Origin of the sequence: Devosia sp. LjRoot3, assembly GCF_964252865.1 — a bacterium.
Lineage (GTDB): Bacteria > Pseudomonadota > Alphaproteobacteria > Rhizobiales > Devosiaceae > Devosia.
This window is the reverse complement of the sequence record NZ_CAXUPK020000001.1, coordinates 563,039-789,739: the sequence shown is the minus strand read 5'-3', so window position 1 is coordinate 789,739 and position 226,701 is coordinate 563,039. Positions and strand designations below refer to the sequence as shown.

Here is a 226,701-nt window from a genome sequence, read left to right as displayed (position 1 = left end):
GTCCGGTCTCGCACAGCAACGGTATCGATCGTCACTCGTTCTTCCCGGCAAATAGGAGGACCGTCATGAATACTGCCAACCTTCAAATCGAGGGCCTGCTCATGGCCATTGCCGGATTGAACCAGCTGCTGGTCGCCAAGGGGATCGCCAGCGTCGAGGAGATCGACAAATCCCTCGCCCGGTCAGAACAGGGTGTTCTCGGCGATGACCGCGTGGTTGAAGATCTCTCGCCGGCCAATCGCGACGCTATCGCTTTCCCCATTCGGCTGTTGCGGCTGGCCAATAATATGGGCGACGGGGCCGGCACGGCATCTTTTGCAGAATTGGCCCGCATGGTCGGAGAGACCAAGGGCAAGGACAACGATCAGCTATAGGCCTCTGCGGCGGGACCTACCGACCGGCTCTCAACAAGTCCGCAGCTTTCTCGGCGATCATGATGACGGGGCTGGCGGTATTGCCGGAGACGATGTGGGGCATGATGGACGCGTCGATGATGCGCAGGCCCTCGCAGCCATTGAGGCGCAGGTCGGGGGTGACCACGGCTTCGGCGTCGACGCCCATGCGGCAGGTTCCGACGGGGTGGAAGATGGTGGTGGCAATATCGCCGATGCTGTGGAGCAAGTCGGCTTCACTGTCGACCTTTGGACCGGGCAGGATTTCTTCTGGGCGATAACGCTGGAGCGCTCTGGCCGTCATGATGCGGCGGGCCTGCTGCACCGAGCGGACGGCGACCTGGCGGTCGTGGTCGGCAGAGAGGTAGTTCGGGCGGATGTCAGGCTGGATCTTTGTTTCCGTGCTCGTGATGTGCACGCTGCCGGTGCTGTGCGGGCGCAGGTTGCAGACCGAGACCGTGATGGCCGGAAAGTCATGCAGAGGTTCGCCCAGGCGGTTCGTTGAGAGCGGTTGGACGTGATATTCGAGATCGGGTGTTTCGAGCGACGCGTCGGACTTGGTGAACATGCCGAACTGGCTCGGTGCCATGGACATGGGACCGCTGCGCATCAGGGCGTATTGGAGCCCGATCTGCGCTTTGCCCAGGGGGCTATGGAAGAGCGTATTGAGGGTACGAGCGCCGGTAACGCGATAAACGGTGCGGATCTGCAGATGGTCTTGCAGGTTTTCGCCCACGCCGTTCATGGCGTGTTGCACGGGAATGCCGTGGGACTGCAGGACGTCCGGTCTGCCGATGCCGGAGAGTTCGAGCAGTTTTGGGGAATTGATGGCGCCGGCGGCGAGGAGGACTTCACGCCCTGCCCTAGCCTCGCGGAGCTGCCCGCCCTGGCGGAAGCGAACGCCGACAATGCGGCGACCTTCGAGGATCAACGACTGAGTTTCGGCCTTGGTGATGAGGCGAAGATTGGGGCGTTTCAAAGCCGGGCGCAGAAAGCCGCGTGCGGTGTTCCAGCGGCGGCCACCGGCCTGATTGACCTCGAACAGGCCCGAGCCCTCGTTGTTGCCGTCGTTGAAATCGGCGCGTGGCAGGATGCCGAATTCTTCGGCGCCCTTTTGCACGGCTTCGAGAATGTCCCAGCGCAGGCGCTGGCGCGACACCTTCCATTCGCCGCCGGAGCCGTGGAGGTCGCTCTCACCGCCATGGTGGTCTTCGGACTTGCGGAAATAGGGCAAGACATCGTCCCAGCCCCAGCCGACATTGCCGGCCTGGCGCCAGCGGTCATAGTCCGCCGCCTGGCCGCGCATGTAGATCATGCCATTGACCGAGGTGCAGCCGCCCAGAACCTTGCCGCGCGGATAGACCAGCGAGCGGCCATTGAGGCCGGGCTCGGAGGCGGTTTTCATCATCCAGTCGGTGCGCGGATTGCCGATGCAATAGAGGTAGCCCACGGGGATATTGACCCAGTGGTAGTTGTCGCTGCCGCCGGCTTCCAGAAGGAGGACGCGGTTGCGCGGGTCTTCCGTCAGGCGGTTGGCGAGCACGCAGCCCGCCGTACCCGCGCCGACGATGATGTAGTCATATTGGCCGTCAATCTGCATGCGGGGGCTCCGCGGCCGCAAGGGCTCGCCACGCGGTCTGGCTGGCCGCATTAAGCGCGGTCCAGGCCTCGTAGCGCCTGTTGTAGTGGCGGCGCATTTGGGACTGCGGCTGATAGGTTTTTACCGGCCGGGTCATTTCGGCAGCGGCGGCGATTTCGTCGGGATAGATGCCGACGCCGATGGCGGCCATCATGGCGGCGCCGAGCGCGCCGGTTTCGCGGGCTTCCGCCACGGTGACGGGAACGCCGAGGCCATCGGCGAACATTTGCGGCCAATGGGGCGAGCGGGCGCCGCCGCCCGAGAGCACGGCTTGCGAGAGGCCGACCCCGGCATCGGCGAGGACACCGATATGGCGGCGGTGTTCGAACATGACCCCCTCGAAGAGCGCGCGCAGCATATGGCCTTCGCCATGCCAGCCGGCAAGGCCGAAGAAGCCGCCGCGATAATGCGCGCCGAGCCGGCCGCCATAGATGAAGGGCTGGAACAGCGGATCATCGGGCGAAGGCGTCGTCTCGCCGACGAGCGCATTGACGACACCAAACGGGTCGTCGTGATGGTGACCGCGTTCGATGAGGGTGCGGACATACCATTCGAGATTGGCGGCCGAGGTGGCGCTATTTTCCATATTGGCATAGCGCGAGGGGCCATAGGTGGCGACCATGAAGACGCGGTCGTCGTGCACCGGGGTATCGGAGAAGACCTGGTTGATTGACCAGCTTCCGGCAACGACCGAGGCGGAGCCAGGCAAAGCGGCGCCTGAACCCATGGCGGAGGCGACGACGTCGAAGAGACCGGCGACAACAGGCGTTCCGGCGGCAAGGCCGGTCGCAGCGGCGGCATCAGCAGTTACCGTGCCGACGATGGCGCTTGGCTGGTGTAGCGCGGGGAGAAGGTGGCGGGCGTCTTCGAGGCCATAGAGACGAAGGAGCTCGTCGTCATATTCGGCCTCGGGCAGACGCAGGAGACCGGCGCCGGACATGTCGGAAATGTCGGTCGCGAGGGTGCCGGTGAGGTGCCACGTGAGCACGTCCTTGGCATAGAGCAAGGTGCCAGCCTGGGCGTAGATTTCGGGGCGGTTCTGCTTGAGCCAGGCGAGAAGCATCGGGGTCTGCGAGGGCCAGGGGCGCTGCAAGCAGATGGCGTGGAGTGCGGCGCCGACGGCCTCGTCGGTGGCTGCGGCGAGCGCAGCGGCGCGACTATCGAGCGACTGGATGCCCAGAAGCGGCTGGTTGGCGCGGTCGAGGAGGTAGAGACCATTGCCGTGGCCGGCCGTGCCGATGGCGGCGATCTCGGTGGGGTCGATCCCGGCGGTTTCGATGCAGCGGGCGATGGCGATCTGGGCATTGGCCCAGAGTTCGCCAACGGAGCGCTCGACCGTGCCGGCGGCGGGCTTATGGGTGGCGCCATCGAGGCCGTGGGCGGCGATCTGGCGGCCGGCGAGGTCGAAGAGCACGGCCTTGATAACAGTATTTCCGGCGTCGAGGCCGAGGAGGTAGCGTTGCGGATTAGCCATTGTACACGTCCCAGGCTTGCTCGCCGCTGGCGCCCTGATGAATGATCGCCATCAGGGCGGATACGACCGCGCGCGGATTGGCATGTTGATAGATATTGCGCCCATAGACCATGCCCTTGGCGCCCTGCCCCATCAAGCGGGCTGATTTGGCGAGCACGGCCTTGAGGTCTTCCTTGCCCCCGCCGCGCACCAGAACCGGCACGCGGGCGGCTTCGACGACCCGGTGGAAATCGTCGGGATTGTCGGTGGGGTCGGCCTTGATGATATCGGCGCCCATTTCGGCGGCGAGGCGCACCAGGGTGACAATCTTTTCGGCATCGCCATCGACCTGATAGCCGCCCCTTATGTCATTGGGGAGCATGACCAGGGGTTCGATCATCAGGGGCATGCCGTATTTGAGGCAATCGGCCCGCACGCGACTGATATTGGCGACGCATTGGCGGAAAAGCTCGGGCTCGTCGGGCAGCATGAAAAGATTGACCACCACGCAGGCGGCATCCATTTCCAGCGCGCCGATGATGGGCTCGTCGTGGTTCTGCAGCATGGACCACATGACCTTGTGGCGCTGAGCATTGTAGGGATTGCCCATGTCGATGCGCATTACGAGCGCGGGCTTGTCCTTGCCCGGACGCGCTTGCAGCAGGTCGGCCTGGCCATAGGCCATCTGAATGGCATCGGGCTTCGCATCGACCAGCGCATCGACGACGCCAGCCATGTCTTCGAGGCCGGAGAGGAAGCTTGGTTCGTTGCAGACGCCGTGGTCAATGGCGACGTCGAGGCAGCCGCCATTGGCGAAGAGTCGGTTCATTCGGGCCTTGCTGCTCACGCGCATGGCTGGTTCCTTTCGTCGGTCCTCAGCGCCAGCATTTCTGCGGTGACGCCGTGATAGGTGTGAAGTTCGTTGGCGAGCCGGGCGATCTGCGCGGCGGTTTCGGTGGCGCTCCAGCCGAGTTCGGCGGCGGCAATAGCGGCGATGGCGGCGATGCGGCTGGCCGAGATTGCTCCGGTGATGGCGAGAGGCAGACGGCGAAGCACGAGATCGGCGAGGTCGGCGACGTGTTCGTACCGGGTGAGGAAAACGATCTCGGCTGAGGTCAACGTCGTGCCGGGGTCGAGCGGTTCGTCGTCGGTTCGGGTGCGGCAGAAAACCAGGACCTCTTCAGCGCGGGAGCCGTAGAGGTCGACGAGGCGAGTTGCGCGATCCGTCGTGATACCGTGACGCGATGCCAGGCGCAGGATGAGATCGGCCGGGTTCTTGGGGAAATCTGCGCCGCCGCCGATGGGAAGGGCCAGCGTGTCCGCTAAGCGCTCCTGACCGAGGGCTTCCAGAGCCGCGTCGGCGGTCTGTTCGGCGAAGGCACGGAACGTGGTCCACTTGCCGCCGACCATGCAGAATTGCGGTACGTCACCATCGATACGGTGGACGAAATGACCGCGCGAGATGCGGCCGGTGAATTGCTGATCACTGCGTGGCAGCGGGCGGATGCCGCTGAAGCTGAAGACGACTTGTTCGGATGTGATCGTCAGCGCCGGGAAAACGCCGCGCAGGGCGCCGATGATGTAGTCGCGCTCTTCGTCCGAGCAGGCGACGCGCTCGGCACTTTCGACGCGGATGTCGGTGGCGCCCGCAAGCACGCGGCCAAGATAGGGAAAGACGATGCAGACACGGCCATCGTCGTTCTCGAAGAAGATCATGTGCCCACCCAACGCTTCGTAAAGCGCCGGGTTGTCGAGCACGATATGAGAGCCCTTGGTGCCCGAGACGAAGTGTTCGTGGTCTTTTTCAGCGGCGCCGAGAGCAACGAGTGACTCGTCGAGCCAGGCGCCTGTCGCGTTGACCATGGCACGGGCGGAAACGGGGAAGCGGCGATTGGTCAGCTTGTCGAGAAGCACATGGCCGCCGTTTTCGGGCACCAGTTCGGCATAGTTGAGCGCCAGGCTGTTTGGCGCGAGGCGCTTGGTATCGAGCACGAGTTCGAGGGCCAGGCGTTCGGGGTAACTGATCCAGGCGTCGTAATAGGTGGCAGAATAGGTGAGGCGAGGCGTGAGCTTGGGCCAGGTCTTGAATGTTTCGGCAGCGGTGCGGAAACTGTGCGGCGGCAGGACGCGGCGATTGCGGGTGGTCCAATCATAAAGCCAGAGGCCGATCTTGATCGGCACGGCACCACGCGGAGCGGGTCGGCCGGAAAAACCCAGGAAACTCGCCGCGCCATTGAGGAGGCCGGAAAAGAGCGAGGTGATCGGCACGGTTGTCGGCAGCGGACGCACCATGTGGGGAGCGTTGGCGAGGAGCGCATCGCGCTCGCGGAGCGATTCGCGGACGAGGGAAAATTCGCCGTTTTCGAGATAGCGGAGGCCGCCATGGATCATGCGCGAGGGGGCGGCGCTGCAGCCGGAGGCAAAGTCGTTGCGCTCGACAAGGAGCACGCGCAGGCCTTGCAGGGCCAGCTCGCGATAAACGCCGATACCGTTGATGCCACCACCCACGACGATGACGTCGAAGGAGCCATCGGTACCGATCTGTTCGAAACTGTCGCGTCGTTGCTGAGACAATAGAGTACCCCTCGCTGTCTCGCGACAGCGTTGAAAAATTCGGTTCTTCGGGTTCGATCAGGCGGCGAGCTGGACGAGTTGCCTTGTGACGGCCTCGCTGATGATGGTGATTTCGTCCGGGCTCAGGTCAATTTCGGCGGCCCCGGCATTTTCGCGCGCCTGGCTGACATTGCGCGCACCGCACAAGGCGAAGGTGATGCCCGGCTGCCTGATGGTCCAGGCGATGACGACTTGCGACGGCGTCGCGGCATGAGCGGCGGCGATAGGGGCGATGTCGGCCATCAGCCGTCCGACCTTTTCGCGATTGCCGAGGGAAAAGTGCGGATCGGTGCGGCGCTGGTCGTCGCCCGAAAACTCGCGATCGGGCCCGACCTTGCCGGTGAGTAGGCCACGGGAGAGCGAGGAATAGCTGAGGACCGAGACGCTGTTCTGTCGACAGAGCGGCAGCAGCGTACTCTCGAGACCGCGGCGGGCCATGGAATATTCCTCCTGGATCGCATCGAGCAAACCGGTAGCGATATAGGCCTTGAGATCGGCTTCCGAGACATTGCTGGCGCCGATGGAGCCGATTTTGCCCTGCCGCTTGAGCTCGACAAGGGCGTCCATGGTTTCGGCGATTGGGGTCGTCGGGTCCTGCCAATGGGTGATGTAGTGATCGATGTGATCGGTGCCGAGGCGACGGAGGCTCTGTTCCACCTCGTAGAAAATGGCGTCGCGGCCGAGATAGCGGTGCACGGGCTTGCCGTCATAATCGAAGAAATGATGGCCCTTGGTGGTGTGCCAGACGAGGCCGCACTTGGTGGCGAGCACGACCTTATCGCGGCGGCCCTTGATGGCGCGGCCGACCAGTTCTTCGGCAAGGCCCTGGCCATAGGCGGGGGCGGTGTCGATCAGGGTTATGCCGGCATCAATGGACGCCTGGATAGCAGCGATGGATTCGGATTCTTCCGTGCCGCCCCACATCCAGCCGCCAATGGCCCAGGTGCCAAGGCCGATGGCCGAAGCTTTTATGCCGGAGGCGCCGATCTCTCGCTTGTTCGCATCAGGCGACATTCTGCTTACTTTCCATCTTGTCGAGTACGCCGGCCGCGGTTTCTTCGTCGAGCACGAGCGAATTGAGATAGTGACCGCGGAGGGCCGCGCGGATCGGCAGCACTTTTTCGGCGCCGGCCGCGACGCCGATGACCTTTGGGCAGCCGGCGAGATCGGCGGGCGACAGGGCCACGAGGCGCGAATTGAGGGCGTAGTCGGCGACTTCGCCGTTTTCGCCGATCAGATGGGCCAGGAATTCGGCGACGACACCGCTCTTGGTCAGGCGTTCGCGGTCGGCCGTGGAGTCGGGATGAAGGTCGTAGTAGCTCGACCCCGGCGTCTGGATGGAGCCGATGCCGACGAGGGCAATGGCGGCCTTGCGGGCGAGCTGGAAGGCTTCCTTGACCGAGCCCAGTTCCATCAGCATGTCGCGCTGCTCGATGCTTTCGGCAAAGAGCGGTGCATGAACCAGGTGGGTGCTGCCACCCAGCCGTTCGGCCAGGCGCGAGGCGAGGTGATTGACGTCGGTATAGTATTTGCCCTGCACGCCGCCGGTGAGCGGCACGACGGTGACATCAAAGGTGCGTTCGGGATCGAGATTGTCGACCACGGCACTCACCGCCTTGCCGCCGGTGATGGCGATGACGTCGCCGTCGCGCAGCGATTCCAGCAATTGATTGGCGGCGGCACGGCCGACCTGTTTCAGGGTCGTATCGAGATTGCCCGAGACCGTGGGCGTGACCACGGCATTGGCGAGGCCGGCGGCCTGGACCAGCAGGCGTTCGATTTCGACGAGCCGCTGGAACGGCGACTCGATCTCGATCCGCACCATGCCCTGCTTGCGCCCCTGGGCGATCAGCCGGTTGACCTTGGAGGTCGACAGGTTCAGCGCTTCGGCAATGTCGGACTGCTTGTGGCCTTCGAGGAAGTGCATCACGAGCACGGTGTAGATCTGGCGCGTTGCTTCGAAGTCGCTGTTTTCGGTCATCTCGTCACCCAGTCGCCTGAACATGGATCACCTGCGCCGCTTGCTGAGATAGTGGTCGATGGTCACGGCAGCGAGCAGGATCGATCCTCGGATAATGTCCTGCCAGTAGACGGATACGTCGAGCAAGGCGAGCGAGCTCGAAACCACCGAAAGGAGGATCGTTCCGAGGATGGCGCCGAAAATGGTGCCCGAACCGCCCGAAAGGCTCGCCCCGCCGATCACCGCCGCGGCGATGACGTTGAGCTCCATGCCAACGCCGAAGGTGGGCTGGGCCGAACCGAAGCGCGCCATATAGATGACCCCGGCAAAGCCGCAGAGGGCCGAGCAGAGCGTCGTTGTGAGGAAGATCACCTTCTTGGTGCGGATGCCGGAATAGGCGGCCGCCTTCTCGTTGCTGCCGGTGTAAAAAACCTTCCGGAACATGGTGGTGCGGCGCAGCATGAAGTCGAAGGCGACGACCACCACCACGAAAATCACGATGACGACTGGAATAACGCCGATCGAACCCTGCCCGATGAATTTGAACTCCGGCGGCAACGTGAAGAGGCCGAGCGGACGTCCACCAGTGCCGAGGAGACAGGCGCCGCGGGCAATCACCATGGCGGCGAGCGACACGATGAAATGGTGCAAACCGACCTTGGTGACGAAGAAGCCCATGAGCGCGCCGATGGCGGTGCAGGCGAGAATGGCGATCAGCGAGGCCGTCCAGGGATCGACACCGTTGAGGAACAGCAGGCCTGCGATGACCATGGCCAACGCAGTGACCGAACCGACCGAAAGGTCAATGCCGCCGGAGATGAGCAGGATGGTCATGCCGACCACCACGATGCCTTCCACGGCGAAGGCCATGGCCATGGCCCGCATGTTTTCCCAGGTGAGGAAATAGGGCGAGGCGAACGACATCGCAGCGAAGAGCGCCAGGATGATCAGGATCAGCCCGATTTCGCGCATGCCGGCTAGGCGCTTCCAGCCGGAGCCGGATGTATTGCCGGGTGATTTGCCGGCCTGGGCCTCAACAATCTGAGTGGTCATGGTCTTGCTCCCCCGGCCCGCGCCCGTTCGGCGTCTATTGAGGCCAGATACATGATGTTCTGTTCGGTCATGGCGTCGCCCGAGACCACGCCGTTGATGCGGCCCTCGCGCACCACGAGGACGCGATCGCACACGCCGATCAATTCGGGCAGTTCGGACGAGATGACCACGATACCGACCCCGGCATTGGCGAGGTCGCGCAGTATGCGGTGAATTTCGAGCTTGGCGCCGACATCGACGCCGCGGGTTGGCTCATCGAGGAAGATCACTTTCGGATTGACCGAGAGCATCTTGGCGATAGCCACCTTCTGCTGATTGCCGCCGGACAGGGCGGAAACCGGCTGGCCGACATGGCCGCATTTGAGATTGAGGCGGCGGCCGAGATCGGAGGCCTGAAGGTTTTCGCGGCGCTGATCGATGATACCGCCCTTGCTGACAAGGCCAAGGCGCAGAGCCGAGACATTGGCGGCAATGGACATATCGAGGAAAAGGCCGTCGCCCTTGCGGTCTTCAGAGAGATAGACCAGCCCTTCCCTGATGCTCTGCTGGTAGCGTTTTGCGGTGAGCGTCTCGCCTTGCAGGCGCACTGTGCCGGTGGCGGTTTCGTCGATGCGGCAGATGCCCTTGACGATTTCGCTGCGGCCGGCACCGATCAGGCCGCCGAGACCGAGAATTTCACCGCGACGAAGGGTGAAGCTGACTTCAGAAAAGAGACCTGGGCTCGACAGATTTTCGACTTCGAGAATGGCGGGCGCGGCAGCGCCGTCGCCCTGAAATTTTGCGGGATAGCGGTTATCCACCACGCGGCCGACCATGGCATTGACGATGTCGGTGGGCGTGGTTTCGGCCACATTGTGGGTGACGACATATTGCCCATCGCGGAACACCGAGACCCGGTCGCAATGACCAAAGATTTCGGCCATGCGGTGGGAGATATAGATGATGGCGATGCCCTGCTCTGCCAGGCGATGCATGATGGCGAAAAGGACGGTGGCTTCCTTTTCGGTGAGGGCGGCCGTTGGCTCGTCGAGGATCAGCACGCGGCAATCGAGTGTCAGCGCCTTGGCGATTTCCACCAGCTGCTGCTGGGAAATCGACAGGCTGCGCACGAGCGTGGAAGGGTCAATGTCGCCGAGGCCGGACAGGATTTCAGCGGCGCGGCGATGGAGGCCCGCATAGTCGACGAGGAGCGATCGGCTCGCATTGGTCGCGGCCATGAAGATGTTTTCGGCGACGGTGATGTCAGGACAGAGCGCGATTTCCTGATGCACGAGGCCGATGCCGAGGCGCTGGGCGGCCGCGGGCGAGGATATGCGCACCGGGCGGCCATCGAGGCTGATCTCGCCACTGTCGGGCTGCAGAATGCCATCGATGATGTTCATCAGTGTCGACTTGCCGGCGCCGTTCTCCCCAGCCAGCGCATGGATTTCTCCGCGCCGCAGCTCGAACTGCACATCGCGCAGGGCCTGGATTGCACCAAAGGCCTTGCTGAGATGGCTCACCTGGAGAATGACATCGGACATGGTCGTCACTCGCGTTGCACCTGGTGCCCGCGCCGAACCGAGATGGTCCGGCGCAAGCAGTTCGTCGGGAAACGATCAGTTGGGATCGCGGCCTTCCATGTAGACGCCGAGGTCGAAGGAGTCGGCGTTTTCCTTGGTGATCACGGCGAAGCCGTTGTCCACGAAGGGGATCTGCATGGGGTTGTAGCCGGAGACCTTGTAGTCGTTGAACGGGTCGAACATGTCGGAATGGGCCGCCATGAAGGTGGCAACGAAACCCATGAAACCCTGAATGCCCTGGTTGGGATTGAGAGCCATGTGGATGTTGCCGGCCTTGATGTGTTCGAGCGTGGTCGGGGTGACGTCGGCATGCATGATGAGCACGTCGGCCTTGGCTTCGAGAACCGCGGCGACGGCGCCTTCTGCGGAGCCCGCTTCGGGGATCCACATGGCGTCGAGCTCGGGGTTGGCCTGGAGAATGGACGCGGTCGCGCGGTAGGCCGCGTTGCTATCCTGGTTGGTGGCCTGGCGGCCGACCAGTTCCATGTTCGGATAGTTCTCTTCCATATAGGAGATGAGGGCGGTCACGCGCAGGTCGTGATTGCTCTGGCCGGGGTTTTCGAGCACGGCATATTGGCCGGCATCGCCCACCTGCTTGACGATTTCGTCGGCGGCGAACTTGGCTTCGGCGACATTGTCCGAGGTGACATAGGCAGTGCGGTTTGAATTGGGCGAGTCAGCCGCGAAGGTCGCAACTTCGACGCCGCCGTCAATGGCGCGGTTGATCGGCTCGATGAACGGATCCGACTGCATGGGATGCAGCAGAATGCCCGCCGGCTTCTTGATCAGGTCCTGCTCGAAGGAAGCGATCTGCTTGGCGATGTCATAATCGGGCGTGCCGGAAAACACCGTTTCGCAACCCATAGCCTCGGCGGCCTGCTTGAAGCCCTGGTAGACCGGCACCCAATAGGGGTGGGCCGAAACCATCACGTTCATGACGTAGGTTTCACCCGGCTCACACTGGAAACCAGCCTGGGCATAGCCCGTCCCTGCCCCGCCAAGGCTCACGCCGACCAGCAAAGCTGCGCTCAGCGCGCTCTTGTTCATACGCATTCGATCTCCTCCTCAGGATCATCGCCGACCTCCCGTCAGCAATTTTTCCCATGCGTTGATATTTGTTCCAACGCCCTATCGATAGCGGAGGCTTTCGGCCGCCGTCAAGCACTTTGCACTATTTTTCTTTATATGAAATTTATTTCATACGAGGGCGTGCGAACGCGGCGAGAGGAGTGGTGGGCAACGGCGAGCTTGGGCACTTTTGGCCGCCGGCCGCGCGCTGATTCAGGGCGTGAAAATCGCTCGATCGCGAGCGACGAGTTCGGCCAGGAACTCCGAGACGATGGCGACACGGCGGGAACCGCGCAGGTCTTCGTGCCAGACTGTCCAATAGGATCGCGTGAGCGTGTGTTGCGGGAGCACGGCCACGAGGTCGGGCGCGCGGCGGGCCATGAAGGTGTGCAAGATGCCGATGCCTGCGCCGGAACGGACGGCTTCGGTCTGGCCCATGGCCGAGGAGACAGCGATGGTGGTGCGCCATTCCTTGTGGAATTCGGCGGTGTAATCGAGCGAGGCGGAAAAGAGCAGGTCTTCGACGTAGCCGACAAGGCGGTGCTGTTTCAGGTCGTCGAGGCTTTGGGGGCGACCGTGCTTTTCCAGATAGGCCGCGCTCGCGTAAAGGCCGAGGGCGTAGTCGGTGAGTTTTCGGGCAATCAGGCGCCCTTCCCTCGGGCGTTCCATGGTCACGGCGATATCGGCCTCGCGGCGGGAGAGCGAGAAGGCGCGGGGTACGGGAACGAGTTCCACGCGCAGACTGGGATGGCGCTCGGACAGTTCATGGAGACGCGGGGCGAGGAAGGCGACGCCAAAACCATCGGGGGCGCCGATGCGCACCGTGCCTTCGGCGGCGCTATCCGCGCCAGTGAGGCCGCGCGCGGCGAGGCCGGCGCTCTCCATGGCCTCGGCATGGACCAGGAATTTCTCGCCATAGGGGGTCAACTCGGCGCCCTGCGTATGGCGACGGAGGAGGATGCTGCCGAGGTCGGTCTCAAGAGCCGTGAGGCGCCGGGCGACGGTCGCGTGATTGAGGCCGAGGGCTTTTGAGGCGGCCAGAATCTGGCCGTGGCGGACGACGGAGAGAAAGATGCGCACGTCATCCCAGTTCATTGACTACACTTTCTGCACAACGGATGCGGCTTTTTCTGGCGTTGATGTGCGTTGATCATATTGCGAAAGCTACCGCCAACCAAGGAGGTATGCATGCGCAGGATTGGTCATTTCATCGACGGCGTCGAAACAGAGGGCAAAGCCGCAGGTTTCCAGGATGTTTTCAACCCGGCGACCGGCGAAGTGCAGGCGCAGGTGGAGCTGGCAAGTGCTGCAGACCTTGAGGCCGCAGTAGCCTCGGCGGCAGCAGCGCAGCCGAAATGGGCGGCAACCAATCCGCAGCGCCGGGCGCGGGTGTTTTTCAACTTTGTCGGCCTGATCAACAAGCACATGGACGAGCTTGCCGCGCTGCTCTCGAGTGAGCACGGCAAGACCGTGGACGACGCCAAGGGCGATATTCTGCGCGGGCTGGAAGTGGCCGAGTTCGTGGCCGGGGCGCCGCATCTGCTCAAGGGCGAGTTCACCGATGGCGCTGGGCCGGGGATCGACATGTATTCGATGCGCCAGCCGGTGGGTATTGGCGCGGGGATTACCCCGTTCAACTTTCCGGCGATGATTCCGCTGTGGATGCTGTCGCCGGCCATCGCCGCGGGCAATGCCTTTATCCTGAAGCCGTCGGAGCGCGATCCATCGGTGCCGGTGCGGCTGGCACAATTGGCCGTGGAGGCGGGGCTACCCAAGGGCATTCTCAATGTGGTCCACGGGGGCAAGGACGTCGTTGACGGCATTCTCGCCCATGAGAAAATCGAGGCGATCAGCTTTGTCGGGTCGACCCCGATTGCCCGCTATGTCTATGGCACGGCAGCCGCGCAGGGTAAGCGCGTGCAGGCCTTTGGCGGGGCCAAGAACCACATGGTCATCATGCCTGATGCCGATATGGAAAAGGCGGCCGATGCGCTGATCGGGGCAGGATATGGCTCGGCCGGCGAGCGCTGCATGGCGATTTCGGTGGCCGTGCCGGTGGGCGCGGAAACGGCTGATCGGATCGTTGCGGCGCTAAGGCCCCGCGTCGAAAAGCTCAAGGTGGGGCCGGCGAGCGACAAGGCTTCGGAAATGGGGCCGGTGATCACCAAGGCGAGCCAGGAGCGCATCAGGAGCCTGATTTCGAGCGGGGTGGACCAGGGCGCCGAGCTGGTGCTCGATGGGCGCGATTTTTCGCTCCAGGGATATGAGAATGGCTATTTCGTCGGACCGACGCTGTTCGATCGCGTGACGCCGGACATGGACATCTACAAGGAAGAGATTTTTGGGCCGGTACTGAGCGTGGTGCGCAGCAACACCTATGAGCAGGCCCTGCAGCTGGTGATGGACAATCCCTATGGCAATGGGACGGCCATCTTTACCCGCGATGGCGATGCTGCGCGGGATTTTGCGGCGCGGATCAATGTGGGCATGGTGGGCGTCAATGTGCCGGTGCCCGTGCCGCTGGCCTATCACAGTTTTGGCGGCTGGAAGGCCAGCGCCTTCGGCGATCTCAACCAGCACGGCATGGATTCGATCAAGTTCTGGACGCGGACCAAGACGGTCACGGCGCGCTGGCCGAGCGGCATCAAGGACGGCGCGGAATTCCAGATGCCCACCATGGCCTAAGTCGGCCACTCGCATTGCATTTGCGACAGGCGGGCAATTGTGTAGCCTCCGAATACCGTTGCGATGGTATCTTTTGGGCCTTTCGCGGGACGCCAGCGAGGACACTCGCTGGCGGAAAACCCAAGAGAAGGAGGGAGAAGCTATGCGGTACATCTATTCGACTCTGGGCAAGCTGAGTGCAGAACAGCTGGGAATGATCCTCCCGCACGAGCACGTCTTTGTCGATCTCAGGACGCCGGATAAGCCCGGCTACGGTCAGGCCGACACCGCCAGCGTGCTGGCCCTTATGGTGCCGCAAATCGAAGCGATCCAGGCGCTGGGCGTCACGGCTTTGGTCGAATGCTCGACGGGCGGGGTGGGGCGACGAGCCGATCTGGACCTCGCCGTGAGCCTTGCCACTAACTTTCCCATCGTCGTGCCGACAGGAAATTACCGCGAACCCTGGATACCGGCCTGGGTCCACAGTGCTGACGAGGATGAGCTGTTCAATTGGATGCTCGCCGAGCTCACGACCGAAATTGAGCAGACCGGCTTTCGGGCCGGTTGGATCAAGCTTAGCGCTGGCGACGATGGCATAACGCCCCTGGAAGCCCGCATTCTTCGCGCCGCCACGCGGGCGGCCGTGGAAACCGACGCACTGATCGGAAGCCATACCATTCGTGGTTCGGTGGTCATGGACCAGCTCGATATCATCGAGGCGCAAGGCGGCTCGCCCGCGCGCTTCCTTTCTATCCATACCCAGGCCGAGCCCGACTTTGCGCTGCATCGCGCTATCGCCGCGAGAGGTGCGTGGATCGAATACGACAATGTCGGCGCGGTTCCTGTCGCGGAGAGCACCGATCTTATCTTACGCGCGCTGGATGCCGGCCTGGGCGAACAGCTCCTCATTAGTCACGACCGCGGCTGGTATGACCCCGCCCTGCCCAATGGCGGTGTGCCCAAACCCTATACCGTGGTCAGCACCGAGTTGATCCCGCTACTGAGGGCGCGGGGTGTGCCGGAAGACACCATCCTTCAACTGTTCCACCGCAATCCGTTCAGAGCCTTTTCACGTCACTAACTTACTCGTCTGGTGTGAGAGCATTGAGCCCAGGCGCAAGGTCTCGGTGATGAGCAGGTCCAGGTCTTCGTCGCGGGTGCGGTGGTTGCAGATGGCGGCGCGCAGGCAGTGGTGTCCGTCGATGACCGTGTCGGACACGGCTGCAACTCCTGTTTCCTGAAGACGGACCATGATCTCGGTATTCAGCGCCCTGAGCTGCGCCTCGGCCCATCCGGCTGGAGCATAGCGGAAGCAGACAATGTTGAGCTCGGGCTCCACCATGAGTTCGAGGGGTGGGTTGTCGCGTACGAGACGGGCGAGGCGACGGGCCTGAGCCATATTCTGGTCGATGAGCCGCCCGAACTTTGCGATGCCGTGCTCCTTGATGGCCATCCACACCTTCAGCGCGGCAAAGCCGCGGCTCGTCTGAAGGCCATATTCGTGCAGGAACTCGCCCGAAGCCAGTCCGCGCGCCGTGCCTTTGAGATATTCGGGCGACACGGCGAAGGTCTGGCGGTGCAGGGCGCGGTCACGAAACAGGGCACACCCGACCTCGAACGGCGCGTGCAGCCATTTGTGCGGATCGAGCGCTATGGAATCCGCCCGCTCGATGCCTTCGACAAGCCCGGCATATTCATGCGAGATCGCCACCAGCGCACCGATGCAGCCATCGACGTGGAACCACAGCCCTTCCTCGGCCGCCAGATCGGCGAGCGCACGGAGATCGTCGACCGCACCGGTGTTGACGGTGCCGGCGGTGCCGATGATGCAGGCCGGCTTGAGGCCAGCATCCCGATCCTCGCGGATCGCCCTCTTCAGGGCTGGGACGTTAATGTGGAAGCCCTTGTCGGTTTCGATGCGGCGAAGCGCCTTGTTGCCGAGGCCAAGCGTTTCGACCGCCTTGCGGTGACACGAATGCACCTGGTCGGAAGCGTAGAAGCTCAGCGGCCGCGGCAGTGCGGCGACCCCCTCCTCCCGCAGGTCGATGCCCGCCGCGGCATTGCGGGCAACGGTCAGGCCGAGAAGGTTGGCCATCGAACCGCCGCTGGTCAGCGTGCCGCTGCCCGTCTCGGGCAGGCCAACCATATCGCGCAGCCAGCCGATCACCTGCTGGTCGAGAAGCGCGGCGGCGTGGCTGCCACCACCGAGATTGGACCCCTGCACGGCGGCCAGCAAATCGCCCAATGCGCCGGTAAAATTGCCCGCGCCCATATACCACGACCAGAAGCGGGGGTGGATATTGCCCATCGGATAAGCGAGCACGTTGCGCCGGAACTCGGCATAGACATCCTCGAGCGACGTCGAACCCTCGGGCGCCGGCCCGGCAAAGGCCGCCTCGATCTCCTCCGGCATCGGTTGCCAGACCGGCCGGTCGCGAACGCCGCTGACGTGGTCGACGGCATCGTCGACCATGCGGTGAGCCAGGTCTGCCACGACAGACCAATCCTGGGGATCCAGCGTTTCGGTGGTGCCCGCGGCCGAAAGCTCGGCCGCGCGTGTTGCATATCCGGGCATGGCGTCCTCCGTCAGGCCGCGACGAGCTGGAAGCCGGGGGTGGAGAGCGACAGGGCCATTTCTTCCTCGTCCATGTCGGCGGGAATGGTCTCGAACATCGGGGTCGACAGATACCGCTCGCCGGTGTCGGGCAACATGCACAGGATGACGGACCCGACGGGTGCGCTCTCGGCCACCTGCCGGGCGACGCCAAAACTTGCCCCGCCGGAAATGCCAGCAAAGATGCCTTCCTTCTGCGCGAGCGCCTTGGCCCACTCGATCGCTTTTGGCCCGGGAATGGGCAGGACCTGGTCGCAATACCGGCCGTCGATCGCCTCCTGGAGCACGTCCGGAATGAAGTCCGGCGTCCAGCCCTGGATCGGGTGCGGCTCGAAGGCGGGGTGGCTCGCAGCGGGCGCACCACCGGGGCCACGCTGCTGCACATGGCCGCTGCCGACGAGTTGCGCATTGGCCGGTTCGGCAAGCGCGATTTTTGTTTCCGGTCGCTCGCGGCGCAATACGCGCGACACGCCAGCAACGGTGCCGCCAGTGCCGTAGCCCGTCACGAACCAGTCCAGACGCGAGCCGGCAAAGTCGTTGATGATCTCGCGGCCAGTCGTGGCCTCATGAATTGCCGCATTGGCTTTGGTCTCGAACTGTCGGGCCAGGAACCAGCCGTTCTTTTCGGCAAGCTCGACCGCCTTGAGATACATGCCAAAACCTTTCTGCGCACGAGGCGTCAGAACGACCTTGGCGCCCAGCATGCGCATCAGTTTCCGGCGCTCGACCGAGAAGCTGTCGGCCATGGTGACGACCAGTGGGTAGCCCTTCTGGGCGCAGACCATGGCGAGACCGATGCCGGTGTTGCCGCTGGTCGCCTCCACAATCGTCTGGCCGGGCCGCAATGTGCCGTTGCGCTCGGCCTCCTCGATTATGGCGATGGCGAGCCGGTCCTTGACCGAGGAGGCAGGATTGAAGAACTCGGCCTTGACGTAGATTGTCCGGCCGTCGACGCCAAGATTGTTGATACGGATCACGGGCGTGTCGCCTACGGTGTCCACGACGCTGTCGAATAGACGGCCTCGGCCGGCAGTGGTCCTTATCGGTTGTGCAGTGGTCATGTCGTGCTTCCTTCATGCGGAAGGCCGCGCGCAGCGCGGTCTCCTATTAGATTTCGCCAGAACGAAGCCAATGCTAAGGTGAGCCCGCAGGAAATGCCGTGGGAAGCGGCATTGGAGTGCGCATGGAATCGCATGGTTCCAAAGCTGACGGGACGGCAACGGGCACGCAGCTGCGGCTTTTCGGGCCGCTGACGCTTCTGCGCGATGGTGCCGTTGTGCCATTGCCTCCCTCGCGCAAGGTGCGCCTCCTGATCGCTTACCTTTCGCTCTCCGCCCATCCCCTATCCCGCGAGCGCCTTTGCGAGCTCTTCTGGGACGTGCCGAACGACCCGCGGAGCGAATTGCGGTGGTGTCTGAGCAAGCTGCGGGGGCTGCTGGACGAGCCCGGGCGGCTCCGCGTACTTACCGATCAGGGTCGGGTCGCTCTCGACCTCGAAGGATATGAGGTCGACGCGCTGCGGGTTCTCGCAGCGGCCGAGACGAGTATGGCGGCGATTTCTAGCGACGACCTGCAAGCTTTGCTGGCGCTCTTCGGTGGCGACTTTCTCGATGGGATCGCAGCGGAGGGCAGTCCGGACCTGCAGCACTGGCTCGCTGGGCGGCGCAGCGAGTTCCGCTCGTTGAGGACGACGATCATCGCCGAGATCGGGCGACGCTCCCTGCCCGGCACGCCGGAAGGTCTCGTGGCTGCGCGGGACTGGCTGGAGAACGCCCCGCACGATGTCAGTGCCCACCAACGCTTCCTCATGGAGCTGCTGCACCGGCAGATGATCGAGGAGGGCAATCGCCACATTGATGCGGCAGCGCGCACCTTTGCGGCGGAGAATGTGGATTTTGCCCCGGTTCGAGCCGCATGGGCGGCCATGCGGGGGAACGCAGCGCCAGCCTTCGCGACGGTGGTCGAACCCGGACTGCACGGCCCATCGCCGGGCCCGGCGCAACAGGCTCCAACACGGCGAGCCTCGGTCGCCGTCATGCCCTTTACCGAAGGCCGCCGCGGCCAGACCGGTCGTGGCGAACTGGGCAACGCATTGACGCATGACATCATCAGCCAACTCGCCCGGCTGCGCAGCCTGTTCGTGATTGCCCGGGGCTCGGTATTCGCCATTGCGCAAGAGGAACTCGGCCTGCGCGAAATCGGCGCGCGGCTAGCTGTCGACTATGTGGCGACCGGGCACCTGGAGCGCCATGGCGACACGCTGTCGGTGGCAGTGGAGGTCGCTGAAGCGGCGACCTCACATATCCTCTGGACCGATACGCTGGAGGCAGCCGCCATTGCCCGCATGCCGCTGCTCGACGATGTCTGCGACGGCATCGTCTCCTCGATCGCCGCGGAGATCGAGAATGCGGAGCGCAACCGCGCGATGCTGAAGCCCGCTGACTCGCTCGACGCCTGGGAATGCTATCATCGCGGCCTCTGGCATATGTACAATTTCACGGCGGAGGAGAACGCTCGGGCGGCAGACTTTTTCCAGCAGTCGATCCGCCTCGACCCGACCTTCTCACGATCCTGGGCCGGCCTTTCGTTCACGCACTGGCAGAGCGCCTTTCAGCGCTGGGAGGATCGCGATGCCGAGACCCGGCATGCACTGGAGGCGGCAGGACGCAGCCTTTTGGGGGACAGCCAGAACCCCGCCGCCCATTGGGCCATGGGCCGCGCCCTGTGGCTCTCCGGCGATACCGACGAGGCGACGCGGGCTTTGCGGGAATCGATACATCTCAGCCCCAATTTCGCGCTGGGGCACTACGCCATGGCATTTGTCCAATCACAGTCGGGTGACCCTGAAATGGCCATCGCCGCATCCGACCATTCGCGTCTGCTCAGCCCCTGCGACCCGCTGCTCTTCGGGATGCTCGGCTCCCGCGCGCTGGCTCTGGTGCGGCTCGGCCGGTATGAGGAAGCATCGGACTGGAGCCTCAAGGCCGCGGCGCGCCCCAATGCGCATGTGCATATCCTCGCCATCGCCGCCCATTGCCTGGCGCTTGCCGGGCGGCTGGAAGACGCGCGTGCACATGCTGCGCGGATCCGGCAGCAGAGCCCCGGATATGACGTCGAGCATTTTCTCGACACCTTCCGCTTCGATGGCGATGCGCAGGCCGCCTACAGGAGTGCCGCCAGAATGATCGGCCTCGCATCCTGAACGAGCACCACCGCGAGGGCCACTCCGGCTTACCGGGTGGCCCTCGACGTTTAGCGCGTAACGCTGGCCGGGGCGGCAGCGACGGCTGCCAGAGCGGCCTCCTCCGCGTCGATTTCAGCCTTGGGTTCCTGACGCAACGAGTTTGCCAGGGGCAGTTCTTCGACGATGAAGGTCAGGACGAAAGCAACGAAGGCAGCAGCAGCGGCAGCGAAGAAGATCGGGTGCAATGAGGACGCGAAGGCTTCGAGCACCGGGCCACGCAGATTTTCGGGGAGGCTCGCCACCATTGTCGGCGACACACCGTGGGCGGCCTGACCTTCTGGAAGGAGGCTGCCAAGGCGCGACGCAAGGCCAGACGAGAAGATCGCGCCAAACACCGAAATGCCGATGGAGCCGCCGATCTGCCGGAACAGGGTCGTGCCCGCCGTGGCGACGCCGACCAGATTGCGCGGCACGGCATTCTGCGTGGCGGTGACACTGACGCTATTGACCGGGCCGATGCCGACGCCAACGAGGAACATATAGATCGCGATCTGCCAGGACGGCGTATCGAGCTGCATGAAGGCGAGCAGCAGGAGACCGATGGTCAGCACGAAGGTCGAGAGGCGCGGCAGGATGCGGTACTTGCCCATGCGCGTCATGGCAAAGCCCGAGAGCATGGAAGCGCCGATCATGCCGATCATCATGGGGACGAGCTGCATGGCGGAATCGGTGGGCGAAACGCCCTTGGCGAGTTGCAGATACATCGGGATGAAGGTGATCGATCCGAACATGGCGATGCCAACCAGGAAGCCGATGGAATTGAACACGGCAAAGGTGTTGTTGCGGAAGAGGGTCAGCGGCAGCACGGGCTCGGCGGCGCGGCTTTCAACATAGAGGAAGGCGCCGAGCGCCGCGATGGCGAGAACGACGAGGCCGATGATCTCGACGGACATCCAGGCCCAGGTGTTGCCGCCGAGCGAGGTGGCCAGCACGATCGAGGTGAGGCTGGCCGAGAGCAGGACGAAGCCGAGATAGTCAATGCTGTGGGCGACACGTTCGGCACGCGGCTTCAGCACGAAGGTGATGACAGCGAGCGCGACGAGGCCGACCGGCAGGTTGATGAGGAAAATCCACTGCCAGGAGACGTGCTCGACGATGACGCCGCCGAGGAGCGGGCCGGCAATGGTGGACACACCAAAGACGGCGCTGAAAATGCCCTGAATCTTGCCGCGCTGACGCGGCGGAATGACGTCGGCCACCACGGTCATGGCAACGACCATGAGACCGCCACCGCCAAGCCCCTGTACGGCGCGCGCGACGATGAGCATGGTCATGGAGTTGGCCATGGCCGACAGGATGGAGCCGCCGACAAAGATGATGATGGCAGCCTGCAGCACGATCTTGCGGCCGAAAAGATCGCCCAGCTTGCCATAAATGGGCGCGACGACGGTGGAGCTGAGGAGATAGGCGATGACCACCCAGGTCAGGTGGTCGAGGCCGCCGAGCTGGCCGACAATGGTGGGAAGGGCCGCAGAAACGATGGTTTGGCCAAGGGAGGCCAGGAGCAGCGTGACGGCCACGGCGCCGATGATCAGCTTGACGGACTGATCCTGCGGCGCTTCGGCCGGTTGAATGGGTTGTGACATTGGGGCAATCCTCAAAATAGAGAGGACCGGCGCCCGGCGTCGGCCCTTGCGAAATGAATTCTGAAGGCATAAATGTGCTGGACGCAATTACATGTCAATAGCATGCAATTGCCCGAAGCATGCAAAACTGCGGGGGCTGCCATGCCACTGAGCGACAAGACCGAGATGAATGCCGTGATTTTGCGAGCCGGACTCGACCCCGACACGGCAGAGGCCATGCTGGAAATCGACATGCTGATGCAGAAATGGCGCCGGCGGGCACAGAAGCGCGAGCTGGGCACAAGGGCTCTGGCGCATCTCAAGATCGCGCTCGATCTGGCGCAGTTCGACGTGCTCATTGCCATCGAGGGGCCAACGGAGCCCGGCGAGAGCAAGGGCGAGACCATGGTCGCCACCGTCGCCGAGCGGCTCAATATCGACCCTTCCCGGGCCAGCCGAGTGGTGGGCGACCTGGTGGACCAGGGCTATGCCCGCCGTGCCGTGAGCCAGGCGGATGCGCGGCGCACCATTCTCGAACTGACCGAGCGTGGCCGGGCGGTGATCGAGGCCGTGCGCGCCTACAAATTCCTGATCATGGGCGATTTTCTCTCCGAATGGAGCGCGGCGGATCTGGCTGCCTTCGTGCCGCTGCTCAAGCGTTTCGGTACTTGGATGGACGGCATCGATCCGGCCTCGGAAAAGCACGCAGCCGAAATCGCGGCGCTGGCCGAGGGGATCGCGCGGGCGGGAACGCAGACGGAGCCGGCCTGAGGAACTAGGTTGTCAGGACCAGCTAGTGCGTCTGCACGTTGTATTCGGCCACGGCCTCGCCGGAAACCGGGTCGGTGACGCCGAGATCGCCGCCAAGATCCTCGAGCATGGACCGCATGCCGTCCAGCGACTTGATCATCGCGGGGCGCGCCTTGACGATGCCGTCAAAGGCATCCCACTCGCCGACGATGCAGAAGGCGCGGTCCCCGGTCTTGATGAGACTGAAGCGGCGCATGCCGGCGGCCTTGAACTCTTCTCCGACCGATTTCAGCAAGGCGTCATGATGGGCAATCAGGGCGTCTTCGGAACCGGGTTTTACCCGGACACGCACGATATTATAGGCCGTCATCGAGGGCCTCCCATGTTGGCCGCCCAAGCCCACGGGGCCTGACGCGGAGTTTTCATTCTACTCCTCTGAAAGGGCCTATCACAGCAGATTTCAGGCTATCGAAATCGATTTCGATGGACGGATTGTGGCGCTGGCGTTAGGTCTTGCCGCTCTCTGGGAGGGGACTATGACTGCGAGACCACGCCTGCCGGTGACGGCGCTGCTCGGAACGAACATGTTCTTTTCGGGCGTCACCTATGCCGCCACCATGCCCTATGCATCACTGGTGGGTGTCGACACGCTGGGCATGTCGCCGGGCTGGTTTGCCTCGGTGATGAGCGTGGGCGCGGTGCTGGGCACTTTTGTCTCGCTGGGGCTGGGCTATATTTCGGACAAGCTGCCCGACCGGCGTTTGCTGGTGCTGATCACGGCTCTTGCGGGCGTTATCGGCCATGGGATGATCTATCTCTGGCCGACGCAGTTGAGCTTCATGCTGGCCATGGCCGTGGTGATGCCTTTGGCCGGCGCCTGCTACGGGCAGTGCTTTGCCTATGTCCGCGTCTACTATGTGCGGCACATGCCGGCGCGGGCCGATTTCATGGTGACGGCATTGCGCACCGTGTTCACGCTGGCCTGGATCATCGTGCCGCCCGTTGCCGGTTGGGTGGCGGCAAAGTTCAGCATTTTCAACGTCTTCCTGATGTCGTCGCTGAGCTATGCCGTAATGGGCGGTATTTTTGCGCTGCTGATTTCGGACAAGGCGACGGCCGTGCAGATGCCGACGCCGGTGCGAGCGGAAGGTGCGTCACTGCTCTCGACTTTCGCCCTGCCCCTTGGAACGCTGGCGGGACTGCTCGGTCTCATCGTCATGACGGCGGCCATGCGCATCCTCACCTTTACGGTGTCGCTGTTCATCGTCACCGATCTCGGTGGAACCGTCACCGATGTGGGATTTTATGCCGGGATCACTGCGGCTGTCGAAGCGCCTTGCATGCTGCTGCTTGCCTATCTCACGACCAAATTGAGCAAGGAAACGCTGCTGGCTGCGGCGGGGATCGTGATGGCTATCTTCATCGGGCTCGCCAGCATTTTGACAAGCATGACAGCGCTTTACTGGCTGCTCATTCTCAACGGGCTCGGGACCGCGGCGCTGATGAGCGTCAACATTCCCTACTTGCAGGATGCCATCAAAGGGCGCGTGGGGCTTTCCACCTCGCTCATGGATGTCGTGGCGATTGCCGCCAACCTTTTGGGTGCAACGGCCTTTGGCCTGCTGACTTCGGGCGGGAATTATCGCTTTGCGCTGATGGTGGCGGCCGGCGTTTCGGTCGCAGGAGCCGCGATCATGGCATTTGGGAATATGTCGCGCTTGGGCGAACTGCGGCAGGTCGAGCAGGCCGGATAGCGCTTTTGACCAGAGTGTAGATCCCCGCCTGAAGGCGGGGATAGATTTTTGCGTTTTCAGTCGTGAGCGCGCGGCTTCTTGTGGTCCTTGGACTTGGGCTTGGGAGCACCCTCACCGGCCGCCTTGGACCACTTTGGCTTACCCTTGTTCTTGTCGAAGGGCTTGCCTTCCTTTGGTTTGAAGGACTTAGCGGGGCGAACCGACACGTCTGCCGAGACCGCAAAATCGTCCGGGCGGAGATTTCCGGAGCCATAGCGCTGCTTGCGATCGGCGCGTTCCGGGCGGGGAGCGCTGGGATCATAGGCAACTGGCGGGCCGGGCGGACGGCGCTTGGACTGCGGCTTTTGCTCGGTCGGACCGTCGATGGCGGAGATGTAGACGCCCTTTTCGCCGGTGCCGTTCTTGCCGACGCTCTTGAGGAAACTATCCACCTTATCCGCGGCGACTTCGAAGATGGTTTCGGTGTCGAAAATGCGGATGGAGCCGATAGCGCCCTTGGTGACGCCGCCGGCCTTGCAGATCATGGGCAAAAGCCAGCGTGGCTCGGCTCTTTGCTTGCGGCCGACCGTGACCTTGAACCAGGTGCCGCCGGCAAAGGCTTCGCGGGTGCGCGGTTCGCGCTTGTCGAAATCGGTGACGAGCGTGGCCGAGATATCCTCGGGGATCGGACGGGCGGTGAGCTGCAGGCGGAGGTAGGCCGCAGCCAGGGCTTCCGGTGCCCATTTGGCTAGCAGACTGTCAACACTTGGACGCTCGTCATCGGTGATTACGTCACTCAAAAGCGAATTGGTGAGAATCGACTCGCGATAGCGTGCGTCGATGGCCTCGGCGGTCGGCGGCGCGATGTTCTCGGCTTCGATTTTCGCGGTGCGCAGGATCGACTGCGCGACACGACGGCGATGGGTCGGGGAGATGACGACGCAGGTGCCCTTGCGACCGGCGCGGCCGGTACGGCCGGAACGGTGGAGAAGGGTCTCGGCATTCATCGGCAGTTCGGCGTGGATGACGAGGTCGAGGTTCGGGAGATCGATACCGCGGGCGGCGACGTCGGTGGCAACGCAGATGCGGGCGCGGCCATCGCGCATGGCCTGCAGGGCATTGGTGCGTTCGGCCTGGCTGAGTTCGCCCGAAAGGGTAACGACGTCGAAGCCACGATTTTGGAGGCGGGCCGAGAGGTGCTTTACCGCTTCGCGAGTGGAGGCGAAGACGATGGTATTGGTGCTTTCGTACCAGAGGAGCGTGTTGATGACGGCGTTTTCACGCTCGTCGGCCGGCACGGTCATCAGCTTGTATTCGATGTCGGCGTGCTGCTCGCCGGACGAGGTCGCGGTGATGCGCAGGGCATTGCGCTGGAAGGTCTCGGCGAGCTTCGCGATCGGCTTGGCGACGGTTGCCGAGAACAGCAGGGTACGGCGTTCTTCGGGGGCGGTTTCGAGGATGAATTCGAGATCTTCGCGGAAACCGAGATCGAGCATTTCGTCGGCTTCGTCGAGGACGACGGCGCGGAGCGAGGACATGTCGAGGGCGCCGCGGGTGATGTGATCGCGCAGACGCCCCGGGGTGCCGACGACGATGTGGGCGCCATGCTGGAGGGCGCGGCGCTCGGTGCGCGCGTCCATGCCGCCGACGCAGGAGACGATGCGGGCGCCCATCTGGGCATAGAGCCATTCGAGTTCGCGCTGCACCTGCATGGCGAGTTCGCGGGTCGGGGCGATGACGAGGGCCAGCGGCACTTCGGCGCGCGGGAGAATTTCGGCGCCGTCGAGAATGGTTGGCGCGATGGCCATGCCGAAGGCGACGGTCTTGCCAGAGCCGGTCTGGGCGGAAACCAGGAGATCGCGGCCGTCGGCTTCGTCTTCGATGACGGCGGACTGAACCGGGGTGAGGTTTTCATAGCCCTTGGCTGCGAGGGTCGCGGCGATCGGGGCAAAGATGTTTTCAGGCAGGGACATAAAGGGGCTTTCGTAAAGCGGAATAGCCCCGGTGAGCGCGATGTCCATTCCCAAGAGGCGGGGCATCTTCGCTGGCAGAAGGGCTTTTGTGGCGCCGGGTTCCCCACCATTTCGGGGAGCGTCGTCGGTCTTGTCTGTGCATTCTAGCACAAACAAGCAAAAAGGCCGCCCGGCTGGGCGGCCTGATTTTGGTGCTGTCTATCGTCCGGGCCCTTCCCGCGCAATGCTCGGGACTGCATGAGGGGCAAGGCCCCTAAGCATGGCTCGGCCGCCGCAGCGCGATCGGGCTAAGCCCGACGCTGACTATTCCTTCGGCTGCTTGCGCAGCTCGGAGACCGGCTTGCCCTTGAAACCCCAGTTTTCAAGCGGCACTTCGTCGATGACGACGAAAGTGCTCTCGGGTTTCTTGTTGAGCACGCGGACCATAATCTCCGTAATGCCCGCGATCACTTCGGCCTTTTGCTCGGCAGTGACACCGTCGTCGAGGATGCGGACATTGACGTAGGGCACCGGCCCCTCCCTCGGGTCGTGGCGTAAGTCGCTCAAATCGCTCCACTGGAGCGATTTGACGGCCGGCAAAAAGCCGGCCGTCGCGTCTTACCCAACCAGTTCTTCGTCGCTGAAGAAGTACTTGATTTCCTGGGCAGCGGTTTCGGGAGCATCCGAACCGTGGACCGAGTTTTCGCCGACGGAGAGGGCGAATTCCTTGCGGATGGTGCCGTCAGCAGCGTTTGCCGGGTTGGTGGCGCCCATGATTTCGCGGTTCTTGAGGATTGCGCCTTCGCCTTCGAGGACCTGGACGACAACCGGGGAAGCGATCATCTGCTCGACGAGTTCGCCGAAGAAGGGGCGTTCCTTGTGAACAGCGTAGAAGCCTTCGGCCTGTGCGCGGGTCATGTGGATCTTCTTGAGGGCGATCGGACGCAGACCGGCTTCTTCGAACTTGGTCAGGATCTTGCCGATGAGGTTACGACGGACGGCATCGGGCTTGATGATGGAGAAGGTGCGTTCAATCGCCATGGCGAGAAAATCCTGATTGGGTTTGGAAAGGTGGCGCCTTTTAACGGGAGAGTTTGACGGAGGCAAGACGGGGTGTTTTCTCGGGTTTATTCTCTCGGCTTCAACCACTGTGTCATTCCTGCAGGAATGACACAGTGATGGAGGAGGCACAGCGGGTGATGGCCGCTGGGTTTGGCCATACTGACACGATCAGACGTTACGACTGGGGATGGTGCTTCCATCAACAGGAGAACTGCCATGACCCAATCGATCACGCGCCTCAATCCTGAAACCCTGCCCGATGCCGGGCAAGCGGGGTATTCGCAGATTTCGATTGTCGAGCCGGGACGGCTGGCTTTCGTTTCGGGGCAAGTGCCTTGGCGGCGGGATGGGGGTGCGGTGCCGGGGACGCTGGCCGAGCAGATGGTGATCGTGACGGAGAACCTGTCGGCGGCACTCACCGCGCTGAAAGCAACGACAGAGGACATCGCGCAGATGCGGATTTATGCCGTGGAACTCGGGCCGGAAAGCATGGGGATCGGAATGGCGGCGATCGGGAAGTTTCTCAACGGCGCACAGCCGAGTTTGACGGGGATTGGCGTCGCTGCGCTGGCGGCGCCGGGGTTGCTGATCGAGGTTGAGATGGTGGTGCGGGTGCCGGATGGGGTTTGAGGTCCCGACGTAACTGCGTCACCCTCGGGCTTGACCCGAGGGCGTTGTATTCTCTCGCGGCAGCCAAGTGCAGTGTCCTCGGGTCAAGCCCGAGGATGACGTTCGGTGGGCGTGCGGGTTCGGCCTAACCGACTAATCGCGCTCGACATCCGTCGAGCCCGTGCCAACAACGCGGCCATCGGCGGCGGTTACGGTGACGTCGATGCGGGTGATCGCTTCGTCTTCGGTGTCGATGGCGTATTTCACGTCATGCTCGACGATCTGCATGGTGCAGACTTCGGCAGTGGAGCTGACGGGGAAATTCACCGTGAGCGTGCCATCGACAAGGTCGCCGAGTTCGGCGCGGCCAATGGCGTCGCAGGCGCCGCCGTCGAATTCGAAGTCGATCAGAATTTGGTAGGGGTTGATGCGGGTGGCGTCGAGGTCGTCGAGCGGTTGCCCATTGTCCTGTGCCAACGCAGGAGCGGAAAGACCGACAGTGGCGATGAGGGCAAAAGCGAGGCGGGCGTCAAACATGTGGGCGTCCTTTTGGCTCGATGACTGATGCAGAAATGTCTGTATCACACATTGGATGCATGAATTTGGGCGACAGATTGGCACGGCAAGGGCTCGGCCTGTTGCTATAAGGAAGCCTTAACACTATCCAGCAGCGAACCATTTGTCGCGGCCCCCTGCCCTTTGCAGGAAGCGTTGCCTGCGTAGCCCCTTTATCCGGACCGATAATTTTCCCGCCATGTTGACCATCTCCAATCTCACTTATCGCATCGAAGGCCGCGAGCTGTTCGAAGAGGCCTCCGTGGTCATTCCGACGGGTTCGAAGACCGGCTTTGTCGGCAAGAACGGCACGGGCAAGACGACGCTGTTTCACCTGATCCAGGGCAATATCCACCTCGATTCAGGAACGATCGAGCTGAACAAGAAGGCGCGTATCGGTGGCGTGGCGCAGGAAGCGCCGGCGGGCGACGAAAGCGTGCTCGATGTTGTGTTGGCCGCCGACAAGGAGCGCACGGCGCTCCTTGCTGAAGCGGAGACTGCGACGGACGCGCATCGGATTGCCGAGGTTTACACGCGGCTGGCCGATATCGATGCCTATTCGGCTGAGGCGCGGGCATCTTCGATCCTGAAGGGCCTGGGGTTCGAGCAGGATCGGCAGAATGGGCCGACGCGCGAGCTGTCGGGTGGTTGGCGCATGCGCGTGGCGCTGGCGGCGGTGCTGTTTTCGCAGCCCGACCTGCTGCTCCTCGACGAGCCGACCAACTATCTCGATCTTGAAGGTACGTTGTGGCTGGAAAAGTATCTCGCCACCTATCCCTATACCGTCTTCATGATCAGCCACGATCGTGACCTCTTGAACAAGTCGGTCAATTCGATCGTGCATCTCGAGCATCGGAAACTGACCTTCTACAAGGGCAATTACGATACGTTCGAAAACACGCGCCGCATGCAGATGGAGCTGCACAACAAGAGCCGCGACAAGGCTCTCGATCAGGTGGCGCATCTGCAGAAGTTTGTCGATCGCTTCAAGGCCAAGGCGACCAAGGCAAAGCAGGCGCAATCGCGCATGAAGATGATCGAAAAGCTGCGGCCACCGGCGGCGCTGTTCGATGAATTCTCCGCACCATTCACCTTCCAGCAGCCCAAGGCGGAAGCGGCAACGCCTATGCTGACGCTGGACGGGGTTTCGGCCGGCTATGGCGACAAGACCATTCTGCGCAGTATCAATATGCGCATCGACCCTGATGACCGGATTGCGCTGATCGGCGTCAACGGCAACGGCAAGTCGACCTTCGCAAAGCTCCTCGCTGGCGACATCCAGCCGATGGGCGGACAATTGCGAAAAGGCAAGAAGCTGGAGATTGCGCACTTTGCGCAGCACCAGATGGACAAGCTCAAGCCCGAATGGACGCCATTCGAGCATGTGGTCGACATGATGCCGACCGATAGCGAAGCCAAGCGCCGCAGCCGGTTGAGCCAGATGGGGCTGACCAAATCGCGCATGGACACCAAGGCGAAGAACCTTTCGGGTGGCGAGCGCGCGCGCCTCTTGATGGGTCTCATCACCTTTGGCGGGCCGGGGATGATGATCCTCGACGAGCCGACCAACCACCTCGATATCGACAGCCGCGATGCGCTGGTGCATGCGCTCAACGAATATGAGGGCGCGGTGCTGATCATCAGCCACGATCGCCATCTGATCGAGGCGACCTGCGACACGTTGTGGATCGCCGAAGGCGGCACGATCAAGGAACTGGACGAGGATCTCGACAGCTACCAGCGCAGCATTACTTCCACAAAGGAAGGCAAGAACGGCGGCGGTGGCAGCACCGGCGCGCGCAAGCTTTCCAAGCAAGAGGCCGCGGCGCGTCGAGCCGAGCTGGCACCGCTCAAGAACTCCATTAAGGATGCGGAAACCAAGATTTCCCGTTTGAAGGTGGAAATCGAGAAGATCGAGGCGCAACTGGCCGACCCCAAGGTCTACAACGGGCCCGCCGACAAGCTGATCGCACTCGGCAAGGACAAGGCGCGGTTTGGCGCCGACCTCGAAACTACCGAAGAAACATGGCTGGCGCTGAGCGCCGAGCTGGAGGAAGCGGAGCGCGCATGAACAGGCTCGCCGCCAGGGACGTCATCTATACGCTGGGCATGGAACGCCACCCCGAAGGGGGATGGTATGCCGAGACGTTTGTCGACATCGAGGGCGAGACTGCGCGGGCGCATTCCACCGCGATCTACTACCTGCTCGAAGCGGGCGAGCTGTCGCACTGGCACCGGGTCGATGCGGTCGAGGTGTGGCACTATTACGCCGGGGCACCGATAGAATTGAACCTGTCGGAGGGGATTTCGGTCGATCGCAAGGTGCTGGGATCAGATCTTGCGGCGGGGCAGAGGCCGCAGGTGGTGGTGCCGCGCGACGTCTGGCAATCGGCGAAATCGCTGGGAGACTGGACGCTGGTCGGCTGCACCGTGGCGCCGGGTTTCCAGTTCTCCGGCTTTGAAATGGCCGCCAAGGACTGGGCGCCGGGGCGTTAAGGACTTCGGCGCTGCCGCGTTGACAGTGACGCGGCATTGGCATCTTGTGACTGGTATCAGTGAGCCGAAAGGCAGTTCATGCGTCGCTTGTTCGTTCCGATCCTGCTGGCCCTTGCCGCCCTGCTGACGGGTGGAGCCCAGGCACAGGATATGGCGGGCTTTTCCAAGCAGCAGCGCGCCGAAATCATCCGTTTCGCCGCCAATAACAGCCTGTTTGTGCTCTACCACGAGATGGCGCACCTGCTGGTGGACCAGCTCCGCCTGCCTGTGCTCGGGCGCGAGGAAGATGCGGCCGACAACATGGCCACATGGACGCTGCTCAACAAGCGCACGCCGGAATCGGACAAGGCGCTGGCGGACGCGGCCGAGGGTTGGCTTCTTACTGGCGTTGCCTATGGCAGCGGCAAGTATGAAGAGGATTTTGCGGCCGCGCATAGCCTCGACAAGCAGCGGGCCTATCAGATCGTGTGTCTGATGGTGGGGAGCGACGATACGGCGTTCCGGCCCATTGCCAATCAATATGCCATCGGCCGGGACCGGCAGGATTCCTGCTACTGGGAATATGAGCTGGTCGACCGGAGCCTCAAGGGCGTGCTTGAAGAGCACACGGCCGATGCCGGGAATGCCAAGGTCAACGTGACCTATCACGACGCCGGCGGGCGGCTGAAATTTGCCGCCGATGCCTTCCGTTCGAGCGGGGTTTTCGACGAGGTCGCCGAAGAGGTGCGCGAGAAATATCACCTGCGCCGGCCGGTGAAATTCAATGCGCGGCGCTGCGGCGAGGCGAATGCCTATTATGATCCGGACACGATCGAAATCATCTTCTGCTACGAGCTGATGAAGGATTTCATGGAGCTCTATGCGGCGGAGTTGCCCGATACTGTCGACCCTGCCCCGAGGCCTTCGGGCGCCGGCAAGGACAAGGGCGGCTCGAACTAGGACCGATCGCCATTCAGCTGATGCTGTCTACAAATGGCAGTTTTCTGCGCTTCCGGTGCTCACGTACCCAACGTACGCTCCGCTCCGGTTCTCAAAAACCGCCATTTTCGCCTCAGCCTGAGCTGACTGTCGATCGGTCCTAGCATTTTGTCGCGTTCTTAACCGGAAGCGTGTTATCCGCCTTGCCGGTCCGGAGGCGGACCGAAGCGTCAAACCCCTTTCGGAGTTCTCTCCCATGATTTCGCTGCGCAAGACGGCGGCCGTTTCCGTGTGCCTTGCTCTCCTCGCCGCGCCGGCAATGGCGCAGGACGAGGACCAGGTGCTTGCCGAGTCCATGGACTTTGCCATGCATGACGCGCTCTACACCATGTATCACGAGGTCGGCCACATGCTGGTGGGCGAGCTTGAACTGCCGGTGCTGGGCAAGGAAGAGGACGCGGCGGACGCGCTGGCGACGATCTGGCTTTTGACCGACGAGACCGATGACGACAGCTGGAATGCGCTGATCGACGCCGCCGATGGGTGGTACTTCAACGCGCTGAAATCGACCGGCTCTGGCGTCGAGGACTTTTCCTACTATGACGACCATAGTCTCGATATTCAGCGGGCCTATGCCATGGTCTGCATGATGGTGGGCGCGGAACCCGACGTGTTCGGCGAGACGGCCGATATCTACGAGATCGACGCGGACCAGCAGGAGGCCTGTGCCGATACCTATGAGCAGGCGGTGACGTCATGGGATGCCCTGCTCGAACCACATCTGGTCGATGGGGAACAGGGCGCAGAAATCGAGATCGTCTATGAGGACGCGGGCGACTACGAGGTCTTTGCCGAGGAGATGAAGGCCCGCGGCATTCTCGAACACGCGGCCAAGCTGGTGATGGACTGGTATGTGCTACCCGAAACCGTGACGTTCCGGGCGACGCAGTGCGGCGAGGCCAATGCCTATTTCTATCCGGCCGAGCGCGAGATCACCTATTGCTACGAGCTGGCCGAGCACATGTTCTATCTCCACCTCTATGACATCGTGGGCTGGAGCGACACGGCGGAGTAGTCGGGATCAGCTAAACCCGACGTAGCGGCCGGGCTTGTGGTTCAAAGCGACGATGAAGTTGAGAACCAGCGCGCCAAGGATGGAATAGAGCACCCTGTCGAGCGGCAGGATAAAGAAGGCGGCAAACAGAATGGCGGCGTCGACGGCGAGCTGGAAATAGCCGGCGCGGAGACCGAAATTTTCCTGGAGGTAAAGCGCCAGGATATTGATGCCGCCAACGCTCGCCTTGTGACGGAAGAGCGAGAGAATACCCAGGCCAATGAGGCCACCGCCGACGAGCGAAGCAAAGAGCGGGTGGATGTCGCTGATGCCGATCCAGCCCGGAATCTGGCTCGAAAAGTAGGATACGAGCCCGACGCAGATCATGGTTTTGACCGCGAAGGGCCAGCCCATGCGCAGGAATGCCAGGGCGTAGAACGGCAGGTTGATGCAAAAGAACAGCCAGCCGAAGGGAATGCCGGTGGCGTATTGGAGGAGCAGCGCGAGGCCCGCGGTGCTGCCGGTCGCGAGTTGTACTTCCGAATAGAAAGCGATGCCGAGCGAGACCAGCATGGTGCCGATGAGCATGGCAAAGAGGTCTTCGGGCAAAGTGTGCCGGCTGGGCGCCGCAAGGTCTGAGGTCATGCCTTTTTCATCCAGCGGCCATCGGATTCTTGCTGCCAATAGGTGACCTCGTTGCCGTCGCGCAACGCCCGCCAGGCCTGGCGGGCTTCGGTGACCGCATCGGGATCGTGGCCGGAGAACATGTAGACGATGCGCTTGTAGCCGTCGGCGGACTGGGGCACGGCGCGATCGACGAAGAAGCGGACCACGGCGCCGTTGGGATTGTCGGTTTCGGTTGTAAGAAGGATCGGCTGGTGCGGATCACTGGGTTCGCCGGCTAGGCCGTGGGGCAGGAAAGAATCATCGCGAAACGTCCAGAGGAGCGAATCGAGGACTTCGGCGCGTTCACGCGATCCGGATTCGACGACAGCGCGCCAGCCCCGCTCCAGCGTCTTTTCGAGAAGCTGCGGCAGGACCGATTCCAGGGGACGGACTTCGAGGTGGTAGAAGAGGACTTCGGCCATGGCGGCACATTATCCGGGCGCCGCGAGGAGCGCCAGCGCGGCAAGCGGGCAACAGGCCTGCACGAATTGAGATGTGCACAATCCGCGCAATTGTATCGAAGAAGGGTTTGGCCCATTGTCCCAGAAAACGCGGCCAAATGTGCGCCGCAAAAGGATTCTAGCGTAACGGCATGAGACGCCTGACTACCTATCTGGCACGGCTTTTCGCCACGGATGCGTTGATCCTCACCGCAATCCTGTGTGTGCTGTTGTGGCTGGTGAACTGCCTGAGGCAGTTCGAACTCATCTCGGTAAAGGGTCAGGGATTCGGCACGCTGGCCATCCAGGCGCTCTATACGATGCCGCCATTGGCGATGGCCTTTTTCTATATCTGCGTCGGTATCGGCATGATCCGGGCGCTGAGCGCGCTGCAACTGAGCCGTGAGCTGCACATCATCCACGCCACCGGTTCGACGAGCGGTATCTGGCGCGGTGCGGCCACGGTGATCATGGGCGGGATCGTCGTCGTCATGCTGCTTTCGCACTGGCTCGAACCCTGGGCCAATCGCAAATATACGGAACTGGCGGCGAGCGTGGCTGCCGATCTCGTGAGTTCGACCCTCCGGCCCGGGCGGTTCACCCAGGTGACGCCGGGGGTGATCCTTCTTATCGGCGGGCGCGAGGCGGGTGGGGAGATCACCGACTTCTTTGCCGATGACCGCCGCCTGCCCGATTCCCGCCGGACCTATATCGCCGAGAGTGCGCGGGTTTCGAGCGACGGGGAAAACTACGTGCTCGAGCTGCGCGATGGCATGCTGCAATATGTGCAGGATGACGGGCGCTATTCGGAAGTGCGCTTCAGCCGCTACGATCTCAGCGTCGCCAGCATTTCGCAGGCCATTGCCGGTGGCGACTCGATGGCTGAGCGGAACAGTGTCGACCTCATCAGCGAGGCGATAAGTACCGGGTTCCTATCGCAGGAGGCAGGCAATCGGCTGCTCGACCGCTCGGCCGAGGCGCTGCGGGTGATCGCCATCGGGCTCTTTACTCTCGCCATCGGGGCTTTTCCAAGCGGCGCGCGCGCCAGAGTACCCATGCCCATTGAGGCCATGGTGCTGCTGGTTGCCTTCGCAGAGCGCGGCATTGGCACCTATAGTCCGCTCGGCATTGGCACTGGATCGGTCGTGCTCATCATCTTTTCGGGGTTGGTATTGGCCTGGCGGCTTTGGCCGCGGCGACCGGTTGCGCTGGTGAGCGCATGACCAGAATCGATTGGCTGGTGCTGAAGCGCCTCGCGAGCCGCATCGGGATGACGGTCTTCATCTTCTACGGCCTCATTGCACTGGTCGAATCTCTCGACACCTGGCGCTTTAGCGTCGTTTCTGAACGGGACGGCCTGCCGATGGCCATCGTGATGGTGGCGATGAGCGCGGTGCGCTGGACCATCAAGACGCTGCCGGTGACGGTGCTGATGGGGGCGATTCTGGGGCTCGCGGACCTCAAGGCGCGGCATGAGCTGACGGTGATCAAGGCCAGCGGCATTTCCATCTGGCGGGCCGTGCGCGCACCGACCGCGGTGCTGCTGCTGGTCAGTTTCGTCATTTCCATCGGGGCGGAGACGGTCAGCACGCAGATCAATCGCGGGCTCTACCCTACCCCGCCGGGCCTCGCCGCCCTGCTGACGCCGCCGGGCGAAATCTGGCTCGAACAGGAGGGCGAAGGAGTCAAATACGTCATTATGGCGCGCTCCATGGCGCCAGGTGGCGCCGAGCTCAACGATGTGACGCTCTTCCACATGGCAAGGACCGACATACCCCGGATCGAGGCCGCGCAAGCACTGCTCGAAAATGGCGTGTGGCGCATGCCGATGGCCACGGCGCGGACGCCGGAAAAGCCGCCCTATACGATCTACGACTATGAAGTGCCTACCGCCTCCACCGCGGCCGAAATCAGCCTGAAACTGGCTTCGGTCGAGGACATGACCTTCTTCGACATTGTGGACCTCTTGAGCAAGGGCGTGGCCGACCCGCTGGTCAAATCGGCGGCGACGATGCGACTCTACAAACTTCTCTCGCTTCCACTTGTGCTTAGCGGTTCGCTGTTCATTGCCTTTGCGTTTACCGCAGGTTATCGAAGGGGCACTAGTCTAGGTCCCGCGGTCCTCTATGGCATCGTGCTCGGATTTGTCGTGTTCGTGATTACCGAGATGGCCGACCGCGCGGGGTCGACTGGCGTTCTCGATCCAACTTTCGCGGCAGTCGGACCGGCATTGGTAGCCATTGTGATTGGTGTAACAGTGCTACTGCACAAGGAAGACGGACGGACGTGACGCGAAGCCAGGGACATCGAAAGGGCTTTTTGCGCGCATTGCTCGTTGGTGCGTCTCTGTGCCTTTTTGCCTTGCCTGCTGGGGCGCAGGGTCTTGTTCCCGCTGACTTCTTCAACGCCCCGATTGATCCGGCCTCCCCTACCGGGGTCGAGGCTAACGTGCTGACCTTTGACGCCAGGACCAATACGATCCAGGCTTCGGGCGGCGTGGTGCTGAAATCGAGCGGCTACATCGTGACCGGCGAGACGCTGACCTACGATCGCAACGCCAATTCGGTGAAGATGAGCGGCGCCGTGACGGTGACGGACCCTTCGGGCAATGTGATGGAGACGACCGATCTCGACATCACCGGCGGGCTGAAACAGGCTTTCTTCAATGCCCTGACGATCACGGCCTATGACGGATCGCGGATCACCGCCGATAGCGCCGACTATGATTCCGTGCTGCAGAGCATCTACAACAATGCGAGCTATGCGCCCTGCGGCGAGTGCGTTGACAACAAGGGCCGCCGTATCGGCTGGTCGGTCAATGCCAGCCGGATCGTGCACAATTCGGAAGATAACTCCGTCACGCTCGAAAACTCGACGCTTTACCTGCTCGGCGTTCCGGTCGCCTGGGTGCCCTATCTGTGGCTGCCGGACCTCAGCGAATCCGCGCTGTCGCGGGCGCCGCGGCCGAGCATCAGCTATGGCGAGAAAACCGGCGTTGGCGTCGGCGTTTCGGTCAATGTCTATGGCAACAAGTGGACCGATGTTTGGCTGAGCCCGAAGTTTTTCTCTCGGCAGGGTTTTCTGCTGGGTGCCGAATGGGTGCAGCGGTTCGAGAATGGTTCGTTCCAGGTCAAGGCTTCGGGCCTCAACCAGTGGGATCCTGGTGCCTTTGGAACCGAAGTGGGAAACCGCGAATGGCGTGGCGCCATTCAGACCTCGGGCACGTTCACCCCGGTAGAGAACTGGGAAGCGGGCTGGTCCTATACGGCTTTCACCGATGCCAATTATCTCAGCGACTATGAACTGACGACGGCAAAGTCTTCGACCAATCAGGTCTATGCGACCCATGTCAGCGAGCAGACCTATTTCGACATTCGCCTGCAGCAGTTCAATCAGCTCGGCAATGTGACCCAGGCGAGCCAGGACGCGCAGGGCGCCAACCTGCCGGTGACCCGCTTCGAGCATATCATTGACCTCGAAGACGATATGGGCCGGCTGGCCTTTGAGGGGCATCTGCGCAATGTGGTGCGCAATGCGGACAGCAAGACATCGGTCAATGGCGTGAGCTACGTCTATGGCTATCAGGGCACCAAGACGCATGCGACCCTGCAGGCGAGCTGGCAGAAGCAGATCATCGGTGGTGGCGGTTTCGTCTTTACGCCCTATGTCGGCGCGCGCGCGGACTTTTCCTATTATGAAGGCAAGAGCGTGCTGCTGCCGGGCGAAGCGAGCCTCTTGAGCGCGACGCCGATTGCCGCGATCGATGTGCGCTATCCGCTGATAGCGAGCAATGGCGCGGATGTGCATATCATCGAGCCGATTGCGCAGCTGGTTTATCGTGGCTCGAACACGACCATGCTCGGCATCACCAATGACGATGCGCAGAGCTTCGTTTTCGATGACACGAACCTTTTCAGCTACAATCGCTTCTCCGGCTATGACCGGCAGGAGACTGGGCTGCGCGCCAATATTGGCGGGCGCTACCAGGCCAATTTCGACAATGGCAGCTATCTCGAACTGATCGGCGGGCAATCGTTCCAGCTGGCCGGGGCCAATGCCTTCTCGACCGTGGACCACGCCAATACCGGCGCGGGCGGTGGTTTGGGCAATGACGCATCCTATGCGGTGCTGGGCGCCTATGGTTCGTTCACGCCGGGCCTGACCTTTGGCGCCAAGACACAGCTCGATACATCGGCCTGGAAACTGGCGCGGTTTGGGGCTGGCGCGAGCTACAGCGCCGATGGCTATGGAGCAACGCTCGACTATCGCGTTATCGGCGCCAATCCGAGCCTGGGACAATTGCTCGACCAGCACGAGATCGTCGGTGGCCTGACCATTCCGGTGGCGGATTACTGGAGCCTCAAGGGTAGCGCAGCATGGGACCTCAGCGCCAATAGCTGGCTGCAGGTTGGCGGTGGCTTGGTCTATGACGACGGCTACCTGATGCTCGGTGCCAATGCGCAGCGGAACGGGCCGACCCATACTTCGCCAAATTCGACCAGTGTGCTTGCAACTTTTGCCATCAAGGCGCCGGCGGGGCTGAACCTGGGCTATAGCGGCGCGGTGCCGACGCCGAGCTTCCTCGGTAATTGAGACTCATTGCCGCCCGCCTATTCGGATTTTGGCCGTATTGTTTGGGCAATTGACAGCACATGTTTCGAGCCGCATTGATGCGGCAAACTTTACAATGCGGACCTGACGATGACCTTTGCATTTATGCGGCGCGCCACCAGCGCCATGATCCTCGGCCTCGTGCTGGCGACGGCATCGGCCCTGCCCAGCTTCGCGGCAACCATTGTAACGGTGAACGGCACCGCCATCAGCGACGTGCAGGTCGACCAGCGGCTGCGCCTGTTCAACATGGAAGGCAACAAGACCGGCCGCAAGGGCGCGACCGATCAGCTGATCACCGAAGCCATCCAGATGACCGAAGCCAAGCGGCTTGGCATCAATGTCTCCAATGCGCAGGTCGATGAAGCGCTGCTGCAGATTGCGCGCAATCTCAAGGTAAGCCAGGACCGGCTGATCGAAATGCTTGGTCAGGGTGGCGTGAGCGCCGACACGCTCAAGGATCGCCTCCGCGCTGCCATCGCCTGGAACGCCATTGCCGAGCAGGCTGTGGTTCCCAATGTGCAGATTTCCGATCTCGAACTCGACCAGCAGGCAGCCGCGCGTCTCGCCGACTACCAGGGTTTTGACTACATCCTCAAAGAGATCGTCTTTGTGGGCGCTGGCGCCAGCGGGCGCACGGCGCAGGCCAACAAGTATCGTTCGAGCTTTGCCGGCTGCGACAGCGCCGTGCAGCTCTCTCTCGCCTATACCGACGCCGCCGTGGTCGATATCGGCCGCCGCCATGCCACCCAGCTGCCCGAGGCCATGGCCAAGGAACTAGCCGGGATGAATGTCGGCGGGATTACCAAGCCGCGCGTGGTCGAGGCTGGCGTTTCCATGCTCGCCATCTGCGAAAAGACGCAGGCGCAGGATCTCACCTTCATGAAGGATGAAGTGCGCGCCGAAGTTGGTAGCGGCAATATGGAAAAGGAAGCCGCGGCCTATCTCGAGAACCTGCGCAAGAACGCCAAGATCATCTACAACTAAGACAAAGAGCCGGGCGATACTACCCGCCCGGCGTCATTCCCGCGAAGGCGGGAATCCCTGTTTCAGCGCCCAAACAGAGATCCCCGCCTTCGCGGGGATGACACCGAGGGTGAAATGACCTCTCGGTGGAATTGGGCGCAAAATGAAGCCGCTGGCGATCAGCATGGGCGAACCCGCGGGGATCGGCCCGGATATTCTTCTCTCACTTTTTGCGCAGCGACAGGCGCTTGGGTTGCCGGCATTCGTCGTGTTCGGGCATGCGGGGTTTCTCGCTGAGCGGGCCAGGCGGCTGGGGCTCGACATCGAGATTTTGGCGACCACGCCTGCCGATGCGGGTGAGGTATTTTCGCGGGCCCTGCCCGTTGTCGATATCGCGGGGGTAGTCCCGGACCAGCCTGGGCAAGCGCATCCAGAGTCAGCGCGGGTGGTGATTGCGGCAATCGAAGAGGCTGTGGCGAGCGTCCGGGCGGGAGAATGCCGGGCGCTGGTGACGGCGCCGATCCATAAGGGCGCGCTCTATCATGTGGGGTTTGCGCATCCGGGGCATACGGAGTTTCTGGCGGCGCTTTGTGTCGAGAACGGGAAAGAGCCGCTGCCGGTGATGATGCTGGCGCATGAAGAGTTGCGGACGGTGCCGCTGACTATCCATGTGCCGATCAAGGATGTGCCGGGGTTGCTAACCGAGGACCTGATCGTCGAGACGCTGCGAGTTATGGCGCGAGACCTCAAGAGCCGGTTCGGGATTGCGGCGCCGCGGATTGCTGTGGCGGGGCTCAATCCGCATGCGGGCGAAGGCGGGGCTATCGGGCGCGAAGAGGTAGAGATCATCATTCCGGCGCTGGAGAAGGCGCGGGCGGAGGGGATTGACGCGATCGGGCCCCTGCCCGGCGATACGCTGTTTTTCCCGCGCCACTGGCGGCAGTATGATGCGGTATTGGCCATGTATCACGATCAGGCGCTGATCCCGATCAAGACGGTGGCGTTCGATGCCGGCGTGAATGTGACGCTGGGACTGCCGATCGTGCGGACATCGCCTGATCATGGGACGGCGTTTGACCTGGCAGGCACCGGAAAAGCCTCGACATCGAGCTTTTTGGCGGCCATAGCCATGGCAGACAAGATGACGTCCGGGACCGCATGAGCCAGATCGATACGCTTCCGCCGCTGCGCGAGGTCATTGCCACGCATGGGCTGCAGGCGAAGAAAGAGCTGGGGCAGAACTTTCTGCTCGACCTGAACCTGACGGCGCGTATTGCCCGCGTTGGCGGTTCGCTCGAAGGCGTGCGGGTGATCGAGGTGGGCCCGGGGCCCGGCGGGCTGACGCGGGCCCTGCTGGCCGAGGGTGCGCGGGAAGTGATTGCCATCGAGCGCGATGCGCGGGCGCTGCCGGCGCTGGCGCAAATCGCCGATGCCTATCCGGGGCGCCTGACGGTGATATCGGGCGACGCGATGGAAATGGACTATCGGCAGCTTGCCGACGGCCCGACGCGGATCATCGCCAACCTGCCCTACAACATCGGCACCCCGCTGCTTACAGGCTGGCTGACGCAGGAGCCTTGGCCGCCGTTCTTCGAGAGCATGACGCTGATGTTTCAGCGCGAGGTGGCAGAGCGTATCTGCGCCAAGCCCGGCGAAGACCCCTATGGGCGGCTGGGCGTATTGGCCGGATGGCGCAGCGACGCGCGGATTGCCTTCAATGTCGGGCGACAGGCTTTTGTGCCGCCGCCCAATGTGACTTCGGCCGTGGTGCATCTGGTGCCAAAGCCGGTGGAAGCAGGCTTGTCGGTCAAGCATGTCGAGCAGGTGACCAAGGCGGCCTTTGGGCAGCGGCGCAAGATGGTGCGGCAATCGCTGAAGTCGCTGGGTGTGCCGGTGGAAGGGCTGCTGGCGGCAGCGGAGCTCAAGGGCGACGAACGGGCCGAGGATCTTCCCATTGAGGCCTTTTTGGCCATGGCGCGGGCGCTGCCGGGGTTGCGGTAAGCGCCGCAATCATTCCGGTCACTGCGTCATTCCCGCAAAAGCGGGAATCTGATTGCGCAGAAACAGAGATTCCCGCTTTCGCGGGAATGACGCAGTGGGTGGGGTGAGATACGACCCTGTCAGGCCGGACCGATCTGGTTCTGCAGGTCGCGCACGAAGTTATCGAGATTGATCTGGCGCTTGCGGTCGAGACGGGCCGAGGCGAGGATGGCGCGGACGCGGGCGACGGAGAGTTCGAGGTCTTCGTTGACGAGCACGTAGTCGTATTCGTCGTAGTGATCCATCTCGTTGCGCGCGTTCCTGAGGCGCTTTTCAATGGTGCCGACGCTATCCTGGGCGCGGCGTTCGAGACGGGCGCGCAGTTCCTTGATCGAGGGCGGCAGGATGAAGACCGTGACCATGTCGGCACGGCACTTTTCATAGAGCTGCAGGGTGCCCTGATAGTCGATGTCGAAGAGAATGTCGTTGCCCGAGGACAGCTGCTCTTCGACGAGGGCACGCGGGGTGCCGTAGAAATTGCCATGGACTTCGGCGGATTCGAGGAGGCCACCATCCCTACGCATCTGCTCGAAGGTCGGCACGTCGATGAAGTGATAGTGCTTGCCGTCGACTTCGTCGGTGCGGCGGCCGCGCGTGGTCACCGAGACCGACAGCTTGATATTGGGATCGGCACCGAAGAGCGCGCGCGAAATGGAGGATTTGCCGGCGCCTGAGGGAGAGGCGAGGACGAGCATGACGCCGCGGCGCTGAAAATCCATCTTTGAGGCACTCTATTCGATGTTCTGGACTTGCTCGCGTAGTTGATCGATCACCGCCTTGAGGTCAAGACCGATGGCAGTGAGTTCCACGGCGTTCGATTTGGAGCAGAGCGTATTGGCTTCGCGATTGAATTCCTGGGCGAGGAAATCGAGGCGGCGGCCGACAGCGCCGGAGCCGGAGAGAAGCGCGCGGGCGCCGGCAATGTGGGCGCGGAGCCTATCGATCTCTTCCTGGATGTCGGCCTTGGTGGCCAGCACCAGAGCTTCCTGGGCGAGGCGCTCGGGCGAGATATCGGCTTCCTGGCGCAGGGACTGAACCTGCTGGGCGAGGCGGGCGGAAATCGCTTCGCGCGAACGGCCGGGATGGGCATCGGCGCGCTCGACGAGTTCGGCGATGGCATCGAGTTGGCGAGAGAGGATTTCGGCGATGCGGGCGCCCTCCTCCAGCCGCGATTGCTGCAGCGCGGCGATGGCCTGACGGATAGCGGACATCAGGACGGGCTCAAGACCCTCCTCGTCGATGTCGCTGCCTTCCTCGACCACGAGCACGCCCGGCAGAGCCAGGATGCCGTCAAGGCTGGGGCGACGGGCATCGACGCGGTCCGAGAGCGCCGCGATGGCGGCGAGGATGGTTTCGAGCGCCGCGGGATTGACCGAGACGGCGCCAGTCGCGCCCTGGCGGTCGAGCGACAGGGTGGCATTGACCGAGCCGCGGGAGAGGGCCTGGCTCAGCGCCTGACGGATCGGGATGTCGAAGGCGTCGAGGCCGGAGGCGAGGCGCGTACGGATATCAAGGCCGCGTCCATTGACCGATTTCAGCTCCACGCGGAGGCGAGCCGGGCCGAACATGGCGTCGGCCCGGGCATAGCCGGTCATGCTGGCGAGGCGGGAGGTCACTGGCTGGAGCCTTCCGTGCCGTTGGCTTCTTCGGCTTCTAGGGCCTGGCGCGCAGCTTCGGCATCGGTTGCTGCCTGTTCGGCCGCTTCGCGCTCGATCTCGCGATAGCGGGCGACGTTCTGCTGATGCTCGGCATAGGTCTCGGCGAAGACGTGGCCATCGCGCGGCGAGGCGCCCTTGGCGACGAAGTAGAGATAGTTGTGGCTATCGGGATTGGCGACGGCGCGCAGGGATTCGATGCCGGGATTGGCGATGGGCGTCGGGGGTAGCCCGTCGATCTGATAGGTGTTGTAGGCGGTCTTTTCCTCGATCTCCGAACGGCGCAGGCCGCGCTCGAGCGTCGATTGGCCCAGCGTGATGCCATAGATGATCGTCGGGTCGGACTGAAGGCGCATGCCTTCCTTGAGGCGGTTGACGAAGACGGCGGCGACCTGCGGACGCTCTTCGGCAACGCCGGTTTCGCGCTCGACGACGGAGGCGAGGATCAAGAGTTCGGCGGGGCTAGCCAGTGGCAGATCGGCCTGGCGGCCTTCCCAGGTCTCGGCCAGCGCCGTGGTCATGGCGGCCTGCATGCGGTCGATGACCGACTGGCGGGTATCGCCCGGCAGATAGTCGTAGCTGCCCGGCAGGATCGAGCCTTCTGGCGGCAGGTTGTCGATGGTGCCGGTCAGGCGATCGTCGGCATTGACGCGCTGCACGACCTGCCAGGAGGTCCAGCCTTCGGGAATGGTGACGGCGTAGCGGATCGGCGTGCCGGTGGTCAGCTCGCGCAGAATTTCGGACATGCTGGCATGGGCGGGGATGGTGAAATCGCCTGCCTTGACCGTGGTGTTCTCTTCGACGCGCGCGCCGAACTGCCGGAAGATCAGCGAATTGGTGATGAAACCCTGCTCTTCGAGACGGCTCGCCGTGGTGCTCAGCGTATTGCCGCTTTCGACGCGGAAGACGCGCTCTTCGGTGGATGGACCATCGCTATAGTATTGCTGCGCCACGAAGAGAAAGCCGCCGCCGACCACGACGAGGCCGATGACGAGCAGGGTAAGCAGGGCGTTGAGCACATCGACAAGGCCATTGGACGAGCGGCGGCGGCGTTTACGGCGGTCGTTCATCTAAGGAATCACCTCATGGCCAGTCAGCGGGTATGCCGATCTTGTTGTTATAAAGCGGCAGGGCGGCGGCATTGTTTGCAATGGATTTGAATAAAAACAAGGGGCACGTCGCTTGGTCGAGCGACGTGCCCCTCTTGCAAAGCAAAAAAGTCAGGCGACCTTGCGCATGACCAGCGTGGCATTGGTGCCGCCAAAGCCGAAGCTATTGGATAGGGCCACGTTGATTTCCTTCTTCAGTGCCACCTTGGGCACCAGATTGATCGGCGTCTCGACGGAAGGATTGTCGAGGTTGAGCGTCGGCGGAGCGATGCCATCGCGCATGGCGAGAAGGCAGAAAATCGCTTCAACCGAACCAGCGGCACCAAGGAGGTGACCGATGGCCGACTTGGTCGAGCTCATCACGCGGCCTTCGGCAGCAGCGCCGAGAACGCGGGAAACAGCACCCAGTTCGATTTCGTCGCCGAGCGGCGTCGAAGTCCCGTGGGCATTGATGTAGTCGATATCGGAGGGCGAAATGCCTGCACGCTTGACCGCCGCGCTCATGGCACGGAAGCCACCATCGCCATCGGGCGCGGGTGCGGTGATGTGATAGGCATCGCCCGAAAGGCCATAACCGATCACTTCGCCATAAATTTTGGCGCCGCGAGCCTTGGCGCGCTCATAGTCTTCGAGCACGACAATGCCGGCGCCTTCGCCCATGACGAAACCATCACGGTCCTTGTCGTAAGGACGGGAAGCGGCGGTCGGGTTGTCGTTGAAACCGGTCGAGAGCGCACGCGCTGCGGCAAAGCCTGCCAGCGAGATGCGGTTGACGCAGCTTTCAGCACCACCCGCAACCATCACATCGGCATCACCCAGCGCGATCAGGCGGGCCGCATCGCCAATGGCGTGCGCACCAGTCGAGCAGGCGGTGACGACGGAATGGTTCGGCCCCTTGAGACCGAAACGGATGGAAACATGGCCGGAAGCCAGGTTGATCAGACGACCCGGAATGAAGAAGGGGCTGATACGGCGCGGGCCTTTTTCGTGGAGGGTGATGGAGGCATCATAGATGCCGCCAATCCCGCCGATACCCGAGCCGATCAGAACGCCGGTGCGCTCCTGCTCTTCCTGCGTCTTGGGTTCGACCCCGGCATCCTGGATGGCCTGGGTGGCAGCGGCCATGGCGTAGACGATGAAATCGTCGACCTTGCGCTGTTCCTTGGATTCCATCCACTCGTCGGGATTGTACTTACCATCGGCATAATCACCCAGCGGAATGCGATGGGCGATCTGGCAGGCAATATCGTCGACCTGGAATTCGTCGATACGCTTGGCTCCACTCTTGCCTGCAAGAATGTTGGCCCACGTGGCCTCCACTCCGCAACCAAGGGGCGTGACAAGCCCCATTCCGGTGACGACGACTCGGCGAAGTTCCATGTCTACTGCCCGTCCAGCTTAGCTGGTGGCCTTGGTCAGGAAGGAGACAGCGTCTCCGAAGGTCTGGATCGACTCGGCAGCATCGTCCGGGATTTCGACCGAAAATTCTTCCTCGAAAGCCATAACCAGCTCGACCTGATCGAGCGAGTCAGCGCCCAGATCGTCGATGAAGCTGGCCTTTTCAACGACCTTCTCGGCGTCCACATTGAGGTGTTCCACAACGATCTTGCGGACCCGATCAGCGACATCGCTCATATTTGACTTCCCTTTTTAGAAATCGAAGTTTCGTTTCGCTTCTTATTGGCGCGAAGCCAATTCATCAAGCTCGGTTTTGACTTGCACAGAGGCAATGTAAGCGGCCTTTTCGGCGCTCGCAAGGCGGACCGGCAAGGGTTAACGGGGCGCGAGTAGCATGTTTCCCTGAGGTTTGCCAGCAGCGAGAGGCGTGGTTTCCAAGGGTTTAAGGCTTTATTAACGGGGTACGGAGCGCAAGCCCATCACCGCGTCATCCCCGCGAACGCGGGAATCCCTCGCCCGCCGAAGAGATTCCCGCTTTCGCGGGAATGACGCGGGATGGAAAGGGATGCCCCCAGGGCGGGGAAGCAAGCCCTGCCTCAGATCATCGCCATGCCGCCGTTGACGTTGAGCGTGTGGCCCGTGACGTAGGCTGCGGCGTCGCTCGAGAGGAAGACGGCGCAGGCGGCGACTTCCTGGGGGGTGCCGAGGCGGTTGGCCGGAATGGTCGAGAGAATGGACTCGCGCTGCTTGTCGTTGAGTTCATCGGTCATGGCCGAGGCGATGAAGCCCGGGGCGATGGAATTGACCGTGATGTTGCGGCTCGCCACTTCATAGGCCAGCGCCTTGTTCATGCCGATGAGGCCGGCCTTGGAGGCAGCATAGTTGCCCTGGCCGGGGTTACCCATGACGCCAACAACGGAAGAGATGCCAATGATACGGCCCCAACGCTGCTTCATCATGCCACGCAGTACGGCGCGGTTGAGATGGAAGGCCGCGGTGAGGTTGACCGCGATGACTTCATCCCACTCTTCATTCTTCATGCGCATGAAGAGATTGTCGCGGGTCATGCCGGCATTGTTGATGAGGATATCCACGCCGCCCATGACGGCTTCGGCGTCGGGCACGAGGGTGTCGACATCGTCCATCTTGGAGAGGTTGCACGGCAGGATCGGGCATTCCTTGCCGATCTGCTGGGCAGTTTCTTCGAGAGCGCCGACGCGGGTACCCGAGAGGGCGACGGTCGCGCCGGCGGCAGCCAGCGCCTTGGCGATCTCGCGGCCAATGCCGCCGCTGGCGCCAGTGACCAAGGCGCGCTTACCGGTCAAATCGAACATTTCTTCTCTCTCCCTTTGGAGATGACTTTATTGTTTTGTTTCAGGCCGTGACAGAGGCGACGAAGACGTCGATGTCTGCGGGACCGCCGACGGCCTGGGTGGCGAGATCGGGGGCAATGCGCTTGGCAAGGCCTGTGAGGACGCGGCCGGTGCCGAGCTCGACGAGTTCGGTGACACCGCCCTGCCCTGCAAGCCAGGTGACGCTTTCGGTCCAGCGGACGACGCCGGTGACCTGCTCGACGAGGCGCTGGCGGATTTCGGCGGGATCGGTGATCGGGGCGGCCAGCACGTTGGCGACAAGCGGCACGACGGGCGCGTTCATCTGCACTTCGGCGAGCGCGGCGGCCATGGCTTCAGCGGCGGGCTGCATTAGCGAGCAGTGGAACGGCGCGCTGACGGGTAGCAGCAGGGCGCGCTTGGAGCCCTTGGCCTTGGCGATTTCGACGGCGCGTTCGATGGCGGCGAGAGCACCGGAGATGACGACCTGGCCGGGCGCATTGTCATTCGCAACCTGGCAGACTTCGCCTTGCGCGGCTTCTTCAGCAACAGCGCGGGCGGTGTCGAGGTCGAGACCGAGGAGCGCAGCCATGGCGCCGTGACCGACAGGCACGGCCTTCTGCATGGCCTGGCCGCGGGTGCGGAGGAGACGGGCCGTATCGGAAAGAGAGAAGGTGCCAGCGGCGCAAAGGGCGGAATATTCGCCCAGCGAGTGGCCGGCGACGAACTTTGCGTGCTGGGAAAGGCTGACGCCGCGGCTTTCGACGACGCGGAGCACGGCAATGCTCGAGGCCATCAGGGCGGGCTGGGCGTTCTCGGTGAGACGCAGAACGTCTTCCGGACCTTCGAACAGGGTCTGGGAAAGCTTTTCGCCCAGCGCTTCATCGACTTCGTCGAAGACGGCGCGCGCTTCGGGGAAGGCATCGGCCAGTTCCTTGCCCATGCCGACGGCCTGACTGCCCTGGCCGGGGAAGGTGAAAGCTCTGCTGGTCATGACGACGTCTCCGAGGTTGCGGACATTGCGAGGCGTTTGCCGAGTGTAGATAGAGGAGTCAAGCAATCTGCCCGATGATTCTGGGAAAGACTCCCGCGGCAGTGCGATTTTTTGGAGGCAAAGCGGCCCAAAGGCCCAGCTTCTAAGCGTGACACTTGCGTTGGGGGCCCTTCTCCTCTATAGCCGCCGCAGCAATTCGTTTGGCCGGGGGCTGAACGGAGGGTTTTTTCGTTTGAAAAGATAGGACCGTAAACGTCCGGCCTCCCGTGTTCCCGCTCTTTGCAAGACTGCTTTGACGCCTTTCCGGCTTCGAAGGGGCTCCGCGCCAGCGAAATGCGTATGACAACTGAAAGGAAGGCGCATTCAATGGCCCTTTACGAACACATCTTCCTGGCTCGCCAGGACGTTTCGCAGCAGCAGGTTGAAGAACTGACCGCTGCGCTGACCGAAGTGCTGTCCCAGGGCGGCGGCAAGGTCACCAAGAACGAATACTGGGGCCTCAAGGGTCTCTCCTACCGCATCCGCAAGAACCGCAAGGCTCACTACACCCTGCTGAACATCGAAGCATCGGCTCCGGCCGTTGCCGAAATGGAACGCCAGATGCGCATCAATGAAGACATCCTGCGCTTCATGACCGTGCGCGTCGACGAGCTGGAAGAAGGCCCGTCCGCGATGATGCAGAAGCGCGATCGCGATGACCGTGATGGTGGTGGCCGTGGCGAACGTGGTGCCCCCTCGGGCGACCGTCGTCCCCGCCGCTTCTAAGATAAGGAACGCATAGCCATGGCTATTAAAGACCTCACCACTTCCCAGGCCCGTCGTCCGTTCCAGCGCCGTCGCAAGACCTGCCCGTTCTCGGGCGAAGGCGCACCGAAGATCGACTACAAGGACGTCCGTCTGCTCTCGCGCTACGTTTCCGAGCGCGGCAAGATCGTCCCGAGCCGCATCACGGCCGTTTCGGCCAAGAAGCAGCGCGAACTGGCCCGTGCCATCAAGCGTGCTCGCTTCATCGGCATCATGCCCTACGCTGTGAAGTAAGCTTCGGCTTCACTTCCAAAGAAATACCCGCTGGGGTCGCGGATGGTCCGCGGCTCCTAACCGTTCGAAAGAACGGGACAGCCAAAGGAATAAAGACATGAAAGTCATTCTGCTCGAGCGTATCGGTCGCACCGGCACCATCGGCGACGAAGTCAATGTGAAGGACGGCTTTGCCCGTAACTTCCTCCTGCCCCAGGGCAAGGCTCTTCGCGCCACCGAAGCCAACCGCAAGCGTTTCGAAAACGAACGCGCTCACATCGAACAGCGCAACGAAGAGCGTCGTAACGCCGCTGCCGGTATCGCCGAAGGCCTCAATGGCCGCACCGTGGTGATCATCCGTCAGGCTGGCGAAACCGGCCAGCTCTATGGTTCGGTCGCTGCCCGCGACGTCGTGGAAGCCCTGGCCAACGATGGTTACATCGTCCAGCGCAACCAGGTCGACCTTGCAGACCCGATCAAGTCGGTCGGTGTCCACACCGTGCCGCTGATCCTGCACGCCGAAGTCGCCGTGACCATCACCGTCAACGTCGCCCGTTCGGCTGACGAAGCGACCCGCCAGGCCCAGGGTGAAGACGTCACCGTCCACACCTTCGAAGCTGATGACGACGGCGATTTCGCCGCCGGCCAGAAGGACGCTGCTGCGGACGACCGTTTCGAAGAGTAGTCTCTTCGGACTGCCAAGTTACCAGAAAGGCCGGACAGATTGTCCGGCCTTTCTTTTTGCGCCATGCTGCCCGGCACAACATGTCGGGGATGGCTCTTATGCGTGTGTTCCTTGCATTGATGGTGCCTCTGGCCGCGCTCGCCCTGCCCGCGGCGGCGCAGGAGGCGGGCAAGACCAAGGCGCCGCAGCTGCCGCGCACCTATATCGAGAGCATCGACAGGAGCAGCAGCGAGGCGGTGCTGCGCGGTTTTGTCGAGGCCTATGCTGCCGAAGACTACTACCGGGCCTGGATATTGCTGAGCCCGGAGGCAAAGACGGCCTTCTCCAACAAGCTCTTCGAGTTCAACGAGGCTCAGCTCTTCCCCGGCATGGAAGCCGGCACCGGCGCCTTGGGGCGACAGACCACCGATGAAATTGGTCTCGACATCCTCAAGGAGGTCAACCTCGAAGGCGCGCTCCTCTTCGATCGCACCATGGTGCACGCCAAGGCCGAAGGGCTGCTGCCGTTCGATCTCGAGCCCGGCGCCTTTTCGAGCGCGACATTCGAGCGTGACGACCAAGGCAGATATATGATCGAGGCCAAGGGTGAGCCGGCTGTGGTGCTTATCTCGACGATAAAACTCAGCGACGGAAGCTGGCGTGTCGAGCGGGTGGTCTGGGCGGCTTCGGACCCCGAGGCGCGTCCTTGGGGCCTTAAATAGACCTTCCAGACCGACTCATGGTCGCCATGCTGATGCCTTCGTGCCGTGCAACACACGATGGTCACTATCCCCGTTGTTCACAGAGTTCACACCTCGAAAAGAATCTTAACCCCTTGAGGGATAGGCCGGTGGGACTCCGACCACTCCCCCGTGGTTAGAAAGGTTAACACCCCCCGAGGATCACGATGGCTGAGATCGCACGGCTTCACCCGGCCGAAGACAAGTCGTTTCGCGTCGCCCCCCACAATGTGGAGGCCGAACAAGCCCTTTTGGGCGCTATCCTGATCAACAACGAAGCCTTTTACCGGGTCTCGGATTTCCTTGAGCCGGAACACTTTTATGAGCCCGTGCACCGGGACATTTATGAGATCACCAGCAAGGTGATCCGTGCCGGCAAGTCGGCTGACCCCACCACCATCAAGACCCACCTGCCCGACCAGCTGCTGCCCGAAATGACCATGGCGCAGTATCTGGCGCGTCTGGCGGCTGAAGCGACCACCGTTATCAATGCCGGCGACTATGGGCAGGCCATCTATGACCTCGCCATTCGCCGCAGCCTGATTCTCGTCGGCGAGGAGATGGTTTCGGTTGCCTATGAGTCGGAGGTCGAAATGACCCCGAACCGGCAGATCGAAAAGGTGGAAGGCGAGCTTTTCCAGCTGGCCGAAAAGGGTCGCTACGATGGCGGCTTCCTCAGCTTCGGTACGGCGCTTAGTGCGTCCATTCGTATGGCGGGCGAGGCGTTTCAGCGTGATGGCGGCCTTTCGGGCGTGGCGACAGATCTGCACGATCTCGATCGGCAGATGGGTGGTTTGCAGCGCTCGGATTTGATCGTGCTCGCCGGTCGTCCCGCCATGGGCAAGACCTCGCTCGTGACCAATATCGCCTATAATGTCGCCAAGAACTGGCGCGGCGAGGTGACGCCGGACGGGCACAACAAGACCGTCAATGGCGGTGTCGTCGGCTTCTTCAGCCTCGAAATGAGTTCGGAACAGCTGGCGACCCGTATTCTCGCCGAGCAGGCGGAAGTGTCGTCTTCCGACATTCGCCGCGGACGTATTCACGACAGCCAATTTTCCAAGCTTGTCGATGTGTCGAACATGATGAGCAAGGTGCCGCTCTATATCGACGATACGGGTGGTCTCAGCGTGGCGCAGCTGGCGGCGCGCGCGCGGCGCCTGAAACGGCAGAAGGGGCTCGACCTGCTCATTGTCGACTACCTGCAACTGCTCTCGGGTTCGTCGAAGGCATCGAGCCAGAACCGTGTGCAGGAACTGACCGAAATCACCACGACGCTGAAGGCACTGGCCAAGGAGCTGGAAGTTCCGGTGATTGCGCTCTCCCAGCTCTCCCGTCAGGTGGAAGCGCGCGACGACAAGCATCCTCAGCTAGCGGATTTGCGCGAATCGGGTTCTATCGAGCAGGACGCTGACGTGGTGCTTTTCGTTTATCGCGAAGAGTACTATCTCAAGAACAAGGAACCCAAAGAGGGCACGCCAGAACACATTACCTGGCAAGGGGAAATGGAGCAGGTGCACGGCAAGGCGGAAGTCATCATTGCCAAGCAGCGCCATGGCCCTACCGGAACCGTGCAGCTGAGCTTTGAGGCCCAGTTCACACGCTTCGGTAACCTCGCTAGGGCAGACTATCTGCCCGAACGCATGGAATAGGTATGAAGCTGACCTCGGGCCTCGGGAGCCAACTGACTGTCGATCTCGGGGCACTCGCCCGAAACTGGAACGCCCTCGACAAGGTGAGCCAAGGTGCGCTGACGGCTGCGGTCGTCAAGGCTGACGCCTATGGCACCGGTATCGAAATGGCGGCGACGGCGCTTTATGCGGCTGGCGCGCGCTTCTTCTTCGTGGCGACGCCTGATGAAGGCATTGCCGTGCGGACGGCCCTGCCCAGCGCCCATATCTTCGTGCTCAACGGGCTCTATCCGGGCGCAGCCAATCTCTACATCCGGCAGAACCTGATGCCGGTCATTTCCTCGATGGATATGTTGGAGGAGTGGCTCAACAAGTGCGTCGAGCGCAACGAGGCCTATCCCAGCGCTTTCCATTTCGACACCGGCATGAACCGGCTCGGTTTCAGGCTCAATGAGGCCGTCACCGTGCGCGAGCGCATTGCACGGTTGAGCTATGCGCCGCAGATGGTGATGAGCCACCTCGCCTGCGCCGATATTCCGAGCCACGAAAAGAACCGCACGCAGCTGGCGCTGTTCGGTTCGGTGCTGAACCAGTTTCCGGGCATTCCCGCTTCGCTCGCCAATTCGGCGGGCTTGATGACCGGACGCGACTATCACTTCCAGATGGTGCGGCCGGGCATTGCGCTTTATGGCGGCCGCGCCGTTGTCGGGCGCAAGAACCCCATGGCGACGGTGGTGACGCTGCATGCGCCGGTGTTGCAGGTGCGCGAGGCGCGGACTGGCGAAACGGTGGGCTATGGCGCCTCCTATTCACTCTCGCGCGACAGCCGACTGGCGGTGATCGGGCATGGCTATGCCGACGGCTTCCTGCGCTCGCTCTCCGGGAGCAATGCGCGGCCGGGCGCCAAGGTGTTTGTGCGCGGAAAGCTCTGCCCGGTGGTGGGCAAGATTTCCATGGACCAGTCCATCGTCGACATTACCGAGCTGGGGCCGAACCTGCCGAAGCCCGGAGAGGGCGTCGAGATCTTTGGGCCCAATGTCGGCCTAGACGAGCAGGCTGATGTGGCCGGCACGATCGGCTACGAACTGCTGACCGCTCTCAAGGGGCGCTACACGCGCAACTATGTCGGCAATGGCTATCTGCCGGAATAGTTTGTTCTCTGTTCGTTCTTGAACGGGTGGGGCAAAGCTGTTAGCGTCCCACCAACAAGGAATCGACCGGATTTGGCGCTGACATTAAGCACATATGTGATCCTGCTGCGCGCCATCGGGCCGGTGACGCACAAGCTCATGACCATGGCGCAGTGGCGCGAGGCGTCAGAAGCGGCCGGGTTCGTGGCGCCGGAAACGCTGGTCAATACGGGCAATATGATTGCTGGGTTCGATGGGACTGAGGCGACGGTCGTGACGACGACGGTCGGCGTGCTGCGCGGCTTCGGGCTCGGGGAGAACGTCGTGCCCGTAGTACGAAAGCCGGCGCTGCTGCAAAAGCTGATGAAGGCCGATCCCATTGCCGAGGCGGCGGCGGAGCGGCCGAACCAGACCGGGGTCTATTTCTTCGCCAGCAAGAAGCCGGATTTCGACTGGCTGAAGCGCCATGACGGGCCCGAGACGGTGCATGTGGTGCATGACCATCTCGTCGTCGATTTCACCCACGACGTGGCGCAATCCGGAAAACTCATCCGGCTGATCGACAAAAATTGCGGGACGAATACGGCCCGAAACTGGAACAGCGTGCGGCGCATCGCCGACCGGTGCGCAGCGCGAGAGAACGCATAGTGGCCAAGAACAAATCCAATTTCGTCTGCCAGTCCTGCGGCGCGATAACGACCCGTTGGCAGGGCCGGTGCGACGCCTGCGGCGAGTGGAATACCATTGTCGAGGAGCTGGTCGATAGCGGCATCGGGGCGGGTCCGAAGGCGGCGAAATCTGGCGGTCGTCCGGCCAATCTTCAGCCGCTGTCGGGGGAGACGGAAAGCGCCGCGCGTGTCGTGACGGGCATCGCAGAATTGGATCGCGTGACCGGCGGCGGCTTCGTGAAGGGTTCGGCGCTGCTGGTGGGTGGTGATCCCGGCATCGGCAAGTCGACACTGCTGCTGCAATCGGCGGCGGCGCTGGCCAACAAGGGCAAGCGTGTCATCTATGTGTCGGGCGAAGAGGCCGTGGCGCAGGTCAGGCTTCGCGCGCAGCGGCTAGGGCTTGGCGAGGCCGATGTGCTGCTGGCGGCGGAGACCAATGTCGAGATTATCCTGGCGACGCTGGAGAATGGACCGCCGCCGGACCTCGTCATCATCGATTCCATCCAGACGCTGTGGACGGACAGGGTGGAAAGCGCGCCGGGAACGGTGACCCAGGTGCGCACTTCTGCGCAGGCGCTGACGCGGTTGGCGAAGAAGTCGGGCGCGGCCGTGGTGCTGGTGGGGCACGTCACGAAAGACGGGCAGATCGCTGGGCCGCGTGTCGTGGAGCACATGGTCGACGCGGTGCTCTATTTTGAGGGAGATGCGAGCCACACGTTCCGCATCCTGCGCGGCGTAAAGAATCGCTATGGGGCGACCGATGAGATCGGCGTCTTTGCCATGACCGAGCGCGGGCTCGAGCAGGTGGCGAACCCTTCGGCGCTGTTCTTAGATCAGCGCGACCAGGACGCGGCGGGCTCGGCTGTGTTTGCCGGCATGGAAGGGACGCGGCCGATCCTCATCGAAATTCAGGCGCTGGTGGCCCCCTCCCCGCTTGGGACACCCCGACGCGCCGTGGTGGGCTGGGATTCTCAGCGCCTTTCCATGGTGCTGGCAGTGCTCGAGACGCGCTGCGGGGTCAGGATTGGCGCCAACGATATCTATCTCAATGTCGCGGGCGGGCTGAAAATCAACGAGCCTGCCGCGGACCTTGCCGTTGCGGCGGCGCTGATTTCGTCGCTGACCGGGTCGCCGCTCCCGAAAGAAGCGGTCTATTTCGGCGAAATCTCGCTGGCAGGTGGGGTGCGGCCCGTGTCGCATGCCGGGCTGCGGCTGCGCGAGGCGCAGAAGCTCGGCTTCCAGTCGGTGGTCACCGGGCGCGTCAATAACGTGGACAAGACGAACGGCTTCGAGGTCACGGAGTTTTCGCAATTGTCGGAAATGGTTGGGCGAATTGCGGCCAATGGCAAGAAGCCGGTGGCCGAGCCGGAAGGCTGGTAAGTTAAGAATCTCTGAAAGTTCGTGTTCCTCTGGCCCTCGTGGCCTTGGCAGGGGCGCGCAAAGTCGCTAATGGTCGCGGCAACAGGCCGACGGCAAGTGGAGCTAGCGAAGACATATGCTGACAGCGTTTGACGTTGGTGTGGGTGTCCTGGTGTTGATCTCGGCAATTCTGGCTACGGCCAGGGGCCTGACACGCGAGGTCCTGTCACTGGCGACCTGGGCCGGTTCGGCCGCCATCGCCATCTACATGTACCTCTACCACCCTGATATCGCGCAGCAGTATATCGCTGAAGAAATCGTGGCCAATATTGCCACCGTTGTCGTCAGCTTCATCGTTTCGCTGATCGTGCTGCACCTGCTCACCATGCGCATTGCCGATTTCGTGGTCGACAGCCGCATCGGGCCGATCGACCGCACGCTGGGCTTCATCTTTGGCGTTTTGCGCGGCATTCTGATTGCCATCGTCATCACCATTTTCGGCGTCTGGCTGCTCGGCACCAATCTGCCGGAATGGGCGAGCAATTCGCAGTCGCTGCCCTATCTCGACAATATGGGCAAAACCCTGATCTCCATGCTGCCTGAAGGGCTCGAGCAGCAGGTCAACGACATTCTGCAGGGCGGCGGTGCTGACCTGACTTCGGACCCCGAAGTTCCCGCAACGCCGCAGGAAACCGTGCCGGTCGACCCGACCGTCGATGGCACCGTTGACCCGACCGAAGCGCCGATCGAAGGCGAAACGCAGACCTGATCCGGGACGGGCGCCAAGCGCCCGCCTCAGGCCTGACGCCCAATTCTGTCATTGGTCGCCGGCCACAAAATGCGCTATTGGCGTGAACCAAGAGACCGGCTCGGCCGGCGCTGATCGCTTTGGCGATTGGCGAGCAGAACGATATGGAGAAGTTCGGTGACCCACCCGAGCGACGACGATTTCGATCTTGAAGGCGACACGCTGCATGAAGAGTGCGGCGTGTTTGGCATTTTGGGGCATAGCGATGCTTCGACGCTGACCGCGCTGGGCTTGCATGCCCTGCAGCACCGCGGCCAGGAGGCGGCGGGGATCGTCAGTTTCGACGGGCGCCAGTTCTACCAGGAAAAGCGCATGGGCCTGGTGGGCGACCACTATACCGACCCTGCCCTTCTCGCCAAATTGCCCGGCACCATGTCGATCGGCCACACGCGCTACTCGACCACGGGCGAAGTGGCGCTGCGCAATGTGCAGCCGCTCTTCGCCGAGCTCGAAGCCGGCGGCATTGCCATTGCCCACAACGGCAATTTCACCAATGGTTTGACGCTGCGCAAACAGATCATTGCAACTGGTGCTATTTGCCAGTCCACATCCGATACCGAAGTGGTTCTGCACCTGATCGCCCGCTCACGCCATTCTTCCACTACCGACCGTTTCATCGACGCCATCAGGCAGATGGAAGGCGGCTATGCCATGCTGGCACTGACGCGGACGAAACTCATCGCGGCGCGCGACCCGGTCGGTATTCGCCCGCTGGTTATGGGTGAGCTCGATGGCAAGCCGATCTTCTGTTCGGAAACCTGTGCGCTCGACATCATTGGTGCGAAGTACATTCGCGACGTCGAGAATGGCGAAGTCATCATTTGCGAAATCCAGCCCGACGGCTCGATCTCGATCGAAGAGCGCAAGCCGGCTCGGAAGACGCCGGAACGGCCGTGTCTGTTCGAATATGTCTACTTTGCCCGCCCCGACTCGATGGTTTCGGGCCGCAGCGTCTACAAGGCGCGCAAGCATGCCGGCATGAACCTCGCCAAGGAAGCGCCGGTTGAGGCTGATGTTGTGGTGCCCGTGCCCGATGGCGGCACGCCGGCGGCAATCGGCTATGCGCAGCAGAGCGGCATTCCGTTCGAGCTCGGCATCATCCGCAACCACTATGTGGGCCGCACCTTCATCGAGCCGACCCAGCAGATTCGTGCCTTTGGTGTGCGGCTGAAGCATTCGGCCAACCGGGCCGAGATTGCCGGCAAGCGCGTGGTGCTGATCGACGATTCCATCGTGCGCGGCACAACGTCGGTAAAAATCGTGCAGATGATCCGCGATGCCGGGGCAACGGAAGTGCATATCCGCGTCGCGAGCCCGATGATCTATCACTCGGATTACTACGGCATCGACACGCCGGACCCGGACAAGCTCTTGGCCAACCAGTATCACGACCTTGAATCCATGTGCCGGTTCATCGGGGCGGACTCGCTGGCTTTCCTCAGCATCGATGGGCTCTACGAAGCCGTGGGCGGCGAGAAGCGCAACAATGCGGCGCCGCAGTTCACCGATCACTATTTCACGGGCGACTACCCTACCCTTCTCACCGACCTCAATGGTCGCTCCAACAACGATCCCAAGCAGATTTCGCTGCTCAAGGAAGCGGGTTAATGACTGACAATACCGAACTGACCGGCAAGGTCGTGCTGGTCACCGGCGCGTCGCGTGGCATCGGCTATGCGGCGGCTGTCGAGGCAGCACGCCGTGGTGCGCATGTGGTCGCCGTAGCGCGTACCGTGGGCGGCCTTGAGGAACTCGACGACGCCATCCAGGAAGTGGGCGGCTCGTCGACGCTGGTGCCGTTTGATCTGCGCGATGGCGATGCCATCGACCGCCTGGGCGCGGCGATTTTTGAGCGCTGGGGACATCTCGATGGCCTCGTGGCCAATGCTGGCCTGCTCGGTACGCTGAGCCCGGTGCCGCATTTGAAGCCCGACGAGTTCGACAAGGTTTTTGCGATCAACGTGACGGCCAATTATCGGCTGCTGCGCTCGCTCGACCTGCTGCTGCGCCAATCGGCGGCTGGGCGTGCGGTTTTCGTTTCGTCCAGCTCGGCCCGTTCGGCTCGTCCTTTCTGGGGCCTTTATGCCGCCAGCAAGGCCGCGCTCGATGCGATGGTCAAATCCTATGCCGGCGAGATGAACACCACCAATGTGAAGACCAATGTCTTCTATCCCGGCGCCGTTCGCACGGCGATGCGCGCCAAGGCCATGCCGGGCGAAGACCCCAACGCCCTGCCGCAACCTTCGGATATTGCGCCGAAGCTGGTTGATCTCCTGAGCCCCAGCGTGACCGAGAATGGTCGGCTCTACGACATCACCAAGGGTGCGTTCGAGGATATTTGAGGCACCGACCTCAACGATAAAGAAGAAGGGCCCCGGATCGCTCCGGGGCCCTTTTTGTTGTTATGCGCCTTCGCTGGGCTGGAGCGGGGAGACCAGCACCTTGTCGATGCGGCGACCGTCGAGGTCGACGACCTCGAAATGCCAGCCATCGCGCTCAAAACTCTCGCCGGTAGCCGGCAGGCGGTTGAGCACGGAGAGGATATAGCCGGCCACGGTCTCGTAGCGTGCATCTTTGGGCACAGAGATTCTAAAGCGCTCGGAGAAATCGTCGACCGGCATCCAGCCGGCGACCAGCCACGAGCCATCCTGACGCTGCACGATGGCCGGATCGTCGCCCGGCTCCTCGTTGTAGACGCCGGTGATGACTTCAAGCACATCGCCAAAGGTCACGATGCCTTCGAAATGGCCGTATTCGTCGACGACCAGCACCATTTTCACGGTCGACTGGCGGATGGCCTCCACCACGTCGAGAGCATCGGCATGTTCCATGACGACCGGGAGCGGCTTGACCAGCTTTCGCAGGTCCGGCTGCTGGCCGGTGGCAAGGGCGGGCAGCAGATCGCCGAGGATCAGGACGCCGAGGATGGAATCGGCATTGCCCTCTTGCACCAGCACCTGGGAGTGCGAGGTGCCGAGGATGATCTTGAGATTGTCCTCAAAGCTGTCTTCGACGTCGATGGAAACGACATCGAGACGCGGGGTCATGAGGCCCCGCGCCGAGCGGTCGGCAAGACGCATGACGCCCGAAATCATCGAGTGTTCTTCGGTTTCGAAGACACCGGCAGAGGTAGCCTCGGCGATGATGGTGCGGACTTCTTCTTCCGTCACTTGTTCTTCGCTCTGGCCGCTCTGGCCGAGAATGCGCAGGACCAGCTTGCCCGAAACATCGAGCAGCCAGACGATGGGCGAGCCGACCAGCGCGATGATGGCCATGGGCTGGGCCACATAGGACGCCACCATTTCAGGATTGCGCAGGGCGATCTGCTTGGGCACCAATTCGCCGAGGATGAGCGAGCCGTAGGTGATGAGGACCACGACGAGGCCCACGCCCCCCACATCGGCGATATTGGCGGGCACGCCAACTTCGGCGAGCCAGACACTCAGGCGCGAGCCGAGCGTGGCGCCGGAGAAGGCGCCCGAAAGGATACCCACAAGGGTAATACCGATCTGTACGGAGGAGAGAAACTTGCCCGGGTCATCGGCCAGTCTCATGGCCGTGGCTGCGCCTTTGTTTCCTTGGTCGGCCATGACCTTGAGGCGAGCGGAGCGGGACGAAACAACGGCCAGTTCGGACATTGCCAAGGCGCCGTTCACGAGAATCAGAACGACGACGATGATGATTTCTGTAAGCAACAAAGTGCAAAGTTGACACGCCGCTACCAATGGCGGGGTGCTACGACGCGCGCACTATAGGGCAAGGCCGGCCGATGTGAATAGGCCAATGGGCTGAATTGGCGGGGACTGAATTTGTCCCCAGCCCCTTGTCATTCGCGACTGAATGAAATTGCCCGGACAAGCCGGGCAATGACGAATTCATGGACATGAGGCCTGGAAGCGACGTGCGCCTTATTTCTTCTTGTCGGCGTAAGGGTTGTTTCCGCCGCGCAGCCAGAGACGGATCGGCGTGCCGGGCATGTCAAAGCTCTCGCGCAACCCGTTGATCAGGTAGCGCTGATAGGACATCGGCACGACTTCGGGGCGCGAAGCGAAGACGATGAAGCTCGGCGGACGGGTCTTGGCCTGCGTCATGTAGCGCATCTTGAGGCGCCGGCCGGAGACGGCCGGGGGCGGATGGCTCTCGGTCATGGCGGCGAGCCAGCGATTGAGGCGCGACGTCGACACGTGGGAATTCCAGGTGCGCTCGATCTCGAAGATCGCCTGCATCAGCTTGTCTATATTGCGACCGGTGAGGCCCGACAGGGTTACCAGCGGAATGCCGCGCAGCTGCGGCAGGAGCCGTTCGCACTCTTCGCGCAGTTCGGCGAGCTTGGCGTTCTTGTCCTCGATCAGGTCCCACTTGTTCAGCGCGATGACCATGGCGCGGCCTTCGCGCTCGACGAGATCGGCCAGGGCCAGATCCTGCTTTTCGAACGGAATGGTGGCATCGAGCAGCAGCACGACGACTTCGGCATACTGGATCGAGCGAAGGCTATCGCCGACGGCCAGCTTTTCGAGCTTTTCGTTAACGCGCGAGCGGCGGCGGATGCCGGCGGTATCGACGAGATTGATGACGCGGCCTTCCCATTCCCATGGAACGAGAATGGAATCGCGGGTGATGCCCGCTTCCGGGCCGACGAGCACACGGTCCTCGCCGACCATGCGATTGACCAGCGTCGACTTGCCGGCATTGGGGCGGCCGACAATGGCGACGTTGAGATAGCGGCGCGGGTTCCAACGCAGCGTCGCCTCGTCGCCCTCGCCTTCGAGCATGTCGGGCGTGATATCGACGTCGACTTCGGGCAGCTCATCGAGATCGCCTGAAGCTTTTGCGCCGGAGGCGGCCTCGGCCGCCTTCTTCTCTTCGGCCACATCGATGGCGGCGGAGACGATGGAATAGAGCTCGGAAAGACCGAGACCGTGTTCGGCCGACAACGCGATGGGTTCGCCGAAGCCGAGCTTGAAGGCTTCCACGAGGCCATGCTCGGCGGATTTGCTTTCGGCCTTGTTGCCCACGAGGTGGACGTCCTTGCCAGCCTTGCGCAGGACCTGGGCAAAGCGCTGGTCGAGCGGCACGACGCCGGCGCGAGCGTCGATCATGAACAGGATGACGTCGGCTTCGCGGATCGCCATTTCGGTCTGCTGGCGCATGCGGTCTTCGAGGGAGCCGTCCTTGACGTCCTCATAGCCGGCAGTATCGAGAATACGGAAGGTGAGGTCGGCGATATGACCCTCGGCTTCGCGGCGGTCGCGGGTCACGCCGGGCGTGTCATCGACAAGCGCGATCTTGCGGCCGACGAGGCGGTTGAAAAGGGTCGACTTGCCGACATTGGGGCGACCGACAATGGCTACTGTGACCGTCATGGTCGCTCCCTAGCTGGTTTGTATTTCTTACTGAGCCGCAGGCGCGGGCGCAGCCTCGTCGCCATCAACGATGGTCTCGATGGCGTCGGCGGCGACTTCGGCGTCAGAGGTGGTCTCTTCGGCGATGAGCCCGGCCGAGGTCATCTGGGCGATGTAATAGGCAACGCGATTGCGAATGCCTTCCTGGGCCAGCGGATCGTTGAGCACGGCTTCGAAGGTAGCCTTCGCGGCCGTGGCATCGCCAGCCTTGAACTGGGCGAGACCAATGAGTTCGCGGGCGACGCGGCGCATCGGGTTGTCATCGGTGGCGATGGTGGCAACGCGGGCTTCAACATCGGCCAGGGTGCCGGTATCGACGAGGAGCGTTGCCGCCTGCAGCAGGGCCAGTTCGCGCAGGCGCACGTTGGACTGGGCATTGGCGAGCGCGTCATAGGCCGCGACCGCACCGGCAGTGTCGCCCGACTTGGCGAGCAACGAGGCCTTGGCGAATTCGGCAAGCACCGGATATCCGCCCGAACCATTGGCGGCGAGCGCATCGAGCTCGGCCTGGGCGGCCGCAAGGTCGTCCTTGTCCGCGCTGGCGAGGGCTGCATAGAGCTCCTCGGACGAACGGGCCGACTGGCTGCTGGTGTACCAGGACCAGCCTTCGTTGACCGCGACGACGGCCACAATGGCCACGGCCGCACCGATGACGAAAGGCGCAATACGGCGCCAAAGCGCCCGCATGCGATCGGAGCGGAGCTCCTCGTCAACTTCACGGAAAATATTGTCCTCGGCCATGGCGGTCTCTGGGTCTCAAGCAAATCCGGGGCACGTTTATCACGCTGCCCCCGGAATGCAAATTGCACGGCGCAAAACCAAGGTTATTAACCGCTGCCATGGCATTAATGTCTGTATGTGCCGCAGACGGGCTAGATTGCGGCCGTGGCAGAGACCTCCAAATGAGTGCCAGGCGCGACCAGACCATCGACATGTTTCGCGGGATCGCCATCCTGCTCGTCGTGCTGTTTCACTTCACCGCGCGCCTGCCGGCCTATGCGCTCAATATCACCGAGGGCGCGCCCTGGCCGGTGTTTTTCGGCTGGGTCGGGGTCTATTTCTTCTTCATTATCTCGGGCTACTGCATCTTCATGACGCTGGAGCGCTCGGCGACGGTCGGCGTTTTTCTCGCCCGACGCATTTCGCGCATCTATCCCGCCTTTGTCGCCGCGGTGCTGCTCCTCTTCGTCTTCGGGCTTGTCGCTTACATTCCGTCCGTGCCGGAGGCGAAATTCCACGCCATCCCGCCGAACCTGCTCGATGTGGTGATGAACCTCTTTTTCGTCGGCGAAATCGGAGAATGGGTCGATGGCTCATTCTGGTCGATTGCCGTTGAGGTGAAATTCTATCTTCTCGTCGCCCTGCTCGCCGGCGTCTTTCACGACCGCGTGCGCTTTGCACGGGTCTTTGCCTCATTGGCGCTGGTCATGGCGCCGATCTGGGCGGTATCGACGCTGTTTTCCAACTTCGGCAGCGGGCCGATCACGCCGCAATCCTTGCTGAAATTCCTCGCCATTGCGCCCTATCTCAGCTTCTTCGCCGTTGGCATTCTGGGGCGGCAGTTCGAGGCGGGCACGACGGGCACGGGCAAGCTGCTGGGCGCAAATATCGCGGTTTCAACCGCGGTAGTCTGGATCGAAGCCTACTCGTTCGAGCTGCATGATGGTTGGCTAACCGCGACCGTGTGTGCGCTGGTCTATCTCGTGCTGGTGGGCCTCTTCGTGCGCTTCGTAAGGGGCAAGACCTTTCCGGCCGTGCCGGGCCTGTCACTGGGTGTGGCCCAGGTCGGCCTTTTGAGCTTTTCCTGGTATCTGATCCACGAAAACGTGGGGATCAGCATGCTGACCCTGCTCGATCTCTATATGCCGGCGCATGTGGCCTTGTTGGTCACGGTGATTGCGACCTTCCTGCTGGCAATCGCCTTCGCCGCGCTCTTCGAGTGGCGGTTCAGGAAACCTGTGGAGCGCGTTGCGATGGCGGTGCTGGACTGGATAGGCCAGCGCGTCAGCTGGCTGGCACCCCTGCGATCGGCACCGATGTCGCCGCAAGCGGCGGAATAGCTAGAAGCCTAGCGGCCAGCGGGCCAGATGCTCAAGGCGGCCCGTGCCGACGACGCTATGGATCAGCCAGAAGGCGTCGACCCGGAGCCGAACGGGCCTTGCGACACTCCGCGTTCGTACCCGTCCATCGCTATAGAACAGGGTGATATGCGGATTGAACGAGGATGGCGACTTGATGCCGTAGCGACGCATTTCGCGCCGCAGCACTTCATAGAGTTCTAAGGCGCCGCGCGACGAAGAGGAGCAACAGAGCACCGTCGGAAAGTTTCGTCGCTTGTTTTTATCCCAGGTCTGCAACACATCGAAAATGATCTCGAAACGAGCTCGGCGAATTGCGGCACCGATCTCGAGAGCATCCTCCAACAGCTCCGGTGCCATGGGTTCGCCCTCGGAAATTCCGTTCAGCGACACATGAAACTGGCTCGCAGGGGTAACGCGCGTCGCCCGAGCTTCGCGCGCCCAAGTCCGTGCGTCCCTCTCCAATTCCTGAGCCACTCGCGGAGGTGGAACGAGTCCAAAATAGGATCGGTGTTGAGAGAACCCCGAGAGCAATGTCGGCTTTGCATTGCCGAACAGGTCCGGCTCAAATTCCCCTTCCCACTCCATGGTACACCTCAATTGTTCCCTTTTTGTTCTCCTCAAAACTAGCGCCATGAAGTGGCGCGAGTCAATGAGATTTAGGATCGGTAGGTGGCCGGTGGAAAAGTGAGGTTCGTTAGAACCTCACTCCCACTCGATCGTGCCGGGCGGCTTGGACGTGACGTCATAGACCACGCGGTTGATGCCGCGGACTTCGTTGATGATGCGGGTGGCCGTCTTGCCGAGGAAGTTCATGTCGAACTGGTAGAAGTCGGCAGTCATGCCATCGACCGAGGTCACGGCGCGTAGGGCGCAGACGAATTCGTAGGTGCGGCCATCGCCCATGACGCCGACGGTCTGGACCGGAAGCAGCACGGCAAAGGCCTGCCAGATCTTGTCGTACTGGCCGGACTTGCGGATTTCGTCGAGGTAGATCGCATCGGCCTGACGGAGGATGTCGAGCTTTTCGGGGGTGATGCCGCCGGGGCAACGGATTGCGAGGCCCGGACCTGGGAAGGGGTGGCGACCGATGAAGCTATCCGAGATGCCGAGTTCGCGGCCGAGGACGCGGACTTCGTCCTTGAAGAGTTCGCGCAGGGGCTCGACGAGCTGCATGTTCATGCGCTCGGGGAGGCCACCGACATTGTGGTGGCTCTTGATCGTGACCGAGGGGCCGCCGGTGAAGGAGACGCTTTCGATGACGTCGGGATAGAGCGTGCCCTGGGCCAGGAACTGCGCGCCACCGAGTTTCTTGGCTTCTTCCTCGAACACTTCAATGAAGAGGCGGCCGATGATCTTGCGCTTGGTCTCGGGATCCGACTGGCCTTCGAGTTCGCCGAGAAACTGCTTGGAGGCATCGACATGGACCAGCGGGATATTGAACTGGTCGCGGAACATGGTGACGACCTGTTCGCTCTCGTTGAGGCGCATCAGGCCGTGATCGACATAGATGCAGGTGAGCTGATCGCCGATGGCTTCGTGGATCAGCACGGCCGCGACCGAAGAGTCGACGCCACCGGAGAGACCGCAGATGACCTTGCCGCTGCCGACCTGGGCGCGGATCTTTTCGATCATCTTCTGGCGATAGGCGGACATGGTCCAATTGGACTGGATGCCGCAGATCTGGTGCACGAAATTGGCGTAGAGTTTTGCGCCATCGGGGGTGTGCACGACTTCCGGGTGGAACTGCACGGCCCAGATGCGGCGGGCCTCGTTCGCGATCATGGCGAAGGGCGCGTTGGGCGAGGTGCCGACGACTTCAAAGCCTTCGGGGATCGAGACGACGCGGTCGCCATGGCTCATCCAGACCTGGTGGTCGGAGCCGGTGGTCCAGACGCCGTCATAAAGCGCGGAGGGCTTTTCGACGTGGACGTCGGCGCGACCGAATTCGCGGTGATGGCCGGCTTCGACCTTGCCGCCGAGCGCCATGCAGAGGGCCTGCTGGCCATAGCAGATGCCGAGGATCGGGACGTTGGCCGCGAAAACCGCAGGATCGATCGTCGGCGCGTTTTCGTCGAGCGTCGAGGCGGGGCCGCCCGAGAGTACGATACCCTTGGGATTCAGGGCCGCGACGGCTGCGGCCGCGGACTGGAAGGGATGGATTTCGCAGTAGACGCCGGTTTCGCGAATGCGTCGCGCAATGAGCTGCGTGACCTGCGAGCCGAAGTCGACAATGAGGATGGTGTCTTGGGCGGGGGCGGTGTCTGCTTGCGTCATGGCGAGGCTTTAGAGCAGAGCAAAAGATTCCGCAAGCACCCGCGCTGCAAGGCTGGACTGACGCTGCAGCAAGCGGCACAAGCTCGCTCCGCGGGATCGACCGGCGCGATGAGGCGTTAGGGCGAGGAGCCCCGATCTGGAACGTGCTTGATGACCAATGACAACCGATTGCTGGGTGCAGACTTTTTGCGGGCCACGGCGTGCCTTGGCGTGCTGTTGCACCACCTTGCCTTTCGCATGGACATGAATGCCGTGCCCGATGCCGCCGAGCCGGTCGTGCGGTTCCTCGTCTATGGCAGCTTTGGCGTGACAGTGTTTTTCGTGCTCAGCGGTTTTCTGCTGGCGCGGCCGTTCTGGCTGGCACTCGATGCAAGCAAGCCGATGCCCTCGCTTCGGACTTTTACGCTGCGGCGCCTGGCGCGGATCGTGCCGGGGTTTTGGTTGGCGCTGGTGGTCAGCCTGTTGCTCGACCTGTGGCTGGGCGGCAAGGTGCTCGATGGCGAGCGGATCATCCGGTTTGTGGCCGGCCTGTTCCTCGTCAGCGACTGGCATTGGGTGACGCTGTTTCCGGTCGATAATAATGGGCCGCTTTGGTCGATCGGCTTTGAGGTGACAGCCTATCTGCTGCTGCCGCTGGGCATGGCGGCGGTGTTTGCGCTCAAGGCCCGAAGCTGGCCGGCACGGCTGGCCTGGCTCGGGGTGATCGGCGTGGCGCTTATCGTGCATGTTCTCGTGGTGCAGTATGCGCCTATCGACGAGGTCGAGCGCGGCTGGAACCATGGGCTGGTCGGCGGCGCCAAGGCGTGGATGCCGCGGTTTAATCCCATCGGGTTCTTTGCCATTTTCGCCGTCGGCTCACTAGCAGCCGGGGTTCAGGTTCTCATTCAGAGCCGGCGCGGGATCGGCATGGATATCATTGGCGGACTTGCCGTCCTGGCGACCGCGCTGATCATGGCGCTCAATATCGGCGGGCTGACGGAAGGCTTTGGCTGGCTTGGCATTCCTTATGCCTTCCCCGTCATGCCGCTGGCGGTTGGCATTGCGCTCGCCACCCTGCCCTCGTCTATCTATGTCGGGCGGCTGCTCGACAATGGCCTGGTGCGCTTTATCGCGCGCATCTCGTTCGGCATTTATGTCTGGCACTTCGTGATCATGTGGCTGCTCGAAAAGCTGGTGCGCGGTTCATTCCGCACCTCGGGCCCCAATGGCTGGGCGACCTGGCTGCAGACGAGCACCGCGGTGTTGGTAATCACTGCGGTCGTGGCGACGCTGAGCTTTTATCTGCTCGAACAGCCGGTGGTGCGCTGGGCGCGGAAATTCGAGCGGACCGGCAGGCGCGAGGACCAACCTGCCGGTGCCAAGGCGGTCAGTTGAGGACGCCAATCGAGAGATTGAGCAGGCTCGCGAAGCTGACCCAGGCCAGGTAGGGCAAGAAGAGCGATGCCGCCAGGCGGTCGCGGTTCCAGTTGACGAGAATGAAGCCGAGGATGGCAAACCACATCAGGACGATGATGGCGAAGGCCGGCCAGATCATCTGGCCGATGAACCAGACCGGCGACCAGGCCCAATTGAGCGCCATCTGGCCGTACCAGAGCTTTGACGAGGTGCTGGTGGGGTTGTCGATAAAACTGCGCCAGCCGGCGATGGCGATCAGCACGTAAAGGGCGAACCAGACCGGGCCAAAAATCCAGTTGGGTGGGTTGAAGGGTGGCTTGTTGAGGGCCTCGTACCAGGCGCCGGGGACAGACTGGGTGCCGATAAGGGCACCGACGCCTATGACGACGAGGAGAAAGGTCGCGAGGACCAGCCATGAGCGGGGTGTCTGGTAGTCGGTAGTGGCTGCGGACATTTTTGGGCCCTTTGTTCTTGAACGACTGTTCCTTGAACGAAGGGCGAGGCGCCGTGGTTCACTCGACCACCGCGTCATTCCCGCGAAAGCGGGAATCTCATGGCGCGGAAACAGGGATTCCCGCTTTCGCGGGAATGACACCGTGGGTGGGATGCTACGCCCTACGGATCAGGTGGCAGTAAAAGCCGTCCGTGCCCGTGCGATGCGGCGTCAGCAGGATGCCACCGCCGGCAGTTGCCAGGCCCACAGGCAGATCGGTAACCAATGTGCTGCGCCAGGCTTTGGCAATGTCCACGCTCGATAGGTCCGGATGCGCGGCAAGGAGAGCGGCGACCTGATCGTCGTTTTCTTCGGGCAGGATAGAGCAGGTGATGTAGACCAGCGTGCCGCCCGGCTTCACAAAGCGCAGCGCTTCTTCGAGGATGGCGGCCTGATCGGCCTGGCGTTGGGCCAGGAGTTCCGGGGTCAGCTTCCACTTGGTATCGGGACGGCGGCGCCAGGTACCGGTGCCGGTGCATGGGGCGTCGACGACGACGCGGTCCATCTTGCCCACGAGATCATCGAGAGCGCCGGGCTGGGGGGCGCGAACCTGGGCGTTACGCACACCGTTGCGCTTCAGGCGATCGTAGATCGGCGCAAGGCGATTGCGGTCGCTGTCATAGGCGAAAATCTGGCCTTTGTTGCCCATGGTCGATGCGAGGGCGAGAGTCTTGCCCCCTGCCCCGGCGCAGAGATCGAGCACCTGCTCGCCCGGCTGGGCGCCGGCAAGGGCAGCGACCATCTGGCTGCCCTGGTCCTGCACTTCGAACCAGCCTTTTTGATAGCCTTCGTCCGTCGTGACATTGGGCGTGCGCGCATCGCGCGGGCCGGCGGGCATGGTGAAACCCATGAGGGCGTAGGCCGTCGGCTCGGGGGAGAAGCGGGACAGCGATTTGGCCACCTTTTCGGGCGTCGCCTTGAGGGCATTGACGCGCAGGTCGAGCGAGGGGCGTCCGGCCATGGCCTGGCCTTCGGCGGCGAGGTTATCGCCAAAAGCGCGCTTCAGCGAAGGAAGCAGCCATTCGGGCATGTCGGCCTGGGTGGCTTCGTCGGCGCTGTCGAGGCTGGCTGTGGCGCCGGCGATCTCTTCGGCGCTCAGGGTTTCGGGGGCGTGGCTGTCTTCTGCGAAGGTGGTGTTGAGCGCTTCCGGCGTTTCGGCCCAATCGCGCAGCACGGCGGCGAGGACCAGGGCGCGGGGCGTGTCGGCGCCCATGGCAAAGGCATAGGACGAGCGGCGGCGCAGCGCGTCATAGACGAGATTGCCAATGGCGGCACGGTCCCCGGCACCGGCAAAGCGATTGTTGAGACCCCAGGCCTTCAGCGCTTCGGAAACCGGCCGCTTGCGGTTTTCGACATCGGAAAGAACTTCAATGGCGGCGGCGATACGGCCGGGAAGGCGCATGGGTTCAGGCCTCGGGGAAAGAGCAGATATTGACGCGATTGCCGGCGATATCGACAAAGTCGAACCAGCTCATGGCGCCATTCTGGTTGATGGGGGTGACCTCGCGACCGTCTTCGGTCAGCGCGTCGTGCAGCGCTTCTATGTCAGGCGCGAAGAAGTTGAAAGCAACATAGTGCTGCTCCGGCATCTGCTCGACGGGGATAAGTGTGAGCGCGCTCGAACGCGCGCCCTCGCCCGCGATGCGCAGGCCGATATGACAGGCCGAGCGGAATATCTCGGCCATGCCGAACATGCGCTCATACCATGCTGCGGCCGAGACGGTGTCTACGGCCGGAACGAAAATGGTGTCGATGCGGGAGATCAGCGGCATGGCTCAGCTCATCAAGATGCGTCCGATGAGCCATAGCCAGAAGAGGCACAGGACAGCAAGGCCAAGCGTATAGGCGACGAAGCGCTGCCCGACATTGTTGGTGGTGACGTGAATGGCGGCGTGGACGTAGCGCAGCGCCACAAAGACCAGCGCCAGGATAGTTTCCACCCAGCCCACAACGCCAAGGTGCAGGGTCAGCAGCGCGCCGACAAAGAAGAGCACGGGGAGCTGGAACTGATTGTCGAGACTATTGGAAAGGAGACGGGCCTTGAGCGGATAGGCGGTGCGCTCAACGGCTATGTCGGCCATAGGGATTTCGCCACGCATGACGCGCGGTACGCGTTCGCTGCCCAGCCAGAAGAGCAGACCCAAAGTCAGCACGACCTGAGCCGCCATGACGAGCATCAGCAATTTCTCGACGAAGGGCACTGCGTTCATTCTCCGCCGGAGAGTCGATTTCTGGAACTAAGCGGTTACGGCGGAAAGGATTTTCCGCGGCAGCAAAACTGTCACATCAAGAGGCCTGACACGCTAGTCGACAGTATCGTCCGCGGATCGCCAAACCGTTTCGGCTGTGGTTTCGGGCTCCTGCACGATGACCTCGGCGTTTTGATCGCTCGAGTTTCGGGCATCGTCGATGGCCGACTCGATGGCGGCCTCGCGGGTTTTGAACGGGGCTGAAACGCTGCCGCGATTGGTATGCTGCCAGCAGCCATCACGCAGATAGACGATGAAATGACTTTCGCTCATGGGGCTCCTCCGTTTCCTGACAACGAAGGAGGGTGACGGCGCGTTGCATCTGCCCGCGCCGTCAATGCGTTCTAGCGGCCGCTGCGATAGTTCGGCGCTTCGCGGGTGATGGTCACGTCGTGGACGTGGCTTTCATTGAGCGCGGCGCCGGAGATTTTCACGAAGGTGGCGTTCTCGCGGAAATCTTTCAGCGTATGGGCGCCGGTATAGCCCATCGAGGCGCGGAGGCCGCCGGCGAGCTGATGGAGCACGGCACCGGCTGCGCCCTTATAGGGCACCTGGCCCTCGATGCCTTCGGGCACGAGCTTCATCTGGTCGCGCACATCCTGCTGGAAGTAGCGATCGGCCGAACCAGCGCCCATGGCGCCGACCGAGCCCATGCCGCGATAGGACTTATAGGAGCGGCCCTGGTAGAGGTAGACTTCGCCGGGGCTCTCGTCGGTGCCGGCCAAGAGCGAGCCGACCATGACGCAGGACGCGCCGCCGGCGAGGGCCTTGGCCATGTCGCCGGAGAACTTGATGCCGCCATCGGCGATGACGGGGACGCCGGCCTTGTGGCCCTCTTCGGCGCAGGACATGACGGCTGCAAGCTGGGGCACGCCAACACCGGCGACGATGCGCGTGGTGCAGATGGAGCCGGGGCCAATGCCGACCTTGACGGCATCAGCGCCGGCATCGATCAGCGCCTTGGTGGCTTCCGCGGTCGCGACATTGCCGGCGACGATGCGGGTAGAATTGCTCTCGCGCTTGACGCGTTCGACGGCCTCGGCGACGCGCACCGAGTGGCCATGGGCGGTGTCGATGACGAGGAGGTCGACGCCTGCATCGATGAGGGCCAGCGAGCGCTCGAAGCCGCCATCACCGACGGTGGAGGCAGCGGCGACGCGGAGGCGACCTTGTGCGTCCTTGACGGCGTTGGGGTGGAGCTGGGCCTTTTCGATGTCCTTGACGGTGATCAGGCCGATGCAGCGATAGTCCTCGTCGACCACCAGCAGCTTTTCGATGCGGTGACGGTGGAGAAGGATTTTTGCCTCTTCCTTGGAGACGCCTTCGCGCACCGTGATCAGGTTCTGATGCGTCATCAGTTCGGAGATCGGCTGGGCCGGATTGGAAGCGAAGCGCACGTCGCGATTGGTGAGAATGCCGACGAGCTTGCCGATGGCACGGCCACCGGCGCCGCCATTCTGCACGACCGGAATGCCGGAAATCCGGCTCTTCTGCATGAGCGCGAGCGCATCGGCGAGGGTGGCGTCGGGGCCGATGGTGATCGGATTGACCACCATGCCGCTCTCAAAGCTCTTCACCATGCGGACCTGTTCGGCCTGCTCGGTGGCGGTGAGGTTCTTGTGAATGACGCCGAGGCCGCCGGCCTGGGCCATGGCAATGGCCATATTGGCTTCGGTGACGGTGTCCATGGCCGAGGAAATGATCGGCAGGTTCAGCGCTATGTCCTTGGTGACATAGGTCGAAATGTCGGTTTCAGTGGGCAGGACATCGGAGCGCGCGGGCTGGAGCAGCACGTCGTCGAACGTCAGAGCCGCATCGCCGGTAATCGTGGTAATAATCTTCGCCAAGGCCAGACCCTTCCTGCCTTCTGAACATTGTCAGATCTATTGGAATATGAACCTGCGGGTGTACTCGCGGGTTCAGGTTGGCGAGGGTCAATAGCATCGGCGCCCCGGCTTGCATAGGGGCGATACCGGGGGCAGCAATGCGCCGAGCCCCCTAGCTCAACGAGCCCGGCGGTGCTATCAGAAAAAGGTTTGGCGCACTGACTCCTTGCGGATGCCACTTCGGAGCAGGCGCAAACCTGTCCGGCGCCGGAGAATTCTGGCCGCTTTTGCCCAATATTCATTGGCCAAGCCTAAATCTTGGGCTCATAGTAATCGGGCTGCATCCCTCCTTGCACGATTCCCGGTTCTAGACTCGTGATCCGCGTTACCCCGCTCATTCTTGCGGTCGCCCTGTTCATGGAACAGATGGACTCGACCGTCATTGCCACATCCTTGCCCGCCATCGCCGCCGATATCGGTAGCGATCCGATTGCGCTGAAACTGGCGCTGACGGCCTATTTCGTGGCACTCGCCATCTTTATTCCGCTCAGCGGCTGGATGGCCGACCGGTTCGGCGCCAAGAACATTTTCAGGCTCGCGATCTTCGTGTTCATGCTGGGGTCGCTCGCCTGTTCCTTCGCCTTTTCGCTCGAAACCTTCGTGCTCTCGCGCTTCTTCCAGGGCATTGGCTCATCGATGATGACGCCGGTGGGGCGCCTGCTGCTGGTGCGCTCTACGCCGCGCAATGAGCTCGTTTCAGCCATGGCGTGGCTGACTGTGCCGGCCCTGGTGGCGCCGGTGACGGGGCCGCTGATCGGCGGGTTCCTCACCACATATCTGAGCTGGCACTGGATCTTCTGGATCAATATTCCGATCGGCATCATCGGCATCATTCTCTCGGGGATCTACCTGAAGGTGCCCGATGAGCGGACGCCGCGGCCGGTCGATCTCATCGGCTTCGTCATCGCTTCGGTGGCCTTTTCAGGCACCGTCTTCGGCCTTTCGGTTATCAGCCTCCCTGCCCTGCCGATCATCTATGGCTACCTGACCATCGCCGTTGGCGTGACCGCGGGCATCCTCTATTTCCTCCATGCGCGGCGGACGACCTACCCGCTGCTCGATCCAAAGCTGTTCAGACATAAGCTGTTCCGCTCCTCGATCACCGGCGGCTCGCTGTTCCGCATCGGCGTTGGAGCCATGCCGTTTCTGCTGCCGCTGATGTTGCAGCTTGGCTTTGGGCTCAATCCGTTCCAGTCGGGCGCCATCACCTTCATTTCGGCCATCGGCGCCATCATGAGCAAGTTCGTGGCAGAGCGCGTTTTTGCACGCTTCGGCTTTCCGCGCGTGCTCGCCTTTGCCTCGATTTTCGGCGGCGTGTTGATTGCAGCGCAGGGCCTGTTTACCGCCGAAACGTCGGCCCCGGTGATGATGGCCGTGCTGCTGGCGGGCGGCGTCTTGCGCTCGGTGTTTTTCACTGGCTCCAATGCCCTTGGCTACGCGGACATTTCGGACGAGGAAGCGAGCCAGGCCACGGCAATCGTCGCGGTGTGCCAGCAACTGTCGGTGGCGTTTGGCGTCGCCGTAGCCGGCGCCATCCTCGAAATCACCAGCCACTATACCGGTGGTCACCTGTCATTGCTCAATTTCCAGATCGCCTTCTTTGCCGTAGGCGGCCTTAGTGCCGTGGCGAGCCTTGTTTATCTCGCCCTCCCCAAGAATGCCGGCGCGGACGTTTCAGGTCATCGCGCTTACAAGGAGTAGCGGCCCGGCCAAAACCGGACCGAAAAGCCAGTGTCTCGAACTACGCCCCTTATTCTGGCCACAGCCCTGTTCATGGAAAACATGGACTCGACCGTTATTGCCACCTCGCTCGCCGCCATTGCCGAGGATATCGGCACGGACCCGATTTCGCTAAAACTGGCGCTGACGGCCTATCTCGTGGCGCTCGCCATCTTCATTCCGATTTCGAGCTGGATGGCCGATCGGTTCGGTGCGCGTCGCGTGTTCCGCGTGGCCATGCTGGTCTTCATGATCGGTTCGATTTGTTGTGCGTTCTCGAGCTCGCTGGCCCAGTTCGTCGGCGCGCGTTTCATCCAGGGCATGGGCGGCGCCATGATGGGGCCGGTGGCGCGCCTTGTGCTGGTGCGCGCCACGCCGCGCCATCAGCTGGTGGATGCCATGGCCTGGCTGACCATTCCGGCGCTGATCGGGCCCATCGTCGGCCCGCCCTTTGGCGGCTTCCTCACCACCTATTTTTCCTGGCACTGGATTTTCTGGATCAACATTCCGATCGGTGTTCTGGGCATCGTGCTCGTGGGCTTCGCCCTGCCCAATGAACACCGCAACAAGCCGCGCAATATCGACGGGCCGGGTTTTGTCATGGCCGGCCTCGCCTTTGCCCTCTTCGCCTTCGGCTGTTCAGTGGTGAGCCTACCCGCCCTGCCCCCTCTCTACGGCGCCATCGCGGCCGTCGCGGGCATGGGCATCGGCTGTTTCTACGTGCGTCATGCGCTGCGGACCGAATTTCCGCTGCTCGACCTGCGGCTGCTCGCCGTGCGCAATTTCCGCATCGCCATTGTCGCGGGCACCTTCTTCCGCCTCGGCCAGGGTGCAACGCCCTTCCTCTTTCCGCTGATGCTGCAGCTGACCTTCGGCCTCTCGCCCTTTGAGAGCGGCATGGTGACCTTTGTGGGCGCCATCGGCGCCCTAGTGGCAAAATTCGTCGCCAACTGGATGTTTGCCCATTGGGGGTTCAAATATCCGCTGGTCTGGTCGACCGCTATTTCGGCCGCCGGCATCGTGGCCATGGGGCTCTACACGCCCGAAACGCCGATGCCGCTGATCCTCGCGATCCTCACGTTTACCGGCTTCTGGCAATCGACCTTCTGGACCGGTTCGAACGCCTTCACCTTTGCCGATATCGAAGACAAGGACGCCGGCCAGGCCAATGTGATCAGCCAGGTCTGGGGCCAGCTAATGTTCGCCATGGGCGTGGCGCTGGGCGGCGGCACGCTGGAACTGGTGCATCGCCTGCGCGGCGGCGGCGAACTGGCGCTGGTCGATTTCCACATCGCCTTCTATGTGGTGGCGGCGGTCGGGCTCGTGGCAACAGTGCTATTCATGACGCTGCCAAAGAATGCCGGGCATCAATTGCTCGGCAAACCGCACGCGCATTGAACGATCAGGGGACGGCGACGCGGGCCTGCTTGGCCCGCTCCGGTCCGCTGGCCTCCCACCAATCCGCGAGGCCCTCGATGAGCGGCAGCACCTGCGCGCCGGCGGGCGTGAGATCGTATTCCACGCGCAAGGGATAGCCGGGAAACGCCGTGCGCATGACCAGCCCCACCGCTTCGAGCTTGCGCAGTTCCATCGTCAGGATGCGGTGTGACACCGTGGGATTGTCGCGCTTGAGATCGCTGAACCGCTTGGTCCCGTCCTTGAGATAGTAAAGCAGCAGGCCGGGCCAACGTCCGGATAGCGCGCGCATCACATCCTCGATGGGGCAGTTGGAAACCAGCGTCTGCATGGGGCTCTCGTGGTTACAAAATTGTCCGTAATTTACTTAGGGGCGGAGGCGGGTAGGTTCCAGCCCGCTGGCCAGCATCATTTGACACTTCTTGAAAGATGACAAATGGAACCGATCCTTGTCTACGGCCACCCGGCCGGGAGCTCCATGGGGCTCATTGCCGCCTTCGAATGGCTGGGCCTGCCCTATCGGCTCTGCCGCGTCGACATGCTCGGCGAGATGCGCGAACCGGGCTATGCGCAGATCAATGCCCGCCACGAAACGCCCGCGCTGATCACGCCCGCAGGTCGGCCAATCACCGAGACCATGGCCATAGCCGCCTGGCTTGCCGCCCGCGACACCGACCATCGCATCAGCTATTCGCCCGAAAGCGCCGAGGCCGATCGCATGTGGCAATTGCTGGGTTTTATCAACACCGGCTTCACCGGCGCCTTCAGCCCGCTCTGGGCCGCGCTCGAAATGGAACCGCCGAACCCGGTCTTGCAGGAGAACCTGCGCATCTGGGGGCGCGAGGGCGTTATGGAGCGCCATGACAAGCTCGAAGCGATAACAGGCAATGGCCCTTATCTCGTAGGCGAAAGCCCCTCGCTTGCCGATGCCGTGCTGATCGGCGTCGCCCGCTGGCTCGATTTTCATGAGGTGGCCGATGCTCAACGCTGGCCAAAGCTCGCCGCCTTGCGGCGCCGCCTCGAAACCGATCCTGCCGTCATTTTTGCGCTCGCCATCGAGAACGGCGAGACACCGGTGGGATCAGGTTCGTTCAAGGGGCATGTGGCACTCGCCGATGTGATCAAGCGCTACGGCCGGGCAGCCGCCTGACCTCGGGGGCCGCGGTCAGTCCGCGGCCTCTCCGTGATATCAGGTGACGACGCCTAGGATCGTGTTCACGCCCATCGCGATCGTGCTCAAAATACTTTTGACTGTGTCTCCGGTTTCCCAGACATCGCAGATGCCCTTCAGCCTCCCCCAAGCCGTCTTCAATTTGCCCTTGTCGGGATTTTGGGTGCGGAGGATCGTCACCAGGCTTTGCAGTTCCTTCTGCAGCTCCTCATTGCGGTGATCCCTGACGAAGTTGCCCAGTTCCTTGAGCGCCTCGTTGAACTGACCATTGAGGAAATTGAGCTGATCTACAGAAATACCTTGATGCTGGGAAAAATGAACAGAATAGTCGTAGACATGATGGACCGATCTATCCAAAACATTGACGGAATGATCTTCGATCTTTTTGTTGTCGATGTTGACGGTATAGTTGAAGGCGTTGCCCGATGAAGTGAGGGCCGCGAAAATCAGGTCGCGCACCTGGATCATGAATTCTTGATCGCGCGACCAGAAGAGGGTCATGCCGCCGCTGTTGCTGAGCAGCTCAATGCCGTATTCCTTGCCTTCTGTTCGAGGCCGGACGAAGCCGCGAAAGAAGACGATGACGCCCGCAATCATGGCCGCGAGGCCCAAGAGTGGCTCGATCTCCGCGTTGAAACCGAAAACGGCGAGGAAGATCCCAATCGCCATGAAGGTGACGACCCGCTGAAAATAGGGCCATCCCTTCTGAAAGGTATGCGATTTCCGTTCCACCATGCGTGCCGACGAAATGTTCTTCGTCGGATATATCTGGTTGTTTAGCGTTATCGCGTCGTTGGTGATTTTCACTTACGCCTCCCGCATCAGCGAAGACATAGATCACCAGACAAAACATTAAACTTGAGCCCTTTGCAATATTGAGGGCCCGGCGTGGCGCTATTCGCTTTCGGACTCGACCTCTGCCCTACCCTTAAACCCCTTGGCCACAAGATAGGCCTCGGCCGACTCGCTGCGGCTCGACGGCGGCTTTATGTGCATGGTGGTCTTGAAATGGCGTTTCAGCATGTGCAGCAGCTCATGCTCGGTGCCGCCCTGGAAAACCTTGGCAACGAAAGACCCGCCGGGATTGAGCACCTGAATGGCGAAATCGGCGGCGATCTCGATGAGATGCACGATGCGCAGGTGGTCGGTGGGCCGGTGACCGGTCGTCGGCCAGGCCATGTCGCTCATCACCACGTCGGCCTTGTGGCCACCCATGGCCGCGAAGAGCTGATCGGGCGCGTCTTCCTCGGTGAAATCCTTGCGGAGCAGGACAACGCCGGGGATCGGGTCCATTTCAAGATAGTCGATGCCGACAACAAGCGGGTGCTCGGCCGTCGAGCCCACCGCGTTGGCCGCGACCTGCGACCAGCCGCCGGGCGCAGCGCCGAGGTCGACGACACGCATGCCCTTCTTGAAGAGCTTTTGCTTCTCGTCGATTTCCTTGATCTTGAAGGCCGCGCGCGAGCGATAGCCTTCCGAACGGGCGCGGGCCACATAGGGGTCGTTGAGCTGGCGCTGCAGCCATTTGGTGGACGAGGTCGTCCGCCCCTTGGCTGTCTTGAGCCGGATTTTGAGGTCCCTGTCGGACTTGCGGCCGCCTGTGCCGAGTGCCTTATCCACCATTTGCGTTTCTCCGCTTGGGGCGGCTCGGCCGCTTGTGAACCTTATCTGCATCCATCAAGGAAATCAGGATGCCTTCGCGCAGGCCGCGATCGGCCACGCGCACGCGCTCGGTCGGCCACTCACGCCGAATGGCTTCAAAAATGGCGCAGCCGGGCAGCACGAGATCGGCGCGATCCCGACCAATGCAGGGATGCGTCACGCGCCGGTCGAAGGGCATATTGAGAAGGACGCGCATGATGTCGTCCACTTCCTGGCTCTTGAGCCAGAGCCCATCCACCTTCTGGCGCTCATAGCGCTCGAGGCCGAGATGGAGGCCAGCCAGCGTCGTCACCGTACCCGAAGTGCCGATCAGGTGCACGGGATGCGCGGCAATCATCTGGCGGAGCTTTTCGCGGCCGCGGAACTGTTTCAGGTGCTCGGAAACAAAACCGACCATGGCTTCAAACACTTCGGGCGTGACATTGACCCCGCCAAAGCGCTCGGCAATGGAGACGACGCCGACCGGCAGCGACTGCCATGAGCGGATCGAGGCCGACATGCGCCCCTGCGAGCGCGGCCGGCCACCGCGGAAATCGAGCCAGGCGAGTTCGGAGGAACCACCGCCAATGTCAAACATCAGCGCGCCCTGAGCCGTATCGTCGATAAGATCGGCGCAACCGGTCACAGCCAATTCGGCCTCGGTGCGCCGGTCGACGATTTCAAGCTCAAGCCCAAGCTCTTCCTTCACCCTACCGAGAAATTCCGGGCCATTTTCGGCAGCGCGACAAGCTTCGGTGGCGATGAGCCGCATGCGGGTCGGCTGGTGGTCGCGCAGCTTGTTCCGGCACTGCTTGAGCGCTTCCATGGTGCGTTCCATGGCCGCGTCGCCAAGGCGCCCGGTTACCGAAACACCCTCACCAAGACGCACTATGCGCGTAAACCCGTCGAGCACACGAAAACCGTGCTCGTGCGGGCGCGCAATGAGAAGGCGGCAGTTATTGGTCCCAAGGTCGAGCGCCGCATAGAGCGGGCCGCGCGCGCGCCGGGGCGCATGACTTGTCCGCGGCTCCGCCACAGGTGGCGCAGCCGAGCCCCTTGCCTTCCGATCCTGAGCGGAAGGCGTGCGGAGCGCCGTGCCGGTCCGGGCGACCGACAAGGCAGCGGACCGATTCGGATCGGTCACCTGATTCTCCTGACGCGGCGCGGTCGCTGGCCGGTATTTCCGGCCGCGCCCAAGGCGCAGCTTTGGTGTTGCATTGTTGAAAAAGACGGTACTTCAACGCTGAGCCAAGCGCAATGCACACATTGGTTGGGCAAACTTGCACCATCCCCGCTTGCAATCCTCGTCCGCTTTGTCTAATGAGACCCCGCGCCGCCACGGAAGCACCGCTTCTGAGGATCACGGCCCGGCCAGCAGGCTCTGCTGGGGAATAGTTCAATGGTAGAACAGCGGACTCTGACTCCGTCGATCTTGGTTCGAATCCAGGTTCCCCAGCCAAAATTCCATCACGCAGTGGATTTTTCAGAGTTATTTTTGTGAGTCTGCGAATCTTGCACGCATAGTCTCACGGGGCTCCACACGCGCCGACCCAACACAGGTTAGCATGGGTACGCGCCTGCTTTACTGCGTTCGTCGTGGCACCACCTTTCATCGGCGCAGCCGCTTGCCAACGACTCGGCGTGCGGCGGCTGCTGCGCTCGACCCACACGCTCACCCTGACGGCGGAAGGTCGCGCCTATCTCCAGGCTGCGCGACGCGTCCTGGCCGACCTGAACGATGCCGAGCAGCAGATCGCCGACCACGGTTCCGGCCGGCGTTCGCGTTTTTGTGGACTTCCTGGTCGACAAGCTGCGCTGAAACGTGCCCAATTCCGGACGCCGAACGCATAGGTGGTGGCACCGTGTTAGGTGATTTTCCGCAAGATGCGATGCGAATCCAGGCACGCGGCGGCCGCCTCCCGCCCCTTGTTGTGCTCGTCGTCGCGGCTGCGGAGGATCGCCTGCTCATCGGTATAGGTGGTCAGGATGCCGAATGTCAGCGGAATGCCCGTCGCGAGCGAGGCGTTCATCAGACCGGTGCTGGCGGCCTCGCTGATATATTCGAAATGCGCGGTGTCTCCCTTGATTACGCAGCCAAGACAGATCACGCCGTCAAATTTTCCCGTCTGGGCCAGCATCTGCGCGATCAGCGGAATTTCGAAGGCCCCGGGCGCCGACAGCACATCTTCATCGCGCAAAGCGATGGATTTTTCGCTCAGGTAGGCGCGCGCGCCGCGGAGAAGGCCGGATGTGACCTCCTCGTTGAAGCGGCTGACGACAATGGCAAAACGGGGATTTGGATTGGTGATCATATCGGGTCTCATCCAAGGGTCAATGTGTGGCCAAGGCGGTCGCGCTTGGTCGCAAGATAGGTCTGGTTGAAGGGGGTGGCGGGAACCACGAGCGGCACGCATTGCGCCACGGCGATACCGTAACGTTCGAGCGCCCGCGCCTTTTCAGGATTGTTGGTCAGGAGGCGAATGCGGGCATAGCCAAGCGCTTTCAGCATCTGCGCGGCGACCCCATAGTCGCGAGCATCGACCGGATGGCCAAGCATCTGGTTGGCCATCACCGTGTCGTGGCCCTGATCCTGCAGGGCATAGGCTTTGATCTTGTTGCCAAGGCCGATGCCACGGCCTTCGTGGCCGCGCAGGTAGAGCAAGGCGCCGCCGGCGCTCTCGGAAATCCTGCGCATGGCATCCTGCAATTGCGCGCCGCAATCGCAGCGCAGCGACCCGAGAGCGTCACCCGTGAGGCATTCCGAATGCAGCCGCACGAGCGGCGTCTGTGTCTCTCCGCGCTTGACCGCCGCGATATGCTCGATCCCGTCGATGCTATTGCGAAACGCATGCAGCCGCAGCACGTCGCTTGCGAATGCCGAAGGCAGGTCAGTGCTGGCGATTTCCTCAACGAGCGTTTCAGTCCTGATCCGGTGCTCGGCAAGCTCGCGAACGCTGAGCATGACGAGGCCATGCTTTCTTGCGAAGGCAAGGAGGTCTTCACGCCTTGCCATCTGCCCATCGTCCCGCATGATTTCGCAAATGACAGCACCGGGTTCGAGCCCGGCAAGGCGAACGAGATCCACTGCGCCCTCCGTATGCCCGTTGCGGGCCAGGACGCCGCCGTCCACCGCTCGCAGCGGGAAGACATGCCCCGGCGAGACGATATCGTCCGGCGTCACTTCGGACGACGCCGCCAGTCGCATCGTGTGGGCGCGATCGGCCGCTGAAATACCGGTGGAGATACCCTCGCGGGCCTCGATAGATACGGTGAAGGCCGTCGACCGACGCGTGCGATTGTCACGCACCATGGGGCGTAGACCGAGATGATCGACCTGCGCGCCGGTGAGCGCGAGGCAGACCAGTCCACGGCCATGCATGGCCATGAAATTGACTGCCTCCGCCGTGGCAAACTGCGCCGGCAGCACGAGGTCGCCTTCGTTCTCACGATCCTCGTCATCGACGAGGACGATCATACGCCCCTCTTTCAGGGCGCTCAGGGCTTCAGATAGGGCAGGCATAGCCGCTCCACATACTTGGCGATAACATCGACTTCGACATTGACCTGGTCGCCCACGGCGAGGGCGTGCAGGTTAGTGTGGGTCCAGGTGTGAGGGATGATCATCACCCCGACCTGGAACCGCACGTCGGCTTGCGAAATGGAATTGATGGTCAGGCTGATGCCGTTGAGCGCAATCGAGCCTTTGGCGACGCAATAGCGGGCCAATTCCGCGTCCACATCGAAGGCGAGCCGATAGGCGCCGGCCTCCTCGGTCGCCGAGACCAGTGTGGCCCGGCCATCGACATGACCCTGGACCAGATGCCCCGAAAGCCGCGTTTCCAGGCGAACCGAGCGTTCGAGGTTGACGGCATCGCCAACCTCGATGGTGCCGAGCGTGCTGCGCGCCAGCGTCTCGGGACTAAGGAAGAACTCGGTCCTTCCGCCGATCTCAAGCGAAGTGACGGTGAGGCAGACGCCGTTGACGGCGACACTTTCTCCAAGCTCAAGGTCGGGGTAGCCCGTCGTGATCGCCAGTCTCAGGCTTGCACCGACTGGCTCGGCGACCTCCACCTTGGCGAGGCGTTGAATAATGCCGGAAAACATCTAGGACCTTTCTGTCAGGGCGAATGAATGGGGTTGGGAAAGCACCTCGACGCGATCAGGGCCGTCTTTGTCGGCGGTGATGCGGACATGCTCGTCCCAGAACGGGCTGACGAGCACGCTCTCGGTGAGCAGCGGACCCGCTTCGACCAGCACTTCGAGAGCACCGGCCTCTCCCAATTGGTGCAACGCGTCGGCGAGGGAGTGAGGGAGCAGGACGCGAAAGCCGCGCGCCGTCGCGGCGTCGATATAGTTTGTGGAGACGCGTCTGCGTCGGTCTAGAATGGCCAGGTGGCGGTTTCTGCTTACAAAATCAGGCACATGACGCACCGTGAACTCGGGTGCGTCTGCGAGAATCGTGCCGGAACCGGTGAGCACGGCGTCCGCCCGACGGCGCAGCTCGTGAGCCAGTTTCAGCGAGTCTTGGGAGGTGAACGTCTTTTGCCCGCGGGGTGGAATCATGGCCCCACTACCGTCCACCGCCTGCTTGACGGTTACCCACGGAAGGCCCGTTAGCATGCGTTTCGCAAAAGGCTCGACCAAGCGCTGTGCGCTGGCGGCAAGGCTGGGATCGAGGGCGCCGATGCTCCGGACGGTCAGCCCTGCCGCCCGCAGACGTTCAGCGCCGCCTCCAACTACGGCGGGATTGGGATCAGCCGCACCGATCCAGACGGCCTTTGCCGTTGTGCTCAGGATGGCTTCAGAGCAGGGCGGTGTGCGCCCGAAATGATTGCAGGGTTCGAGCGTGACGACGATCGTGTGGATCGCCCCGCCAAGACCTTTTGCCCGGCACTCCGCGATTGCCAAAGCCTCGGAGTGGCTCGTGCCGGCCCGTTGATGCGCGGCGACCGCCAGCACGTTGCCGGATGCCTCGAGGATCGCGCAGCCGACCGGCGGGTTGGGCGCAGTAGCGCCCACGAAGGCCCGAGCAGCGTCCAGTGCCAGGCGAAACGCCAGTGCAACGGCGTCTGGGGAGGGAGATTGTTCTGGCTCAGTACCCATGCTTCGTCCTTGGTGACGACGAAGCTCAGGGCGCATGACGACAAGTGGCGCCCATTCCGGCGCGGAATGGTCGCTTGCTAGACAGTCATGTGTTCTCTTCCATCCGGACTATACCGTCGGCCTCGGAGTTGAACCGAGTCTGCTGACCTCTCTCCTTACGGAAAGAGCGCTCGCGGGCTGATGCAGCTTTCGATGCAAACACCGCCGGTGGGGAATTGCACCCCGCCCTGAGAACGTCTGCCCGACCTACATGGCCGAGCAGGGCCCACATAGGCCGCTCGGACGGCAATTGCAATGGGTGGTATAGGTCTCGGCCACCAAGGTTTGTCTGCTTCCGAAATCGCCTAGGCGATCTGAATGCCCGCGATAGGGCGTATGCGGCCCTCGAGTGCGCGCAGCGATAGTGGCCGAGAATGGGTGCGATGCAGAAGAGAGGCACTACTCGTATCTAGGCGCCGCCTCTAGCCCTATGTGCCTCTGGTATCCCGATCGCCAATAAGGCTATCCCTGCGATGATCAGCAGCCATCCGTCGATGAGCAAGTAAGCGAAAACGCCAAGGACGCCGCCGGCAAGAAATGCCGTGAGCGTAAATAGGGACAGCCGGAAGCGGGGCGCGGGTTGACCGCGCACCAGGGCGGCCAGACCTAGTCCGATATCTGTGGCCATGCCCGACACATGCGTCGTTCGAACGCGTGCATCGCTGATGCGCGTCGTCGCTGCGTTCTGCACGCCCATGATGAAGCTAAGGCAGATAACAAGACCTGTCTGAAAGCCACGAAAGAACAGTGCTATGGGTCCAAGTAGCAGCAGCAGACCAGCCTCGAGCAGCACGCTATAGGCATAAATACCCCGCACGCCTCGCTGCCGACCGATTTCAATCATGAATCCTGAACAGCAAGCTCCCAAAATGAAGGACACGATCATCGCCGCGAACAATGCGGCGGTGTCCAGCCGGCCCAGGGCAAGATGATCGGACAGACTAGAGACGTTGCCCGTCATGTTGGCGGAGAAGAAGCCCGCTGCCTGGAACCCGGCCCCATTGAGTGCGCCTGCCACACCTGCCAGCAAGGTGGCTAGCTTCAGATCGATATCGACAGTTCGCTGATCACCTTCGCGAATAAGCATATTCTGGCACCTGTCGCAGAACGAACCTCGGCCGAAATACGGCCGAGGCGACACTTCATTCGATCTGACCGGGCAAGCTCGAGTCGGGCAAGGGCAAACACTCGCGTAGGCGATCCGGTGCCCCATTAAGCAAAGTTCGAGATCATGCGTTCCGCGCTCGGGTTTGTGCCACTCCTGTCGGCAAGATCATGTCTCGCCTTTCTGTTTGCTATCAGGCTATCACTAGCTGGCAGACGCGCTCTTGCGCTCAAACACACACACTTCTGCGGCCGACGTGACCACAATTCTGTCCGGCGTGATGTTCGTGTAGCTGCGCCGTGTGCCGCAAACGGCGCCCCCTTCTCCGAACACCTCGAGGATGCCGCGGTCGTGGAACACGAGAAGGACCGTGGCTGACTCGAGGGCCGCATCGTAGCGGATCTTTCCATCATCTTGCGGCAAGCGTATCGAGAGTCGGCCGTTCAAAATGGTGACCTCAAAGGAAAGGGCAGCCCCCGACATTGCCATGATCCTGGTACCCTCGAGCGCTCCCTTCAGACGTATTTCGGTTGGAACATCGCCCAGCGCAAAGCTCCCGTCCAACTCCGGGGGTAGCAGACGCGTGGGCCAAGCTTTGTCGAGTTCCCGAGCAGGCCGCATCAGCAGCCGCCCTGACGGATCGAGGGCAAGTTCGCGCGGCAGGGACATCTCGCCCGAATAGGGAGAACCCGGCGGCTTGCGATATTCCCAGTTGAAGAGCCAGGCAAAGGCGATTTGCCGCTCGTCCGCGGCAAAACTCTGCATGGCGTAGTAGTCAGTGCCGAAGTCGAGGATCTGCAGGTCGCCGGTACTCGGAACGAATGTGTCGTTCCGAAAGTCGCCGACTATTGCAAACAGCAGGTTATGGCGACCACTCTCCGGCTCGGTATAGCCGACAAATCCCATGATCATCACCCACTTGCCATCGAGCGGGAAGAAGTCGGGGCATTCGACGGCACGGGCGCCGTTCTGGCGATAATGGGCCGGGGCGCGGTAGAGCGGACCGAGATAGGTCCAGTCCATCAGGTTGGGCGAGCCGTAGAGCAACACGGCGGGATCGCCATGCAGCGCGGCGCCCAGCACCATGCGATAGGCCCCTGCCCCCTCGTCCCACCACACTTTCGGGTCGCGAAAGTCGTGTTCGACGCCATCGTCGACCGGTCGGGTATCGAGAATGGTTTCCGCGCCCGACAGGTGCAGCATGCCCCGGTCCGGTCGCCCCAGCTTCTGGATTTCCCGGTAGCCGGTGAAGAGATCGTAGGCCGGGAGGCGCTCGGTATAGAAGAACATCAGGCTACCATTCCGATCCCGGAAGGCATTGCCCGAAAAGGCACCGCCGGTAGCGCCGAGCCGCCACAGATTCTGTTCGGGATGCAGGAAGACCGGCATGTGGGTCCAGTTGAAGAGGTCCTTGCTGACCGCATGACCCCAGTGCATTGGCCCCCAATCGGTGCCAGCCGGATGGAACTGGTAGAACATGTGCCATGTGTCCCCGATCCGGCACAACCCGTTGGGATCGTTCATCCATTGGCGGATCGGCGAGAAATGCAGGGTCGGACGCAAAGGGTCGGACGCCATCCAGTCTTCGATTTCGGAACCGCTGCGCAGAACCACGCCATCGGCGCCAAACTCCCAGACAGTGATGCCCGCGTGTTCGACTGTATTGGGGTCATAGCCATAGGCCCAGAGAATGGCCTCGGGCCTATCGCAGTCGAGGGTAATCGACGAGGCTTCGCGATGCTGGTAGCTGAAAAACTCCGGATGCGCCGCCAAGGCAGGAACCCGCCAGAGCACCGCCTCGCCTTCGGTGATGCGAATGGTTCCCGGCCCCTCGGCCCAGAATTCGAGCCGATAGCCTGCGGCAAGGGTAACATTTGCTTGCACGGTCAGGGCCTTGCTTCCGTAGCGCCTTGGCCGCCGGGCACCGGCGTGCCGCGGAAGGCGTTGACCGCCCGATCGATCTCAACCTGTGCTTCGCTGCCGGAGTCGAGAATGACGTTCTGGGTCGAGCCGGGTTCGACCTTGACGGCCACCACGTCGAGGCGGGTCAGGCTGCCTGTTGAGAGTATGGCCTCGACCTGCGTGGCAAAACAGGCGCTGTTGGGTGCATCGTCCTCCTGCGCCGGCTCAGTTGTGGCAACGACGTGATTGTTGGCGACATAGTTTCCGCCCCCGGACACCAGTCGGATGATGACAGGCTTCTGGCCAGCGGGCTTGAGGAGCCGCGCATCAATCGACTCCGAAATGTGGTTGGCGATCACCGAATTGTTGTCGCCATTGATATGCAGAAGCCCGAACTGATCATCGAGTCCGTTGTCATAGCCCTTCATCGGCGCCCAGGGCTCACGATCCCGGAGGAAATGATTTGATGAGACCAGGTTTTCCGAGCAGTTCTCCGAAAAGATCAGCATGCCCGGATAAAAGGAATGGAGCCTGTTCCCGGTAATGGAAGAGCGTGCCACGCCCGAGAAATGCACGCTGCTTCTGCCGCGCGGAAACACATTATTGCCGCTGACCAGCAGACCACCAAAGTTCTCGGCGAAGATCGAATGGCCATCATAGCCAGCGCCGATAAGATTGTTCGAAATCTTCGAAGCCTGCCCCATACCGCGCAATTCGAGGCAGTTGCCGCATTCGGCGATGAAGTTGTTATCAACCGTCAGCGCATCTGAGTGATGCGCGACAATGCCGTGCTCGAGATAGATGAGCCCCATGCCGGTAATGCGGAACGAGTCATTGGCGCTGGCGATATGAATACCCGTCTTGCCATTGCGGTAGGAATTCTCGGGATCGCCATCCGGGACATGGTCTTCAAAATGCAGGCCGTCGATGCAGAAATCGGCGAACTCGATCGAGCTGAGGCGCGGATTGCCGTCGCGTTTGACGAGGAACGCGGCGCGGACATCGTCGCCCGCCATATCGGCAGGCAGGTCGACCAGCACACGGCTGCCTCCTGGCCAAATCTCGTGCCAGTTCCTGATTTCGTCGGCGGGCGTGTTGAAACGGATGCTGGACGAGGTGAAGCCGTGCCCCGAACCAACAATTCTGAGATAGCTGATATCGATAAGAACCTGGGTAGCCAGGCGGTAGTCACCCGGCGGGATGTAGATCACCGCGCCCGGTTTGCCGCCGTCCCGAATATCGCGATCTGCCTGCCGATTTTTGATATCGGCGATGATGCTGTTGATGACCGCACCAATATCCTTGCTCGGATCGCCCGCTGGCCAGCGGGTGACATCGTAGGCATTGGGGCTGGTCATGGAGAGGTCTTTCTCAACTTGAAATGTGTTCTGGCCGCCCGACACCGGGGCCTGCTGCAGGTTCTGCATGTCGGTCACCAGATGCTTTCGCGGGTGTCTGGGTCGAAGAAGTGGAGGTTGTGCGGGGTAATCGCGAGGCGCGCCCGATCACCGGCGCGCAACTGGGTGCGTGGCGAAAAACGTCCCACGGCAGTTCGGCTCATGGTCTCGGCAGCGGCGATATCGGGATCCTCAGCATCAACCCAGGTGGCATCGAGCGCCAAATGCACCATGGTTTCGGCGCCCAGCGCTTCGACCAGCGTCACCGGCGCGGAAATCTCGGCATAGTCGCGCTTGTCGGTGACGGCGGCATCGTCGATATCCTCAGGTCGGATACCCACGATCAGGCTGCGGCCCGAATAGGCACCGAGCCCCGGGCGCGCGGCAAAGACCGCCTCGGGCAGAGCGATACTCTGGCTGCCCAGGGTCAATTGCGAGCCGGCGAGCGTCGCCTGATAAAGATTCATCGATGGCGAGCCGATGAAGGCGGCAACGAAGACATTTGCGGGCCGCTGATAGAGGTTCTGCGGCGTGTCGATCTGCTGCAGGCGCCCGGCCTTGAGCACGGTCACGCGGTCGCCCATGGTCATGGCCTCGACCTGGTCGTGCGTGACATAGACCGTCGTCACCCCCAGCGCACGCTGGAGCTTGACGATCTCGGCGCGCATCTGCACGCGCAACTTGGCGTCGAGATTGGAGAGAGGTTCATCCATCAGGAAGGCGCGGGGCCGGCGGACAATGGCGCGGCCCATGGCCACACGCTGCCGCTGTCCGCCGGAAAGCTTGCCCGGCTTGCGGTCGAGATGCGGGGTGAGTTCGAGAATACGCGCCGCTTCGCTGACGCGCCGTTCGATCTCGTCCTTGGCGACCCCAGCCATGCGGAGCGGAAAGGCGATGTTTTCGCGCACGGTCTTGTGCGGGTAGAGCGCGTAGGACTGGAACACCATGGCGATGTCACGGTCCTTGGGATCGACATGGTTGACGACCTGATCGCCAATGATCAATTCGCCGGCGCTGATGGTTTCGAGGCCCGCGATCATCCGCAATGCCGTGGACTTGCCGCAGCCGGAGGGGCCGACAAAGACCATGAATTCGCCGTCCTCGATTTCGAAGCTCAGGTCGTGAATGGCGGGATAGCGGTCGCCATAGACCTTGTGGATCCTGTCCAGTTTGATGCGTGCCATTTGACTAGCCTTTCACGGCGCCGAAGGTCAGTCCGCCCACAATCTGCTTTTGCAGCAACAGGGTGACGAGAATGACGGGAAGCGAATAGAGCACCGCTGCAGCAGTCATCGGGCCCCAGGCGAGGCCATAGACCGAGTTGAATTCAGCGATGACGATGGGGGCGGTCTTGCTGTTCTGCGAGGTCAGCAGCAAGGCAAACAGGAACTCATTCCAGCTCGCGATGAAGCTGAAGAGCGCGGTGATCGCCAGGCCGCTCGGCATCAGGGGCAGGATGATATGCACGAATGCGCCAAACCGGGTGCACCCATCCATGCGCGCCGCCTCCTCCAGTTCCTTAGGCACACCCTCGAAGAAGGCCGACATCAGCAGTAGCGCGAGCGGCACGGCCGTCGAGGTATGGGCGAGTACGAGGCCAAATGTTGTGTCCAACAGGCCCAGCGTCTTCATCACCTGGAAGAGCGGCACGCCGAGCGAAACGGCGGGCACCATGCGAGTGACCAGTGCGAACAGCAGGAAGATGACCGTGATCCGCCTTCGATAGAGCGCGGAGACATAGGCGGCTGGAACGGCGATCAGCAGCGACAGAAGGGTCGTCAGCACCGCCACCACGGTCGAATTCACGAAGGCATTGGGCAGCCCCGCCGTCCCGATGACGGTAGCGAAATTTTCCAGCGACACCCGACCAGGGAAAAAGGACGGCGGAATCTGCTGCACATCGGCCGGGGATTTTAGCGAAGTGGAGACGAGATAGACATACGGCAGGGCATAGGAGAGGACCAGGACGAGGGCCGCCAGGTTGATGATGGTCTTGCCAAAGTCAGGCGACGGACGGTCAGCCATTGTCGGTCCTCCAGATTTTCCAGTAGGCGAAGGCGGCGAGCAAAATCATGAAGGCCAGGAACAGGGTGGCCGATGCCGAGGCCTCGCCAAGGTCGCCATATCGGACCATGCGTTGATAGATGTTCATGGAGAACACTTCGCTCGCCTGGCGCGGACCGCCTTGGGTCTGGATCCAGATGAGGTCGAAGGTCTTGAGCGCGTCGATGCCGCGCACGATAACGACCACGGCGATGACCGGGCGCATCAGCGGCAGGGTCACATGCCAGAAGCGCTTGAGCGCATTGGCGCCATCGATCCGCGCGGCTTCGAGTAAATCCTTGGGAATGTTGGTGAGGCCGGCATAGCTGACCAGGGCGACAAAGGACGTGGTCAGCCAGATGTCGGCAAAGGCAACCGAATAGATCACGATATCGGGGTCCGACAGCCAGTTGATGGCCTTGGGATTGGGGATGATGCCCAGTGCGGAAAGACCGTAGTTGAGGATGCCGATATCGCCGACGAGGAGAAATCGCCAAAGCAGGCCAGCAACGATCGGCGAGATCATCAGCGGCAAGGCAAAGATGGTGCGGTGCCAGTTAGACTTGCCTGATATGGCCGAAAACAGCAGCGCCGCGCCAAAGCCGAAGATGAATTCGAAGCAGAGAGCGAAAGCCGAATACTGCAGTGTCCGCAGGGCGGTTTCGAGAATGCGCTTGGACGTCAGGGCGTCAGCATAGTTGGCTAACCCCACCCAGACTCGGGCCGACGGGTTGATCAACTCGACTTCGAAGAATGAATTATAGACCAGCAGGGCGACCGGGTAGGCGACGAGCAATCCCAGGAACAACACTGCAGGCGCCAGCATAAGAAGCACGAACCTGCGTTCGGACATATCCCCCTCCCGTTTGACCGGATACCGGAGCGGCCTGGCACCGCTCCGGCTTGATGCGTTCAGACCCTATTGGCCCAGGATGTCGCGCGCGGTCTCCGCCGCATCCTGAAGAAGTTCGGCGACATTGTCCTCGCATTCCAGCGCGCCCTGGAAGGCGGGCATGACGGCTTCGTCCACGAGTTCCTGGTAGTCCTTGTTGAGCGGCCGGCCCTTGGTTGCGGGCGCCGACAGCGTCTCCATCAAGGGGGCGAAATGCTCGTAGCCGGGCTTGCCCATATAGCTCTGATAGGCCGAATTGGTCGCGGCCAGCCCGAGAGGCGCTTCGATCCCCAGCGCGTTATGCGCTTCGAGATAGGCAATGAACTGCCGCGCCGCATCCTTGTGCTGCGACGTCGACGGGATGACATTGTACCAAGGGCCCGGAATGGCCGCGATCCCGGCAGAGCCTGCGATCATCGGCGCGACGCCGACCTTTCCGGCAATTTGGCTGTCTTCCGGGGTCATCTTGTAGGCATGGGCCCAGAATTTCATCATGGCCGCCTGGCCCTGATAGAACAGGTTCTGCGCCTCGCCCCAGCTGATCTCGAGCGCATTGTCGGGCACGGACTTATCCAGGCACAGCGGCGCGCGATAGTTTTCCAGCGCATCGATATGGGCCTGGTTGTCGAGAATGACCTGACCTGCATCATCGAGGATCACGCCGGGCGAACCGGCCTGCAACACCTCGGCCATCCATTCCTCGGACGTGCCGCCGATCACCACCGTGCCGTAGATGCCGTCCTTGGTGAAGAAAGCAGCCATGTCACGCCACTGCTGCCAGGTCGCCGGCGGCACGAGATCGTAGCCGTATTTTTCCTTGAACGCGGCCTGATTGGCGGGGTCTTCCCAGAGGTCCTTGCGGTAGAAGACGATCTCGGCATTGGCCCAGGCAGGCATACCGATCATCTTGCCACCGACCGTAGCATCGGCCACGAGGGCCGGCGGCATATCGGCCCTGACGGCGTCGGTGAAGAGGTCGCTCAAGTCCTCGACATGATCGGCAAAGGCGGCGTTCCACACCACGTCGATGGTGGCGACGTCGTAGTTCGATGTGCCCGAGGCGATCTCCGCCGACAACTTGTCGTACACGCCCTGATAGGGCACCTCGACGAAATTGACCTCGATGCCGGTCTCCTTGGTGAAAGCATCGGCGGCAGCCTGCTGAAGCGAGTGGCCGCCACCTTCTACCAACACGGTAATAGCTTCGGCATGGACCACCGAGGTCATCAGGGCCAGTACCGCCACCGAGCAGTAAAGTGTCTTGTTCATGTCTCCTCCGGTCGTTTTTTTAGCAGGCGATCAACCCGCTGCACCTCGGACCATAAGAGGCGATGTCGACGTCGTCAATTGAAATGACAACGTCGACATTCGATATGTCGACGTTGTCGATTGCAGCGTATGAACGAGCAAGATAGTGTCCTTCCCGCATTGGAGGAATTGCATGGTCAGTATCAAGGATGTCGCGCGCATCGCTGGTGTCTCGGACAAGACAGTGTCGCGCGTCGTCAACCGCGAACCCAATGTGACGCAGGACACGATTGAAAAGGTGCAGTCAGCCATCGACGCGCTGGGCTATATTCCCAATCTTGCCGCCCGAAGCATTCGCTCCAGCCGCACCAATATCATCGGCATCATCACAGACTACATTTCGACCACCCCCTATTCCGGCGACATCGTCAGGGGCGTGCAGGACTGGGCAGGTGCCAATGGCCGCACGGTGCTGCTCGCCAATACCGACGGCAACGCCGAACGCGAGGCCAATATCTGGCGAACCTTCAAGGCGCATAGGATCGATGGCGTTCTCTATGTCGCCATGTATCACCGCACGGTCGCTCCGGCGTCAGGTGACGTATCAATCCCGACGGTTCTGGTGAACTCTCACGCCGAAGCCGGGCTCACCTACTCATCCATCGAGCCGGACGACTTCGGCGGCTCCTATGCATTGACGCAACATCTCGTCGAGCTCGGCCACCGCCGCATAGGCTATATCAGGCTCAACCCCCTGCTTCTCGGCGCCAATCAACGGCTCGACGCCTTCCTTGCTGCGACACAGGCAGGTGGCATTGCCGAAAACGACATCATTGTCCGGCTGGGGATGGAAGGGCCAATCGGCGCAGAAACGAACTACGTCTATCGGGAGGCTCTCAGCATGCTGTCGATGCCCAACCGCCCTACGGCGCTTGTGTGCGGTAATGATGAAATGGCGCTTCAGGCCTACCTCGCGGCTCTGTCTCTCGGCCTTCGCATACCAGACGACATCACGATCGTCGGCTTCGACGATTTCAGGACTGTGTCCCTGGCTCTAAAGCCCGAACTCACAACCGTGGCCCTGCCCTACTACGACCTGGGATGGCAGGGAGCCGAGATGCTGAACGACCTGGCAGAGGAAGCTAGTGCGATCGAGCGCCGAATTCTGAAATGCAACTTGGTAGGGCGACAGTCCAGTAAATAAGCGTGCGTGGCGCTGATCTCGCGACTGCAAAGGGGAATACGGTCCAGGATTGGGTGGCTACGGCACCGAATGAAACTCCACGAAAAAGCGAACCGGCCCCTCCGGAGCCACCTCATGCTCGGCTTGCGGATAGATAACAGCATGAATGCCGGCGTCCAGCTCCTGCTGCGTGCCCAGCACCAGGTCAGCAAAGCGCAGCCGCCCGGAAAGGACGTGGATTTTCGCCCATACCCCAGCTTTGGTGGAGTGGCTGCGCAGCAGGCCCGCCGGGACCGTCATTTCGGTAAATTCCGGCGTGCGCTTATAGGCGACGAGCCCATCGGGCCAGTGACGGTCGATATCAACCATCAGGCACCATCCCAGTCGTAGATATGAACCAGCTTGGGATCGTCGGCATGCTCGACCAGCATACGGCGGACACGGTCCTGCCAAAGGCGGGCGAATTCGGCCAGTTCCTCGGCATTCGCCTTGCCAGAAACAGCCTTGGGCATGAGCTGACTCATGATCAGCTCGTGCGGCACGTGGTCGGTGTTTATGTCGACCACCACGCCTTTGCCTGTGTCACGGCGGCGCAACGCCAGCGTGCCGTCGATATCGGTCTCGAAGCTGAGGAGATCCTTGCGCGCAAAGCGCTTGGCCGGGCCAATGCCCTGAAATCCGCTTTCGGGCGCAGCGCCTGTGAGCAGGGTCGCAACCGAAGCGAGAACGCCGGTTGTCGCATGGTCGCGTTCATTGCGCATGAACACTTCGATGCCGCCGCGTTCCGGGATCTCATCATCGTAAAGCGCCGAAAGCCCGTTGAGCACCATCAGATAGGCGCCAGCCACCGCCGGGCAGGAATGCCCCGCAAGCCGAACCGCATCGGCATAGCGGTACTCGATCACGCCGTCTTCTGCGGCCCCGAGAAAGGCAGCCAAAGGATCACGCATTTTGAGGGTGGGCGCGTCGTCGAAGAATTGAGGTAGGGTCATGGTAGCCTCAAGATGGAGAAGCCGCCGGCGCAAGCCAGCGGCAGAAAGGGTCAGAATGTGGGATCCAGGATGGAGGCGACCTCATCATTACTCAGCGCGTAGTCGTAGAAGCGCTGGTAGTAGGCCTTCATCTCGGCGGCAAAATCATAATCGGCATAGAGCTCGGGATGCATGCTCTGGGCCGCCCACTTCAGCATCAGCGGCACGTCGCCATTGGGCACATACCACTGGAACACGCCCTCAGGCAGCTTGAAGACACGCTTGTTCTGAACGGCGCTGACATGGCTCCAGTCCTGGCCGGGCACCCGGTTCTCATAGAGGTCCTCGGGCTTGGTCGGGGACAGGTTGGTGATGAAGATCACTTCGGGGTTGAGCGCATAGATCTGTTCCATGCTGATCTCGGAGAAGGACGGAAAGTCCTTTTCGGCAAGGTTGATGCCGCCGGCTTCGGTGATCCAGAAATGGCCGAAATGGCCGGGGCCATTGATTTTGAGCTCGTTCTCGTGGAGACGGGCGAAGAACAACGCCTTAGGCTTGTCCTCCTCGCCAAGACCAGACATGACCGCGCGGGTCTCCTCTAGCGTCTTGTTGGCATAGGCGATCAGCTCATCGGTACGCACGGTGTCGCCCGTGACCTGGCCGATGATCTTCATCCAGTTTTCGAAGGTCTGGATGGTGTTGCCCTGCCCCTTGGACAAAACGTCGAGCGCGAGAACCGGCACGCCGGCGCGCTCGGCAACTTCGAGCGAGGCATTACCTTCATGGGTGACGTAGACGTCCGGATTGAGCTTGAGCAGCTCTTCGGCATTGAGAACACCACCTTCGATATGACTGGTCGGCAGATCGAGAATGCCGGGAGCGATCTTGCTGAAGATCGAGCGCTCGGCGGCGTGGCGGGAATCCGAGCTGATCGCCACGAGTTTGTCGAGCGACCCGGTCGCTATGAAAAAAGCGGACGGGAAGGGAAAGAAGCCGGCGACGATCCGGTTGACCTCGACCGGCAGGGTTACTTCCCTGTCGATACCGTCTCGTACGATATGGGTTTCCTGGGCAAAGGCGCTGCCCGAAACGAGGCTGATCGTCACGGCAAGGGCGATGGGCGAAACGAAATTGAACATGGGAAAGCCCTTAGAACTGCGGATCGAGAATGGACGCGACATCGGCATCGCTGAGTTCGTAGCCATAGAAGCGGCTGTAGTAGGCCTTGATCTCGGCCTCGATGCTGTAATGCGCAAAGAGTTCGGGCTGGTTCTTCTGGGCCATCCACTTGAGCATGAGCGGGGCATCGGCGCTGGGCGGGTACCACTGGAATACGCCTTCGGGGATCTTATAGACGCGGCGATCGGCGACTGCCTTGACGTGGCTCCAGTCTTGGCCGGGCACGCGGTTCTCGTAGAGGTCCTCGGGCTTGGTGGCCGAGAAGTTGGAGATGAAGATCACCTCAGGATTGAGAGCATAGACCTGTTCCATGTCGATATCGGCCAGAGGCGCGAAATCGGTCGGAGCGAGGTTTTGGGCACCCGATTCAGTGAGCCAGAAATTGCCGAAGTGACCGGCGCCATTCACCTTGAGCGATTTTTCTTCGAGCCGGGCAAAGAACAGCGCACCGGGCTTTTCCTCGTCGGTGAGATCGGCGACACGGCTGCGGGTGTCATCGAGCGTCGCATGGGCAAAGGCAATGATTTCGCTGGTGCGATCTTGCTGAGCCGTCACCTGGCCGAGCAGGGTCATCCAGCCCTCGAAGGTTTCAAGCACATTACCCTTGGAACGCGACAGGACGTCGAGCACCAGCACCGGAAGGTCGATCTTTTCGATATCGGCGAGCGCGGGATTGTTTTCGTAAGTGACGAAGAGGTCCGGCGAGAGCTTTAGAACTTCCTCGACATTGACGCTATTGCCGGCGGCAAAGCCGGTCGCCTTGTTGAGCAGGTCGGGCACGATGCGACCGAACACGGAGCGCTCGGCCATGTTCCGCGAGTCCTCGGCAATGCCAACGAGTTCATCCACTGACCCGGTCGAAATGTAATAGGCCGAGGGGAAAGGCAGGAAATTGGTCACAATGCGCTCTGGCGAGACCGGGATTTCGACCTCACGGTCGGCGCGATCGGTGACGGTATGAGTTTCTTGCGCTTGCACGACTGTGGCGAGAAGCGACACCGACGCCAACAGGGCGGCTAAAAGAACGGGTTTGATCATGAATCAAGTTTCCGAGTGAGGAACGAAGGCTTGGGAGGCGAGTGAGACGGGGTAGATGGCGCGTAGGGGGCGGCCATCGGCCTCGAGTGTGTCGATGCGAGCATTCACACCAAAACAACTTCGGATCGCATCTTCGGTGAGCACCTGGTCGGTCGGACCGAAGCGATGGGTTCCGTCTGATCCCAACATCAGGACCTGATCGGCGATGCGCAGCGCGTGATTGGGGAAATGCGTGTTCATCACGCAGATCATCCGGTCCTCATGAGCCAGACGCTCGATGATATCGAGGATTATCAGCTGCTTCTTGAAATCGAGATGCGATTCCGGTTCGTCGAGGAAGAGGATCGTTGGTTCGCCGGCCAGCGCGCGGGCGATGAACACCAGCTGCAGTTCACCACCGCTGATGGCGTTGCAGTAGCTCTTTCCCAAATGCCCGATCTCGAGCCGATCGAGCACGCGGCGGGCGATTTTCACGTCGTCCTCGCCCGGCCGGGCAAAGGTGCCCAGATGCGCAGAGCGGCCGAGTAGCACCATGTCGAGCACGGTATAGGCAAAAGCATTGGCGCGCGCTTGCGGCACATAGCCGATATGGCGCCAGAGCTCGCGCTCACCATAGGCGGCGAGCGGTTTCCCATGAATTTCCGTCTGGCCGTTCTGCCACGCCATCATGCCGGTGATGGTATTGAGCAGCGTGGTTTTGCCCGCACCATTAGGACCGAGCACTGCCATGATCTCGCCGGGCGAAAGCGAGAAGTCGAGGTCCGAGAACAACGGCTCGCCCTTTTTGTGGCCATAGCCGGCCGAGCGGATGACCAAGCTCATGACCAGCCTCCCTTGGCGCGTTTCAGGAGGTAGGCGAAGAACGGTGCGCCGATAATAGCGGTCAGGATTGAGAGCGGAATTTCGGCGCTGGTGGCAGTGCGCGCCACCGTGTCGATAACCAGGAGATACATGGCGCCGATGGAAATCGAGGCCGGGATCAATGCCGAATGATTGGATCCGACCAGCATGCGCGCCACATGCGGGATGACCAGCCCGACCCAGCCGATGATGCCGGCGAGTGAGACCGTAGTGGCCGTCACCAGCGTAGCAGCGACGATAACTACCCAGCGCATTTTCTGCACGTCAGTGCCCAGCGAGCGCGCCTCGACTTCCGAAAGCGACATGATGTTGAGCCGCCAGCGCAGGGCCCAGAGCACCGAGCTGCCAATGGCGATCAGCGGCACGCCCCAGGCGAGCATGTCATAGGAGGACGAGGTGAGGCTGCCCATAAGCCAATAGACGATGGTAGGCAGCGTATCGTTGGGATCGGCGACGTATTTCAGCAGCGACAGCAGCGCCTCGAACATGGCCGCGGTGATGACACCACCCAGGATCAGCATGAACAGCGAGGAGCGGCCGCCGCGACGTGAAATCCACAATGCCACCATCATCGCGGCGATGCCGAACACCAGCGCGCCGGCCGGCACGAAGGTCATGTGGCGGAAGATGAGAATGGTCAGCGCTGCACCGAAACCGGCCCCGGAAGAAACGCCGAGGATGTGCGGGCTGACCAGAGGATTGCCGAACAGCCCCTGGAACGCCGCCCCCGAGACCGCGAGCCCGCCCCCGATCAGCAGCGCCATGAGCACACGCGGCAGGCGGATGTTGAGCACGACGGTTTCTTCGACCGCTTCCCAATGGGGCTCGATCGGCAGCACCTGATTGAGAAGGATCGAGAGGGCATTGCCCGGCGCAACCATGTAGCGACCAAGACACAGCGCCACCACTGCCAGAATGATCGGCAACACGATAAGGCCGATGGTCAGCACCATCTTCAGCGGGACAATCGGGGCGCGCGAAAGCGACACGGCGGCGTCAGTCATGACGCACCGTCCGCAGCAAATGCAGCAGGCATGAGGGAAATTCCAGAGATGTCAGGACCGCTTTGCGGCTCGACTCCGTCTATACACCAAAAAGATGTATTGCAAACTCATGTTTTAAATCGGCTCGCTGCCAATTTGTCGCGGCCGCTCAAGCAGCGGGGCGTTCGATGCCGAATTGGGTGGGATCAACGGTAAGGTCGGCGAGTGTGTACTGGTCCATTTCGGCCAGAAACGCCGCCAGCGCGCGGCCGACGATTCCTTTCAGCCGACACGATGGCGTCAGGCGACAAGAGCTCTCTTCACCAAAGCACTCGACAATCGCGAAGTCCGGTTCGGTGGTGCGGATAACCACACCAAGGCCGATTTCAGCCGGCGGTTTTGCGAGGGTAAGCCCACCCGAACGGCCGCGAACGGCCTTTAGATACCCTTCGCGAGTCAGGTGGTTAGCCACCTTCATCAGGTGATTGCGCGAAATGCCATAGGCGTCGGCGGTCTGCTCGATAGTGATCAGCCTATCGCTGTGGGTCGCCGCGAAAATCAGGATTCTCAGCGCGTAATCGGTAAATTGAGTGAGGCGCATGGGGGGACCTGAAGAGACCAAAAACGGAGAACAGAAAATCGGATGCACGACGGCGGAGTGCAACCTATCGCACCCGCAGTAATTTGTCGCAGCCGCGGGGCGGTGCCAACGCAATAACATGTATTTTATATACACCTTCATCTCATATCGAGAGTTCAAAGGACAGAACCGTGACAACTCCCTCGACGCAAATGCGACGCCTTGCGCAAAGCGACATCGAAATTTTGCCCGAGGGAACGACCGGCCTGCGCGAAACGCCAAATGGCATCTGGGCACGCGTTCATCTGCTGAGCGGCCAGGCCGAGATCGAAACGCCACAGGATGGACAGCGGCGGCGCGTTGGCCTTGGCGCCCCAATCGCCCTGATGCCACGCCAGGCGCATCGCCTCCACGTTTCGGCCAATGCGAGCATACGCTATGAGTTTCTCTATGAGGGATCGGAGAACGCCCCTCCCCCTTCGCCGGCCGCCTTTCTCAACGCGATCAACGAATCCGACCTGAAGCGGCCCATGCATCCAAAAGCACCAGGACGCGAGCCGCCGCCCGGATTGGACGAAGACGGCGTCAAGCTCGTCGTCGACAGCTTTTACGACCTCGTAAGGCGCGACGAACTGTTGGCGCCGGTCTTCGATAGCAAAATCGCCAATGCACAATGGCCGCATCACTTGGGCCAGATGTATGATTTCTGGTCGGCAATGCTGCTGGGCACCGGGCGCTATGAGGGCCGCCCAATGCCAAAGCACCTGGCGATTCCGCAATTGGCAGATGAGCACTTTGTACGCTGGCTAATTCTCTTCAAGCAAACAGTCGACACCGTCTGCCACCCCGACACCGCAGCCATTTTTATCGATCGCGCCGAGCGCATTGCCCAGAGTTTTCGGCTGGCTATCGCTTTCCAGCGCGGCGAAGACACGACGGGGATCACACCGATGCGGGCGGGCGACCTATAGTGCGTTGCTCGGCAGCTGCAATCCAAGTTGCCGAGCTGCCGCCGCGATCTGCCTGGCGCCCTCTTCGAAGCCAATGGGATCGACAAGGTTTTGCAGCGACATACCGCGTAGTTGCGCCATGAGCGCGAGGACTGCCGGATCGTCCACGGTTCGCGCAAATCTAGCGGCCAGATAGGCACCGAAACCAGCCATATGTGCTGACGTCGCCCGCCTCCCCTCCTCCGAGCCACAGGTTTCAACGACCACCGCAAGAAAGAAGCGGGCCCGCCGCGGATCGAACAGCAAGCGGGCCAGTTCGACCGCGAGATCGGCCTCCGACTCGGAATGCCCCGCGCCTTCGTGGGAATGCTCCAACAGACCGGACAGAAGATCTGTTCGGCGCGGAAAATAGTAGGTCAGGTGCGATTGCCTGACGCCAGCGGCCTTCGCGACCTTCGGCTGGGTCAGAGCCGGCAGTCCCTCGGTATCTATGATGGTCTGCGCCGCATCCAGAATGCGCCTTCGGACATCGCTGCTCAGCGCGGTTTTCCTTATGATTGCCGGCGCAGAATGGTGCCGGTGTAGGCCAGCGCCTGCATATAGCGGGCCTCGGCAATCAGCCCAGCCCCGAGCCACGCCCTGGTGAGATCTTTCTCGGAGGGAATATACCAACTGTCCTTGATCCGCGACAGCATGACATCAGCCGCATCGGGCGTCGCGCCTGCCTGCAAGGCCCAGTTGCGCAGTGTCACCGTGTCCGCAAACAAATCAGGGCGATAGTCGAGGCTCAACAGCGGCGCGCCTTCCGTCAACGCCTTGGCAATCCCGGCGTAAAAGGCCGGCTTTTCAGCATGCGGCACGAACTGGGTGACTAGTTGCGCGAGCCCTGCATCATGAGTTGGCAAACCCTCAGCCACCTGCATCGCGCTCGAAACGAAATCAACGCGATCAGCAAATCCAGCTTCATCAAGACGTTCGCGCGCCACATCCAGCATGGCCTGAGAAATATCGAGTGCCGTAAAACGCCAGCCCGGCTGCAATGGCGCAAGATGAAGGATCTCTGCGCCCGTGCCCGCTCCGACGACCAGAATATGGGCGGCGACGGGAAGCCGGCTCGCAAGCACTGCTGCAGCCAGCTCCAGCCCCAGCGCATAACCGGGAACTCGCTGCGGCATGCCCTTGTCATAGGTGCGGGCCGCGGAAGCATCAAAGCGTGGCATCTGGCTCATCAGAATCTCGATTTTGGTAATTTACCAAAATCCTGACATCAATTATGCTGACTACACAAGTCATAAATCTTCACACCGCTTGGCAGGGTGTGGCGCGCTGCCGCATGGCGGGGTCCTAAAACCCACGCTATCAAAACATGACTTTTGAATACATGTTAACTGATCAAGGAATTGTCCCTGGTCGGTCCTTCTGGAGAGTTGGATATGATCACTCGTCGCAAGTTTGTCGCGGGCGCGTCGGCTGGCGTTGCTGGCGCACTGCTCGCGCCGTCGCTGGTGCGGGCACAGCAGGCGCCGTTGGTACTCTGGGGCCCGCCGGCAACGCCGTCGCTGATCTTGGCGCAAGCCGCCCAGGATGCCGAGCTTGCCAAAGTGGCTCCCGGCATCTCCTTCGCCGTCTGGCGCAACCCGGATGAAATGCGCGCCGGCATTGCTTCGGGCGATATGTCGGCGGTGATCGTGCCGGTCTATGCCGCCGCCAATTTTTACAATCGCGGCCTGTCCGTACGCCTCGCCAATACGCTGACCGATGGTCTGCTCTACGTCGTTTCCGCAGACGAAGGTATCCGGACAACAGCCGACCTCAAGGGGAAGACAATTGCCTGCCCCTTCAAGAACGACATGCCAGACTACATGCTGCAGCGCCTCTTCAGCGAGGCCGGCCTTGTCATCGGCACGGATGTGACCATCGAATACACGGCGACCCCACCCGAAGGCATGCAATTGCTGCTGGCCGGGCGCGTCGACGCCATCGCTGTTCCCGAACCGGTGGCGAGTGGTGCCATCGCAGCCGCCAAGGCCGCAGGCAAGACGCTCTACCGCTCGATCAATGTCCGCGAAGAATGGTTTGCCGCCACCGGCACCTCGAGCCAGCCCTCTCCTGGCCTTGCCATCACCGCCAGCCTTGGTGAGCGCATTGGCGACGACGGCATCGAAGTGCTGCAGCAGGCGATCGAACGCGCCGTCGAGATCGTCAAGGCCCGACCACAAGAGGCTGCCGCCTTGGCCGCCGAAGCGCTCGGCCTGCCAGTGCCGGTGATCGCCGAAGCCGTCGACCATTCCAATCTCGTGGCACGTCGCGCCCAGTCGGCGAAAGCCGAGATCGAAGCCCTGTTCAACGTGCTGGCCGAGGCCGATCCGCGCATCATCGGGGGCAAGCTGCCCGATGACGGTTTCTACGCCCTCTAATCCCTATTGGGCGCGGAGACTATCCGCGCCCATCTTTTGGTCGACGCCCTATGTTCGCAACCATCCTTCTTCGCCCCACGCGTGCGCTGCTCTCGGCTGCCGCGTGGATTGGCCGCTATGTCTGGGCGGGCTGGGCGGGCGCTGCCGGCCTTTTCTGCTTTGCCGCAGTCTGGCAGTTTGGCCACGAAATCTATGGCTCGTTCATTCTGCCATCGCCGCTCGAAACCGTACTGGCGCTGATTGATCTCTATTCCATGCCTGGCGTTGCCGAGATTGCCGGCAATTCTATTTTTCGGGCCCTGGTAGGTTTTCTCCTTGCGGCCTTGATCGGCACCGTACTGGGCACGCTTGCCGGGTACTTTTTCGCCGCCATGCGCCTCCTGCGCCCCATGGTCACGCTGCTGATGGGCGTGCCGCCGATCGCCTGGATCGTGCTGGCCATCATCTGGTTCGGTTCGAGCGGTGGCTCGGCCATTCTCACCGTCGTCATCGCCTCCTTCCCCATAGCATTTGCTGGCGGGCTGGAAGGCGTCGCAACGCGCGATCGGGCGCTGGAACAAATGGCGCGCTCCTACGGCGCCTCTTCGTTCACACGCTTCCGCACCGTCACCCTGCCCCATCTTCTCTCATACCTTTACCCCGCTTGGATCACGACCGCCGGGAATGCCTGGAAAGTGGTCGTGATGGCCGAGGTCCTCTCCAATACCGGGGGCATTGGTGGCGCTCTTGCCAATTCACGGGCTCTTTTCGACATACCCCAGGTCATGGCCTGGATCCTGCTGGTCGTGATTTTTGCGCTGATGACGGAATACCTGCTGCTCCAGCCGGTCCGCGAGGCGCTGGAGCGTTGGCGCGCCGCCGGCATTCCCTGGGGCGTTAAACGATGAGGCTGGCTCTGGAAGACATCGGCCACCACTACTTTGGTAAGACCGTCATCGAGGGTTTCGACCTTAGCCTGGGCGGCGGCGAAGTCGTGGCGTTGATCGGCCCCTCGGGCTGCGGCAAGACCACTATCCTGCAGATCGCCGCCGACCTCGTCGAACCGACCCGCGGCACCGTCGCGCGCAACTATGATCGTCATGCCGTTGTGTTCCAGGAGCCGCGCCTGCTGCCATGGCTGACGACACTCGACAATATCGCCTATGGCCTGCGCGTTAGCGGCAATTCCCGCCATGCGGCTCGGGAGATCGCTGCCGAGCGCGCGCTGCAGGTTGGCTTGGCTACAGGCGACTTCGATAAGTATCCGATCGAACTTTCGGGTGGCATGCGCCAGCGCGCCTCAGTGGCTCGAGCCTTGGCCGTCAGCCCGCAAATGATCTATTTCGACGAGCCATTCACCGCCGTCGACGTCGGCCTCAAACGCATCTTGCAGGACCTTGTCATCGAAGCCGCTGGCCGCGACAGCTTCTCGGCCCTGTTCGTCACCCATGATCTGGCCGAGGCCGTCCGCATCGCCAACCGGCTGGTGGTGCTCTCCAGCGCAGAAGGCGGCGTCGTTTCCCGCCGCGACATTGCAGGGATGCCCGGCCAGCGGACAAGTCGCCAGATTTTCGAACTGGTCGAAAGCTGGTCGGCCGACCCCGCCTTTGCCGAGCTATTTGGGTATGACGAACGGGTGCGCGCGTGAAGCCTGAGCCACCGATCCTGAGTGAAGGGCTGCGGCTTTTCTTCCCCGCCGCGGCCATTCATGGCGCCATCTGGCCAGTCATCTGGGTGCTGCTCTACGCCTTCGACCTGCCCCTCGCCGGCTCTGTGCCGACCAGCCAGTGGCACGCCCATGAGATGATCTTTGGCACCTATGGCATGGCACTGGCCGGCTTTCTCACCTCCGCGGTGCCCGAATGGACCAATACACCGCGCTGGCGCGGCAATTCGCTGCTCGCTCTTTTGGGCCTGTGGCTGCCCGGTCGCGTTGCCGGCCTTGTCGGCGCCGACTGGATGATCGCCCCGTCAGGCCTCACCGACGCAGCCTTCCTCGCCCTGCTCTCCTGGGCCATCATCGACCCCATGATCCGGCGCCGCAACACCAGTCACGCCGCCTTTGCCGTATGGGTCCCGACGATGCTGGGCCTTGAAATCGCCATTCGAGCGAGCTGGATTCTTGGCGACCATGCCCTCTCGCAAACACTGCTGCAAAGTGCGTTGATCGTCTTCGTCATTCTCATGGCGCTATCGGTCACCCGGATCAATGTCGTCACCATCAACCACGCCATCGATCCCACAGGCGAAACGCGCCGCTATCGCCCTCATCCCGGCCGCCGCAATCTCGCCGGCGCCCTCACCGCGCTCTACGCCATATCGGCTGTCATCCTGCCCACATCACAGGCCCCGGCCTTCCTTGCACTTGCTGCCGCCGCCGCGTTTTTCGATCGCCTGGCCGAGTGGTTCATAGGCCGTCCGCTCTTTCGCGCCGAGGTGCTCGCCCTGGCCTGCGCCAACCTGCTCTCGGGCCTGGGGCTCACCGCTATCGGCCTTGCCGGCCTCGGCCTGCCCATCGCGCCCTCCGCGGGTCTGCACATTGTCTCCATGGGCGCGCTCGGCCTTGCCGTCATCGCCGTTCTTTCTATCGCGGGCCTGCGGCACACCGGCCGCGACCTGCTGCTCCCAGGCTGGAGCCACGCCGCCTTCGTCCTCGTGCTTGTTGCAGTACTCGTTCGCGTCCTGCCGGAACTTGGCCTTGCCGATGGGCTGGTCGGCCCGCACTACGCGCTGGCCGCCCTCGCCTGGGCCGCCGCCTTCGCCTGCTGGCTCCGCGGCTTCCTGCGCTTCATGGTTGCGCCAAGCGACGAAAGTCGACAGGAGCTGACCGTTGGCTAGAGTTGTAGTACAGACCCGCATAAAGTTGGCGTTGCATTGCCCAACTTGCACCGGACGGGCAGCGAAATGACGTCTAGTCTCGTCCGCGCCGCGAAGCTTGGCTGCAGACCCAAGCGAGAGCTGCGGCCAGACCCATTTTGAGGGTATCCCAAACAATGAATGGCTCGACGGCGCCCTGCCACGCAGACTGAACGGGATTGGAGCTGTCAATCCAAGATGCGGCACCGGCCATGCTGAGCAGCCAGACAAAACCGATGGTCATCAGAAGTGCGTCGGCAAACAGCATCGTCGTGAGCATTAGCACGGGGCGACGTGCCGCGCCTAGGTCCGCAGCCCAGCCGATGATGTAGGCCATTGGCAGATAGGCGATCAGGAAGCCTGTAGTGGGGCCTGCGAAATAGGCCATGCCGCCGCCGCTCGCGAAGACTGGCAAGCCCGCCATGCCTTGCGCCAGATAGGTCAGCACAATAGCGACGCCCAGCTTTCGGCCCGCAATAGCGGACAGAAACGCCACTGCCAGGGTCTGAAGCGTAACCGGCACCGGCCAGACCGGTACGCTCACCTTCGCGGCCAGCGTGATGAGGGCACTCCCGGCTACGAGAAATGCCGCCGTGCGGGCGACGGTGAGCGCGGGGTGGGATGAGGTAACGAAACGCGAGGCCAACACGGAGTTGCTCATGGCGACTTTCCTTGGGGTTGTGAAGGGTCGAGACCGTTCCAAGGGCTAGCCCATCGACCTGCCGCTGCCGTCATCGCGATTGGCTATTTCATCAGCATCACATCGTCTTTGCCTCACCCCCGCCCCGACTTCATAGTGCAGGTCCAGCGAAGAAGGTTCGCTCCTCGGTAATTCAATCGCACGCTTTCAGGACTGCATTTCCATGACATCTACCCTTTTTGACCTCAGGGGCCGGCTTTGCCTGATTACCGGTTCAAGCCAGGGCATCGGCTTCGCGCTGGCCAAGGGCATGGCGGAACACGGCGCGCGTGTGGTACTCAACGGACGCGACGCGGACAAACTCGAGGCAGCATCGCGCGATCTACGAAACCAAGGGCTTGACGTCGAGGGCGCTCCATTTGACGTAACCTCGCACGAGGCGGTCGTTTCCGGCGTCGAACGCGTCGAAAAGAGCCTCGGCCCCATCGAAGTCCTCATCAATAACGCCGGAATGCAGTTTCGGAGCCCGCTCGAGGACTTTCCTGCCGACAGGTGGGAACAGTTGCTGACAACCAATGTGTCGAGTGTCTTCTACGCCGGGCAGGCCGTGGCGCGGCACATGATTAGCCGCGGCCGAGGCAAGATCATCAATATCGCTTCGGTGCAGGCCGAACTGGCCCGTCCCGGCATCGCGCCTTATACGGCAACCAAGGGCGCGGTACGGAATCTCACCCGCGGCATGTGTACCGACTGGGCCAAATACGGTCTGCAGATCAACGCTATCGCGCCGGGTTACTTCAAAACCCCCTTGAACCAGGCGCTCGTGGACAATCCCGAATTCTCCGCCTGGCTCGAAAAACGCACCCCCGCAGGCCGCTGGGGCAATGTCGAAGAACTGGTCGGCGCAGCCGTCTTCCTTGCTTCAGACGCATCCAGCTTTATCAATGGCCATACACTGTTTGTGGATGGCGGCATCACGGCGTCACTCTAGCCATGTCCACCCAATTCATCGTCATGGGCGTGAGTGGGTCCGGCAAGTCGACCGTCGGTCGCATGCTGGCGGAAACATGGGGTGTGCCGTTTATCGAAGGCGATACGCTGCATTCGGAGGTCAGTGTTGCCAAAATGGCCGCAGGCATTCCCCTCGATGATGCCGATCGCCTTCCGTGGCTGGACCGGATCGGCGAAGCTGTCGCCGCTGCAGCTGCCTCGGGTCGAGGCGCCGTTGTCAGTTGTTCCGCTCTCAAACTGGCCTATCGAGATCGTCTGCGTGTCGCCGCGGGACCGCACCTGCGCTTCGCCATGCTCGACCTGCGCCGCGAGGTGCTCGAAACCCGCATGGGTGAGCGCAAGGGCCACTACATGCCCCCCTCGCTTCTCGACAGCCAGTTACGCACGCTGGAAAGACCGAAAGGCGAGGCCGACGTGCTTGTTGTCGATGGTGAAGCCCCGCTTGCCGATATCACCGACACCATCTGCCGGTGGCGGGTGGATCTGTTGACTGCCGGAGAAACCTGGTAGACGGCACGACGAGCAAAAAGGCCCCGCCGAGGCGGGGCCTTTTTCGTATCAAACCAATCGTGAGCTCAAGCCATTTCGATCTGTACCTTCATCGCCAGCTGACGGTCGGAGGCGAGATAGAAGCCACTAGCCGCCTGTTCGAGCGGCACCGAATGAGTGATCAACGGCTTTACCTCGATCAACCCACCCCGCATCAGCGACACGGCCGTAGCGAACTCCTCGTGGAAGCGGAAGGAACCTCGGAGGTTGAGTTCCTTGACCGTAATCGCCTGCATCGGAACATTCATGTCGCCGCCCATGCCGAGTTGCACCAGAACGCCCTTGGGCCGCAAGGCGGCGATGCCGCTCGCCAGCGCCGCCGGGGCTCCCGAACATTCGAGGTGAACGTCGAAATAGCCTTTGTTGGCGCCGTACGCGGTCATGGCGTCCGTTTCCGTCGCGGTATTTATCGTTCGGTCTGCACCGGCGGTTCGCGCATGTGCCAGCGTCTGGTCGGTAATGTCAGTGACCACGATCTCGGCAGCGCCAGCACGGCGAGCTGCAAGGACGCAGAGTACGCCTATCGGCCCGCTGCCGGTAACCAGTATGCGCTTGCCCAGAACTTCGCCGGCCTGGCGCACGGCATGGAGGCAAACGGCGAGCGGTTCTGCCATTGCCGCCTCGCCCGCGCTCAGGCCGTTTGCGACGATGCATTGACTGGCGTCTGCAACCAGCAGCTCGCGGAACGCTCCCTGGATGTGCGGGAAAGGCATGGCCGAGCCATAGAAGCGCATGTTGAGGCAGTGGTTCGGTTTGCCCTCAAGACAGTACGGGCATGATCGGCAGGGACGTGATGGGCTAACGGCCACGAGGTCCCCGACGCGGAGGTTGTCAACGCCTTCTCCAAGCGCTTCGATGCGTCCAGAGACTTCATGGCCCAGCACCATAGGCTCGCGCAGACGCACAGCGCCAAAGCCACCATGGTTGAAGTAATGCAGGTCGGATCCACAAATACCCCCCCGTTCGATCCGCACCAGAACCTGGCCGGGACCGCAGGTCTCCGCTTCGCCCTCTTCGATCCGAAGATCCTTGGCACCATGAATGACGATTGAGCGCGTAATGGTCATCAGATCACCGGGGTCAAAAGCGGGGCGCCATCAAAATGAGCGACCAGGTTATCATGCACGAGTTTGCCCATTGCCTTGCGTGTCTCGACGGTGCCCGAAGCTTGGTGAGGCTGAAGCAGAACGTTGTCGAGCGCAAGGAAGCGCGGATTAATGCGCGGCTCACCCTCGAAAACGTCGAGCGCAGCCCAACCGAGACGACGCTCTTCAAGGGCGGAAAGCAGAGCGTCCTCGTCGATATTGGAGGCGCGCGAAACGTTTATCAACATTCCCTCGGGGCCGAGCGCATCGATCACTTCGCGATTGACCACATGGCGGGTAGCAGCGCCACCCGTCAGCGTCACGAAGAGAAAGTCCGAGCGTGCGGCGAGACCCCTGGCGTTGTCGATGAACTGCCAGTCGCCAGCAAAGTCTTTGGCAGAGACGTCGCAATAGGCGATGTCCATGTCGAAACCTGCGAGACGTTTTGCGACCTCGAAGCCAATCCTCCCAAGGCCCAACACACCGGCGCGCTTGCCGAAAGCTCGCCGTTGGAGCGGGTAGTTGCCCTGCCCCGCCCAATTGCCTGAACGTACCCAGGCCGAGGCCCCGACCACGTCGCGGGACGAAGCCAGCATCATGGCGAGCGCGAGATCAGCGACGTCCTTGGTCAAGACGTCAGGCGTATTGGTCACCCGAATGCCGCGGGCACGGGCGGCATCGAGGTTCACGGCATCGAAACCAACGCCGTAGACCGAGATGACCTCGAGGGAAGGAAGAGCTTCGATGAGTTCCTTGCTGGCGCCCAGTTCGCCGCGCGTGGCAATACCGCGGATGTTGGCACCATGCTCTGCCACGAAAGCTTGCTTGTCCTGGGCTTCAAAATAGCGGTGCAACACGAAGCGCTCCTCCAGCACTTCGACGTCCCAGGCGGGGTATGCACCCATCTGAAGGATGTGGGGTTTCGTCATATCCAAACTCGCTGTTCGCTCTTGCGTAGCCCGGCTTTGCCGGTGCTCTGGCCAAGTTGGTAACAGCAGAATGTCCCTATGCGGTGATAAGGAAACCCTATGATCTATGCCGCCTGGCGCTTGCGTTCCTTGCGCCCCATGGGCTTGAGGCCATCAGCCTGATGTTCGGAAGCGTAAGCATGAGCGATGTCGGCGAGGAGGTCGTTCACCACCTGGGCCGGCTCGGAAAGCGGCCACTGGTCCGAAGTGCACAGAGAGACCTTCATCTGCATCGATGGCGAAGTGATCCGTTGCACGGCCACGTCGTCGTGCCCCGAAGCAATCGCATTTGCCGATGACCACGGAAGGATGGTCGCTCCAAGCCCGGCCCAAACGGCACGGGCAATCGTTGGCACGGACTCGATTTCAGCTATTACACGGGCATCGACGCCGACGCGACGAAAGTTCAGGTCGACGAGCTGGCGCACGGTGTGAATCTTGGTCGGTAGCACAAGATCCAGCCGGGCGACATCTTCCGCCGCTATCTCGGCACGGTCGACACTCCCCGCAGCCAATAGCGGCTTGGGCGCCACGAGAAACAGGTCCTCGGTCAGGATCGGCTCAAATTTCACGCCCCGGATCGTACCGGGATCATAAATAAACGCGAGATCCATCTTCCCCGTCATGATCATCTCGCTGATCACGCCACCGATGTTTTCGTTTATCTGCAGCACGATTCCAGGATATTTCTCGCGCACCGCTTTCAAAAGAGGCAGCGCCAGCGTGGTCGCGGTACTCAATGGCGCAAGGCCGACGTTGACCTGCCCTGCGATCTGCGTGCCGGTGTTCTCGATGTCGATCTGGGCCTGATCTAGCTGGCGCAGCATTACCTGGGCGTGCCGGTAGAGCGCTTTGCCCGCTTCGGTAGGGATCACTCCGCGCTTCGATCGCACGAGCAACTGGCGGCCAAAATGGGTTTCAAGCGCAACGATCTGCTGACTGAGGGCCGGCTGGGCGATATGCAGAATGGCCGCTGCACGGGTCAGGCTGCCGATATCGACGATCTTGACGAAGGCGTGGAGACGACGGGTATCCATAATGATCAGCTCTGCTTGGGGCGGCTGTGATCAGATTATTTTATGTTTGGCCGGTGTAAAGGGCCAATAGGCTCGGGAGCCGAACATATAAGAATTCCCGATCACGTCAGACCTACGTGCAATTTCCTCCTTTCGTTAACGTCGCATTAGCGTGACCGTATCGTCACACGGCGCTCGGTGAGCATGCCGATCTCCCGTGCTTGACGGCAGGGCAATGCCCGTTCGCGGACCGAGCATAGGGAGCTCGTCCGACGGACCCAAGGGAAAGGAATTCAGTATGCTCACCCATGCACGGGCAGCAGGTCTCGTCGCCGCGCTCGGTGTCGCAGGCGCATTTGCCATAGCGGCTCCGGTCTCCGCGCAGACAACGCTCAATCTTTCGGACGTTCTCCCCGAGACCAACTTCATGGTGCAGAACGCCACCCGCTTTTCGCAGGAAGTCAGCACCGCAACCGATGGTCAGGTCAACATTTCGGTCAAGGCTGGCGGTTCGCTCGGCTTCAAGGGCCCCGACCAACTGACCGCGGTTCGCGATGGCCTCGTCGACATGGCTGACATCAATATCAGCCAGCAGGTTGGCGTTAATCCGCTGTTCGGCGTCGAAGGCGTTCCGTTCCTCGTCTCTTCGATGGACGAACTCAAGAACTACCACGAGTTCGTCCGCCCGGCCTTTGAGAAGATCGCCGAGGAGAACAACCAGAAGATACTCTATCTCGTGCCTTCGCCGGCCCAATATGTGTACCTCAAGGTCCAGGTCGACAGCATCGACGACTTCAATGGCATTCCGGTTCGCGGCGCCGACAAGAACACGGTGGATGTGGTCAGTGCCATAGGCATGGCTGGCGTTGCCATGCCGTGGGGCGAACTGATCCCCGCCCTCGCCTCCGGCCGCGTCGAAGGTGTCGCCACCTCGGCGACCTCCGGTGTCGACGGAAAGTTCTGGGAATTCATGAAGTACATCTATCCGACCAACCACACGTGGGGGTCAAACATGGTGACCATCAACCTCGACTCCTGGAATCGTCTGACGCCTGAACAGCAAACCGCGATTGAGGAAGTCGCCGCAAAACTCGAACCCGAATTCTGGGAAGTCTCGCGCCAGGGGGATGTCGACAGCATAAAGACCATGCAGGAAAACGGCATGGAATTGGTCGCCATCCCAGATGACCTGCGCACCCAGATGGTCGAGAAGGCCCAGCAATTGCAGACCGACTTCGTGGCCCGTGTCCCCGATGCCGGTCCGATCGTAGAGCAGTACAAGGCAACCCAATGATGATCGACACTTCGACCCATGGCGTGTCGAAGGGCTTCACCGCGACGCTGGAAAGCGTCGCGGACTGGACCTCGCTCATTGCCGCCTTTCTCGCCGCCGCCTGTATTGTCGCTCTGACGGGCCTAATTCTCGCGGAAATCTTCGCGGCCCTGGCAGCCCGCTTCATCCCATCGCTGCCGTCGGGTATCGGTATCGGCTGGGAGTACAGCGCCTATCTCATGGGTGGGGCCTTCCTTCTGGGCTCGGGTATGACACTCCGCGCCGGTCAGCAAATCCGCGTTGAACTACTGTTGCGCGCCAAAAACGGTCGCTACGCCCGCCTCATGGAAATCCTATCCGCCCTCTTGGGTGCCGCCATAACGGTGTATCTCGCGGTGACACTGGTGCAGTTCACTTACCGGACCTTCCTGAGCGGTGAAGTCTCCCAGGATAGTTTCACCCCGCTCTGGATTCCCCAGGTTGCCCTGAGCGTTGGCGCCGTCGTTCTTGCGTTGCAGATGGTCGTTCGCGCCATCCTGAGCCTTGCGAACAGCCCACTTGAACGCCCTGAACTGGGCGCTGCCACACAGATCGAGGGCTGACCATGGCCGCAGTACTCACTGGCCTCTTCGGCCTTCTCTTCGGGTTTCTGTCGGTGGGCATGTGGATTGGCATTGCCCTCCTCGCTACCGCCGTTGGTCTTGGTTGGCTCTTTACGTCCATCCCCATGGATCGCCTGCTGCCGCAATATGTCTTCAACATCATGACGACGCCGGACTTGGTGGCCCTGCCGCTCTTCGTCTTGATGGGTGAATTCCTGTTCCGCACCAAGCTCTCGGCGGCCCTCTTTTCCGGCCTCGCTCCCTGGGCTGGCTTGCTCCCCGGTCGTCTGCTGCACGTCAACGTCATCGGTTGCTCGATCTTCGCCGCCATTTCCGGTTCCTCGGCTGCGACCACGCAGGTCGTGGGTCGCATGACGCTCAAGGAACTGCTGCGCCGCGGCTATTCGCCCGACGTCGCTATCGGTAGCCTTGCCGGAGCGGGCACGCTCGGCTTCCTGATCCCCCCATCGACCGTCATGATCATGTATGGCGTTCTCGCCGAAGAGTCGGTCCTTCGCCTCTTCACTGCTGGCTTCATCCCTGGTGTCTTGCTCGCGGCAGTGTTCAGCGGCTGGATCATGATCCACACGTCGATGAACAAGGACATGGTGCCCGAGGGCGAACGCGAACTGCGCCACATGCCCTTCCGCGAGCGCCTCGCCGCACTCAAGGATCTTTGGCCCGCAATGTTCCTGATCCTCTGCGTGCTCGGTTCCATGTATGGCGGCCTTGCAACGCCGTCGGAAGCCGCCGCGCTTGGTGTTGTTGGTGCCCTGATCGTGGCGCTCAGCCAGCGTGCCCTGACCTGGACGTCCGTGCGGGATATCGCGCTCGGAGCTGTCCAGACCTGTTCGGTCATGGGCATCATCATCCTTGGCGCCTCGGTCCTCGGTAATGTCACCGCCATTCTCGGTGTTCCGGAAGCCGTTGCCGGCATGGTCAATGGCTGGAACCTGTCGCCGATCATGCTGATCGTCGTGCTGATGATCCTCTATCTGATCCTCGGAACCGCGCTCGAAGGCTTCTCGATGATCGCGACCACCCTGCCCGTGGTCCTGCCCATCGTCGAGGCGGCCGGCTTCGACAAGGTCTGGTTCGGCATCTTCATCGTGCTGGTCGTCGAAATGGCGCAGATTACACCACCCGTCGCCTTCAACTTCGCGGTCATCCAGAACATTACCAAGAAAAGCACCGGTTATATCGCGAAGGTGACCATGCCCTATCTGCTGATCATGATGGGTTTTACCATTCTTTTGGCGCTGTTCCCGGACATCGTTCTCATCGGACCAAGGCTGCTTCTCGGCTCCTGATGTCCCCCATCAGACGGACGAGCGGAGCCCGGGACAATCGTCCCGGGCTTTCTTCTGTTCCCGATGCGGCAACAAAAAAAGGCGCCACGAAAGTGGCGCCTTCAGTCAGGGAGGAGAGGAAGAACTACTCGTCGGTGGTCAGACCCTTGGCGGCGAGAACACCGGCAAGGTTGGAGACTTCGATGACGCTTTTGCCGGCCTTGTAGGCGGCGATATAGCCGGCCTCGGCGGCTTCACGTTCCCTGGACTTTTCAGCCGCAAAGGCCGCGCTTTCGCGGCGCACGACAACCAGCCCATCGGCATCGCCACGGATGATGTCGCCGGGATAGATGATCTCGCCACCAACGATGACGGGATCGTTGACCTGCCCGATAGTCTCCTTGACCGTGCCCTTGATGCAGTGGCTGAGCGAAAACACCGGAAAGCCAAGCTTGATCAGTTCGGCCGTGTCGCGCACGCCGGTATCGGTCACAAGACCCGCAATACCCTTGGCAAGGCAGGCATTGGCGAGCACGTCGCCGAATGAACCTGCCTCTTCATATTCGCCGGCCGAAACCACGACGACGTCGCCTGCCTTGGCGTAGGAAATCGCCACCTGAAGCATGATATTGTCGCGCGGCGCGCATTTGACGGTGAAAGCCGGGCCGCAGAGCGACATGGAGCGATCCACCGGCTTCAGGCGCGAGCTGAGCGCGCCAAGACGCCCCTGAGCTTCGTGGATGGTTGCCGTGCCGTATTTTGCCAGTTCCGCGACCAGTGCGGGATCGGGACGGTCGATTTTCGTTTTGACGTGTACCATTGGGTCTCCTCTTGAATTAGTTGAGCGCTGCCACGGCCGCAGCGATGCGGCGGCAGGCTTCCTCGATCAGGTCGGTCGAGGTGGCGGTCGAAATGCGGAAATGCGGGGAAAGGCCATAGGCCGCGCCATGGATGGCAGCGACACCGCTATCGAGCAGGTAGAGGACGAAATCGAGATCGTTCTCGATTTTGGCGCCCTTCGGCGTGGTCTTGCCGATGACACCGGCGCAATTGGGGTAGAGGTAGAAAGCGCCCGAAGGCACCGAGCACGAGAGCCCGTCGATCTTGTTGATCGCGGCCACGGCAATATCCCGGCGCTGCTTGTAGACTGCGACGGTCTCGGCAATAGAAGACTGGTCGCCAGCCATGGCAGCAGCAGCGGCTGCCTGGCTCATCGAGGCCGGGCAGGACGACATCTGCGACTGCAGCTTGTTGATGGCGCCAACCAGAGGGGCCGGGCCCACGCCATAGCCGATGCGCCAGCCGGTCATGGCGTAGCTCTTCGAGACACCATTGACGACAAAGGTGCGGTCCGCCAGTTGCGGCGCAACCTTCAGGATGTTTGGAACGCGGCCGCTCTCGAACCAGATCTCGTCGTAGATTTCGTCGGTGAGAACCCAGACATGTGGATGGCGGTCGAGCACAGCGGCCAGTGCCTTGAGCTCGGCTTCGGAATAGGCGGCACCGGTCGGATTGGATGGCGCGTTGAGGATCAGCCACCGCGTCTTTTCGGAAATCGCCGCCTCAAGCGCTTCCGGCGTCAGCTTGAACCCGGCGCTTTCCGGACATTCAACGATGACAGGCTTGCCCTCGTTGGCCAGCACCATATCGGGATAGGACACCCAATAGGGCGCCGGAATGATCACTTCGGCATCGCCGTCGACCGAAGCCATGAGCGCAACGAAGATCACCTGCTTGGCGCCACCGCCGACCGAAATCTGGTCATCGCCATAGTTGATGCCTGCGCGATCGAGCATGCGGGCGCGGATGGCCTGCCGCAGGGCCGGCGTGCCGTTGACCGGGGTGTATTTGGTATCGCCATTGCGGATGGCGGCGATGCCGACTTCCTTGATCGCATCGGGCGTGTCGAAATCGGGTTCACCGACCGTCATGTCGACGAGATCAAAGCCGGCGGCGCGCAATTCCTTGGCGCGGGCCGCAGCGGCCACGCTGGGCGATGGTTTTATGCGCGCAACCCGCGCGGCGGGAGTGAAGCTGGTCATCGAAAGTCCTCAATGCGCACCCCGCCCACGTGACGGACTGCTCCTGAGGTCAATCTAGGCGAGCGCCATGGCCCGCATCCAAAACGGGTTCGGTCTTACGCAATAAGGAACCGCGATGATGTCCCAGTCATCGCGCAACGATCTGACCCCATCATTCCCCCGCTATGTTAGCCATTTTCTCAGCTGCGAAAGGCGGAAGCGCGACTGTTTTCCTGAAGAACCGCCGACCGGATGAGTCCCCTATGGACGTGGAAAGACTGCAGAAAATCATCGACTGGATGCAGCGCTCGCCGCTGCAGGAACTCGAGATTGTTGAAGGCGATTTCAGGACGCGCCTCGTGCGCGGCAGACAGGCCGAAGTTACTTCCATCCCTGCGGCTACCCAGCCCGTGTCCGGCACTGAGGTTACTGCCCCCAGCTACGGTATCGTCCATCTCTCCCCAGCCCCCGGCGCGGAACCCTTCGTAGCGATCGGATCACGCGTCGAGGCCGGCCAGACCCTTTGCGTCATCGAGGCCATGAAGGTTTTCAGCCCCATCGAAGCAGACAAAGCTGGCACCGTCTCGGCCATCCTCGTCGCCGCTGGCTCTGAAGTTTCTGCCGGCCAACCCATTATCCGGCTGGACTAAAATCATGTTCGACAAGCTTCTCATCGCCAATCGCGGGGAAATCGCCGTTCGCATCCAGCGCGCCTGCCGCGAACTCGGCATCAAGACCGTGGCGGTCTATTCCGAAGCGGACGCAGACGCGCCCTATCTCGAAACTGCCGATGAAGCCATCTGCATCGGGCCGACCGCTTCGCGCCGCTCCTATCTCAATGCTGACGCCATCATCATGGCCGCGCTCGCAACCGGTGCCGGGGCCATTCACCCCGGCTATGGCTTTCTCTCCGAAAACGCCGCCTTCTCCGAAGCCATCGCGGCGGCCGGCCTGACTTTCGTTGGCCCATCGGCCACGGCCATCCGTACCATGGGCGACAAGGTCGCCGCCAAGCGCGCCATGATCGCCGCGGGCGTGCCCTGCGTGCCTGGCCCCGACAGCGCCCTGCCCCAGGATTTTGACACCGTTTCGCGCATTGCCGCCGAAATCGGTTATCCCGTCATCATCAAGGCGGCTGGCGGCGGCGGCGGTCGCGGCATGCGGGTCGTCCACTCGGACCGCGAATTGAAGGATGCTGTCGACCTGACCCGCGAAGAAGCCCTGCGCTTCTTCAACAATGCCGAAATCTACATCGAGAAATTCCTCGAAAACCCGCGCCATATCGAAATCCAGGTGCTCTGCGACAGCCATGGCAATGCGCTCTGGCTCGGCGATCGCGATTGCTCAATGCAGCGCCGCCACCAGAAGGTCATCGAGGAGGCACCCGCTCCCGGCATCGACCGCGCCGTCATCGCCGCCATCGGCGAGCGCTGCGCCAATGCCTGCCGCCAGATCGGCTATGTCGGCGCCGGTACGTTCGAGTTTCTCTACGAGGACGGCGAGTTCTATTTCATTGAAATGAACACCCGTGTGCAGGTGGAGCATCCGGTTACCGAACTCGTCACGGGCGTGGATATCGTCGCCATGCAGATCCGCGCCGCGCAGGGGGAGCGGTTCAAGCTCGCTCAATCGGACATTGCGACATCAGGCCACTCGATCGAATGCCGCATCAATGCCGAAGACCCGTTTACGTTTTTACCCTCGCCGGGGCTCGTCACCAAGCTTGACCTGCCCTCGGGGGATGGCGTGCGCGTCGATACGCATCTGCGCGCCGGCTACACGGTTCCTTCGAGCTATGACTCGCTGATCGCCAAGCTGATCGTCCACGGCGCCACGCGCGAAGAAGCACTGACCCGCATGCGGCAGGCGTTGGGAAACCTCCATATCGGCGGCATTTCCACCAATATCCCGCTTCAGATCGAACTGCTTGCCGAACCGGGTTTTGCCAATGGCGGCGTCAATATCCATCACCTCGAACACTGGTTGAAGGAAAGGCGCGTCGCATGAACATGCACTCCGTTCCGGCCATCACCGACGTGCCGCGCTTCAGCCTCTTGGGGCTAACCGCCATCATCTTCGAAGCCCCTGGCGCCTTCGATCTCGACCATCAGCGCCGCATTTGGGCCATGGCCGACATCGCCGCCACCTGGCCCAATGTGCGCGAAGCCGTGCCCGGCATGACCAATCTGTCGGTGCTGTTCCATAAGCCACTGGCCGATCCGCAGGATTTCGGCGGCAAGCTCGTCGAGCTTTGGAACAGGGGCGTCAGCAAGGACGTCGATGGACGCAACATCGACATTCCCATCATCTATGGCGGTGAAGGCGGCCCGCATCTCCAGGAAGTTTCCGAGATGACCGGCCTTTGCGTAGACGATGTCGTCGCCATCCACTCAGCGCCCACCTACCCGGTTTATGCCGTGGGCAGTCATGCCGGCTATTGCTATCTTGGCGGGCTCGATCAGCGCCTCTTCCTGCCGCGCCGCTCGGTGCCGCTGCTCTCGATCCCCGGCGGCTCGCTCTCGATTGCCGGTCACCAGACGGGCGTTTCGGCCTCGGCCGGCCCCAGCGGCTGGCACACGATCGGCTCGGCGAAGGCGGTCTTTTTCGATCCGCATCGAGATCCGCCCTCGCTGCTCGCACCGGGCGATACCATTCGTTTTCATCCCGAAAAGGTGCTGGTGTGATGGAAATCCTCAGCAGTACGCCGCTCGCCACCATTCAGGATATCGGCCGCTTCGATCACTATCACGATGGCGTTGGCCGCTCCGGTGCCATGGATGGCCTTGCCCTCGCGATCGGCAATGCGTTGCTTGGCAATGACGCCAATGCCGCGGCAATCGAAATCCCCCTCCTACCCTTCAAGCTGCGCTTCGAGGAAGACCTCGACATCGCCATCACGGGCGCCGATTGCGAAGCGCTGCTCGACGACGTGCCACTGCCGCCCGATTGGGCGCTGTCGGTAAAAGCTGGCCAGACCCTGACGCTTTCAGCCATACGAGAAGGCTGCCGAGCCTATATCTGCGTTGTTGGCGGTTTCGATGTCCCCGAAGTGTTGGGCTCGCGCAGCACGCAATTGCGCGAAACCTTTGGTGGCCACGAAGGGCGCATGCTGAAAAAGGGCGATCGCTTGAAAGCCCTCGGCACCTCCGCCGGCCTACCGCCCGGCGGGCTTGGCGCCACGCCGTTCACGCAAGAGCCCGGCCCGGTCACCGCCCGCGTCCTGCCGGCCGCCGAATACGAGCGTTTCACCGCAGAATCCCAACGCAGTTTCTGGACTGCCGACTGGCAGGTAACCCCGCAGAGCAATCGCAATGGTTATCGGCTTTCGGGCCCGAACCTGACCATGAAAGACACGAGCGAACTGCGCTCGCACGGCGTTGTGCCCGGCACCATTCAGGTGCCCATGGGTGGCCAGCCGATCATTCAATTGGCCGATGCCGCCACCATGGGCGGCTATCCAAAATTCGGTACGGTCATAGAGCCCGATCACTGGCGCCTTGCCCAGGCCAAGCCCGGCACAGCTATCCGTTTCGTCGAGGTCGACTATCCGGCAGCTCTCGCCGCCCAGGCCGAGCTTGATGCCTATATCGCCGATATCCGCGCCTCCGCCGGACGCCAGCGCCGCGCCGCTTCGGGGTGGCAGTCATGATCACAGTTGATCTTCTCGACGACCTCCTCAAGCGCATGCAGGCAGCAGGGCTCAGCGGGCTCGAAGTGCAGCAAGGCGATACCAGCATCATCATGCGCCTGGGCAGCGCTGTGCCAGCTGTGGCTTCAAGCAAGCCCGTTCCCGTCCGCAGCCAGAGCCTCGGCACCTTCCGCGCCAGCCACCCCCGACGTCCGAACACGGCATTCAAGCCTGGCGACCATGTCCTGAAGGGCACGGCCCTCGGCTATCTCGAAGCCAGTGGCACCCTGACCGCCATCGTGGCGCCTGCAACCGGCACGCTTTCGGAAGTGCTCGCCAGGGACGGCGACCTCATCGGCTTCGGCGCCCACGTCTTCACCCTGGAGGAGAGCGCCTCATGAAGATCGATCTCAATTCCGATCTCGGGGAAGGTTTTGGCCCCTATACCATCGCCGATGATGCCGGGATCATGGACGTCATCACCTCCGCCAATCTCGCCTGCGGCTATCATGCCGGCGATCCCGTCATCATGGATCGCACCATCGGCCTCGCCAAAGCAGCCGGGGTCGATATCGGCGCCCATGTCGGCTATCCCGACCGTATGGGCTTTGGCCGCCGTCACATGGCGATGGACCTGCCCGAGCTTGAAAAACACGTCATCTATCAGCTCGGCGCGCTCGAAGGCCTCGCGCGACCATATGGCCGAAAGATCAGCCACATGAATCCTCATGGCGCCCTGGGCAATCTCGCCAGCGCCGACCGCGCCGTGGCCGAGGCCCTGGTCCGCGCCACCAGCGCCTTCGATCCCAATATCGCCTATCTCGTCCTCTCGGGCTCCGAGCTCGAGGCCGCCGCCCGCGCCGCTGGCAGGCAGACGATCAATCTCTTCCTCGCCGATCGCGCCTATCTGCCAAATGGCCAGTTGGCACCGCGCTCCATGCCCGGCTCGGTCATCAAGGACGAAAACACCTCCACCTCGCGCATAATGCGTCTTCTCGATGATGGCACGCTTGTCGCCATCACCGGCGAAATCCTGCATATCGAGGTCCAGTCCATCCTCGTCCATTCCGATACGCCCGGCGCTCTCGATATGGCGCGCGCCATCCGCTCGGCCATCACCAAGGCCGGTGGGGTCATAACGCCCCTCTCGCATCTGCTCGCTCATTCATAGCGAACTCTTATCTCATCAGACACAGACCGTCTTGGCGCTCCGAGGCTGCCGGCGGTTACCGTCCCGTCATATTTCGAAAGGAGCCCAGAATGCCATTTTCAGACTACAAGACCGCATTGGTAACCGGCGCATCTGGGGGCATGGGTTACACGATCGCCGAGCGCCTCGCCAAGGAGGGCCTGACGGTCCACGGTGTCGGCCGCAATGCCGAGGGTCTCAAGAAACTGGCCGATGCCACCGGCGCCATCACCCATCTCGTTGATGTCAGCGATACCGCTGCCCTGACCGAACTGGTCAGCGGCCTTGAAATCGACGTGCTGATCAACAATGCGGGTGTCTCGCGCGCGGGCAATATCCTCAGTTCTGATGCCTTCGACATCGACGAGCAGATCGACGTCAACCTGCGCGCTGCACTGCAACTTGCCCGCCTCACCCTGCCGGGCATGGTCGAGCGCAATCGCGGTCATATCGTCAACATCACTTCCATTGCCGGCCACTATGAATTTGGCGGCCACACCGTCTATCATGCCACCAAGGCTGCCATGCACACCGTCTCGCGCCAGCTGCGCGTCGATGCCTATGGCAAGGATGTGCGCGTTACCGAAATCTGCCCCGGTCGCGTCGAGACTGATATTTTCGCCAAGGTCCAAAAGATCTCACCCGAAGAAGCCCACGAGCGCTTCTATGCCGACTATGAATGTCCCAAGACCGAGGACATTGCTGACGCTGTAGCCTTCGCCATTGCAGCGCCGCACTATGTCAACGTGGGGATGATCGAGATCATGCCGACGCTGCAAGTTCCCGGCGGCTTGCGCACGGGCACGAGGACCGAGTTCCCGTCCACCCGTCTCTAGTACGACGTCAATTCAGCAGGAGGGATATGCAATGGCACGGCTTCAACTCAAGGACGTCTACAAGTCCTTCAACCAGACCGATGTCATTACCGGCATCGACCTCGATATCGAGCACGGCGAGTTCGTGGTCTTTGTCGGTCCCTCCGGCTGCGGCAAGTCCACCCTCCTGCGAATGATTGCAGGCCTCGAGACGATTTCGAGTGGTGAACTCTGGATCGGCGACGAACTCTGCAACGACGTCCATCCCGGCGACCGTGGCATTGCCATGGTGTTCCAGTCCTATGCGCTCTACCCGCATATGAGCGTCTACGACAATATCGGCTTCAACATGAAGGTCACCGGGGTCGCCCGCGATGTGCGCGATGCCAAGATCAAGAACGCTGCCCGTATCCTGCAGATGGAACATCTGCTCGATAGAAAGCCGTCCCAGCTTTCCGGCGGCCAGCGCCAGCGCGTCGCCATCGGCCGCGCCATCGTGCGCGAGCCGCGCGTCTTCCTCTTCGACGAGCCCCTGTCCAATCTGGACGCAGCCCTCCGCGTCGATACCCGCATGGAACTGGCCAAGCTCCACCAGGAGCTTGGCGCCACCATGGTCTATGTGACTCACGATCAGGTTGAGGCCATGACCCTCGCCGACAAGATTGTCGTGCTCAACGGCGGTGTCGTCCAGCAGGTCGGCACGCCGATCGAACTCTACCAGCGTCCTGCCAATCGCTTCGTCGCCGGCTTCATCGGCAGCCCAAAGATGAATTTTATCCCGGTCGAAGTGTCGGGGATTGGGGCAAACAGCCTCAAGGTCAAATCGTCCGACATATCCGAGTTCGAGGTCCCCGCTGCAACAGCAGGCGCCAAGGTCGGCGACCGTCTGACCCTGGGTATCCGCCCACAGGAGCTGCGACTGGCCGCGGACGGGCCCATCACAGGCACAGTGGCCGTCGTCGAACGCCTCGGCAGCGAGACCATCGTTAATGGCGACCTCGTCGATGGCAGCACGATCCTAGCCGTTCTCGATGGCGATCGTCCGCTCGATATCGGCTCCAGCGTGCAGTTCGCCTTCGACAGCGACAAGGCCGTATTGTTCAACGAACAGGGCGTTGCGCTCCTGCCATAAGGCCCCGTTTGCAGCGGGTCTCGGACCAAGGGCGGCCACTGTGCCGCCCATATCCGTTTGGTCTGGAAACCCCGCCGATCCATAACGCGCCGTTATTACTACAGACTGACATAGTCTTTGTGGGGCAGTGATGCCGGTGCCAATCTTGGGCTTGCGAGGGAATACGCAGCGAGCCGAAATCGGCAGCGCGTACGCGACAATGGAGAAACACTTGTTCAAGAACCCAAACAAGGCCGGTAGCGCATTCCGGGGTGTCGCCTTTCTGGCGGCGGCCCTGTGCAGCTCCACCGCCATCGCTCAGGACGCGCTCGAAGTCTGGTCCCGCAGCGGCCCGCAGGCTGCCGAAACCTACAAGGCCGTCTTTGCCGCCTTCACCGAGAAGACCGGCATCCCGGTCGAATATCTGGCGACCGTCGAATTCGAGACCCAGCTGCAGGCCCGCGCCGCGGCCAAGGACCTCCCCGATGTCCTGATCTACGATCAGGCCAGCATGGCGGCCTATGCCAATGCCGGCATGATCCTGCCTGTCGTTCCCGAGGATTTCGCCGGTCACGACCAGCTCAGCGAAGCGTCGTGGGACTCGGTCCGCATGGCCGATGGCGCCTACTACGGCGTTCCCTTCAGCCAGCACGCCCAGGTCACCTTCATCCGCTCGGACTGGCGCGAAAAGCTCGGCTTTGAAGTGCCGACGACGCATGACGAACTCGTCGCACTCGCCACCGCCTTCGCCACACAGGACCCCGACGGCAATGGCACCGATGCCGACACCTATGGCATGGCCGTTCCGGGCACTACTGATCGCGGTTTCTTCACCTGGTGGCTCTCCTCCTACATGATGCAGCGCGGCGGCTCCTTCGTCACCGGCGGCGAGGGCAAATACACGGTCACCGTGAACAGCCCGGAAAGCGTTGCTGCCGTCGAGTGGATCCAGAGCCTCTTCTGCGGCACGCCGAGCCTTGTGCAGCCGGGCGCGCTGACCAATGCCAGCGCCACCCCGTTCTTTGCCGAGAACCATGCCGGTATCTACCAGACCGGCCCCTATGCTTTCGCCAACTTCGACAAGGCGCCGGGCAAGGACAAGTATGAGATCGTCATCGCTCCGGCAGGTCCGGGCGGCAAGACCACCCTCACCGAACGCACCAGCATCTACTTTGGCGCCACCTCTACCCAGCCCGACAATCAGAAGGCACTGGCCGAATTCCTGATCAGCCCGGAGGCGCAGGCCCTCGGCATGACCGCTCCCGGCCAGCCCGTCGTGCGCCTACCCGTCAACACCACCCTCAACGCCGCCGAAATCTACGGCGACGAGCGCTGGGCCGTGGTTGCCGAGCAACTGGAAGACTCCAAATTGATGCCGTCGGACGTGGACTTCACCACGGCGCGCCTCGACATCGCCGAGACGTTCCAGTCCATGTTCTCGCAGTGCACCAGCGACATCCAGGGTAACCTCGATGGTCTCGCCGGACGCATCTCCGACGAACTCAGCATGCAGAACGCACTGCAATGACCGAGCAGGCAGGCGAGGCAATGACGCCTTTGATTGATAACGCGGCGTCTCGCCCGCCTGCCGGCACCCTTCGCCGGCGGGCCAGACCCCAGTCCCGCTGGTGGACGGTCTGGCTCTTCCTGCTGCCGGCGCTGCTGCTGTTTCTCTATTTCAAGTTCATCCCGATGTTCCAGGGCATCCAGATGAGCTTCCAGAAGGTCCGCCCCTTCCTCGGTAATGAATGGGTCGGCTGGTCGAACTACACCGCGGTCCTCAACGATTCCCGTTTCCACGACGCCATAGTCCATACCCTGATCCTGGGGTTCGGCCAGTCCATCGGGGCCGTCATCGGTGGTCTGGTGCTGGCCCTGCTTCTCGAAGGCGCCAGCAAGACGCTCTGGTTCGTGCGCACCGCTGCCTTCCTGCCGGTCGTCACCGCGACCGCCGTCATCGGCGAAGTCTGGCGCATCATCTATTTCCCCGCCCCCAACGGCTTCCTCAATTCCGTCCTCGGCACCGTCGGCCTCGACCCCGTCCGCTGGCTCGAGGACCCGGCAATAGCCCTCTATTCCGTGATGGCCGTCGGCATCTGGCAGGGCGCGCCTTACAATATGGTGATCTTCCTTGCCGGGCTCGCCGGTGTCGATCGCTCGCTTTACGAGGCCTCGGCCATCGATGGCGCAAAACTGCGCCACCGCCTCTGGTACGTCACCCTGCCTGCCCTGCGTCCCGCCATGACCATCGTTCTGGTGCTCGCAGCGGTCCGAAGCCTCCGCGTCTTCACCGACGTCTGGGTGCTCACCGGCGGCGGACCCGCTGGCGCGACCGACGTCTGGATGACCCGCATCTATTCGCTCGGCTTCGAGCGCAACCAGATGGGCATCGCCTCGGCTGCCTCGATCCTCCTCCTGATCGCCAGCGTCGCCCTGACAGCGCTCGCCCTGTTGATCACCCGCAAACGCGCGGAGAAATGACCATGAGCACCGCTTCCGCAAAGCCACGCCAGAAACGCGCCCAGGTCGATTCCAGCAGTTTCGACACTGCCCTCGGCTGGCAGCCGGGCAAGAAGACGACCGCGCTGCTGCGCGCCGCCATCTGCGCCATCATCCTCTTCGTCTTTGCCGGCCCGATTTTCACCATCATCGCCGGTGCCTTTGACCTCAATCCCGATCCGACCCGCCTGACCCTGATCCCGCGCAATCCCAGCCTCGAAAACTTCGCGGTTGCCTCCCAGCGCGGGATCTGGGGCTTTTTCTGGAATTCGCTGATGATCGCCGGTATCGGTCTCCTGCTGCAGATCATCGTTGCCGTCACCGCCGGCTACGCGCTCGCCCGCCGCAAATTCCGCGGCCAGGCCATCGTCCTCGGCATTTTCCTTGCCACCATGATGCTGCCCGAAGAGGTGGTGGCCGTGCCCCTGGCTGTCGTTCTCGGCGACCTGCCGCTGACCGGCATCAACCTGCGCGGCACGATCTTTGCCGTCATCCTGCCGGTCGCTGCCTCGGCCTTCTCCATCCTGGTCATGGCCGCCTTCATGCGCGACATTCCCGACGAGATCGTCGAGGCCGCCACCATCGACGGGGCCAGCGAAATGCGAATTCTGATCGAGATCATCCTGCCTATGTGCAAGCCGGCGCTCGGCGTCGTCGCCATCTTCGGCTTCATCGGCATCTGGGACCAGTATCTGCTGCCCATTATCGCCGCGAACCGCACCTCGGACTACATGATCACCGTGGCCCTCGCGAGCCTCCGCGCCGACGTCCAGGTCGGCACCGGTGTGCTCCTCGCCGGCGCCTTCCTCGCGCTCGTCCCGAGCCTCATCGTCTATCTCCTGCTGCAGAACTCTCTGGTCCGCGGCATCACCTCGGGCGCTATCAAGGGATAGCGCCCCTCCCCTTCACTCTGCCCCGCCGCAAACCCACGAGGATTGTGACATCAATGATCTTGTCCACCGTCACCGATGAAGTGCTGCCCGATCGCTCGCACGACGCCTTCCCGCGCATCTTCCGCACCGCCGCCGATCAGGGCGTCAGCACCTTTGAAATCCGCATGGTCGAGGCCAAGCGCTTCCCCATCGTCGAATCCGAAGCCTGGGACCGCCTGCTGCACTATTCGAAGGAATTCGGCATCACCTACACATCTGTGTCGCCGGGCCTCTTCAAGACCACGCTCCATAGCGACCTGATGCTCCCCCATCGCAATCACCTGGCCGCCATGAGCATGGACATGGCCGAGCGGATCAATGTGAAGACGCTCGTTACCTTCGGCGTGCTGCGCGACAAGCGCGACGGTGCCGACGCCTTTGGCCGCGTCGTCGATCTCCTGCGCAGGACTGCCGAGGACGCCGCCGCCCGCGGCTTTACCCTGCAGCTCGAAAACCTGCCCCACACCTGGGCCGATACGGCCGATAACTGCCTTGCCCTCCTCAAGGCAGTCGACCACCCTGCCTTTGGCTATATCTGGGACGTGGGCAATCTCTACGAGGCCGAGCCCGGGGACTTCCGCCCCGGCTACGAAAAGCTCAAGCCATATATCCGCAATGTCCACCTCAAGGACGGTCGCGTCGAAAATGGCCGCATGATCTGGCAGCAGTTCGGCAAGGGCCTCACCGACATCAAGGGTCAGATCGAAACCCTCAAGGCCGACGGCTACAAAGCCACGCTGACGGTCGAAGCCAAATGCGAGCCGCAGATGGACGAGGATTTTCCCAATTCGCTGACCTATCTGCGTTCGCTGCTCTGAGCCGCTAGCTCCAATCCAAATGCGCCTGAAGACGGTCGCAAGCCCCGGCTCGCGCCGCAGGCTCCCCTTTGCCCAAAACTCCCCAAGGACCTGACATGATCGTCACCGCCGTCACCAACGAAGTCTTTCCAGACGCCTCCCAGGAATCCCTGCCAAAAATCTTCGCCCGCGCTGCCGAAACTGGCATCAAGCACTTTGAACTCCGCATCGTCGAAAGCCGCCGCTTCCCCGCCTACGACGCGGACTCCTGGGCGCGCCTGAAGAAGCTCGCCGCCGACCATGGCGTGACCTTCACCGCCGCCTCGCCAGGCCTCTTCAAGGCCGGCCTCGACAGCGAATTCCAGGCCCTTCACCTCAACCACCTGCTCCCAATGAGCATGGACCTCGCCGCTTCGGTCGGCGTCAACACCATGATTGTTTTCGCGCCCAACCGTAGCGCGGCAAAGGACGCCGGCGAATTCGACAGGGTTGTCGACCTCCTCGGTAAGGCCGTCGACAAGGCCGCTGCCAATGGTTTTACCGTCCAGCTCGAGAACCTGCCGGGCAGTTGGGCCGATACCAGCGACGCCTGCCTCGCTCTACTGCAGGCGGTCAATCGCCCCGAGTTTGGCTATGTGTGGGACACCGGCAATCTCTACGAAGCCGAGCAGACCCACTTCCGGGCTGGCTACGAGAAGCTCAAGCCCTATATCCGCAACGTCCATCTCAAGGATGGCGCGATCGAAAACGGTCAGATGATCTGGAAGCGCTATGGCGAAGGCGTCACCGACGTGAAGGGCCAGATCCAGGCCCTCAAGGACGACGACTATGCCGGCACGCTGGTGCTGGAAGCCGCATGCAAGCCGCACCACCTCGACGACTTCCCCAGCTCAACGAAATACCTCAAATCCATCCTCTGACGCCGCTTGGCGCGGGTTGCGACCCGCGCCTCCGCTTGCACATGCCTCTCCGCTCTGGCATAGGCGAGACACTCATCCTGGACCCGGTGCAATCCCGGGTGGCTCTTCCGGCCGCCGATCCGCCGGACAATCAAGCAAGCTATTCCATCGCCGTCAGGATCGCCTATGCGACCCGGCCGGTAGCGCCCTTGAGCTATTAATGTCCTTTTCCCAAACCCTGCGCGGCGACTGGCTGTCTAATATTCGCGGTGACACACTATCCGGCATCGTCGTCGCCCTGGCTCTCATCCCCGAAGCGATCGGCTTTTCGATCATTGCTGGCGTTGACCCTCGGGTCGGCCTCTACGCTTCCGTTGTGATCGCCATTGTCATTTCATTCGCTGGCGGCCGACCGGCCATGATTTCGGCCGCTACCGCGGCAACAGCTGTGCTCTTCGGCTCGCTGGTGCGTGAGCATGGCCTGCAATACCTGCTCGCGGCCACCATCCTTGCTGGGATGATCCAGATCGGCCTCGGCTGGCTGCGGATCGGCTATGTCATGCGCTTCATTTCGCGCTCGGTGATGACCGGCTTCGTCAATGCGCTCGCCATCCTGATCTTCATGGCGCAGCTGCCCGAACTCATCGGGGTCACCTGGCAGACCTATGTGATGATCGCGGCAGGCCTTGCCATCATCTACACTTTCCCCAGGCTGACCCGGGCCGTTCCTTCGCCACTGGTCTGCATCCTGGTCCTGACCGCGCTCGCCCTTATCTTTGGGATCGATACGCGCACCGTGGCCGATCTCGGGGCTTTGCCATCCACGCTTCCGGTCCTCCTGTTTCCCGACGTTCCGCTCAATTTCGAAACACTGCAGATCATCCTTCCGACTTCGCTGGCGGTTGCCGCCGTTGGCCTGCTCGAAAGCCTCCTGACCGCCTCCATCGTCGACCAGATGACCGACACCAAGAGCGATAAGAACCGCGAAAGCATTGGCCAGGGCCTTGCCAATATCGCGTCCGGGCTTTTTGGGGGCATGGGCGGCTGTGCCATGATCGGCCAGTCGACAATCAATGTAAAATCGGGCGGACGCACCCGGCTCTCCACCTTCGTCGCGGGCGCTTTTCTGCTATTCCTGCTCCTGGCTCTAGGCGATCTGGTGGGGCTCATTCCCATGCCGGCGCTCGTCGCCATCATGATCATGGTGTCGATCGGTACCTTCAACTGGCGCTCCGTCCTCGATCTGCGCCACCATCCCCGCCGCTCAAGCCTAGTAATGCTGGCCACCGTCATGACTGTTGTCGGCACGCACAACCTGGCGCTGGGTGTCGGTGTCGGCGTACTAATCTCAGGAATTTTCTTCGCGTGGAGGGTCGCACAGAGTTTCCGGGTCACCTCCACTCTGAGCGCGGATGGACAGGAACGACGTTATCGCGTCGTGGGCCAACTCTTCTTCGCCTCCGCCGACGACTTCCTCAACAGCATGGACTTCAGCGAGAACCTTGCCCGCGTTAGCATCGACCTCACCGCGGCGCATATCTGGGATCTAACTGGCGTCAACGCCGTCGACATTGCCGTTCTGAAGTTCCGCCGCGCTGGAGCCAAGGTCGACTTGGTCGGCATGAACGACGCCAGTGCCGCCATAATGGACAATCTGGCGGTGCATGATCGTCCTGGAGCGATCACGAAAGTACTGGGCTGACAATACAAACGCCTCTAGATTCACGCTTGCTGTCTGGGCGGCGAAGCGCTTGCTACCGGCGCACGCCCAGTCTCGACATCTTTTCACTCAGCGTCCTGCGGGGAACTTGCAAGGCCTCGGCAGCGGCGGCGATTGAGTCGTTGTTGCGGGTCAGCGCATCTTCGATCAGATGCCGTTCGAAGGCTGCGACGCGCTCATTGAGACCGCCTTCGGACATGGGTATGTCAGGCGCGGCCGACCCAAGAATGACGCCGAGCGACCGCCCCGTTGCATCAAGGCCAATGGCGAACCGATCGGCCGCCGCTTTGAGTTCGCGGACATTGCCGGGCCAATGGTGATGCACCAGCGCCTGGGTATCGGCTGGATGCAGCTGTGGCGCTGGCCGCCCAAAGCGTCGCGCGGCTTCGCCCAGAAAATGATGGAAGAGCAGGATGCAGTCCTCGCCGCGCTCCCTGAGGGGAGCGAGGGCAATGGTGGCGAGGTTGAGCCGGTAATAGAGATCGGCGCGGAACCGCCCCTCATTGCTTTCAGCGCCCAGGTCCACCTTGGATGCAGCGATGATACGGACGTCGAGCGGGATTTGCTTGTTCGATCCCACCCGCTCGACTACGCGCTCCTGGATCACCCGCAACACCTTGGCCTGGGCCAGGAGCGGCATGGATTCGATCTCGTCGAGCAGCAGTGTGCCACCGTTTGCATATTCGAATTTGCCGACGCGCTGCGTGCCTGCGCCCGTGAAGGCCCCTGCTTCATGCCCGAAGAGCTCGCTCTCGATCAGCTCGGACGGGATTGCCGCGCAATTGACGGCCACGAAGGGTGCCTTAGCCCGGGAAGAAAAATCGTGGAGACAGCGCGCAACGACTTCCTTGCCCGTGCCTGTCTCTCCCAGAATGATGACATCGGTTGGTATCTGCGCCAGTTCGCGCACCGCATTGCGCAGCCGCTCCATGGCTGAAGAATTGCCGACCAGCCGCGCCGCCAGCTCGGTTTCACCGCCATCGAGGCGACGTCGTAGGTCGGCGATCTCGCGCTTCAGCGCCGCCTGTTCGCTCGCTCGCCTGAGGCTGGCGACCAGTTCGTCCGGCACATAGGGTTTTTGCAGGAAGTCGAACGCGCCCTGCCGCATCGCCTCCACCGCCATGGGCACGTCGCCATGCCCGGTGATCAGGATCACCTCGGCCGGCAACATGCGTTCCCGCACCTTGCGCAGGAGGTCGAGGCCGGAAAGACCGGGCATCCGCACGTCGCTGAGGATGACATGCGGAGCCACCGCGTCGAGCTTTTCGAGCGCAGCGGTGGCACTATCGGCCACATGCGTCGCAAAGCCGGAAAGGCGCAGCCACTGTTCTAAGGCGGTGCGGATCATTTCCTCGTCATCGACAATGAGTACGGTTGGCTCAGTCAACGCGTTGCCTTTCGGTTGGTACCGCCAGTCGGGCCAGCGGCAATATCATTGTGAAGCGGGCGCCCCGGCCCGGCACACTTTCGGCGGAAATGCTGCCGCCGAGATCACGCACGAGCCCATAGGAAATGGAGAGCCCTAGCCCCAAGCCCTCTCCCGGACCCTTGGTGGAGAAGAACGGATCGAAAATGCTGCCGATAGCCTCGGAGGGGATACCGACGCCCGTATCGGCTACGACGACGCTGACCGCAGCTCCGGTCTGTTGCACGCTGATCGATAGGACGCGCATCGTCTGGCCGACCATGGCGTCGGCGGCATTGGCAAGGAGGTTGATCATCACCTGCTCGATATGCACGGGATTGCCCACAACCCGGATCGGCGCCGACGGCCGACTATACTCCACATCCACCCCGACCTGCCGCAATTTATGATCGACGAGATCAAGCGCGTCAGCAATCACCACGCCCAGATCCGCCTCGATCGGCGCTGTCGGTTGCTTGCGGGCAAAGGTCTTGAGGTGGCTAGTCAAACCGGCAAGGCGGTCGACAATCCTGTCGATCTGCCCCAGGACCGTTCCGATTTCCTCATCGCGCCGGCGCGAAGCCAGAAGCTTTGCACTGGCGAGATGCGTCGTCAGCGCCGCGACCGGCTGGCTCACCTCATGGGCGACGCCTGCCAGTGCCTGGCCCAGGCTTGCGAGCTTTGCCGCCTGCACGAGATGCGCCTGCACCTGCCGCTCGGCATCCTCGGCGCGGATGCGTTCGGCGATTTCCTCGCGCAACGCCTCATTGGCGATGTGCAGGTCCTCAGTCCGCTCGGCCACGCGCTGCTCCAGTCGCTCGTGCTCCGCGAGGCGCTGCGCGAGAAGCCGTCGCCTTTGGGCCAAAAGGGCGAGGATCAATAGCAGCGCGGCGACACCGAGCCCGACTGCCGCTGCGGCAAGCCAGGCGCCGCGGAAAAGCGGGCCAGTGGGCGTGAAGGAGATGATGCGCCATTGATGCGCGGGGAGCCGCAGTTCATTGACCATGAAGATGCCCGAGGTATCGGCATCGTCGCCCGCGATATACGCAAAATTGACGTCCCGCGAGGCCCAGATGGCTGACGCGACGGGCGCCTCCCGGGGCCCCTGCGGTCCATAGCGCAGTTGCGGCTTTATGCGGGCATAGTCAGCCGGGGAAACCTGCGAAATCGGCCGATAGCGCCAGTCGGGGCGAGTCGAGAGAATGGTGATGTTGTTGGTATCAACGATGCCGATCAGCTCTCCCGACCGCCACCAATTGGCTTCGATCTCACCGAGGTTGATCTTGGTGACCGCGACACCGAGCGGGCCATCTTCTCCATCGATCCGGCGGGCGAGGAAGTAACCGGCGACGCCGGTTACAGTGCCCACAGCATAGAATTTCGCGTCGCCATCGGCCATGGCCTCTTCGAAATAGGGTCGGTAGCCGAGATTTTCGCCGACGAAACTATCGTAGGCCCACCAATTGGACGCAGCGACCACATGGCCATCGGCGGCCATCACGAAAAGCTCGCCTGCCCCGGCCGTATCGTTGAGACGAGAGAGAAAGCCATTGGCGCGCTCGCGTCGCGCAGCATTGTCTGGATCAGCAAGGATGGCGCGCACTTCCGCAGCCAGCGCCATGCTGGAGGGAAGGTAGTGAAAGCGCTCAATGATGGCTTCAAGCGTTCGGTCGAATAACACCAGCCGGCGTTCGGCCTGTTCGCCACCGCTGCGCAGCGCTCCGGAGAGCGAAATTTCAAAAGCCACCCAGCCGCTGGCCACGACCGCGAGAAGGGCCGCTCCAATCAGCAGAAGCTGACGGCGCCCCAATAATTCGCTGAAGCCGAAATGGCTTGGCTTTGCTGCTTTTGGCAAGAAACCGCCACCTCCTAGCGGGCAGTTTGGCAATATTCCGCCAGTTTCGCCAGAGTGACTTGCAAAAATCGCAGGTCTGGCCTGCACTTTCGATCTGGCACACGCTTTGCAAAGCAGGTGATCGACCGGCGGAGGAGCCGGGTTCAAGATCCATATCGGGAGGACATCCAATGAAAAAGACCGTCGCCATTCTGGCGCTTGCCATAACAGCACTTTCCGGCACCGCCTTCGCGCAGGACTATCCGACAAAGCCGATCACGGTTGTCGTACCCTTCTCGGCCGGCGGGCCAACCGACACGGTGGCACGCCTCGTGGCCGAAGTGATGAGCGGCGATCTCGGTCAGCAGGTCGTCGTGCAGAATGTCGGCGGCGCCGGCGGCACATTGGGTGCGGGGCAAGTCGCGACTGCCCAGAACGATGGCTACACCCTGCTGCTGCACCACATCGGCATGTCGACCGCCCCGACGCTCTACCGCAGTCTGCCTTATGACCCGCTGACCGACTTCGCCACCATCGGCCTCATCACCTCCGTGCCTATGACGCTTGTCGCCCGCAAGGATTTCGAGCCCAATACGCTTGAAGAGCTGCTGGCCTATATCAAGACCAATGGCGAGAACGTCACCTACGCCCATGCCGGCATTGGCTCGGCCAGCCAGCTCTGCGGCATGTTGCTGATGGAATCGACCGAAACCATCATGACCACCGTGCCCTATCAGGGCGCCGGCCCCGCAATGACCGACATCATCGGTGGCCAGATCGACATGATCTGCGACCAGACCACCAATACGACCAGCCAGATCCAGGCTGGCGAAGTAGAGGCCTATGCCGTGACCTCGCCCGAGCGGCTCGGCAACCTGCCCGACGTGCCGACCACCAAGGAAGCCGGGCTCGATCTCGAGATCGGCGTGTGGCATGGCCTTTACGCTCCGGCAGGCACCGATCCGGCCATCATTGCGCGACTCGAAACCGCGCTGCAGGCCGCCCTGACCAATGAGACAGTGGTCGCCCGCTTTGCCGAACTTGGCACCGTCCCGGTCACCGCTGAAGAAGCGACGCCCGCAGCGCTTACCGAAATGCTGACCAGCCAGATCGAACTCTGGCGCGGCGTCATCGAGGCGGCCGGCGTCTACGCCGACTAAGGTCTTCCATCGCCCCACGTCAGACGGCCTGCGGTTTTCCGCAGGCCGTCCCCGACGCACATCCATATGTTTCATCTGGGGAGGCGGCCATGCTGGCCAAGTTTTCACTCCGGGATCTCCTGGCAGGCGGCATCTTCGTCCTCGCCGGAGCCTACTTTTCGCTCGAAGCGCTGAACTATGAGGTCGGCACGCCCTTCCGCATGGGACCGGGCTTCATGCCGCTCGCGCTTGGCGCCGTGCTCGCCGCCCTTGGCATCGGTGTTGCCGCTAGCGGTTGGCAAAAGCCTGACAAGGAGAAGCCACTCCCACCCTCCTGGCGGGGTATCGCTCTTATCATCGGCGTGGTGATCTTCTTCGGCGCCACCATTCGCGGCCTCGGCTTCGTGCCTGTGGTCTTCGTCTCGGCCTTCGCTTCCGCCATGGCCAGCCGGCTCAATTCCCCACTCTTTGCCGCCCTCCTCGCCATCGGTCTCACGGTTCTCTGCACGGCCATCTTCGTCATCGGCCTTGGCATGTCCGTGCCGTGGTTTGGGCCCTGGCTCGGTCAATAGGAGCGTCACATGGATATCATCGGCTTTCTCGGCCTCGGCTTTTCCGTCGCCCTCGATCCCATCAACATTCTCTACTGCTTTATTGGCGTGCTGCTCGGCACTCTGGTTGGCGTGTTGCCCGGCATCGGCCCCACCGCCACCATCGCCATGCTGCTGCCCATCACCTTCTCACTGTCGCCGGCCGCGGCTTTGATCATGCTGGCGGGCATTTATTACGGCGCCCAATATGGCGGCTCTACCACCGCCATTCTGATCAACCTGCCGGGCGAAAGTTCATCGGCCGTTACTGCCATCGATGGCTACCAGATGGCCAAGCAAGGCCGCGCCGGCCACGCTCTGGCCACCGCCGCCCTCGGCTCGTTCTTCGCCGGGACGGTCGGCACGCTGCTGCTTGCCTTCTTCGCCCCGCCCCTTGCCCGAGCGGCGCTGAATTTTGGCGCCCCGGAATACTTTGCGCTGATCGTTCTTGGGCTGCTCGTCTCTATCGCGCTGGCGCATGGCTCGATCCTCAAGGCTCTCGCTATGATCGTCCTCGGGCTGCTTCTGGGCATGGTCGGTCAGGATATCTATACCGGCACCCCGCGCTTCACCCTTGGAATCCGCGAACTCTATTCCGGCCTCAACTTCGTCTCGGTCGCCGTTGGCATTTTCGGCGTCGCGGAAATCCTGCGGAACCTCGAAAACGAGAAAGGCCGCGATGTCATGGTCAAGTCGGTGAGCAATCTCTGGCTCGGCAAAGAGGAATTGAAACGCATCATCGCGCCGGTTATCCGGGGCACCGCCCTTGGCTCCGTGCTCGGCATTCTTCCCGGCGGCGGCCATATCCTGGCGTCATTCGCCTCCTATTCCGCCGAAAAGCGGCTTTCCAAGCATCCTGAAGAGTTCGGCCACGGTGCCATTGAAGGCGTCGCCGGTCCGGAATCGGCCAATAACGCGGCGGCGCAAACGTCGTTCATTCCGCTGATGACCCTCGGTATTCCCGCCCATCCGGTCATGGCGCTCATGGTCGGCGCTTTCATCCTCCAGGGCATCACCCCGGGGCCCAATGTCATCAACGACCAGCCCGCACTCTTCTGGGGCATCATCGCCTCGATGTGGATCGGCAACCTGCTTCTCGTGATGCTGAACCTGCCGCTGATCGGGCTGTGGGTGAAGATGCTCTCGATCCCCTATCGCGCGCTGTTCCCCGCAATCGTTCTGTTCGCGTGCATCGGCTGCTATTCAATCAACCAGAACATCTTCGACGTCTTCGCAATCGGCTTCTTCGGCATTGTTGGCTACGTGCTGATCCGGCTCGGTTGCGAACCGGCTCCTCTATTGCTGGGCTTCGTGCTCGGACCGCTGCTCGAAGAGCATCTGCGCCGTGCCATGATCATCTCGCGTGGCGATCCGATGGTTTTCCTCGAACGCCCAATCTCGGCGACCCTTCTTGGCCTCGCCCTCCTCGCAGTGATCATCGCTGTGCTGCCCTCCATCAGAAGCAAACGCAAAGAGGTGTTCGTCGAAGAGGATTGATGTCACCAAACAATTGGCGGGTTGGCAGGGTGCCTAGTACATCGCCCTGCCAGCCCGTTGGGTTAACTAGGAACTCGCGGGCGCTGCCCAGCCCTACTTCCGCAAGAAGCGCCAGGTTGACGTCATTGTCGATCAACACGTCGACGCCCATCGCCTCTGCAAGGGCAGCCCGCAAGTTCGCGCCCTCAAGCCCCTGTAGGTTTCCAGCCAGGCTCAAGTCCGCCGTTTCCGGATGGACCGCCGCCGGCACGCCCACGGCACCGACCCGCAGCTTATGCCGCGGCACTCCGGCTTGCTCGCAAAGCATCGACGTCATGCGACCCAGCTGAGCCACGAGGTCCGTGACTCCGGTCTGCACCGTCGGCTCAGTCACCTCCGCTAGAATCTGCCCGCGCAGATCGCTTAGGCAGCGGCAACTTTGGTGCCGCCCATTCGCGAGAAGCGATGAGCCTCCCGGACGCAGTGTCGTAGCGCTGCCTCGCCGAGCAAACAGCTATCCCGCCGAAGTCACTATTCGGTCGAGAGTGTCCCGGTGCTTCACAAGCCAGGCGGCGCTTCGTGTTCTCCAGGTGATCCCCCACAGTGGCGTGGCGTCTTCCGTCTCGGGAGTGACCTTCGCGTCAATGGCCTCGTTGGCGGCGCTGAGGATTACGAAGTCTCGCATCCGGTCGACGAATCCCGCCCGCGCGTTACGCGGCAGCTCGTACCCATCGAGCAGCATCTTCACCTGGCGACCGCGCGCTTCGACCGAGCCTAGGCCCAGGGTCTCGCCCAGGTCGTCGTCAAAGAGCAGGCCGTTGAGCCAGCACGCCTGCGCCAATTCGATCATCGGATCGACGGGCCCGGCCTCTTCCCAATCGATCAAGGCAACAGGCCGCCCTGCGCGGGCAATGATGTTCCATGCCCCGGTATCGCAATGGCCAAAAGCGCTTGGCCGGCCAAGGTGCCTGCCGAACCAGGGTCGCCAGACTGAGCCCTCCGGCGGCGCGAACGAGGCCGCTGCCGCATGCAGCTTTCGCAGGATGCCGCCGAGGATGGGCAGCGCGTCATCTGCCCAGGGGTAAGGGTGAACACTCTCCCCCTCGATATAGGTCAGCGTTTCGCGTCCCTGATTATCGAAGCCTGTACCGACGACGCGGGGAGAATGCTCGAAGCCCTGGTTTTCCAGGTGTCGCAGAAGGGCGACCGTCGTTGCCGACCACGGCGCAGCTTGCCGATAAACAACGCCATCGCGCGTGGCGACGGTAGACCTGCCACCGACCAAGGAGACTTCATCATCGTCTGGACCTCTTTCCATGGCGACAGTCTGCTTTCCTGGGCCAGGAAATCAAGGTCCACTGCGCGGTCGAATTTACTGCACAGCAAGCGAAGAGGCAGCGTGGTGGCAGCGTCCCTGAACGCGGAGCTTGCCAACCGGGCATTGTGAGACCAATCTCCCTCGCGAGACATTGCGGTTCCGCCTGCAGGAGGGTGTGGTGGTGACAAAAGATGGTTTCATCAATGCCGAAGCAATCGACTCCAACGCTCCGCGCTTGGGTCGTCGGTCGTTCCTGGTTGGCGGCGCTGCTGCCGTTGCCACACTTGGCCTTGCGGGTTGCTCACCCGCCGGAATGAGCATGGCGGAAGCGGAACGGGTCTATGGGCCGGTTCCCAACGAGCGCTTCCCCATCCCCGCGGTAAAACTGAGCAAGGTTGATCCGAAATATCTGCGCCGAACGGTGCGCTACGATTCCGCTGAACCGGTCGGCACGATCATCGTCGATCCTGCACGCTACTATGTCTACCGCATCGAGGGCAACGGCAATGCCACGCGCTACGGCGCCAATGTCGGGCGCGCCGGGTTCCTGTGGAGTGGTGAAGCCTATATCGGGCGCAAGGCTGAATGGCCGGTCTGGACGCCACCCAAGGAAATGATCGCGCGCCAGCCGGAAGCGGCCCCCTATGCCAATGGCATGCCGCCGGGCCTCGACAATCCTCTCGGCGCCCGCACGCTCTATCTCTACCAGAATGGTGCCTATACGCTCTACACGATCTACAGCACGATCATGCCCGAAACGATCGGCAAGGGCGTTTCGAGTGGCTGTGTCGGCCTTCTCACCCAGGACATGCTCGATCTCTACGAGAAGACGCCGGTGAATACGAAGGTGGTGGTCCTCAAGGCCTGACGCGCAGGGGGCCCGGAGGCGTCCTGCAGGGTGTCTCCCATTATCAGGTGTCGTTCGCCGGTCTTGGCCTAAAGAGGTCCTTGGCAGCTTCTAGCCGCCGATTGGCTGCAGGCCTGCTTTCGGGAACCGAAATCCAGAGAATATGCCGAAGATCAGAGTATCTCAGAGGGTCATACCCCAACTGGAGAAGTCTCACCGCGAACCAGTCTGGTATCAACTGTGCCGACATGCAGCTGGTCCCTTCCGCTTGATCGAGCACCGGCAGCATGGCTGCGTAGGTATCGAAGCCGAAGCTGAAGGCGATCGCTTCATCGACATGTGACGACTTGATCTCTGGATAGCGATCGCGGACCGCGTTCTTCAACATGGAGATATGCGCACGCGTAAAAGGCGTATTGCCGAAGGGCATGACGAACCTCTCTTCTACGGTCGACGTCCGCCGATTACGCGTCGACCATGAATGAGGTCGTCGCAATGCAGTGAGAGAGTACGTCCCCTTCAACCCGGCGGCAGGTTCGGCCGGGACGGCCGCCGCCCAACTATAGCCGTCGGGATACGCAGATCAAGCAAGGTCGCTCGGGGCTTGAATCTGATCTGTTGTTTTTGCCGCGCTCGATCCCGGCAAACGCGCCTGTTGGTTTCTGACGCGTCCCAAACAGCCGTTTGAAAAATCGGTAGAACCGTGGTGGACTGAACTCATGAGCGACGATCGCAACCAATGTGTCACCAACGATTTCGGCCTCGGCCTGAAGCATGGCGTAGTCTTGCTGGTACCACACAATCCGGCATGGAAAACCGCCTTCGACTTAGAAGCTGAAGTCATTCGCTCAGTTCTCCGTGCCAGCTTGATCGACATTCAACACATTGGCAGTTCGTCAATTCCAGGAATCAGGTCAAAGCCGATACTAGACCTGATGGTTGGCATAAAGGATCTGGACGCGGGGCCGCTGCTCGAGCCGGCGATGTCGTCCATCGGATATGATTTTGCCCGTCAGGCGGGCGTCCCCAACGACCATGTGTTTGGCAAAGGCGTTGCAAGAACACATCTGGTGCATGTCGTTCAGTTCGACGGTCCCACTTGGCATCACAACCTTAGGTTCCGAGATCGACTCAGAGCTGATCCCGACCTGGCGCACGAGTACGACGACCTCAAGGAGCGGCTTGCGGTGCAGTTCGCGCAGGACCGCGCCGCGTACACCGCGGCAAAAAGGGCCTTTATCGATCGGGCTACGGCAGCGGCATAGTCGATACCCTACCCGGACGTTCACTCCGGCACCGAATTCGCCGCCCCGCGCTTCGACGCGGAGGAGGAGCCAACGCCCCTCCTCCACGTCGAAAGCCAAAAAATTACTCGGCCTTGAGGAAGTCGGCGACGTCGAGGAGGATGTACTCGTTGTCGTCGGCGCGGCCGGCTTCGCGGCCGGTGGAGCCGGGGTAGTTATTGTCGTTGGCAACGACGATGGTGGTCGCGTCGACGAGATCAACGTCTTCGATGGTGACGAAGGGGAAGGTGAAAACGCCGTCCTTGGTGCCGCGCGGCGCGATGCCGTCCGGGTCCTGCATGGCCATCAGGTCGATGTAGGCGATCTTTTCGAGCACGCCATTTTCGTCTGCACGAGCGAGATCGACGAGGTAGATGCGCTTGAAGGCAGCGGCCTTTTCACGGCCATCGTCACCTTCATTGTTGTCGCGCTCGATGATCAGGCCACGGGTGCCTTCAAAAATGTTGAAGTCGCCAATAGCGTGGCCGGCGTCGTCGAGCGGGTAGTAGCGAACCGTATCGCTCCAGGTGGCATCGCCGACGTTGAATTCGAGCATGCGGATGACCGGCTTGCCATCGACGAGTTCGAGCGCGCCGGCGGTTTCGTCGAAGAAGGGCTTTTCGAGCAGCGGATAGAGCGTCGTGCCGTCGATCGACTGCGCCATGCCTTCATAGCCACCGGAGCGGCCGGTATTGATGCCGGTCACCACAGCGCCGGCAGCGGGCTGCGAGGTGAACTGGTTGTCGGGCGACTTGTAGTCGACGCCACCGGGGTTGGTCTTGACGACCTGCAGCACCACGCCCTCGGCATCGACTTCGATCAGCCAGGGGCCGAATTCATCACCGATCCAGTAGTTTTCACCAACCGGCTGGATGGATTCCGGATCGAAATCAGCGCCGGTGAGATAGCGGCTGTCGCTGTGTTCGGTAACGATCGGGAAGGGAACGACGCGGTTCGGATCTTTCAGGAACACGGTCTTTTCGATGCCGACCTTGCCTGCTTCCCAATCCATTTTCAGGATATTGAACATCAGCATGGCGTCGGACGAGTTGGCCTTGTTGCCAAAGCCATTGTCGGTGAGGAACAGGAAGCGATCATCGCCAAGCGAGCGCACGCCGCTCATGCCCTGGAGGGGCTGGCCGGGGAACGGCATGGCAATGCCCGAAGCCGGGTTGGCCCAACCATAGGGCGTCTCGACGCGGGTGCCCGAGGTGAAGCGGCCAGACTTCTGGAGGCCAATCGGAGCATCTGCGGGAGCGGGCAGGAAGGTCTGGGCCGGCAGCTGGGCGTGGGCCTTCAGCACGGCTTCAAACTTGGTCGGACCTTGAGCCGTATCTTGAGCCATCGACAGGGAGGCAAGGAGGCTGAGGCTGACGCCAAGGGCGAGCGCTTTGAGCATAGTTCTCTCCAGGAAAAATGGATGCCCTGCCCTAAAGAAGCGTGATGTCGCTGGGATCACAGCGGCGTGAACGGCCGATGACATTCTCAAACGCTGACAGTTGGATGCGCCAGGGCCATCCCCCAACCCCAACGTTACGACGACACATCACCAACCATCCGTAACGTTATGACGTAACTACATTTATGTGTCACATCGCCGGTCTAATGGGTTGATGAACCGGTCAGTTCCGCTCCTGCCCGGACGCTCCAACCCAAGAAGGTGAACATCATGGTCAAGCTCTCCCGGGCTCTTTTTGCCGGCGTTTCCACGCTCGCCCTGACTCTGCCGGTTCTGGCCCAGACTGCCGTGCCGCAGGCTGATGACAGCTATTTCCTCGCCGCCCAGGAACAGCTCGCCGCCAAGGAAGCCGTTCAGCCGAACACCGGCAAGGCCAAGAACGTCATCATGTTCATCGTTGACGGTCTTTCCATCCCGACCATCACCGCTGCCCGTATCCACGAAGGCCAGCTGGCCGGCGTCGATGGCGAAAGCCACTCGCTCGCCTTCGAAACCCTGCTACCGCACACCGCTCTCGTGAAGACCTACACGCACGACAGCCAGGTCGCTGACTCCGCCCCGACCGCCACCGCCATCACCTCGGGCGTCAAGTCGCTGAACGGCACCATCGGCGTCGATCAGACCGCCGTCCTCGAAGACTGCTCGACCCAGGCTGGCGCCACCACCACGTCGATCTTCGAACAGGCCGAAACCGCTGGCCTTGCCACCGGCATCATCTCGACCGCCCGCATCACCCACGCCACCCCGGCTGCTGCCTATGCGCACACCGTCGGTCGCGACTGGGAAAACGACAAGAGCCTGCCTGAAGACGCCGTCGGCAAGTGTGCCGATATCGCCTCGCAGCTGGTCGACTGGTCGTTCGGCGACGGCTTTGAAGTCGTGTTCGGCGGCGGCCGCGCCAACTTCATGCTCGAAAGCCAGAAGGATCCAGAAGACGAAACCAAGACCGGTTCGCGCAAGGAGCGTGACCTGATCGCCGACTGGCAGGCCAAGTACAACGATGGCCAGTATGTCTGGAACCAGGAAGGCTTTGACGCGCTCACCGCCGACACCGGCCATGTTCTCGGCCTCTTCAACGGCTCGCACATGCAGTACGAAGCCGACCGCGAAGGCGATGCCGGCGGCGAACCTTCGATCGCCGAGATGACCACCAAGGCCATCGACATCCTGTCCAAGAACGAAAACGGCTACGTGCTGATGGTTGAAGGCGGTCGCGTCGACCACGCGCACCACGCCGGCAATGCTGCCCGCGCCCTCACCGACGCCATCGCCGTCTCGGAAGCCATGAAGGCTGCCTATGACGCCGTGAACCCGGAAGAAACGCTGATCGTGCTCACCGCCGATCACAGCCACGTCTTCACCATCGCCGGCTACCCGACCCGCAACAACCCGATCCTCGGCATTGCCGGCACGGGTGATGATGGCCTGCCCTACACCACCCTCGGCTACATGAACGGCCCGGGCGCCAAGACCCTCGAAGAAGGTGCCGACGTCTCGAAGATGACCGGTGAAGAAGTCCGCACCGCCCTGCAGCGCGCCGACCTCACCGAAGTCGACACCACCGACGTCGACTTCCTGCAGCAGGCCCTGATCCCGATGGGTTCGGAAAGCCATGCCGGCGACGACGTCGCCGTCTTCGCCCAGGGCCCACAGGCCTATCTCCTCGACGGCGTGATCGAACAGAACCTGATCTACCACGTCATGGCCAAGGCCCTCGGCCTCAACGCCACGAAGTAATTTTTCGCACCAGAGGTGGCCGCCGGGGAGCCGACGGCCACCTTCGATTCACGAGGCCGTGATTGTCACACGGTGGGGATGCCTTCGGCTTACTCTCCTCCGCACAGCGTCATTCCCGCGAAAGCGGGAATCTGATCGTCGACCAAGTGAGATTCCCGCTTTCGCGGGAATGACGCGAGGCTCCAACGGGGTCTGCGCAGGCTAGAGAAGAGGACAAAAGACATGCAACGACGCCACTTCGTCGCCGGCCTCGCCGCCGCAGGCACGCTCCTCGCCACCAAGCCGGCTTTCGCCGACCTGCCATCCCTGCGTTTCCGTGACATGTATTCGCGCGGCAAGGACCTTTCGGACCAGGCCATTGCGCTTGAAGGCCAGCGCATCGTCATGACCGGCTATATGGCTCCACCGCTGAAGCCCGAGATCAATTTCTTCGTCCTCACCAAGACGCCGATGGCCACCTGCCCCTTCTGCGATGATGCGACGGATTGGCCCAATGACATCGTCCTCTCCTATTTCGAGGGCGACATGAAGTTCACCCGCTTCTCCAACCTCATCCGCGTCGAGGGCACCTTCGACACCGGCATCGAGACCGACGGGCCGACCGGCTTTGTCAGCAAGGTGCGCCTGCTCGATACCCGCTACACCATTCTCTGAGTTTTCCATGCCGGGACTGCCTCTGGCCGTTTCCGGCCTACGCCTCGCCTTTGCCGGCGCCGATGTCATCGACCTGCCCGCTCTCGCCATTGCGCCGGGCACGATGACCGTGCTCTCGGGCGCATCCGGCTCGGGCAAATCCACCCTGCTCTATCTGCTATCCGGCCTCCTGCGCCCCGATGCCGGCACCATCGCCTGGGCCGACACCGACATAGCAGAACTCGGCGAAAGCCAGCGCGACCGCTGGCGCCGCAAACAGGCCGGTTTCATCTTCCAGAATTTTCACCTGATCGAGGAAATGAGCCCGGTCGACAATGTGCTGGTGCCAATCTGGCTCGACAGCTTCTCGGCCGCCACGAAGCGGCAGCGCGCGCTTGACCTGCTCCGCCAGCTCGATGTGCCTGCGGAGCGCGAAAGCGTCGCAAAACTCTCTCGCGGCCAGCAGCAGCGCGTCGCCATTGCCCGCGCCCTGATCGGCGACCCCAGCGTCATCTTTGCCGACGAGCCCACGGCCAGCCTTGACGCGGCCACAGGCGAAACCGTCGCCGCGGTGCTGCAACGCCTCGCCCGCGAAGACGGCCGCACCGTTGTTGTCGCGACCCACGATCCGGCGCTTAAAACCCTCGCCGACCAGACGGTGCAACTCGACCATGGCCGCCGGGAGCCGGCATCATGAACCCGTTCCCCATTGCCTGGGCTTCCCTGCGCCGCAACAGGTTTACGGCCATCCTGTTCCTGCTGATCGTTGCCCTCGCCGTGGCGCTCGGCATCGCCATTTCTGCCCAGGAGCGTGCCCTCCGCATCGGCAGCGCCCGCGCTGCCGACAAGTTCGATCTCATCGTTGCCGCCCCCGGCAGCCACAACGACGTGCTGTTCTCGACCGTCTATCTCGACCCCACGGCCGTAGAACTGCTCGACCCCGCCATCACGCGCCTGCTGTTCGATGAGCCTGAGGCCGATTTCGTCGCCCCGATCGGCTTTGGCGATGCCATCGGCAATGACCCCGTCGTCGGCACCGTGGCACCCTTCGTCGACCACCTTTCAGGTGGCCTTGCCGAAGGTCGGCTCTTCGAGACGGTCAACGAAGCGGTTGTCGGCGCCCTCTCGCCCCATGCCGTTGGCGACGAACTCGAAGTCTCGCACGGCCATGGCGGCGCCACCGGCACCGATGCAGATACTGCAGCCGATGCCATCGAAGCTGGTGAAGCCGTGCCCGGTGGCGATGGCGACCATCCGCACATCACCATTGTCGGCCGCATGCAGCCCACCGGCACACCTTGGGACCGCGCCATTGTCGTGCCTATCGAATACAATTGGGTGGCGCACGGTCTCGGCACCGGCCATCTGCCCGAAGACACCCATATCGGCGCGCCCTTCGATCCCGACGCCCTGCCCGGCCTGCCGGCGGTGGTGGTAAAGCCAAAGGACGTGGCGGCCGCCTATGGCCTTCGCTCCGCCTACCGCACACCGCAATCGACCGCCTTCTTTCCTGCCGAAGTTCTGGTGGGGCTCTATGCCCTGCTCGGCGACGCCACCGCCATCATGAGTGCCCTAACGCTCGCGGCCCAGGCGCTCGTGGTCGCGGCCATTCTTGCCGGCGTCGTCGCCATTCTCGACCTGCAGCGCCAGCGCTTCGCGGTCCTCCGCGCCCTCGGCGCCTCGCCGCTCTTCATCTTCGCCACGGTCTGGATTTACGTCGCCGGCATCGTCGTCACCGGCGCGCTGACCGGGCTTGTCCTCGGCTGGGGCGCTGCGGCCGTGGTCTCAGATCTTTTGGCGCAATCCACCGGTGTCGCCATGCGCGCCGAGATCGGCGCGCGCGAGCTGTCGCTCGTCGGCACGCTGGTCGGCCTCGGCCTCGTTCTGGCGCTGGTACCGGCGCTGATTATCTATCGCCGGCCCGTGGTCGACGCTCTGCGCTAGTGGCTATGCCCAGCGTGGCTATGGGCGACGGCGTCTGATGCTTCGACTTCGACACTGATCTGAAGCTCGCCATCGCCGATCAGCAGATGCAGCGGAAAGTGATCGCCTTGCTTGAGTTCAGCTGTCAGGCCATTGAGCCGCAGACCCAATCCATTCGGATCGAAGTCGAACTCGCCACTCGGAAGCTGGAATTCACCCACCGGCTGATAGGCCATGACGCCATCCGCGCCCATGGTGGCGCCGACCACCTCTACGCTTGCTGAATTCGAGGCCTCGGCCCCGCTCAGAGTAACCGGCTCGCCCGCATTTTCGATCTCGAAGAAGACCACAGCGTCTTCGCCCTGCCCCGTAGCGCGTGTCCAGGCATGGATCACGGTGATCCCGCCAAGGCTCGCCTCATGGTCACTATGGGCATGGTCTTGCGCCGCTAGAGGCGTGGAGACGAGCAGCAGCAATAGGAAGGGGCGGAGGAAACGGGTCATGGTCGGCTCTTTGATAATGCAGCAGAGACCGACCTACCGGCTGCAAGCGACAGGGCTGTGACGCGAGCCCTGCGAAAAGAGGGGTGCGGCGGACCGCACCCCATTGGGCTTAGTGACCAGCAGCGCCAGCGGGAACCAGTTCGACGCTCGGCGCGGGCATGTCGGCGTTTTCGTCGCCCGTCACGTCGATCCAGGCCTCTTCGCCGTTGGCACATCCCTGGATGGCGGGGAAGTAGAACTTGCCCGGCTCCAGCGTGCCGGCAAAGGTGCCGCGGAAGACGAACTCGTCATACCATTCGTTCGGCAGGTCGCCGCCCGACCAGACGATCTCGGTCACGCCCTCGGTGAGCTGCGTGCCGTGATTGTCATAGGCTTGCGCATAGGGACCGGTAACGGTTTCGAGGGTCCAGCCTGCCTTGGGCATCGGCTTCACATTGTAAAAGCCTTCGGGAATTTGGACGCGCACAACATTGGTTGCCTCGGTCCCGCAGCCGTGGGGAATACGCAGCACGGCCTTGTAGGTCGAGCCGATGGCAGCTTCCCGCACTTCGAGGGTGACGTGGGCGAAAGCGGGAACGGCGGTGAGGGCAACGGCGAGTGCGGCCGAAGCGGCGAGAATACGGATCATGATGATTTCCAGTGATAAAATGGTCAGAGGGTTGGCTTTCGCTTGAAGCTCAGACCATCACTGGCGGCGCCCGTGCCTGCCCGATATGGGGCGCGTGGTGAGAGTGACGCAGTTCGGCGACGGCGGGATAAGACGCTTCTGCCCAAAACCGAAGCAAGCCGAGATCGAGCGATGCAGGCTCGGCCAATGCGACTTCATATTTTCCGACGCCCGCAAGGGGACACTTGGCCAGTTGGGGCTGGTCGTCGGTTTGATCGACAGTCAGCGGCGCGCAGACCGACCAGAGGTCCAGCGATGCATAGCCCAGGGAATCCAAATCGCGCTGCAGGCCCGCGGCCTGATGCAGCGGTGCCAGGAGGACGAGGACATAGAGAGCCAATACCGCAATGGCATTGGCAGTTTCCCTAATGATGCTCCGCGATCTAAACGGCATCTTGCCCCCTGATCACGCCGCTATATCCGGCGATCAGGCTGCACTCAACGACATCTTTGTCGCAACGTCTTTGATCTAGAGCAAGCGGGTCTACCGTGCTTCGGTCGGCGGTCCCGGCCGGGCCTCATCGCGCAGGGTTCCGCGACGGTCCAGAGCGTGCGCTACCGCGAGACAAATCAGCGCCCAGGCCGCCCCCAGAGCCCAGCCAGCCAGGACGTCCGTTGGAAAATGGACCCCGAGGTAAATTCGGCTCAGGCCGACGGCGCCGACGAGGATGATGGCACCGAGCAGGTACAGGGCTCGCGCCGGCCATGTGGACGCGCGCTGGGCCAAAAGAGCGCCAATCGTCAGGTAGACGACGGCGGAGGTCGTTGCGTGTCCGCTTGGAAAGCTCGAGGTAAAGACCTCGACGGCGCCGGTGAAATCCGGCCGCGGCCGATCGAAGAGCGCCTTGAGCACCGTGCTGATGATCGTGCCGCCAAGGACGCTGATGGCAATAAGCAGACCCGTGCGGCGCGACCCAGTGAGCAAGAGATGCAGTACGACGCCGATCACCAGGACGCCGAGGACCGGGAAACTTCCAAGCGCAGTGATATCCCGCACGCCTTCGTTGAACCATGACGGGCCGACGGGAATGCCCGGTGTCGCCGGATCTCGAAACAGCATCACCACGGCATGATCGAAAGCGGCCGTGTCGCCATCGACAACCTGATCCGCGAGGATTCCGAAAATCGTCAGCAGCGCGGCAGCCACCGCGCAACCAATGTAAAACAGCGTGTTGTCAGGCGAACGCCCTGCAGGCTGAACGCGCTCTGGAGATGTCGTCAACGTCCCGACTCCGCTGGTCTTACACAAGCCTTCACGGTGCTAGCTGCTCCCTCAGCTGGGTGCAAATACGGAAATGGCGTTTGGCCGGATCAGAAAATGGGCCGGCGTCTGGGTGACGAGGTCGCCATCGGTATTGATCGGCATCGGCGTCTCGGTGCGAATGTCGAATTCCGTGCTCTTGGCGGTGCGAACTTCATCCCAGGCGCCATGCTCGCCCCGGCGGAAGGCGCCCAGCATCAGGCCGAATTTCCAGACATTCTTGAGTTCGAGGCTATAGAGGTCGAGGTGTCCGTCCTCGATGGTCGCATCGGCATGGATCATCGTGCCGCCGCCATAGTGCACGCCATTGCCCACCGCGATCTGCAGCGTTTTCACGCGCTCGCGGCCGGTATCGCTGATGATTTCGGCCCGAAACCTTTTGGCGCGGGTCGCAACCTTCAGGGCCGCCAAGGCATAGCCGAGCTTGCCCCAGCGGCGCTTGGCCTCCGGTGTGAGCCCACGGGCGAGATCAACGCTGAGTCCCATGCTGGCGACGTTGAAGAAGGGGTGGCCATTCACCTCGCCAAGGTCCACGCGCCGCGTGTTCCCCGCGATGATGACGTCGGCAGCCTGTAGGAGCCCATTGGGAATGCTGAGCGTGCGTGCGAGGTCATTGGCCGTCCCCATCGGCATGATGCCCATGGGGAGCCCGGTTTCGAGGATACCCCGCGCCGCCGAATTGATGGTGCCATCGCCGCCGCAGACGATGACGAGGTCGGCCTCGTGCCGGCGCCGGGCAATATCGGCCGAGACTTCGTCGGGCGTATCGAAACGCTCGACAACCGCGTCGACCCCGCCCTGGGCCAGGCGCTCGATGACGGGCTCGATGGCTTCAGAGCCGCGCCTGGCATTGGGATTGACCAGCATCAAGGCGCGGCGGCGGGCAGATGGAACAGCGCTCATTCTTGCGACCTCGATTACCAGAGGTCCCCACATGGCCACGAAACAGGCCCGCCGCAACCCCGAAAGCTTGCTTTAGGCCCCGTCAGTCCAGAATAACGTGCGGCACGAAACGCGAGAGGTTGGCGGTGATGCGCGACCGGTCCTCGCGAATACCGAGGCCACAGGCACGGTCTCCGACAATCCAGCTGCCGAGCACGGCAAAGCCACCTTCGCTTTCAAAGAGCGGCGCATATTCCTGGATCACGAAACCTTCGGCGCCGTAATCACCCGGTGCCGACGCCAGCTCCTTGCCATTGGTGAAAATGGAGACGTTCTCGCCCTCGCGAGACAGCAGCGGCTTTTGCACGTAGTTCGTCAGCGACGAAGCGCCGGGATCGTCGGTGAAGAATGCCGGCAGCAGGTTCGGATGATTGGGATAGCGCTTCCAGAGAAGCGGCAGCAGGCCCTTGTTGGAGAGGACTGCCTTCCAGGCGGGCTCAACAAAAGCCCGGCCCGACCGCGGCAGATAGGGCGCGAAATTCTCGCGCAGCATGAATTCCCACGGATAGAGCTTGAAGCAGCGATCGATGACCCGATCCTGCAAATCGGTAAAGCGCCCCAGCGCGTCGACGCCGATTTCGCCGATATCGAGCAGTTCCACTCGGTGCCCGGCCTGCACGGCGCAATCCATGAGGTACACCGTCGTGCCACGATCTTCCTCGTTGTCGGTCATGGCGGCGAAATGGAAGATCGGTTCCTTGGAGAACTGACCAAAGGCTTCAACAAGGCTTTCCTGCAGCGAGTTGAACTGGTCTGCATCCTGCGGCAGCACGCCGGCTGCGATCTGGTCGATCAGCCAGTTGTACTGGAAATAGGCCGTCTCGAAGACCGAGGTCGGCGTATCCGCATTGTATTCGAGCAGCTTGGCCGGGCCCGCCCCGTCATAGGCGAGGTCGAAGCGGCCATAGAGGTGACGGTCCCCGCGCTCCCAGGAATCGCGCACGAGATCGCGCAACTCCTCAGGAATTGCCAGATGGTCGAGGGCCTCTTCGCTCGTCACGATATCGCCGACGAGGTCCATGCACATTTCGTGCAGTTCCTGGCTCGGCGCTTCGACCTGCTCTTCGATCTCTTGGAGCGTAAACGTGTAGGCAACATCGTCGAGCCAATAGGGCTCGCCATACATTTCGTGAAAACCGAAGCCGACCTCGCGCGCCTTATCGCGCCAGCCCTGGCGTTCCGGATAGGTGATGCGTTTCATTGCCTATCCGCCGAAACTGAAGCCGCCACCGCCACCAAAGCCCTGGCGAACGACGGTGCGGGTATTGACGTTGACAGGCTGCATGGTCTGGCGCGAGGGGGCCACCACATCGCCGCCCGGCCGGGCGCCGGGGGTAACCGTCTGGCCAGAGCGATTGCGATAGATCGGCGTCGACCCATAGGCAAAGCCGTTGTTTATCCGCTGGTCGCGATAGCGATTGTAGTCGCCGATATTGTTGAGCGTCGAGGAGAGCAGATAGCCCGCGAGGAACGGGGTGAAGAAGCTGCCGCCACCGCCCGTCGCCACCGGCTGCTGCTCGGCGCATTGGCCCACGCCATATTCGGCTTCACAGGCAGCGAGGCCATCAAACTTGGGCGAAGATTGCAGGTGAGCCTGCATCGCATCCTGATAGCCCGCCTGGCACACCTGGGCATCCATGCCGGCGGTGATGCACTGATCGACCGAGGTGAAAAGCACTTCGCCCGGCGGTTCGCCGGCGCAACCGGCCAGGGCCAGGGACGAGATGGCAATGGTGCCGAGCGAGAGAAGCGGCGGCTTGCGCCCGCTGAGACGTCTGCGCATTGCGTCCTCCCTCAATAGGTCATGCAGGCGGCATTGAGAATGCCCACCGCCAGCGCGATGCCGCCACCCCAGATGCCGGCCGTCACGTCACCATTGGTGATCTTCTCGTGCAGGTTCTTGAGCGTGAAATTGGCGATGTAATAGGCCAGAATCTGCGCCAGAATGCCGATCACGGCCCAGATGATGTAGTCGACGATGCTGACCGAATTGGCAGCCGCCGAAGCCAGCGGCAGGCTAAAGCCGAGAATGGCGCCGAGAAAGGCCGTCACGGCAGCCATATTGCCGGCCCGGATCAGCTCCACCTCGCGATGCGGCGTAATGGCCGTATAGACGAAAGCGAAGGCGCCATAAGCGGCAAGGCCAATCGCAAAATAGCCGAGGAAGGCCGGCAGGCCCGCCACATAGTCAAGCATGTCGAAACTCCTTGGATGAACCGTTCAATGGATATCAGACGCGGCGCACATCGGCCGGGGTGAGCCCGTAGCCGATGAGAAATTCGACCGAGCTGCCCGTCTGGCTCTGCCCCTGCCCGAGGTCGCGCTCAACATTGATCAGCAGCATTTCGCGCGATTGGCCGAGGGGACGATAGTAGAGCATGCAGGTTTGGTGGATGGAGCGCAGCGCCTCGCCATCGTCGACCTTTTCGACGAATTCGACGAGCGCCGTGCGCTCGGGGCCTTCGCCCCAGAAGCGATGAAAGTGGATCCCATCGGCATCATAGTGCTCCTGCCCGATGAGGCCATTCGGCCCCGTCCAGCGCAACCAGGCTTGCGGACCGGAGGGCACGACACTGTCCCAGGGATGATAGAAACTGATGTCTTCCACCGCATCTCCGGGCTTGCCACCGCCGGACATGGTCTGGATCATGCGGTGTTCGTCGTCATAGTAGCGTGAGAGCACGCTTGAGGCGTCCAGCTGCACTTCGCCATAGGCGGCAACGATGAACGGCCCGCTCAGCGGCAGCGGCATGGCCGGTTCGCCACCAAGGGCATTGGCTTCGAGCGACAGAAAATCGAGGTCGAGGGCGCCACCGATACCGACGGCAAGAGGACCACGCTCGACCGGCAGCGGTTTTTTCTCGTCTTTGCGGCCGAACCAACCGATCATGCCCTGCTCCCTACGCGGCCACGAACCCCATGCAAGCCGGATTCATCGCTCCTATATGGTAGCGATGCGCCGAGATGCTAGGAAGGCGAACCGCACCAAATATTGGCGACAAGTCGCCACAGGCAAATATGGTTGCGGTCACAATGTGATAGTACCATATGCGCAAGGCGCCCGCACAAGCCGGCCGATATCGACAGATCCCATGGAGGACCTATTGGATACCTGGAACCTCACGACCCTGACGCAGCTTTTTGCGTCTGATCCCGAAGCCCTTGGCGATGTGGACGTGCATGTTCCGCCCGAGGGAAATGTCCTCGTCGTCACGCTCAAGGAAAAGGGCGATCTCGACGTCTTCGTCACCATGAGCGGCGACCGCGATATTCTGGCCAGCGTCATTCTCGCGCCGTTGAAGGATATTCCGAACCGCCCGGACTTCGAGCACATGGTGCTCAAGACGCACAAGCTGGTACCGCTTTCGAGCTTTGGCATCACCCAGATCGATGGCGAAGAGTGGTATGAGCTTTTCGGCTCGCTGTCGGCCCGCTCCAGCGCCGAGACGGTGGTCGAGGAAGTTGCCGTGCTCGCCGCCAATGCGGTCGATGCGGCCGACATGATCAATGAATGGAAGAATGGGGAGTTCGCAGCGTGAGCGCCTGGGGTAAAATCTTCACCGCCATCCGCGGCGGGGTTAACGAAGCCGCCGAATCCGTCGCCGACAGCCAGTCGATGCGCATTCTCGACCAGGAAATCCGCGACGCCGAGCAGTCCCTGCGCCAGGCGCGCTCCGACCTTGCCGGCATCATGGCCTCCAACAAGAGCATGGCGCGCCGCATCGAGGAAAACCGCGCCAAGGAAGCGAAAGACACCGACAGCGCCCGCGCTGCCATCGCCGCCGGCCGCACCGACCTCGCACAGGGCCTTGCCCAGCGCATCGCCACCATCCGCGGCGAATTGCAGCGCGATCAGGCCGAACTCGACCAGTTGTTGCCGCGCCAGCAGCAGATGCTGCGCACGATCCAGGACACCGAAGCGCGCATCACCCAGATGAAGCGCGAGGTCGACAACGTCAAAGCCAATGAATCGCTCCTCAAGGCGCAGTCGGCCTTGGCACATAGCCAATCGGGCATCAACACCCGCCTCGGCAGCGCCGTCGACAGCCTCGAGCGCATCAAGAAAAAGCAGGAAGCCACGGCCGGCCGTATCGCCGCCGGCGCCGAACTTGCCGCGCTCGAAAACGGCAACGACCTTGATCGCCAACTGCGCGAAGCCGGCATTGGCGGCTCCAGCCAATCGGCCGACGACATTCTGGCGCAGCTCATGTCGCCGACGCCGTCCGACCCGCTGGCCCTGCCCCAGACGAAGAAGCTCGACTAAGCGAACTATCCGGGCGCGACTTGAAATTGTGCAAGCGGGGCGGATCGATGTGTCGATCGCCTCGCCTGCTCTTTTTTGGGTCGGGGGCTTTGGGTTCAGATCTTGATGATCGCAGCGGTGACGTACATGAAGCCGATGCCGGTAAGCAGGCCCCCGAGGACTGCAGGCGAGAACAGCGGCGAGCGGGCACCGGGGTTTGAGCGCAGCAGATAGGCGCCGACTTCCACAATAACCTGGACGATGGCCCCGGCGCCGACGGCGAGCGCCAGGGCGGACCATTGCGGCGCATAGGCCAGGCTGCCCAGCCACAGCCCGAAGACGGCAGGCAGACCGGCAAGCAGCGCCAATGCAGCAAAGCTCCAGAGCGGTGGGCGAACCCGAAGGATTGGCGCGGCAATGCCGATGCCCTCGGTGACGTTGTGCAGGGCAAAACCCAGCACCAGGAAGGTGCCGAGGCCGGCAGAGCCCGCGGCAAAGGTGGCTCCGATGGCAAGGCCCTCCCCGAAATTGTGCAGGCCAATGCCGAGCGCGATAAAGAACGACAGCGACAGGCCGGTTGGCGTGCCACGCCAGTGCCCGACGCCCATCAGGATCAGGAAGCTGGCCAGCGCCACCAGCAGGACCATGGACGAGCCCTGGAACATCGCGGCGGACTCTCCGGCCAATTCCAGCGCTTCAAACGTCATGTCGACAAGCAGGAAGGCCAGAAGGCCAATGGTCAGCGCCAAGAGGAAATTCATGCCAGCCGGGCCGACACCGCGCAGCGCGGGGTAGCACAAAAGGCCAATGGCAACGGGCAAGACGCCGACAATGATGCCGATCAGTGCCTGCTGCCAGAGCATGGATTGGGTCGGGACCGGCGTCGGCACGGCCACGGCAATTTCGTGGGCAAAGGCAGTGCCAGTATTGGTGATGATATTGACGACATGTGCCTCGCCCAGAACCCAGGGGTAGGCCAGGTCGATCCACGCAGTACTGCCGCGGGCGATCGGGCCGGGCGGGGTCTGGGAGAAATTCCAGTAGGCATCGTCGACCTGCACCTGGGCAATCGTCATCGGCTCGGAGCCGCCGGCGCGGAGCTGGACGTGAATGCCGGTGTCGTCGAGCACCGTGCGCTCATAGGTCAGCGCCTCGACCGGCGGGGCGCCATTGTTGAAGTTGCGCAGCGGATCGGTAGAAGCGATCCAGGCGAGAGCCAGCAAGAACAGCCCCAGCGGCAGCAGCAGCCAGAGAAGAGAGCGACGGTTGCCGATGGCTGCGGCCTTTGTCGAAGTGGTGGTCGCATCGGCCATTTCGTTCATGACTCAGCCCTCCACCACGTCGAACATTCCCATCCAGCCCAGTTCGGTGAACTCGCTCTGGTGGGGATGGAACATGTAGCTGCCGGCCTCGTGGTCCCTGAACGAGAACTCGAGAATGCCGCGCTGGGCCTGACATTGCATGATCAGGTCAACGGTCCGCAGCGTGGGCGCGAGGTTAGTGCCGGTATCGAAATAGTCGAAGAAATTGGCGTGCAGGTGAAACGAGTTGATCGGATCGAACTCGGTGACATTGACCAGATAGATGCGCACTGGCCTCGATTTGACGATGCGGATCGGCGCCCGGGCATAGGCATGGGCGATGGTGTTGACCGCGTAGAATTCGTTCTCGTTGTCGAAATTGGTGTCGAAGGCATTCATCACCAAGACCATTTCCTGCCAGAGCGCATTTTCGGGCGTGCCAAGCAGGCGGGAGGCGGCGACCTCGGCAAATTCGGGGTGCAGCGACGGATCGGGGTCGATGATGAAGGCGCCATACATGCCCTTGTGCATGTGCCGTTTCAGCGGCAGCGCGTGACAGTGATAGAGATGGCAGCCGAATGGTTTCGCGTCGAATTCGTAGACGAATTCCTCGCCCGGATTGATCAGGCCAGCGCCGGGCACGCCATCCATGCGGGCCGAGTGGATGCCGTGAAAATGCATCGAGTGCGGGTGGGACCCAAAATTGCTGAACACGATCCGCAGCCGCTCACCCTCCTTGGCGCGCAGCGCCGGGCCCGGCACGCGGCCGTTATAGGTCCAGGCCGGAAATATCACGCCCGGAGCAATCTCGATTTCCTTATCGATCGCTTCGACCGTGAAAGTGCGTAATGTCCGGCCGTCCTCCATGGTGGACAGCGTGCCGGTTTCCCATTCGGTCAGCATGGTGGAGGGATCGAACCCGTTGGCACCGTGATCCACCGTACCGACCGTCATCATGTCGCCGTGAGCACCGCCATGCGCCGGGGGCGCGGCATAGGGGTTGGTCGAGGTTGCAGCCGGCTCTGCCGGCATGCTGCTCATGTCATGCCCCGGCATGTCCTGGGCAACGGTGGTCGTGGCCAGCGCTGCAGCGCCGCCGGCAGCTGCGAGCCCACCCAGCAACAAGCTACGGCGGCTGACCAGATCGGGGGCAAGTTCGGCGTTTGACATGAGCACCCCAGTTGCGAACCATTCGCAAATCAGAAGTAGCGCCACATCGAATGTTTTTGCAAGTAAGAATTAATTGCAAAAACGGGAGCGCCTTTCCGCGACGGATCGCTCGCAGGCAGGACCTGCAAGCTCATGGGGGTGCGTTGCGCCGAAACGAAATGTGCGGGATCGAAGCCCAAGGCGCTGGCTGTTTCAGCTCCAACGCGCCAGCGGTATGGCCGGGCACCCTGCCCGACCATACGTTTTGCTCTAGGCGGTCAGAAGCCGCGCCGCCTGACGCAGGGCGGCTGCCGTGCGGTTGGCGCCGCGCATGAGCTGGGTGCGGGCAAAGCCGAGCGTTTCCGGTCCATGCGTCTTGAGCTCGCTCGCTACCGAAATGGCCGGCAGACCCGGCACCGGCAAAGCCGGATCATGGGTAAAACGCGGACCGCGCGTATAGTTGAGCGGCACGAGAATGCGAGCGAGCTGCTGGATCACCGCATTGGCCTGAGCCTCGGCAACCGTGCCGGCAGCAATGGCTGCATAGAAGGCATCAAGCTGAGCGCTGAGATTGGCGAGTTCGGCAGAGACCGGATCGAGCAGCGTGGCGTCTTCGCCGGCAGCCTTGCGGTACTTTTCAAGCGTCGCCTTGAACTCGGCGGCAGTCGCGCGCCAGTCGAAGGGCAGGATCGGCGCATTGGCCACTGCCATGATGCCGGCGAGATAGACCTTGATGTCGCGAATGAGAATGTCGCGATCGGCAATGTCCATCAGGTCGTTTTCGGTGTGCCAGGCAATGTTCCCGCCGCAGCCGCCGACAGTGTAATATTCCATCTCCTTGCGCTTCTCGACCGTCATGGTGGAGGACAGCATGAAGAAGCTCGAAAGCCCGATATTGTTGAAGGAATAATCGCCGGCGCGCAGCGGCCGTTCGCCGTGGAAAGGCAGATCGGCAACCTCGCGGATGACGTCGGTGCAGAGGCCATTGGCCTCGCTCATCACCGCGACGTTTTCATAGACATCGGCCCAGCGGCAGCCGGGGCTATCGCAATTGACCTGGGCGACGCAGTTCTCGTCGAGATCGAGCGCGAAGGCGTCGGCATACCAGGCCGAACCGGCATAACGGCCGGTCGAGTGGCCCGGCCACCAGGCGATGCGCACCGAGCGGCGGAGGTCGCCGCGGTTGTGCCAGAGCACACGCGCGATTTCGAGCATGGCGGCGTCGCCGGTCGCATTGTCGCCCACGCCCACGTCCCAGCTGTCATAGTGGCCGGCGAGCAGCACGAACTTTTCCGGCTCCGCCGTGCCGGGGACGTTGACGACCGGCACAAGCGACTTGAACCAGCCCTCTTCCAAGCGGGTCTTGATGGTGACGCTGCCACCGGCCTTGGCCAGCGCGATCAGTTCCTGCCCGTCGGGATTGTTGACGACGGCAACGGGGATCACCGGCTTGCGCGGCAGGCCATCGAGATCGGGCGAACCCCAGACCGAGGAGCAGATGCCCCAATGCCGGTCGACGCCCGGATTGACGGCGATAACGCCGATGGCGCCCTTTTCCTGGAATTCGAGCACCTTGTTGGGCGAGGCAAAGCCATCCGTCAGCACGATCTTGCCGCGAATGCGCTCTTCGGCCGCCGCGGCCTCGTCCCGATTCTTCTCGTAAAAGCTGCCGACGCTGGCGGCCAGCGCGCCCGGCACATGGTGCAGCACGCCGCTCATGCCTTCCGGGCAGCTCAGTGAATAGGCGGGAGGCTTCGACGCATAGGTCTTGCCATTGGCTTCGACCGAGGCTTCATATGGAATGGAGAGATAGAGCGAGGCTTCGAGCATTTCGACCGGCACGCCAAGCTCTCCAAGGCGCCGGGCAATGTCGTGGGCTGAGGCTTCGACGTCTTCCGGCTTCCAGCGCGGCATGGTGGAAAAGGCTTCCACCAGTGGCCATGCCGCGTCGGCATTGACCTGGGCGATGGCGTTTTTGATGGCCGTGTCGAGCATGCTGAACCCTCTCTTTGCAAAGTGATGGCCCACGATGCCCCAAGATAAATTGTACGACAATCCGGATTGTACGACAATTTTCCGCTAGGCTTTGCGAAACACCCTCGTTACAGTCATTCCAACACGCCGTCGCACCGATTTGACCAAGACGGCCAAATGCAGGATGACCCACCCATTTTCCCTTGGGGCGACCGATACTAATGAGCGACTTGCGTAGAATCTTTCAGGTTGATGCATCGCACATGGCCGATGAGCTGGCGGAGGAGAGCACGCAAACGCGCCAGCTCGCCCGCGATCGGGTTTTTGACTCCGTCCGCACCGCGATCATGGAAGGCCGTATCGCCCCCGATACGCGCCTGACCGAGCGCGAACTCTGCGAAGCCTTCGGCATCAGCCGCACCGTGGTGCGCGAAGTCGCGCGCCGGCTGGAGGCGGAAAAGCTGGTCAATGTCATCCCACATAGCGGCCTCCGCGTTGCCCGCCTGACGCGAAAACACGTCCACGAAATCTACGAGATCCGCACCGAACTCGAAGCCATCACCGTGCGCAGCTTCCTTGCCTGCGCCACGGACGAAGATATTGCCGCCGCCCAGGATTTCGGTCGTCGGCTCCTCGAAGCTGGTTCGAATGGCGACAAGGTCGGCATGGCCGAAACCATGTCGAAATTCCTGCGCTTCATGACCGATGTCGCGGATAACCAGATCGCTGCCGAAATGCTCGATCAGCTGCGCTCCCGCGTCAACATGCTCCGCATCTACGCCATGGACGAGCCGGGACAGCTCGAAACAGGCATGGAAGGCGTGCGTGCCATCATCGCCGGCATCACCGCCCGCGACATCGCCGCCGCCGAGCGCGCCACCCGGATCTATGTGCGTCGCTCCGCCGACGCCGTGCTCCGCCATATGGACCGGGATGAATAGTGCCGCGCACGCTCCCGATACTTTCTCTTCTTTTCTCTCTGGAAGGCTTTTGATGACACCGCTCTCATCCGCCATGCCGGCCTTGGCGCCGGATACTGCCCCCATTTGCGATCCAGTGACACTGGAAATCATCCGCGGGGCGATCATGGCGACCCAGCGCGAAATGGAAGCGCTGATCGAGCGCACCGCCATCTCCGCCTTCATCCGCGAAAAGAAAGACTTTTATACCGCCCTGTTCGACGAGCGCGGCGTCATGGCCGTGGGTTCGATGGTCCCGATCTTCGGCGATCTCACCTCGCCGGTCTTCGAGCATTTTCCGCGCGAGACCATGAAGCCGGGCGACCTCTACTGGTACAATGACTGCTATGGCTCCAAGGGCGCCGTGACCCACTCGAACGACCAGGTGCTCCTCGCCCCGGTCTTCCACGGCGACCGCCTCTGCGCCTTCGTGATGAGCTGGGCCCACTTCGCCGATATCGGCGGCCTGCATCCCGGCTCCATCAGCCCCGATGCAACCTCCATCTACCAGGAGGGTATCATCATCCCACCGACCAAGCTGGTCGATGCGGGCGTGGTCAACGAAATGGCCCTCGCCATCTTCCACCGCAATTCGCGCTTCCCAGCCCAGAGCGAAGGCGACATGTCGGCGCTCATGGCTTCGGTCAAGCTCGGCGTCACCCGCGTTGCCGAAGTCGTCGCGCGCCACGGCGCCGACACGGTCTCGGACGCCCTCGCGCAACTCCTCGACCGCACCCGCACGCTGGTGCGCCGTCGCCTTGCCGAAACCTTTGACTACGGCACCTACAAGTTCTCCGACCAGATCGACAGCGACGGCCACGGCAATGGCCCGTTCAGCCTCCGCTTCGCCATCACCCGCGAAAAGGGCGCCAATGGCGAAGACCGCTTCATTTTCGACGCGACGGAAAGCGACGATCAGGCCCCCGGCCCCGTTAATCTCATCATGAACAAGGGCGTGCCCGGCATGGCGCTGGGGCTCTATTTCCTCGGCGGCGACCCCTCGCAGGTGGTCAATGCCGGCGGCCCGCTCGCCATCGATGAAGTGCGCCTCCGCGAAGGCTCCATCGTCCAGCCGCGCTTCCCAGCCCCGCTCGGCATGCGCGGCCTCACCATGATGCGCATGCTCGCCGTGCTCAATGGCCTCGTGAACCGCGGCAAGGGTGGCGCTCCGGCAGCGCACTCCGCCTATGTCGTCACCATCATGCGCGGCACCTTCGGCAAGGAAACCGGCACGCCAAAGCCGTTCCTTCTCGCTGATGGTATCGGCGTCGGCTATGGCGCCCGCGACTTTGCCGATGGCATCGACGCCGTCTACTTCGTGGCGCAGGAAAACTACCCTGTTGAATTCCTCGAAGGCGGCTATCCAATCCGCCTTCGCCAATATGGCGTCGTGCCCGATTCCGGTGGCCCCGGCCGCTTCCGCGGCGGCACCGGCATCATCCGCGAATATGAAATCCTCGCCGATGAGGCTCTCCTGGCCATCCGTATCGACGGCGTCAAGAACCCGCCCTGGGGCTATGCCGGCGGCATGTCGGGCGGCGGCGGCTCCATCGTCGTCAATCCCGGCACGCCCGAAGAGCGTAAGATTCCGCCGCTCTCGGACGGCACGGCCCTCAAGAAGGGCGACATCCTGCGCATCCGCACCGGCGGCGGCGGCGGCATGGGCCATCCCTACGATCGTCCGGCTGAGCGCGTGCTTGAAGACGTTCGCGGCGGTTTTGTCACCGCTGATGCCGCCAAGACCTTCTATGGCGTCGTGATTTCTGACGACCAGCTCGATGTCGAAGCCACAGAAAAGCTGCGCGCCGACCGTCCGGCCACCAAACCCTTCCACCGCAATACCTATATCGATGAGCTCGCCTGATATGGCCACGGAAAAAAGTCCAACCAATCTCGCCGTTGCCGTTGATATCGGTGGCACCTTTACCGACGTCGCGCTGGTCGACGGTTCCGGCCGCTCCTGGCGCGCCAAGACGCCGTCCATCCCGTCCGATCCGTCGGAAGCCTTCCTCAACGGCATCCGCCTTGCCCTGCAACAGGCCGGCGCCTCGGCAGCCGATCTCGATCAGGTGCTGCACGGCACGACCGTTGCCACCAATATGATCCTTGAAGGCAAGGGGGCGCGCACTGCGCTCGTCACCACGCGCGGCTTCCGCCACGTGCTGGCGATCGGCCGCCAGGACATTCCGCGCAAGGCTAATCTCTATACCTGGGTCAAGCCGGTCCCTCCGGTGCCGTCGAGCCGCATCGTCGAAGTCGACGAACGCGTCGCCGCCGGTGGCGCGGTGCTCGAAGCACTCGATGAAGCGACCGTTCGCGCCGCTGCCGAAAAGATCCGCGGCATGAATGTGCAGGCCGTCGCCGTCTGCCTCATCCATGCCTATGCCAATCCGGCGCATGAACGCCGCGTTGCCGAAATCCTGCGCGAGGAACTGCCTGATCTCGCCGTCACCGTTTCCAGCGACGTACTGCCCGTAGTGCGCGAATATGAGCGGAGCCTCACCACCGTGCTCAACGCCACGGTCATGCCGGGCGTCACCACTTACGTTCAAAATCTCGAAAAGCGTCTCGACGATGAGGGCGCCACTCCGCCGCTGATGCTGATGCAGTCCAATGGCGGCGTTGCCGGCGCACCGAAAATCCGCGTCGCCCCCGCCCTCACTGCCCTGTCCGGCCCCGCGGCCGGCGTCGTCGGCGCCCGCGCCGCGGCTGCTGCCTGCGGCATCGAGGACATCATCACCAATGATATCGGAGGCACCTCGGCCGATATCTGCCTCATCAAGGGCGGCCAGATCGGCCTTACCCAGCATGGTGCAGTCGGCGAATGGCCACTGGCTTTGCCCATGGTCGACATGATCACTATCGGCGCAGGCGGCGGCTCGCTTGCCCGCATCAAGGACGGCGCTCTTACTGTCGGCCCTGAAAGCGCGGGCGCCTGGCCCGGCCCCGCCTGCTACGGCAAGGGTGGCACCGAACCCACCGTCACCGACGCCCACGTTGCCCTCGGCCAGTTGCCGGCGCGCCTCCTCGGCGGCAGCATGGTGCTCGATGTGGAAGCGGCCAAGCGCGCGGTGATGACCATTGCCGAACCGCTCGGGCTCGATCTCGAAACCGCTGCCCGCGGCATCCTCGCCATTGCCGACAATCACATGGTCGGCGCCATGCGCGTCGTCTCGGTCGAGCGTGGCCACGATCCGCGTGATTTCACACTCGTCCCCTTTGGCGGTGCCGGCCCGCTCCATGGCTGCGCCCTTGCCGATCTTCTCGGCATCAAGAGCGTGCTGATCACCCCGGCCCCCGGCGTTCTTTGCGCCGATGGCCTCCTCGCAGCCGATCTCAAGTCCGAGTTTTCGCGTGCCATGGCCATCCCTGGCGCCATGGACCCGACTGCGACCGAGCCGATCATCGCCGAACTCGAAGCACAGGCGACCGCCTGGCTCAACGAGGAAGACGTCGCCTCCGAAGTGCGTGTCATCGAACGCGTTGCCCTCCTGCGCTATGCCGGGCAGGGCGGCGAAATCGCCGTGGCTTACGCCGCGGACCGAGCTCAGGTCGAAGCCAATTTCCAGGCTGCCCACAAGGCGCTCTACGGCTTCAATCTCGGCGCGCCGATCGAACTCGTCACCCTGCGTGTTCACGCAACCGGTCTCGCCGCCGTGCCGCCCGCCGTCGAACTGGCACCGGGCCCGACGCCCGCACCCGAAGAGCACACTGCCGTCAGCATCGGCGGCAAGCAAGTCGACGTGCCCGTCCTCGACCGCGCAAAACTCGGCGCCGGCGCGACCTTTGCCGGTCCCGTCATCCTGACCCAGCTCGATACCACCACCTTCGTCGCTGCCGGCTGGCAAGGCCGGGTCCATGCCTCGGGCGGTATCATCCTCACCAAGGAAGCAGCATGACCTCGCCCACGCTGAGCCCGGTCTTCTCCCATATCGAAGCCCGGCACGACGAATATATCGCCCGCCTGATCGACTACGTGCGCAATCCCTCGATCAGCGCCCACAATATAGGCATCCGCGAAGTCTCCGAGTTGCTCGTGAAAATGCTGGGCGAACTAGGCATGGAAGTCGAGGCGATCCCGACCAAGGGCCATCCCTTCGTTCTCGCCCGCTACACTGTCGACCCGGCAAAGCCCACCGTGCTGCTCTACGGCCACTATGACGTGCAGCCGCCTGATCCGCTGGAACTGTGGGAGAGCCCGCCCTTCGAGCCGACCATCCGCAACGGGCGTATCTATGCCCGCGGCGTTGGCGACAACAAGGGCCAGCACTTTGCGCAGATCATGGCCATCGAGGCGCATCTCAAGGTGCATGGCACCCTGCCCTGCAACGTGATCTTCCTCCTCGAAGGCGAGGAAGAGATTGGCTCGCCGCAGATCGCCGATTTCGTCCGGGACTATAAGGATCGCCTCAAGGCCGATTTCGTGGTCACCGCCGACGGCCCCCTGCACGAATCCGGCAATTCGACGCTGACCTATGGCGTGCGCGGCATGACCTCGTTCGAGCTGCGCGTCCGCACCGCCGCCCGCGATGCCCATTCGGGCAATTACGGTGGCGTCATGCCCAATGCCATATGGACGCTGGTGCACCTGCTCTCGACCATGAAGACACCCGATGGGCGTATCACCATCGACGGGCTTCACGACCAGATCATTCCGCCGACCGAAGCCGACATTGCCGCGACCAAGGCCCTGCCGCTCGATCTGCCGGCATACATGGCCGATATGGGCCTGACCCGCCTCGACGAGCCAGCCGATCGCCCCTTCTGGGACCGGCTGATGTTCCACCCGACCCTCACCATCAACGGCCTTCACGGCGGCTATGGCGGGCCGGGCACCAAATCCGTGCTGCCCTGCGAGGCCGTCGCCAAATGCGACATCCGCCTCGTCGAAGCGATGACTTCAGACCATGTCTATGCCTGCGTCAAAGCCCACGTCGCCAAGCATGCGCCCGAGGTTGAGGTCATCACCTATGGCTCCATGCTGCCCTCCCGCACGCCGCTCGATGATCCCTGGGGCAAACTCATCCAGGAAGCCATTGTCGAAGCCCGCAACGAGCAACCGCTTGTCTATCCATCGGCCGGCGGCAGCCTGCCCGACTATGTCTTCACCAAGGTGCTCGGCGTCCCCGCCTTCGTCATGCCCTATGCCAATGCCGACGAAGCCAACCACGCGCCCAACGAGAACATGGAAATCGACCTGTTCCTCAAGGGTATCCGCACCGGCGCCGCGCTTCTCGACCGGCTCGGCCGCGTCTAGCTGATTTCACGCATGAAAAAGGCGGCCGGATCGCTCCGGCCGCCTTTTTTGTTGCTTACGCGCTGAGTTCGGCCGCCTCATGCACCGGATGATAGCAGGCAACGCCGCTGACGCCGGTCGCATCGGTATGCCGCTCCATCTGCGGTTCGTCCTTGCGGCATTCGTCGGTCACGCGTGGACAGCGCGGATTGAAGCGGCAGCCGGGCGGCGGATTGACGGGATTGGGCGGCTCGCCACGCGTTGCCTTGCCACGCGCGAGACGTGCCCGCGCCGGATCGGGCTCCAGCGCCGAGCCACGCAGGGCCACGGTGTAGGGATGGTTTGGCGTCACCAGAACCTGATCGGCACCGCCCTCTTCGACCGCGCGACCGAGATACATCACCATCACCCGATGCGAGATGGCGCGCACCACGGCAAGATCGTGGGCGATGAAGATAATCGCAATGCCGAGTCGCTTCTGGAGGTCGATCAACAGGTTCACAACCTGCGCCTGAACCGACACGTCGAGCGCCGAAACGGGCTCGTCGCAGACCAAAACCGAGGGCTCCGCCGCCAGCGCGCGGGCAATACCGATGCGCTGACGCTGGCCACCCGAAAATTCATGTGGAAAACGGCTCGACGCGGCGGGATCAAGACCCACTGCCGTCAAAAGTTCTTCGACCCGTGCAGTGCGCGCCGCGCCCTTGGCGAGCCCATGAACATCGAGCGGTTCGGCCACGATATCGAGCACGGTGCGCCGCGGATTGAGCGACAGATAGGGGTCCTGAAACACCATCTGCACCTGCCGCCGCAGGGCCCGATCCCGCTTGATCGGCGCGCCGCGGAAGAGGATTTCACCCTCGTCCGGCGTCTCCAGCCCCACCAGCATACGCGCCAGCGTAGACTTGCCGCAGCCGGATTCTCCCACAACGGCCAGCGTTTCGCCTGGCATGACGGCGAGGCTCACGTCCTTCACCGCATGAAACTGCTTGCCGAACACAGCGCCGCCGGCCCTGAAAGTCTTGGAAAGGCCACGGGCCTCGAGGATCGGTTCAGCCGACATGGGCGGTCTCCACGAGCGGATAGTGACAGGCGCGGCTACGTCCCGGAAGATCGCCGACAAGCTCCGGACGAACCTTCGTGCACAATTCGCCCAGATGCGTGCAGCGCGGATTGAAGGCGCAGCCCGGCGGCGGCGCAATCAGATTGGGCGGCGAGCCCTTGATCGGTTCGAGCTTTTCGACGGTCTCGATGCGCGGCGCAGAAGCCATCAGCGCCGCTGTATAGGGGTGGGCCGGCGCTCGGAAAATGTCATCGACGCTGCCGGTTTCAACCAGCCGCCCGGCATACATCACGGCCACCCGTTCAGCCATGCGCGCCACGACGCCGAGATCGTGGGTAATGAGCAGAATGGCCATGCCCAATTCGTCCCGCAACTCGTCCAAAAGGTCCAGGATCTGGGCCTGAACAGTCACGTCGAGCGCCGTCGTCGGCTCGTCAGCAATCAGCACTTCGGGCTTCAGCGCAATGGCCGAGGCGATGAGAATGCGCTGCCGCATGCCGCCAGAAAACTGGTGCGGATAGTCGTCGATTCGCTTGTCGGCCGAGGCCAGGTGCACCGAGCGCAAAAGCTCGATCGAACGCTCACGCGCTTCCTTTTTCGATACGCCGAGATGAGTGCGGTAGAGCTCCCCAAGCTGATCACCAATGGACAGAACCGGGTTGAGCGCCGAGAGCGCATCCTGGAAAACGAGGCTGATCACACGCCCGCGCAGCTTGCGTTTCTGCTCCTCGTCGGCGGTGAGCAGGTCGTGTCCCGCCAGCTCCATGCGCCGCGCATTGATCGTCGCATTGCCGCGAACGATCCCCATCACCGCGCGCGTCGAAACCGATTTTCCCGAGCCGGATTCCCCCACCAGCGCCAGCACTTCGCCGCGCTTGAGATCGAATGAAACATCGCTAACGGCTTTCACGTCGCCGCGCATGGTGCGGAAGCTGACATCGAGCCCTGACACCGACAGCACTGGGCGCTCGTCTGCCTGTTTCGTCATCAGTGACACTACCTCGCTCAAGAATTGTACGACAATCCTTGACACGGCTTCGGCCGCATCGCAACACTTGGGTGCCAATTCAACAGCGAGACCATGATGATCCGCAATGTTAGGAATGCTTTGACCCGTCGTTCCGTCCTGATGGGCGGGGTCGTTATGGCCATGGGGATGGCCAGCCTGAGTCCCGCCAATGCGCAGGACGCAGCCAGCCGCATCGTCATCGGCACCACCGCCGACGTCGTCAATTTCAACCCGCTCGTCGGCAATAGCCGTTCGGATACCTGGGTCACGAACCTGATGTATCCGCGCCTGATGCAGATGACGGACAAGGGCTCCAAGGACCCCTATGTCGCCACCGATTGGGGCTATTCCGAGGACGGCCTGACCGCCTGGATGGATATCCGCGGCGACATGACCTGGAACGACGGCACGCCCTTCACGGCTGACGACATCGTCTTCACCGTCACCGCGGTCACCACCGAAAAGATCGGCGTGACGGCAGGTCTCATTCCTTCCTTCGTCAGCGCTACGGCCGTCTCGCCGACCCGCGTCGAATTCACGCTCAGCCGTCCGGACTCGACCTTCCTGACCAATATCGGCTTCTGGATGCCGATCGTTCCGAAGCACGCCTTCCCCGAAATCGGTCAGGTCGCAGCCTTCGCCAATGACAAGGATTGGGTCAGCGTCGGTCCCTTCGCCCTCACCGAAGTCAATGCCGGCCAGAACTACCTGCTGACCGCCGTCGACAACTACCCGCTCGTTGAAGCCGGCAAGGCGACCGTCGATGAAGTCGAATTCCGCGTCTTCCCCGATGTGAACGCCCAGGCCCTGGCGCTGCGCGCCGGCGACCTCGACCTCATCGCCAATTCGCTGCCGGCCCCCATCGCCCGCACGCTTCAGGGTCAGCCGGGCATCACCCTCGCCCAGGCGCCGTCGCTGGGCTGGTCGCACGTTCTCTACAACATGACCGACGAACAGCTCTCCAAGCTCGAAGTCCGTCAGGCGCTGTCCCATGCCGTGGACTACGAGGCCATCCGCGCCATCGCCATGCAGGGCCTTGCCACCTCGACCAATTCCTCGGCCATCTCGCCGGTCCTCAGCTACTGGGCTGACCCGGAAGCCAAGGAATATGCCTTCGATCCGGAACTCTCCAAGAAGATCCTGACCGATGCCGGCTATACCGACGCCAATGGCGACGGCTTCTTCGACGGCCTCGAATTCTCCCTGCTCTACGAACAGAGCGCCGCCGATATCGCCAACTGGGCGCAGATCATGAAGGACGGCGCCACCAAGGCCGGCATCAAGATCAACCTGACCGGCCTTGAGCGCAATACCTACCTGGCCCGTGGCCGCGAGAAGGACTTCGACATCTACGCCGGCAATTGGGCGGTGATGGAAGAGCCGGCTGCCTATCTGGGCCTTGCCTACCGCACCGGCGGCTTCATCAACTATGCCTCGATCTCCGATCCGGATCTGGAAAAGCTGATCGACGAAGCCCAGGCCGCAACGACACCCGAAGCTGTGAAGGTGCCGGTCCAGGCCGCTGCCAAGCTGATCTCGGAGAAGGTCTACGACAACGTACTGTACTACCAGACGTTCCAGTTCGCCTATAACAGCGACAAGTGGGACGGTTTCGTGGTTCAGCCCTCTGATCTGCTCTCGCTGGTCAATCCGCTGTCGCTGGCCTCGGTCAAGCCCAAGAACTGACCAGTAGAGACCTGATAACGTGCATCTCACCGGCTATTTTCTGCAACGATTGATACGTGGATTGGTGACCTTCTGGTTCGCCGTGACGGTTACCTTCTTCCTCGTCCGGCTTCTGCCGGGTGACCCGGTGCTGGCTGTTGCCGCACCGGGCATGACCGAGGAAATCCGCCAGACCCAGTTGCAGCAATTCGGTCTGGATCGGCCTCTGCTGGTCCAGTACTTCGCGTATTTGCGCGAGCTCGTTCAGGGCAATCTGGGCGTCTCGTTCCTGCGCAGCCAGCCGGTGAGCCAAGTCTTGATGGAGCGTCTCCCGTGGACGCTCCTTCTTACAGGGTCGGCCCTCCTGCTCACTGTGATCCTCGGCGTGCCGCTTGGCGTCTTGGCGGCTACCCGTGCCCGGGGCTGGGTCGATCAGGTCGTCCAGATTACCGGCGTCGTCGGGCAATCGCTCTTCGTGCCCTCGCTCGGCATCTTGCTCCTCTATACCCTCGGCCTCATGCTCGGCTGGTTCCCCATAGGCGGGGCCGTCAAATCAGGCCTCACGGGTTTTTCCTATTATCTCTCGGTCCTCCACCACCTGATCTTGCCCTGCTTCACGCTCGTTCTCGCGCAGCTCGCCTCCTATGTGCTGACCCTGCGCGCCACGCTGATCGAAGCTCTGGGTGAAGAATATTGCGACCTCGCCCGCGCCAAGGGCACGCGCGAAAACAAGGTGATCTGGAAGCACGCCCTGCGCAACGCGCTCCTCCCCACCACCACCCTGATCGGCCTGCAGATCGGTTTCCTCGTCGGCGGCGCCGTTCTGACCGAAACCATCTACGCCTATCCCGGCGTCGGCCGCGCCATTTACGAGGCCGTCGGCCAGCTCGATTTCCCCGTGCTGCAGGGCGCTTTCGTGCTGCTCGCTGCCACGGTGGTGATCGCGAACCTTGTGACCGACATCGCCTACGGCTTCCTCGACCCGCGGGTGCGTGCCTGATGACTATGACCAACACTTCGACTACTGCGCCCACCCTGCCCCCGGCCGATCTGAAGCCCGCCCAGCGCACCTGGCGCGCCTTCCGGCGCAATCCGCTTGGCATGGGCTCGGCCGCCGTCATCCTGCTCATGGTGCTCGTCGCGCTCATCGCGCCGCTGCTTGCCGAATTCCCCAGCGGCTACGGCATCGAAATCCTGATGCCGCCTTCCGCCGCCCACCCCTTCGGCACCGACGATCTCGGACGTGACGTGCTGGCCCAGGTCATCTGGGGCACCCGCATCAGCATGATCATCGGCTTTGCCTCGTCCTTCCTCGCCATCCTCATCGGCGTGGCGCTGGGCATTCTCGCCGCCTATGCCAAAAGGCTCGACGCGCCGATCTCCATGCTGGTCGACGTCTCCCTCGCCTTGCCAGTTCTGCCGCTGATGATCCTCGTTGCCGCCCTCGTGGGCCCTTCAGTCACAACGCTGGTCGTCGTCATCGCGCTCTTCTCGTGGCCCGAAGTGACCCGCATCGTCCGCTCGCAGGCGCTGTCGGTCACGCGCCTCCCCTATGTCGATGCGGCCCGCACCATTGGCGGTTCGCATTTCTGGATCATGACCCGCCACCTCTTACCGGCCGTGGCGCCGATCATCGTCGTCTCGGTCGTCCTCACAGCCTCGCGCGCCGTGATGTCCGAAGCGGGCCTGTCCTTCCTCGGCCTCGGCGATCCGGAAAGCTGGTCCTGGGGCAAGATCCTCTTCAATGCCCAGCGTTCCGGCGCGCTCACCGTCGCCTGGTGGTGCACGCTCTTCCCCTCGCTGGCCATTCTTCTTCTGGTCGTCTCTTCGACGCTCGTGTCGATCGCCTACAACGACGCCCGCAATCCGAAAACCCGGGAGAACTGAGCCGTGAAGCAACGCCTTTCGCGCGACACCTATGCGCGCATCCAGGATGGGCTGCGCGCCCGCATGGCCGCCCAGGGTTTTGACGGCCTCCTCGTCGACGACCATCACCACGTCGCCTATCTCAGCGGTTTCTTCCACTTTCCCAACGAGCGCCCCGCCGCGATCTGGCTGACGGCCAAGGACTGTATTCTTCTCGTGCCGGCGCTCGAAGCCGACCACGCCGAAAAGCAGAACACGGCTGCCGATTTCGTTGTCTATCCCGAATATCCCGGCATCGAGGATGCGTTCTCGATCCTGCTGTCAAAGCTGAACCCGACCGGCCGCATCGCCTACTCGCCGACCACCCCCGCGGGCCGCGTCAAAAAGTTCGAGCAGTTTGCGCCCAATGCCACCTGGGTCATATCCGAAATCGTCGAGGACGCACGGCTCATAAAATTCCCGGAAGAGATTGTCCTTCACCGCGAGGCCGCACGTATCTCCGACGCCATGGTAGACGCGGGCCTCCGGCTCATCTGCGATGCCCTGGCCGCCGGCACGCCGCTCCCCAGCGAGGCCGAACTGGCGCGCCATGTCACGAGCTTCGGCACCAAGACCATGTATGCCGAGCACGAAGACGTTGTGGTCGGCCAAATGCTGGCCGGCGGTCTCGTCTATACGGGCAAGAACGCCGCCCTGCCCCATGGCCTGCCCTCGGCCGAACGGGTCAAGCCCGGCGAAACCTTCATCCTCTCGCTCGGCTGCGCCGTTGGCGGCCGCTTTGCCGAGAGCGAGCGCACCTTCGTCATGGGCGAGCCCACGGCCGAGCAGCGCCGCTATTTCGAAGTCGCCACCCGCGCCCAGGCCGTCGGTACCGATGCGCTGATTGCCGGCCGTCCCTGTTCGGAAGCCAATCGCATCTGTCTCGATGTCATCCGCGAGGCCGGCATGGCGCAATATCTGCGCCACCGCCAGGGCCACGGCATCGGCATCTGGCTGCACGAGCCGCCTTGGATCGCCGATGGCGACGACAGCTTGCTGCAGCCGGGCATGATCGTCTCGTCCGAGCCGGGCCTCTATATCCCCGGCCATGGCGGCTATCGCATTTCCGACACGGTGCTGATTACCGAAACGGGGCCGGAGCGGCTGACCAGCCATCCGCGCACCATCGACGAATGCATCATCGGCTGATCGCTGGATTTCACGACTAAAGAGGAGACTGGAATGGACGTCACCATCAATGGCGCACGCCTGAACATTGAAGTGCTGGGCGGCGACGACAAGAACAAGCCGGTGATGATCGTTCATCATGGCGCCCCTGGCCTTGGCAGCCATGCCGAGCCCAAGGGCTCCTTCGGTCCCTTCTCCGACGAATATCGCGTCGTCGTCTTCGACGCTCGCGGCAGCGGCGCCTCGGAAGACAAGGCACCCTTCACCCACGAGCAATGGGCCGCCGACGTCGACGCCATCCGCGAATGGATTGGCGCCGAAAAGATCATCATGGCCGGTGGGTCCTATGGCGGTTTCATCTCGATGGAATACGCCATCCGCTATCCCGACCGCGTCCTCGCCATGGTGCTGCGCGATACCTCGGCCGACAATGCGCATCGCGAACTCTCGCGCGCCAATGCCCTGGCCTCGCCGCGCATCGAGGTCGATCTTGACCTCTTCAACCGCATCATGGCCGGCACGACCCGCGACAATGAAGACCTCAAGGCCGCCTGGGCACATATCCTGCCGCTCTACGACCATGACCTCGACATGGACAAGGTCCACGCCCGCGTCGCCAACACGCCCTATCACTATGCGACGCACAATTTTGCCTTCGCCGTGAACCAGGAAAACTATGACCTCAAGCCGCACCTGCCAGGCATCAAGGTCCCCACCCTGATCACCGTGGGCCGCCACGATTGGATCACCCCGGTCGCCGCCTCCGAGACCATCCATCGCCTGATCCCGGGCTCGGAACTGGTCATCTTCGAAAATTCGGGCCACGCCCCGCAGGTCGAAGAAGCCCCGAAATTCCAGCAGACCGTCCGCGACTTCCTCCGCCGCGCCCTCGGCAAGGCCTGACAGGCCAAACGCGCGACCGGCGCAAACATGCGCCGGTCCCAGTCAAAGAATGACGGCCCAGCCTAGACCGTGTCGAACTTGCGCACAAAGTGGCCGGGCTGCACTTCCATGACTTCTGGCGAAGCTTTTCGCGCCAGCGCCCGCACCGCCTGAGCTTCGCTGGCAAAGGACTTGGCGCCCGTTCCATCGAGTTTCACCTTCGGATCCGGCACGGCCGAGAGCAGCAACTTGGTATAGGGGTGCTGCGGGTTGGAGATCACCAGGTTCGGCGGTCCCCATTCCACCACCTGCCCCGCATACATGATGGCAATGTCATCGGCGATGAACTGCGCCGTCGCGATGTCATGGGTGATGTAGAGGAAGGTGATCGACCGCGTCTCCTTCATCCGCCGCATCAGGTCGAGCACGGAGCGTCGGATCGACACGTCGAGCATGGAGGTGGGCTCGTCAGCAATGATCAGCTCCGCGCCCACGGCCAAGGCCCGTGCGAGATTGACGCGCTGGCGCTGCCCGCCCGAAAGCTCGTGCGGGTATTTTTCGAGCGTTACCGAAGGGTCGAGTTCCACATCGGCGCAGACCGCTTCCACCGCAGAATTGAGCGCGGCGCCATGCAGCTTCTTGTGCAGCATCAGCGGCCGCTCAAGGTGATGCCGGATCGTGTGGGCCGGATTGAGCGCCGAGAACGGGTCCTGAAACACCATCTGCACGCTGCGCAGATAATCGAGTTTTTCCGCACGCGAGCGCATGCCGGCAATATCCCGCCCCTTGAAGGCAATCGTGCCCGAGGAGAGCTGAAAGAGCCGCGCCACGGCCCGGCCGAGCGTCGATTTGCCCGAGCCGCTTTCGCCCACCACGGCCAGGGCTTTACCCGGCCGGATCGTGAGCGAGATATTGTTGAGCGCCACCACTTCATGGGCCGCGCCCAGCATGGGCTTCATGTGGAAGATCTTGGTCGCGCCTTCGATCCGAAGCAGTTCTGAAACCTGCTGCATGGTTCAAGCCCTCGTCAGCAGCGGCATGGAGGACCAGAGCCGCCTGGTATAGTCGTGTTGCGGATTGGCGATGAGTTCGGCCGATGGCGCCACTTCCACCAGCTTGCCTTCCAGCATGATGGCGATGCGGTCGGCGAATTGCCCCATCAACGCCAGATCGTGCGTGATGAAGAGGATCGAGAACCCGAACTTGCGCTTGAGTTCGACGATTTCCTGCAGGATTTCGCGCTGCACCACCACGTCGAGCGCCGTTGTCGGCTCGTCCATGATGATCAATTTTGGCTCCAGCGCCAACGCAATGGCCAAGACCACGCGCTGCCGCATGCCACCCGAAAGCTGGTGCGGATAATCATCAAGCCGGCTCTGGGGAATGCCGATCAGCGCCAGCAATTCGCTGGCTCGCGCGCGCGCCTCCGCCGTCGAAACGCCGGTATGGCGCACGATCACGTCGCGGAACTGTTCAAAGATCGTCAGCACCGGATTGAGCGAATTCATGGCGCTCTGGAACACCATGGAGACGCTCGACCAGCGCCACTGCCGAAGCCGCTCCGGCGTCATGGCGAGCACGTCCTCGCCATCAAGGGTGATTGAGCCCTCGGAGATGATTGCCGGTGGCCGATGCAGCCGCATCAGCGCCAGAGCAATCGTGCTCTTGCCCGACCCCGACTCCCCCGCCAGCCCCAGCACTTCGCCGCGGCCAATGGAAAAGTCGACGCCCTTCACCGCGGTGAACAGCCCTTTGGCGGTCAGAAAATCGACCTTCAGCCCGCGCACATCGAGCAATGGTTTGTCGGTCATGGCTTGACCTCCGCAAGACGCTGCTGGTCGATCTTCTTCTGCGCCTTGATGGCCGCGGCCACCGTGCCGAGGGTCCTCAATCGCGGATTGGAAATTTCGTCGACACCGAAATTGAGCAGCGACAGGCCGACACCGATCCCCGCGACAGCCACAGCCGGCACCAGCACTTCCCACCAGGCGCCCACACTGATCGCCGAGGCATTTTGCGCGTGGTAGAGCATCGTGCCCCAGGAAACCGACATTGGGTTGCCGAGGCCCAAAAACTCCAGCGTTGCCTGCGTGATGATCGTATAGGTCACCGAGCCGATGAAATTGAAGCCGATGATCGAGAGCAGGTTGGGCAAGAGCTCAACGAAGATCATCCGTGTCGGCCGCTCCCCGATCAGCTCGGAAGCCAGAATATATTCGCGATTGCGCAGGGTCAGGGTTTGCGAGCGGGTGACGCGCGCCCCCCAGGCCCAGGAGGTCATGCCGATGATGATGGCGATGACAGCCGGATTGGTCTGGCCCATGAAGGCGGCGATGACCAGGAGCAGCGGCAATTGCGGAATGACCAGCACCACATTGGTGAAGAAGGTCACGATCTCGTCGATCCAGCCACCGAAATAGCCGGCGGCAATGCCGAGCACGGTGCCGATCAGCACAATGATGATGCCGGCAAAGAACCCCACGGCAAGCGAGGTGCGCGTGCCATAGATAAGCTGGGCAAAGACATCGCGGCCCATGCGGGTGGTGCCGAGCAATTCCTCGGGATTGGGCGGCTGATGCGGCCGGCCGACGCGCTGCATGGGATCGAGATTGAGCAACAGGGGCCCGAAAATGGCCACGGCGACATAGAGCAGCACAATGATGAGGCCGATGAGAGCCTTCTTGTTGCGCAGGAAAACTTTGAGCGTTTCGAACATGGTCTCAGGCCTTCCGCAGGCGTGGATCGAGGAAGACGTAGAGAAGATCGACGGCCAGGTTTGCGAGCAGGGTCGCAAAGGTCATGATCAACAACTGTCCCTGGATCAGCGGATAGTCGCGCGTGACGATGCCGATATAGAGGGTCTGGCCGAGGCCGGGATAGTTGAACACCACCTCCGTCACCAGCGACCCGCCGAGAATGGCGCCGAGCGTCAGGCCGAGCGAAGTCACCGAGGGCAGTAGCGCATTGCGCGCCGCATAGTTGAGCTGAACGCGCCGGTCCGAGAGCCCCTTGGCGAGACCCATGGTCACATGATCCTCGCCCAATTGGCCGATCATGTTGTTACGCATGGTGACGAGATAGCCGCCGACAAAGACCACCATCAGCGAGCAGATGGGCATCAACCCATGCAGCGCCACGCTGCCGAAAAACTCCCAGCTCCAGGCCGGGTCAAGCGCAGGCGCAAAGGCGTATCCGGTCGGCAGCCATTTCAGCGCCACGCCGAAAATGAAGAGTGCGGTCAGCGCAATCACCACGGCCGGGGTCGCCTGCAAGGCCAGCGAAACCGGCGTCACCACCGCATCGAACATGCCCCCGCGCCGCCAGGCGGCAAAGGTGCCGATGATCGAACCGACACAGAAAGCCAGCAGCGTCGCGGTCCCTGCCAGCAGCAGCGTCCAGGGCAGCGCATAGGCCAGAACCTGGTTCACCTTCTGCGGATAGAAGCGGATGGAATAGCCGAGGTCACCGGTGAAAACCGACTTCATATAGTCGAGAAACTGCAGGTGCAGCGGGCCCGAGGCAAAGCCAAAGGTCGCGATCAGCGCGTCGCGCGCTTCCGGCGTCAATGTGCTGTTCTGCTGAGCGAACATGACGTCGATGGGATTGCCCGGCATCAGCCGCGGCAGGGCGAAATTCACGGTGGCGGCCACGAGGAAGGCCACGAGATAGAAGGCTATCCGGCGGATAACGAAGTTCATCGCACTCTCCAAAAGAGCAAGACGGCGCAGCCGAAGCCGCGCCGCCTTTCTTCAAGGGATTACTTGACTGGGGAGAGTGCCAGCAGATGCAGCAGGCGTTCCGGCACGCCGGCATAGACCACCGGACGAGCGACCGGATTGTCGGCATTGAAGAAGCCGGTGAAGCGGGTCGTGTTGTATTCGTACCAGAGCGGGTTGTTGAACACGTTGATCAGCGGCATGTCGGCGGCGATCAGGGCCAAAACCTTCTTCATGGCTTCGCTCTGCTCGGCCGCGTCGGTCGTGGCGTTGAAAGCATCAAGCGCCGCGTCGAGTTCGGGATTGGCATAACGCGAAGAGGCAAAGCGGTTCTGCCCGACATTGCGCGAGTGCAGCGAGGAGTCGAGGAAGAAGTGCGGGCTGACGCCGGTGGCAACAGCGTTGAGCGCGGCTTCATACTTGCCCGAGATCAGCGCATCGGTCCAGGCCGGGCTCTCCGGCGTTGCCATCGAGGCATTGATGCCCACTTCGGCAAGGCCTTCGATGGCCAGCTGCACCGTGTTCACCCAGTCGGTCCAGCCATTGGGCACGATGATTTCGAAGGCAATCGGCAGGCCGCTCGGGGTTTCGAGGAAGCCGTCACCATCCTTGTCGGCATAGCCAGAGTCGGCCAGCAGCGTCTTGGCGGCTTCGATATTGAACTGCGCAAACTGGCCGAATTCAGCTTCCGCTTCGACATTGTTCCACACGTCATAGGCCTGGCCGAGGCCGGACGCATATTCGTTGGCGGTCGGATAGCCATAGCCGGCAATATCCACCATGGCCTGGCGGTCCATGGCCATGGAGAAGGCGCGACGGAAGTCGACGTCGCTAAAGGCTTCCTTGAGGCCCGCGTCTTCGCTTTCCATGTTGAGCGAGAAATAGACCGGCGAGCCGGCCGGGAACCAGTAGCCGCGGTGATCCGGATCACCAGCGAGATAGGTGCGTTCGATATCGGGCAGGAAAGAACCGAACCAGTCGAGCTCGCCATTGGCGGCCATGGTCAGCACCTGGTCATTGTTCGACACCTGCGGCATGCGCATGCAGTCGACTTCCAGTTCAGCATTGTCCCAATAATTGGGGTTGCGGCACTGGATATATTCCTGCGGCGTGAAGCGGCGGATTTCGGTCAGCGGGCCAGAGCCAACCGGATTGGGATTGGTGAAGGTGACGGGATCGGCGACACCCGACCAGACATGCTCGGGCACCACATAGGTCTGCACGATCTGGTAGATCAGGCCGGCATCGACCTGCTTGAACTTGAAGGTAACGGTCTTGTCGTCAGCGGCTTCAACGCTTTCGAGCTTGGGCCAGACGGCGCGCAAGTCGAGAGCGGGGAATTCCTTGATCATGTTGAAGGTGAAGGCCACGTCCTTGGCCGTCAGCGGTTCACCGTCCGACCATTTTGCGCCATCGCGCATGGTGAAGGTCAGCGAGAGCCCGTCTTCGGAATATTCATATGCCGACGCCAGGCGATAGTTGGCTTCGCCACCCTTGATGGCGTTGAACACGACCAGGGGTTCGTACATGAAATCCTGCACGGTCGGCAGAACCGTGGTGGCATTCATCGGGTTGTAGTTTTCAACCCAGGCGGTCAGCTGCTGCGGCACCGCCGTCAGAATGGCTTCCTGCGCATGTGCAGCAGGCAGGCCAACCGCGCCGGCCAATAGCACGAGCGTCGTCTTCTTCAGAGACATATGAACTCCTCCCAAAATGGTCCTCCGCATCCGGCGTCGAGGCCGGATCCATCGCATGAGTTGCGATTGGTATCTAATTGGCACTAGAGTGGTGATGGAGTCACCGCGTCAAAATCGTCAAATTCGCCGGAAAAATCGGCAAAAACCCAGCGCGGCGGCGGAAGTCTGGTTTGAAGTGGTCTCATCGGGGAGATGAGGCAGCGAGCCGGGAGGAGAAGACATGAAGCTGCCGGCGCTCTGGCCGTCCAACTTTCGGGGACGGCTGTTCCTGATTTTTCTCGGCGTGATGGCCGTGCCGCTGTCCCTGACTTTTTGGGCGCTAATCACCACGCTGACCTCCAGCCTCCGGGACGAAACCTTTGCGCAATTGCAGTTCGTGCGCGACGCCAAGCATGCCGAAATCGAGCAATACCTTGCCTTCTCCCTGCGCCAGGCGGAGACGCTGACCAAATCCAATACGGTGCGCTATTCGGTCGGCGAATTTTACGGCTTTTCCTATGCCTTCCGCATGATCGACGCCTCGCCCGACAAGGCGCAGCGCGTGTTGCAGGAGGTGTTCGCGCTCAATGAAGGTGGCGTGGGCCAACCGGCCGAAATGGGCGGCCCGCTGCTCCGAACGGCGCTCGAGTATGCCAATGCGCACAACCGTTTCCACGAAGATTTCGCCAGCTTCGTGCGCACCTCCGAATTCGACAATCTCTACCTGATCAACAGCGCCGCCCGCGTCATCTATTCGGTCGAAAAGGACGGCTATCTCGGCGCCGATCTCGAAATGACCCTGAGGAACACGCCCCTCGGGCAATTGACCGAGACGCTGCTCGAAGGCGACGGAGAAGATCGCCTGGCTCTCCTCGATTTCCGCCGCGACCCCGTCACCAATGCGTTCTCCGCCTATGTCGCGGTGCGCATCGACTTCCACAGCCGCACGCGCGGCCTTGCCATCTTCCGCCTGCCCGCCGATGCCGTCGATGCCGTCGTGCAAGGCCAATTCGGCAATGAGGCGACGGGGCAGTTGTTCCTCACCAGCAGCAGCGGCGCGCTGATTTCGGGCCCGCCCGACGGCGCCCTGCACCCCGGCGACAAGCGCCTAGCCAGCATTTCGCGCGGTTCGGAGCGCGGCGCCGATATTCTCGATACCGGCGCCAGCGGCGAACCCGCGCTTGCCGCCTGGACCATCCTGCCCTTCGGCGCCACGCCCTGGCACCTGTCGGCGGAAACACCCACTCGCCTCGCCTTCGCCAAAACCGAATCCCTCACCCGGTTCGTCGCCCTGATAGCCGCCATCAGCCTGCCGCTGATCTTCCTCATCGCCCTCATGCTATCGCGCACCATCTCGGCCTCGCTCGGCAAACTGGCCGACGCCGCCGAAGCCATCGCCGCGGGTCAGCTCGATCTCGACGTGCCCAAAATCTCCGGCCCCGACGAACTCGCCCGCCTCACCACCAGTTTCAGCCGCATGCGCATGGCGGTACGCGATCAGCTCACCCTGATCGGCCAGAAAAACCAGGAGCTCGAACAGCAGGTTCGTGTCATCGCCGAAAAGAACGCTGAACTGGAAGAAGCCGACCGCCAGAAGGACGCCTTCGTCGCCAATACAAGCCACGAATTGCGCACCCCGCTCAACGGTATCATCGGCATTTCAGGCACGCTGGCGACAGGCGCCGCGGGCGATCTCACCGCCCTGCAACGCAGCCAACTCGAACTCATCACCTTCTCGGCCCGGCGCCTCTCGCGCCTCGTTGATGACCTGCTCGATCTCTACCGCATCCGCCAGGGCCGGATGAATCTTGATATCCACGCCGTGCACCTGCCAACCTCGATCCGCAACGTCCTGTCGGTGGCGCAAACCATGGTCTGGGGCGAGCCCGTCAGCATCAAGGTGGAGCTGGAAGACGACCTGCCCTATCTCGAAGCCGACCCGGTCCGGCTCGAACAGATCCTCTACAATCTCGTCGGCAATGCCATCAAATATACCGGCAGCGGCACAGTCTCGGTCAGCGCCCGCCATGTCGGCCACGAGATCGAAATCTCGATCAGCGACACCGGCATCGGCATAGCCGCCGACAGTCTCGAACGCGTCTTCCAGCCGCTCGAACGCGCCAGCGGCAACGAGATCGAAGGCTCGGGCCTTGGCCTCACCATCGCCCGCCAGCTCGCCCATGCCATGCACGGCAAACTCTCGGCGACCAGCACCCTTGGCGAAGGCTCGATCTTCCGCCTCGCTCTTCCCGTCGCCCCGCCCGGCTCGGAACTGAATGCCGTGGAACTCCTTGCCGAACCGGGCACCGGCTATATCGACCTGCCTCTCATGCCCGACGCACCCTTCGCCGCCAAGGACGGACCGCATCTCCTCGTCGTCGACGACGAGCCCGTAAACATCCAGGTCCTGCGCAATGTGCTCCAACCGCTCGGCTACCGTTTCGAAGCCGCTCGCAACGGCACGGAAGCGCTCGACGCCGTCGCGCGGCAAAAGCCCGACCTCGTCATTCTCGACGTGATGATGCCCGGCCTCAGCGGCCTCGACGTCGCCAGAAAACTGCGCGAGCGCTTCTCGCTGCATGAATTGCCGATCATCATGCTCACAGCCCGCAGCCGCACCCGCGACCTCCTCGCGGGTTTTGAAAGCGGCGCCAACGACTATGTGTGCAAGCCCTTCGTTAAGGACGAACTCCTGGCGCGCATCGCCACCCTGCTCTCGGCCACCCATGCGCAGGTACAGGCCCGCGAAAACGCCGAACTCAAGCAGGAAATCGACCGCCGCGTGCATGTCGAAGACGCCCTGCGCCTCTCCCAGCAACGCATGTCGCGCCTCCTCGATACCGTCTCGGTCGGCCTTGTCTGCGCCAACGAGGCCGGGCGCATCATCTATGCCAACCAGCAGGCCATGCAGTTTTCCGGCGGACGGATCGAAACCGGCCAGACGCTCCTGGGCGACCTCCTCGATCCCGGCTTCCTCGACAACATGCGCAGCGAGATCGAAGCCGACGGCCAGGCCAACCTCACAAGCACGACTTTTGGCGCGCCGGACCATAAGGTCATCATCCAGGGTTTTGACATCGAACCCCAGCAAGGCGGCGGGCTGGCGCTGATCATCGACCACGACACCGCGCCCTTGCGGCAGCGGGCGGAATTGGTCAACCGCTCCATTCGCGACGTCCTCGACACCGTCGGCCCCGACCTCGCCGCCATCGAGGAAGACGAAACCCCATCGGACCGGGAGCTCTACCGCGAGATGATCGTGGCCGTGATGACCGAGAGCCTCAATGTCTGGCGCAAGGCCACCGGCAAGTCCAAGTTCGACCTCGCCGAGGAAAGCGGCATCTGGCGCGTCAGCCTGGACCGCTCCTCATTGCAGGCGCGCACGCTCGACAAATACCTGCTCGTCGAAACCCTGCCCGACCGCCCCCGCTGGCGCGACGTCATCGGCACCGGCGAATATGTACTTGCCCAAGTGGCGACCCTCCAACCGGAAGCCAGCGAACCTCTCTCCGGCCACGTCACGACGCTCAAACGCATGGTGAAGGCCTCGCTCGAAGCGGACCGGACCTAGCCCTCGCGCCGCAGCCGGTAGCCGATGCCCGGCTCAGTCACGATATGCATGGGCGAAGCGGGGTCCGCCTCCAGCTTCTGCCGCAATTGGCCGATGGCGACGCGCAGATATTGCGTGTCCTCCATATGCGCCGCGCCCCACACGGCCACCAGCAGCTCCTTATGCGTAAGCACCTTGCCATTGCCTGAAATGAGGCGCGTCAGCAGCGCATATTCCTTGGGCGGCAGGCGAACCGGTTCGCCATTGCGGCTCACATAGCGCAGGTCGAGGTCCACCTCGACATCGCCGAACCGCACCTTGGCGACGGGCGGCTGCGAGGCCGCCCTCTGGCGCAGCGCCGCCTTGATGCGCGCCAGCAGTTCGCCGATGCCAAAAGGCTTTTCGACATAGTCGTTGGCGCCCCGCTCAAAGGCCTCGATCTTCTCGCCTTCCTTGTCGCGCGCCGAAAGGATCAGGATCGGCCCCTCGTAAAAGGCCCGCGCCTTGAGCAGTACATCCTTGCCGTCCATGTCCGGCAGCCCGAGATCGAGGATGACCACGTCCGGGCTCCACTGCGCGATCTCGCGCAGCCCCAGCGCTCCATTGTCGGCGCGCCGGTGGTGATACCCCGCCGCATCCAGCGCCGGACCGAGGAAGCGATGAATCTGCGGCTCATCGTCGATAACCAGAATGCGTGCAAGCAGTGGTGTCACTTGTCTTTCCAGACGTCGGCTTCGGACTTGTTGAGGGCGATCAGCATCCGCGTTCCCTTGTCGCCATGGATGGGGCTTGCGGCAACGATGGCCCCGCCCATGGCCTCGATGAAGCCCTTGGTGATGGAGAGGCCCAGCCCCACGCCCTTGCTGCGATCGGTCGGTTCTTCGAGCCGGCGGAACTTGTCGAAGACGCGCTCCAGCTCGTCGGTGGGGATGCCCTTGCCCTCATCCTCGATGCTGATGATGATCTTCTTGCGGTCCTCATAGGCCGCGATGCTGATCTCGGTATTGTCAGGCGAATAGGCAATCGCATTCTCAAGAATATTGACGACGGCCTGTTCCAGCAGCCCCGGATCGATCGTCACCTTGGGCAATTCGGTCGGGAAATCATAGGTGATGGAGTGCTCGCCCAGTCGGCGGCTCAACCGTGCCGTGGCCGTGCGCAGCACCGCCTCGATATCACTGTCTTCCAGCCGTAGCGTCACCCCGCCCCCTTCGAGCCGGGTCATATCGAGCAGGTTGCGGATATAGTGATTGAGCCGCTCTGCCTCCTCGCGGATGGATTCGAGCAGGTCCTGCTTGACCTCCGGCGCCAGCTTGTCGCCCAGCTCCAGCAGGGTCGAGGACGACCCAAGCACCGTCGACAGCGGTGTGCGCAGATCATGGCTGACGGAATTAAGCAGCGCCGTCCGGAACCGATCCGAGCGCCGCAGCGTCTCGGCCTCCACCGCATGCAGCGCAAATTCAGCGCGCTCGATGGCAATGCCACCACCATCCGCCAACGCGGTAAGCAGCTTTTCCTGATCCGACCCCGGCACTGTCGCCACCCGCTCGATGCCGACGACACCGGTCCGGTTCTGCACCCCCCGCAGCGGCCGGAACGACCAATTGCTCTGGGGCAAGGTGCCCGTATTGTGCCCCGCCGCTTCCCCACGTTCCCAGGTCCAGCGCGCCGCCGCCATGGCGCCCGGCCCCAGTTCCTGCGCTTCCGGCGCCCCAGCCACCGTCACCAGTTCCCCGCCCTCAGGCAGCAGCACGATCGACTTGGCGCCGGTCGCCGCCGTCGTCTGCTCGGCCAGTGCGCGCGCTGCATCAGCCTTGGTGGGTGCCCTGGAAAAGGCCCTGGTCGCAACCAGCAGCGAGGTCACATCGCTCGCCCGGCGCTGGGCCTCGCGGGCCCGGTCGCGCGAGCGGCCGGCCAGAATACCCGTGGCCAGCGCCACGGCGAGAAAAACCATCAGCGTCAGCAGATCGGTCGGCGAGCCGATGGCAAAGCTGTAGCGGGGGTTGAGGAACAGAAAATTGTAGATGGCAAAGGCGCACACCGCGGCAACCATGCCCGGCGCCAGCCCATGCACCACCGCAGCCGCCAGGATTGCGGCGAGGAAGATCATGCCCAGATCAGCCCGCTCGAATTGCAGATCGAGCGCATAGGCCAGGGCCGTGGCAACACCCACATAGCCGAGCCCAATGGCATAGGGCGCCCAGCCGCGTTTGAGGATTTGCAACCAGGGCCGGCGCTCCCGCACCTGGTTCTCGCCCGGCTCGGTCACGACGTGAATGGACACGCCCCGCGCCGCGCGCAGCAATTCAGCCGCCAGCGACAGGCCAAACACTTCGCGCAGGCGACTGTCTCGTCCCTTGCCAATGACAATCTGGGTCACATTGTTCTGGCCGGCATAGGCGAGCGCCGTGGCCACGAGATCCGCGCCATTGAGCACGACGGTCGTCGCCCCCAATTGCTCGGCCAGTTTCAGCGCATCGGTGAGCTTCGAGGTCGTACCGGCCTCTCCGTCCTCGGATCGCCCGCGGGTAATATGCGCCACGATCCAGGGCGCATCCTTCATCGTATCGGACAGCCGCCTACCCTGCCGGACGAGCGCACTCGACATGCCGTCATCGGCCACAAGAACCAGAATGCGGTCCCCCGCTGCCCACGGCCCTTCGAGCCCCTTCACCCGCATGGCCGCGTTAAGCTGGTCGTCCACCGTCTGCGCCGCGCGGCGAAGCGCCAGTTCGCGCAGCGCCGTCAGATTTTCAGGCTTGAAGAAATTGTCGGCCGCCAGCCGCGCCGTCTCGGGCACATAGACCTTTCCGGCCGCCATACGCTCGCGCAGTTCGGCCGGAGTAATGTCGATGACCTCGATGTCGTCGGCCCGCGACAGCGCCCCATCCGGCACCGTCTCGCGCTGCCGCACGCCGGTGATCTTGAGCACGACATCAACGAGGCTTTCGAGATGCTGGACATTGAGCGTGGTCCAGACGTCGATCCCCGCGGCCAGCAGTTCCTCGACGTCCTGCCAGCGCTTGGGGTGCCGCGAGCCCGACGCATTGGTGTGGGCATATTCGTCGACGATCAGCAGTTCCGGCCGGCGCGCAATGGCACCATCAATGTCGAATTCGAGCAGCGTCCGTCCGCGGTGCTCGATCGGCCGCCGCGGCAACACATCCATGCCGCGCAAGAGGCTCTCGGTTTCCTTGCGCCCATGGGTCTCGACAAGCCCGATGACCACATCGAGCCCATCCATCTTGCGCCGCCGGGCCTGGCGCAGCATTTCGTAAGTCTTGCCGACACCCGGCGCCATGCCCAGAAAGACCTTGAGCTTGCCCCGATGCGCCTTCTGCGTTTCGGCCAAAAGGGCTTCGGGATCTGGACGCCGGATGTCTTGCACGTCGGACTACTCAGCAGCAGGTTGGAGCGGATAGGCGCTGTCGAGCGCCAGGTTGGTCATCAACACATTGACCCGCGCCTGGCCGATAAAGCCCAGGAGCGGCGCCTCGGTATTGGCGGCGACAACGGCCACCACCTCAGAGGGTTCTATACCGCGGGCCTCGGCAATACGATCCACCTGCAATGCCGCAAATTCCGGCGAGATCTCGGGATCAAGACCCGAACCGGATGTGGTGACGGCGTCGGGCGGGATTGCCCCTTCCGGAGCATAGGCCCGAACGGCGGCAGCGTCCGCTGCCACGCGCTCGATGAGAACCGGATTGAGCGGGCCGAGGTTGGACCCGGACGAGCCGGCAGCGTTGTAGCCATCGCCGGCCGCGGAGGGCCGCGGCCAGAGATAGCCCGGCGAGGTCGTCACCTGGCCGATGAGTTTCGAGCCGACGACCACACCCTCTGCGTTCCGGACGAGCGAGCCTTCGGCCTGCGCGGGGAACAGCGCCCCGCCGGCCGCCGTCACGACGGCCGGATAGGCGCCGCCGAGAATGGCGGAGAACAGCAGCATGGAGACGATGGCTGGTCTTGCTTGGTTCAGCATTTTCTTTGCTCCTTATGCGAGACCGAGTGCGGTGATGGCAACGTCAATGATCTTGATGCCGATAAAGGGGGCGATGAGGCCACCGAGACCGTAGATCAGGAGGTTGCGCGACAGCAGCGCACCGGCACCCACTGCGCGATATTTCACGCCACGCAGGGCGAGGGGAATGAGCGCGACAATGATCAGGGCGTTGAAGATCACCGCCGACAGGATGGCGCTTTCCGGGCTCGTCAGGCCCATGATGTTGAGCATCTGAAGCTGGGGCAACACGACCACGAACAGCGCTGGGATGATCGCAAAGTATTTTGCGACGTCATTGGCAATGGAGAAGGTCGTCAGCGCACCGCGCGTGATGAGCATCTGCTTGCCCACTTCGACGATCTCGATGACCTTGGTGGGGTCGCTGTCGAGATCGACCATATTGCCCGCTTCACGCGCCGCCTGGGCACCCGTCTGCATGGCCACGCCAACGTCGGCCTGAGCCAGTGCCGGCGCGTCGTTGGCGCCGTCACCGCACATGGCAACCAGACGACCCTTGCCCTGTTCCTCGCGGATCAGGCGCAGCTTGTCCTCGGGCGTCGCTTCGGCGAGGAAGTCATCGACGCCGGCTTCGGCGGCAATCGCCGCTGCCGTCACCGGATTGTCGCCGGTGATCATGACCGTGCGCAGGCCCATCCGGCGGAGGTCGGCGAAGCGGGCAGCAACACCGGGCTTGACCACGTCCTTGAGATGGATGACGCCGATCAGCGTATTGCCCTCGGCAATGGCCAGCGGCGTACCGCCGCTCCGGGCGATGCGGTCCACGGCCTGCCGAAACTGAGCGGGCGCGTCACTGTCCTTCTTGCCGGTCAGTTTCAGGATCGCGTCGACCGCACCCTTGCGCCAGGTTTTTCCGTCAGTATCGAGGCCGGAAAGGCGGGTCGAAGCCGAGAACGGAATGATGGTGCTGTCGGCAGGCGCTTCGATGCTGATGCCCTTGTTACGAGCCAGTTCAATGATCGAGCGGCCTTCGGGCGTTTCGTCGCCCAGCGAGGTCATGACGGCGGCCCGGAAGGCCACCTCTTCCCTGATCCCAGGAGAGGCGATGACTTCGGTGGCCATGCGATTGCCGAAGGTGATGGTGCCGGTCTTGTCGAGCAGCAGCGTATCAACGTCACCAGCCGCTTCCACGGCGCGACCCGAGGTTGCCAGCACATTGACCTTGAGCAGGCGATCCATGCCGGCAATGCCCACGGCCGAAAGCAGGCCACCGATGGTGGTCGGGATCAGACAGACAAAGAGCGCGCCAAGCACGACGGGATCAAGCGCGATACCCGAATAGGCGGCAAAGGCCAGAAGCGTAACGACGGCAATAAGAAAGATCAGCGTCAGGCCGGCCAGCAGGACGGCAAGGGCAATCTCATTGGGCGTCTTGCGCCGATCGGCGCCTTCCACCATGGCGATCATACGATCGAGGAAGGTGGAGCCGGGGCGCGCCGTGACGCGCACCTTGATCCAGTCCGACACCACGGTGGTGCCACCGGTTACGGCCGAGCGGTCGCCACCGGATTCGCGAATAACCGGGGCGCTTTCGCCCGTAATCGCCGCCTCGTTGACCGAGGCCACGCCTTCGATGATTTCGCCGTCGACCGGAATGACGTCGCCAGCCTCGACCAGGATGATCTGGCCAAGCCCAAGTTCATGGGCAGGCGTCGGCACGATCAGTTCCTGCTTTTCATCGACGATCAGCTTGGCTTTGGTCGAGGTGCGGGTTGCACGCAGGGAATCGGCGGCGGCCTTGCCCCGACCTTCGGCGATGCTCTCGGCAAAATTGGCAAAGAGCACGGTGGCCCAGAGCCAGAGGGCGATGGCGACGGCGAAGCCGCCGTCAGCCCCGCTGCCGATGGCAATCGCGGCGGAGATCGTGGCCAGAACCGCGACGAGTTCGGTGGCCAGGATAACCGGGTTGCCGAGCAGTTTGCGCGGGTCGAGCTTGACGAAGGCGTCTCCCAGGGCGCGGGCAAGCGTCGCGGCCGTCAGGCCGCCAGCAAGCCGCGTCGAACCCCTGCCCTGTGTTTCAAAATCCATTGTAGACATGTGAGGGAACCTCAGTTTGCCGCGACCGCTTCGAGCACCTGGAAGTGCTCGACGATCGGGCCAAGGGCCAGCGCCGGGAAGTATTGCAGCGCGCCCAGAATGATGATGACGCCAACAAGAAGACCGATGAACAGCGCACCCGTCGTCGGCAGCGTGCCGGTGCTCGGGGCCAGTTTTGGCTTGGTGACGATGCTGCCGGCGATGGCGAGGACAGCCACGATCGGAATGAAGCGACCGAGGAGCATGGCAAGGCCGAGCGTCGTGTTCCACCACGGCACGTTGGCCGAGACACCACCGAAGGCGGAGCCATTATTGGCCGTGGCCGAGGTGAAGGCATAGAGCAGCTCGCTCAGGCCATGCGCTCCGGGATTGAAGAGGCTCGAGAGCCCGCCCGGCCACACCACGGTCAGGGCCGAAAGACCCAGCGTCGAGAGCGGCACGACCAGCAGAGCAACCATGGCGAACTGGATTTCGCGCGCCTCGATCTTCTTGCCCAGATATTCCGGGGTACGCCCGACCATGAGGCCGGCCACGAAGACCGAGAGCACGGCCATGACCACCATGATGGCGATGCCCGAACCGATGCCACCGGGCAGGATTTCACCCAGCATCATCAGCAGCATCGACATGCCACCACCGAGCGGCATGAGGCTGTCGTGCATGCCATTGACCGAGCCGTTGGAAGCGCCTGTCGTCTGCGCTGCCCAGGCGGCAGTGCCGGCGAGACCAAACCGGGTCTCCTTGCCTTCCATGTTGACCGGGTTTTCGATGCCCGCGGCCACGAGAGCCGGAGCCGGCTGTGCTTCGGCGACGTAGATCACCCCCGCGCCCGCGCCGAGGATCAGGATGCCGGCCGTTGCCAGAGCCCGGATTTCCTTGCGCGCAAAGGCCGAGCGGCCAAAGGCGAAGAAGGCTGCCCAGCCAAGCGTGTTGATCGCAATGGCGGTCATCAGGTTGGTCAGCGGGTTGGGGTTTTCGAACGGATGGGCCGAATTGACGTTGAAGATGCCGCCGCCATTGATGCCTAGCTGCTTGATGGCAAGCTGGCTCGCCGTCGGAGCCACCGAAATGGTCTGGCTGGCGCCATCGAGCGTCGTGGCCGATACCGAGGCCGCAAAGTTCTGGACCACGCCCAGGCCGATTAGCGCAACGGCAAGGACAAACGCCAGGGGCAGCAGCACATAGAGCGTCGTGCGCACCAGATCAGCCCAGAAATTGCCGATCCCGGTCTCGCGATTGCCGGCAAAGGCGCGCGCCAAGGCAGCAGCGATCGCCGCACCCGTCGCCGCGGACACAAAGTTCTGCGTCGTCAGGCCGACCATCTGGGTAAAGTGGCTCATGGTGGTTTCGCCACCATAGCTCTGCCAGTTGGTATTGGTGACGAAGCTGACCGCCGTGTTGAAGGCGAGGTCCGGCGAGACGCCGGCAAAGCCCTGCGGGTTGAAAGGCAGAATGCCCTGCAGGCGCAGCATGGCGTAGAGCAGGATAAAGCCAAACAGGTTGAATGCGATCAGCGAGGCACCATAGCCCACCCAGCCCTGAGACTTGTTGGGGTCGATACCGGCGACCGCGTAAAAGCCGCGCTCAATGGGCTTCAGCACCGGGTCGAGCCAGGTGCTTTCCTTGTTCCATACGCGCGACATGAAGATGCCCAAGGGCCAGCCCAAAGCCAGGGCGAGACCAAGGGTCAGGGCGATTTCCGCCCATCCTTGCCAGTTCATTTTGAATTGCTTCCGCTAGAGCGTTTTCAGGAAAAGTGGACACCACTTTTCCGTTCGAAAACGCGAAAAGATCTAGAGTTTGTCGGGCCGCAACAGGGCGATGACCATGTAGACGGCGATAGCGAGGGCGCCGAGCCCCCAGAGCCAGATCAGCATCGCGCTACACCCGGGCCAGCAGCTTCGCCAGGGCAAAAGTCAGGATAAAAAATCCCGCGCCCAGCGCCAGAAAGAAGATATCGAACATGTCGAGCCTCCATATGTGAGGCCAGAACATTCATACCCTTTCGCGTAAAGTTTCCATACGGAAGTGGTTAGGCCCGTATAAAGCCCGCATAAAGAAAAGGCGCCGCTGATCCCTCAGCGACGCCCCGATTTTTCTCAACTTGACCGGACTAGCCGGCGAAGAACGGCTGCGTGCCGTGGGCTTCGATGGCATTGGCGAGGCGCCCGAGCGCGTGGATGTAAGCGGCAGAACGCGCCGACACCTTGCGAGACTGCGCAATGTCCCAGACCGCACGGCCTTCGCGCTCGACGATCTTCAAGAGGCGCGCGTGGATCTCTTCGAGGTCCCAATAGTAGCCCTGACGGTTCTGCACCCATTCGAAATAGGACACAGTGACACCACCGGCATTGGCCAGAATATCGGGGAGGACGATGACGCCCTTGTCGTTGAGGATCTTGTCGGCGTCGGGGGTAACCGGACCATTGGCCAGCTCAAGCACAACCTTGGCCTTGATCGACCCGGCATTATCCTTGGTGATCATGTCTTCGAGCGCCGCCGGCACAAAGAGATCGGCTTCCACCGCCAGGAGGTCATCGGGCGAAATGACATGAGCGCCGAGTTCAGAGGCCATGTCGGCCACGCGACGACCGGCATTTTTGCCCGCAATCAGCTTTTCCACATCAAGCCCACCCGGACGATGGATCGCCCCGGTCGAGTCCGAAACCGCAATCACCGAATTGCCGTCAGCTGCAGTCAGCCGCGCATAATACTGCCCGGCATTGCCAAAGCCCTGGATGGCAACCGTGTGGTCCTTGTCGAGACCGAGTTCGGTCGCCAGGTGCCGCACGAGGTAGAAGCCACCGCGCGCCGTCGCATCATTGCGGCCGAGCGAACCGCCCAGCGCAATCGGCTTGCCGGTGATCACGGCCGGAGAAACCTCGCCGGTGATCTGGTTATACTCGTCCGACATCCAGCCCATGATCATGGCGTTGGTGTAGACGTCCGGCGCGGGGATATCGCGATCAGGCCCGATGATATTGGCAAAGGCCTGCACATAGGCGCGCGACAGGCGCTCAAGCTCGGACTTGGACAGCTGATGCGGATCGACCCGCACCGCGCCCTTGCCACCGCCATAGGGCAGGTTCATCACGGCGCACTTGAAGGTCATCCAGAAGGCGAGCGTTTCCACTTCCTCGACGGTCGAGTCGGGGTGGAAGCGGATACCGCCCTTGGTCGGGCCGCGCGTATCGTCATAGCGGCAGCGCCAGGCGAGGAAAGACTTGCGCGAGCCATCATCCATGCGGATCAGAAGGCGCGTCTTGGTGGTTTCGCGCGGATATTTGAGTTTCTCGATGACATCCTGATCGATCTTGAGGTGGTTGGCGGCCTCTTCGAGACGGATAAGGGCGCGATCTAGCAGGGTGTCGTCGGACATCATTGTTCCTTGCGATCATGAAATGTGCATCATGCATAAAAATGCGGCACCAAACTTCCATATCAGAATGCTTAGGTCAATAATCCTGACGCTTGTTGACCAGAATATATTCTGACCGCCTATTGACTGTGCATTTCCACGGTCGGAATATCCCTAAACCTCGCTTTCCCCGGTCCGACCACCGTGTTTCCTTCGCTTCCCCTGCCCGAAATCCTCATCAATTCAGATGATTACAACCGCGTCATGGTCCTGGCCGAGCGTTCGTTCGAGTCGATGCCTTATGTCTCGGCCTATCTCGAACGCGAATTGAAGCGGGCGGCGGTCTGCGACCCATGGGATCCGGCCGGCGTCTCGATGGGCCAGCGTGTGATGTTCCGGCTGGATGACGAGGGCCAGGTCCGCCTTGGCCGCCTGACCTATCCCAATCGCCCCTTCGGCGAGCGCGGCAATGTGCCCATTCTCGGCCCCGTCGGCGCCGCACTCATCGGCATGCGCAAGAACTCGTCCATCGAATGGCTGGACGACGGCCGCATCCGTACGCTCACCGTGCTCGACTACGGCTGGTAACACCGACCTCGTATTGGAATATTGCATTCCAACGATCCACGCATCTCGAATAGAATATTACTTTTCACGCCGTTCGGTCGCTTGCTACCGGCGAGCATGGCTTTGTGTCCTCATCGCCATGAAGATCATAAGACCCAAAATTTTCCGCAGAGATTCTGCCTAAATATGCGCCACCGCTGGGCTTATTCGCCGGCATGGCCGGCGTCCTTCCACAGCCTGATCACGATCGGAATAGAATATTCCTTCGATCGTTGACACTTGGAATATTCGCTCCTAGCATCCCCTTGCAACGATGCCATATGGCGCGTGGAGGCACCCCATAGGGAGAGCCTCAATCCCGCGCCCTGGCCGCGTTGCGCGAGACTTCGCCGATGGGAGCGGCGCACTTTTATGGACCTGCTCGTCAACCTCTATAGCCGCAAGCTCGACGAACTCCGGACCCGCGTCCAGGATGTCGAAGCGACCATTCGCGTCGCCCTGCCGCCCGAGCAGCACATCATCAAAGACTGGGTCCGCAGCCATTTTTCCGAATATTGGGTCAGCGAAGTCAGCGCCGCCATGGCGCATCAGCCGCCCGGTTGCCTCATCGCCACGGTCGATGGCCAGCTCGTTGGCTTTGCCTGCTATGACGCGACGGCCCGTGGCTTTTTCGGCCCCACCGGCGTTTCCGAAGACCAGCGCGGCAAGAATATTGGCCTCGCGCTCTTCTACCACACGCTCGCTGCCATGAAGGCGCATGGTTATGCCTATGCCGTCATTGGTTCAGCGGGCCCCGTCGATTTCTACGTCAAGGCGGCCGGCGCCATGCCCATCCCGTCGGACAAGGAAGACATCTATCAGGGCCTGCTGCGTATCAAGAAGCCCGAGGCAAACTAGACCATGACCACGACGCCCCTCGCCCTTTTCGTCGGCATGCCGGGATATGAGCTCTCGGCCAACGAGATCGCCTTCTTCCGCGAGACCAATCCCTTCGGCCTCTTCCTCTTCAAGCGCAATCTCGACAATCCCGAGCAGATCAAGCGCCTCGTCCACCAGTTCAAGGAGGCCGTCGGCCGCGACGACGCCCCGGTCTATATCGACCAGGAAGGCGGCCGCGTGCAGCGCCTCGACAATGGCAATTGGCCGCTGTTCCGCAGCCTTGGCCAATTCGGCGCCCTCGCCCGCAAGGATCTCGAAACCGGCAAGCGCGCCATGCGCCTCTCGACGCTCGCCATGGGCTCGATGATGTCAGAACTCGGCCTTGGCAGCGGCACGACCCCCGTCGTCGATCTCGCCCGCAAGGGCACGCATGACGTCATCGGCCAGCGCTCCTTTGGCGACGATCCAGATCTGGTCACCGCCATGGGCCGCGTCGTCATTGATGCCATGCTCGAAGTCGGCTCCATGCCGATCATGAAGCACATTCCCGGCTATGGCCGCGTCACCGTCGATCCGCATTTCGATTGTCCGGTGGTCGATGCCGAAGTCGACGACCTGCGCCAAACCGATTTCCGCCCCTTCATCGCGCTCAAGGATTCCCCCTGGGCCATGGTGGCGCATCTGGTCTTCACCCAGATCGACAAGGACCGCCCCGCCTCCGTTTCGCCCGCCGTCTGCGATCTGATCCGTCGCGACATCGGCTACGACGGCGTTCTTATAACCGATTGCCTCACCATGGAGGCGCTCAAGGGAACCTGGCCGGAGCGCGTGCGCGCTGCGCTCGATGCCGGTTACGACATTGCCCTGCATAGCCAGGGCGATCTCAACGCCAGCGAGGCGGCAGCCAAGGCGGCAGGTCCGCTCACCGCCGAAAGCCTCGCGCGTATCGACCGGGCCCAGTCACGGCTCGGCAAGTCTCGTGTGGACGTGAGGGCGCTCCATGCCGAGGTGGAAGACATTTTCAGGGAGAACGGACTTGCCTGAGGCAGGGCCGTATTCAAAGGAGAGACGTATAATGCTGAAAACTACGCTGATCGCGGCCGTTTCGGTTGCGACTCTGGCCATGGCGGTACCCGCCAGCGCCCAGAACGTGCTGACCCTAAGCTCGGAACAGACCACGACCTTCGTGCGCAATTTCAACCCGTTCGGGCAGACCTCGGCGCGCTACACCACGCTCGATTTCATGTACGAGCCGCTGGTCGTGTTCAACCGCCTCAAGGGCAACGAACCCAATTTCCGCCTCGCCGAGAGCTATGAGCTGGCCGACGATCTCAAGTCGATCACCTTCGTGCTGCGCGATGGCCTGAAATGGTCCGATGGCGAAGCCCTGACCGCAGACGATGTCGTCTTCACCTATGACTACATCAAGAAATTCCCGGCGCTCGACTTCATCTCGGTTTCGGCCCAGCTCGCGTCGGTCGAAAAGGTCGATGACCGCACGGTCAAGTTCAACCTCAACGAACCCAATTCGCTGATCGCCAATACTATTGTCGGCATGCCGATCGTGCCTGAGCACATCTGGGCGGACATTGCCGACCCCGTGACCTTCGCCAACGAAAACCCGGTCGGCTCCGGCCCGATGACGGAGATCACGCGCTTCACCCCGCAGGTCTACGAACAGTGCCGCAACCCCAACTATTGGGACGCCGAAAACCTTGCCGTCGACTGCCTGCGCATGCCGCAGCTGGCCGACAATCCGCAGGTTCTCGCCGCCCTTGCCGATGGCACGCTGGATTGGGCCACGAGCTTCATCCCCGACATCGACAACACCTTCGTCGCCAAGGACCCCGAGCACCACAAGTACTGGTTCACCCCCTCGAGCCTCGTCTCGTTCCAGGTCAGCCAGATCACGCCCGACGAGAACAACCGCAAGGCGTTCACCGATGTGAACTTCCGCCGCGCACTCTCCATGCTCATCGACCGCCAGACCATCGTCGACATCGCCGGCTATGGCTATCCGCTGGTCAATGAAGACCCGGCAAGCCTTGGCGAACTCTACAAGGCCTTCGCCAATCCGGCGGTCGAAACCGAGTTCGGCCAGTACGGCAAGTTCGACCTCGAAGCCGCCGTGGCCCTGCTCGATGAGTCCGGCTATGTCGACGCCGACAGCGACGGCTTCCGCGACAATCCAGATGGCACCCCGATCGCCATCGACATCATGGTGCCAAATGGCTGGACCGACTGGATCGATGCTGTCCAGATTTCCATCGAAAGCCTCACCGAAGCTGGCCTCAACGTAAAAATGTCGACGCCGGAAGCTGCGGTCTGGACCCAGAACCTGATCGACGGCACCTATTCCATGACGCTCAACGCCCTGGCGTCGGCGGCTAACCCCTACTTCCCGTATATCCGCTCGTTCAACCCGGGCGATTTCGGCAAGAGCCGCTTCACCGCGCCGCACTGGGAAAATGCCGAGGTTATGACCCTGCTTGACCAGTACACCCAGTCCAAGGACCCGGCAGAGCAGAAGTCGCTCATGGACCAGCTCCAGTTGATCGTGGCCGAAGCCATGCCGATCATCCCGGTCTACAACAGCCCGTCCTTCTACGAATACAATACCAGCCGCTTCACCGGCTGGGCCGACGCCGAGAACCCCAAGTACTCGCCCGTCGTTTCCAACGCCAACCCGGCCCGCCTGCTGCAGCTGCTCGATCTCGATCCAGTCGCTCAGTAATCGTGCCAAAGGCGGGAGCGTTACCCTTGCGCTCCCGCCGACTACCCCGCCTCAGGGAGAAAACCCACCCATGACCTTCCTGCTCCGGCGTCTCGCCTTCTACCTTGCGGCCTTCATCGCCGCGGCCACCGTCAATTTCTTCCTGCCGCGTCTGATGCCGGGTGATCCCATCCAGATCATGTTCGCCAGCGCCGGCTCGGAGCTCTCCCTCGAAAATCTCAACGCCCTGAAGCTCACCTTCGGCTTCATCGACGCGCCCATCGGCGAGCAATATCTGCGCTACCTGCAGAGCGTCTTCACCGGCGACCTCGGCCGCTCGATCAAGTATTTCCCCCTGCCCGTCACCGAGCTTCTGGGCCGCGCCCTCGTCTGGACCCTCGGCCTTGTCGGCATCGCGACGCTCTTCAGCTTCGCCCTCGGCACCTTCCTTGGCGTCATGGCCGCCTGGCGCCGCGGCACGATCTTCGACTCCATCGTCTCGCTCACCGCGATCTTTTCAAGCTCCGTCCCCGCCGTCGTCGTCTCGCTGATCATGCTCTTCCTTTTCGGCTACACGCTCGGCTGGTTCCCCAATGGCTATGCCGCCGATCCGCTGCTCGATCCGGGTTTCAACTGGACCTACATTTCGAGCGTCATCCATCACGGCACCCTCCCCATGCTGACGATGGTCATCGTGCTCACGGGCGGCTTCGCCGTCACCATGCGCAACAACATGATCAACCTGCTGGGCGAGGACTACATCGTCATGGGCCGCGCCAAGGGCCTGGCCGATAGTCGCGTCATGCTCTGGTATGCCGCCCGCAATGCCCTGCTGCCGACCGTCTCGAGCCTTGCCATCGCGCTTGGCACTGTGCTCGGCGGCTCGCTCGTCACAGAAGTGGTGTTCAACTATCCCGGCCTCGGCAACACGCTCTACCAGGCCATCATCGCCCGCGACTACCCGGTCATCCAGGGTCAACTCCTGATCATGACCGCCGCCATGCTCATCGCCAATTTCGCCGTCGATCTCAGCTATGTGCTGCTCGACCCCCGTTTGAAGAAGGCTTGAGCGATGACGCTTTTCCGCCAGTTGCTCGGCAACAAGAAGGCCATGGTGGGTCTCACCATTCTTCTTCTCATCATCCTCGTCGCCATTTTCGCGCCTTTCCTCACCGAATATAGCCCGGTGAAGCGCGTCGGGCGTCCGCATCAGGCTCCCTCATGGGAGCATTGGCTGGGCACGACCCGTCTCGGCCACGACGTCTTTGCGCGCCTCGTCTATGGCGCCCGCGTCTCGCTCGCCGTCGGGTTCGGCGCCGGCCTTGCCATCACCATCATCGGCACCGTCCTCGGCATCATTGCCGGCTACAAGGGCGGGGTCATAGACGAGGTCATCAACTTCTTCACCAATATGGTGCTGGTCGTTCCAAACCTGCCACTCCTCCTCGTCCTCGCCGCCTTTGTCGGTCAGGCAAGCCCGCTGGTGATCGCCGTCATTCTCGGCCTCACCTCCTGGGCCTGGGGCGTGCGCGTCACCCGCTCGGAAACGCTCTCCATCCGCCAGCGCGACTACGTCAAATCCGCCGAAATGCTGGGCGAGCCAAGCTGGCGCATCATGGCTTTCGAGATTTTCCCGAACCTGATTTCCATCGTCGGCATCAATTTCATCGGCAGCGTCATCTTCGCCGTCATCACCGAAGCAACCCTCGAATTCCTCGGCCTCGGTGATCCCAACACCGTCTCCTGGGGCATCATGCTCTACAATGCCCAGAACGCATCGGCCCTTTCGGTCGGCGCCTGGTGGGACCTCCTCGCCCCATGCGTTGCCCTCGCCGTCCTCGGCCTTGGCCTTGCGCTCATCAACTTCGCCATCGACGAAATCGCCAATCCGCGCCTTCGCACTGGCGGCATGCTCAATCGCTGGACCCGCATGGTCCGCATCGGAGAGGGCAAGCTATGAACGATCCCGTCCTCTCCATCCGCAATCTCAACATCGACTATATCGGCGCCGAAAAAGACTTCCACGCCGTCAAGGATGTCTCCTTCGACATCGCGCCGGGCGAGTTCTTCGGCCTTGCCGGCGAGTCCGGTTGCGGCAAGTCGACCATCGCCTTCGCCGTCAGCCGCCTCCATCGCCCCCCTGCCCTCATCCGCAAGGGCAGCCAGATCCTGGTCGGTGGCCGCGACGTCTTGGCACTCGATGACAATGAGTTGCGCAGCTTCCGCTGGCGCGAAGTCGCCATGGTGTTCCAGAGCGCCATGAACTCGCTCAATCCAGTGCTCACCATCGAGACGCAGTTCTATGACGTCCTCAAAGCCCACACCCGCATCAGCCGTGCCGAAGCCCGCGAGCGTGCCGCCGAACTGCTAAAGCTCGTCGACATCTCGCCCGACCGCCTGACATCCTATCCGCACCAGTGCTCGGGCGGCATGCGCCAGCGCATCGTCATCGCCATCTGCCTCGCGCTCAATCCAAAACTGCTCATCATGGACGAACCCACCACCGCCCTCGACGTGGTCGTGCAGCGCGAAATCCTGCAGCGCATCGACGTGCTCAGGAAAGAACTCGGCTTCTCCGTGCTCTTCATCACCCATGATCTCGGCCTCATGGTGCAGGTCAGCGACCGCATCGGCATCATGCTCGAAGGCGAGTTGGTCGAGGTCAACGACGCCCAGACCATCTACCGCACGCCGCAGCACGCCTACACAAAACGCCTCTGGGCCTCGATGCCAAAACTGCATGGCGAACAGATCCGCGAGGGAGCCCAGTCATGAGCGACGCCATCCTCGCCCTCGACAATGTCAGCAAAACCTTCGGCCGCGCCGACAAGCCGGTCTATGCTGCCCGCTCGGTCTCCTTCGGCCTCCATCCCGGCCGCACCTTGGCGCTGGTCGGGGAATCCGGCTCCGGCAAGACCACTGCGGCCCGCCTCATCATGCGCGAATATACGCCCGACGAAGGCCAGTTGCTCTTCCGCGGCACACCCCTCGGCAAGGCCAGTGCCAAGGCATTGAAAGCCTATCGCGCCTCGGTGCAGATGGTGTTCCAGGACCCCTTCGCGGCCCTCAACCCCACCCACACGATCCGCTACCACCTCGAACGCCCGCTGCGCCTCCATCAGCCAAAACTGAACGCCAAGGAGCGCACCGCCGCCATCGAGGAACTGCTCACACGGGTCAAACTCGATCCGGCGCTCTTGATGCCAAAATACCCGCACGAACTCTCGGGCGGCCAGCGCCAGCGCATCAGCATCGCCCGCGCGCTTGCGGTCAATCCGCAGGTCATCGTCGCCGACGAGCCGACCTCGATGCTCGACGTTTCCGTGCGCCTCGGCATCCTCAACCTGCTCGATGACATGAAGGCCCAACTGGGCCTAGCGCTCCTCTACATCACCCACGACATCGCCACGGCGCGCTATGTCGCCGAGGACATCATGGTGATGTATGCTGGCCAGATCGTCGAATGGGGTGACACCGAGAGCGTACTGACCAACCCTCAGCACCCCTATACGCGGCTTCTGCTGTCCGCCGTGCCCGACCCGGATCGCCGCTTCTCGGACACGCGCTTTTCCGAAGAACTCAACCGCATCGAGTTCATCCGCCGCCAATCGGCCCTGCCGCAGGCAGAGACGCGGGAAGTGGCAAACAACCACTTCATCCGGCCAATGCCGGAGTGATGTTTCTGTAGTCCTCTGCCCCACAATCACCCCCTCCCATCCTCCCCCATCAAGGGGGAGGTGCAGACCGAGTGTGTGGCAGAAGGCAGTTCAAAACCACCACCCCTTCACCTCCCCCTTGATGGGGGAGGCCGGGAGGGGGTGGAGCCGCAAGCTCCGTCGCTCCATCAAAAACAAAAAATCCCCGCTTTCGCGGGGATTAACTGCCCTCTACCCCATCGTCACCACCGGGCTTGTCCCGGTGGTCCATGCGACGGCGAGATGGATTGCCGGGACAAGCCCGGCAATGACGGCGACGAGTGATTACCAGCTCGCCAGCACAGCGCCGTTAAACGTCGTCTCAACAAACGTGCGGATTTCGTCCGAGTGGTAGGCCTCAACCAGAGCCTTCACCCAAGGCTGATCCTTGTCTTCGGAGCGAACGGCAATCACGTTCACATACGGACCCTTCGGGCTTTCGCGCAGGATCGGGTCGTTGACCGGATCAAGGCCCGCCTGTTCGGCATAATTGGTGTTGATGCCGGCAGCATCGACGTCGGGCAGCACACGCGGCAACTGGGCAGCGTCGACTTCGAGGATCTCAAAATTCTTCGGGTTGCCGATGATGTCAGCAACGCTGGCAGCGGTGCCCACGCCTTCGGTCAGGTCGAGCAGGCCATTGTCTTCGAGCAGCAGCAGCACGCGACCGCCATTGGTCGGATCGTTCGGAATGCCGATCTTGGCGCCATCGGGCAGGTCGGCAATGTTCTCGAACTTGTCCGAGTAGATGCCGATGGGGAAGTTCACGGTCGTCGCCACGGACTCGATGGCATAGCCACGATCCCTAACCTGGTTGTCGAGGTAAGGCTGGTGCTGGAACGAATTGGCGTTGAGTTCGCCCGAAGCCAGAGCCTCGTTCGGAAGGACATAGTCCGAGAATTCGAGGATTTCGAGATCGATACCCTGGGCCGCCAGGATCGGCTTCACGGCTTCGAGGATCTGCGCGTGCGGGCCGGGGGTGGCGCCGATCTTGATGGTTTCGGCATAGGCCGGCGCCGCGATCAGGCTGAGGCCAAGGGCCACACCGGCAATGACAGTCTTGAACGACATGGGAAAAATCCTTTCGAGGGAGGGGAGCTAATGACGCGAACGCTTGTCGAAGCGTCGCGCAAGGGAATCGCCAAGGCTCTGCACGCCTTGGACGAGAACGATCAGAACCAGCACCACGGCCAACATCACGTCGGGCATGAAGCGCTGATAACCGAAACGAATACCGAGATCGCCGAGACCGCCGCCGCCGACAGCCCCCACCATGGCCGAGTAGCCGATGAGGCTCACCACAGTCAGCGTCAGCGCCAGCGTGATGGCCGGCAGCGCCTCGGGCAGCAGCACTTTCTGCACGATCTGCAAGGGGCTTGCGCCCATCGACCGTGCCGCCTCGATCAACCCCTGATCGACGCCACGAATGGCCGCCTCGATCACGCGGGCAATGAACGGCGCCGCCGCAATGGTCAGCGGCACGATGGCCGCGCTGGTGCCGATGGAGGTCCCGGCAATCAACCGCGTCAGCGGAATGATGGCAACGACGAGAATGATGAACGGCGTCGAGCGCGCCGCATTGACGATCAGCCCAAGCACGGCATTGACCGCCGGCGCCGCAAACAATTCACCGCGCTGGCTGGTCGCCAGGAACACGCCGAGCGGCAGGCCGATCAGCGTGCCGATAAAGCCGGCAATGCCGACCATGTAGAGCGTCTGCACGAAGGAATCGACGAGCAGCTTCAGGATCTGGGGCGAGAAAACTTCAGGCATAGCCGAGCACCTCCGTTTCGAGACCCAGTTCCTTGGAGGTCACCAAAAGGGCGGGCAATTTGGCCACGTCCGGCAGGCTCACCACCAGCGTGCCGAAGGGCCGGCCGGAAATGTGGTCCACCTTGGCCTGCACGATGCCGAGATCGACATCGAGTTTTCGCGTCAGCACGGAAAGCCACGGCTGCGCCGCGCCCTCTCCCTTGAACACCAGCTGCACCAGCGCTTCCTTGCCAGCTTCGGGCGCGACAGTCAGGCGCTTGGCCAGATGCTCGGGCAATTGCGTACCGGTAATGCTGGCGACGAAATTGCGCGTCGTCGCATGCTGCGGCCCGGTGAACACATCATAGGTCGCGCCCTCTTCGACGATGCGACCTTCGTCAATCACCGCCACCCGATCGGCGACGCCCTTGATCACCGACATTTCGTGGGTGATCAGCAGCACGGTCACGCCGAGATCGACATTGACCTGCCGGAGCAGCGCCAGAATCTGTTCCGTCGTTTCCGGATCGAGCGCCGAAGTCGCCTCGTCCGAGAGCAGTACCTTTGGATTGGTCGCGAGCGCCCGCGCAATGCCGACGCGCTGCTTCTGCCCACCCGAGAGTTCGGCGGGATAGCGATCGACCTTGTCCGACAGGCCCACCAGATCAAGCAGCGGCAACACGCGCTTGCGGATTTCGGCTTTCGATACGCCAGCAATTTCCAGCGGCAGCGCCACATTGCCAAAGGCCGTGCGCCGCGCCAGCAGGTTAAAGTGCTGGAAAATCATGCCAATCGAGCGACGTTCCTGACGCAGTGCCCGTTCTTCCAGTGCCGAAATCTCGACACCATCGACCCGAACCGAGCCGGAACTGGGCAGTTCCAGCCCGTTGACCAGGCGGATCAGCGTCGATTTGCCGGCGCCCGAACGGCCGATAACGCCAAGAATGGCGCCCCGCGGCACGTCGAGATTGATTTCATGAAGTGCAGTAACGGGCGCATTGGCACCGCGTGCCGCAAAGGTCTTTTCGACCCCGCGCAGTTGGATAATGGCTTCACTCGAAGCCGCGCCGCTGGAGATGTGATCGGTCAATTTCAGTCCGTTAAATGACGACGGAATTAGTCGGCATTTACACCAAAAAAGTCGAGGGAGACACTTCCAAACAATGGACGATATCCGGGTTTTTCGTCCACCGGTTCCGGCTTGAGCGCAAAATCCGGTTTTTCGTGGGCCACCCCACTGTGTCATTCCCGCGAAAGCGGGAATCCCTGTTCCAGAAACGGAGATCCCCGCTTTCGCGGGGATGACACTGTGAAAGGATGCAGAACTTTCGCCACCCACCGGCGCGACACCTCCCCCTTGACGGGGGAGGACGGGAGGGGGTGCGGGAGCCACCATGTCTGTGGTCGTGAACACCCCTCCCCAGCCCTCCCGTCAAGGGGAGGGTGTCACATCGAGTGTGTGGCTAAGCCAACTCCTCCGCCAAATACGCCTCCACACTCCGCGGCTTCCGCCCCAGCACGCGCTCGACCGTATCAGTCAGCCCGGCCGCACCACCCTGTGCAATCACCACAAAGAACTGCTTCACCACCTCGGCCTCAAATCCTTCAACACCCGGCGGCAACCCGGCCACCGCCGAAGACACACCCACCGGCTTGCCGATAATCCGCGTCGCCAGTCCCGCAATATCGGGAATAGACAGCGAATCCGGCCCCGTGATCACGAGCGGACCCGTCGCCACCTTCGGCGCCAGAAGCTGGCTGATCGCCACATCGGCAATATCACGCACATCAACATAGCCCACCTTGGCCCCATGCCGCGCCGCAATAGCCTCGCCGCGCTTGATCTGCGCCGCCACCGCTGCGAGCGACACCTGCAGCCAGGCGTTCGGCCGCACCGCCACATATTCGAGCCCCGACTGGGCCAGATGATCCTCGATCTTCTTGTGTGCATCGCCCGAGAACGAGGTGCCGACCGTCCAGTCCGACCCTGAAATCTTCACGATCCGCTTCACACCCGCCGCCTTGGCCGCATCGACCAGCGCAATCTGATCCTCGGCCAGTCGCTCGCTGATCGGGGACAGCAGCAACACCTTGCTCACCCCGTCGAGCGCCGCTGGCAGGGAGGCGGGTACAGAAAAGTCCCCCTCTGATATCTCGACCTTGTCGCCATAAAGCTCCCTGGCCGTTTCCGGCCTCCGCGTCAGGACGCGAATGCGATGCCCTTCAGCGATCAGCTTGGGCGTCAGCACGCGACCGAGTTTGCCGGTTGCACCGGTAATCAGGAACAGTTCGGAGGAATTTGTCATCTTGGCTCGCACCCGGAGAATTTGTTTCGCCTAATGTCTATTAAATCCATCAACATTCTAAAATATGAAAGTGGGTATCAGCCGAAAGGCAAAATATTCCCCTCTGCACCGGAGCGTCAGCCGTGTCTTCTCCCTTTTCACTGCGTCGCCGCACCCTCTTGCTGTCGACGGCCGCCCTTGCTCTTGCGAGCGCCCTGCCGAGCCTCGCCTGGGCCCAGGAGCCGGTGCAAGGCGGCAGCATTTCCATCAATGTCGGCTCCGAACCCACCGCCCTGCTTTCGGCGACAAATACCGGTTCGGCCATCAGCATCGGCCCCAAGATCGTCGAGGGCCTCCTGAGCTACGATCTCGATTTTACCCCCCGCCCGCAGCTCGCCACCGAATGGGCCGTGAGCGAAGACGGTCTCACCTACACGTTCAAACTGCGCGAAGGCGTCAAATGGCATGACGGCGAGGATTTTGACGCCGACGACGTCGTCTTCTCCATCCTGGCGCTGAAGGAAGTGCATCCGCGCGGCCGCGGCACGCTGGCCAATGTCACCGAGGTCAAGGCTCTGGGCAGCCACGAGGTACAAGTTACCCTCTCCGATCCGGCGCCCTATCTCCTCAAGGCGCTTGCCGCCCTCGAATCCCCGATCCTGCCCAAGCATATCTTTGAAGGCACGGATATTCCGGCCAATCCGGCCCTCAATGCCCCGATCGGCACTGGCCCCTTCATCTTCAAGGAATGGGTGCGCGGCAGTCATGTGCTGCTCGAACGCAATCCCAACTATTGGGACCAGGGCAAGCCGCATCTCGACCAGATCGTCATCCGCTTTATCAGCGACCCGGCTGCCGCCGTCGCGGCGCTCGAATCGGGCGAAGTGCAGGTCTCCATCGGCGTCGTGCCGCTGACCGATCTCGAACGTCTCAAGGCCGATAGCCGCTTCGTGTTCGAAACCCGCGGCAATGGCTACATCAACGGCATCCTGCGCGGCCTCTTCAATCTCGACCGCAAGGAATTGCAGGATATCCGCGTTCGCCAGGCCATCGCCCATGTCATCGACAAGCAGTTCATCGTCGATACGGTCTTCCTCGGCAATGCCAAGGCGCTGACCGGTCCGGTCAATCCGGCCGTCGCCGAGTTCTATACGCCCGACGTTGAAACCTATCCGCTCGATATCGCCAAGGCCGAAGCCCTGCTCGATGAAGCCGGCTACAAACGTGGCGCCGATGGCAGTCGCTTCGCGCTCTTCGTCGATCCGATGATCGCCGTGGGTCCGCAGCGCCAGATCGCCGAATATGTGGCCCAGCAGCTCGACAAGATCGGCATCAAGCCCACCATCCGCACTGGCGACTTCGGCTCCTTCGTCAAGCGCGTCTATACCGATCGGGATTTCGATCTCGCCATCGAGCCGATGAGCAATCTCTTCGATCCAACCGTCGGCATTCAGCGCCTCTACTGGAGCAAGAATATCAAGGTTGGGGTGCCCTTCTCCAATGGTGCCAACTATATCAGCGCTGAAACCGACCGCCTGCTCGAAACCGCCGCGCAGGAAAACGATCCGGCCGTGCGCGTAAAACTCTTCGGCGACTTCCAGCGCGAAGTGGTCAAGGACCTCCCGGTCATCGACCTCGTCGCCCCCGATAGCTTTACCGTCTACGACAAGCGCATCCAGAACCTCGTCACCACCATCGACGGCAACTCGGCCAATGGCGCCGACGTCTTCCTGAGCCCGGCATGAGTGCGCAAACCACCGAAGCCGGCATTGCCGCCGTCCTCGAAGGAGAGAGGGCCCGTTTGCGGGCCTTCTGCTCCGGCGATGTGGCAACGCTCGACCGCCTTCTCTCCGACGAGCTGACCTATACCCACAGCAATGGCATGATCGAGGGCAAGGCGCCTTTCCTCGATCGGCTCGCTGCCGGCCGCGTCCGCTTTGCCAATGGCGAAGTCTCCGAGGCCAGCGTTCGCCTTCTCGGCGATACTGCCATCTACAATGGCCGCTTCGGTCTCACCGTCATTTCAGGCGAGCGCGAAGTTCACCTCGATAGCCGCCAGCTCTCGGTCTGGCAGCGCCATGCCGACGGCCAATGGCAACAGATCGCCACAGCCTCCTCCCGCATTCCCCCGGAACCATCATGATCTTCGATTTCGCAGAGATCGGTCCGCGCGACCGACACAAGCTCCTCACCTCGACCATCATCCCGCGTCCCATCGCCTGGGTATCGACGCGCAGCGCCGATGGCGTCAACAATGCCGCGCCCTTCGCCTTCTTCAATGTCTTCGGAGAGGACCCACCGGTTCTCGCGCTCGGCATCCACGATGGCGCCAATGGCCCCTCGGACACCGGCAACAATATCCGCGCCACCGGCGAATTCGTCGTCAACCTCGTGCCCCGCGCCGCCCTCGCCCAGATGGACGTCACCGCCCGCGATTTTGCGCCCGAGGTCGACGAGTTCAGCGAAGCGAACCTCACCAAGCTCGACAGCATCAAGGTCAAGCCGCCGCGCATCGGGGAAAGCCCGGTCGCCTATGAGTGCAAGCTGATCCACACGGTCGAACTGGGACCCAGCCGCTGGATCGCCGTCGGCCAGGTTCTCATTGCCCATATCGCCGATGAAGCCATCCTCGACGCCGACCGCTTCCACATCGCCAGCGACAAACTCGACATCGTCGCCCGCATCGCCGGTGGCCGCTATGCACAACTCACCGAAGCATTCGGGCCTTGGGCCCGGACGTCTTCCTAGAAGACCTTACCTTCCTTCAAGTGGGTGGTCGTGCCATTGAGGATGTAGTCGCCGACAATGCGCGACTTGTGTAGCAGCGGATTGTGGTTGAGCACGGTCCGGATGTTCCGCCAGTGACGGTCGAAATTGTACTTTCGCGAGGTCGCCGAACCGCCACCGAGTTCGAACATGCGCTCGGCCGTGCGCGGTCCTAGCTGACCAATAACCAATTGGGCTTTCGCCGTTACCAGTGTGCTAGCAATAAGGGACGTTTCGATAGCCTCGGCGTCACCCGTTGCGAACGTATCTGCGGTATGCTGCAGCGCCTTCGCGCCCTCGGCAATCAGCGTGTCGATCGCCAGCGAATTAGCCGCGATTTCACCGATAACCTGTTGAACGAAATGATCTTCCCGCGCCGTCGCCGCCGGACTATGCGCCGCCGACCGCGCCTGCTTCCTCACATAGTCGATCCCATCGCTCAAAACGTTCCGCACCGCCCCCGCCGCACTCGCCGCCAGATGCAATTGCCGCAGCGTCGAGCAGTGCCGGCCGACCTGGTTTTCCAGACTCCGACGCGCAAATTCGTGCTCAAAAACCTCAACATTATCAAGCACTACGCCGCCGCTCGCGGTCAACTTCTGTCCCATGCCATCCCAATCGTCGAGGATTTCAATCCCCTCCCGATCGACCGGCAGCAGGACTCCGACCGTCTCGCCGGCCTCATTGATCGCACTGAACGAAGCATAGTCGGCATAGGCCGTTCCGGTCGCGTACCACTTGCGCCCATTGAGCCGCCAAGTGCTTCCAACCTTTGAGATTTTCGTCGTCACCTCACCCGGCCGCGCCGTGCCCTGCTCGGTATGCGCCCCACCAAACAGCTTGCCCTCCAGCACCCGCTCGATGGCCCCCGCATCGCGCTGGTCGGCGCCGCTCAGCACCAGGTTCTCGACATAGTTGAAATGCGACCTAAGTGCATGAGCCACATTGGAATCTGCCGATCCCAAGGCCGCGATCAACTCGATGTAATCGGGCACAGAACCACCCGGCCCGCCCAGTTCCACCGGCACCCGCAGGGCACCCAGCCCAGACTCCCGGAACAGCCGAAACGCCTCGAACGGCAGTTCGCGGTTCAGGTCCCGCTGCGCCGCGCCCTTGGCGATCTCGGCGACCAGAGCCGGGATACGGGCAAGCAATTCTTCACGGCTCGGACCGCGCGAAACGGGCGAGATTTTCTGGGCGGCAGCGGTCATGGTCGCGCCTTGGTCTTCTGAAAATTCTGTGCTGCGGCAAGGTGTTGTGGCGCGACCCAAGCATCGAGCGGGAAGTCCTTGTCGAGGAACTTCCACTCCAACAGGAACTGCTTGTAGGCCTCAAAAGCCCGCAACTCGCCCACCTCCAGCGTCAGACCGAGCGCCGTGAGCAGGTCATCGCCCAGCGCCAGATTGGCAAAATGCTCGCCGACATTGTTCTCCCGGGCAAGGATGGCGATGGCCTCGGCGCGGTTCTCGTTGGCCCAATCGCCTACACTGGCAATTTCGCCCACCAGCAGATCGACAAGGTCCGGCCGAGCATCGATGAAGGCCTGGTCCACCGTGAGGGGGCGCGGCGTGCCGGCGTTGACGCGGATATTGATGTCCGGATGGAAGCCGAATTCGCTGACGACGCTGGCGCCGATAAAGCTAGCCGCCGCAATACCTTCGCTGCCTTTGACGTAGAAAGCATCGATCTCGCCGCGCAGCAGCGCCAGGGATTCATCGGCATAGATGGCAAGGCGTTTTGGCGCAAAACGCCCGAAGGTTTCACCCTGCCCCGCAGCGTCACGACCGACATGCACATCGACCAGTTCGATACCGGCGATATCAAGCCCCTCAGCGGCGCGCGCATTGACGAGGCCGCGAATGGCGAAGGGCGCCAGCACCTGATAGCCGAGCGGCGCGAAGCGCGGCACCGCGTAGCGGCGGCCGGTCAGGTCCTTGGCCGTCTTGATGCCGGTCTTGGGCAAAGTGACAATCGCCTGAAACTCCTGCGTCCAGGTGAGGCCGACGAGACGCGTATTGGCGCCGTTCGAACGCGCCCAGAGGGCCGGTACATTGCCGCCCTGGCGGATCTGGAAATTGAGGTGATGGTCGGAATAGGACCGGCGAATGGCCGGATCGGCGTGGCCGCTGACCGATTGAAAGCCGATCCCCTGCTGGGAGAGCCCGTCGGCAAGCCAGCCCTTATGCAGGGCAACGATGAGCGGCGCGACGGCGGGTGAATGGGCGTACCAGACGCTTTGGGGCACAACGGTCATTGATATTCCTGCACAAAAAGACGCCTGCCGGGGACAATCCTCGGCAGGCTGATGACATTACGAAGCGAGGTAGATGTCCGCGCCGTTGGTCCAAAGGTGCTCGGCACCGAGCTTGAGGTTCTGCACGCGCTTGTCGGAGATGGTGATCGACGCGGGCGTGACAATGTCGAGCGTCGGCAGGTCCTCGACCACGATGCGCTGGAAATCGTTGAACAGTTGCAGGCGCTTGGCGGGATCGATCTCGACGGCTGCGGTTTCGAGCAGACGATCAACTTCCGGGTTTTCGTACTTGGAGCCGTTGGAGAACGGCAGGCCGACCTTGAAGTTCTTGGACCAGTAGAGACGCTGGATACCAACGGTCGGATCGTAAAGATTGCTCATGCCTTCGATGGCGATGTCGAAATCGCGATCGGTGAAGATGCGCTTCACGAAGGTCGCAAAATCCTGCGTACGCAGCTCGACTTGGATGCCGACCTTGGCGAGAGCCTGGACGAAATATTCGCCGGTCTGCTTGGGCGGACCAGAGGGCTGGGTCGGATCGACGAAGAGCTTGAAGCGGAAGCCATCGGCGCCACGCGGATAGCCGGCCTCATCGAGCAGTGCCTCGGCCTTGGCCGGGTCGAAGTCGTATTTCGGCACATCCGGATTGTAGAAGCGCGCGAGATCGGGGCTCACCGGACCGTCGAGACGGGTGGCGTAGCCGAGATAGATGGTGTTGACGATGAAATCCTTGTCGATCGCATGCGCGATAGCGTGGCGGACCTTTACGTCGGCGAGGTAGGGGTTTTCGAGATTGAATTCGGCGCGCGCAATGCTCGGCGAATAGGGCGCCGGGCGGGTGTCGACGACGAGGTTGGGATTTGCCTTCAGGCGTTCGATATCGGTGAGCGGAACGTTGGCGACCGAAACCTGCACTTCGCCCGATTCAATGGCGGCGACGGCCGCGGCCGGGTCGACGATGAAACGGATGATAAGCTGGTCGAGATAGGGCTTGCCTTCGCCCCAGTAGTTTTCGTTCTTCTTGAGAATGACGTGGCTGCCGCGCACCCATTCGACAAAGGTGAAGGGGCCCGTGCCGACCGGTGCGAAATTGTGCGGGTTTTCCGGGATGTTGGTGCCCTCATAGAGATGCTTGGGCACGATCGGCGCTTCGAAGCTGGCGAAAGCAGTCAGCAGGAACGGTGCGGGCTTGGAAAGGATCAGCTCGACTTCGTGCGGGCCAAGCACGTTGACGGCTTCGACCGATGCAAAGGTGGCGCGGCCGCGTGGGTGATTTTCCTTCAGCGCCAGGATGGAGAAGGCGACGTCTTCAGCGGTGAAGTCCGTCCCGTCATGCCATTTCACGCCTTCGCGCAGCTTGAAGGCATAGCGCAGGCCATCCTCGGCGACTTCCCATTCGGTGGCGAGAAGCGGTTGGGGCTGGAAGTTTTCGTCATAGGTCAGCAGACCTTCATTGGTCTTGCCGCTGATATAGTAGGCAGCGCCTGCCGTGTGGGCAATGAGCACAAGCACTGGCGGCTCGGTGCCGATGTTGATCGACACGCTACCGCCTGGCGTCGGGGTCGCGCTCTGGGCGAAAGCGAAGCCCGGCAGCGTCGAGACGAGGGCGAGTGCAGCCGTGGAAAGCAGGAAGGCGCGGCGCGTTGGGGCGAGCACGCCACGTGATTTGGAAGTCGTCATTTTTGGTCCTGACCGTTGCGTACCGCTGCGAGAGCGACGTGGAAACTGGGCCACCTATCGGGGTGGGGCAGGATGACTTTATAATGTCTAGTTATTTTATCGAGATAATGGATTACGAACTGGGGCAGCGGGCGGAAAAACACTCAACGCCGTCAGTCACCCAAACAGAAAAATTTGGCGCGAGTGCCTAGACATGAGCCGCCTCGCGTGTCGACGAGTGGCGAAACGGGACCAACCGCAGAAGAAAATGCCTCTTCTGTCCCGCCACAAACGAAGAGGCCGGCAAGCTGCCGGCCCCTCAAACGCAATCAGAAAAGCTTAGGCGACGCGCTGGGTACGGCTCAGCGGAATGATCTGCGCAGACCCGGCAGCCGAGCGCGGCACGCGGCCTTCAACCGGGTGGCCGGGATCGGTAAAGCCCGGAGTGGAGGGGTGGCCGGTCGCCACGAGGCTATCCACCAATGCTTCATCGTCGGCGTCGATTTTCACATCGAGAGCGCGGATGTAGCCATCCCACTGCTCTTCAGTGCGCGGACCGGCGATGGCCGAGGTGATGAGCTGGTTGTTCAATACCCATGCCAGCGCAAAGTCGGCAGCCGTCGTGCCCTTGGCGGCAGCGTGGGCAGCGACCTTCTTGGCGACCTCGATGGATTCTTCGCGGAATTCCACGTCATGCATGCGCTTGTCGCCGCGGCCGGCACGGCTATCGGCCGGGGCCGCTTCGCCGACATTGTACTTGCCGGTGAGCACGCCGCGAGCGAGCGGGCTGTAGGAGACATTGCCAAGGCCGTTGGCGACGGCAGCCGGGAGCTGCTCGGCTTCAGCGGTACGATTGACGATGTTGTAGAGCGGCTGGCTGGCGATCGGGCGATCGATGCCAAGCTGGTCTGCGAGATGGGCCACTTCGGCAATGCGCCAGCCGCGGAAGTTCGACACGCCGAAATAGCGCAGCTTGCCGGCCTTGATCAGATCGGCAATGGCGCGGACGGGCTCTTCGAGCGAGGCGTCAAACACGGCACGGTGGAAATAGATGATGTCGATATAGTCGGTATCGAGATTGCGCAGCGAATTCTCGACGGTCTCATAGACCCACTTGCGCGAATAGCCGCCCTTGTTGGGCTTGGGATCGCGCGAATTGACGAACTTGGTGGCAACCACCCAGTCATCGCGGTGCTTCTTGATGCCCTTGCCGACCGTCTGCTCAGACTTGCCGTCGTGATAGACGTCGGCGGTATCGATGAAATTGATGCCCTGTTCGCGCGCCTTGTCGATGATGCGGAAGGCAACGTCATCAGGCGTCTGATTGCCGAACATCATGGTGCCCAAGGTGATCGGCGACACTTTCAGCGCGCTGCGACCGAGATAGCGATAGTCGACCATGGAAAACTCCCTGTTCGTGGTGCCGTAAACCGGCACCATGGTCTTTGATATTGAAGGTGGAATTGAGGTCAGGAAGCGAGCGCCCTGCTCCGGGTTTCACCACCGGCCGCCGCGGCGATGAGCGCGCGGGTGTAGTCGGTCTTGGGCTGACACCAGATGGTCTTGTGGTCGCTCTCTTCGATAATGCGGGAATCCTTCATCACGATGACGCGGTCGGAAATGTACTGAACCACCGCCAGATCGTGCGAGATGAAGAGATAGCTGAGCCCCAGATCGCGCTTGAGATCGACCAGAAGATTGAGAATCTGCGCCTGGATCGACACGTCTAGCGCCGAGACCGGCTCGTCGCAGATGACGAGCGAAGGGCGCAGGATCAGCGCCCGGGCGATGCCGATGCGCTGGCGCTGGCCACCCGAGAATTCGTGGGGATAGCGATCCGCCGCCGAGAGCGGCAGGCGCACATGCTCAAAAGTTTCGTCGATGCGACGGCGGCGTTCGGCAGCGTCGCGTACACCGTGGACGATCAGCGGCGCTTCGAGAATGTCGCGGATCGATTTTCGCGGGTTGAGCGAACCAAAGGGGTCCTGGAAAATCATCTGCAGGTCGCGGCGAACTGGCTGGAGCTGGTGAGGGCCGAGGCCGGTGATCTCTTGTCCCTGGAAGCGGATGCTACCGCTCTCTGCGTTGACGAGGCGCATGATCGCCTTGGAAAGGGTAGACTTTCCGCTCCCGGATTCGCCCACGATGCCAAGGGTTTCGCCTTTGGCGAGGGTCAGCGTTGCCTTGTCGAGGGCGCGGTTTTCGCGATTGCGGGTACGGTAGCTGACGGAGAGGCCGTCCACCTGCAGGATCGGCTCGTCGTCATTGGCGACCGGTGGCAGATCGCGCGGGACGGGCTGACGGATCTGGTAATCGTTCTGCCCGTTGGCATCCTTGACCACGCGGATTTCGCAGAGGGTGCGCGAGGTGTAGTGCACGCCGTCTTCGAGCCGGATCGAGGCCTGAGCCAGGCCGCGCGTATAGGGGTGACGGTCTGGCGAGAAGAGTTCGGAAGCTGGCAGCTCTTCGAGCTTGTCGCCGTGATACATGACCACGACGCGGTCGCTCCAGCGCGAGACGACGCCGAGATCATGGGTAATCAGCAGCAGGCCCATGGAGAGCTTGCGGCGGAGTTCGTCGAGAAGTTCGAGAATTTGCGCCTGAATGGTCGCATCGAGTGCCGTTGTCGGTTCGTCGGCAATCAGCAGCTTGGGTTTGCAAGCCACGGCGATCGCGATCATCACGCGCTGACGCTGGCCGCCAGAAAGCTGGTGCGGGAAATCATCGACACGCTTTTCGGCGTCAGGGATTTTCACGAGGTTGAGCAGTTCGATGGCGCGGGCACGCGCTTCCTTCTTGCTCAGCTTTTCGTGGAGCCGCAGCACTTCCACGATCTGGTTTCCGATGGTGGCGACCGGATTGAGGCTGGTCATTGGCTCCTGGAAGATCATGGCGATCTCCCGTCCGCGCACCTTTCGAATGTCGCGGTCGGAGAGTTTCAGTAGGTCGGTGCCTTCGAAGGTGATCCGGCCATTGGGGATCTGCGCATTGCGCGGCAGGAGGCGCATCAGGGCCAGGGCGCTGAGGGATTTGCCGGAACCCGACTCTCCCACCACAGCGACGGTTTCGCCGCGATCTACGGAAAAGCTCAGGTGGCGGACTGGATCGGCAGAACCGAAGCGGACGGTGAGGTTTTCGACCTCGAGAAGACGGCTGGATGCGGGGCTCAAGAGCGTTCCTCCGAAAAGCGCGGGTTGAGCGCGTCGTTGAGACCATCGCCGATCAGGTTGAGGGCGAGCACGGTGAAGACGATGGCGAGACCGGGCAGGAAGGTGAGATACCAGGCGGTGCGGATAAGCTCGCGACCATTGCCGATCATCGAACCCCAGCTGACCACATTAGGATCGCCCAGGCCCATGAAGCTGAGGGCAGATTCCATGAGGATGGCGGTCGCGACCATGACAGAGGCCGTAACGATCAGCGGCGGCAGGGCGTTGGGCAGGATTTCCTTGAAGATGATGCGCGGGTGGCGGAAGCCGAGGCTTCGCGCGGCAACCACATAATCCTTTTCGCGGATGGCGCGGAACTCGGCGCGGGTGAGACGCGCCACCATGGGCCAGCTGACAATGGCGATGGCGACCGACACGGTGGTAGCCGAGGGCTGGGCGATGGCGACGAGCACGACCAGCAGCACGAAGTTCGGCAGCGTTTGGAAGATTTCGATAATGCGCACGAGCACGTCATCGACCCAGCCGCCGAAATAGCCGGCCAGCGAGCCGACGGTGATGCCGACGCCGAGGCCAAGAGCGGTCGCAGTCAGGCCGACAAAGAGTGAAATGCGTGCGCCATGGAAGAGACCGGCCAGCACATTGCGGCCCATGGAGTCGGTGCCGAGCGGGAAGGCAGCGTCCTGACCGGGCCACAGGAATGGCTTGCCCACCATGCCGAGCGGATCACCCGGAAAGGCGAGCGGCGCGACGAGGGCAGCGGCGACCATCAGCGACAAAAACACCAGACCGAAGAGCGCGTTGGGATTGCGCAAGAAGGCAGCCAGTTCGCGGCGACCGGCGGGCACGGATACCGTAGCAGTGCGCGTGGCGCGGGCATCGGGTGCCTTGATATTATGCCACTGAGGCATATCCGGCTTTTCGGCCTGGGTGGCGCTGGCCCGCGCCTGTATGGGCGTAGCGGCGTGCGTGACGGCGGTTTCGGTCGTCATTTCTGCTCTCCGATGCGGGGATCGAGCCAAGCCTGAGCGATATCCACCAGCGCGTTGGCCAGAATGACCAGGATGGACGACAGCAACAGGATGCCCAGAAGAACGGTGTAGTCGCGGCCCATCACTGCCTCGAAGGCGAGCCGCCCGAGGCCGGGCCAGCTATAGACGGTCTCGACCACCACCGCGCCGCCGAGCATGCCGCCGACATGCATGCCGGCCATGGTGGTGATGGGAATGAGCGCGTTGCGCAGCACATGTTTGACGGTGACGACTGCGGGCGAGAGCCCCTTGGCGTAAGCCGTGCGCACAAAGTCCTGGTTCTTGACCTCGAGCATGGCAGCGCGCGTCAGGCGAGCGTAGATCGCGACGTAGAAGAGTGCCAGTGACGTCGCCGGCAGCACCATGTAGCGCGCCTTGTCGACGATGGCGGCAAAGCCAGTATAGGACGAACCGATGGCCCCTGCCCCGCCGCTCGGCAGCCAGCCAAGCGTCACCGAGAACAGCACGATCAGCATCAAGCCGATCCAGAAGCCGGGCACGGAATAAAAGAGCAGCGCGAAGATGGAGAGCAGGCGATCCGGCAGGCGGCCTGAAAAGGCCGCCATCAGCGAACCGAGTGTCAGGCCGATGAGAATAGCGATCGCGAGAGCCATGGCCATCAGCGTCAGGGTGCCCGGCAGGCGCTGCCCGATCAACTCGGTGACCGGCATGCCGTAACGCGGCGAAAAGCCAAGGCTGAACTGAGCCAGATTGCCGAGATAGTTGGCGAGCTGCACCAGCACCGGATTATCGAGACCGAAGCGCTCGCGCAGCGCCTGCATGGTTTCGACGGTCGCTGAACCGGCTTCGCCAGCCATAACGTCAGCTGCGTCGCCGGGGGCGAGCTGCAGCAGGAAGAAGTTGAGAATGATGATGCCGAGAACGGTGGGCACCGCTTGCAGAAGCGTGCGTCGCAACGTCCTCAATATGCGCAGCAGAGCTGACATGAGCGCTTTCTCTTTCACTCGATAAGAGCAACGGGGTCCTTGCGGCATCCGGGAAGAGCGGCGCTCGGCTCCGGGGTTCAGCCTGCGAAATTTATGTTGACTAGTTTTATAGGCTTTGTCAAATCTGCTTTGGCAAATTCATCCTTACTTTGCGCTATTTCAGGAACTAGCTTCTTACAGATCGGCCATTTCTGAACATTCACGCAAATTAATTGCTCTTCACAGAGCAAGACGGAAACAGACAAACGCATTGGGATGCCGGTTTGGAAAAACCTGCTACCGCCAACAGGAGACGAGGCATGACGATCAAGAACACGATTTCCGAGATCTGGTACACGCGCTGCCCCGTGCCCACTCCGGTTGGCCTGGCGGTGCAATTGGGCCTTCTGGAAGAAGCTTTTGCCAAAGAGGGCGTGAAGCTCAACTCGATCATCGACAGCAAGGATCGGGCGATCCGGTCGAGCCATTTCGACCATCACCTCAACTATTCCTTCCGCCACGGCGGCAATGTCCCACCGATCCGCGCACGCTCGGAAGGCAATCCGACGCGCCTTGTCGGCATCACCTGGACCGATGAGTTCCAGGCCATCATCACCCTGCCCGAGAGCGGCATCAAAACCACCAAGGACTTGGTCGGCCGCCGCTTCGGTATTGCTCGTCGCCCGCCGGGGATCGTCGATTTCATGGCAGCGACGACGCTCAAGGGTCTCGTCTCCGCCCTGTCGCTCGAAGGCCTGCGTCATGACCAGGTCGAGATCGTCGACATCGCGCTGACCGATTCCGTGCTCGATGGCCGCGAAGGTCCGCAGCTTTACGGGCTGCGCAACCGTCAGGCCTATGGGGCCGAAATCGCCGCCCTGCTGCGCGGCGAGGTGGACGCCATCTATGTGAAGGGCACCAGCGGTATCGCGGTCGCCAATCTCATCGCCGCCCATACGGTCGTCGAGTTCGGTTTCCACCCCGATCCAAAAATCCGCATCAATTCCGGCTCGCCGCGCGTGCTGACTGTGGACGAGCGCCTTGCCGAGGACCGGCCGGACCTCGTTGCGCGCCTCATCGAAACGCTGCATCGCGCCAGCGACTGGGCCGAGGCCCATCCCGATGATGTCCGCCGTTTCGTCGCCCGCGAAGTCGGCGCTTCCGAAGAGGTGGTCGCCGCCGCCAATGGCCCTGACCTCCACAAGCATCTGGGCCTGGGTCTTGAGCCTGAACTGGTCGATGCAATCGGTCACTACAAGGACTTCCTCTATGAGTGGGGCTTCCTCGAACGCGACTTCGACATCAACGCCTGGGTCGACCGCCGGCCTTGGGACGGCATCGATATCCGTGCCGTCGCCTGAATTCCGAGGACTGACATGACCACCGATTTCACCCCCTATATCGCCAAGGCCGAGCATCTCGGCCGACGCTTTGCCCTCACCGCTGGGCACTATGACGAGACTGGCGAGTTTCCCTTCGCCAATTTCGACGCCCTCTACGAGGCGGGCCTGCTCGGCCTCGTGACGGCAACCGAACATGGCGGACTTGGCGGCGGCCTCAGCGAAGCACTCGCCGTCGTTTCAGCCGTGGCTCAGGGCGAGCCATCCACCGCTCTGGTGCTGGCGATGCACTATAGCCAGCATTATGGCATCCGCGCCTCGGGCAAGTGGCCCGCGCATCTCATCGAGCGCGTCACCAAGGCCAATCGCGAAGGCGTGGCGCTGCTCAATGCCGCACAGGTCGAGCCGCGCGTCGGTTCTCCCTCGCATGGCAGCCTGCCGGAAACGGTTGCGCGCAAGATGGGCAATCAGTGGCGCATCACCGGCCACAAGACCTATGCGACCGGTATTCCGCTCCTCAAATGGGTGTCAGTGCTCGCCGTCACCGACGAGCCGGAACCGCGCCTCGGCTCATTTCTCGTGCCGACCGATGCCGACGGTATTCGGGTCGAAAAGACCTGGAATGCCACGGGCATGCGCGCCACCAATAGCCATGACCTGATCCTCGACGACGTCGCCATCGATGTCGACGATGTGCTCGACATCGCCCCGGCCACCGAAGGCCTAAAGCGCGATGAGCGGCTTGGCGCCTGGTATTTTACCCTGGTCCCATCGATCTATGACGGCGCCGCGCGCGCGGCGCGCGATTGGCTGGTTGATTTCACCAGCACCCGCGCCCCCGCGAGCCTCGGCGCGCCGCTCTCGACCGTGCCACGCATTCAGGATGGCGTCGGCCAGATTGAAGTGCGGCTCGCGACCAATCGGCGCCTGTTGCGCACAATTGCTGAAGATTTCGACGCCGGCCGGCCCTTCGGATCAGACTCGGCGGCGACCAAACATGTGGTCATCGAGAATGCCATTCTGGCGACGACGCTGGCCCTCGATCTTGGCGGCAATCCCGGCATCAGCCGCGATCATCCGCTGGAGCGGCACCATCGCGACGCGATCTCGGGCAAAGCCCATGCGCCGCAGAACAACATGATCCGCACCATTTTGGCCAAGGGCGCCTTCGCCCGCTACGCGGCCCGCAAGGACGAGCCGGTGGAGCCGGTCGCCGTGCGCACCCCGACGCGTCCGCGCCTCGTTGCCAGCGCCTGAGGAAACAGAGATGAGCCAGGAACCCAAATCCGTCTGGTACACGCGCTGCCCTGCCCCGACCCCGCTCTCCATTGCCGCCCAGCTTGGCTGGGTAGACGACGCGTTTGGCGCCCAGAGCGTCAAAGTGGCCTCGATCCGCGACAGCAAGGACCCGGCCGTTCGCCAGAGCCACTTTACGCATGCGCTTGATTGGTCCTTCCGCCAGGGCGGCAATATCCCGCCGATCTGGGCGCGTTCGGGCGGACGGGAAACCCGCATCGTCGGCATTACCACGACCGATGAATTCCAGGCGGTCATCTCCCTCCCCGCAACCGGCATCAAGTCCGCCAAGGACCTGAAGGGTCGCAAGGTTGGCGTGCCGCGGCAGGCCGGTGGGATCGTAGACTTCCAGCGCGCCACGGCGCTCAAGGGTATCGTTTCGGCGCTTTCGCTCGAAGGGCTGACCGCTGGGGATGTCGAGATCGTCTATCTCGATGCGCGCGAACCGGCTCTGCTAGAAATCGGCAATGCGGCCTTCCTCGGCCTCAAGCGCCGCTATCCCTATGGCGAGGAATTGTTGGCTCTCGCTCGCGGCGAAATCGACGCCTTCTTCGTCAAGGGTGCCGAAGGGCTGGTGCTGGCCAATCAGATTGGTGCGACCATTGTTTCCGAATTCGGCTTCCACCCGGATGCCCGCATTCGCATCAACAATGGCACGCCGCGCCCGCTGACGGTCGATGCGAAATTCGCCGATGAGCGGCCCGATCTCGTGGCTGAACTGGTGGCGACAGTCGATCGCGTCGGCGCCTGGGCCGAGGCGCATCCCGAGGATACGGTGCGATTCATCGCCCGGGAAATCGGCGTCGCCGAAGAGGCGATCTGGGCCGCCAATGGCCCGAATGTCCACCGGCACCTGAAACTGACGCTCGAAGACGAGCAGATCGACGCCCTCTCCCATTTCAAGGATTTCCTCCTCGAATGGGGTTTCATTCCCGCCGACTTCGACGTCACTGCCTGGATTGATCCACGCGCACTCGACGCCGCCCGGCGCAGCGAGGCTGCATGACCACTCCCTTTGTCGACATCGCCATTATCGGGGGCGGTCCGGGCGGGCTGGCGCTTGCCCAGGGCCTCAAGAAGAACGGCATCGAGGCGGCCGTGTTCGAGCGCGATACCGTGCGCGCCGACTATGTGCAGGGGTTTCGCCTGCGCCTGCGGCAACGCGGCCTCGATGCGCTGGAGGCCAATCTGCCGGCGCATCTTTTCGAGGCTTTCCTCGCGACGCTTGGCCGCGCGCCGACCGAAAACACCGCGCTCGACGAGAATTTCAACCAAGTGGACAGCAGCGCCTGGGGTCGCGGCGTTGAGGACACCCATGTCGAAAAATCGGTGAGCCGCATCACCCTCCGGCAAATCCTGCTGTCGGGCCTGGAAGGTGTTGTCCAGACCGGCAAGCAGTTCCTACGCTACGAGATTGAGCCAGAAGGCACGGTGCTGTCGCATTTTGCCGACGGGTCGCGGGTGCGTTCCAATATCCTCGTCGGCGCTGACGGTGCGGGCTCGGCCGTGCGGCGGCAATTGCTGCCTGATCTCAAGAGCATAGACACGGGTGTGCGCCGGCTTGCCGGCAAGATGACGCTCGATGCCGCTGCCGCGAATGGCATCGAATCCGTCTTGCTCGACACCAATGCCAATGTCCGCCCCACCGAGGGCCATAACCTGATGACCACCAGTCATCGCGTTGATCCCTCGGCCTTCGACCGCCACGGCGTCATCGGTGCGAATGATCCCACCCATAAAGATATTGCCGGTTTTCACTTCAACAACACGACCAGCTACGTCTGGTGGAACACGGCCTATGAGGTCGGCGAGCTTGCGCCGGACGATGTGCTCGAAACCCTCGGTGGTGCCGAGCTCCTAGAGGTGTTGCTGGCAAAGATCAGCCATTGGGACGAGCGCATTCTCAAGCTCATTCGCCACACCGATCCGTCGACCGTCGCGCTCCTCAAGGTTCGCTCATCGCAGCCGGGCGCAGTCTGGCAAACCGGCCCGGTGACGCTTCTGGGCGATTCCATCCACGCCATGACCTATTTCCGCGCGCTGGGCGGCAATACCGCGCTCTACGACACGGGCCTGCTCGTGCCGCAGCTTGTGGCCGCGCGCCAGCGGGGCAAGCCCATACTCACCGCGCTCAACGACTACGAAAACGCCATGCGCGAGCATGGCTATGAGGCCGTGCGCTCCTCGCTCACCGCCATGCAGAACAATGTCGCCGCCGGCCGCGCCCTCAAGGGCGTTGCCGCCGAGTAGAACCATAGAAAGCCCCATTCCATGTCCATCGTCGTCTTCGGCGCCTCCGGCAATATCGGCGGCAATATTCGCAAGGAAGCCCTGTCGCGCGGTCTTCGCGTCACCGCCGTCACCAACTCTAGCCCGCTCGAGGCGGCGCCGAACCTCACCGCGCTGACGGCTGATCTGGCCGATACCGAGGCCGTGGCGAAAATCGTCTTTGGCCATGATGCAGTGATTTCAGCCTATAGCCCGGGTCTGCGGAAATACTCGGCCGACGAGGCAGTCGAACTCATCCGCCGCGCTCATGAATCGCTCTTCGAGGGCGTCAAGTTGGGCGGGGTAAAGCGGATCATCCTCGTGGGTGGGGTCGGCAGCCTTGAAGCCAGCCCTGGAGTTGATGTGGTCGACAGCGACTTTTACCCCGCTAACCACAAGGCCCATACGCTGCGCAACCGCGAGATCGTGCGCGCCCTCAAGCGTGGCGAATATGATCTCGACTGGACCTATGTCTCGCCGCCGCTCGAGATCAAAGCCGGCGAACGCACCGGGAAGTTCCGTCTCGGCGAGGACCAGCTCCTGCGCGACGCGGAAGGCAATAGCCGCATTTCTGAGGCCGATTTCGCGGTGGCCATTCTCGATGAGCTGGAGCAGGGCCGCTACGTGCGTCGCCGCTTCACGGCGGCCTATTAAGCCGACTTGCTTGGGAATTTGACATGACCACTTACAAGCGCCGGCTCAATCTCAATGTCGGCATCAACACGACCGGATATCTTGGCGCAGGCTGGAAATATCGCACGGGGACGCGCGAGGAGATAACCGATCCCGCCTACTATCTGAGGCTTACTCAGCTTGCCCATCGCGGACTCTTTGACTCTGTCTTCTTTTCGGACCATCCGGCGCTGATGACGGACCCGAACAGCCGGCCGTTCCACACAATCGACCCGCTGATCCTGGTGACGGCGCTGGCGGCGCAGGTGCCTGATATCGGCTTTGTCGCGACCATGTCGTCGACCTATAATTCGCCCTACAATCTGGCGCGGCGGACGCAGTCGACCGATATCATTTCCGCTGGCCGGCTGATCATCAACATCGTCTCCTCGTTCAATCCGGCGGTTGCCGCCAATTTCGGCAGCGAGCCGTTGCCGCCGCGCGATGTGCGCTATGCCAAGGCGCGGGAGTTCCTCGACGTCGCCAAGAAACTCTGGGCGAGCTGGGACCCGCGCCGTGCGGGTGAAGTGCCGCCTGAGCGGTTCTGGGACGCGAGCCAGGCTCAGGCCATCGACCATGTCGGCGACCATTTTTCGGTGAAGGGTCCGCTCAATGTGCCGCGTGGCCCGCAGGGGCATCCGGTGATAGCACAAGCCGGGGCGTCGGAAGGCGGCATCGACCTTGCGGCGCGGCACGGCGAGATCATCTATTGCAACATTCTCTCGCGTCCGGCAGGCCAGGCTTTCCGCAAGAAAGTCTTTGATCGGGCTAAGGAAGTTGGCCGCGACACCTCGGAAATCCGCATCGTTCCGGGTCTTGTCGCCATTGTCGGCGAGACGCGTGAGGAGGCCCTGCGCAAGCATGAACTCTTCAGCGGCGCGGGCTCGGAAGATGGGCTCATCAAGCGCTTCATCAAGGAAAATGGGCTTGATCCCGATACTTTCGATCCGGATGTGGTTCTGGACGGAGAAAGTTTTATTCCTGATCCGAACCGGCTGCAGGCAGTTGGTATGGGGCTCGGGCTTTCTGACCTGTTGACCCATGAGAAACTGACTGCGCGCGAGGCGGTGCGACGATCGGAAGGATATCATCGGCTGGTGCTTGGTACGGCGGAAGAGGTGGCCGATCAAATCATCGACCTTTGGGCCGACGGGACTGTAGATGGCTATACCTACCAGCCGCCGCGGGCGCCGGATGACATCGAGGAATTCGTCGAAAAGGTCGTGCCGATCCTGCAGGATCGTGGCGCCTATCCCACTGAATATGAAGGCAAAACGATCAGGGATCGTTATGGCCTGCCCTACCCTGCATAAGCTGCGTTTCGAAAGCCAAAAACATGACGACCAAGGACAAGATCTTTCTCATCGCTCCGGGTTTTGACGATCCCAAGCGCGACGACGGGCCATTCGTTTGCCCCTATTGCAATCAGGTCGAGGGGCTCTTGGCGAGCTTTCCGGCGCTGGCCGAGAAGGTGGAAGTGACCCGCCTGCCCTTCCCGCGGCCGCGCCAGCCGGTGATCGAGCTGATCGGTGAGGAAAATCAGGGGCTTCCGGTGCTGGTTTTCGGCGAGAACCCGCCAGCGGATGCACGGGAGGCGAACGGAAATTACTTCGTCAACGACACGTCGCGCATCCTGGCGCTGCTCGCCGAGCGCCACGGTTTTCCCAAGCTGCACTAAGGAGATAGAGATGTCGCTGGCGGAAGAAGGCGTTGAAACCCTTGAGACGCGCGCACTGAAACTCCGTCGGCGCTATGGAGAGCTTGCGCCGCTGCCACGCGGGCCGTGGTCGGGCACGCTTGATATCTTGCTGGACCACAAGACAGCGCGGGCCTATTTGCCGGACCAATTGCCGGCGGGTCTCATCGAAACCCTTGTGGCGGCTGCGCAATCTGCGCCGACCTCGTCCAATCTGCAGGCCTGGAGCGTGGTGGCGGTACAGGATCCGGCGCGCAAGGCGCGGCTGTCGCAACTGGCTGGATCGAACAAGCATATCGATGAAGCACCGCTGTTTTTGATCTGGGTGGCGGACTTGGCGCGGGCTCGTACCATCGCCACGCAGAATGGCGCGGCAGGGGATGGTCTCGACTATCTCGAGAGTTTTCTGGTGGCGGCGATCGATGCGGCGCTGGCGGCGCAGAATGCCGTGGTGGCGGCCAATTCGCTGGGGCTAGGCTCTTGTTATATCGGGGGGATTCGGAACAATCCCGAGGCTGTGGCGAATGAGCTTGGCCTGCCGCCTGAAACAATGGCGGTGTTCGGGTTGACGGTGGGCTATCCCGATGTGGAGCGCGAGTCCGAGGTGAAACCGCGGCTGCCGCAGAGCTCGGTCTTACACTATGAGCGCTATGGTGAGGCGGCGCGGCAGAAAGACCTAACTGCTTATAATGAAACGCTAAAATCGTTTCAGAGTGAGCAGAGCATGCCGCTGGTCGACTGGACGGAACTGGTGACGCGGCGCGCTGCGACGACGCCGGCGCTCAATGGGCGGGAGCGGTTGACGGTCGTGCTGCGGAAGCTCGGCTTTAAGCTGGGTTAGGCGACGAGGTCGTTGCTGATGCTATCGATGCCGCCGGCGGCCTGCATGTCGGCGAGGCTGGTATTGTCGAGAACCTCGGCGATGGCGTTGCGGACGTTGAACATCAGCTTGCGGACGCGGCAGGTTTCGATGTCGCAATCGGCGCAGGGCTGGTAGCGGGTTTTGCTGGCGCAGGGGATCGGCGCGAGCGGGCCGTCGAGCACGCGGACGACGTGGCCGATCATGATTTCTTCAGGCGGGCGAGCAAGATAGTAGCCGCCATACTTGCCTTTGCGAGAGTAGACGAAGCCGGCATTGCGCAGCTCGGATAGGATGGCGTCGAGGAACTTTTTCGGGATGTTGTTGGTCGCGGCGATGTCGCCGACCATGGCCAGATCGCCGGGTTTTACGCCGGAGAGGTGGCCCAGAGCCTTCAAACCATATTTGCCCTTGTTGGTGAGCATAGCGAACCGACCATCCTTCAAGCCGCGCGAAAATTTCGCGCAGTTGGTAGATAAAGTCGATCAATCTTCTTAACAAGAGGCTCTATGCCCGATCGGCCCTTTAGGGGCCCAATCAGCTAGCAGACTGTTAGCAGTGAGTGCCGTTTTGAGCTGAATTGGTGACTCTAGAGTGTCTTCCCCCTGTAGGAGACGAGTGGAGTGGTGTCCGGGGTCGAGGTGAAGTCCAAAACCCGGCCGATGATGATGGCCGTACCGAAGCGTTCGATGACTTCCTCGATACGGCAATCGATGACGCCGGCCGCGCCCTCCAAGACCGGAGCGCCGGACGCGAGCGTGGTCCAGGAGCCGAGGCTGAAACGATCGGCGCCCTTGAGATCGCCCTTGCCGCCGAAGGGACCGGCGAGATCTGCCTGAGCGGTCGAGAGGTAGTTGATGGCGAAGTGGTTGCTATCGAGCATGGTCTGCAGGGCCGAAGTCTTCTTGTCGACCGAGACCATCATCATGGGCGGTTCGGCGCAGAGGTGGGTGGCGGAGAGAGCGAGGAAGCCACGGGGACCGTCCTTGGCTTCGGCGGTGACGATGGCGGTGCCGACGGCACGGAGGCCGACCGCTTGCCAGAAGGTGCGGATGTCGATCACCCGTTCGGCATTCGCTGTTTCAGTCACGCGCGATTCTCCAGTGTAGCGGCGCGCAGAATAGGACTTTGCCCGCTCCGGGGCGCGAAAGAAAAACTTCGCGCGCTGGCAACGGTAGCTTTGGCCTATTCGTAGACTTTGCCGAAGCGCCAGTAGCCCATGAGATTGAGGAGGCTCCGGTCGATGCCGCGTTCCCTAATGAGAAGGCGACGGATGGACATGATGGCTTCGGACTCGCCGGCGATCCAGGCGTAGAAGGCGCCTTCGGTGGCCTTGGCCAGTTCCCAGGGAACGTTCTTGTCGATGTCGATGGTTTCGAGCTCGACCGTGGTCTGCTCGGCATTGGCGGCGGGGAGTTTGGCGCGGTCGACGGCGGAGACGAGAAGGTCGCCGGGACGCGGGTCGCCCTGTTCGTGGCGGATGAGCCAGTTGATGTTGAGGCCGGGCCAAGTGGGCAGGGCCAGAGCGTCGGCGCGGTCGGCGACTTCGGCGAAGACTTCGCAGGGTGGCGGGCTTTTGCGCGCGGCGAGTTCTTCGAGGATGCCGGCCAGGGCGGGAACGGCGGTTTCGTCGGCCATGAGGAGGACATGGCGCGGGTCGGCAGGCGGCTTCCATTCGAAACCGCCGCCAATCTTTTCGGAGCGGCGATTGGGGGCGGAGATTTGCACCCTGTCGCCCGGCCTGGCGTGGGTGGCCCAGCGCGAGGCGGGACCGTTTTCGCCGTGAAGGACAAATTCCACGTCCACTTCGGCCTGATCAGCCCGCAGGTTGCGGATGGTGTAGGTGCGCATGGGGACGCGCTCGGCTACGGGGACGGATTTGTAGGTCGCGTACCAGTCTTCGGCGTCCGGCATGTCGGGCACGCGGCCGTCGTCGGTGGGGAAGAAAATCTTGATGCGTTGGTCGGGGGCCCAGGTGGTCATTTCGCGGATTTCCGGGCCGGCGAAGGTGATGCGGCGCAGGTGCGGGGTGACGTCTTCGGAACGCGCAAGGGCGGCGTTGAAAATGCGATAGGGTCGAGTGTGGGACATGCTCAGGCGTGGCCGATGACGGGGGACAAAGCGAGCGAGGACGCGTCGCGCGAAAGGGCCGCGCGGGCCAGGGCGAATTGCAGGGCGTGGACATCGGAATATTCAGCGGGCTCCCAGCCGCAGACGCAGTTGCGCGGGGGCAGGTGGGAGTCGGCGACTTCGCGGTAGACCTTTCCGAGGGCCGTCGCGAGATGTTCGAGCACATCCATGGGCTGGGACTGGTTCACTTCCAGCGCTTCGCAAAAAAGCGTCAGGACGCGCTGATGGAGAATGTCTCCGTTGTCGCGATCGGCGGCGGTGTCGGCATTTTCGTGCATGGCGGCTCCGGGCAATGGCTGGAGCCGCCCGTCTTTAATATGATTTGTTTGGTCATATTAATGGAGGGAGGGGTGGGATGCAAGGGGCATCGGCCGTTGGAGGGGGAGGAGATGGTCGGGTGGGTGGGTCGGGTGGGTGGGTTGGATGGCTCCGGTGGAAGAGGCGGCGGCATCACGGGAGGCGTTTACGGCAAGGGCCTGTGCTTTGCTCACCCCGGTGATGTCATTACTGACGCCGGTTTGGAAACTGAGGTCCCCGCTTTCGCGGGGATGACACGGTGGGAATTGGGTCAGCAGCGCTTGCCTATGCGCCCCCCACCCTTGATCCCTCCCCACAAGGGGGAGGGAGCCGATGGCCGAGGGGTCACAGTTCTTGGGACGGCCACATGCTTTGGCTTTGGAATGCTTCTTCGCTCTCGACGATCGTCACCACCGGGCTTGTCCCGGTGGTCCATGCGGAGGCGAGATGGATTGCCGGGACAAGCCCGGCAATGACGGTGGGGTGGCAGGTGAAGTACGCGCCCCAGGACAAGCAGGGATTCCCGCTTTCGCGTGAATGACACGGTTGGAGCTGGGGACAGCGCGCGTCCAAAGCGATGCCGTTAACTTGGGTGCGTCGCACCCCCACCCTTGATCCCTCCCCACAAGGGGGAGGGAGACGATGGCCGAGGGGTCACAGTTCTTGGGACGGCCACATGCTTTGGCTTTGGAAATGCCCCTTCGCTTTCGACGATCGTCACCACCGGGCTTGTCCCGGTGGTCCATGCGGAGGTGAGATGGATTGCCGGGACAAGCCCGGCAATGACGATGGAGTGAGAAAACGGGGTTGACCGTGCGTGGGGCGAGGTATCAGCGCAGGCGCTTGCCGTCCTTGCCGAAGACGAGCAGCGAGGCGGGGTTGAATCTGGCCTGGTAGCGGTCGCCGGTCTTGAGGGTACGATTGTTGTCGGTGGCGATGGTGAGGAGGTTGGAACCGGCGCCGCGGGCGTATGCGTAGGTTTCCCCGCCGAGGTGCTCGATGATTTCGACTGAGGTGTCGAGGGCGGCGGTGCCGGTGGGGTCGAAGTGTTCGGGGCGGATGCCGACGGTGACGGCGGTGCCGGCCGGAACGGCGACGGGGGATGGGATCAGGTCGTTGGGGAAATCGGCGAGGCGGATGCCGCCGGCTTCGGCGATGCCGGCGAGAAGGTTCATTTTTGGCGAGCCGATGAAGCCGGCGACGAAGAGATTGTCCGGATCATCATAAAGCTCGAGGGGGGAACCGGCCTGTTCGATGATGCCATCGCGCAGCACCACGATCTTGTCAGCCAGGGTCATGGCTTCGACCTGATCATGGGTGACGTAGATGATGGTGGTGTTGAGTTCCTTGTGGAGCCGCGCGATTTCGATGCGCATGTGGACGCGCAGTTCCGCATCGAGGTTGGAAAGCGGTTCGTCGAAGAGGAACACATCGGGGTGGCGCACGATGGCGCGGCCGATGGCAACGCGCTGGCGCTGGCCGCCCGAGAGCTGGCCCGGCCGGCGGTCGAGCAGTTTTCCGAGTTCGAGAATGCGGGCGGCCTCGTCGACGCGCTTGGCGATCTCTTCCTTGGGACGGCCCGCGAATTTGAGGGCAAAGCCCATGTTTTCGCGGACAGTCATATGCGGATAGAGCGCGTAGGACTGGAACACCATGGCGATGCCGCGATGGGCGGGATCGACCTCGTTCATGCGCTTGTCGCCGATGAACAGATCACCCGAGGAGATCTGTTCGAGACCGGCGATCATGCGCAGGAGAGTGGACTTACCGCAGCCGGAGGGTCCGACAAAAACCACGAACTGCTTGTCTTCGATGTCGAGATCGACGCCCTTGATGACATCCACCGCGCCAAAGGACTTCTTCACATTTCGGAGTTTTAGACCGGACATTGGTAATCCTCAGACGGCGGTGAGAGTGGTGACGGTGCGGCCGAGCCGCTCATTGGTGACGGTAACGGTAACCGGGCCCTTGCCGGTCGTGCGCAGCCAGAAGCCGGTGGAACCAGCCCGCAGCGGCACGAGGCCGGGGCCGAGACGCTCGGCGGCGCCCGACACTTCGATAGAAACGGGTTCGGGGAAGAAGGGCAGCTTCTTGCCCGACTGATCGAGCGCACGGATGATGACGCGCACCGTATCGCCTTCCGCACCGAGTTCGGTGTGGTCAGGGGTGACCTGGAGTTCGGTGGCGATCGGGTCGGAGATGAACTTTACCGTCTTTACCACCTGGCCATTGATGTAGCCGGTGATAACCGCGTCTTCCCAGGACATGCCCCAGAGACCGAGTTCCTCGTCGGTCAGGTGCTCACGCTTGATGACGACAGGCGCGTGGGGGAGATGCGGGAAGGCTTCGCGATCGGGGCGGAAGCGCTTGGGCGCGTTGTTGCCATAGGTCAGTTCGACCTCGTCGCAATTGGTGAGGATCATAAGCGGCAGCACGCCGCCGATATTGCGCTCGCCGCGCGCCCAGAAGGTGACGGGTTTGAGGATGACTTCTTCCTCGGGCTCGCACTGGCTGGCATAGGCGAAGGCGGCAAATTTTGGCTCACGGAACATGTCCATGACGCCATGGTGGCAGAGGCGGTCGCCCGAGCCAAAGTCCTTGTGGGTATTGTAGTCGAAGGCGCACCAGCCGATGCAGCCGGCGATCTGCGGATCGCCATAGGCGGCGTTCATCACCTCGAGGTGGCGGCGAACGTGCTCGGCCTGGCGCTGCTCCTGATCAAAACTCTTGGTGGGGTACATGTGCCCCCCATATTCGGTGATCATATAGGGCACGACGCGGTCGAGACCGGTGACCTCCTGCTGCGGGCGCAGCGGGGTGCGCGGGCGATTGCCGCCCCATTCCTCGTTGCCGAGGATGAAGTCGTTCATGGTGTAGACGTCTTCGAGCAGCTCGCTATCGGTGATGTAGCGGACGCCGCCGGTCGGGCGGGTGCTGTCGAGTTCGCGGGCCAGCTTGTTGGTGCGGACGTAGAAGTCGTGGCTGTCCTGGCTTTCGTTGATGCGGACGCCCCAGATGACGATGGAAGGGTGGTTCCAATCGCGGGTGATCATGCGGCGGACGTTTTCAACAGACTCGTCCTGCCACTCAAGCGGGCCGATATGCTGCCAGCCGGGGATTTCTTCGAACACGAGCAGGCCAAGTTCGTCGCAGCGGTCGAGGAAATAGTGGCTCTGCGGATAGTGCGAGGTGCGCACCATATTGAGGTGCAGCTGGCGCTTGAGGATTTCTGCGTCCTGCACCTGGGCCGACTTGCCCAGCGCATAGCCGGAATAGGGGAAGGACTGGTGGCGGTTGAGGCCGCGCAGTTTCAGCAGCTTGCCGTTGAGCTTGAAACCCTCGGTGGTGAATTCGGCGCTGCGGAAGCCGAAGCGGAAGTTGGCAGTGTCCTGGCCGGCTGATGTGTCTGAAGTGACCTCAAGCGTGTAGAGCGCCGGGGTCTTGATGTCCCAGAGGGTGATGCCGGTCAGGTCCTTGAAGGCGACGTCGACCGAGGCGCCGGAGATGGCGGCGTCGGTGGTGGCAATCTCTTTGCCGGAAGCGTCCTTGAGGGTTGCGACCAGGGTGCCGGAGAGCGGCAGGTTTTGCGGGTTGGATAGCTCAATGCGGGCGCGGACGGATTTCTTGTCGGCCAATACGCTGGGCGTTTCGACCTTGGCATTGCCGACAGAGATGTTGGAGGTCACGCGCAGCCAGGCTTCGCGGTAGAGGCCGGCATAGGTGAGGTAATCGATCTGACCGCCGAAGGGCGGGATGGCCGGATTTTCGCTGCCGTCGATGACGACTTTGAGGACGTTTTCGCCGGATTTGAGAAGGCCGGTGAGGCGGCCCTCGAAGGGGGTGTAGCCGTCCTTATGGGCGGCGATTTCCGTGCCGTTGA

The 226,701-nt window shown here is 62.3% G+C and carries 214 protein-coding genes, 1 tRNA gene, 1 pseudogene, 1 riboswitch and 1 other annotated feature (1 of these 218 running past the window's edge); of the genes and pseudogenes, 99 read left to right on the top strand and 117 right to left on the bottom strand.

Features of this window, described 5'->3' with window-relative positions:
- Positions 1-65 precede the first annotated feature (65 nt).
- A complete protein-coding gene (locus ACSQ2A_RS03835; RefSeq protein ID WP_436071139.1) occupies positions 66-374 on the top strand; it encodes a hypothetical protein in 309 nt (102 codons plus the stop codon).
- A 16-nt stretch (positions 375-390) separates the two neighbouring features.
- Here ACSQ2A_RS03835 and ACSQ2A_RS03830 read toward each other — a convergent pair whose 3' ends face one another.
- The 10 genes from ACSQ2A_RS03830 to ACSQ2A_RS03785 all read right to left on the bottom strand — a co-directional run bounded on the left by ACSQ2A_RS03830 (position 391) and on the right by ACSQ2A_RS03785 (position 12,835).
- Positions 391-1,992: a GMC family oxidoreductase gene (locus ACSQ2A_RS03830; protein ID WP_436071138.1), complete on the bottom strand. Its 1,602-nt coding sequence runs from the start codon at positions 1,990-1,992 to the stop codon at positions 391-393.
- Entirely contained in the window at positions 1,982-3,505 is a 1,524-nt protein-coding gene (locus ACSQ2A_RS03825) for an FGGY-family carbohydrate kinase (protein WP_436071137.1), read from the bottom strand. Before ACSQ2A_RS03825 ends, ACSQ2A_RS03830 begins: the two co-directional genes overlap by 11 nt.
- Positions 3,498-4,337 (bottom strand): class I fructose-bisphosphate aldolase, encoded by an 840-nt coding sequence (locus tag ACSQ2A_RS03820; RefSeq protein ID WP_436071136.1) that lies wholly within the window; start codon positions 4,335-4,337, stop codon positions 3,498-3,500. Before ACSQ2A_RS03820 ends, ACSQ2A_RS03825 begins: the two co-directional genes overlap by 8 nt.
- Positions 4,328-6,058, bottom strand: coding sequence for a glycerol-3-phosphate dehydrogenase/oxidase (locus ACSQ2A_RS03815; RefSeq protein ID WP_436071135.1), 1,731 nt, complete (start codon positions 6,056-6,058; stop codon positions 4,328-4,330). The genes ACSQ2A_RS03820 and ACSQ2A_RS03815 overlap by 10 nt, the downstream gene beginning before the upstream one ends.
- Before the next feature lie 57 nt (positions 6,059-6,115).
- Positions 6,116-7,111, bottom strand: a complete 996-nt coding sequence (locus tag ACSQ2A_RS03810) for an aldo/keto reductase (protein ID WP_436071134.1) — start codon at positions 7,109-7,111, stop codon at positions 6,116-6,118.
- Positions 7,101-8,078, bottom strand: coding sequence for a sugar-binding transcriptional regulator (locus ACSQ2A_RS03805; protein WP_436071133.1), 978 nt, complete (start codon positions 8,076-8,078; stop codon positions 7,101-7,103). Before ACSQ2A_RS03805 ends, ACSQ2A_RS03810 begins: the two co-directional genes overlap by 11 nt.
- A 27-nt stretch (positions 8,079-8,105) precedes the next feature.
- Entirely contained in the window at positions 8,106-9,029 is a 924-nt protein-coding gene (locus tag ACSQ2A_RS03800; protein WP_035081953.1) for an ABC transporter permease, read from the bottom strand.
- A gap of 77 nt (positions 9,030-9,106) precedes the next feature.
- A complete protein-coding gene (locus tag ACSQ2A_RS03795; RefSeq protein ID WP_436071132.1) occupies positions 9,107-10,633 on the bottom strand; it encodes a sugar ABC transporter ATP-binding protein in 1,527 nt (508 codons plus the stop codon).
- 75 nt (positions 10,634-10,708) lie between these two features.
- The gene (locus ACSQ2A_RS03790) at positions 10,709-11,725 is read right to left on the bottom strand and encodes a substrate-binding domain-containing protein (protein ID WP_295410469.1); all 1,017 of its coding nucleotides are present in this window, start codon (positions 11,723-11,725) and stop codon (positions 10,709-10,711) included.
- A 228-nt stretch (positions 11,726-11,953) separates the two neighbouring features.
- Positions 11,954-12,835 carry a LysR family transcriptional regulator gene (locus ACSQ2A_RS03785; RefSeq protein ID WP_436071131.1) on the bottom strand — a complete coding sequence of 294 codons (882 nt, stop codon included), beginning with the start codon at positions 12,833-12,835 and terminating at the stop codon, positions 11,954-11,956.
- A gap of 93 nt (positions 12,836-12,928) precedes the next feature.
- Between ACSQ2A_RS03785 and ACSQ2A_RS03780 the strand changes: the two genes are divergently transcribed.
- Positions 12,929-14,425 carry a CoA-acylating methylmalonate-semialdehyde dehydrogenase gene (locus ACSQ2A_RS03780; protein WP_436071130.1) on the top strand — a complete coding sequence of 499 codons (1,497 nt, stop codon included), beginning with the start codon at positions 12,929-12,931 and terminating at the stop codon, positions 14,423-14,425.
- Positions 14,426-14,567: 142 nt separating this feature from the next.
- The gene (locus tag ACSQ2A_RS03775) at positions 14,568-15,485 is read left to right on the top strand and encodes a phosphotriesterase family protein (RefSeq protein WP_436071129.1); all 918 of its coding nucleotides are present in this window, start codon (positions 14,568-14,570) and stop codon (positions 15,483-15,485) included.
- On the opposite strand, the gene ACSQ2A_RS03770 is transcribed toward ACSQ2A_RS03775, so the two are convergent.
- Together ACSQ2A_RS03770 and ACSQ2A_RS03765 are read right to left on the bottom strand one after the other, a co-directional pair.
- A complete protein-coding gene (locus ACSQ2A_RS03770; protein ID WP_436071128.1) occupies positions 15,474-16,979 on the bottom strand; it encodes a pyridoxal phosphate-dependent decarboxylase family protein in 1,506 nt (501 codons plus the stop codon). The two genes, ACSQ2A_RS03775 and ACSQ2A_RS03770, sit on opposite strands and share 12 nt — an antisense overlap.
- Positions 16,980-16,990: 11 nt before the next feature.
- Positions 16,991-18,079, bottom strand: coding sequence for a PLP-dependent cysteine synthase family protein (locus tag ACSQ2A_RS03765; protein ID WP_436071127.1), 1,089 nt, complete (start codon positions 18,077-18,079; stop codon positions 16,991-16,993).
- A gap of 122 nt (positions 18,080-18,201) precedes the next feature.
- Here ACSQ2A_RS03765 and ACSQ2A_RS03760 point away from each other — a divergent pair, with 122 nt between their 5' ends.
- Positions 18,202-20,220, top strand: coding sequence for a transcriptional regulator (locus ACSQ2A_RS03760; protein WP_436071126.1), 2,019 nt, complete (start codon positions 18,202-18,204; stop codon positions 20,218-20,220).
- A 50-nt stretch (positions 20,221-20,270) separates the two neighbouring features.
- On the opposite strand, the gene ACSQ2A_RS03755 is transcribed toward ACSQ2A_RS03760, so the two are convergent.
- Positions 20,271-21,848, bottom strand: coding sequence for an MDR family MFS transporter (locus ACSQ2A_RS03755; protein WP_436071125.1), 1,578 nt, complete (start codon positions 21,846-21,848; stop codon positions 20,271-20,273).
- A 141-nt stretch (positions 21,849-21,989) separates the two neighbouring features.
- Here ACSQ2A_RS03755 and ACSQ2A_RS03750 point away from each other — a divergent pair, with 141 nt between their 5' ends.
- Positions 21,990-22,598, top strand: a complete 609-nt coding sequence (locus ACSQ2A_RS03750) for a MarR family winged helix-turn-helix transcriptional regulator (protein WP_436071124.1) — start codon at positions 21,990-21,992, stop codon at positions 22,596-22,598.
- Between the two features lie 22 nt (positions 22,599-22,620).
- Here the strand turns inward: ACSQ2A_RS03750 and ACSQ2A_RS03745 are convergent, their stop codons facing one another.
- Positions 22,621-22,947: a DUF718 domain-containing protein gene (locus tag ACSQ2A_RS03745; RefSeq protein WP_436071123.1), complete on the bottom strand. Its 327-nt coding sequence runs from the start codon at positions 22,945-22,947 to the stop codon at positions 22,621-22,623.
- Between the two features lie 166 nt (positions 22,948-23,113).
- Between ACSQ2A_RS03745 and ACSQ2A_RS03740 the strand changes: the two genes are divergently transcribed.
- Positions 23,114-24,331, top strand: coding sequence for an MFS transporter (locus tag ACSQ2A_RS03740; RefSeq protein WP_295410489.1), 1,218 nt, complete (start codon positions 23,114-23,116; stop codon positions 24,329-24,331).
- A 56-nt stretch (positions 24,332-24,387) separates the two neighbouring features.
- Here ACSQ2A_RS03740 and ACSQ2A_RS03735 read toward each other — a convergent pair whose 3' ends face one another.
- From ACSQ2A_RS03735 to ndk, 3 genes are all read right to left on the bottom strand, one after another.
- Positions 24,388-26,283, bottom strand: coding sequence for a DEAD/DEAH box helicase (locus ACSQ2A_RS03735; protein WP_436071122.1), 1,896 nt, complete (start codon positions 26,281-26,283; stop codon positions 24,388-24,390).
- A 303-nt stretch (positions 26,284-26,586) separates the two neighbouring features.
- Entirely contained in the window at positions 26,587-26,793 is a 207-nt protein-coding gene (locus ACSQ2A_RS03730) for a tautomerase family protein (RefSeq protein ID WP_295410492.1), read from the bottom strand.
- A gap of 87 nt (positions 26,794-26,880) precedes the next feature.
- Positions 26,881-27,303, bottom strand: coding sequence for a nucleoside-diphosphate kinase (ndk, locus tag ACSQ2A_RS03725; protein WP_295410494.1), 423 nt, complete (start codon positions 27,301-27,303; stop codon positions 26,881-26,883).
- 237 nt (positions 27,304-27,540) lie between these two features.
- Here ndk and ACSQ2A_RS03720 point away from each other — a divergent pair, with 237 nt between their 5' ends.
- On the top strand, positions 27,541-27,954 hold the full coding sequence (locus tag ACSQ2A_RS03720; RefSeq protein WP_436071121.1) for a RidA family protein: 414 nt from the start codon (positions 27,541-27,543) through the stop codon (positions 27,952-27,954).
- A 132-nt stretch (positions 27,955-28,086) separates the two neighbouring features.
- Here the strand turns inward: ACSQ2A_RS03720 and ACSQ2A_RS03715 are convergent, their stop codons facing one another.
- A complete protein-coding gene (locus ACSQ2A_RS03715) occupies positions 28,087-28,470 on the bottom strand; it encodes a hypothetical protein (RefSeq protein ID WP_436071120.1) in 384 nt (127 codons plus the stop codon).
- 217 nt (positions 28,471-28,687) lie between these two features.
- Between ACSQ2A_RS03715 and ACSQ2A_RS03710 the strand changes: the two genes are divergently transcribed.
- The 4 genes from ACSQ2A_RS03710 (at position 28,688) to ACSQ2A_RS03695 (ending at position 32,977) form a co-directional block, all read left to right on the top strand.
- Positions 28,688-30,559, top strand: coding sequence for an ABC-F family ATP-binding cassette domain-containing protein (locus tag ACSQ2A_RS03710; protein ID WP_436071119.1), 1,872 nt, complete (start codon positions 28,688-28,690; stop codon positions 30,557-30,559).
- Positions 30,556-30,984 carry a cupin domain-containing protein gene (locus ACSQ2A_RS03705; protein WP_436071118.1) on the top strand — a complete coding sequence of 143 codons (429 nt, stop codon included), beginning with the start codon at positions 30,556-30,558 and terminating at the stop codon, positions 30,982-30,984. The genes ACSQ2A_RS03710 and ACSQ2A_RS03705 overlap by 4 nt, the downstream gene beginning before the upstream one ends.
- Positions 30,985-31,062: 78 nt before the next feature.
- Complete coding sequence (locus ACSQ2A_RS03700; RefSeq protein ID WP_436071117.1) at positions 31,063-31,923, top strand: DUF4344 domain-containing metallopeptidase; 861 nt, start codon at positions 31,063-31,065, stop codon at positions 31,921-31,923.
- Between the two features lie 235 nt (positions 31,924-32,158).
- A complete protein-coding gene (locus ACSQ2A_RS03695; RefSeq protein WP_436071116.1) occupies positions 32,159-32,977 on the top strand; it encodes a DUF4344 domain-containing metallopeptidase in 819 nt (272 codons plus the stop codon).
- A gap of 6 nt (positions 32,978-32,983) precedes the next feature.
- Here the strand turns inward: ACSQ2A_RS03695 and ACSQ2A_RS03690 are convergent, their stop codons facing one another.
- Both ACSQ2A_RS03690 and ACSQ2A_RS03685 read right to left on the bottom strand, forming a co-directional pair.
- Positions 32,984-33,601 (bottom strand): YitT family protein, encoded by a 618-nt coding sequence (locus tag ACSQ2A_RS03690; RefSeq protein WP_295410514.1) that lies wholly within the window; start codon positions 33,599-33,601, stop codon positions 32,984-32,986.
- Entirely contained in the window at positions 33,598-34,044 is a 447-nt protein-coding gene (locus tag ACSQ2A_RS03685) for a DNA polymerase III subunit chi (RefSeq protein ID WP_436071115.1), read from the bottom strand. The genes ACSQ2A_RS03690 and ACSQ2A_RS03685 overlap by 4 nt, the downstream gene beginning before the upstream one ends.
- A 170-nt stretch (positions 34,045-34,214) precedes the next feature.
- Between ACSQ2A_RS03685 and ACSQ2A_RS03680 the strand changes: the two genes are divergently transcribed.
- From ACSQ2A_RS03680 to rsmA, 6 genes are all read left to right on the top strand, one after another.
- Positions 34,215-35,285 (top strand): LptF/LptG family permease, encoded by a 1,071-nt coding sequence (locus ACSQ2A_RS03680; RefSeq protein ID WP_295410518.1) that lies wholly within the window; start codon positions 34,215-34,217, stop codon positions 35,283-35,285.
- Entirely contained in the window at positions 35,282-36,352 is a 1,071-nt protein-coding gene (locus tag ACSQ2A_RS03675; RefSeq protein WP_436071114.1) for an LptF/LptG family permease, read from the top strand. Before ACSQ2A_RS03680 ends, ACSQ2A_RS03675 begins: the two co-directional genes overlap by 4 nt.
- Positions 36,353-36,510: 158 nt before the next feature.
- On the top strand, positions 36,511-38,655 hold the full coding sequence (locus tag ACSQ2A_RS03670; protein ID WP_436071113.1) for an LPS-assembly protein LptD: 2,145 nt from the start codon (positions 36,511-36,513) through the stop codon (positions 38,653-38,655).
- A 108-nt stretch (positions 38,656-38,763) separates the two neighbouring features.
- Complete coding sequence (locus ACSQ2A_RS03665; protein WP_436071112.1) at positions 38,764-39,660, top strand: peptidylprolyl isomerase; 897 nt, start codon at positions 38,764-38,766, stop codon at positions 39,658-39,660.
- 142 nt (positions 39,661-39,802) lie between these two features.
- Positions 39,803-40,801, top strand: a complete 999-nt coding sequence (pdxA, locus tag ACSQ2A_RS03660) for a 4-hydroxythreonine-4-phosphate dehydrogenase PdxA (RefSeq protein WP_436071111.1) — start codon at positions 39,803-39,805, stop codon at positions 40,799-40,801.
- Positions 40,798-41,640 (top strand): 16S rRNA (adenine(1518)-N(6)/adenine(1519)-N(6))-dimethyltransferase RsmA, encoded by an 843-nt coding sequence (gene rsmA / locus ACSQ2A_RS03655; protein ID WP_436071110.1) that lies wholly within the window; start codon positions 40,798-40,800, stop codon positions 41,638-41,640. Before pdxA ends, rsmA begins: the two co-directional genes overlap by 4 nt.
- A 119-nt stretch (positions 41,641-41,759) precedes the next feature.
- Here the strand turns inward: rsmA and gmk are convergent, their stop codons facing one another.
- From gmk to fabD, 7 genes are all read right to left on the bottom strand, one after another.
- On the bottom strand, positions 41,760-42,398 hold the full coding sequence (gene gmk / locus ACSQ2A_RS03650; protein ID WP_295410529.1) for a guanylate kinase: 639 nt from the start codon (positions 42,396-42,398) through the stop codon (positions 41,760-41,762).
- Positions 42,399-42,410: 12 nt separating this feature from the next.
- Positions 42,411-43,295, bottom strand: a complete 885-nt coding sequence (locus ACSQ2A_RS03645) for a YicC/YloC family endoribonuclease (protein ID WP_436071109.1) — start codon at positions 43,293-43,295, stop codon at positions 42,411-42,413.
- Complete coding sequence (mltG, locus tag ACSQ2A_RS03640) at positions 43,292-44,404, bottom strand: endolytic transglycosylase MltG (RefSeq protein ID WP_295410531.1); 1,113 nt, start codon at positions 44,402-44,404, stop codon at positions 43,292-43,294. Before mltG ends, ACSQ2A_RS03645 begins: the two co-directional genes overlap by 4 nt.
- Before the next feature lie 150 nt (positions 44,405-44,554).
- Positions 44,555-45,823: a beta-ketoacyl-ACP synthase II gene (gene fabF, locus ACSQ2A_RS03635; RefSeq protein WP_436071108.1), complete on the bottom strand. Its 1,269-nt coding sequence runs from the start codon at positions 45,821-45,823 to the stop codon at positions 44,555-44,557.
- A gap of 18 nt (positions 45,824-45,841) precedes the next feature.
- On the bottom strand, positions 45,842-46,078 hold the full coding sequence (locus tag ACSQ2A_RS03630; protein WP_035083768.1) for an acyl carrier protein: 237 nt from the start codon (positions 46,076-46,078) through the stop codon (positions 45,842-45,844).
- 359 nt (positions 46,079-46,437) lie between these two features.
- On the bottom strand, positions 46,438-47,175 hold the full coding sequence (fabG, locus tag ACSQ2A_RS03625; protein ID WP_436071107.1) for a 3-oxoacyl-[acyl-carrier-protein] reductase: 738 nt from the start codon (positions 47,173-47,175) through the stop codon (positions 46,438-46,440).
- Positions 47,176-47,215: 40 nt separating this feature from the next.
- The gene (gene fabD / locus ACSQ2A_RS03620; RefSeq protein ID WP_436071106.1) at positions 47,216-48,166 is read right to left on the bottom strand and encodes an ACP S-malonyltransferase; all 951 of its coding nucleotides are present in this window, start codon (positions 48,164-48,166) and stop codon (positions 47,216-47,218) included.
- Positions 48,167-48,532: 366 nt separating this feature from the next.
- Here fabD and rpsF point away from each other — a divergent pair, with 366 nt between their 5' ends.
- The 11 genes from rpsF to ACSQ2A_RS03565 all read left to right on the top strand — a co-directional run bounded on the left by rpsF (position 48,533) and on the right by ACSQ2A_RS03565 (position 58,525).
- On the top strand, positions 48,533-48,931 hold the full coding sequence (gene rpsF / locus ACSQ2A_RS03615) for a 30S ribosomal protein S6 (RefSeq protein WP_295410539.1): 399 nt from the start codon (positions 48,533-48,535) through the stop codon (positions 48,929-48,931).
- 18 nt (positions 48,932-48,949) lie between these two features.
- A complete protein-coding gene (rpsR, locus tag ACSQ2A_RS03610) occupies positions 48,950-49,204 on the top strand; it encodes a 30S ribosomal protein S18 (RefSeq protein ID WP_035083777.1) in 255 nt (84 codons plus the stop codon).
- 97 nt (positions 49,205-49,301) lie between these two features.
- Positions 49,302-49,868, top strand: a complete 567-nt coding sequence (rplI, locus tag ACSQ2A_RS03605; protein ID WP_367178578.1) for a 50S ribosomal protein L9 — start codon at positions 49,302-49,304, stop codon at positions 49,866-49,868.
- Between the two features lie 98 nt (positions 49,869-49,966).
- Positions 49,967-50,569, top strand: a complete 603-nt coding sequence (locus ACSQ2A_RS03600; RefSeq protein WP_436071105.1) for a hypothetical protein — start codon at positions 49,967-49,969, stop codon at positions 50,567-50,569.
- 185 nt (positions 50,570-50,754) lie between these two features.
- Complete coding sequence (locus ACSQ2A_RS03595) at positions 50,755-52,239, top strand: replicative DNA helicase (RefSeq protein WP_295410543.1); 1,485 nt, start codon at positions 50,755-50,757, stop codon at positions 52,237-52,239.
- A 2-nt stretch (positions 52,240-52,241) separates the two neighbouring features.
- Positions 52,242-53,369, top strand: a complete 1,128-nt coding sequence (gene alr / locus ACSQ2A_RS03590; protein ID WP_436071104.1) for an alanine racemase — start codon at positions 52,242-52,244, stop codon at positions 53,367-53,369.
- 72 nt (positions 53,370-53,441) lie between these two features.
- On the top strand, positions 53,442-53,996 hold the full coding sequence (locus ACSQ2A_RS03585; RefSeq protein WP_436071103.1) for a DUF1697 domain-containing protein: 555 nt from the start codon (positions 53,442-53,444) through the stop codon (positions 53,994-53,996).
- Positions 53,996-55,396 (top strand): DNA repair protein RadA, encoded by a 1,401-nt coding sequence (gene radA, locus ACSQ2A_RS03580; RefSeq protein WP_436071102.1) that lies wholly within the window; start codon positions 53,996-53,998, stop codon positions 55,394-55,396. The genes ACSQ2A_RS03585 and radA overlap by 1 nt, the downstream gene beginning before the upstream one ends.
- A gap of 115 nt (positions 55,397-55,511) precedes the next feature.
- Positions 55,512-56,144, top strand: a complete 633-nt coding sequence (locus tag ACSQ2A_RS03575; RefSeq protein ID WP_295410552.1) for a CvpA family protein — start codon at positions 55,512-55,514, stop codon at positions 56,142-56,144.
- A 141-nt stretch (positions 56,145-56,285) separates the two neighbouring features.
- Entirely contained in the window at positions 56,286-57,791 is a 1,506-nt protein-coding gene (gene purF / locus ACSQ2A_RS03570) for an amidophosphoribosyltransferase (RefSeq protein WP_436071628.1), read from the top strand.
- On the top strand, positions 57,791-58,525 hold the full coding sequence (locus ACSQ2A_RS03565; protein ID WP_436071101.1) for an SDR family NAD(P)-dependent oxidoreductase: 735 nt from the start codon (positions 57,791-57,793) through the stop codon (positions 58,523-58,525). Before purF ends, ACSQ2A_RS03565 begins: the two co-directional genes overlap by 1 nt.
- Before the next feature lie 60 nt (positions 58,526-58,585).
- Here ACSQ2A_RS03565 and ACSQ2A_RS03560 read toward each other — a convergent pair whose 3' ends face one another.
- The 3 genes from ACSQ2A_RS03560 to ACSQ2A_RS03550 all read right to left on the bottom strand — a co-directional run bounded on the left by ACSQ2A_RS03560 (position 58,586) and on the right by ACSQ2A_RS03550 (position 62,326).
- Positions 58,586-59,863 carry a hemolysin family protein gene (locus ACSQ2A_RS03560; RefSeq protein WP_436071627.1) on the bottom strand — a complete coding sequence of 426 codons (1,278 nt, stop codon included), beginning with the start codon at positions 59,861-59,863 and terminating at the stop codon, positions 58,586-58,588.
- Positions 59,864-60,091: 228 nt separating this feature from the next.
- Entirely contained in the window at positions 60,092-61,546 is a 1,455-nt protein-coding gene (gene der, locus ACSQ2A_RS03555; RefSeq protein ID WP_295410557.1) for a ribosome biogenesis GTPase Der, read from the bottom strand.
- Between the two features lie 27 nt (positions 61,547-61,573).
- On the bottom strand, positions 61,574-62,326 hold the full coding sequence (locus ACSQ2A_RS03550) for a tetratricopeptide repeat protein (RefSeq protein WP_436071100.1): 753 nt from the start codon (positions 62,324-62,326) through the stop codon (positions 61,574-61,576).
- A gap of 161 nt (positions 62,327-62,487) precedes the next feature.
- On the opposite strand from ACSQ2A_RS03550, the gene ACSQ2A_RS03545 reads away from it, so the two are divergent.
- Entirely contained in the window at positions 62,488-63,645 is a 1,158-nt protein-coding gene (locus ACSQ2A_RS03545; RefSeq protein ID WP_436071099.1) for an acyltransferase family protein, read from the top strand.
- Here the strand turns inward: ACSQ2A_RS03545 and ACSQ2A_RS03540 are convergent, their stop codons facing one another.
- Positions 63,646-64,023 (bottom strand): 2'-5' RNA ligase family protein, encoded by a 378-nt coding sequence (locus tag ACSQ2A_RS03540; protein ID WP_436071098.1) that lies wholly within the window; start codon positions 64,021-64,023, stop codon positions 63,646-63,648.
- Positions 64,024-64,368: 345 nt separating this feature from the next.
- A complete protein-coding gene (gene guaA, locus ACSQ2A_RS03535) occupies positions 64,369-65,940 on the bottom strand; it encodes a glutamine-hydrolyzing GMP synthase (protein ID WP_436071097.1) in 1,572 nt (523 codons plus the stop codon).
- A gap of 150 nt (positions 65,941-66,090) precedes the next feature.
- On the opposite strand from guaA, the gene ACSQ2A_RS03530 reads away from it, so the two are divergent.
- Entirely contained in the window at positions 66,091-67,314 is a 1,224-nt protein-coding gene (locus ACSQ2A_RS03530; RefSeq protein WP_436071096.1) for an acyltransferase family protein, read from the top strand.
- Here the strand turns inward: ACSQ2A_RS03530 and ACSQ2A_RS03525 are convergent.
- The 6 genes from ACSQ2A_RS03525 to guaB all read right to left on the bottom strand — a co-directional run bounded on the left by ACSQ2A_RS03525 (position 67,307) and on the right by guaB (position 71,924).
- The gene (locus tag ACSQ2A_RS03525; RefSeq protein WP_436071095.1) at positions 67,307-67,789 is read right to left on the bottom strand and encodes a TspO/MBR family protein; all 483 of its coding nucleotides are present in this window, start codon (positions 67,787-67,789) and stop codon (positions 67,307-67,309) included. The two genes, ACSQ2A_RS03530 and ACSQ2A_RS03525, sit on opposite strands and share 8 nt — an antisense overlap.
- A gap of 154 nt (positions 67,790-67,943) precedes the next feature.
- Positions 67,944-69,230: an RsmB/NOP family class I SAM-dependent RNA methyltransferase gene (locus ACSQ2A_RS03520; RefSeq protein ID WP_436071094.1), complete on the bottom strand. Its 1,287-nt coding sequence runs from the start codon at positions 69,228-69,230 to the stop codon at positions 67,944-67,946.
- 4 nt (positions 69,231-69,234) lie between these two features.
- Complete coding sequence (locus ACSQ2A_RS03515; RefSeq protein ID WP_436071093.1) at positions 69,235-69,600, bottom strand: VOC family protein; 366 nt, start codon at positions 69,598-69,600, stop codon at positions 69,235-69,237.
- 3 nt (positions 69,601-69,603) lie between these two features.
- A complete protein-coding gene (locus ACSQ2A_RS03510; RefSeq protein WP_436071092.1) occupies positions 69,604-70,038 on the bottom strand; it encodes an MAPEG family protein in 435 nt (144 codons plus the stop codon).
- 93 nt (positions 70,039-70,131) lie between these two features.
- Positions 70,132-70,350 (bottom strand): DUF2188 domain-containing protein, encoded by a 219-nt coding sequence (locus tag ACSQ2A_RS03505; protein ID WP_295410577.1) that lies wholly within the window; start codon positions 70,348-70,350, stop codon positions 70,132-70,134.
- 71 nt (positions 70,351-70,421) lie between these two features.
- Positions 70,422-71,924, bottom strand: a complete 1,503-nt coding sequence (gene guaB / locus ACSQ2A_RS03500; protein WP_436071091.1) for an IMP dehydrogenase — start codon at positions 71,922-71,924, stop codon at positions 70,422-70,424.
- 396 nt (positions 71,925-72,320) lie between these two features.
- On the opposite strand from guaB, the gene ACSQ2A_RS03495 reads away from it, so the two are divergent.
- Together ACSQ2A_RS03495 and ACSQ2A_RS03490 are read left to right on the top strand one after the other, a co-directional pair.
- Positions 72,321-73,664 (top strand): MFS transporter, encoded by a 1,344-nt coding sequence (locus tag ACSQ2A_RS03495; RefSeq protein ID WP_436071626.1) that lies wholly within the window; start codon positions 72,321-72,323, stop codon positions 73,662-73,664.
- 30 nt (positions 73,665-73,694) lie between these two features.
- Complete coding sequence (locus ACSQ2A_RS03490) at positions 73,695-75,080, top strand: MDR family MFS transporter (protein ID WP_295410583.1); 1,386 nt, start codon at positions 73,695-73,697, stop codon at positions 75,078-75,080.
- Between the two features lie 4 nt (positions 75,081-75,084).
- Here the strand turns inward: ACSQ2A_RS03490 and ACSQ2A_RS03485 are convergent, their stop codons facing one another.
- Positions 75,085-75,429, bottom strand: a complete 345-nt coding sequence (locus ACSQ2A_RS03485) for a winged helix-turn-helix transcriptional regulator (RefSeq protein ID WP_436071090.1) — start codon at positions 75,427-75,429, stop codon at positions 75,085-75,087.
- A 105-nt stretch (positions 75,430-75,534) separates the two neighbouring features.
- Here ACSQ2A_RS03485 and ACSQ2A_RS03480 point away from each other — a divergent pair, with 105 nt between their 5' ends.
- Positions 75,535-76,248 carry a glutathione S-transferase family protein gene (locus ACSQ2A_RS03480; RefSeq protein ID WP_436071089.1) on the top strand — a complete coding sequence of 238 codons (714 nt, stop codon included), beginning with the start codon at positions 75,535-75,537 and terminating at the stop codon, positions 76,246-76,248.
- Between the two features lie 39 nt (positions 76,249-76,287).
- Here ACSQ2A_RS03480 and ACSQ2A_RS03475 read toward each other — a convergent pair whose 3' ends face one another.
- From ACSQ2A_RS03475 to ACSQ2A_RS03465, 3 genes are all read right to left on the bottom strand, one after another.
- Positions 76,288-77,076 carry a DUF6232 family protein gene (locus tag ACSQ2A_RS03475; protein ID WP_436071088.1) on the bottom strand — a complete coding sequence of 263 codons (789 nt, stop codon included), beginning with the start codon at positions 77,074-77,076 and terminating at the stop codon, positions 76,288-76,290.
- An 87-nt stretch (positions 77,077-77,163) separates the two neighbouring features.
- Positions 77,164-77,892 (bottom strand): RlmE family RNA methyltransferase, encoded by a 729-nt coding sequence (locus tag ACSQ2A_RS03470; protein WP_295410587.1) that lies wholly within the window; start codon positions 77,890-77,892, stop codon positions 77,164-77,166.
- Entirely contained in the window at positions 77,882-79,054 is a 1,173-nt protein-coding gene (locus tag ACSQ2A_RS03465; RefSeq protein WP_436071087.1) for a Ppx/GppA phosphatase family protein, read from the bottom strand. The genes ACSQ2A_RS03470 and ACSQ2A_RS03465 overlap by 11 nt, the downstream gene beginning before the upstream one ends.
- 241 nt (positions 79,055-79,295) lie before the next feature.
- Here ACSQ2A_RS03465 and ACSQ2A_RS03460 point away from each other — a divergent pair.
- Positions 79,296-79,369 (top strand) — tRNA-Gln (locus ACSQ2A_RS03460).
- Positions 79,370-79,775: 406 nt separating this feature from the next.
- Here ACSQ2A_RS03460 and ribH read toward each other — a convergent pair.
- The 11 genes from ribH to ACSQ2A_RS03405 form a co-directional block, all read right to left on the bottom strand.
- Complete coding sequence (gene ribH, locus ACSQ2A_RS03455) at positions 79,776-80,222, bottom strand: 6,7-dimethyl-8-ribityllumazine synthase (protein WP_436071086.1); 447 nt, start codon at positions 80,220-80,222, stop codon at positions 79,776-79,778.
- 8 nt (positions 80,223-80,230) lie between these two features.
- Complete coding sequence (gene ribB / locus ACSQ2A_RS03450; protein WP_436071085.1) at positions 80,231-81,430, bottom strand: 3,4-dihydroxy-2-butanone-4-phosphate synthase; 1,200 nt, start codon at positions 81,428-81,430, stop codon at positions 80,231-80,233.
- The gene (locus tag ACSQ2A_RS03445) at positions 81,406-82,014 is read right to left on the bottom strand and encodes a riboflavin synthase (protein WP_436071084.1); all 609 of its coding nucleotides are present in this window, start codon (positions 82,012-82,014) and stop codon (positions 81,406-81,408) included. Before ACSQ2A_RS03445 ends, ribB begins: the two co-directional genes overlap by 25 nt.
- Positions 82,015-83,013, bottom strand: coding sequence for a bifunctional diaminohydroxyphosphoribosylaminopyrimidine deaminase/5-amino-6-(5-phosphoribosylamino)uracil reductase RibD (gene ribD, locus ACSQ2A_RS03440; RefSeq protein ID WP_436071083.1), 999 nt, complete (start codon positions 83,011-83,013; stop codon positions 82,015-82,017).
- An 87-nt stretch (positions 83,014-83,100) separates the two neighbouring features.
- Positions 83,101-83,252: riboswitch (FMN riboswitch) on the bottom strand.
- A gap of 209 nt (positions 83,253-83,461) precedes the next feature.
- Positions 83,462-84,139: a YoaK family protein gene (locus tag ACSQ2A_RS03435; RefSeq protein WP_295411414.1), complete on the bottom strand. Its 678-nt coding sequence runs from the start codon at positions 84,137-84,139 to the stop codon at positions 83,462-83,464.
- 222 nt (positions 84,140-84,361) lie between these two features.
- Complete coding sequence (locus ACSQ2A_RS03430) at positions 84,362-86,041, bottom strand: glycoside hydrolase family 32 protein (RefSeq protein ID WP_436071082.1); 1,680 nt, start codon at positions 86,039-86,041, stop codon at positions 84,362-84,364.
- A gap of 2 nt (positions 86,042-86,043) precedes the next feature.
- Complete coding sequence (locus ACSQ2A_RS03425) at positions 86,044-87,417, bottom strand: NosD domain-containing protein (protein ID WP_436071625.1); 1,374 nt, start codon at positions 87,415-87,417, stop codon at positions 86,044-86,046.
- Positions 87,418-87,491: 74 nt separating this feature from the next.
- Positions 87,492-88,640: an ABC transporter ATP-binding protein gene (locus tag ACSQ2A_RS03420; protein WP_436071081.1), complete on the bottom strand. Its 1,149-nt coding sequence runs from the start codon at positions 88,638-88,640 to the stop codon at positions 87,492-87,494.
- 4 nt (positions 88,641-88,644) lie between these two features.
- Positions 88,645-89,481 (bottom strand): carbohydrate ABC transporter permease, encoded by an 837-nt coding sequence (locus ACSQ2A_RS03415; protein ID WP_436071080.1) that lies wholly within the window; start codon positions 89,479-89,481, stop codon positions 88,645-88,647.
- Positions 89,474-90,352, bottom strand: a complete 879-nt coding sequence (locus tag ACSQ2A_RS03410) for a carbohydrate ABC transporter permease (protein ID WP_436071079.1) — start codon at positions 90,350-90,352, stop codon at positions 89,474-89,476. The genes ACSQ2A_RS03415 and ACSQ2A_RS03410 overlap by 8 nt, the downstream gene beginning before the upstream one ends.
- 66 nt (positions 90,353-90,418) lie before the next feature.
- Entirely contained in the window at positions 90,419-91,660 is a 1,242-nt protein-coding gene (locus ACSQ2A_RS03405) for an ABC transporter substrate-binding protein (RefSeq protein ID WP_436071078.1), read from the bottom strand.
- Positions 91,661-91,832: 172 nt separating this feature from the next.
- Between ACSQ2A_RS03405 and ACSQ2A_RS03400 the strand changes: the two genes are divergently transcribed.
- Entirely contained in the window at positions 91,833-92,843 is a 1,011-nt protein-coding gene (locus tag ACSQ2A_RS03400) for a LacI family DNA-binding transcriptional regulator (RefSeq protein WP_436071077.1), read from the top strand.
- 57 nt (positions 92,844-92,900) lie between these two features.
- Here ACSQ2A_RS03400 and ACSQ2A_RS03395 read toward each other — a convergent pair whose 3' ends face one another.
- From ACSQ2A_RS03395 to ACSQ2A_RS03365, 7 genes are all read right to left on the bottom strand, one after another.
- The gene (locus ACSQ2A_RS03395) at positions 92,901-93,191 is read right to left on the bottom strand and encodes a DUF1971 domain-containing protein (RefSeq protein WP_436071076.1); all 291 of its coding nucleotides are present in this window, start codon (positions 93,189-93,191) and stop codon (positions 92,901-92,903) included.
- Positions 93,191-93,814 carry a hypothetical protein gene (locus ACSQ2A_RS03390; RefSeq protein ID WP_436071075.1) on the bottom strand — a complete coding sequence of 208 codons (624 nt, stop codon included), beginning with the start codon at positions 93,812-93,814 and terminating at the stop codon, positions 93,191-93,193. The genes ACSQ2A_RS03395 and ACSQ2A_RS03390 overlap by 1 nt, the downstream gene beginning before the upstream one ends.
- A 50-nt stretch (positions 93,815-93,864) precedes the next feature.
- Positions 93,865-94,932 carry an ABC transporter substrate-binding protein gene (locus tag ACSQ2A_RS03385; RefSeq protein WP_436071074.1) on the bottom strand — a complete coding sequence of 356 codons (1,068 nt, stop codon included), beginning with the start codon at positions 94,930-94,932 and terminating at the stop codon, positions 93,865-93,867.
- A gap of 10 nt (positions 94,933-94,942) precedes the next feature.
- Positions 94,943-96,010: an ABC transporter substrate-binding protein gene (locus tag ACSQ2A_RS03380; RefSeq protein ID WP_436071073.1), complete on the bottom strand. Its 1,068-nt coding sequence runs from the start codon at positions 96,008-96,010 to the stop codon at positions 94,943-94,945.
- 3 nt (positions 96,011-96,013) lie between these two features.
- The gene (locus tag ACSQ2A_RS03375) at positions 96,014-96,832 is read right to left on the bottom strand and encodes an ABC transporter ATP-binding protein (protein WP_436071072.1); all 819 of its coding nucleotides are present in this window, start codon (positions 96,830-96,832) and stop codon (positions 96,014-96,016) included.
- Positions 96,829-97,875: a FecCD family ABC transporter permease gene (locus tag ACSQ2A_RS03370; protein ID WP_436071071.1), complete on the bottom strand. Its 1,047-nt coding sequence runs from the start codon at positions 97,873-97,875 to the stop codon at positions 96,829-96,831. Before ACSQ2A_RS03370 ends, ACSQ2A_RS03375 begins: the two co-directional genes overlap by 4 nt.
- Positions 97,876-98,023: 148 nt before the next feature.
- Positions 98,024-98,455 carry an Rrf2 family transcriptional regulator gene (locus ACSQ2A_RS03365; RefSeq protein ID WP_295411401.1) on the bottom strand — a complete coding sequence of 144 codons (432 nt, stop codon included), beginning with the start codon at positions 98,453-98,455 and terminating at the stop codon, positions 98,024-98,026.
- 170 nt (positions 98,456-98,625) lie between these two features.
- Between ACSQ2A_RS03365 and ACSQ2A_RS03360 the strand changes: the two genes are divergently transcribed.
- On the top strand, positions 98,626-99,405 hold the full coding sequence (locus ACSQ2A_RS03360) for a group III truncated hemoglobin (protein ID WP_436071070.1): 780 nt from the start codon (positions 98,626-98,628) through the stop codon (positions 99,403-99,405).
- On the opposite strand, the gene ACSQ2A_RS03355 is transcribed toward ACSQ2A_RS03360, so the two are convergent.
- From ACSQ2A_RS03355 to ACSQ2A_RS03345, 3 genes and pseudogenes are all read right to left on the bottom strand, one after another.
- Positions 99,400-99,759: a hypothetical protein gene (locus ACSQ2A_RS03355; protein WP_436071640.1), complete on the bottom strand. Its 360-nt coding sequence runs from the start codon at positions 99,757-99,759 to the stop codon at positions 99,400-99,402. The genes ACSQ2A_RS03360 and ACSQ2A_RS03355 overlap by 6 nt on opposite strands.
- A 21-nt stretch (positions 99,760-99,780) precedes the next feature.
- Positions 99,781-100,020 (bottom strand): annotated as a pseudogene (locus tag ACSQ2A_RS03350) (TetR family transcriptional regulator); the annotation flags it as partial.
- Positions 99,936-100,613, bottom strand: coding sequence for a class I SAM-dependent methyltransferase (locus ACSQ2A_RS03345; protein ID WP_436071069.1), 678 nt, complete (start codon positions 100,611-100,613; stop codon positions 99,936-99,938). The gene ACSQ2A_RS03345 and the pseudogene ACSQ2A_RS03350, both read right to left, overlap by 85 nt.
- A 204-nt stretch (positions 100,614-100,817) precedes the next feature.
- Between ACSQ2A_RS03345 and ACSQ2A_RS03340 the strand changes: the two genes are divergently transcribed.
- From ACSQ2A_RS03340 to ACSQ2A_RS03325, 4 genes are read left to right on the top strand one after another with little or no spacing between them, the layout of a single operon-like run.
- Entirely contained in the window at positions 100,818-101,801 is a 984-nt protein-coding gene (locus tag ACSQ2A_RS03340) for an ABC transporter substrate-binding protein (RefSeq protein WP_436071068.1), read from the top strand.
- A 50-nt stretch (positions 101,802-101,851) separates the two neighbouring features.
- Positions 101,852-102,688 (top strand): ABC transporter permease, encoded by an 837-nt coding sequence (locus ACSQ2A_RS03335; RefSeq protein ID WP_436071067.1) that lies wholly within the window; start codon positions 101,852-101,854, stop codon positions 102,686-102,688.
- Positions 102,685-103,428 (top strand): ABC transporter ATP-binding protein, encoded by a 744-nt coding sequence (locus ACSQ2A_RS03330; protein WP_436071066.1) that lies wholly within the window; start codon positions 102,685-102,687, stop codon positions 103,426-103,428. Before ACSQ2A_RS03335 ends, ACSQ2A_RS03330 begins: the two co-directional genes overlap by 4 nt.
- Positions 103,425-104,618, top strand: a complete 1,194-nt coding sequence (locus ACSQ2A_RS03325; protein ID WP_436071065.1) for an NnrS family protein — start codon at positions 103,425-103,427, stop codon at positions 104,616-104,618. The genes ACSQ2A_RS03330 and ACSQ2A_RS03325 overlap by 4 nt, the downstream gene beginning before the upstream one ends.
- Before the next feature lie 73 nt (positions 104,619-104,691).
- Here ACSQ2A_RS03325 and ACSQ2A_RS03320 read toward each other — a convergent pair whose 3' ends face one another.
- A complete protein-coding gene (locus ACSQ2A_RS03320) occupies positions 104,692-105,297 on the bottom strand; it encodes a biotin transporter BioY (RefSeq protein WP_436071064.1) in 606 nt (201 codons plus the stop codon).
- A gap of 202 nt (positions 105,298-105,499) precedes the next feature.
- Here ACSQ2A_RS03320 and ACSQ2A_RS03315 point away from each other — a divergent pair, with 202 nt between their 5' ends.
- Both ACSQ2A_RS03315 and ACSQ2A_RS03310 read left to right on the top strand, forming a co-directional pair.
- Positions 105,500-106,267 carry an SDR family oxidoreductase gene (locus tag ACSQ2A_RS03315; RefSeq protein ID WP_436071063.1) on the top strand — a complete coding sequence of 256 codons (768 nt, stop codon included), beginning with the start codon at positions 105,500-105,502 and terminating at the stop codon, positions 106,265-106,267.
- A gap of 2 nt (positions 106,268-106,269) precedes the next feature.
- Positions 106,270-106,797, top strand: coding sequence for a gluconokinase (locus ACSQ2A_RS03310; RefSeq protein ID WP_295411322.1), 528 nt, complete (start codon positions 106,270-106,272; stop codon positions 106,795-106,797).
- Positions 106,798-106,862: 65 nt separating this feature from the next.
- Here the strand turns inward: ACSQ2A_RS03310 and ACSQ2A_RS03305 are convergent, their stop codons facing one another.
- From ACSQ2A_RS03305 to nac, 3 genes are all read right to left on the bottom strand, one after another.
- Entirely contained in the window at positions 106,863-107,903 is a 1,041-nt protein-coding gene (locus tag ACSQ2A_RS03305) for an L-idonate 5-dehydrogenase (protein WP_436071062.1), read from the bottom strand.
- Positions 107,903-108,850 carry a 2-hydroxyacid dehydrogenase gene (locus tag ACSQ2A_RS03300; protein ID WP_436071061.1) on the bottom strand — a complete coding sequence of 316 codons (948 nt, stop codon included), beginning with the start codon at positions 108,848-108,850 and terminating at the stop codon, positions 107,903-107,905. Before ACSQ2A_RS03300 ends, ACSQ2A_RS03305 begins: the two co-directional genes overlap by 1 nt.
- A gap of 104 nt (positions 108,851-108,954) precedes the next feature.
- Complete coding sequence (gene nac / locus ACSQ2A_RS03295) at positions 108,955-109,926, bottom strand: nitrogen assimilation transcriptional regulator NAC (RefSeq protein WP_295411318.1); 972 nt, start codon at positions 109,924-109,926, stop codon at positions 108,955-108,957.
- 277 nt (positions 109,927-110,203) lie between these two features.
- Between nac and ACSQ2A_RS03290 the strand changes: the two genes are divergently transcribed.
- Genes ACSQ2A_RS03290 through ACSQ2A_RS03280 form a run of 3 tightly spaced genes read left to right on the top strand, consistent with a single transcriptional unit; the run spans position 110,204 to position 113,090 of the window.
- Positions 110,204-111,199: a TRAP transporter substrate-binding protein gene (locus ACSQ2A_RS03290; RefSeq protein WP_295411317.1), complete on the top strand. Its 996-nt coding sequence runs from the start codon at positions 110,204-110,206 to the stop codon at positions 111,197-111,199.
- Positions 111,196-111,780: a TRAP transporter small permease subunit gene (locus tag ACSQ2A_RS03285; protein ID WP_295411316.1), complete on the top strand. Its 585-nt coding sequence runs from the start codon at positions 111,196-111,198 to the stop codon at positions 111,778-111,780. The genes ACSQ2A_RS03290 and ACSQ2A_RS03285 overlap by 4 nt, the downstream gene beginning before the upstream one ends.
- A gap of 2 nt (positions 111,781-111,782) precedes the next feature.
- Positions 111,783-113,090 (top strand): TRAP transporter large permease, encoded by a 1,308-nt coding sequence (locus ACSQ2A_RS03280; RefSeq protein ID WP_436071060.1) that lies wholly within the window; start codon positions 111,783-111,785, stop codon positions 113,088-113,090.
- 124 nt (positions 113,091-113,214) lie between these two features.
- Here ACSQ2A_RS03280 and ACSQ2A_RS03275 read toward each other — a convergent pair whose 3' ends face one another.
- Positions 113,215-113,889, bottom strand: a complete 675-nt coding sequence (locus ACSQ2A_RS03275; RefSeq protein WP_436071059.1) for a 4-carboxy-4-hydroxy-2-oxoadipate aldolase/oxaloacetate decarboxylase — start codon at positions 113,887-113,889, stop codon at positions 113,215-113,217.
- Between the two features lie 16 nt (positions 113,890-113,905).
- Positions 113,906-115,111 carry an aspartate transaminase gene (locus ACSQ2A_RS03270; protein ID WP_436071058.1) on the bottom strand — a complete coding sequence of 402 codons (1,206 nt, stop codon included), beginning with the start codon at positions 115,109-115,111 and terminating at the stop codon, positions 113,906-113,908.
- Between the two features lie 242 nt (positions 115,112-115,353).
- Between ACSQ2A_RS03270 and ACSQ2A_RS03265 the strand changes: the two genes are divergently transcribed.
- The 14 genes from ACSQ2A_RS03265 (at position 115,354) to ACSQ2A_RS03200 (ending at position 128,662) form a co-directional block, all read left to right on the top strand.
- Complete coding sequence (locus ACSQ2A_RS03265; protein ID WP_436071057.1) at positions 115,354-115,740, top strand: acetyl-CoA carboxylase biotin carboxyl carrier protein; 387 nt, start codon at positions 115,354-115,356, stop codon at positions 115,738-115,740.
- Positions 115,741-115,744: 4 nt separating this feature from the next.
- Positions 115,745-117,097 carry an acetyl-CoA carboxylase biotin carboxylase subunit gene (gene accC / locus ACSQ2A_RS03260; RefSeq protein ID WP_436071056.1) on the top strand — a complete coding sequence of 451 codons (1,353 nt, stop codon included), beginning with the start codon at positions 115,745-115,747 and terminating at the stop codon, positions 117,095-117,097.
- On the top strand, positions 117,094-117,774 hold the full coding sequence (gene pxpB / locus ACSQ2A_RS03255) for a 5-oxoprolinase subunit PxpB (RefSeq protein WP_436071055.1): 681 nt from the start codon (positions 117,094-117,096) through the stop codon (positions 117,772-117,774). The genes accC and pxpB overlap by 4 nt, the downstream gene beginning before the upstream one ends.
- Entirely contained in the window at positions 117,774-118,739 is a 966-nt protein-coding gene (locus ACSQ2A_RS03250) for a biotin-dependent carboxyltransferase family protein (RefSeq protein ID WP_436071054.1), read from the top strand. Before pxpB ends, ACSQ2A_RS03250 begins: the two co-directional genes overlap by 1 nt.
- Positions 118,736-119,119 carry an acetyl-CoA carboxylase biotin carboxyl carrier protein gene (locus tag ACSQ2A_RS03245; protein WP_436071053.1) on the top strand — a complete coding sequence of 128 codons (384 nt, stop codon included), beginning with the start codon at positions 118,736-118,738 and terminating at the stop codon, positions 119,117-119,119. Before ACSQ2A_RS03250 ends, ACSQ2A_RS03245 begins: the two co-directional genes overlap by 4 nt.
- The gene (locus ACSQ2A_RS03240) at positions 119,116-119,889 is read left to right on the top strand and encodes a LamB/YcsF family protein (RefSeq protein ID WP_436071052.1); all 774 of its coding nucleotides are present in this window, start codon (positions 119,116-119,118) and stop codon (positions 119,887-119,889) included. Before ACSQ2A_RS03245 ends, ACSQ2A_RS03240 begins: the two co-directional genes overlap by 4 nt.
- An 89-nt stretch (positions 119,890-119,978) precedes the next feature.
- A complete protein-coding gene (locus ACSQ2A_RS03235; RefSeq protein ID WP_436071051.1) occupies positions 119,979-120,743 on the top strand; it encodes an SDR family oxidoreductase in 765 nt (254 codons plus the stop codon).
- A 31-nt stretch (positions 120,744-120,774) separates the two neighbouring features.
- On the top strand, positions 120,775-121,854 hold the full coding sequence (locus ACSQ2A_RS03230; protein WP_436071050.1) for an ABC transporter ATP-binding protein: 1,080 nt from the start codon (positions 120,775-120,777) through the stop codon (positions 121,852-121,854).
- 211 nt (positions 121,855-122,065) lie between these two features.
- Positions 122,066-123,361, top strand: a complete 1,296-nt coding sequence (locus ACSQ2A_RS03225) for a sugar ABC transporter substrate-binding protein (RefSeq protein WP_295411292.1) — start codon at positions 122,066-122,068, stop codon at positions 123,359-123,361.
- A gap of 20 nt (positions 123,362-123,381) precedes the next feature.
- Positions 123,382-124,314, top strand: coding sequence for a carbohydrate ABC transporter permease (locus tag ACSQ2A_RS03220; RefSeq protein WP_436071049.1), 933 nt, complete (start codon positions 123,382-123,384; stop codon positions 124,312-124,314).
- Positions 124,315-124,316: 2 nt separating this feature from the next.
- Entirely contained in the window at positions 124,317-125,225 is a 909-nt protein-coding gene (locus ACSQ2A_RS03215; protein WP_295411288.1) for a carbohydrate ABC transporter permease, read from the top strand.
- Between the two features lie 53 nt (positions 125,226-125,278).
- Positions 125,279-126,082, top strand: coding sequence for a sugar phosphate isomerase/epimerase family protein (locus tag ACSQ2A_RS03210; RefSeq protein ID WP_436071048.1), 804 nt, complete (start codon positions 125,279-125,281; stop codon positions 126,080-126,082).
- A 95-nt stretch (positions 126,083-126,177) separates the two neighbouring features.
- Entirely contained in the window at positions 126,178-126,981 is an 804-nt protein-coding gene (locus ACSQ2A_RS03205; RefSeq protein ID WP_436071047.1) for a sugar phosphate isomerase/epimerase family protein, read from the top strand.
- A gap of 76 nt (positions 126,982-127,057) precedes the next feature.
- Positions 127,058-127,113: a sequence feature (sul1 is cis-regulatory element that is thought to sense ions involved in sulfur or methionine metabolism; They are found in Alphaproteobacteria), on the top strand.
- Positions 127,114-127,180: 67 nt separating this feature from the next.
- A complete protein-coding gene (locus ACSQ2A_RS03200) occupies positions 127,181-128,662 on the top strand; it encodes a SulP family inorganic anion transporter (protein WP_436071046.1) in 1,482 nt (493 codons plus the stop codon).
- 52 nt (positions 128,663-128,714) lie between these two features.
- Here the strand turns inward: ACSQ2A_RS03200 and ACSQ2A_RS03195 are convergent, their stop codons facing one another.
- Both ACSQ2A_RS03195 and ACSQ2A_RS03190 read right to left on the bottom strand, forming a co-directional pair.
- Positions 128,715-130,067, bottom strand: coding sequence for a sigma-54-dependent transcriptional regulator (locus ACSQ2A_RS03195; RefSeq protein WP_436071045.1), 1,353 nt, complete (start codon positions 130,065-130,067; stop codon positions 128,715-128,717).
- A complete protein-coding gene (locus ACSQ2A_RS03190; RefSeq protein WP_436071044.1) occupies positions 130,060-131,940 on the bottom strand; it encodes an ATP-binding protein in 1,881 nt (626 codons plus the stop codon). Before ACSQ2A_RS03190 ends, ACSQ2A_RS03195 begins: the two co-directional genes overlap by 8 nt.
- Before the next feature lie 170 nt (positions 131,941-132,110).
- On the opposite strand from ACSQ2A_RS03190, the gene ACSQ2A_RS03185 reads away from it, so the two are divergent.
- From ACSQ2A_RS03185 to ACSQ2A_RS03175, 3 genes are all read left to right on the top strand, one after another.
- Complete coding sequence (locus ACSQ2A_RS03185; protein ID WP_436071043.1) at positions 132,111-133,079, top strand: tripartite tricarboxylate transporter substrate-binding protein; 969 nt, start codon at positions 132,111-132,113, stop codon at positions 133,077-133,079.
- An 89-nt stretch (positions 133,080-133,168) separates the two neighbouring features.
- Positions 133,169-133,630: a tripartite tricarboxylate transporter TctB family protein gene (locus tag ACSQ2A_RS03180; protein WP_353922240.1), complete on the top strand. Its 462-nt coding sequence runs from the start codon at positions 133,169-133,171 to the stop codon at positions 133,628-133,630.
- Positions 133,631-133,639: 9 nt separating this feature from the next.
- Positions 133,640-135,145 carry a tripartite tricarboxylate transporter permease gene (locus ACSQ2A_RS03175; protein ID WP_436071042.1) on the top strand — a complete coding sequence of 502 codons (1,506 nt, stop codon included), beginning with the start codon at positions 133,640-133,642 and terminating at the stop codon, positions 135,143-135,145.
- Here ACSQ2A_RS03175 and ACSQ2A_RS03170 read toward each other — a convergent pair.
- Entirely contained in the window at positions 135,105-135,608 is a 504-nt protein-coding gene (locus tag ACSQ2A_RS03170) for an ROK family protein (RefSeq protein ID WP_436071624.1), read from the bottom strand. The genes ACSQ2A_RS03175 and ACSQ2A_RS03170 overlap by 41 nt on opposite strands.
- 30 nt (positions 135,609-135,638) lie before the next feature.
- The gene (locus ACSQ2A_RS03165; protein ID WP_436071041.1) at positions 135,639-136,442 is read right to left on the bottom strand and encodes an aminoglycoside phosphotransferase family protein; all 804 of its coding nucleotides are present in this window, start codon (positions 136,440-136,442) and stop codon (positions 135,639-135,641) included.
- Between the two features lie 181 nt (positions 136,443-136,623).
- Here ACSQ2A_RS03165 and ACSQ2A_RS03160 point away from each other — a divergent pair, with 181 nt between their 5' ends.
- On the top strand, positions 136,624-137,310 hold the full coding sequence (locus ACSQ2A_RS03160; RefSeq protein ID WP_436071040.1) for a L,D-transpeptidase family protein: 687 nt from the start codon (positions 136,624-136,626) through the stop codon (positions 137,308-137,310).
- A 43-nt stretch (positions 137,311-137,353) separates the two neighbouring features.
- Here ACSQ2A_RS03160 and ACSQ2A_RS03155 read toward each other — a convergent pair whose 3' ends face one another.
- Entirely contained in the window at positions 137,354-137,719 is a 366-nt protein-coding gene (locus ACSQ2A_RS03155) for a hypothetical protein (RefSeq protein ID WP_295411260.1), read from the bottom strand.
- 289 nt (positions 137,720-138,008) lie between these two features.
- Between ACSQ2A_RS03155 and ACSQ2A_RS03150 the strand changes: the two genes are divergently transcribed.
- Positions 138,009-138,554 carry a GrpB family protein gene (locus tag ACSQ2A_RS03150; RefSeq protein ID WP_436071039.1) on the top strand — a complete coding sequence of 182 codons (546 nt, stop codon included), beginning with the start codon at positions 138,009-138,011 and terminating at the stop codon, positions 138,552-138,554.
- A gap of 103 nt (positions 138,555-138,657) precedes the next feature.
- Here ACSQ2A_RS03150 and ACSQ2A_RS03145 read toward each other — a convergent pair whose 3' ends face one another.
- The gene (locus ACSQ2A_RS03145; RefSeq protein ID WP_436071038.1) at positions 138,658-139,971 is read right to left on the bottom strand and encodes an esterase-like activity of phytase family protein; all 1,314 of its coding nucleotides are present in this window, start codon (positions 139,969-139,971) and stop codon (positions 138,658-138,660) included.
- A 270-nt stretch (positions 139,972-140,241) separates the two neighbouring features.
- On the opposite strand from ACSQ2A_RS03145, the gene ACSQ2A_RS03140 reads away from it, so the two are divergent.
- The 4 genes from ACSQ2A_RS03140 (at position 140,242) to ACSQ2A_RS03125 (ending at position 144,345) form a co-directional block, all read left to right on the top strand.
- Positions 140,242-141,768, top strand: a complete 1,527-nt coding sequence (locus ACSQ2A_RS03140; RefSeq protein ID WP_436071037.1) for an alkaline phosphatase — start codon at positions 140,242-140,244, stop codon at positions 141,766-141,768.
- 222 nt (positions 141,769-141,990) lie between these two features.
- Positions 141,991-142,422, top strand: a complete 432-nt coding sequence (locus ACSQ2A_RS03135; protein WP_295411251.1) for a hypothetical protein — start codon at positions 141,991-141,993, stop codon at positions 142,420-142,422.
- 7 nt (positions 142,423-142,429) lie between these two features.
- Positions 142,430-143,098, top strand: coding sequence for an ABC transporter ATP-binding protein (locus tag ACSQ2A_RS03130; RefSeq protein ID WP_436071036.1), 669 nt, complete (start codon positions 142,430-142,432; stop codon positions 143,096-143,098).
- Positions 143,095-144,345, top strand: coding sequence for an FtsX-like permease family protein (locus tag ACSQ2A_RS03125; protein WP_436071035.1), 1,251 nt, complete (start codon positions 143,095-143,097; stop codon positions 144,343-144,345). Before ACSQ2A_RS03130 ends, ACSQ2A_RS03125 begins: the two co-directional genes overlap by 4 nt.
- On the opposite strand, the gene ACSQ2A_RS03120 is transcribed toward ACSQ2A_RS03125, so the two are convergent.
- The 9 genes from ACSQ2A_RS03120 to ACSQ2A_RS03080 form a co-directional block, all read right to left on the bottom strand.
- A complete protein-coding gene (locus ACSQ2A_RS03120) occupies positions 144,342-144,827 on the bottom strand; it encodes a copper chaperone PCu(A)C (RefSeq protein WP_436071034.1) in 486 nt (161 codons plus the stop codon). The two genes, ACSQ2A_RS03125 and ACSQ2A_RS03120, sit on opposite strands and share 4 nt — an antisense overlap.
- A gap of 109 nt (positions 144,828-144,936) precedes the next feature.
- Positions 144,937-145,455, bottom strand: coding sequence for a YcnI family copper-binding membrane protein (locus ACSQ2A_RS03115; protein WP_295411242.1), 519 nt, complete (start codon positions 145,453-145,455; stop codon positions 144,937-144,939).
- A 49-nt stretch (positions 145,456-145,504) separates the two neighbouring features.
- On the bottom strand, positions 145,505-145,888 hold the full coding sequence (locus ACSQ2A_RS03110) for a hypothetical protein (RefSeq protein ID WP_295411240.1): 384 nt from the start codon (positions 145,886-145,888) through the stop codon (positions 145,505-145,507).
- Positions 145,889-145,978: 90 nt separating this feature from the next.
- Positions 145,979-146,716, bottom strand: a complete 738-nt coding sequence (locus ACSQ2A_RS03105) for a phosphatase PAP2 family protein (RefSeq protein WP_436071033.1) — start codon at positions 146,714-146,716, stop codon at positions 145,979-145,981.
- A 51-nt stretch (positions 146,717-146,767) separates the two neighbouring features.
- Positions 146,768-147,658, bottom strand: a complete 891-nt coding sequence (locus tag ACSQ2A_RS03100) for a lipid kinase (protein ID WP_295411236.1) — start codon at positions 147,656-147,658, stop codon at positions 146,768-146,770.
- An 82-nt stretch (positions 147,659-147,740) separates the two neighbouring features.
- Positions 147,741-148,898 (bottom strand): glutathionylspermidine synthase family protein, encoded by a 1,158-nt coding sequence (locus tag ACSQ2A_RS03095; RefSeq protein WP_436071032.1) that lies wholly within the window; start codon positions 148,896-148,898, stop codon positions 147,741-147,743.
- A 3-nt stretch (positions 148,899-148,901) separates the two neighbouring features.
- Positions 148,902-149,480, bottom strand: coding sequence for a DUF1190 domain-containing protein (locus ACSQ2A_RS03090; RefSeq protein ID WP_436071031.1), 579 nt, complete (start codon positions 149,478-149,480; stop codon positions 148,902-148,904).
- 11 nt (positions 149,481-149,491) lie between these two features.
- Positions 149,492-149,893: a DUF350 domain-containing protein gene (locus tag ACSQ2A_RS03085; protein ID WP_295411232.1), complete on the bottom strand. Its 402-nt coding sequence runs from the start codon at positions 149,891-149,893 to the stop codon at positions 149,492-149,494.
- Positions 149,894-149,927: 34 nt separating this feature from the next.
- Entirely contained in the window at positions 149,928-150,587 is a 660-nt protein-coding gene (locus tag ACSQ2A_RS03080) for a DUF2491 family protein (protein WP_436071030.1), read from the bottom strand.
- 202 nt (positions 150,588-150,789) lie between these two features.
- On the opposite strand from ACSQ2A_RS03080, the gene ACSQ2A_RS03075 reads away from it, so the two are divergent.
- Together ACSQ2A_RS03075 and ACSQ2A_RS03070 are read left to right on the top strand one after the other, a co-directional pair.
- The gene (locus tag ACSQ2A_RS03075; RefSeq protein ID WP_436071029.1) at positions 150,790-151,236 is read left to right on the top strand and encodes a YjfI family protein; all 447 of its coding nucleotides are present in this window, start codon (positions 150,790-150,792) and stop codon (positions 151,234-151,236) included.
- Positions 151,233-151,961: a PspA/IM30 family protein gene (locus tag ACSQ2A_RS03070; RefSeq protein WP_436071028.1), complete on the top strand. Its 729-nt coding sequence runs from the start codon at positions 151,233-151,235 to the stop codon at positions 151,959-151,961. Before ACSQ2A_RS03075 ends, ACSQ2A_RS03070 begins: the two co-directional genes overlap by 4 nt.
- Before the next feature lie 95 nt (positions 151,962-152,056).
- Here the strand turns inward: ACSQ2A_RS03070 and ACSQ2A_RS03065 are convergent, their stop codons facing one another.
- From ACSQ2A_RS03065 to ACSQ2A_RS03055, 3 genes are all read right to left on the bottom strand, one after another.
- Positions 152,057-153,262, bottom strand: a complete 1,206-nt coding sequence (locus tag ACSQ2A_RS03065) for a ZIP family metal transporter (protein ID WP_436071027.1) — start codon at positions 153,260-153,262, stop codon at positions 152,057-152,059.
- 3 nt (positions 153,263-153,265) lie between these two features.
- A complete protein-coding gene (locus tag ACSQ2A_RS03060) occupies positions 153,266-154,411 on the bottom strand; it encodes a multicopper oxidase domain-containing protein (protein WP_436071026.1) in 1,146 nt (381 codons plus the stop codon).
- A gap of 249 nt (positions 154,412-154,660) precedes the next feature.
- On the bottom strand, positions 154,661-156,385 hold the full coding sequence (locus ACSQ2A_RS03055; protein ID WP_436071025.1) for a M28 family peptidase: 1,725 nt from the start codon (positions 156,383-156,385) through the stop codon (positions 154,661-154,663).
- 200 nt (positions 156,386-156,585) lie between these two features.
- On the opposite strand from ACSQ2A_RS03055, the gene ACSQ2A_RS03050 reads away from it, so the two are divergent.
- Genes ACSQ2A_RS03050 through ACSQ2A_RS03035 form a run of 4 tightly spaced genes read left to right on the top strand, consistent with a single transcriptional unit; the run spans position 156,586 to position 162,580 of the window.
- A complete protein-coding gene (locus ACSQ2A_RS03050) occupies positions 156,586-157,305 on the top strand; it encodes a GntR family transcriptional regulator (protein WP_291418719.1) in 720 nt (239 codons plus the stop codon).
- A gap of 52 nt (positions 157,306-157,357) precedes the next feature.
- A complete protein-coding gene (locus ACSQ2A_RS03045; RefSeq protein WP_436071024.1) occupies positions 157,358-159,187 on the top strand; it encodes a hydantoinase B/oxoprolinase family protein in 1,830 nt (609 codons plus the stop codon).
- Between the two features lies 1 nt (position 159,188).
- Positions 159,189-161,222, top strand: a complete 2,034-nt coding sequence (locus ACSQ2A_RS03040; RefSeq protein ID WP_436071023.1) for a hydantoinase/oxoprolinase family protein — start codon at positions 159,189-159,191, stop codon at positions 161,220-161,222.
- The gene (locus tag ACSQ2A_RS03035; protein ID WP_436071022.1) at positions 161,219-162,580 is read left to right on the top strand and encodes a M20/M25/M40 family metallo-hydrolase; all 1,362 of its coding nucleotides are present in this window, start codon (positions 161,219-161,221) and stop codon (positions 162,578-162,580) included. Before ACSQ2A_RS03040 ends, ACSQ2A_RS03035 begins: the two co-directional genes overlap by 4 nt.
- Positions 162,581-162,635: 55 nt before the next feature.
- On the opposite strand, the gene ACSQ2A_RS03030 is transcribed toward ACSQ2A_RS03035, so the two are convergent.
- Both ACSQ2A_RS03030 and ACSQ2A_RS03025 read right to left on the bottom strand, forming a co-directional pair.
- Positions 162,636-163,622: an ABC transporter ATP-binding protein gene (locus tag ACSQ2A_RS03030; protein WP_436071021.1), complete on the bottom strand. Its 987-nt coding sequence runs from the start codon at positions 163,620-163,622 to the stop codon at positions 162,636-162,638.
- The gene (locus ACSQ2A_RS03025) at positions 163,612-164,610 is read right to left on the bottom strand and encodes an ABC transporter ATP-binding protein (RefSeq protein WP_295411213.1); all 999 of its coding nucleotides are present in this window, start codon (positions 164,608-164,610) and stop codon (positions 163,612-163,614) included. Before ACSQ2A_RS03025 ends, ACSQ2A_RS03030 begins: the two co-directional genes overlap by 11 nt.
- Positions 164,611-164,730: 120 nt before the next feature.
- Between ACSQ2A_RS03025 and ACSQ2A_RS03020 the strand changes: the two genes are divergently transcribed.
- The 5 genes from ACSQ2A_RS03020 to ACSQ2A_RS03000 are packed head-to-tail and all read left to right on the top strand — an operon-like array spanning position 164,731 to position 170,232.
- Positions 164,731-166,317 carry an ABC transporter substrate-binding protein gene (locus tag ACSQ2A_RS03020; RefSeq protein ID WP_436071020.1) on the top strand — a complete coding sequence of 529 codons (1,587 nt, stop codon included), beginning with the start codon at positions 164,731-164,733 and terminating at the stop codon, positions 166,315-166,317.
- Positions 166,318-166,336: 19 nt separating this feature from the next.
- Complete coding sequence (locus ACSQ2A_RS03015; protein ID WP_295411209.1) at positions 166,337-167,296, top strand: ABC transporter permease; 960 nt, start codon at positions 166,337-166,339, stop codon at positions 167,294-167,296.
- A complete protein-coding gene (locus tag ACSQ2A_RS03010; protein WP_295411206.1) occupies positions 167,296-168,183 on the top strand; it encodes an ABC transporter permease in 888 nt (295 codons plus the stop codon). The genes ACSQ2A_RS03015 and ACSQ2A_RS03010 overlap by 1 nt, the downstream gene beginning before the upstream one ends.
- A gap of 3 nt (positions 168,184-168,186) precedes the next feature.
- Positions 168,187-169,350 (top strand): M24 family metallopeptidase, encoded by a 1,164-nt coding sequence (locus ACSQ2A_RS03005; RefSeq protein ID WP_436071019.1) that lies wholly within the window; start codon positions 168,187-168,189, stop codon positions 169,348-169,350.
- Positions 169,351-169,383: 33 nt separating this feature from the next.
- Positions 169,384-170,232 carry an alpha/beta fold hydrolase gene (locus tag ACSQ2A_RS03000; protein WP_035086062.1) on the top strand — a complete coding sequence of 283 codons (849 nt, stop codon included), beginning with the start codon at positions 169,384-169,386 and terminating at the stop codon, positions 170,230-170,232.
- 62 nt (positions 170,233-170,294) lie between these two features.
- Here the strand turns inward: ACSQ2A_RS03000 and ACSQ2A_RS02995 are convergent, their stop codons facing one another.
- Genes ACSQ2A_RS02995 through ACSQ2A_RS02975 form a run of 5 tightly spaced genes read right to left on the bottom strand, consistent with a single transcriptional unit; the run spans position 170,295 to position 175,624 of the window.
- The gene (locus ACSQ2A_RS02995; protein WP_436071018.1) at positions 170,295-171,224 is read right to left on the bottom strand and encodes an ABC transporter ATP-binding protein; all 930 of its coding nucleotides are present in this window, start codon (positions 171,222-171,224) and stop codon (positions 170,295-170,297) included.
- Positions 171,225-171,227: 3 nt separating this feature from the next.
- Entirely contained in the window at positions 171,228-172,022 is a 795-nt protein-coding gene (locus tag ACSQ2A_RS02990) for an ABC transporter ATP-binding protein (RefSeq protein ID WP_295411197.1), read from the bottom strand.
- Positions 172,019-172,927: an ABC transporter permease gene (locus ACSQ2A_RS02985; protein WP_295411195.1), complete on the bottom strand. Its 909-nt coding sequence runs from the start codon at positions 172,925-172,927 to the stop codon at positions 172,019-172,021. Before ACSQ2A_RS02985 ends, ACSQ2A_RS02990 begins: the two co-directional genes overlap by 4 nt.
- A 4-nt stretch (positions 172,928-172,931) precedes the next feature.
- Positions 172,932-173,909 (bottom strand): ABC transporter permease, encoded by a 978-nt coding sequence (locus ACSQ2A_RS02980; RefSeq protein ID WP_295411193.1) that lies wholly within the window; start codon positions 173,907-173,909, stop codon positions 172,932-172,934.
- Positions 173,910-173,968: 59 nt separating this feature from the next.
- Positions 173,969-175,624 (bottom strand): ABC transporter substrate-binding protein, encoded by a 1,656-nt coding sequence (locus tag ACSQ2A_RS02975; protein WP_295411190.1) that lies wholly within the window; start codon positions 175,622-175,624, stop codon positions 173,969-173,971.
- A 220-nt stretch (positions 175,625-175,844) separates the two neighbouring features.
- Between ACSQ2A_RS02975 and ACSQ2A_RS02970 the strand changes: the two genes are divergently transcribed.
- Positions 175,845-179,174 carry a response regulator gene (locus tag ACSQ2A_RS02970; RefSeq protein ID WP_436071017.1) on the top strand — a complete coding sequence of 1,110 codons (3,330 nt, stop codon included), beginning with the start codon at positions 175,845-175,847 and terminating at the stop codon, positions 179,172-179,174.
- On the opposite strand, the gene ACSQ2A_RS02965 is transcribed toward ACSQ2A_RS02970, so the two are convergent.
- The 6 genes from ACSQ2A_RS02965 to ACSQ2A_RS02940 form a co-directional block, all read right to left on the bottom strand.
- Positions 179,171-179,866 carry a response regulator gene (locus ACSQ2A_RS02965; protein ID WP_436071016.1) on the bottom strand — a complete coding sequence of 232 codons (696 nt, stop codon included), beginning with the start codon at positions 179,864-179,866 and terminating at the stop codon, positions 179,171-179,173. The genes ACSQ2A_RS02970 and ACSQ2A_RS02965 overlap by 4 nt on opposite strands.
- Complete coding sequence (locus ACSQ2A_RS02960; RefSeq protein ID WP_436071015.1) at positions 179,863-182,541, bottom strand: DUF4118 domain-containing protein; 2,679 nt, start codon at positions 182,539-182,541, stop codon at positions 179,863-179,865. Before ACSQ2A_RS02960 ends, ACSQ2A_RS02965 begins: the two co-directional genes overlap by 4 nt.
- Positions 182,542-182,547: 6 nt before the next feature.
- Positions 182,548-183,135 (bottom strand): potassium-transporting ATPase subunit KdpC, encoded by a 588-nt coding sequence (gene kdpC, locus ACSQ2A_RS02955; RefSeq protein WP_295411180.1) that lies wholly within the window; start codon positions 183,133-183,135, stop codon positions 182,548-182,550.
- A gap of 12 nt (positions 183,136-183,147) precedes the next feature.
- Positions 183,148-185,211 carry a potassium-transporting ATPase subunit KdpB gene (gene kdpB / locus ACSQ2A_RS02950; protein WP_295411177.1) on the bottom strand — a complete coding sequence of 688 codons (2,064 nt, stop codon included), beginning with the start codon at positions 185,209-185,211 and terminating at the stop codon, positions 183,148-183,150.
- 11 nt (positions 185,212-185,222) lie between these two features.
- Complete coding sequence (kdpA, locus tag ACSQ2A_RS02945; protein WP_295411175.1) at positions 185,223-186,932, bottom strand: potassium-transporting ATPase subunit KdpA; 1,710 nt, start codon at positions 186,930-186,932, stop codon at positions 185,223-185,225.
- A 392-nt stretch (positions 186,933-187,324) separates the two neighbouring features.
- Entirely contained in the window at positions 187,325-188,590 is a 1,266-nt protein-coding gene (locus ACSQ2A_RS02940) for a Glu/Leu/Phe/Val family dehydrogenase (protein ID WP_295411173.1), read from the bottom strand.
- A gap of 183 nt (positions 188,591-188,773) precedes the next feature.
- Here ACSQ2A_RS02940 and ACSQ2A_RS02935 point away from each other — a divergent pair, with 183 nt between their 5' ends.
- The 8 genes from ACSQ2A_RS02935 to ACSQ2A_RS02900 all read left to right on the top strand — a co-directional run bounded on the left by ACSQ2A_RS02935 (position 188,774) and on the right by ACSQ2A_RS02900 (position 196,405).
- Positions 188,774-189,157 (top strand): nucleoside diphosphate kinase regulator, encoded by a 384-nt coding sequence (locus tag ACSQ2A_RS02935; RefSeq protein ID WP_295411170.1) that lies wholly within the window; start codon positions 188,774-188,776, stop codon positions 189,155-189,157.
- Between the two features lie 390 nt (positions 189,158-189,547).
- Positions 189,548-190,033 carry a GNAT family N-acetyltransferase gene (locus ACSQ2A_RS02930; protein ID WP_436071014.1) on the top strand — a complete coding sequence of 162 codons (486 nt, stop codon included), beginning with the start codon at positions 189,548-189,550 and terminating at the stop codon, positions 190,031-190,033.
- A 3-nt stretch (positions 190,034-190,036) separates the two neighbouring features.
- Positions 190,037-191,059 (top strand): glycoside hydrolase family 3 N-terminal domain-containing protein, encoded by a 1,023-nt coding sequence (locus ACSQ2A_RS02925; protein WP_436071013.1) that lies wholly within the window; start codon positions 190,037-190,039, stop codon positions 191,057-191,059.
- Positions 191,060-191,093: 34 nt separating this feature from the next.
- Entirely contained in the window at positions 191,094-192,749 is a 1,656-nt protein-coding gene (locus ACSQ2A_RS02920) for an ABC transporter substrate-binding protein (RefSeq protein ID WP_436071623.1), read from the top strand.
- A gap of 70 nt (positions 192,750-192,819) precedes the next feature.
- Complete coding sequence (locus ACSQ2A_RS02915) at positions 192,820-193,797, top strand: ABC transporter permease (RefSeq protein WP_436071012.1); 978 nt, start codon at positions 192,820-192,822, stop codon at positions 193,795-193,797.
- Between the two features lie 3 nt (positions 193,798-193,800).
- Positions 193,801-194,688 carry an ABC transporter permease gene (locus ACSQ2A_RS02910; RefSeq protein WP_436071011.1) on the top strand — a complete coding sequence of 296 codons (888 nt, stop codon included), beginning with the start codon at positions 193,801-193,803 and terminating at the stop codon, positions 194,686-194,688.
- Positions 194,685-195,503: an ABC transporter ATP-binding protein gene (locus ACSQ2A_RS02905; protein WP_436071010.1), complete on the top strand. Its 819-nt coding sequence runs from the start codon at positions 194,685-194,687 to the stop codon at positions 195,501-195,503. Before ACSQ2A_RS02910 ends, ACSQ2A_RS02905 begins: the two co-directional genes overlap by 4 nt.
- Positions 195,500-196,405, top strand: a complete 906-nt coding sequence (locus tag ACSQ2A_RS02900; protein ID WP_436071009.1) for an ABC transporter ATP-binding protein — start codon at positions 195,500-195,502, stop codon at positions 196,403-196,405. Before ACSQ2A_RS02905 ends, ACSQ2A_RS02900 begins: the two co-directional genes overlap by 4 nt.
- Positions 196,406-196,708: 303 nt before the next feature.
- Here ACSQ2A_RS02900 and ACSQ2A_RS02895 read toward each other — a convergent pair whose 3' ends face one another.
- The 4 genes from ACSQ2A_RS02895 to ACSQ2A_RS02880 form a co-directional block, all read right to left on the bottom strand.
- The gene (locus ACSQ2A_RS02895; RefSeq protein ID WP_436071008.1) at positions 196,709-197,494 is read right to left on the bottom strand and encodes a MetQ/NlpA family ABC transporter substrate-binding protein; all 786 of its coding nucleotides are present in this window, start codon (positions 197,492-197,494) and stop codon (positions 196,709-196,711) included.
- 27 nt (positions 197,495-197,521) lie between these two features.
- Positions 197,522-198,196 (bottom strand): methionine ABC transporter permease, encoded by a 675-nt coding sequence (locus tag ACSQ2A_RS02890; RefSeq protein WP_436071007.1) that lies wholly within the window; start codon positions 198,194-198,196, stop codon positions 197,522-197,524.
- Entirely contained in the window at positions 198,189-199,265 is a 1,077-nt protein-coding gene (locus tag ACSQ2A_RS02885) for a methionine ABC transporter ATP-binding protein (protein ID WP_436071006.1), read from the bottom strand. Before ACSQ2A_RS02885 ends, ACSQ2A_RS02890 begins: the two co-directional genes overlap by 8 nt.
- A 373-nt stretch (positions 199,266-199,638) precedes the next feature.
- Positions 199,639-200,481: an NAD(P)H-binding protein gene (locus ACSQ2A_RS02880; protein ID WP_436071005.1), complete on the bottom strand. Its 843-nt coding sequence runs from the start codon at positions 200,479-200,481 to the stop codon at positions 199,639-199,641.
- Between the two features lie 122 nt (positions 200,482-200,603).
- On the opposite strand from ACSQ2A_RS02880, the gene ACSQ2A_RS02875 reads away from it, so the two are divergent.
- Genes ACSQ2A_RS02875 through ACSQ2A_RS02865 form a run of 3 tightly spaced genes read left to right on the top strand, consistent with a single transcriptional unit; the run spans position 200,604 to position 203,208 of the window.
- A complete protein-coding gene (locus tag ACSQ2A_RS02875; protein ID WP_436071004.1) occupies positions 200,604-202,205 on the top strand; it encodes an ABC transporter substrate-binding protein in 1,602 nt (533 codons plus the stop codon).
- On the top strand, positions 202,202-202,603 hold the full coding sequence (locus ACSQ2A_RS02870) for a nuclear transport factor 2 family protein (RefSeq protein ID WP_436071003.1): 402 nt from the start codon (positions 202,202-202,204) through the stop codon (positions 202,601-202,603). The genes ACSQ2A_RS02875 and ACSQ2A_RS02870 overlap by 4 nt, the downstream gene beginning before the upstream one ends.
- The gene (locus ACSQ2A_RS02865; protein ID WP_436071002.1) at positions 202,600-203,208 is read left to right on the top strand and encodes a flavin reductase family protein; all 609 of its coding nucleotides are present in this window, start codon (positions 202,600-202,602) and stop codon (positions 203,206-203,208) included. The genes ACSQ2A_RS02870 and ACSQ2A_RS02865 overlap by 4 nt, the downstream gene beginning before the upstream one ends.
- On the opposite strand, the gene ACSQ2A_RS02860 is transcribed toward ACSQ2A_RS02865, so the two are convergent.
- From ACSQ2A_RS02860 to ACSQ2A_RS02830, 7 genes are all read right to left on the bottom strand, one after another.
- A complete protein-coding gene (locus tag ACSQ2A_RS02860) occupies positions 203,205-204,437 on the bottom strand; it encodes an acyl-CoA dehydrogenase family protein (protein WP_436071001.1) in 1,233 nt (410 codons plus the stop codon). The genes ACSQ2A_RS02865 and ACSQ2A_RS02860 overlap by 4 nt on opposite strands.
- On the bottom strand, positions 204,434-205,480 hold the full coding sequence (locus ACSQ2A_RS02855; RefSeq protein WP_436071000.1) for an ABC transporter substrate-binding protein: 1,047 nt from the start codon (positions 205,478-205,480) through the stop codon (positions 204,434-204,436). The genes ACSQ2A_RS02860 and ACSQ2A_RS02855 overlap by 4 nt, the downstream gene beginning before the upstream one ends.
- A 57-nt stretch (positions 205,481-205,537) precedes the next feature.
- The gene (locus tag ACSQ2A_RS02850) at positions 205,538-207,160 is read right to left on the bottom strand and encodes an ABC transporter substrate-binding protein (RefSeq protein WP_436070999.1); all 1,623 of its coding nucleotides are present in this window, start codon (positions 207,158-207,160) and stop codon (positions 205,538-205,540) included.
- Between the two features lie 318 nt (positions 207,161-207,478).
- Positions 207,479-208,540: an aldo/keto reductase gene (locus ACSQ2A_RS02845; protein ID WP_436070998.1), complete on the bottom strand. Its 1,062-nt coding sequence runs from the start codon at positions 208,538-208,540 to the stop codon at positions 207,479-207,481.
- Positions 208,541-208,608: 68 nt separating this feature from the next.
- Positions 208,609-210,309: an ABC transporter ATP-binding protein gene (locus ACSQ2A_RS02840; protein ID WP_436070997.1), complete on the bottom strand. Its 1,701-nt coding sequence runs from the start codon at positions 210,307-210,309 to the stop codon at positions 208,609-208,611.
- A complete protein-coding gene (locus tag ACSQ2A_RS02835; protein ID WP_436070996.1) occupies positions 210,306-211,298 on the bottom strand; it encodes an ABC transporter permease in 993 nt (330 codons plus the stop codon). Before ACSQ2A_RS02835 ends, ACSQ2A_RS02840 begins: the two co-directional genes overlap by 4 nt.
- Positions 211,295-212,284: an ABC transporter permease gene (locus tag ACSQ2A_RS02830; RefSeq protein ID WP_436070995.1), complete on the bottom strand. Its 990-nt coding sequence runs from the start codon at positions 212,282-212,284 to the stop codon at positions 211,295-211,297. Before ACSQ2A_RS02830 ends, ACSQ2A_RS02835 begins: the two co-directional genes overlap by 4 nt.
- 299 nt (positions 212,285-212,583) lie before the next feature.
- On the opposite strand from ACSQ2A_RS02830, the gene ACSQ2A_RS02825 reads away from it, so the two are divergent.
- The 8 genes from ACSQ2A_RS02825 to ACSQ2A_RS02790 are packed head-to-tail and all read left to right on the top strand — an operon-like array spanning position 212,584 to position 220,376.
- Positions 212,584-213,624 (top strand): ABC transporter substrate-binding protein, encoded by a 1,041-nt coding sequence (locus ACSQ2A_RS02825; RefSeq protein ID WP_436070994.1) that lies wholly within the window; start codon positions 212,584-212,586, stop codon positions 213,622-213,624.
- A gap of 15 nt (positions 213,625-213,639) precedes the next feature.
- Positions 213,640-214,860, top strand: coding sequence for an acyl-CoA dehydrogenase family protein (locus ACSQ2A_RS02820; RefSeq protein WP_436070993.1), 1,221 nt, complete (start codon positions 213,640-213,642; stop codon positions 214,858-214,860).
- 10 nt (positions 214,861-214,870) lie between these two features.
- Positions 214,871-215,905 carry an ABC transporter substrate-binding protein gene (locus ACSQ2A_RS02815; protein ID WP_436070992.1) on the top strand — a complete coding sequence of 345 codons (1,035 nt, stop codon included), beginning with the start codon at positions 214,871-214,873 and terminating at the stop codon, positions 215,903-215,905.
- Positions 215,902-217,149: an FAD-dependent oxidoreductase gene (locus ACSQ2A_RS02810; RefSeq protein WP_436070991.1), complete on the top strand. Its 1,248-nt coding sequence runs from the start codon at positions 215,902-215,904 to the stop codon at positions 217,147-217,149. The genes ACSQ2A_RS02815 and ACSQ2A_RS02810 overlap by 4 nt, the downstream gene beginning before the upstream one ends.
- A gap of 21 nt (positions 217,150-217,170) precedes the next feature.
- A complete protein-coding gene (locus tag ACSQ2A_RS02805; RefSeq protein ID WP_436070990.1) occupies positions 217,171-217,821 on the top strand; it encodes an NAD(P)-dependent oxidoreductase in 651 nt (216 codons plus the stop codon).
- A gap of 23 nt (positions 217,822-217,844) precedes the next feature.
- Positions 217,845-219,152 carry an NtaA/DmoA family FMN-dependent monooxygenase gene (locus ACSQ2A_RS02800; protein ID WP_436070989.1) on the top strand — a complete coding sequence of 436 codons (1,308 nt, stop codon included), beginning with the start codon at positions 217,845-217,847 and terminating at the stop codon, positions 219,150-219,152.
- A gap of 23 nt (positions 219,153-219,175) precedes the next feature.
- Complete coding sequence (locus ACSQ2A_RS02795) at positions 219,176-219,517, top strand: DUF3088 domain-containing protein (RefSeq protein WP_436070988.1); 342 nt, start codon at positions 219,176-219,178, stop codon at positions 219,515-219,517.
- A 10-nt stretch (positions 219,518-219,527) separates the two neighbouring features.
- Positions 219,528-220,376, top strand: a complete 849-nt coding sequence (locus ACSQ2A_RS02790) for an NADPH-dependent oxidoreductase (RefSeq protein WP_436070987.1) — start codon at positions 219,528-219,530, stop codon at positions 220,374-220,376.
- On the opposite strand, the gene ACSQ2A_RS02785 is transcribed toward ACSQ2A_RS02790, so the two are convergent.
- From ACSQ2A_RS02785 to ACSQ2A_RS02760, 6 genes are all read right to left on the bottom strand, one after another.
- Positions 220,373-220,819 (bottom strand): RrF2 family transcriptional regulator, encoded by a 447-nt coding sequence (locus ACSQ2A_RS02785; RefSeq protein WP_436070986.1) that lies wholly within the window; start codon positions 220,817-220,819, stop codon positions 220,373-220,375. The genes ACSQ2A_RS02790 and ACSQ2A_RS02785 overlap by 4 nt on opposite strands.
- 164 nt (positions 220,820-220,983) lie before the next feature.
- Positions 220,984-221,484 (bottom strand): flavin reductase family protein, encoded by a 501-nt coding sequence (locus ACSQ2A_RS02780; protein ID WP_436070985.1) that lies wholly within the window; start codon positions 221,482-221,484, stop codon positions 220,984-220,986.
- 95 nt (positions 221,485-221,579) lie between these two features.
- Entirely contained in the window at positions 221,580-222,485 is a 906-nt protein-coding gene (locus ACSQ2A_RS02775) for a siderophore-interacting protein (RefSeq protein WP_436070984.1), read from the bottom strand.
- Between the two features lie 2 nt (positions 222,486-222,487).
- The gene (locus ACSQ2A_RS02770; RefSeq protein ID WP_436070983.1) at positions 222,488-222,802 is read right to left on the bottom strand and encodes a hypothetical protein; all 315 of its coding nucleotides are present in this window, start codon (positions 222,800-222,802) and stop codon (positions 222,488-222,490) included.
- Between the two features lie 849 nt (positions 222,803-223,651).
- Positions 223,652-224,710, bottom strand: coding sequence for an ABC transporter ATP-binding protein (locus tag ACSQ2A_RS02765; protein ID WP_436070982.1), 1,059 nt, complete (start codon positions 224,708-224,710; stop codon positions 223,652-223,654).
- Between the two features lie 9 nt (positions 224,711-224,719).
- Positions 224,720-226,701: the 3' portion of a glycoside hydrolase family 2 protein gene (locus ACSQ2A_RS02760; RefSeq protein WP_436070981.1), read on the bottom strand. 220 nt of this gene lie beyond the right edge of the window; only the last 1,982 of its 2,202 coding nucleotides appear in the window; the start codon falls outside the window, past its right edge; the stop codon is at positions 224,720-224,722.

Excerpts from the sequence above, each read along its gene's own strand:
- ACSQ2A_RS03415 (WP_436071080.1), bottom strand. The coding sequence starts at position 89,481 with ATGGCTGACCGTCCGTCGCCTGACTTTGGCAAGACCATCATCAACCTG.
- ACSQ2A_RS03410 (WP_436071079.1), bottom strand. The coding sequence starts at position 90,352 with ATGTCCGAACGCAGGTTCGTGCTTCTTATGCTGGCGCCTGCAGTGTTG.
- ACSQ2A_RS03235 (WP_436071051.1), top strand. The coding sequence starts at position 119,979 with ATGCCATTTTCAGACTACAAGACCGCATTGGTAACCGGCGCATCTGGG.
- ACSQ2A_RS03550 (WP_436071100.1), bottom strand. The coding sequence starts at position 62,326 with ATGGCCGAGGACAATATTTTCCGTGAAGTTGACGAGGAGCTCCGCTCC.
- ACSQ2A_RS03395 (WP_436071076.1), bottom strand. The coding sequence starts at position 93,191 with ATGGTTGATATCGACCGTCACTGGCCCGATGGGCTCGTCGCCTATAAG.
- nac (WP_295411318.1), bottom strand. The coding sequence starts at position 109,926 with ATGGATACCCGTCGTCTCCACGCCTTCGTCAAGATCGTCGATATCGGC.
- ACSQ2A_RS03685 (WP_436071115.1), bottom strand. The coding sequence starts at position 34,044 with ATGGCCGAAGTCCTCTTCTACCACCTCGAAGTCCGTCCCCTGGAATCG.
- ACSQ2A_RS03025 (WP_295411213.1), bottom strand. The coding sequence starts at position 164,610 with ATGACGAAACAGGCAGACGAGCGCCCAGTGCTGTCGGTGTCAGGGCTC.
- ribD (WP_436071083.1), bottom strand. The coding sequence starts at position 83,013 with ATGGGTACTGAGCCAGAACAATCTCCCTCCCCAGACGCCGTTGCACTG.
- ACSQ2A_RS03680 (WP_295410518.1), top strand. The coding sequence starts at position 34,215 with ATGAGACGCCTGACTACCTATCTGGCACGGCTTTTCGCCACGGATGCG.
- ACSQ2A_RS03310 (WP_295411322.1), top strand. The coding sequence starts at position 106,270 with ATGTCCACCCAATTCATCGTCATGGGCGTGAGTGGGTCCGGCAAGTCG.
- ACSQ2A_RS03420 (WP_436071081.1), bottom strand. The coding sequence starts at position 88,640 with ATGGCACGCATCAAACTGGACAGGATCCACAAGGTCTATGGCGACCGC.
- pxpB (WP_436071055.1), top strand. The coding sequence starts at position 117,094 with ATGAACATGCACTCCGTTCCGGCCATCACCGACGTGCCGCGCTTCAGC.
- ACSQ2A_RS03380 (WP_436071073.1), bottom strand. The coding sequence starts at position 96,010 with ATGATCAAACCCGTTCTTTTAGCCGCCCTGTTGGCGTCGGTGTCGCTT.
- ACSQ2A_RS03820 (WP_436071136.1), bottom strand. The coding sequence starts at position 4,337 with ATGCGCGTGAGCAGCAAGGCCCGAATGAACCGACTCTTCGCCAATGGC.
- ACSQ2A_RS03505 (WP_295410577.1), bottom strand. The coding sequence starts at position 70,350 with ATGAGCGAAAGTCATTTCATCGTCTATCTGCGTGATGGCTGCTGGCAG.
- ACSQ2A_RS03140 (WP_436071037.1), top strand. The coding sequence starts at position 140,242 with ATGGTCAAGCTCTCCCGGGCTCTTTTTGCCGGCGTTTCCACGCTCGCC.
- alr (WP_436071104.1), top strand. The coding sequence starts at position 52,242 with ATGAAGCTGACCTCGGGCCTCGGGAGCCAACTGACTGTCGATCTCGGG.
- ACSQ2A_RS03835 (WP_436071139.1), top strand. The coding sequence starts at position 66 with ATGAATACTGCCAACCTTCAAATCGAGGGCCTGCTCATGGCCATTGCC.
- pdxA (WP_436071111.1), top strand. The coding sequence starts at position 39,803 with ATGAAGCCGCTGGCGATCAGCATGGGCGAACCCGCGGGGATCGGCCCG.
- ACSQ2A_RS03035 (WP_436071022.1), top strand. The coding sequence starts at position 161,219 with ATGACCTCGCCCACGCTGAGCCCGGTCTTCTCCCATATCGAAGCCCGG.
- ACSQ2A_RS03745 (WP_436071123.1), bottom strand. The coding sequence starts at position 22,947 with ATGACGGCCTATAATATCGTGCGTGTCCGGGTAAAACCCGGTTCCGAA.
- ACSQ2A_RS03245 (WP_436071053.1), top strand. The coding sequence starts at position 118,736 with ATGATCACAGTTGATCTTCTCGACGACCTCCTCAAGCGCATGCAGGCA.
- ACSQ2A_RS03775 (WP_436071129.1), top strand. The coding sequence starts at position 14,568 with ATGCGGTACATCTATTCGACTCTGGGCAAGCTGAGTGCAGAACAGCTG.
- ACSQ2A_RS03770 (WP_436071128.1), bottom strand. The coding sequence starts at position 16,979 with ATGCCCGGATATGCAACACGCGCGGCCGAGCTTTCGGCCGCGGGCACC.
- ACSQ2A_RS02785 (WP_436070986.1), bottom strand. The coding sequence starts at position 220,819 with ATGCTCACCAACAAGGGCAAATATGGTTTGAAGGCTCTGGGCCACCTC.
- ACSQ2A_RS03280 (WP_436071060.1), top strand. The coding sequence starts at position 111,783 with ATGGCCGCAGTACTCACTGGCCTCTTCGGCCTTCTCTTCGGGTTTCTG.
- ACSQ2A_RS03765 (WP_436071127.1), bottom strand. The coding sequence starts at position 18,079 with ATGACCACTGCACAACCGATAAGGACCACTGCCGGCCGAGGCCGTCTA.
- ACSQ2A_RS03095 (WP_436071032.1), bottom strand. The coding sequence starts at position 148,898 with ATGAAACGCATCACCTATCCGGAACGCCAGGGCTGGCGCGATAAGGCG.
- ACSQ2A_RS03230 (WP_436071050.1), top strand. The coding sequence starts at position 120,775 with ATGGCACGGCTTCAACTCAAGGACGTCTACAAGTCCTTCAACCAGACC.
- ACSQ2A_RS03100 (WP_295411236.1), bottom strand. The coding sequence starts at position 147,658 with ATGAGCGCTGTTCCATCTGCCCGCCGCCGCGCCTTGATGCTGGTCAAT.
- ACSQ2A_RS03045 (WP_436071024.1), top strand. The coding sequence starts at position 157,358 with ATGACACCGCTCTCATCCGCCATGCCGGCCTTGGCGCCGGATACTGCC.
- ACSQ2A_RS03470 (WP_295410587.1), bottom strand. The coding sequence starts at position 77,892 with ATGGTGGATAAGGCACTCGGCACAGGCGGCCGCAAGTCCGACAGGGAC.
- ACSQ2A_RS03575 (WP_295410552.1), top strand. The coding sequence starts at position 55,512 with ATGCTGACAGCGTTTGACGTTGGTGTGGGTGTCCTGGTGTTGATCTCG.
- ndk (WP_295410494.1), bottom strand. The coding sequence starts at position 27,303 with ATGGCGATTGAACGCACCTTCTCCATCATCAAGCCCGATGCCGTCCGT.
- ACSQ2A_RS03115 (WP_295411242.1), bottom strand. The coding sequence starts at position 145,455 with ATGATCCGTATTCTCGCCGCTTCGGCCGCACTCGCCGTTGCCCTCACC.
- ACSQ2A_RS02925 (WP_436071013.1), top strand. The coding sequence starts at position 190,037 with ATGACCACGACGCCCCTCGCCCTTTTCGTCGGCATGCCGGGATATGAG.
- ACSQ2A_RS03785 (WP_436071131.1), bottom strand. The coding sequence starts at position 12,835 with ATGAACTGGGATGACGTGCGCATCTTTCTCTCCGTCGTCCGCCACGGC.
- ACSQ2A_RS03600 (WP_436071105.1), top strand. The coding sequence starts at position 49,967 with ATGCGTGTGTTCCTTGCATTGATGGTGCCTCTGGCCGCGCTCGCCCTG.
- ACSQ2A_RS02805 (WP_436070990.1), top strand. The coding sequence starts at position 217,171 with ATGTCCATCGTCGTCTTCGGCGCCTCCGGCAATATCGGCGGCAATATT.
- ACSQ2A_RS03335 (WP_436071067.1), top strand. The coding sequence starts at position 101,852 with ATGTTCGCAACCATCCTTCTTCGCCCCACGCGTGCGCTGCTCTCGGCT.
- ACSQ2A_RS03055 (WP_436071025.1), bottom strand. The coding sequence starts at position 156,385 with ATGCTCGACACGGCCATCAAAAACGCCATCGCCCAGGTCAATGCCGAC.
- ACSQ2A_RS03210 (WP_436071048.1), top strand. The coding sequence starts at position 125,279 with ATGATCTTGTCCACCGTCACCGATGAAGTGCTGCCCGATCGCTCGCAC.
- ACSQ2A_RS03715 (WP_436071120.1), bottom strand. The coding sequence starts at position 28,470 with ATGTTTGACGCCCGCCTCGCTTTTGCCCTCATCGCCACTGTCGGTCTT.
- ACSQ2A_RS03720 (WP_436071121.1), top strand. The coding sequence starts at position 27,541 with ATGACCCAATCGATCACGCGCCTCAATCCTGAAACCCTGCCCGATGCC.
- ACSQ2A_RS02940 (WP_295411173.1), bottom strand. The coding sequence starts at position 188,590 with ATGTCCGACGACACCCTGCTAGATCGCGCCCTTATCCGTCTCGAAGAG.
- ACSQ2A_RS02870 (WP_436071003.1), top strand. The coding sequence starts at position 202,202 with ATGAGTGCGCAAACCACCGAAGCCGGCATTGCCGCCGTCCTCGAAGGA.
- ACSQ2A_RS02865 (WP_436071002.1), top strand. The coding sequence starts at position 202,600 with ATGATCTTCGATTTCGCAGAGATCGGTCCGCGCGACCGACACAAGCTC.
- ACSQ2A_RS03760 (WP_436071126.1), top strand. The coding sequence starts at position 18,202 with ATGGAATCGCATGGTTCCAAAGCTGACGGGACGGCAACGGGCACGCAG.
- ACSQ2A_RS03270 (WP_436071058.1), bottom strand. The coding sequence starts at position 115,111 with ATGACCAGCTTCACTCCCGCCGCGCGGGTTGCGCGCATAAAACCATCG.
- ACSQ2A_RS03525 (WP_436071095.1), bottom strand. The coding sequence starts at position 67,789 with ATGTCCGCAGCCACTACCGACTACCAGACACCCCGCTCATGGCTGGTC.
- ACSQ2A_RS02765 (WP_436070982.1), bottom strand. The coding sequence starts at position 224,710 with ATGTCCGGTCTAAAACTCCGAAATGTGAAGAAGTCCTTTGGCGCGGTG.
- ACSQ2A_RS02985 (WP_295411195.1), bottom strand. The coding sequence starts at position 172,927 with ATGTTCGAAACGCTCAAAGTTTTCCTGCGCAACAAGAAGGCTCTCATC.
- ACSQ2A_RS02895 (WP_436071008.1), bottom strand. The coding sequence starts at position 197,494 with ATGTCGTTCAAGACTGTCATTGCCGGTGTGGCCCTTGGCCTCAGCCTG.
- fabF (WP_436071108.1), bottom strand. The coding sequence starts at position 45,823 with ATGGAACTTCGCCGAGTCGTCGTCACCGGAATGGGGCTTGTCACGCCC.
- kdpC (WP_295411180.1), bottom strand. The coding sequence starts at position 183,135 with ATGCTGAACCAAGCAAGACCAGCCATCGTCTCCATGCTGCTGTTCTCC.
- ACSQ2A_RS03135 (WP_295411251.1), top strand. The coding sequence starts at position 141,991 with ATGCAACGACGCCACTTCGTCGCCGGCCTCGCCGCCGCAGGCACGCTC.
- accC (WP_436071056.1), top strand. The coding sequence starts at position 115,745 with ATGTTCGACAAGCTTCTCATCGCCAATCGCGGGGAAATCGCCGTTCGC.
- ACSQ2A_RS03665 (WP_436071112.1), top strand. The coding sequence starts at position 38,764 with ATGACCTTTGCATTTATGCGGCGCGCCACCAGCGCCATGATCCTCGGC.
- ACSQ2A_RS02930 (WP_436071014.1), top strand. The coding sequence starts at position 189,548 with ATGGACCTGCTCGTCAACCTCTATAGCCGCAAGCTCGACGAACTCCGG.
- ACSQ2A_RS02790 (WP_436070987.1), top strand. The coding sequence starts at position 219,528 with ATGTCGCTGGCGGAAGAAGGCGTTGAAACCCTTGAGACGCGCGCACTG.
- ribB (WP_436071085.1), bottom strand. The coding sequence starts at position 81,430 with ATGCCTGCCCTATCTGAAGCCCTGAGCGCCCTGAAAGAGGGGCGTATG.
- ACSQ2A_RS03050 (WP_291418719.1), top strand. The coding sequence starts at position 156,586 with ATGAGCGACTTGCGTAGAATCTTTCAGGTTGATGCATCGCACATGGCC.
- ACSQ2A_RS02855 (WP_436071000.1), bottom strand. The coding sequence starts at position 205,480 with ATGACCGTTGTGCCCCAAAGCGTCTGGTACGCCCATTCACCCGCCGTC.
- ACSQ2A_RS03030 (WP_436071021.1), bottom strand. The coding sequence starts at position 163,622 with ATGTCGGCTGAACCGATCCTCGAGGCCCGTGGCCTTTCCAAGACTTTC.
- ACSQ2A_RS03065 (WP_436071027.1), bottom strand. The coding sequence starts at position 153,262 with ATGAACGAAATGGCCGATGCGACCACCACTTCGACAAAGGCCGCAGCC.
- kdpB (WP_295411177.1), bottom strand. The coding sequence starts at position 185,211 with ATGTCTACAATGGATTTTGAAACACAGGGCAGGGGTTCGACGCGGCTT.
- kdpA (WP_295411175.1), bottom strand. The coding sequence starts at position 186,932 with ATGAACTGGCAAGGATGGGCGGAAATCGCCCTGACCCTTGGTCTCGCC.
- ACSQ2A_RS03780 (WP_436071130.1), top strand. The coding sequence starts at position 12,929 with ATGCGCAGGATTGGTCATTTCATCGACGGCGTCGAAACAGAGGGCAAA.
- ACSQ2A_RS03485 (WP_436071090.1), bottom strand. The coding sequence starts at position 75,429 with ATGCAGACGCTGGTTTCCAACTGCCCCATCGAGGATGTGATGCGCGCG.
- ACSQ2A_RS03755 (WP_436071125.1), bottom strand. The coding sequence starts at position 21,848 with ATGTCACAACCCATTCAACCGGCCGAAGCGCCGCAGGATCAGTCCGTC.
- ACSQ2A_RS03315 (WP_436071063.1), top strand. The coding sequence starts at position 105,500 with ATGACATCTACCCTTTTTGACCTCAGGGGCCGGCTTTGCCTGATTACC.
- ACSQ2A_RS03130 (WP_436071036.1), top strand. The coding sequence starts at position 142,430 with ATGCCGGGACTGCCTCTGGCCGTTTCCGGCCTACGCCTCGCCTTTGCC.
- ACSQ2A_RS02860 (WP_436071001.1), bottom strand. The coding sequence starts at position 204,437 with ATGACCGCTGCCGCCCAGAAAATCTCGCCCGTTTCGCGCGGTCCGAGC.
- ACSQ2A_RS03330 (WP_436071066.1), top strand. The coding sequence starts at position 102,685 with ATGAGGCTGGCTCTGGAAGACATCGGCCACCACTACTTTGGTAAGACC.
- ACSQ2A_RS03515 (WP_436071093.1), bottom strand. The coding sequence starts at position 69,600 with ATGCCGCTGATCTCCCGCATCGACACCATTTTCGTTCCGGCCGTAGAC.
- ACSQ2A_RS02850 (WP_436070999.1), bottom strand. The coding sequence starts at position 207,160 with ATGACGACTTCCAAATCACGTGGCGTGCTCGCCCCAACGCGCCGCGCC.
- ACSQ2A_RS03340 (WP_436071068.1), top strand. The coding sequence starts at position 100,818 with ATGATCACTCGTCGCAAGTTTGTCGCGGGCGCGTCGGCTGGCGTTGCT.
- ACSQ2A_RS03595 (WP_295410543.1), top strand. The coding sequence starts at position 50,755 with ATGGCTGAGATCGCACGGCTTCACCCGGCCGAAGACAAGTCGTTTCGC.
- ACSQ2A_RS03830 (WP_436071138.1), bottom strand. The coding sequence starts at position 1,992 with ATGCAGATTGACGGCCAATATGACTACATCATCGTCGGCGCGGGTACG.
- ACSQ2A_RS03220 (WP_436071049.1), top strand. The coding sequence starts at position 123,382 with ATGACGCCTTTGATTGATAACGCGGCGTCTCGCCCGCCTGCCGGCACC.
- ACSQ2A_RS03060 (WP_436071026.1), bottom strand. The coding sequence starts at position 154,411 with ATGTCAAACGCCGAACTTGCCCCCGATCTGGTCAGCCGCCGTAGCTTG.
- ACSQ2A_RS02820 (WP_436070993.1), top strand. The coding sequence starts at position 213,640 with ATGACCACCGATTTCACCCCCTATATCGCCAAGGCCGAGCATCTCGGC.
- ACSQ2A_RS03215 (WP_295411288.1), top strand. The coding sequence starts at position 124,317 with ATGAGCACCGCTTCCGCAAAGCCACGCCAGAAACGCGCCCAGGTCGAT.
- rpsR (WP_035083777.1), top strand. The coding sequence starts at position 48,950 with ATGGCTATTAAAGACCTCACCACTTCCCAGGCCCGTCGTCCGTTCCAG.
- ACSQ2A_RS03150 (WP_436071039.1), top strand. The coding sequence starts at position 138,009 with ATGAGCGACGATCGCAACCAATGTGTCACCAACGATTTCGGCCTCGGC.
- ACSQ2A_RS02995 (WP_436071018.1), bottom strand. The coding sequence starts at position 171,224 with ATGCAGCAGGTTTCAGAACTGCTTCGGATCGAAGGCGCGACCAAGATC.
- ACSQ2A_RS02835 (WP_436070996.1), bottom strand. The coding sequence starts at position 211,298 with ATGACGACCGAAACCGCCGTCACGCACGCCGCTACGCCCATACAGGCG.
- ACSQ2A_RS03085 (WP_295411232.1), bottom strand. The coding sequence starts at position 149,893 with ATGCTTGACTATGTGGCGGGCCTGCCGGCCTTCCTCGGCTATTTTGCG.
- ACSQ2A_RS03530 (WP_436071096.1), top strand. The coding sequence starts at position 66,091 with ATGACCAATGACAACCGATTGCTGGGTGCAGACTTTTTGCGGGCCACG.
- ACSQ2A_RS02975 (WP_295411190.1), bottom strand. The coding sequence starts at position 175,624 with ATGTCTCTGAAGAAGACGACGCTCGTGCTATTGGCCGGCGCGGTTGGC.
- ACSQ2A_RS03000 (WP_035086062.1), top strand. The coding sequence starts at position 169,384 with ATGGACGTCACCATCAATGGCGCACGCCTGAACATTGAAGTGCTGGGC.
- ACSQ2A_RS03010 (WP_295411206.1), top strand. The coding sequence starts at position 167,296 with ATGACTATGACCAACACTTCGACTACTGCGCCCACCCTGCCCCCGGCC.
- ACSQ2A_RS03240 (WP_436071052.1), top strand. The coding sequence starts at position 119,116 with ATGAAGATCGATCTCAATTCCGATCTCGGGGAAGGTTTTGGCCCCTAT.
- ACSQ2A_RS03250 (WP_436071054.1), top strand. The coding sequence starts at position 117,774 with ATGGAAATCCTCAGCAGTACGCCGCTCGCCACCATTCAGGATATCGGC.
- ACSQ2A_RS03370 (WP_436071071.1), bottom strand. The coding sequence starts at position 97,875 with ATGACTGACGCCGCCGTGTCGCTTTCGCGCGCCCCGATTGTCCCGCTG.
- ACSQ2A_RS03405 (WP_436071078.1), bottom strand. The coding sequence starts at position 91,660 with ATGAACAAGACACTTTACTGCTCGGTGGCGGTACTGGCCCTGATGACC.
- ACSQ2A_RS03275 (WP_436071059.1), bottom strand. The coding sequence starts at position 113,889 with ATGGTACACGTCAAAACGAAAATCGACCGTCCCGATCCCGCACTGGTC.
- ACSQ2A_RS02915 (WP_436071012.1), top strand. The coding sequence starts at position 192,820 with ATGACCTTCCTGCTCCGGCGTCTCGCCTTCTACCTTGCGGCCTTCATC.
- ACSQ2A_RS03075 (WP_436071029.1), top strand. The coding sequence starts at position 150,790 with ATGGAGGACCTATTGGATACCTGGAACCTCACGACCCTGACGCAGCTT.
- ACSQ2A_RS03040 (WP_436071023.1), top strand. The coding sequence starts at position 159,189 with ATGGCCACGGAAAAAAGTCCAACCAATCTCGCCGTTGCCGTTGATATC.
- mltG (WP_295410531.1), bottom strand. The coding sequence starts at position 44,404 with ATGAACGACCGCCGTAAACGCCGCCGCCGCTCGTCCAATGGCCTTGTC.
- ACSQ2A_RS03165 (WP_436071041.1), bottom strand. The coding sequence starts at position 136,442 with ATGGAAAGAGGTCCAGACGATGATGAAGTCTCCTTGGTCGGTGGCAGG.
- der (WP_295410557.1), bottom strand. The coding sequence starts at position 61,546 with ATGACGGTCACAGTAGCCATTGTCGGTCGCCCCAATGTCGGCAAGTCG.
- ACSQ2A_RS02815 (WP_436070992.1), top strand. The coding sequence starts at position 214,871 with ATGAGCCAGGAACCCAAATCCGTCTGGTACACGCGCTGCCCTGCCCCG.
- ACSQ2A_RS03735 (WP_436071122.1), bottom strand. The coding sequence starts at position 26,283 with ATGTCCCTGCCTGAAAACATCTTTGCCCCGATCGCCGCGACCCTCGCA.
- ACSQ2A_RS03740 (WP_295410489.1), top strand. The coding sequence starts at position 23,114 with ATGACTGCGAGACCACGCCTGCCGGTGACGGCGCTGCTCGGAACGAAC.
- ACSQ2A_RS03290 (WP_295411317.1), top strand. The coding sequence starts at position 110,204 with ATGCTCACCCATGCACGGGCAGCAGGTCTCGTCGCCGCGCTCGGTGTC.
- ACSQ2A_RS03750 (WP_436071124.1), top strand. The coding sequence starts at position 21,990 with ATGCCACTGAGCGACAAGACCGAGATGAATGCCGTGATTTTGCGAGCC.
- ACSQ2A_RS03445 (WP_436071084.1), bottom strand. The coding sequence starts at position 82,014 with ATGTTTTCCGGCATTATTCAACGCCTCGCCAAGGTGGAGGTCGCCGAG.
- guaA (WP_436071097.1), bottom strand. The coding sequence starts at position 65,940 with ATGACGCAAGCAGACACCGCCCCCGCCCAAGACACCATCCTCATTGTC.
- ACSQ2A_RS03175 (WP_436071042.1), top strand. The coding sequence starts at position 133,640 with ATGGATATCATCGGCTTTCTCGGCCTCGGCTTTTCCGTCGCCCTCGAT.
- ACSQ2A_RS03425 (WP_436071625.1), bottom strand. The coding sequence starts at position 87,417 with ATGACCAGCCCCAATGCCTACGATGTCACCCGCTGGCCAGCGGGCGAT.
- ACSQ2A_RS03630 (WP_035083768.1), bottom strand. The coding sequence starts at position 46,078 with ATGAGCGATGTCGCTGATCGGGTCCGCAAGATCGTTGTGGAACACCTC.
- ACSQ2A_RS03205 (WP_436071047.1), top strand. The coding sequence starts at position 126,178 with ATGATCGTCACCGCCGTCACCAACGAAGTCTTTCCAGACGCCTCCCAG.
- ACSQ2A_RS03200 (WP_436071046.1), top strand. The coding sequence starts at position 127,181 with ATGTCCTTTTCCCAAACCCTGCGCGGCGACTGGCTGTCTAATATTCGC.
- ACSQ2A_RS02980 (WP_295411193.1), bottom strand. The coding sequence starts at position 173,909 with ATGAACTTCGTTATCCGCCGGATAGCCTTCTATCTCGTGGCCTTCCTC.
- rplI (WP_367178578.1), top strand. The coding sequence starts at position 49,302 with ATGAAAGTCATTCTGCTCGAGCGTATCGGTCGCACCGGCACCATCGGC.
- ACSQ2A_RS03810 (WP_436071134.1), bottom strand. The coding sequence starts at position 7,111 with ATGTCGCCTGATGCGAACAAGCGAGAGATCGGCGCCTCCGGCATAAAA.
- ACSQ2A_RS02810 (WP_436070991.1), top strand. The coding sequence starts at position 215,902 with ATGACCACTCCCTTTGTCGACATCGCCATTATCGGGGGCGGTCCGGGC.
- ACSQ2A_RS02770 (WP_436070983.1), bottom strand. The coding sequence starts at position 222,802 with ATGCACGAAAATGCCGACACCGCCGCCGATCGCGACAACGGAGACATT.
- ACSQ2A_RS03080 (WP_436071030.1), bottom strand. The coding sequence starts at position 150,587 with ATGATCGGTTGGTTCGGCCGCAAAGACGAGAAAAAACCGCTGCCGGTC.
- ACSQ2A_RS03805 (WP_436071133.1), bottom strand. The coding sequence starts at position 8,078 with ATGACCGAAAACAGCGACTTCGAAGCAACGCGCCAGATCTACACCGTG.
- ACSQ2A_RS03320 (WP_436071064.1), bottom strand. The coding sequence starts at position 105,297 with ATGAGCAACTCCGTGTTGGCCTCGCGTTTCGTTACCTCATCCCACCCC.
- ACSQ2A_RS03155 (WP_295411260.1), bottom strand. The coding sequence starts at position 137,719 with ATGCCCTTCGGCAATACGCCTTTTACGCGTGCGCATATCTCCATGTTG.
- ACSQ2A_RS03700 (WP_436071117.1), top strand. The coding sequence starts at position 31,063 with ATGCGTCGCTTGTTCGTTCCGATCCTGCTGGCCCTTGCCGCCCTGCTG.
- ACSQ2A_RS03800 (WP_035081953.1), bottom strand. The coding sequence starts at position 9,029 with ATGCGCGAAATCGGGCTGATCCTGATCATCCTGGCGCTCTTCGCTGCG.
- rsmA (WP_436071110.1), top strand. The coding sequence starts at position 40,798 with ATGAGCCAGATCGATACGCTTCCGCCGCTGCGCGAGGTCATTGCCACG.
- ACSQ2A_RS02775 (WP_436070984.1), bottom strand. The coding sequence starts at position 222,485 with ATGTCCCACACTCGACCCTATCGCATTTTCAACGCCGCCCTTGCGCGT.
- ACSQ2A_RS03790 (WP_295410469.1), bottom strand. The coding sequence starts at position 11,725 with ATGCGTATGAACAAGAGCGCGCTGAGCGCAGCTTTGCTGGTCGGCGTG.
- ACSQ2A_RS03540 (WP_436071098.1), bottom strand. The coding sequence starts at position 64,023 with ATGGCACCGGAGCTGTTGGAGGATGCTCTCGAGATCGGTGCCGCAATT.
- ACSQ2A_RS02795 (WP_436070988.1), top strand. The coding sequence starts at position 219,176 with ATGACGACCAAGGACAAGATCTTTCTCATCGCTCCGGGTTTTGACGAT.
- ACSQ2A_RS02890 (WP_436071007.1), bottom strand. The coding sequence starts at position 198,196 with ATGCCTGAAGTTTTCTCGCCCCAGATCCTGAAGCTGCTCGTCGATTCC.
- ACSQ2A_RS03390 (WP_436071075.1), bottom strand. The coding sequence starts at position 93,814 with ATGACCCTACCTCAATTCTTCGACGACGCGCCCACCCTCAAAATGCGT.
- fabG (WP_436071107.1), bottom strand. The coding sequence starts at position 47,175 with ATGTTCGATTTGACCGGTAAGCGCGCCTTGGTCACTGGCGCCAGCGGC.
- ACSQ2A_RS03375 (WP_436071072.1), bottom strand. The coding sequence starts at position 96,832 with ATGAGCTTGGTCATCCGCTCGGCCGGCTATGGCCACAAAAAGGGCGAG.
- ACSQ2A_RS03180 (WP_353922240.1), top strand. The coding sequence starts at position 133,169 with ATGCTGGCCAAGTTTTCACTCCGGGATCTCCTGGCAGGCGGCATCTTC.
- fabD (WP_436071106.1), bottom strand. The coding sequence starts at position 48,166 with ATGACCAGCAGAGCTTTCACCTTCCCCGGCCAGGGCAGTCAGGCCGTC.
- ACSQ2A_RS03565 (WP_436071101.1), top strand. The coding sequence starts at position 57,791 with ATGACTGACAATACCGAACTGACCGGCAAGGTCGTGCTGGTCACCGGC.
- ACSQ2A_RS02970 (WP_436071017.1), top strand. The coding sequence starts at position 175,845 with ATGAAGCTGCCGGCGCTCTGGCCGTCCAACTTTCGGGGACGGCTGTTC.
- ACSQ2A_RS03695 (WP_436071116.1), top strand. The coding sequence starts at position 32,159 with ATGATTTCGCTGCGCAAGACGGCGGCCGTTTCCGTGTGCCTTGCTCTC.
- ACSQ2A_RS03545 (WP_436071099.1), top strand. The coding sequence starts at position 62,488 with ATGAGTGCCAGGCGCGACCAGACCATCGACATGTTTCGCGGGATCGCC.
- ACSQ2A_RS02825 (WP_436070994.1), top strand. The coding sequence starts at position 212,584 with ATGACGATCAAGAACACGATTTCCGAGATCTGGTACACGCGCTGCCCC.
- ACSQ2A_RS03120 (WP_436071034.1), bottom strand. The coding sequence starts at position 144,827 with ATGACCCGTTTCCTCCGCCCCTTCCTATTGCTGCTGCTCGTCTCCACG.
- gmk (WP_295410529.1), bottom strand. The coding sequence starts at position 42,398 with ATGGATTTTCAGCGCCGCGGCGTCATGCTCGTCCTCGCCTCTCCCTCA.
- ACSQ2A_RS03365 (WP_295411401.1), bottom strand. The coding sequence starts at position 98,455 with ATGCGCCTCACTCAATTTACCGATTACGCGCTGAGAATCCTGATTTTC.
- ACSQ2A_RS02830 (WP_436070995.1), bottom strand. The coding sequence starts at position 212,284 with ATGTCAGCTCTGCTGCGCATATTGAGGACGTTGCGACGCACGCTTCTG.
- ACSQ2A_RS02990 (WP_295411197.1), bottom strand. The coding sequence starts at position 172,022 with ATGACCGACAAACCATTGCTCGATGTGCGCGGGCTGAAGGTCGATTTT.
- ACSQ2A_RS03520 (WP_436071094.1), bottom strand. The coding sequence starts at position 69,230 with ATGCGCCTTCCCGGCCGTATCGCCGCCGCCATTGAAGTTCTTTCCGAT.
- ACSQ2A_RS02845 (WP_436070998.1), bottom strand. The coding sequence starts at position 208,540 with ATGGTCGACTATCGCTATCTCGGTCGCAGCGCGCTGAAAGTGTCGCCG.
- ACSQ2A_RS03825 (WP_436071137.1), bottom strand. The coding sequence starts at position 3,505 with ATGGCTAATCCGCAACGCTACCTCCTCGGCCTCGACGCCGGAAATACT.
- rpsF (WP_295410539.1), top strand. The coding sequence starts at position 48,533 with ATGGCCCTTTACGAACACATCTTCCTGGCTCGCCAGGACGTTTCGCAG.
- ACSQ2A_RS03480 (WP_436071089.1), top strand. The coding sequence starts at position 75,535 with ATGGAACCGATCCTTGTCTACGGCCACCCGGCCGGGAGCTCCATGGGG.
- ACSQ2A_RS03345 (WP_436071069.1), bottom strand. The coding sequence starts at position 100,613 with ATGAGCCAGATGCCACGCTTTGATGCTTCCGCGGCCCGCACCTATGAC.
- ACSQ2A_RS03435 (WP_295411414.1), bottom strand. The coding sequence starts at position 84,139 with ATGCTTATTCGCGAAGGTGATCAGCGAACTGTCGATATCGATCTGAAG.
- ACSQ2A_RS03185 (WP_436071043.1), top strand. The coding sequence starts at position 132,111 with ATGAAAAAGACCGTCGCCATTCTGGCGCTTGCCATAACAGCACTTTCC.
- ACSQ2A_RS02900 (WP_436071009.1), top strand. The coding sequence starts at position 195,500 with ATGAGCGACGCCATCCTCGCCCTCGACAATGTCAGCAAAACCTTCGGC.
- ACSQ2A_RS02800 (WP_436070989.1), top strand. The coding sequence starts at position 217,845 with ATGACCACTTACAAGCGCCGGCTCAATCTCAATGTCGGCATCAACACG.
- ACSQ2A_RS03385 (WP_436071074.1), bottom strand. The coding sequence starts at position 94,932 with ATGTTCAATTTCGTTTCGCCCATCGCCCTTGCCGTGACGATCAGCCTC.
- ACSQ2A_RS02905 (WP_436071010.1), top strand. The coding sequence starts at position 194,685 with ATGAACGATCCCGTCCTCTCCATCCGCAATCTCAACATCGACTATATC.
- ACSQ2A_RS03510 (WP_436071092.1), bottom strand. The coding sequence starts at position 70,038 with ATGAACGCAGTGCCCTTCGTCGAGAAATTGCTGATGCTCGTCATGGCG.
- ACSQ2A_RS03400 (WP_436071077.1), top strand. The coding sequence starts at position 91,833 with ATGGTCAGTATCAAGGATGTCGCGCGCATCGCTGGTGTCTCGGACAAG.
- ribH (WP_436071086.1), bottom strand. The coding sequence starts at position 80,222 with ATGATCACCAATCCAAATCCCCGTTTTGCCATTGTCGTCAGCCGCTTC.
- ACSQ2A_RS03675 (WP_436071114.1), top strand. The coding sequence starts at position 35,282 with ATGACCAGAATCGATTGGCTGGTGCTGAAGCGCCTCGCGAGCCGCATC.
- ACSQ2A_RS03110 (WP_295411240.1), bottom strand. The coding sequence starts at position 145,888 with ATGCCGTTTAGATCGCGGAGCATCATTAGGGAAACTGCCAATGCCATT.
- ACSQ2A_RS03710 (WP_436071119.1), top strand. The coding sequence starts at position 28,688 with ATGTTGACCATCTCCAATCTCACTTATCGCATCGAAGGCCGCGAGCTG.
- ACSQ2A_RS03090 (WP_436071031.1), bottom strand. The coding sequence starts at position 149,480 with ATGCGCAGACGTCTCAGCGGGCGCAAGCCGCCGCTTCTCTCGCTCGGC.
- ACSQ2A_RS03495 (WP_436071626.1), top strand. The coding sequence starts at position 72,321 with ATGGAACAGATGGACTCGACCGTCATTGCCACATCCTTGCCCGCCATC.
- ACSQ2A_RS02880 (WP_436071005.1), bottom strand. The coding sequence starts at position 200,481 with ATGACAAATTCCTCCGAACTGTTCCTGATTACCGGTGCAACCGGCAAA.
- ACSQ2A_RS03265 (WP_436071057.1), top strand. The coding sequence starts at position 115,354 with ATGGACGTGGAAAGACTGCAGAAAATCATCGACTGGATGCAGCGCTCG.
- ACSQ2A_RS03705 (WP_436071118.1), top strand. The coding sequence starts at position 30,556 with ATGAACAGGCTCGCCGCCAGGGACGTCATCTATACGCTGGGCATGGAA.
- ACSQ2A_RS03125 (WP_436071035.1), top strand. The coding sequence starts at position 143,095 with ATGAACCCGTTCCCCATTGCCTGGGCTTCCCTGCGCCGCAACAGGTTT.
- ACSQ2A_RS03690 (WP_295410514.1), bottom strand. The coding sequence starts at position 33,601 with ATGACCTCAGACCTTGCGGCGCCCAGCCGGCACACTTTGCCCGAAGAC.
- ACSQ2A_RS03145 (WP_436071038.1), bottom strand. The coding sequence starts at position 139,971 with ATGCTCAAAGCGCTCGCCCTTGGCGTCAGCCTCAGCCTCCTTGCCTCC.
- ACSQ2A_RS03285 (WP_295411316.1), top strand. The coding sequence starts at position 111,196 with ATGATGATCGACACTTCGACCCATGGCGTGTCGAAGGGCTTCACCGCG.
- ACSQ2A_RS03300 (WP_436071061.1), bottom strand. The coding sequence starts at position 108,850 with ATGACGAAACCCCACATCCTTCAGATGGGTGCATACCCCGCCTGGGAC.
- ACSQ2A_RS03305 (WP_436071062.1), bottom strand. The coding sequence starts at position 107,903 with ATGACCATTACGCGCTCAATCGTCATTCATGGTGCCAAGGATCTTCGG.
- ACSQ2A_RS02910 (WP_436071011.1), top strand. The coding sequence starts at position 193,801 with ATGACGCTTTTCCGCCAGTTGCTCGGCAACAAGAAGGCCATGGTGGGT.
- ACSQ2A_RS03795 (WP_436071132.1), bottom strand. The coding sequence starts at position 10,633 with ATGTCCGATGTCATTCTCCAGGTGAGCCATCTCAGCAAGGCCTTTGGT.